The sequence below is a fragment of the Pseudomonas sp. FW306-02-D09B genome (assembly GCF_058782685.1).
Genome location: NZ_JBYSXY010000009.1, coordinates 1 through 230,686, shown reverse-complemented (window position 1 = coordinate 230,686; position 230,686 = coordinate 1). Strand labels below are relative to the sequence as shown.

Genomic DNA, 230,686 nt, shown 5'->3' with positions numbered 1-230,686 from the left:
ATCAACGAGCCGGCGGTGTTTCACCCAGCGGCACTACTGCCATGGTCAACCGCGACACACAGCTGGCCTTGCCTTCATCGCTGCTCAAGCGAATATCCCAGACGTGCGTGGTGCGGCCGATATGAATCGGTTTCGCCACCGCCGTCACTCGACCGCTGCGCAGACCACGCAAGTGGTTGGCGTTGATTTCCAGGCCCACGCAATAGAATTTGCTGGGGTCGATGCACAGGAAGCTGGCCATGGAACCGACGGTTTCGGCCAGTACCACCGAGGCGCCGCCATGCAGCAAACCGTAGGGCTGGTGGGTGCGATGGTCGATGACCATGCTGGCGGTCAGCGACTCGTCATCAAACGCCTCGAAGCGTATATCCAGCACTTCGCCGATGGTGTTTTTCTGAATCGAGTTCAGCTGTTCAATGTTGGGAGCGGTACGCCACAGAATCATCACTGCATCCTTCGTTGGTTTTATTTCAGGTCAATCCTGCCACAGCACCGCTTCGCTGCGCGCACTCCATTCTTCAAACCGTGCGCCATACACGGCCTCGATCACGTTGCGCTTGATCTTCAGTGTCGGCGTGAGAAAGCCGTTTTCCACCGCCCAGCTGTCCTTGACCACCACCAGTTGGCGCAGGCGTTCGTGTTTATCAAGGGCGCCATTAACCTCGTCGAGCAAGCTTTCCAGGCTCGACTGCAAGGCATTGCGCGCCACGCTGGCGGCGTCCTGCAAACCCACAGCCGAGAGCACGCACAACCCAAGTGGCGCACTCAGGCCGTCACCGACCACACACACCTGTTCGATACGTGAATGCACCGCCAGACGGTTTTCGATCGGCGCCGGTGCGACGTATTTGCCCTTGCTGGTCTTGAAGATTTCCTTGAGCCGCCCGGTCAGGCGCAAGTTGCCTTCGGCGTCTTGCTCGCCCTTGTCACCGGTGCGCAGAAAGCCGTCCTTGGTGATCGTCTCGGCGGTTTTCTGCGGCTCCTTGAAATAGCCGAGCATGGTCGCACCACTGCGCACCAGCACCTCGCCCGAATCCTCGATCCGCACCTCCACCTCCGGGCACGGCTTGCCGATCCAGCCAGGCTTGTTCTGGCCCGGCAGGCAAATATGCGAATAGCCGCAATTTTCGGTCATGCCATAGACCTCAAGCACCTCCAGCCCAAGGCGCTGGTACCAGTGCAGCAAGGCTTGCGGCACTGGCGCGGCGCCCGACAAGGCTATGCGCAAGGCATCCAGCCCCAGACCTGCAAGCACCTTGTGCCCGACCCGCTTGCCGATGATCGGCAAGCCAAGGAGAAAATCCAGGCGCTTTGCCGGAATCCTGCTGTACACGCCCATCTGGAATTTGCTCCAGATGCGCGGCACGCCGAACAGCGCCGTGGGCCGCGCACGCTGCAAATCGCTGAGAAACGTGTCGAGGCTTTCAGCAAAAAATACCGTTTGCCCGGTATAGATCGACGCCAGCTCGACAAACATCCGCTCGGCGACGTGGCACAGCGGCAGGTACGACAGCAACCGGTCCGACCCATTGAGGCCAAACAACTGCGTGCCGTGAGTCGTGGCGAAGCCCAGGTTGCCGAAGCTGTGCATCACGCCTTTGGGCAAGCCGGTAGTGCCGGAGGTGTAGATGATCGTCGCCAACTGGTCGGCGTCGGGCGTTGGGTCGTCCTGTATCGGTGAGCTGCGTTGCAGGTCGGCCCAACTGAAATCAAAGTCACCCGCGGGACACTACGGCAGGCTGATGGTCGGCAGATCAGCGCTGACGCCTCTGGACATGCCCGGCCAATCGTCCAGCTTGCCGATGAACGCCAGCGCGGCTTCGGAATGTTCGAGCACCTGGGCCACCGAGTCGGCGGTGAGGTTGGGGTACAACGGAACGGAGACATGCCCGGCCATCCAGATCGCCAGGTCGGCAACGATCCAGTGCGCACAGTTTTTCGAGATCAGTGCAATGTGGCTGCCTTGAGGCAGCTCCCGGGCGCGTAGCCAGTGAGCGGCGCACCGAGCCTGATGGCCGACGTCGGCCCAGGTCAGTGTCTCGACCTGGCCACCGCCCATCGGCTGTACCAGAAAGCGCTGGCGGGGATGGCGAGCTTCACGCTCGTAGAACACTTGCAGCGGCAAACGAAAAGCGGCGGACATGCGATGCGCTCCTTTTTGTTCGATGTGGCGGCAAGCGTAGTCCAACCAAGCAATTGCTTGGTTGGCTATTTCATACAAAAAATCAGGAGCGATTCCTTACCTGTGGGAGCGTGGCTTGCCCGCGATGCAGGCGCCGCGGTGCATCAGGTATGCCGTGTTGATGCCATCGCGGGCAAGCCACGCTCCCACAAAGCCCGGATTACGGGTTCTTGACACTATTGAGCGTCATGCCCCCGGCCAACGGCAAATCAGCTTCCAGCTCGGCGAGGCTGGCCGTGCTCATTGGCTGCGGCGCACGCAAATGGCCGTGCTGCAAGTAGCCGATCAAGCTCCCCACCAGCGGGTTATGACTGACCAGCAGGACGTTATCCTCCGTATCGAGCCGATCGACGACGGTCAACGGATTGCTGTCTGGCGCCAGCCAGGTCTCGGTGCGGATCTCCGGCTCAAAACCCAGCACCTCACGCACCAGTTGCGCAGTCTGCTGCGCCCGCATGTACGGGCTGGCGATGATCGCCTGAATCGGCTGGCCGATCAGTTGCGCGGCACTGCGCAGCACTTCTTCGCGGCCATGTGCAGTCAACTCCCGCTCAGCATCGCTACGGGCGTGAGACTCGGCTTCACCGTGGCGCAACACCCAGAGTTTCATAGCTTTGGCTCCTCATCACGGGCCGGATGCGGCGCTGGCGGGACAGCGTGCGGGGCCTCGCCTTCCGGTGCACGCGGTGTCGGCCAATCGGCGAATGGCCACGGTTTCTGGTCGCTGTGGAAACTGCCGAAGCGGCCGATCTGCGCCAGGAACTGGCTGAGGCTGTCACCGAAGTTCATGAGGCCGGCGTTCGGTGCACCGTAGATCAACCGATAGATGAGCTGCACCAGCACCACGGCGCCGAGGATCAATTGCGCAACTTGCCAGACCAGCACATACACCAGCATCCACAGCACGCGCAGCAGGATGGATTCGTACTTGGCTGCTACTTTTGGATCGTTCATGTCTCGCTCCCTGCCTCTGTAAATTGAGTACTCAGTTGAAACCGCTGGTGGAGATGAAATCGACATCGGTTTTCGGCTCGCCGCGCATCAACAGCTCAATCACCTGATTGAGCGTGCGTCCTTCAAACAGGATCGCATGCAAACCGGCGACCAACGGCATGTAAACCCCGACTTCCTGGGCCTTGGCCTTGAGCACCTTCAGCGTGTTGACGCCCTCGGCGACTTCACCAAGACTGGTCACCGCCTCTTCCAGGCTCATGCCCTGGCCAAGGGCAAAACCAACCTGATAGTTACGGCTTTTCGGTGACGAGCAGGTGACGATCAAATCGCCCACCCCGGCCAGCCCCAGGAACGTCATCGGGTTGGCCCCCTGATTCACCGCAAAGCGGGTCATTTCCGCCAATGCCCGGGTGATCAGCATGCTCTTGGTGTTTTCACCCATGCCCAACGCCACCGCCATGCCGGCGATGATCGCGTAGACGTTTTTCAGTGCCCCGCCCAGTTCCACACCATAGCGGTCGGCACTGGCGTACACGCGAAAGGTCCGACCGTGCAATGCCGCCTGAACCCGCTGGCAGAGTTCTTCGTCTTCACTGGCGACCACTGTGGCGGTCAGCGCGTGTTCGGCCACTTCACGGGCCAGGTTCGGCCCGGACAACACGCCGATGCGCGCTTGCGGAGCGATTTCCTGAAGGATTTCGCTCATCAGCTTGAAGGTGTGGGCCTCGATGCCTTTGGTCAGGCTCACCAGCAACTTGCCACTCAGACGCTCGGCATAGGGTGCGAGCACCGAACGCAGGGCGTTCGAAGGCAATGCGACGAAACACAGGTCGCACTCATTGAGGGTAGCAAGCAAGTCGGTGACCGGCTCCACCGCAGGGTGAACCTTGATGCCCTTGAGGTAGCGTGGATTCTCGCGGTTGACCCGAATGGCCTCGGCCTGTTCAGGGTCGCGCATCCACTGCCGGACCTGATGACCGTTCTCGGCCAACAAATTAGCCACGGCGGTACCAAAACTTCCGCCTCCCAGGACCGCAATCGGGCGCTGTTCAGTCATATGCAATCCGTTAATCCATACCAGTGGCGATAGCCGCATTATACGGGGCGGTCCAGCGTCGGCCAGCCCCTCTATCAATTAGCGGCACTTGTAGGAAGCAGACCTCCAAAACCTGGGAAAATGCCGGTAACGTGACTGGAAAACTCGAACAGCTCGGTTAACATGCGCGGCAATCAACTGCGATCAAGGCTGTACCGTGTCTGTTGGCCCTCCTCACCTTCGCTCCTCGCTGGTTCTGGCGCTGATGCTCAGCGACCCGTTGTTGGCCGATGACCTGTTTCTCGACAACACCGCGCTGCCCCAGGTATTGACTGCCACCCGACTCAAACAGTCGGCGGCCGCCGTGCCCGGAAGCATGACGGTAATCGACAGCGAACTGATCAAGGCCAGCGGTGCCCGCGACATCAGCGAATTGCTGCGGCTGGTGCCGGGGATGATGGTCGGTAACGTCAGCGGCAACCAGGCTGCAGTGAACTATCACGGCACCAACGCCAGCGAAGCGCGACGCATGCAAGTGTTGATCGACGGCCGTTCGGTGTACCGCGCAGGTCTGGCGACCGTGGACTGGAGTGACATTCCGGTGGCCATGGAAGACATCGAGCGCATCGAGGTGTTCCGTGGCCCGAACACCGTCAGCTATGGCGCCAACGCGCTGATGGCGGTGGTCAACATCATCACCCGCGCACCGGCCAACAGCCATGGCACGCGGCTGAAAGTCACTCGCGGTGAACGTGGGATCAACGACTGGTACGCCAGCCAGGGCACTGGCTGGGAAACCGGCGACCTGCGCTTGTCGCTGTCCGGCCAGGAAGACCATGGTTTCGACTCGAACCGCCTGGGAGCAGACTACCGCGACAGTCGCCGCTTGAACCGCGTCAACCTGGCCGTCAGCCAGACGCTCAATGAGCAGCAAAGCATCGATTGGCAACTGAATGCCAAAGACGGCACCAACCAGCGGCCTTATACCTACCGCCCGGTGTTTTCCGGGATTACCTCGGCGGGCGACAACTCTGACGTGATCGCCAAGGATTACGCCGGTTCGTTGCGCTGGAACCTGGAGCTCAACCCGGATCACAGCCTTTACGTCCAGGGTTCGGCGCAGCACTGGGATCGCCAACAGGTCTGGCGCGCCTGCGACGCCGAAGTGTCGTTCAGCCCGCAGCTCACCCAACTCTGGCAGCTCGATCCCAACTATGCCGAGCGCCTGGCGCGGCACATGGAAAGCTATACCGGCACCGGTGCACCGCACGGCACGCCGACCGAGCAGGCACTGGCCAACCAAGTGCTCGATCAATGGAAAGGTGGCGCCAACCGCACCGTCTGCGGTGACATCGACCAGAGCGCCCGCGAGTCGCGCTACGACCTGGAATTGCAGGACACCCTGAGCCTGTCCGACAGTCTGCGACTGGTCAGCGGCATGAACTATCGATACGACCGGGCCGACTCCGAAACGTACTTCAATGGCACGCTCGACGACTCTATCTGGCGGTTGTTCGGCCAACTGGAGTGGCGCGCCAGCGAGCACTGGCTGTTGCAAGGCGGTGCGATGTACGAAAAAACCGAATTGGTCGGCGACTCGCTAACCCCGCGCGTGGCAATCAATTACCTGATCAACCCGCGCCACGGCCTGCGCGCGGTGTATTCGGAGGCCATCCGCTCGCCCGACATGTTCGAGAACAACGTCAACTGGAGCTATCAGGTGACCAACCTCAGCCCCGGTGCCTACGGTCAGTCCAGTGCCCGTTACTTCGTCAAGACCCGAGGTCCCGGCAACCTCGCTCAAGAACACATGCGTTCGCGGGAACTGGGGTATAACGGCTTCTTCGCTGACCTTGGGCTGAACGTCGACGTGAAACTGTTCTACGACGAAATCACCGACATGATCAGCGAGCCGCTGCGCAACAATCAGTACATTGCCAGCAACAGCAATGCCTCGCGCTTCAGCGGCTCTGAAACCCAGCTTGACTGGCGTGTCAGCACCGCCGACCGGCTGCGCCTGACCTACGCCTATGTCGATGCCACGGCCAGTAACCCTCTGGACGAACAATTCAGCGCACGCAACAGCGGCTCCGCCGGTTGGCTACGCGATTGGGGCAATGGCTGGAACAGTGCACTGTTCTACTATGGCGACGACGCACTGAATGGCTACCGCTTCGAACGTATCGACACGCGCATCGCCAAACGTATTGCGCTGGGCAAAGCCAATCTCGAACTGGCCGGTATCCTGCAACAACGCCTCGACAGCCAGCCGACCACCTTCGTCGACAACAACTACGACTCGCGCCATGCGCTCTACTTCAGCGCCGAGTTAGAGTTCTGACATGGGCCTCAACCAGACACGTACCCGCTCCCCCCGAAGCCGCCGGCCTTGGGTTTGGGGACTGTTGCTTGTCTGCCTGGGCAGTTTGCCCGTGCGTGCTGCCGACGTGTTGCTGACCGGCGCCGAGGACAGTCCCGGCGTGCAGGCCTTTACCCGCGCCCTGGCCGAGCAGCGCCCCGAAGACACGGTGCGCTTCGCACGCCTTGCCGACCTCCCCGCGCCGTCCCGGCTACCCGACGCGACCCGACTGATCCTGCTTGACCTGCCGAGCCTCGACTGGCGCCTGCAAGACAGCGAAGGGCCGGCGACGCTGGTGCTGCGCATCAGCCGCCTGCAAGCCCATCAGCGCCTGGGTAATGCCCTGCCCCTGCACCTGAGCCTGCTATGGAGTGATCCACCGCCGGGCCGCCAACTTCAGCTGATCCAGGCTCTATTGCCGCAAGTCCGACGGGTCGGCGTGCTGTACGGGACGAACAGCGAATTCCTGCTCAAGGAACTGCACCACGCCGCGCACCGGCTGGGGCTGGAGATCGTCGCCGAACGTTGGGACAACACCAATGACAGCCGGCCTCTGCAAACCCTGTTGAAGAACAGCGACGTACTGTTGGGGCTCGACGACCCTGACCTGTACAACCCGAAAACCGCCAAGAATCTGCTGCTCAGCAGCTATGCCCGACAGCTTGCGCTGATCGGCCCCAGCGCCGGGTTCGTCAAGGCCGGCAGCCTGGCCAGCACCTACAGCGATCAGGGCGATTGGCTGGCCGTTCTGGATAACGTGCTTGACCGTCCACCGGCCAACTGGCCGCGCACCCTCTATCCGCAGCGCTTCAAGGTATTAAGTAACCCGCAAGTCGCTCGTTCCTTAGGCATAGAACAAATTGACCCCACGGCTGTTGCAACACAGTTGGCCGAAGGAGAAAACCGCCCATGAACCTGCGTCGCCATTGGGGCATCAATACCCGCACCCAGATCATCAGCCTCGGCCCGGCGCTGCTGCTGACGTTGCTGCTGATCAGCTTCTTTACCGTCGTGCGAATTCAGGATTTACGCCAGGAGCTCAATCACACCGGCCAACTGATCGCCAATCAACTGGCCCCAGCCACCGAATACGGGGTGATCTCCGGCAACAATGAGGTGCTCGAAAGCCTGATGAAAGCCTCGCTGACAACGCCGCACGTGCGTTTTCTCGAGGTGCAGGACAACGCCAACAAGGTCTTGGTGCACGTCGAGCAGCCTTCGGAAAACCGCCAACGCTCGCAACAGATCGAAGTTTTTCAAGCACCGGTGCGCTTGCAACGAATCAGGCTCAGCGACGATTTCCTGCAGGGGCCACCACCGGCAATCGGTCCTTCCGAAGACTATCTGGGGCGTGTCGTCGTCGGCATGTCCAACGATGCCTTCAGTCAGCGGCAACAGGAGATCCTGCTCAAGGCCGCGATCCTCGCACTGTTTGCCCTACTCTTTACCTTCCTGCTGGCGCGGCGCCTGGCCGCCAGCTTGTCGGAGCCCATCAGCGCCATGGGCAATGCGGTGAAAGCGATTCAGCAAGGCGACTACAAAAAGCCGCTGCCGATCGTCGACGATTCAGAACTGGGCGACCTGTCGCGCCACATCAACAACCTCGCCGATGGCCTTGAGCTCGCCAGCCGCGAGCAGCATCAGGCCATGGCGCAACTGATCCAGACCCGCGAAGAAGCGGAAAAGGCCAACAGCGCCAAGTCCGACTTCCTGGCGATGATGAGCCATGAATTGCGCACACCGATGAATGGTGTGCTGGGCATGCTGCAACTGCTCGAAACCACCCACATGACCGAGGAGCAGATCGAGTACGCCGCGCTGGCGTCGGAGTCTACCGAGCACTTGCTCAAGGTCATCAACGACATTCTCGACTTCTCGCGTATCGAACGCTCGGCCCTGGAGCTGGAGCACATCCCGTTCAACCTCGCCGAGCTGATCAACAGCTGCGCCCAGGCTTTCCAGCACAGCGCGATGCAACGCGGCCTGAGCCTGGAGCTGCAGATCCCGGACGACATGCAAGCCTTGCAGGTACAGGGCGACCCGACGCGGATCCGGCAGATCCTGGTCAACCTGATCGGCAATGCTTTGAAGTTCACCGAGAAAGGCCGGGTAACGATCGAGCCGCAGTGGCAATCGCTGGACCACGAACTGCTGTGGTTTACCTGCACCGTGCGCGATAGCGGGATTGGCATTTCGGCCGAAAGCCTGGAGTTGATGTTCAACGCCTTCCAGCAGGCTGACAGCTCGATCTCCCGACGTTACGGCGGCACCGGCCTGGGCCTGCCGATTGCGCGCACGCTGGCCGAGCGGATGGGCGGCACACTGCGTGCCCAGAGCGAGGAAGGCCGAGGCTCGGTATTCACCCTGGAAATTCCGCTGGCGCGGTCCAGGCAGACGCCACCGGCCCTGGCACCGCGCACGCCTGCCGGCAACGACCACGGCGAGGGGCGCAATGTGCTGCTGGTGGAAGACAATCCGGTGAATCGGACCGTCATCGAAGCTATGCTGCGCAGTCTGGGCTTTACTGTCAGCGTCGCCACCGATGGAGCGCAGGCGATACGCAGTGCCGAGAGCCTGATTTTCGAGGCGATTCTGATGGATTGCCGGCTACCGGTTATCGATGGTTACGAAGCCACCCGGCAGATCCGTCAACTGCCGGGCTGCACGGACCTGCCCATTATCGCCCTGACCGCCAACGCGCTGCAGGGTGACCGCGAGGCCTGCCTGTCGGCGGGGATGAACGATTATCTGGCCAAACCTTTCAAACGCGCTGATCTGCAGCAAATTCTGCAACGTTGGGTACGGTAGTAGGGAGTGATCCTCCATCTGCGACTGGCGTGAAAGGCGAAAGTGCGGCAGTCTTAGGCACCTTGACAGCTCGGAATCGGGCTTGAAAAATAATTTCAGTGCACAAGTGTACATTCATGTCCCTTGTGCTGTGACTTTCACCACAACGCAATAGTCTATGAGTAGGCTGCCGGTTCGAAGCATGAACGCTTCGAGCGGCCGGGAAGATTTGCCCCACCTGCCGCATGGGACTATTGAGGAGCTCGCATGACCAAACAAAACGCCTTTACCCGGGAAGACCTGCTGCGCTGCAGTCGCGGTGAGCTGTTCGGCCCTGGTAACGCGCAACTGCCCGCCCCGAACATGCTGATGGTGGATCGCATCACTCATATCAGCGAAGAGGGTGGCAAGTACGGCAAAGGTGAATTGGTCGCCGAGCTGGATATCACTCCAGACCTGTGGTTCTTCGCCTGCCACTTCGAAGGTGACCCGGTGATGCCAGGCTGCCTGGGCCTTGATGCCATGTGGCAGCTGGTCGGTTTCTTCCTCGGCTGGCAAGGCCTGCCGGGCCGCGGCCGCGCCCTGGGTTCGGGCGAAGTGAAATTCTTTGGCCAGGTTCTGCCGACCGCTAAAAAAGTCACTTACAACATTCAGATCAAACGCGTCCTGAAGGGCAAGCTGAACCTGGCCATCGCCGATGGTTCGGTCAGCGTCGACGGCCGCGAGATCTACACCGCCGAAGGCCTTCGGGTCGGCGTATTCACATCCACTGACAACTTCTAAGGGTTATCCGCATGCGCCGCGTCGTTATCACTGGTCTGGGCATCGTTTCGTGCCTGGGCAATGACAAAGAGACCGTCTCCGCTAACCTGCGTGCAAGCCGCCCTGGCATCCGGTTCAACCCGGAATATGCCGAAATGGGTCTGCGTAGCCAGGTTTCCGGCTCCATTGACCTGCCACTCGAAGAGTTGATCGATCGCAAGATCTATCGCTTCGTCGGCCACGCGGCGGCTTACGCCTACCTGGCCATGAAAGACGCCATTGCTGACTCCGGCCTGACCGAAGAGCAGGTTTCCAACCCGCGCACCGGCCTGATCGCCGGTTCCGGTGGCGCATCGACCCTGAACCAGATGGAAGCGCTGGATATCCTGCGCGAAAAAGGCGTCAAGCGCGTCGGCCCATACCGCGTAACGCGGACCATGAGCAGCACGGTTTCCGCTTGCCTGGCCACTCCATTCAAGATCAAGGGCCTGAACTACTCCATCGCTTCTGCCTGCGCCACCAGTGCTCACTGCATCGGCAACGCCATGGAGCAGATCCAGATGGGCAAGCAGGACGTCGTGTTCGCCGGCGGCGGTGAAGAAGAGCATTGGAGCCAATCGTTCCTGTTCGACGCCATGGGCGCACTGTCCAGCCAGTACAACGAGACACCGGAAAAAGCTTCCCGTGCCTACGACGCCAAGCGTGACGGTTTTGTCATCGCCGGCGGTGGCGGCATGGTCGTGGTCGAAGAGCTGGAACACGCTCTGGCCCGCGGCGCGAAGATCTACGCGGAAATCGTCGGCTACGGCGCGACTTCCGACGGCTACGACATGGTCGCTCCAAGCGGCGAAGGCGCCATCCGCTGCATGCAGATGGCCATGTCCACCGTCGACACGCCGATCGACTACCTGAACACCCACGGCACTTCGACTCCGGTCGGCGACGTCGCGGAAATGAAAGGCGTGCGTGAAGTCTTCGGCGACAAGGCTCCTGCCATCAGCTCCACCAAGAGCCTGTCGGGTCACTCCCTGGGCGCCGCCGGCGTTCACGAAGCGATCTACTGCATGCTGATGATGGAAGGCAACTTCATGGCAGGTTCTGCCAACATCGAAGAACTGGACCCGGAAGTGGCTGACATGCCAATCCTGACCAAGACTCGCGAAGACGCCACCATCAACACCGTGATGAGCAACAGCTTCGGCTTCGGCGGCACCAACGCCACTCTGGTCCTGAAGCGCTGGCAGGGCAAGTAACGCCCCGCTGCTTCGCTGCACATGAAAACGCCCCGACTGGTTCGGGGCGTTTTTTATTGGGCGTTTACAAATGTTGACCAGGTCGACTTCATCGCGGGCAAGCCTTGCTCCTACGGTTCGTGTGATCTGTAGGAGCGGGGGGGGCGCCCAGCCCTTGCCCGCGATTGCGCCGCCATGATTTCAGCCTGAGTGGAACACCTGAATCGCCAGATGCTCTATAACTGCAAGGTCTTTTCCTGACGCACACTCTTTCTTACTGCCCATGAGGTTTGTCATGACCATTACCGTCAATACCGAATCCAGCGAAGGTTTTCGTCACAGCATCCAGATCGACGACCATCAACTCTTCGCCGATGTGCCCAAAGCCTCCGGCGGCGAAGGTTCCGCGCCAGAGCCCCACGATTACTTCGACGCAGCGCTGGGCGCCTGCAAGGCCCTGACCCTCAAGCTCTACGCACAGAAGAAGGAAATCCCGCTGACCGGCGTCACGGTCGAGGTCAAGCGCGACAACAGCCAGGAGCAGAAAGGCAAATACGCCCTGCATGTCAAACTGACCCTCAAAGGCGTACTCACCGACGCCCAGCGTGAAGAGTTGCATCGTGTGGCCGACCGCTGCCCGGTGCACAAGCTGATGACCACCAGCGAAGTGACCATCGAGACTCACCTGTCTGAAGGCGCCTTCAGCCAATAGCGGCAAACACAGGCTGTGCGGGTTATGCTCAGCGGCATCACTCGTACAGCCTGGAATGCACCATGAACAGCCCGCTCGTGATCCGCCCACGCACCGAAGATGTCGAAGGCCAACCGATCCTGCGCCCGCTGCCGTCGGCCCAATGCCGCAGCGTCGGGCCTTTCGTGTTTTTCGATCACATGCTTGAAACCCGCTACCCGGCCGGCAAGGGCATGAACATCCGCCAGCATCCGCACATCGGCCTGTCCACCCTCACCTACCTGTTCGAAGGCGAACTCCAGCACAAGGACAGCCTGGGCTCTGACCAGATCGTGAAACCGGGCGACGTCAGCTGGATGACCGCAGGCAGTGCGATTGCTCACGTCGAGCGCACTCCAAAAGCCCTGTGGGATACCGATTTCAAGATGCACGGCCTGCAAATCTGGCTGGCCTCCCCCAAAGCGCACGAACAAGGTCTCGGCCATTACAGCCATCACCCGGCCGCCAGCCTGCCGGTCAGCGATAACCTCGGAGTGAAGATCAGGATGATTGCCGGCAAAGGCTTTTGCCTGGAGTCACCGGTGCCGGTGCTTTCCCCTACGCTGTACGCAGAGCTTGAGCTGAAAACGGCGACGACCTTGCTGATCCCCACCGAGCATGAAGAACGTGCGCTGTACGTGCTGGACGGTGAGGCCCAGCTCAATGGCGAGCCGATTGAACCGCACTCGCTGGTGGTGCTGCCTGCCGGGGAAGAAATGGACCTGTTCGCCGAAAGCGATTGCCACGTCATGCTGTTTGGCGGTGCCCCCATGGACGGGCCGCGCCGGATCAACTGGAACTTCGTCGCCAGCGATCCCGCGGTGATCGATGAGGCCCGCCGACGCTGGGCGGCCGGTGATTGGCCAACCGTACCGGGCGAGAGCGAGCGGATTGAACTGCCCTGAGATCTTCGGCGCCAGTTACACCGCTTTCGCGAGCAAGTCGAAGAGGCCCTCCCAGGCACCGAAACAACCAGTGCCCGAAACACAGCGTTAGCCGTTGAACACTTCATCCAGCAAGTTATGCATCGACACAAAGGCCCGCTTGGCGGTCTTGGCGTCGTACATCATCGTGCCCGGCACATTGGCGTGCGGATCGGTAAAGGAATGCACCGCGCCGCCGTAGCTGAGCAATTGCCAATCCACGCCTGCAGCATTCATTTCAGCTTCGAAGGCCGGCAGTTGCTCTTTCGCCACCAATGGATCGGATGCACCGTGCAACACCAGCACCGAGCCCTTGATGTTTTTCGCATCGGCAGGGTTCGGCGTATCCAGCGTACCGTGGAACGACACGGCAGCCTTGAGCGGCGCGCCGGTACGCGCCAGCTCCAGCGCACAGCAACCGCCGAAGCAGAAACCGAATGTCGCCAGTTTCGAGCTGTCGACCGCCGCTTCACCCTGGCTCTGCAAGGCAGCAAATGCCGCCTGCATGCGCTTGCGCAACAACGCACGATCATTCTTCAGCGGCATCATCGCCGCGCCCGCCTCGTCGCCATTCTGCGGGCGAATCGACTGCCCATACAGGTCAGCAATCAACACTACATAACCTTTGGCTGCGACCTCCTGGGCAATCTTCTCGGCCCCGGCGCTGACACCCATCCAGTTCGGCGCCATCAGCAAGCCCGGACGTGGGCCCGTGTGGCCGGCGTCGAACGCCAGACGACCTTCGTAAGACTGCCCCTCAATCTGATAGACCACGGAACGCACAGTAACTTGGCTCATGACTCACTCCCGTAAAGAAACGCCAGAATGAAAAAACCCGCCGAAGCGGGTTTTTCTACAACTCAGTTAAACCGACAGTTCAACCAGCAGCTTGTTCAGACGGCGCACATAAGCGGCCGGGTCTTTCAAGCTGTCGCCGGCAGCCAGGGCTGCCTGATCGAAGAGGATGTGCGACAGGTCGCCAAAACGCTCTTCGCTCTGCTCACCGTCGAGTTTTTCGATCAGCGGGTGAGCCGGGTTGAATTCGAAGATCGGCTTGGAATCCGGAACCTTCTGACCGCTGGCTTCGAGGATCTGACGCATTTGCAGGCCAAGGTCCTGCTCACCGATCGCCAGAATCGCCGGAGAATCGGTCAGACGGTGGGAAACCCGCACTTCGCTGACGGTTTCACCCAGCGCAGTCTTGATCCGCTCAACCAGGCCTTCCTTGCTCTTGGCGACTTCTTCTGCGGCTTTCTTGTCCTCTGCCGAGTCCAGGTTGCCCAGGTCCAGGTCACCGCGCGCCACGTCGACAAAGCTCTTGCCGTCGAAATCGCTGAGGTAGCTCATCAGCCACTCGTCGATACGGTCGGTCAGCAGCAGCACTTCGATGCCTTTCTTGCGGAAGACTTCCAGGTGCGGGCTGTTCTTGACCTGCGCATAAGTTTCACCGGTCAGGTAGTAGATCTTGTCCTGACCTTCCTTGGCACGAGCCAGATATTCGGTCAGCGAGACTACTTGCTCGCCCTCTTCACCCTGGGTGGAGGCGAAGCGCAGCAGGCCAGCGATTTTCTCTTTGTTGGCGAAATCTTCAGCCGGGCCTTCTTTCATGACCTGACCGAAGTTTTTCCAGAAGCCCTTGTATTGCTCAGGCTCGTTCTTCGCCAGTTTTTCCAGCATGTCCAGAACGCGCTTGGTCAGCGCCGACTTCATCGAATCGATGATCGGGTCTTTCTGCAGAATTTCACGCGAGACGTTCAGCGACAGGTCGTTAGAGTCGACCACGCCTTTGATGAAACGCAGGTACAGCGGCAGGAACGACTCAGCCTGGTCCATGACGAACACGCGCTGCACGTACAGCTTCAGGCCGCGTGGTGCTTCACGCTGATACAGGTCGAACGGAGCACGGGCCGGCACGTAAAGCAGCGAGTTGTACTCCAGCTTGCCTTCGACCTTGTTGTGGCTCCAGCTCAGCGGGTTCTCGAAATCGTGAGCGATGTGCTTGTAGAACTCCTGGTATTCCTCGTCTTTGACTTCGGTACGCGGACGGGTCCAAAGAGCACTGGCGCGGTTGACGGTTTCCCATTCAACGGCTGGTTTCTCTTCGCCTTCGGCGGCTGCCACTTCTTTCGGCAGCTCGATCGGCAAAGCGATGTGATCGGAGTACTTCTTGATGATGTTGCGCAGACGCCAGCCATCGGCGAACTCGTCTTCAGCGGACTTCAGATGCAGGACGATGCGAGTACCACGGTCTTCCTTGTCGATGGTGGCGACGTCGAATTCGCCTTCACCCTTGGACGACCAGTGCACGCCTTCGCTGGCAGCGAGACCGGCACGGCGGCTGTATACGTCAACTTTATCGGCAACAATGAATGCCGAGTAGAAACCCACGCCGAACTGGCCGATCAGGTGCGAGTCTTTCTTCTGATCGCCGGACAGGTGTTTCATGAAATCGGCAGTGCCGGATTTGGCGATGGTACCCAGGTGGGTCACGACATCGTCACGGCTCATGCCGATACCGTTGTCTTCGAGGGTGACAGTTTTCGCGTCCTTGTCGAAGCTCACGCGGATTTTCAGTTCGGCGCCACCTTCCAGCCACTCAGGCTTGGACAGGGCTTCGAAACGTAATTTGTCGACAGCGTCGGAGGCGTTGGAGATCAGTTCGCGAAGGAAAATTTCCTTGTTGGAATACAGCGAATGGATCATCAGGTGCAGCAGTTGCTTCACCTCGGTCTGGAAGCCCAGGGTTTCCTTTTGAGTTTCCACGCTCATGGTCATCAAACTCCGATTGGATGGCAGTGGCCGTACCCTGAAGGGGTGACGGCGGGATGTCATCAGAGTTGGGGGCTATGCCGAGGATTTCAAGGGCTTGGCGTTTCTTCAATCTTGAAATGCGCACGCGCCGTGGCAATCGGCTCGGTTTGAGTGCTCTGCCACGCGGTTATCGCAACGTTGGCGACCCGCCGCCCCTGACGGCACACCTGGCATTTGGCGTAGGTGTCACGAAACTGCCCGGCACGCAGATAATCGAGGGAGAAGTCGATGATCTTCGGCACACCGGGGGAACCGGTGAAGATCAGCAAATGCAGGGCCGCCGCCAGCTCCATGAACCCGGCAATCACCCCACCATGAATTGCTGGCAGCAAAGGGTTACCAATATTGTCCTTGTTCGCCGGCAAACGAAAAAGCAGCTCGTCACCCAATCGCGAGCACTCGACGCCGATCAGCTTGGCGTAGGGAATCATCTGCAGCAGCGAGGCGTAATCGCCACGCTCGTGGGCCTGCTGCAATTGTTCTTTGAAGTTATCAGTCATTTCGTCCCCCCACTGATGACGCCACCAAAACCTTTGGTGCCTTTGACACCTTTGCCCATGCGCATGAAGGTCCCGACCACGTGGGCGATCGGCTTTTGCGGATCATCCTGGTAAGCAAACCCGCGCGTGAAGATCACGTCAGTCGTCACCCGGTAGCACTGGGCAAAACCATGCACCTCTTTATGCGGCTCGGCCGGATGCATGTAGTCGATACGCAGATCCAGGGTCGGGCAAACCTCGAACTCCGGTAAAACACAAAGCGTTGCCATGCCGCACGCGGTATCCATCAGCGAGGTAATGGCACCGCCATGAATCACCCCGGTTTGCGGATTACCGACGATCTGCGGGCTGTACGGCAACGTAATCGTCAGCCCGTCATTACTTGCGCTGTGCACACGCAACCCGAGCACCTGACAATGCCTCAGCGCCGATAAAAACCGCGTCGCTCGCTCGAAAACGGGGTTGTCGATCATTCGATAAAGGCTCTTTTTAGTGGTGTTGCATAGCAGCATAGGGACTAAGAAAAAGTTCCCCCAAGATAAATCTTATATATCTGTAGGAAACATGGAACTTAACCCACGGTGGTGCGTTCGAAAGGGCAAGTAGATATTTTCCACCAGGAGAAACACCCCATGCGTAAGACTTTAGCTATTGCCTTGATGTTGACCGCTTCCCTCGGCATCGCTGCCTGCGGTAAAAAACCCGAGGACAAAGCTCAAGAAGCCACCCAAAAAATTGAACAAGCCCAGCAAAAAATTGGTGAAGCTCAGGATAAAGTGAACGACGCAGCGAAAGAAGCCGCTGATGCTGCCAAAGCTCAGGTAGATTCGAGCAAGACAGCTGCTGAACAAGCCGCACCTAAAACCAACTAATCGGTTTTAGAGCAGCAAAAATAAAGCCCGCCAAGTGCGGGCTTTATTGTGTTCGCCGCTAAAGCGTTAGAGCAACACCGTGCGAAAAGTCGGACTAACCATCAGCAGCAACGAACAGACAAAGCCGACAAACCACACCAGACTTCGTTGCCAGGCCAGGTCTGCCCAGTAGCACAACAAGTAGATGACCCGGGCAATCACAAAGATGATTGCCAACCCGTCAATCAGCCACCCCGCCGTTTGCGTGGTGCGCGCCATCAACACCCCGACCGCAAACAACAGGAAGGCCTCGAAACTGTTCTGATGCGCGGCCAGTGCGCGAGCGCCGAAGCCTGTGAGCTGTACTTGTTGCGCGCGCGGCAGGTGATTGTTGTAACCCCCCTGCTCTTTCATGGCCTTGGCCACCGGTATGCGGGCGATGAAAATCAGCAAGGCACTGATAAACACGCACCAGAACGGGATACTCATCAGGCTACCTCTTTGATCGCCTCAGGCAATGGCGCCTCTGTAGGGGTATAGACCATTACGTCGAGCACGTCGGAATGAAACTCCCGGCGATACAACACCAGCACCACGCCCGCGCTCATCAACATGAACAGCCACGGGCTGACGAACCAGGCGAGCATGGTCATGCCGAAGTAATAGGAACGCAGACCGAAGTTGAACTGGTTGGCCGCCATCGAGATCACCCGCGCGGCGCGCGAAGCGAAGGCCTTGCGTTCCTGCTCGGAAACGTGGCGCTCACCGATCATCGGCGCCGAGCCAATCAGGATCGCCGCGAAGTTGTATTGGCGCATGCACCAACTGAAGGTGAAGAAGGCGTAGACGAACACCAGCGCCAGGCACAGCAGCTTGATCTCCGACATGCCCTGGGAAGCCTGTTGAACCATCGGAATGTCCGCCAGTAACGACAGCGCCCGCTCGGAAGAGCCCAGCACCGTGAGAATACCGGCGAGGATGATCAAGGTGCTCGAGGCGAAGAACGAGGCGTTACGCTCCAGATTACCCACCACACTGGCGTCAGCGATGCGGTTGTCACGCAGCAGCATGCGGCGCATCCAGTCTTCGCGGTAAAGGTGCAGCACACTGGCCAGGCACGCGGTATCGCGGCCCTTCCAGATAGCGTAACGGGTGTAACCGCCCCAGCAGATGACAAACCAGAGCGCGGCAAGAATGTGGATCAGATTGGTGTGGATGAACGACATGCGTATCCCTGTGGTGTAAGTATGGACGACCGGAACCTGTGGGAGCGGGCTTGCTCGCGAAAGCGGACTTTCAGTCAACATCACTATTGAATGTTATGCCCCCTTCGCGAGCAAGCCCGCTCCCACATTTGATCTCCGTATGGCATTAATATCAGCCAATAAAAATGCCCCGTATCGATTGATACGGGGCATTTCTGTTGTTGCTCAAGGCCCGCTTGTGACGGGCCTTGAAGCGTTAAGCCAAAGCTTCGCTGCGCTTGCCCAGCAAACGGTCGCAGGCAAATGCAACCACCAGGGTAAAGACGCATGGCACCAGCCACGCCAGACCTTGTTCGGCCAGCGGCAAGTGTGCCAATTGAGTCGGCATCCAGTCCGCCAGACCAGCGCCCTTGAGCGCGTCGATCATGCCGAACAGGAACGACACCAGCATCACCGGGCCAACGATGCGACCTTGCTCCAGCCAGAAGTCCTTGCAGAAGCTCAGCGCCACCAAGACGATGCAAGGCGGGTAAATCGCGGTCAGTACCGGGATCGAGAACGCGATCAGCTTGGTCAGGCCCAGGTTGGACACCAGCAGCGAGAACGCTGCCAGGATGATCACCAGTGTCTTGTAGGACAGTGGCAACACACGACTGAAGTATTCGGCGCAAGCACAGGTCAGGCCGACTGCCGTCACCAGGCAGGCCAGGGAGATCAGCACTGCGAGGAAACCGCTGCCGAGGGATCCAAAGGTGTGTTGCACATAAGCGTGCAATACGGCTGCGCCGTTGGTAGCGCCGACGGCCACTTCATGGCTGCCCGAACCCAGGCGGAACAGACTCACGTACACCAGCGCCAGACCGACACCGGCAATCAACCCGGCGATGATCGCGTAACGCGTGATCAGGGCTGGAGACTCGACGCCGCGAGAACGAATGGCGTTGACGATCACGATGCCGAACACCAGTGCGCCGAGGGTATCCATGGTCAGGTAACCATTGATGAAACCCTGGGAGAACGGTGCCGCAACGTACTCAGGTGTGGCGGTGCCGATGTCACCCGCCGGCAAGGCGAATGCGGCGATGCCGAGCACGGCCAGTGCGATGATCTTCAGTGGCGCGAGGAAACGGCCAACGGTGTCCAGCAGACGACCCGGGTACAGCGAGATGAAGAACACCAACAGGAAGTAAACCGAGCTGTAGAGCAGCAGCGACAGCGGGCTTTCGCCGGTCAGCGGCGCCAGGCCCACTTCGAATGATACGGTCGCGGTCCGCGGGGTGGCGAACAGCGGGCCCACCGCGAGGTAGCACGCGGCGGCCAGCACACCACCGGCGATTTTGCCGATCGGGCTGCTCAAAGAGTCCATGGCACCACCGACCTTGGCCAGCGCGACAACGGTGATCACCGGCAGACCGACGGCGGTGATCAGAAAGCCCAGCGCCGCCATCCAGACATTAGGCCCGGACTGCAAACCGACGATAGGCGGGAAGATGATGTTGCCAGCCCCGACGAACAGGGCAAACGTCATGAAGCCGAGTGCCAGGATGTCCTGGCCTTTCAACACTTTCATTAAGGAAATACCACACTACTGAATCGGAATTTAGAGAGGGATTTCCCTTATGGGTGAGGGAAATGCTGTCGGTCCGTATAGGACTGACCCGTTTAGCGCGCAGCGTCCTTGTGGGCAGCAAACGCAAAATGGCGGCTAGCGTAACTAATTTGTCTGACAAACGCACTATTACAGGGCGAACTATCCGATACGCGACATACTCATGTCGTGTTTTTGCATCTAAATCTCCGTTTGCCGTCAGGACGCCATCGCGGGCAAGCCTTGCTCCTACAGATTTGGAGTTGGACGCAATATCTACGGACAACATGAATATGTAGGAGCAAGGCTTGCCCGCGATGAGGGCCTGTCTGGCAACACATACCCCCGGAAACGACAAAGGCCACCCGAAGGTGGCCTTTGTTTGGTGGAGCGTCAGCTAAGCGCGAGGCTTACTTGACAGCCCAGCCAGTCAGCTCGGCCAGGGCCTTGCCGATGTCTGCCAGCGAACGCACGGTTTTAACGCCTGCGTCTTGCAGAGCAGCGAATTTCTCGTCTGCAGTGCCTTTGCCGCCAGAGATGATTGCGCCAGCATGGCCCATGCGCTTGCCCGCAGGAGCAGTCACACCAGCGATGTAGGAAACAACCGGCTTGGTCACGTGTGCCTTGATGTAGGCAGCCGCTTCTTCTTCAGCCGAACCGCCGATCTCACCGATCATCACGATCGCTTCGGTCTTCGGGTCTTCCTGGAACAGCTTCAGGATGTCGATGAAGTTCGAACCCGGGATCGGGTCACCGCCGATGCCGACGCAAGTCGACTGACCGAAACCGGCGTCAGTAGTCTGCTTCACAGCTTCGTAGGTCAGGGTGCCGGAACGCGAAACGATACCGACCTTGCCTGGCAAGTGAATGTGACCTGGCATGATGCCGATCTTGCATTCGCCTGGAGTGATCACGCCTGGGCAGTTAGGGCCGATCAGGATCACGCCCAGCTCGTCGCACTTGACCTTGGCATCCAGCATGTCCAGGGTAGGAATGCCTTCAGTGATGCAAACGATCAGCTTGATGCCGCCGAATGCTGCTTCCAGGATCGAGTCCTTGCAGAAAGGAGCTGGAACGTAGATCACGCTGGCGGTGGCGCCAGTGGCTGCTACAGCGTCTTTCACAGTGTTGAACACTGGCAGACCCAGGTGCTCGGTGCCGCCTTTGCCTGGAGTTACGCCACCAACCATCTTGGTGCCGTATTCGATGGCTTGCTGGGTGTGGAAACTACCTTGCGAACCGGTAATACCCTGGCAGATAACTTTGGTGTCTTTATTGATCAGGACGCTCATTATTTGCCCTCCGCAGCTTTAACGACTTGTTGAGCAGCGTCGGTCAGGCTGGTAGCAGCGATGATGTTCAAACCGCTTTCTGCCAGTACTTTAGCGCCCAGCTCAGCGTTGTTGCCTTCAAGGCGAACAACAACCGGGATTTTCACGCCGACTTCTTTCACAGCGCCGATGATGCCTTCGGCAATCATGTCGCAGCGAACGATGCCGCCGAAGATGTTGACCAATACTGCAGCGACGTTAGTGTCGGACAGGATGATCTTGAACGCTTCGGTAACGCGTTCTTTGGTAGCACCGCCGCCCACGTCGAGGAAGTTGGCTGGTTTGCCGCCATGCAGGTTGACGATGTCCATGGTACCCATGGCCAGGCCAGCACCGTTGACCATGCAACCGATGTTGCCTTCCAGGGCTACGTAGTTCAGTTCGAACTTGGCAGCGTGCGCTTCGCGCGGATCGTCTTGCGACGGATCGTGGAAAGTCTTCAGCTTAGGCTGACGGTACATGGCGTTGGCGTCGATGTTGATCTTCGCGTCCAGGCAGTGCAGATCGCCGTCAGCCTTGATCACCAGCGGGTTCACTTCCAGCAGAGCCAGGTCGTGATCCTTGAACAGCTTGGCCAGACCTACGAAGATCTTGGCGAACTGAGCAACTTGCTTGCCTTCCAGACCCAGCTGGAATGCCAGCTCGCGACCCTGGAATGGCTGAGCGCCAACCAGTGGATCGATAGTGGCCTTGAGGATTTTCTCAGGGGTGTCGTGAGCGATTTTCTCGATGTCCACGCCACCTTCGGTGGAAGCCATGAACACGATGCGACGGCTCGAACGGTCAACGACAGCGCCCAGGTACAGCTCTTTAGCGATATCAGTGCACGATTCAACCAGGATCTTGGTGACTGGCTGACCATTGGCATCAGTCTGGTAAGTCACCAGACGCTTGCCCAACCACTGTTGAGCGAATGCTTTAGCGTCTTCTTTGCTGCGAACCAGCTTGACGCCGCCCGCTTTACCGCGACCACCGGCGTGAACCTGGGCTTTGACAACCCACTCGCTGCCGCCGATTTTGTCGCAAGCTTCTGCTGCTGCTTCCGGGGTGTCTACCGCGTAACCGGTCGATACTGGCAGGCCGTACTCAGCGAACAGCTGCTTACCCTGATACTCGTGAAGATTCATGCTTATTACCGTCTTCGTTAGGTACTGCGCATTCGGTGCTGCACTCATTCAAGTGCCGCACCACCTGTGACTGCTGCTTGCGTAGCCTTTCCGGATACCCGGTACAGCTACGCAAGGCTGCGTCCAGCGGATATTCCGCGGTGAGTCTTGCAGGCAAGGCTCACGACGGGCCATTCCGCCGTGGTTTCTTATTGTCTTAACGCTTCTTGCGGTTGGCGATGTGGATGGCGCCGCCATTCACTGCCAGAGCTGCTTCGTGCAAGGCTTCGGACAGGGTCGGATGGGAGAAAACCATCATGCCCAGGTCTTCGGCGCTAGTGCCGAATTCCATGCCGATTGCACCCTGCTGTACCAGTTCTGCTGCGCTCGGGCCAATCACGTGGACGCCCAATACGCGGTCAGTTTTGGCATCGGCGATAACTTTGACGAAACCACCGGTATCGTTGGCTGCCATGGCACGGCCAGAGGCTGCAAACGGGAAAGTGCCGACGTTAACTTCAACGCCTTCAGCTTTCAAGGCCTGCTCGGTTTTACCGACCCATGCAATTTCCGGGTGAGTATAAATAACCGAAGGGATCAGGTCATAGTTCATCTGGGCTTTGTGGCCCTTGATGCGCTCGACAACCATGATGCCCTCTTCCGAGGCCTTGTGTGCCAGCATCATGCCGCGAACCACGTCACCAATGGCGTAAACGCCCGGTACGGTGGTGGCGCAGTGATCGTCAACGTGCACGAAACCGCGCTCGTCGAGGGTCACGCCGCAATCGGCGGACAGCAGATCAGTGGTCACTGGACGGCGACCAACGGCTACGATCAGCTTGTCGAAAGTGATGTTCTGTTCGCCGTTGGCATCGGTGTAGTTCACAACGACTTCGTTGCCGTTCACTTTGGAACCGGTAACGCGAGCACCCAACTTGATGTCCAGACCCTGTTTGGTCAGGGTTTTCAGCGCTTCCTTGGAAACAGCAGCGTCAGCCGCCATCAGGAAGGTGTCCAGCGCTTCAAGAACGGTAACTTCTGCGCCCAGACGGGACCAGACCGAACCCAACTCCAGACCAATCACGCCAGCGCCGATTACGCCCAGACGCTTAGGTACGGACTGGAATTCCAGAGCGCCGGTCGAATCAACGATCACGTTCTGGTCAACCGGAGCCGGTGGAATGTCGATCGGACGCGAACCTGGAGCCAGGATCACGTTCTCGGCTTCGATGATTTCGACGCTGCCGTCAGGCTTGGTCAGTTCGACTTTCTTGCCGGCCAGCAGTTTGCCGTGGCCTTGCAGGGAGGTCACGCCATTGGCTTTGAACAGGGTGGCAACGCCAGAGGTCAGGCCTTTGACGATGTTGGCCTTGCGGCCGACCATTGCTGGCACGTCCATGGTCACGCCAGCGTGGTTGATGCCGTGGATCGCGAAGCCGTCTTGAGCTTCGTGAAACTTCCAGGAGCTGTCCAGCAGCGCCTTGGACGGAATGCAGCCGACGTTCAGGCAAGTACCGCCGAGGGCCAGTTTGCCCTCTTTGTCGGTGTATTTCTCGATGCAGGCAGTCGAAAGGCCAAGTTGCGCCGCTTTAATGGCAGCTACGTAGCCGCCAGGGCCCGCACCAATCACTACCACGTCGAATTTCTGAGTCATGTGTCATTCCTTCTCGAATCAAACCGGACGATCCCGTTCAGGGGACCGTCGTGGGACGAAGCTGGTCATTACAGATGGGCCGCTCATCGCTGAGCGGCCCGTGCAACGAAATCAGATATCCAGCAGCAGACGAGCCGGGTCTTCCAGCAGGTTCTTGATGGTAACCAGGAAGGTCACAGCTTCTTTGCCGTCGATCAAACGGTGATCGTAGGACAGAGCCAGGTACATCATCGGACGAATAACAACCTGACCGTTGATCGCCATCGGACGCTGCAGAATGTTGTGCATGCCCAGGATAGCCGCTTGTGGCGGGTTGACGATCGGGGTCGACATCATCGAGCCGAATGTACCACCGTTGGTGATGGTGAACGTGCCACCAGTCATTTCGTCGATGGTCAGCTTGCCGTCGCGAGCCTTCTTGCCGAAGTTGGCAATGCCGCCTTCGATTTCAGCCAGGCTCATCAGTTCGGCGTTACGCAGAACCGGCACCACCAGGCCACGGTCGCTGGACACGGCAACGCCGACGTCAGCATAGCCGTGGTACACGATGTCGCCACCGTCGATGGAAGCGTTGACAGCCGGGAAGCGTTTCAGCGCCTCGGTAGCCGCTTTCACGAAGAACGACATGAAGCCCAGGCGCACGCCATTGTGGGACTTCTCGAACAGGTCCTTGTACTTCGAACGCAGGGCCATGACTTCAGTCATGTCGACTTCGTTGAAAGTCGTCAGCATCGCCATGTTCGACTGGGCTTCAACCAGGCGCTTGGCCACGGTTGCACGCACGCGGGTCATCGGTACGCGCTTCTCGGTGCGGTCGCCAGCAGCGAACACAGGAGCAGCGGCAGCCGGGGCAGCGGCCTTGGCAGGTGCGGCAGCCGGAGCAGCGGCCTTGGCAGCAACGGCTGCAACCACGTCTTCCTTGGTCACACGACCGCCTTTGCCAGTACCGGCAACGGAAGCGATGTTGATGCCGTTTTCTTCAGCCAGCTTGCGAGCAGCCGGTGCAGCAACAGGATCATCTTCGCCAACAACGGACAAAGCAGCAGCCTGTGCAGGTGCAGCAGCGGCAGCCGGAGCGGCGGCAACAGCACCGCCCTCCCCGATGGAGCCCAGGACTTCGTCGGACAGAACGGTGTCGCCTTCGTTCTTGACGATAGCGCCCAGTACGCCATCAGCGGTAGCCAACACTTCCAGTACGACTTTATCGGTTTCGATGTCGACGATCAGTTCGTCGCGCTTGACCGCGTCGCCCGGTTTTTTGTGCCAGGTGGCAACGGTGCCATCGGCAACCGATTCCGGGAAAGTGGGGGCTTTGATCTCGATAGCCATTGTCTGTGGTTCCTTAAATTCGGTTTCAGGTGCGCGAAGGCGTTAAACAGTAAAGGCGTCTTGCAGCAGTTTTTCCTGCTGCTCGGCGTGCATCGATGCATAACCACATGCAGGTGCAGCAGAAGCGTCACGGCCCGCGTACTCGAGTACGAGAGACTTGTTGTGACCGCCAACGATGCGACGCATGTGATGCTGGCTGCAGTACCAGGCACCCTGGTTCATCGGCTCTTCCTGACACCAAACAACGTGTTTGAGGTTGGAATAAGGAGCCAGGACTTCAATCAAGTCGTCCTCAGGGAATGGGTACAGCTGCTCAAGACGCACGATGGCGATGTCGTCACGACCTTCGGCACGGCGTTTTTCCAGCAGGTCGTAGTAGACCTTGCCGCTACACAGCACGAGACGAGTGACCTTTTTCGGATCATGCGCATCGATTTCCGGAATAACGGTCTGGAACGAACCTTCGGCCAGATCTTCCAGGGTCGAGATGGCCAGCTTGTGACGCAACAGCGACTTCGGAGTCAGCACTACCAGTGGTTTGCGCAGAGGACGAATTACCTGGCGACGCAGCAAGTGGTAGATCTGGGCCGGCGTAGTCGGCATGCACACCTGAATGTTGTGCTCGGCGCACAGCTGCAGGTAACGCTCCAGACGAGCCGAAGAGTGCTCCGGACCCTGACCTTCATAACCGTGTGGCAGCAACATGGTCAGACCGCACAGACGGCCCCACTTGTGCTCACCGCTGGTGATGAACTGGTCGATAACCACTTGGGCACCGTTGGCGAAGTCGCCGAACTGGGCTTCCCAGATCACCAGCGCGTCAGGCGTGGTGGTGGAGTAGCCGTATTCGAACGCCAGTACGGCTTCTTCGGACAGGAACGAATCGTACAGGTCGAAACGTGGCTGGCCTTCGTACAGGTGTTGCAACGGGATATAGGTGCCCGCGTCTTTCTGGTTGTGCAATACCGCATGACGGTGCGAGAACGTACCGCGGCCGATATCCTGGCCGGTCATGCGAATCGGGTGACCTTCGAACGCCAGGGTCGCGTACGCCATGGTTTCGGCGTAACCCCAGTTGATCGGCAGGCCGCCGGCTTGCATTTTCTGACGGTCTTCGTAGATCTTCGCAACCTGGCGCTGAACCACGAAACCTTCCGGGATTTCCAGCAGCTTGGCGGACAGCTCTTGCAGGGTCTTCAGATCGAACGTGGTGTCGTGACGCGCAGTCCAGGCGTGGCCCAGGTACGGACGCCAGTCGACGAACAGCTCTTTGTTCGGCTCCTTGACCAGGCTTTTCACTACGTGCAGGCCGTTGTCCAGCGCGTTGCGGTATTCGTCGACTTTCGTCTGAACACGCGCTGCGTCAAGCACACCGCTCTGGGTCAGGCGATCGGCATACAGCTCACGCGTGGTGCGCTGCTTGGTGATCTGCTGATACATCAGAGGCTGGGTGCCGCTTGGCTCGTCCGCTTCGTTGTGACCGCGACGACGGTAGCAGACCAGGTCGATCACCACGTCACGCTTGAACTGCATGCGATAGTCGATGGCCAGCTGGGTCACGAACAATACGGCTTCCGGATCATCACCATTCACATGGAGGATCGGCGCCTGGATCATTTTCGCAACGTCGGTGGCGTACTCGGTGGAACGCGAGTCTTCCGGGTTGCTGATGGTGAAGCCAACCTGGTTGTTGATCACGATGTGAACCGTACCGCCAGTCCGGAAGCCGCGAGTCTGCGACATCTGGAAGGTTTCCATGACCACGCCTTGACCTGCGAATGCCGCGTCACCGTGGATGGAAATCGGCAGGACTTTCTCACCGGTCGGATCGTTACGACGATCCTGACGGGCACGCACCGAACCCTCGACCACTGGCGAAACGATTTCCAGGTGGGACGGGTTGAAGGCCATGGCCAGGTGGACTTCGCCGCCTGCGGTCATCACGTTGGAAGAGAAGCCCTGGTGGTATTTAACGTCACCGGAACCCAGCTCGACCTTCTTCTTGCCTTCGAACTCGTCGAACAGCTCGCGCGGGTTCTTGCCGAAGGTGTTGACCAGCACGTTCAGACGGCCACGGTGGGCCATGCCGATAACGATTTCCTTGGTGCCGTAGGAACCGGAGCGCTGGATCAGCTCGTCCAGCATCGGAATCAGGCTTTCGCCGCCTTCCAGGCCGAAACGCTTGGTGCCCGGGTATTTGGTACCCAGGTACTTTTCCAGACCTTCGCCTGCGGTGACGCGCTCGAGCAGGTGGCTCTTGATGTCGGCCGAATACACCGGACGACCACGCACGCCTTCCAGACGCTGCTGGAACCACTGGCGCTGCTCGGAATCGACGATGTGAGTAAATTCAGCGCCGATGGTGCGGCAATATGTCTGCTGCAACGCTTCGTGAATTTCGCGTAGGCTCGCTTCCTCTTTGCCGATGAACAGGTCGCCGGCACGGAAGGTCGTATCAAGATCGGCATTGGTCAAGCCGTAATGATTGATCGACAGGTCTGCAGGTGCAGGACGCTGCCACAGCCCCAGCGGGTCAAGCTGGGCTGCCTGGTGGCCACGCATACGGTAGGCCTGGATCAGTCGCAGTACTTCAACTTGCTTCTTCTCGTGCTCACTGCTCACGCTGCCGGCGGAAACCGGTTGGGCGCGGCGCTGGTTCTTTGCCAGCAGCACGAAATGATCGCGAATCGTCGAGTGCGATACATCGGTGGCAGCGTTGCCGTCAGCGGGCAACGTCTGAAATTTGGTGCGCCATTCTTCTGGCACAGCGTTAGGGTCGTGCAGGTAGAGCTCATAAAGCTCTTCCACATAGGCAGCGTTACCACCTGAAAGATAGCCGCTGTTCCACATGCGCTGCATCACGCTTTCTTGCATGCTTGGTCACCCTCGGTTAGGGGAACACCATCGGCGAAGACACCGAGCAAGCTTGCAGAAGTCCGAGTGCAGCGACCAAAACAAGCCACTTAGGATCACGCTGATAGTCCGGGTACCAGCCCGGATGCCCCTGCTTGTCTCATTTCTTCAAAATAAGAGCCGCAGCCTTGTGGGCTGCCACTCTGGTTATAGCCAAGACGCGGGTTGAAGCCCGCGCCTTAGCCTCTACGGGTACAGCAGTTCTACGGGTACAACAGCTGAATCACACGCCGCTTTGCAGCAGCATGTTACGTATGTGACCGATGGCCTTAGTCGGGTTCAGGCCTTTCGGACATACGTTGACGCAGTTCATGATCCCGCGGCAGCGGAATACGCTGAACGGGTCATCCAGCGAAGCCAGACGCTCGGAAGTCTTGGTGTCACGGCTGTCTGCCAGGAAGCGGTAGGCTTGCAGCAGAGCAGCTGGACCCAGGAACTTGTCCGGGTTCCACCAGAAGGACGGGCAAGAGGTCGAGCAGCAAGCGCACAGGATGCACTCGTACAGACCGTCGAGCTTTTCACGCTCTTCAGGAGTCTGCAGACGCTCGATGGCCGGAGCCGGCGTGTCGTTCTGCAGGAAAGGCTTAACCTTTTCGTATTGCTTGTAGAAGATGCTCATATCGACGACCAGGTCACGGATAACCGGCAAACCTGGCAGAGGACGAACGATCAACTTGTTACCTTTGACAACAGCAGACAGTGGCGTGACGCAGGCCAGACCGTTTTTGCCGTTGATGTTCATGCCGTCGGAACCGCAAACACCTTCACGGCAAGAGCGACGATAGGAGAAACCCTCGTCCTGCTCTTTGATCAGGGCCAGCACGTCCAGCACCATCAGGTCTTTACCACCGGTGTCGACCTTGAATTCCTGCATGAACGGCGCGGCGTCCTGATCAGGGTTGTAGCGATAAACACTGACTTGCAACATGGCGGCCACCCTTAATAAGTCCGAATCTTAGGTTCAAAAGTCGGAACAGTCTTCGGCGAGAAGTTCACGGCACGCTTGGTAACGCGCTTGTCACCCGGGAAGTACAGGGTGTGGCACAGCCAGTTTTCGTCGTCGCGATCTTCGTAGTCTTCACGGGCGTGAGCGCCGCGGGACTCTTTGCGGATTTCTGCTGCGATGGCAGTAGCCTCGGCCACTTCCAGCAGGTTTTGCAGCTCCAGCGCTTCGATACGAGCAGTGTTGAACGCCTGGCTCTTATCGTTGATCTTGACGTTGGCGATACGGCCACGCAGATCAGCCAGCTGAGCAATACCCTTCTGCATGTATTCGCCGGTACGGAATACACCGAAGTAGTTCTGCATGCAGCTTTGCAGCTCTTTACGCAGGGTAGCGACGTCTTCGCCTTCGGTACGCGAGTTCAGGCCATCAAGACGCGCCAGGGCTGCGTCGATGTCGGACTGGCGAGGGCGAGCGTAGTCGACGCCTTCTTTCAGGGTCTGCTCCAGGAACAGGCCGGCCGCACGGCCGAATACCACCAGGTCGAGCAGCGAGTTGCCGCCCAGACGGTTGGCACCGTGAACCGATACGCACGCCACTTCGCCTACCGCGAACAGGCCAGGAATGATCTGGTCCTTGCCGTCGGCGTCCTGAGTGATTGCCTGGCCATGAATGTTGGTGGCAACGCCGCCCATCATATAGTGGCAGGTTGGAACAACCGGGATCGGCGCTACGGCTGGATCGACGTGAGCGAAGGTCTTGGACAGTTCCATGATGCCTGGCAGACGGCTGTGCAGAACTTCTTCACCGAGGTGATCGAGTTTCAGCATCACGTGGTCGCCATCCGGGCCGCAACCGTTGCCGGCGATGATTTCTTTAACCATCGAGCGAGCAACCACGTCACGACCAGCGAGGTCTTTGGCGTTCGGAGCATAACGCTCCATGAAACGCTCGCCGTGCTTGTTGATCAGGTAACCGCCTTCACCGCGGCAACCTTCGGTAACCAGTACACCGGCGCCGGCGATGCCGGTCGGGTGGAACTGCCACATTTCGATGTCTTGTACCGGCACGCCAGCACGCAGAGCCATGCCGACGCCGTCACCGGTGTTGATCAGGGCGTTGGTGGTGGACGAGTAGATACGACCTGCACCGCCAGTCGCCAGAACGGTGGCGTTAGCGCGGACGTAGGAGGTTTCGCCGGTTTCGATGCAGATGACGATCATGCCGACAAAGGCACCGTCTTCGTTCTTCACCAGGTCGACGCCGTAGTATTCGTTGAGGAATACGGTGCCGGCCTTCAGGTTGGCCTGGTACAGGGTGTGCAGCAGAGCGTGACCGGTACGGTCGGCAGCAGCGCAGGTACGGGCAGCCTGGCCACCTTTACCGAAGTCTTTCGACTGACCGCCGAACGGACGCTGATAGATGCGACCCTGCTCGGTACGGGAGAACGGCAAGCCCATGTGCTCGAGCTCGAAGACCGCTTCCGGGCCTACGGAACACATGTATTCGATAGCGTCCTGGTCACCGATGTAGTCGGAACCCTTGACGGTATCGTACATGTGCCAGCGCCAGTCATCGTTTGGATCAGCGGACGCGATGGCGCAGGTGATGCCACCCTGGGCGGATACAGTGTGCGAACGAGTCGGGAAAACCTTGGTGACTACGGCAGTCTTGTGACCACCTTGTGCCAGCTGCAGCGCAGCGCGCATGCCGGCACCGCCGCCGCCAATGATGATGGCGTCGAACGAAAGCGTATTTACTGAGTTAGACATGAATCAGATACCCCAGAGAATCTGCACACCCCAGACGAAGTAAGCGAACATCGCAACGCCGCATACTGCCTGGAAAAGGAAACGTACTGCAGTCGCGGACTTGCCCAGCGCCATTGGCGTCAGGTAGTCGGTCGCGATGGTCCACATGCCGACCCAGGCGTGAGCGCCAAGGGCAACCAGGGCCAACAGACTGAAGATGCGCATCCAGTTGTTTGCGAACAGCAAGTGCCATTGGGCGTAGCCAAGGCCAGGGTGCGCAACAAGGTATCCGATCAGGAAAATGAAATAAGCCGCGAGAACGACCGCAGACACACGCTGTGCCATCCAGTCATAGAGGCCCGAACGCGATAGGTTCGTAACGCTGGTTACCATATCCAAACTCCCGCCAGAACGATCAACACCACGGAAATGGCGATGATAATTTTCGAGCCCAGTTTGCCGCCTTCCAGCGTCTCACCGATGCCCATGTCCATGATCAGATGGCGTACACCGGCCACCATGTGATACAGCAAGGCGGACAGCAGGCCCCATGCTACGAACTTGGCCAGCGGACTGGTCAAGCATGCCTTCACCTCGGCAAAACCTTCCTCGGAACCCAGGGATTTGCTCAATGCATACAGCATGATGCCAAGGCCCAGGAAGAGGATGATGCCGGAAACACGGTGAAGAAACGACGTAACGCCGGTGATGGGGAGTTTGATGGTCCTTAGGTCTAGGTTTACAGGTCGTTGGCTTTTCACGGCTTTTTTTTCACACTGAAGAGCCCCTAACAATCAGGGCAAAGTTGTTGGGGAGTGCACTGGTCAGGTAACCACCACCCAGGGATGCGACCCCCAATAAAGCAGGCCCAAAAGCCCCTGGCGGTCGGTGGCCGAGTATAGACAGTTAGGCTACTAATGACAACGCGTTCACCTTCCCCTAATAGCTCATTGCGCAAGCGGGATAAAAGGCGTAAACGGCAGGTAATTTCGAGGAAAAAGTCCGGTTAAAGCCTTCTGGAGCAAGACTTTAGGCAAATTGACATTCGAATTTATCTCACTATAGTGGTGCGGGCCCTGCGTGGGGGGTCTGTCTGATGATTTCAAGCATAAATAGGAGGCCACATGGCTGACAAAAAAGCGCAGTTGATCATCGAGGGCGCAGCCCCCGTCGAGCTGCCCATTTTAACCGGCACCGTTGGTCCCGATGTAATCGACGTTCGGGGCCTGACGGCCACGGGCCGTTTCACTTTTGACCCGGGTTTCATGTCGACCGCCTCTTGCGAGTCGAAGATTACCTATATCGACGGCGACAACGGCATTTTGTTGCACCGCGGCTACCCGATCGAGCAACTCGCCGAGAAGTCGGACTATCTGGAAACCTGCTACCTGCTGCTCAACGGCGAATTGCCGACTGCAGAACAGAAGGCCCAGTTCGTCAGCACCGTCAAGAACCACACCATGGTTCATGAGCAACTGAAGACCTTCTTCAACGGCTTCCGTCGCGACGCCCACCCGATGGCCGTCATGTGCGGTGTAGTCGGCGCCCTTTCGGCGTTCTACCACGACTCCCTGGACATCAATAACCCGCAGCATCGCGAAATCTCCGCGATCCGCCTGGTTGCCAAGATGCCAACCCTGGCAGCGATGGTTTACAAGTACTCCATGGGTCAACCCATGATGTACCCGCGCAACGACCTGTCGTATGCGGAAAACTTCCTGCACATGATGTTCAACACCCCGTGCGAGATCAAACCGATCAGCCCGGTACTCGCCAAGGCCATGGACCGGATCTTCATCCTCCACGCCGACCACGAGCAGAACGCATCGACCTCCACCGTACGCCTGGCCGGCTCGTCGGGTGCCAACCCGTTCGCCTGTATCGCTGCCGGTATCGCTGCACTCTGGGGCCCGGCTCACGGCGGCGCCAACGAAGCCGTGCTGACCATGCTCGACGAAATTGGCGATGTCTCGAACATCGACAAGTTCATCGCCAAGGCCAAGGACAAGAACGATCCGTTCAAACTGATGGGCTTCGGTCACCGGGTTTACAAAAACCGCGACCCACGCGCTACCGTCATGAAAAAGACCTGCGACGAAGTGCTCAAGGAACTGGGTATCCAGAACGATCCGCAACTCGAACTGGCCATGCGCCTGGAAGAGATCGCCCTGACCGACCCGTACTTCATCGAACGCTCGCTGTACCCGAACGTCGACTTCTACTCGGGGATCATCCTCAAGGCGATCGGCATTCCAACCAGCATGTTCACCGTGATCTTCGCCCTGGCGCGGACCGTTGGCTGGATCTCCCACTGGAAAGAAATGCTCTCCAGCCCGTACAAGATTGGCCGCCCGCGCCAGCTGTACACCGGCTACGAGTCGCGTGACATCACCCGGCTTGAAGACCGCAAGTAAGACCTGTCTTGCGATAACGTCTTAGCTGCACCGAAAACGGCCTCTGCCTCTGATACAAGAGCAGAGGCCGTTTTTGTTTGTGCCCTCATCTTCCCCTGATTATTACAGCGACCGGTCTACCGCTTTCGCGAGCAAGCCCGCTCCCACATTAGATCTCCTGCGTATGCAAACCCTGAAAATGTTCGAGATCAAGTGTGGGAGCGGGCTTGCTCGCGAAGGCATTTGGCCGGACAGCGCAATTTCTCCACCCAAACAAAAATGCCCCGATCTCTCGACCGGGGCATTTCTGTTTAACGCTGCTTATATAGAGACGCTTATACAACCCTGTACGTTAGTGCGACACCGCCCCGCTCGCCCCCAATCCGGTCTGCGAACGGACGAATTGCGGGAAGAACAGCGCCCGCTCATTGTCAGCCGCCGCGGACTTGTCGGTGATCGAGAAGAACCAGATACCGACAAAGGCAATGGCCATCGAGAACAGCGCCGGGTACTCATACGGGAAGATCGCCTTCTCGTGCCCCATGATCTGCACCCAAATGGTCGGGCCCAGCACCATCAGGCCCACCGCACTGACCAGCCCCATCCAGCCGCCGACCATCGCACCGCGCGTAGTCAGCTTCTTCCAGTACATGGAAAGCAGCAGTACCGGGAAGTTGCAGCTGGCAGCGATCGAGAATGCCAGGCCCACCATGAATGCGATGTTCTGACTTTCGAACAGGATGCCCAGAACAATCGCCAACACGCCCAAGGCGATAGTGGTGATCTTCGAAACCCGGATCTCATCCTTCTCGTTGGCCTTGCCCTTCTTGATCACACTGGCGTACAGGTCGTGAGACACCGCCGTGGCCCCGGCCAGGGTCAGTCCGGCAACCACCGCCAGAATGGTGGCGAAGGCTACTGCCGAGATGAAGCCGAGGAAGATACTGCCGCCCACCGCATTGGCCAGGTGCACCGCCGCCATGTTGTTGCCGCCCAACAGCGCGCCCGTAGCGTCCTTGAAGGCCGGATTGGTGCTGACCAGCAGGATTGCGCCGAAGCCGATGATGAACGTCAGGATGTAGAAGTAACCGATGAAGCCGGTGGCATACAGCACGCTTTTGCGCGCTTCTTTAGCGTCACTCACGGTGAAGAAGCGCATCAGGATGTGCGGCAGGCCAGCGGTACCGAACATCAATGCCAGGCCAAGGGAGAATGCCGAGATCGGGTCTTTCACCAGACCGCCCGGACTCATGATCGCTTCACCTTTAGGGTGAACCTTGATCGCCTCGGAGAACAGCGTATTGAAGTCGAAGTGAACGTGCTTCATCACCATCAGCGCCATGAACGACGCACCGGACAACAACAGCACAGCCTTGATGATCTGCACCCAAGTGGTCGCCAGCATGCCGCCGAACAACACATAGAGGCACATCAGGATCCCCACCAGAATCACCGCAACATGGTAATCCAGGCCAAACAGCAGCTGGATCAGCTTGCCGGCACCGACCATTTGCGCGATCAGGTAGAACGCCACCACCACCAGCGAACCGCAGGCGGACAAGGTGCGAATCTGGGTTTGCCCAAGGCGGTAGGACGCCACGTCGGCAAAGGTGTACTTACCCAGGTTACGCAGACGCTCGGCGATCAAAAACAGAATGATCGGCCAGCCCACCAGGAAGCCGATCGAGTAGATCAGGCCATCGTAGCCCGACGCGAACACCAGCGCGGAGATCCCCAGGAAGGACGCCGCCGACATGTAGTCACCGGCAATCGCCAGGCCGTTCTGCAAACCGGTGATCCTGCCACCCGCCGCGTAGTAGTCAGCCGCCGACTTATTTCGCTTGGAGGCCCAGTAGGTGATGCACAGCGTTGCACCAACGAACACCACGAACATCAGGATCGCCGAGACGTTGAGCGGTTGTTTATGCACTTCGCCAGTAAGCGCTTCGGCCGCCCAAACGGCCGGTGCGAAGGCTGCAATGCCTAAAGCTGCCAATAGACGCCGGATCATTGCTGAGCCTCCTTGAGAATCGCATTGTTCAGGTCGTCGAATTCGCCATTGGCGCGTCGTACGTAGATGGCCGTCAGGACGAAGGCCGACACAATCAGCCCTACACCAATCGGTATGCCCCAGGTAATCGATGACTCAGGGCTGATCTTCGCCCCCAGTAGATGCGGCCCGTAAGCAATCAGAAGAATGAATCCTGCGTACAGCCCAAGCATGATCGCCGAGAGAATCCAGGCGAACCGCTCTCGTTTGTGAACCAGCTCCTTGAAGCGCGGGCTGTTTTGAATCGAGAGGTAAATGCTGTCGTTCATTGTTTTTATCCTCGCAGCACAGATTTTAGTTGGAACGTATCCACTCTATGCGGCTGCAGAACAGGTTCCAGACGACCTTAGTATTAGAACGACATGACCATTTCGCCAATTTTCAGTCGATAAAAAGCGCCCCTCCCTAACAAAAATACAAAAGCCACCTACATCACTGTAGGAGCGCGGCTTGCCGGCGATGACGTCCTTAAGACCGCATCACGAGCAAGCTCGGCTCCTACAGTGATATCAGGTGGCCCTGGAACGTGCTGACCAGACGCGTCAGATCAAATTACTTGGTCCACTCGGCGACGCGTGCCGGGTGTTTGGTCACCCACTCCTTGGCTGCCACTTCAGGTTTGGCACCATCCTGGATCGCCAGCATGACTTCGCCGATTTCGTCTTTCGACGCCCACTGGAAGTTCTTCAGGAACTTCGCAACTTCCGGCGCTTTGGTTGCCAGTTCTTTGCTACCGATGCTGTTTACGGTTTCAGCTGCGCCATAAACGCCTTTTGGGTCTTCCAGGAAGCGCAGTTTCCACTTGGCGAACATCCAGTGCGGCACCCAACCGGTGACCGCGATGGATTCGTTTTTCTTCTCGGCACGGGTCAGCTCGGCAATCATGCCAGCACCGGAACTGGCCTTGAGGGTGTAGTTGCTCAGACCGTAGTCCTTGATCGCCTGATCGGTCTTGAGCATCACGCCTGAACCGGCGTCAATGCCGACGATACGACCTTTGAAGCTCTCGTCGGTTTTAAGATCCTCAATGGTCTTGGCCTTGACGTACTCCGGCACGATCAGACCGATTTTCGCATCCTTGAAGTTCGGGCCGTAATCGACGACCTGATCCTTGTTCTTCGCCCAATATTCGCCATGGGTCACTGGCAGCCAGGCCGACAGCATTGCATCGAGTTTACCGGTGGCTACACCCTGCCACATGATCCCGGTGGCCACGGCTTGCAGTTTCACGTCGTAGCCGAGCTTTTGCTTGATCACTTCTGCAGCCACGTTGGTGGTGGCGACGCTGTCCGACCAGCCATCGACATAACCGATCGTCACTGCCTTGCTTTCGGCGCTGGCCACAGTAGAACTGATCGCCAGCACCAAAGCCGCACCTGCGCCCAAGAGTAGTCGCATCTTCATCGTTACTTCCCCGAAAGTGCTGCGCCCGACGGATGCCGAGCAGCGTCAATGTATTGTTATGGTGCCCAGCGCCCCCATCACGCCTCACCGCAAACCCGTTCGAACATCAGCGGAGTACTGACGAGTCGATAATCAACCTCGCGCCTGCGGCGACCTGCTCTGCCTGCGACCTCAAGGCATCGAGAAACGACATCAGAACGCCAGTAATCGCGCCCTGCAAAAATGCCCCTGCGAATCCCGCCTGAACTTTGCATGTCAAAACCATGCAGGTCACCAAGCACGGGACAAATGCAGGTAAGATGCGCGGCTTTGTTCCCAGACGGCCTGACCATGCCCGCCACCTCGCGCTTCCCCTTCTTCGCTTATCTATTTGCCTGCCTGCTTGGCCTGTTTGCCCTTGGTGGTTACTGGTACGGGCTCGGTCAACCGGTGCTGCTGCCGGACGTGGCCAGCGCCACGCACAAATTGCAGTGCGCCTCGTACACACCGTTCGACAAGGACCAATCGCCATTCGATCAGCCGTTCAAACTGCGCCCTGAACGCATGGACGCCGACCTCGCGTTGCTGGCAACCCGCTTCGAGTGCATTCGCACCTATTCGATGACCGGTCTCGAAGCGCTGCCAGACCTGGCGCGCAAGCATGGCCTGAAGCTGATGATCGGCGCCTGGGTCAACAGCAACCCGGTGGACACTGCCAAGGAAGTCGAACTGCTGATCGCCGAGGCCAACGCCAACCCGGACGTGGTCAGCTCAGTGATCGTAGGCAACGAAACCCTGCTGCGCAAGGAAGTCACCGGCGCGCAATTGGCCAAGCTGATCAACCACGTCAAGAGCCACGTCAAACAGCCAGTGACCTACGCCGACGTCTGGGAGTTCTGGCTCAAGCATCCTGAAGTCGCCCCGGCGGTGGACTTCCTGACCATCCATTTGCTGCCGTACTGGGAAGATGATCCGTCCAACATCGACGCCGCCCTGCAGCACGTTGCCGAGGTTCGGCAGATCTTCGGCAGCCGCTTCGCGCCCAAGGACGTGCTGATTGGCGAAACCGGCTGGCCGAGTGAAGGTCGTCAACGGGAAACCGCCGTACCGAGCCGCGTCAATGAAGCCAAGTTCATTCGTGGTTTTGTGGCGATGGCCGAGCAGCAAGGCTGGCACTACAACCTTATCGAAGCCTTTGACCAGCCATGGAAACGCGCCAGTGAAGGAGCGGTCGGCGGTTACTGGGGGCTGTTCGACGCAAACCGCCAGGACAAGGGCGTACTGGCCGGCCCCGTCACCAACCTGCCGTTCTGGCCGCAATGGCTGGCAGTCGGCGGCCTGATCTTCCTCGGTACGCTGATGCTTGGCGGCCGCGTACGCAGTACTCGTGCAGCGTTGGTGTTGCCACTGCTCGGTGCGGTCGCTGCATGCTCCATTGGCACCTGGGGTGAGCTGGCTCGCGCTACCAGCCGCTTTGCCGATGAGTGGATCTGGGCTGCGTTGCTGACCGGCCTGAACTTTTTGGTGCTGGCCCATGCGACGTTGTTCCTCAGCGCCAGAACCGGTTGGCGTGAACGCGCCTTCAATGCACTGGAACGTCGCGCTGGCTGGCTGCTCGCTGCCGCCGGATTCGCTGGTGCGGTGATGATGCTGGGGCTGGTGTTCGAACCGCGCTATCGCAGCTTCCCGAGCGCCGCCCTGCTACTGCCAGCGCTGGTCTATCTGATTCGCCCGGTCGGCGCACCGCGCCGGGAAATTGCACTGCTGACTTTCATCATCGGCGCCAGCATCGCCCCGCAGCTGTACCGCGAAGGCCTGTTCAACCAGCAAGCCTGGGGCTGGGCGCTGGTTTGCCTGCTGATGATTGCCGCGCTGTGGCGCAGCTTGCGGGTTCGCAATACCTGATAAATCGCATTGATTATCGGCGGTCCTTTGTGGCGAGGGGGCTTGCCCCCGCTGGACTACGGAGTAGTCCCGAGTCCAGCCGGTTCACCACGAGCTTTTTACGGCTGCTTCGCAGCCGAACGGGGCGGTGCGGCGTTCCGTCAAGCTCCCTCGCCACACGCCCGCACCAACCGCAACCCTGCGATCACCACGGCAAATACCGCAATGCCGGTGTTGTACAGCGCCAATGCCGGAAATCCGAACACCAGCGCCAACACCGCCAGCCACCAGCCAGCCCGGCCCGGCACCACAAAGCCCAGCACCGCTGCCGCCAATGCAGCCCCGCCCATCACCTTGAAGTGAATCATCAAGCCGAGGGTCGAGCGCGCCTGGCATTCCCAACGGCTCGCCTCATCAACGCAGAGACCCACCCACAGGGCATCCTCCATCAGGACATAACGCAGGCCATAACTGGCGGCCAGCCACAGCGGCAAGGCGATAAGCAAAATAATGACGGGCAGACGGCGAGACATGAAGCACTCCGATAAACGAAAACGGCGCCCAGCTTAATCGCCCGCCAGCCGTAAGCAAGCGAGACCCGTAGAAATCTGTTCAGACAATCGCTGCAAAGTGTATCGTTCAGCCGCTATTGATCCGAATTCAGCCTCTTTGGTGCCGCCGCATGGCACTTTGGCGCAACACCGGTGGTCATAGCCTGCGAACATCATCAGGTACCTTCCTCTAAGGGAATTAGTCATGCTCCGTTCCTTGCGCTTTGCTGCCTTGATAAGCGGCGTTATTTTGAGTGCGTCCGCACTGGCGGCAGACATCGACGCCGTCAGTTATGGCTACCCCTTGACCAACCCGTTCGAGGCGACCATTGCCACGACCCCGCCGGAGTTGCGTCCCGAGTTGCCGTCCGATGACGCGATCCATCAATCCGACTACACCCTGAAGCTGCGCCCGGAACGCGAGTTCGACCTGCCGGACAATTTCTGGCCAGTGAAAAAGCTCACCTATCGCATGGCCACACAGGATCACGCCGCACCGCTGATTTTCCTGATTGCCGGCACCGGCGCGCGCTTTGACAGCAGCATTAACGAATACCTGAAAAAGCTCTACTACAAGGCCGGTTATCACGTCGTGCAACTGTCCTCACCGACCAGTTTCGACTTCATGAGCGCCGCTTCCCGATTTGCCACCCCGGGCGTGTCCAAGGAAGACGCCGAGGACATGTACCGCGTGATGCAAGCGGTGCGTGCACAAAACCCGAAGCTGCCGATCACCGACTACTACCTCACCGGCTACAGCCTGGGTGGACTGGATGCGGCGTTTGTCAGCAAGCTGGATGAAACCCGACGCAGCTTCAACTTCAAGAAAGTCTTGCTGCTCAATCCTCCAGTCAACCTCTACACCTCTGTCACCAACCTCGACAAGCTTGTGCAAACCGAGGTCAAGGGCATCAACAACAGCACCACGTTCTATGAACTGATGCTCAACAAGCTGACGCGCTACTTCCAGCAAAAAGGCTACATCGACCTCAACGACGCGCTGGTCTACGACTTCCAGCAATCGAAACAACACCTGAGCAACGAACAGATGGCCATGCTGATCGGCACCTCGTTCCGTTTTTCGGCCGCCGACATCACCTTCACCTCGGACCTGATCAACCGACGCGGCCTGATCACCCCGCCCAAGTTTCCGATCACCGAAGGCACCAGCCTCACGCCATTCCTCAAGCGTGCACTGCAATGTGATTTCAACTGCTACCTCACCGAGCAGGTGATCCCGATGTGGCGCGCCCGGACCGACGGCGGCAGCATCTTGCAGTTGATTGACCAGGTCAGCCTCTACGCACTCAAGGACTACCTGCACGACAGCCCGAAAATTGCCGTGATGCACAATGCCGACGATGTAATCCTCGGCCCGGGCGACCTCGGTTTCTTGCGTAAAACCTTCGGCGATCGCCTGACGGTTTACCCTCACGGCGGCCATTGCGGCAACCTCAACTACCGCGTCAACGCCGACGCCATGCTGGAGTTCTTCCGTGGCTAAACACCTCCTTCTGCTAGCTGCACTGCTTGGCGCAGTCGGCTATGCCCATGCCGACAACAGCAAGGCCAACTCCACGACTGTGGTTGATCAGGACGGCTTCACCGAGCCGATGACCAAACTCAAGTTCAACCCGGGACTGGACCAGCGTGAGTTCGAACGCTCGACCCTGAATGCGCTGAGTGTCTATGACCCGCTGGAGTCGTGGAACCGTCGGGTCTACCACTTCAACTACCGCTTCGACCAATGGGTGTTTCTGCCGGTGGTCGACGGTTATCGCTACGTCACCCCAAGCTTCCTGCGCACTGGCGTCAGCAACTTTTTCAACAACCTGGGTGACGTACCCAATCTGGTGAACAGCCTGCTGCAGTTCAAGGGCCAGCGCTCACTGGACATCACCGGGCGATTGCTGCTCAACACGACCCTCGGCATCGGCGGCCTGTGGGACCCGGCCACTGCCATGGGCCTGCCGCGCCAGGTCGAAGACTTCGGCCAGACGCTGGGCTTCTACGGGGTTCCGGGCGGCGCTTACTTCGTACTGCCAATCCTCGGCCCCTCGAACCTGCGCGATACCGCAGGCCTTGCGGTCGACTATACGGCGGAGTCGGCCATCAACTACCTGAACGTCTCGAAAGTCAGCGCAAACCACCCGGAAATCTGGGTCCTGCGCAGCATCGACAAGCGCTATCAGACCAACTTCCGCTACGGCCAGCTGAACTCGCCGTTCGAGTACGAGAAAGTGCGTTACGTGTACACCGAAGCACGCAAGTTGCAGATCGCCGAATAAGGCATTCAGCGGATAACAAAAAAGGCCATTCGATATGAATCGAATGGCCTTTTTCATGCACTCCACAAGTCGAATGTGGGAGCGGGCTTGCTCGCGAAGAGGCCTTAACATTCAGCATCTACGTTGACTATTGCACCGCCTTCGCGAGCAAGCCCACACATTGGATATTTTTTGCCTTTGGATAGTGTCCTGGCTTCAGCCTTTGACTGCTTTCCAGATTTTGCTGACGACCATCACACCCGCCAACACCACCGCCCCTGCGACAATCCCTGCCGCCGCATTGAGCAAGCCCGGCACGATCCACGACAAGCCGCCGACGCTCTGACTCACGCCTTCGATCCAGTGATGCACCACCGGCACGCCATGGGTCAGGATCCCGCCGCCGACCAAAAACATCGCCGCGGTGCCGATCACCGAGAGGCTTTTCATCATGTACGGCGCGGCGCGCAGGATCGCGCCACCGATGCTTTTGGCCATTTGCCCAGGCTTGCGGGTCAGCCACAGGCCAAGGTCGTCGAGCTTGACGATACCCGCCACCAGGCCATAGACGCCGATGGTCATGACAATAGCGATGCCTGAAACCACAATCACTTGCTGCATCAGCGTTGCACCGGCGACGGTGCCCAGGGTGATGGCGATGATTTCAGCCGAAAGGATAAAGTCGGTGCGCACCGCACCTTTGATCTTGTCCTGCTCGTATGCCACCAGATCTGTCGCCGGATCAGCCACGGCTTCAACCAACTGCGCATGTTCCGCCTGATCTTCAGCCTTGCTGTGCAAAAACGAGTGGGCAAGCTTTTCGAAGCCTTCGAAACACAAGTACGCCCCACCGACCATCAACAAGGGTGTGACCAGCCAAGGAACGAATGCACTGATGGCCAACGCCGACGGCACCAGGATCAGCTTGTTGCGAAACGAGCCTTTGGCCACGGCCCAGACCACCGGAATTTCCCGCTCGGCGCGTACACCTGATACCTGCTGGGCGTTGAGCGCCAAGTCGTCGCCGAGCACGCCGGCGGTTTTCTTCGCGGCCATCTTGGTCATCAGCGCAACGTCGTCGAGTACGGCGGCGATATCGTCGATCAACACCAGCAAACTGCTTCCTGCCATGGGTCAGGCTTCCTTGGTATATAAATGTTGCGCAGCATAGCGTGCCGCGGTGCCCAAGTGCATTCTTGAGCGCCGCGCGAGGCCGGTGCTACCATGCGCAACCGCCAGTATCGGCAAGGAATCACCTGGTTTATGAGCACTATCCGCGAGCGCAATAAAGAACTGATCCTGCGTGCCGCCAGTGAAGAGTTTGCCGACAAAGGCTTCGCTGCGACCAAAACCAGTGACATCGCGGCCAAGGCGGGGTTACCCAAGCCCAACGTCTATTACTACTTCAAATCCAAGGAAAACCTCTACCGCGAGGTCCTGGAAAGCATCATCGAGCCGATTCTCCAGGCCTCGACGCCGTTCAACGCGGATGGCGTGCCGAGCGAAGTGCTCAGCGGCTACATTCGCTCGAAGATTCGCATCTCCCGCGACCTGCCGTTCGCATCCAAGGTGTTTGCCAGCGAGATAATGCACGGTGCGCCGCACCTGAGCGCCGACCTGGTCGAACAGCTCAACGCCCAGGCCAAGCACAACATCGACTGCATCCAGACCTGGATCGATCGCGGCCAGATCGCCCCGATCGAGCCCAACCACCTGATGTTCAGCATCTGGGCCGCGACCCAGACTTACGCCGACTTCGACTGGCAGATCTCCGCCGTCACCGGCAAGGCCAAACTGGATGAAAGCGACTACGAAGCTGCGGCGCAAACCATCATTCGGTTGGTGCTCAAGGGCTGCGAGCCGGACAGGTAGACCGAGTCGCCCTCATTCGCGAGCAAGCCCGCTCCCACACTTGATTTATGGTGTTCACACATCTTGTGTCCACTGAAGATCCAATGTGGGAGCGGGCTTGCTCGCGAATGGGGCAACTCGGTTTCAGATCAAATCCATATCGCATCCCACAATGGATAATCGCCCAGCCGCTTGACCAGTCCCGCCCGCAATGGGTTGGCAACAACATACCGAGCGACTTTCACCAGGCTTTCCTCATGCCGCAGCGCGTGATCATGAAAACTCTGCTGCCAAAGACTGCCCGATCTTCCAGTCGCTGAATTGATTGATCGGGTACTCAAGGATTTCGTCCGGCACATCAATTGCCCCAGCGATCCTCGGTGCAATTGAATCAACCAGTGAAAGTGATCAGGCATGACTACCCAAGCCAAGGAGTCGGCAATACCTTGTTCCTGTGCTTGCTTGAACTGGTGTACAACTATCCTGCCCAAGGCATAGTCCCTGAAAACAGGCTCACGGTTAAATGTATTTGCTGTCAGCAGATAGATCCGGTTTTGCTCTGCATAGCGGCCAATGCGCAGGCGATGTGAGGCAGATCGTTCCGGCATTCCCTTGCCCCCTTTCATGATCAAGTGATGAAGAAGGCTAGACCTGTGATTGCTTGAGGGTTGGGGCAGACTTTTAGCTGGATGTGTCTGAAAGATTGCTTTCACGAGCAAGCCCGCACACTTGATCTCGATTGTTCACAGAATTTGTGTACGCAGAAAAACCAATGTGGGAGTGGGCTTGCTCGCGAAGGCGATGGTTCATGCGCTGAAGATCAAGCCGTCACCCCCGCATCCGCCCGCAACCCCTGTTCCTCGATGGCGTTGATCGCGCATTGCTCGTCGATGTCCGAGGTGTCGCCGCTGATGCCGATGGCCCCCAGCACAACCCCGTCCTGATCACGAATCAGCACCCCGCCCGGCGCGGGTACCACGCTGCCCTGCCCCAGGCTGTTCAACGCGGCGATAAACGCCGGGCGCTGTTGCGCGTCCAGTGCCAATAGCCGCGAGCCCTTACCCAGCGCGATCGCGCCCCAGGCTTTGCCGATGGCGATCTGTGGACGAAGCAGGCTCGCGCCGTCTTCGCGTTGCAGGCTCAACAAATGCCCGCCCGCATCGAGTACTGCAATGGTCAGCGGTGCCGCGGCGATCTTGCGCCCCGCAACGATAGCCCGATTGGTCAGGCTGACTGCGACTTTCAAGGTTAAAGCGCTCATGGGTGCCGTCCTTATCTTGTTATGGGAAAGCCTTTGGGGTTCTTTTGCTCCGAAGCCCGATGCAACAAATAGAACACAATGAATTATTTTTTTGTATACAATAATTCTCGAAATACGGCTCATGCGACGAAACGCCACAGTGTTTATGGCCCTCCGACGAATGAAACAGCCGCTTGAGAAAATGGATTGACCTGCGCCGTCCGCCGTGAATACACTCTGCGCAAAGCCACTTGTATACAATTACAAAACGTAAAGAGGCACAAAACCATGAGCAAAATGAGAGCAATCGAAGCCGCCGTTCTGGTGATGCGCCGTGAAGGGGTTGATACCGCTTTTGGCATTCCGGGCGCTGCAATCAACCCGCTGTACTCCGCCCTGCAAAAGGTCGGCGGCATCGATCACGTCCTCGCTCGCCACGTTGAAGGCGCCTCGCACATGGCCGAGGGTTACACCCGCACCAAGGCTGGCAACATCGGCGTGTGCATCGGCACCTCCGGCCCTGCCGGTACCGACATGGTCACCGGGCTTTACAGCGCCTCGGCCGACTCGATCCCGATTCTTTGCATCACCGGGCAAGCACCCCGTGCCCGTATGCACAAGGAAGACTTCCAGGCCGTCGATATCACCAGCATCGTCAAGCCGGTGACCAAATGGGCGACCACCGTTCTGGAGCCGGGCCAGGTGCCTTACGCGTTCCAGAAAGCCTTCTATGAAATGCGCTCCGGCCGTCCTGGCCCGGTACTGATCGACCTGCCGTTCGACGTGCAGATGGCCGAAATCGAATTCGACATCGACGCCTACGAACCACTGCCATTGGCCAAGCCCGCGGCAACCCGCAAGCAAGTCGAGAAAGCCCTGGCCATGCTCGATCAGGCTGAACGTCCATTGCTGGTAGCCGGCGGCGGCATCATCAACGCCGATGCCAGCGACCTGTTGGTGGAATTCGCCGAGCTGACCGGTATTCCGGTGATCCCGACCCTGATGGGTTGGGGCACGATCCCGGACGATCACCCGCTGATGGTCGGTATGGTTGGCCTGCAGACTTCGCACCGTTACGGCAACGCGACGATGCTCAAGTCCGACGTGGTGCTGGGCGTGGGTAACCGTTGGGCCAACCGTCATACCGGTTCGGTCGAGGTGTACACCGAAGGCCGCAAATTCATTCACGTCGACATCGAGCCGACCCAGATCGGCCGCGTATTCACCCCGGACCAGGGCATCGTTTCCGACGCCGGCCTGGCGCTGAAAATGTTCATCGAAGTCGCCCGCGAGTGGAAAGCCGCCGGCAAACTGAAGGATCGCAGCGCCTGGTTGCAAGACTGCCAGCAGCGCAAGGCCAGCCTGCACCGCAAGACTCACTTCGACAACGTGCCGGTCAAACCGCAGCGCGTGTACGAAGAGATGAACCAGGTATTCGGCAAAGACACCTGCTACGTCAGCACCATCGGTCTGTCGCAGATTGCCGGCGCGCAGTTCCTGCACGTCTACAAACCGCGTCACTGGATCAACTGCGGTCAGGCCGGCCCTCTGGGCTGGACCATTCCGGCAGCACTGGGCGTGGTCAAGGCTGATCCGAGCCGTAAGGTCGTGGCACTCTCGGGCGACTACGACTTCCAGTTCATGATCGAAGAACTGGCGGTGGGCGCGCAGTTCAAACTGCCGTACATCCACGTCGTGGTGAACAACTCGTACCTGGGCCTGATCCGTCAGGCGCAGCGCGGTTTCGACATGGATTACTGCGTGCAGCTGTCCTTCGACAACCTCAACGCACCGGAGCTCAACGGTTACGGGGTGGACCACGTAGCGGTTGCCGAAGGTTTGGGTTGCAAGGCGTTGCGCGTGTTCGAGCCGGCGGGCATCGCCCCTGCCCTGCGCAAGGCCGAGGAGCTGATCGAGGAGTTCAAGGTTCCGGTGATCGTCGAGATCATCCTGGAGCGCGTGACCAACATTTCCATGGGCACCGAGATCAACGCCGTCAACGAATTCGAGGACCTGGCGCTGGTCGGCACCGACGCACCGACGGCGATTTCGTTGCTGGATTAAGAATGACTTGTCACCTGTAGCAGCTGCCGAGGCACGAGGCTGCGTTGGGCTGCGAAGCGGCCCCCGACGGCGGTCCTGCGGACACGCAACGCAGCCTCGTGCCTCGGCAGCTGCTACAGGCACATATTTTTTACAGGAGACCACCATGCCGCGTTTCGCAGCCAACCTGTCCATGCTGTTTACCGAGCAGGATTTTCTTGCCCGCTTCGAAGCGGCCGCCAAAGCCGGCTTCAGCGGTGTCGAATACCTGTTCCCGTACGATTTCAGCTCCGCCGACATCAAGGCTCAACTGGATGCCAACGGTCTGACCCAAGTGCTGTTCAACCTGCCGGCCGGTGACTGGGCCAAGGGTGAGCGCGGGATCGCCTGCCATCCGGATCGCGTGGAAGAGTTCCGCGCCGGCGTCGATCTGGCGATCGCTTATGCACAGGTTCTGGGCAACACCCAAGTCAACTGCCTGGCCGGTATCCGCCCACAAGGTGTCGACGATGCCACCGTGGAAAAGACCTTTGTCGCCAACCTCAAATATGCCGCCGACAAGCTGCAAGCGGTGGGCATCAAACTGGTGATGGAAGCGATCAATACCCGCGACATCCCGGGCTTCTACCTGAACAACACCGCCCAGGCGCTGTCGATTCGCGAACAAGTGGGCAGCGCCAACCTGTTCCTGCAATACGACATCTACCACATGCAAATCATGGAGGGCGACCTGGCCCGCACCATGGCGACGCACCTGGAAGAGATCAACCACATTCAACTGGCCGACAATCCGGGCCGCAACGAGCCGGGCACCGGTGAAATCAACTACCGCTTCCTGTTCGAACACCTGGACCGCATCGGCTACCAGGGCTGGATCGGCTGTGAATACAAGCCGCTGACCACCACTGAAGCGGGTCTTGGCTGGTTGAAAACCCATAACGCAATCTGACGCAGACCCTGTGGGAGCGGGCTTGCTCGCGAAGAGGCCATAACATTCAGCATCTATGTTGGCCGATACACCGCCTTCGCGAGCAAGCCCGCTCCCACCAAAAACCGTCCCCAATTTGCTTGAAGCAGCAATAAAAACAAGAGGATTTTCTCATGGCTAAAATCGGATTTATCGGCACCGGCATCATGGGCCACCCAATGGCGTTGAACCTGCAGAAAGCCGGTCACAGCCTGTTCCTGTCGGCGCACCACGACGCTGCTCCGGCTGACCTGGTTGCCGCTGGCGCGGTCGCCCTGGCGAGCCCGAAAGAAGTCGCTCAGGAAGCCGAATTCATCATCATCATGGTGCCGGATACCCCACAGGTCGATGATGTGCTGTTCCGTGCCGATGGCGTCGCCGCCGGTGTCGGCAAAGGCAAAGTGGTCATCGACATGAGCTCGATCTCGCCGACCGCGACCAAAGCCTTCGCGGCGAAGATCAACGAGAAAGGCGCGCAATACCTCGACGCTCCGGTGTCCGGTGGTGAAGTCGGCGCCAAAGCCGCGACCCTGAGCATCATGGTCGGTGGCGACAGCGATGCTTTCGAGCGCGCGCTGCCGCTGTTCCAGAGCATGGGCAAGAACATCACCCTGGTCGGCGGCAATGGCGACGGTCAAACCGCCAAAGTGGCGAACCAGATCATCGTGGCGCTGAACATCCAGGCCGTGGCCGAAGCCTTGCTGTTCGCCTCGAAGAACGGTGCGGATCCTGCCAAGGTCCGTGAAGCGCTGATGGGTGGTTTCGCCTCCTCGAAGATTCTTGAAGTACACGGCGAGCGCATGATCAAAGGCACCTTCGATCCAGGCTTCCGCATCAGCCTGCATCAGAAGGACCTCAACCTGGCGCTGGCCGGTGCTCGCGAATTGGGCATCAACCTGCCCAACACCGCAGGCACCCAGCAAGTGTTCAGCACCTGCGCGGCCCTCGGTGGTAGCAACTGGGACCACTCGGCGCTGATCAAAGGTCTGGAACACATGGCGAACTTCTCGATTCGCGATAAGTAAGCCCTGCTACAGAGGGTCAGCCTGGCCCTCTGTAGGAGCAAGGCTTGCCCGCGATCGAATCGCCTCGGTGCAGCTGAAACACCGTGGTGTCTGGATCGCGGGCAAGCCTTGCTCCTACAGGGGCTATGCAAGTCTCGATATCCCCCAATAACAAGAATTCCGGGAGCCCGCCATGTCGGTCGATCCGCAACAATTCCTGCGCGAGCTGTTTGCCACAGCCATCGACGCGGCCCATCCGCAGCAGGTCCTCGAAGCCCATCTACCGAAAGATCGCAGCGGTCGGGTGATCGTCATTGGTGCCGGCAAAGCCGCCGCGGCCATGGCCCAAGTGGTCGAGCGCTGCTGGCAGGGCGAAGTGTCTGGCCTGGTGGTCACCCGCTACGGTCACGGCGCCCCTTGCGAAAAAATCGAAGTGGTCGAAGCCGCCCACCCGGTGCCTGATGCGGCCGGTCTGGCGGTGGCCAAACGGGTGCTGGAACTGGTCAGCAACCTGAGCGAAGACGACCGGGTGATCTTCCTGCTCTCGGGCGGTGGTTCGGCCCTGCTCGCCCTGCCCGCAGCCGGCATCACTCTGGCCGACAAACAGGCGATCAACAAAGCCCTGCTCAAATCCGGCGCAACTATCGGCGAGATGAACTGCGTGCGCAAACACCTCTCGGCGATCAAGGGCGGCCGCCTCGGTAAAGCCTGCTGGCCAGCGACGGTTTATACCTACGCGATTTCCGATGTCCCGGGCGACCTCGCCACGGTGATTGCATCCGGCCCGACCGTCGCCGATCCGAGTACCTCGGCTGAAGCCCTGGCGATCCTCAAGCGCTACGCTATCGAGGTTCCGGCGTCGGTACGCAGCTGGTTGCAAAGCCCCGAATCGGAGACGGTAAAACCTGGCGACCCGAGCCTGGCTCGCAGCCATTTCCAGTTGATCGCCCGACCGCAGCAATCCCTGGAAGCGGCAGCGGTGAAAGCCCGCCAGGCCGGTTTCAGCCCGTTGATCCTCGGCGATCTGGAAGGCGAATCCCGCGAAGTGGCGAAAGTCCATGCCGGGATTGCGCGCCAGGTGGTGCTACACGGCCAGCCGTTGGCGGCGCCCTGCGTGATTCTCTCCGGTGGCGAAACCACCGTCACCGTGCGCGGCAATGGCCGTGGCGGACGCAACGCCGAGTTCCTGCTGAGCCTGACCGACAGCCTCAAAGGTCTGCCCGGCGTCTACGCGCTGGCCGGTGATACCGATGGCATCGACGGCTCCGAAGACAACGCCGGCGCAATCATGACCCCGGACAGCTACGCCCGCGCCACGGCTCTCGGTCTGAGCGCCAGCGACGAGTTGGACAACAACAATGGCTATGGCTATTTCGCTGCGCTCGACGGGCTGATCGTCACCGAGCCGACGCGTACCAACGTCAACGACTTCCGCGCCATCCTGATCCTTGAGAGCCCTGAACATGACGCCTGATAAAAAAGTCAAAATCCTCGCCACCCTTGGCCCGGCCACTGACGGGATCGATGACATCCGCGAGCTGGTGCAAGCCGGGGTGAATATCTTTCGCCTGAACTTCAGCCACGGCGATCACGCTGACCACGCCCAGCGCTACCAGTGGATCCGCGAAGTCGAGCGCCAACTCAATTACCCGCTGGGCATTCTGATGGACCTGCAAGGCCCAAAGCTGCGGGTCGGCCAATTTGCCGAGGGCAAGGTGCAACTGGTACGTGGTCAGGCCCTGCGCCTGGACCTCGATGCCACGCCGGGTGACGAGCGGCGGGTCAATCTGCCGCACCCGGAAATCATCGCCGCGCTGGAACCCGGCATGGACCTGTTGCTGGACGACGGCAAACTGCGTTTGCGGGTGGTGACCAAGTACGCCGATGCCATCGACACCACGGTGCTCAATGGCGGCGAGCTGTCGGACCGCAAAGGCGTCAACGTGCCGCAAGCGGTACTCGACCTCAGCCCGCTGACGGCCAAGGATCGTCGCGACCTGAGTTTCGGTCTGGAATTAGGTGTCGATTGGGTCGCGCTGTCATTTGTGCAGCGTCCTGAAGACATTCGTGAGGCACGCGCACTGATCGGCAACAAAGCCTTTTTGATGGCGAAAATCGAAAAACCGTCGGCCGTTGAACAACTGCGCGAAATCGCCGAACTGAGCGACGCGATCATGGTTGCTCGTGGTGACCTCGGCGTTGAAGTACCGGCCGAGAGCGTGCCGCAGATCCAGAAAGACATCATCAGCACCTGCCGCCAGCTCGGCAAACCGGTGGTGGTGGCGACCCAGATGCTCGAGTCCATGCGTTTCTCCCCAGCGCCGACACGGGCCGAGGTAACCGACGTCGCCAACGCCGTGGCCGAAGGGGCTGACGCGGTGATGCTCTCGGCGGAAACCGCTTCTGGCGATTACCCGCTCGAAGCGGTGCAGATGATGAGCAAGATCATCCGTCAGGTCGAAAGCGGTCCGGATTACCAGGCGCAACTGGATGTCAGCCGGCCAAAAGCCGAAGCCACGACTTCGGACGCCATCAGCTGTGCGATCCGCCGGATCAGCAACATTCTTCCAGTAGCGGTGCTGGTGAACTACAGCGAGTCCGGCAGTTCGAGCTTGCGTGCGGCGCGGGAGCGGCCAGCAGTGCCGATCCTTAACCTGACGCCAAACCTGCAAACCGCGCGGCGCTTGAGCGTGGCGTGGGGCGTGCACTCGGTGGTCAACGATCGATTGCGGCAAGTCGACGAGGTGTGCTCCACCGCACTGGAAATCGCCCAGGCGCAAGGCATGGCCAAGCGTGGTGATACGTTGTTGATCACTGCGGGCGTGCCTTTCGGTCAGCCGGGATCCACTAACTCGTTGCGCATAGAGACATTGATTTAGCGAACTGCCCTTGTGGCGAGGGGCTTGCCCCCGTTCGGCTGCGCAGCAGTCGTAAGTCCGGTAAGCCGGTTTCGACTGACAAAACATGTAATCAGATTGTGGCCGCTTCGCAGCCCAACGGGGGCAAGCCCCCTCGCCACAGGGTTTTGTGCAAGTCCCTGGTATTTATCAGCATGCCCTCACACCACTTCAACACCCACTGCCCCGACTGGGCCACTGCCCTGCTCAACGGTTTCAGTCAGATTTTCCTCCAGCGTCATCCGCTGTGCGGCCTGCTGTGCCTGTTGGCCATCCTGTTTAGCGCTCCGACGTTACTCGGCGGCGCCCTGTTGGGTGGCGTGGCCGGCTTGCTCACTGCGCAACGTCGCGGCTACGCCAAGGCTGATCGCCAAGCCGGACTCTTCAGCTACAACGGCGTCTTACTCGGCCTCTTGCTCAGCCTGCAGTTCAGCTGGTCGGCCATGCTGCCACCACTGATCCTCGCCAGCGGTGGACTGAGTGCGATCGTCACCCAGCAATGGCTCAAGCGCACTCGCGACCAGCATTTCCTGCCCGCCTACACCGCACCGTTCGTGGGGTTGGGCTGGATACTGCTGAGCGTTGCCGCCCCGGCCCATTCGGCACCTGCGCCACTGCCGGAACTCGACGCCCTTAGCCTGCTCGGCGCCGAGTTCAAAGGCCTGGGCCAAGTCATCTTCCTCGACCATCCTTTGGCAGGCGTGCTGATCGTCGTCGGGCTGCTGCTTGCCAACCGCCGCGCCGCGCTCTGGGCACTGCTGGGTTCCGCCGCGGGTCTGCTCTGCGCCGTGTGGCTGAACCAAACGCCTGACGCATTGCTCGGCCTTTATGGCTACAACCCGGCGCTGGCCGCCCTTGCCCTCAGTCAACAATCCCGCCAACCCTGGCTGCCGCTGCTGGGTATTGCACTGGCGATCCTCCTCACACCGGCGTTTGCTGCCGTGGGGTTGGCGACATTGACCGCGCCGTTCATTCTCGCCTGCTGGTTGCTGCGCTCGGGTATTCGCCTGCTGCGCCAAGCGACCCCAGACAGTGCGCCTTGCCAAACCTCGGAGAATCAACCTAGGCTGCGCTGATTTATGGCCAAGGCGATTTGAATGGACAGCAACGACTCGTGGCGTAAGCGCCTGTACGTGATGATTTTCCATACCGACACGGTGGCCGGGCGGCGCTTCGATAAAACGCTGCTGCTGATCATCCTTGCCAGCCTGGTGGTGGTGATCCTCGACAGCATCGATGACGTTCACCAGAACTTCGCCAACACCCTGGCGTACATCGAGTGGGGCTTTACCCTGATCTTCCTGGTCGAGTACATGTTGCGCTTGTACTGCTCGCCCAGGCCGCTGCGTTACGCCTTCAGTTTTTACGGGCTGGTGGATTTGCTGGCGATTGTTCCCGGCATCCTTGCGCTGTATTACAGCGACGCGCAGTACCTGCTGATTATCCGGATCATCCGTATGCTGCGGATCTTTCGCGTGCTCAAACTGCTCCCCTACCTGAAGCAGGCCCATTACCTGCTCGACGCCCTGCGTGGCAGCAAACAGAAAATCATCGTATTCCTGCTCAGCGTCTGCACACTGGTAACGGTGTTCGGCACGCTGATGTATGTGGTCGAAGGCCCGGAGCATGGCTTTACCAGCATTCCCAAAGGGATCTATTGGGCGATCGTCACCCTGACCACCGTCGGCTACGGCGACATCGTGCCCAAGACCGCTTTGGGGCAGGTCATCTCAGCGATGGTGATGGTCACCGGTTACTCGATCATCGCCGTCCCCACCGGGATTTTTACCGCCGAACTGGCCAACGCCATGCGCGGCGAACAGCTGCAACATGACTGCCCGGTGTGCCGCAAAAACCAGCATGAGCACAGCGCGGCATTTTGCTCACGCTGCGGTAATGCACTGTTCAAGAAAATAGAATAAGCAAAGTACTTTTTAATCTTTAAAGGGATATGTAGCCCCGGCTATAGTCGACGGCAAATTGCCTTCATCTCGAACAAAAGGAATGTGCAGTGAAAAAGATCTTTGGCGCCTCACTTCTGGCCGCTGGCCTGGCCCTCGCGAGCGTGGCCCAGGCCGCACCGACCCTGCTCAACGTGTCCTATGACGTGATGCGCGATTTCTACAAGGACTACAACACCGCCTTCCAGAAACACTGGCAAGCCGAGCACAACGAAAACATCACCCTGCAGATGTCCTTCGGCGGCTCCAGCAAACAGGCCCGATCAGTGATCGATGGCCTGCCGGCCGACGTTATCACCATGAACATGGCCACCGACATCAACGCGTTGGTCGACAACGGCAAACTGGTCCCGGACAACTGGGTAACTCGCCTGCCGGACCACAGCGCGCCGTTCACTTCCGCCACCGTGTTTATCGTGCGCAAGGGCAACCCGAAAGCCCTGAAAGACTGGCCGGACCTGCTCAAGGATGGCGTGCAAGTGATCGTGCCCAACCCGAAAACCTCGGGCAATGGCCGCTATACCTATTTGTCGGCGTGGGGCTACGTGCTGAAAAACGGCGGCGACGAGAACAAGGCCAAGGCCTTCGTCGGTAAGCTGTTCAAACAAGCCCCGGTACTCGACACCGGTGGCCGCGCAGCCACCACCACCTTCATGACCAATCAGATCGGCGACGTACTGGTGACCTTCGAGAACGAAGCGGAAATGATCGCCCGCGAGTTCGGTCGCGACCAGTTCGAAGTCATCTACCCAAGCGTCTCCGCCGAGGCCGAGCCGCCAGTCAGTGTGGTCGACAAAGTCGTCGACAAGAAAGGCACCCGCGCCGCCGCCGAGGAATACCTGAAGTACCTGTGGTCCCCGGAAGGCCAGGAAATCGCCGCCGCCAACTACCTGCGTCCGCGTGACCCGGCCGTTTTGGCCAAGCACACCGACCGTTTCCCGAAAGTCGACTTCCTGTCGGTGGAGAAAACCTTCGGTGACTGGCGCACCGTGCAGAAAACCCACTTCAACGATGGTGGGGTTTTCGACCAGATTTACAGCGGGCAATAAGCGCTGGATCAGCAATGAAAAAGGCGACCTCAGTAGTCGCCTTTTTCATACCCGCCGGTAACTCACATCGGCGGCGCCACACCATCCTTACCAACCGAAATCGATTGCGCCGTCAGGGTTCCATCTGCGCTTTGGGTAGCGAACAACACGACCTTGACCCCGACTTTGAGCAGGCTGCGGTCAGCCGGGGTCAGGTTGACGATCGGCACGTCTTCCGGCACCAGGATGGTCTGCTGGCCACCCTTGTAATTGACGGTCAGGATTCGGCCATTGTTGACCACCAGATCGCCGACGATGCCATTGGTCATGCTGCTGCCCTTAACCAGATCGAACGGACGGTGGCCGTCGCCGGTGCCGGCCATTTCAGGTGGGAACACATGCACCTCCAGCGCCTTGAGCGTGCCATCGTCTTGCGGTATTGCCGCTGAGCCAATGTAGCTGCCGGGCTTGATGTCTTCGATGTTGGCCGGGGTTACAGCGCGAACCTGGGTGTCCTTGGTCAACTGGATGATCGCGTTCTCGCCCGTGTTGGCATGCACCTTCAAGACCTCTTCGGACACCCCGGTGACTTCACCACGCACGCCGATGCGCATACCCGGTGCCTCCTCAGCCATAGCAGCAGTGGCGATCAGCACGCTGCCCAGGGAAATCAGACCAATGTTGCGTATCAGGCTACCAAACATCGTTTTCATGGGACCGGTTTCCACTGATGAGACGTTGAAAATGACTGATACCAAAGGGCTTAACCGCCCACACAAATCATAGGCGTTGCGGTGCAAGATGAAAGTTTTGCACCGCAACGTCCCCTTGACCGTCTCGCAACGCTCTCTAACAGCCACTGCAAGACGCAATTAGGCGCACCAACGAAAAAGGCCGGTCAATGACCGGCCTCTGGCGCTAGCGCTACGAATCAGTTCACCTCAAGCTTGTCGCGATTCTTGTCCAGAATCGCCTTGCCGATGCCCTTGACCTCCAACAACTCATCCACCGATGCAAACGGTCCATTACTCTCACGATATGCAACAATCGCCTTGGCCTTGGCCTCACCTACTCCAGCGAGTTCCCGCTGCAGTGTCGTTGCATCCGCCGTATTGAGATCGACTTTTGCAGCCTCCCCGGACGGTGCGACCTGTACGGTCAATGGCGCGGTTACAGCCTCCGTGTTTGTCGCTGGCGCAGCGATAGCGGCAATAGAGGCGCTGGTCAGCAGGGCAAAAACCAGAGAGTAGAAATAGCCTGTACGCATAAGTGACGCTCCATGACATCGATAGGAAAGAAGCAGCTTTTCCGAAGCTGCCTCCCAAACCTAGGTCATGCTGTGAGTCTGTCAAAAATGTATCAGTTACAGGGTGTGTAACAATCAGGGTTCGAGACGGCGTTGCTGGTAGATCCAGTCGACGATTTCACCATCGGGGGTGTAACCACTGACGGTTTCGCGTAACAACTGACGAACCCGTGAGTAGTCATCCCGCTCGACAGCGCCGAGCAGCTCGGTCAGCCGCGCCTTGAGCACGTCCCAAGGCAGATGGTCTTCATTGGCACTCATGATCATTGGGTGCTGAGTCGCTGCGACGTTATCGCCGATCAGTAACTCTTCATAGAGCTTTTCACCCGGGCGCAAACCGGTGAACTCAATGGCAATGTCACCTTGCAGGTTCTTCTCCGAGCGAATGCTCAAACCAGACAGATGGATCATCTTTTCAGCCAGCTCGACAATCTTCACCGGCTCACCCATGTCCAGCACAAACACATCGCCGCCCTGCCCCATGGAACCGGCCTGGATCACCAGTTGCGCCGCCTCGGGAATGGTCATGAAGTAGCGCGTGATCTTCGGGTGAGTCACCGTCAACGGTCCACCCGACTTGATCTGACTATGGAACAACGGGATCACCGAACCGGAAGAGCCCAGCACATTACCAAAGCGCACCATCGTGAACCGGGTCTTGTTGACACGCGATACATTGGCCTTGTCGCCCAGCAATACCGGCGCAATCTCACGACTAAGCGCCTGCAGTGTCATTTCGGCCAAGCGCTTGGTGCTACCCATCACATTGGTCGGACGCACGGCTTTGTCGGTGGAGATCAGCACAAAGTTGGCGACACCTGATTGCAAAGCGGCTTGTGCGGTATTGAGCGTACCCATCACATTGTTCAACACGCCTTCGGCGATATTGTGCTCAACCATCGGCACATGCTTATAGGCCGCTGCGTGGTAAACCGTTTCCACTTTCCAGGTTTTCATCACGTCCAGAAGCTTTTCCTGATGCCGGACAGAACCGAGAATAGGCAGCAGGCGAACAGACAGGGATTCACGACTGGCTCGTTTCTCCAACTCGGAAAGAATGCTGTAAAGATTGAACTCGCTGTGTTCAAACAGGATTAGCGTCGTAGGACCAAGAGAAAAAATCTGCCGGCAAAGCTCCGCACCGATAGAGCCGCCCGCACCGGTCACCATGACCGTTTTGCGCTTGATACAACGCTCCAGCAAATCAGGCTGAGCCGGTACCGAGTCACGCCCCAGCAAGTCGGCAATGTCGACCTCCTGGATGTCCTCGACCTTCACCCGCCCACTGGCCAGGTCAGTGAAATTCGGAACGCTACGAATGTGAAGCGGAAAGCCTTCCAGGAGATTCAGAATCTCCCTACGTCGTGCTCGCGTGGATGATGGCAGCGCCAGAAGAATTTCCTGCGCGCCGGTGACATCGATCATCTGCTGAATATGCTTGGGCTTGTAGACCTGCAGGCCTGAAATAGAGCGATCCGCGATACTCGCGTCGTCATCGATGAAGGCCACAGGACGCATTACCCGCCCCATGCGAAGCGCCGCGACGAGCTGGTTGCCAGCGACACCCGCGCCGTAGATGGCGACCTTGGTCAAACCATCGTCGCGATTGGTGAACGGCACGTGCTGAGCGGCGGTAAACCAGTCACCCATGAAGTATTGACGCATGCACAGGCGTAAGCCGCCGATGATGACCAGGCTGAGCCACCAGTAGTTGAAGATGATGGAGCGCGGAACCACGACCTGGTGATTGCTGTACCAATAGACAATGACAGCCAGAATCAGCGATGACAGGCTGACGGCCTTGACGATGGCGACGAGGGCATCGTTGCCAAAATAGCGCATGACGGCACGGTACATGCCGAAGCGGATGAACAGAGGGATGGCGACGACAGGAGCACAAGCGAATAGCCAGAAGTGGACTTTGAAAGGGTTGTACATATCGTCGATGCCCAGACGCACGATAAAAGCCAGCCACAGTGCAGCCCAGACCAGCACGACGTCTGTCGCGACCTGTATCAACCTTTTCCGTCGGCGGGGTAGCCCTACCAGATACGCTCTGACTTTATCCATATACCCTTCAAACACCTCACCCCCCCTTAAAACAGCCCTATAACGATGGTGAACCTCAAAAACGCCGCACAGTCACTTTAGACCTAAATGACAGAGTAATTGTCGCTTAGTTCTTCACCGCCGGGCCTTCCAGATCTCCGGCGCGAAATTTTACTGCCAGAGCGAGCAAGGGTGAGTAAGCCAGAATCACGCCCAAGACGCCGTTTAGACCATAGCGCGTCACACACACGGCAATGGGCAACAGCCAGAATAGATTGATCAGGCCCACAGCAAGGGTGACGGGCAGATGCCTGCCAAAATGACGCGAGGCAAACTGATACGCATGGCTACGATGAGCTTCATAGACCTTATCCCCCCTGAGCAATCTACGAAACAGCGTGAACGTCGCGTCGACGATAAATACCCCAAGCAAAATCAGCCACGCCCAAAGCATCGATGAATTATTCGACGCCGCCTGGAGAGAAAGCCCGCCCAGTACGATGCCGAGAAACCCGCTACCGGCATCGCCCATGAAAATCCTCGCGGGCGGGAAATTCCAGTAAAGAAAGCCAGCGACCGCAACGGCCAGCAGTAATGGAGCCCAAATCAAACTCTCAAGTCCTGCCATCCAGTAGAGAAGACAGGCGCCGAGGCAAACACAGATCGCCTCAAGGCTGGCGATACCATCGATACCATCCATGAAGTTGTAGAGATTAAGCAGCCATACCAGATAAAACAGTGCCAGCACATGCCCCAGCCATCCCAGGTTGAGCGAGACACCGCCCAACTCGATGGAGGGCAACCCGCCAAGCCAGAACAGCAACCACGCCGACGCTCCAAAGTGGCCGAGCAAACGCCAGCGGGCTGCAATATGCCCGTGGTCATCCATGAAACCAATAATCGCAATCACAGCTCCAGCACCGGCGATCGCCAGGAAAACCGACGAAGAAATGATCCCGGCAAAAAACAAAAGCCCCAGCGCCAACAGAAACCCCAAAACAATCGCCACGCCACCACCCCGAGGCGTGGGAACCGAATGAGAACTTCGGGCATTGGGAATGTCCATCAGGCTTCGGGACAACGCATACTTGCGCAATACCGCTGTCAGTAAAAAAGAGACGCCGGCAATGACCGGAATGAACCACCCATAACTCATGATCTTCGAGTATCCAGAAAATGTTGCGCCGTCAGACGCAAGGCATTATCAAGGCTGACTGGAGGAGTCCAACCCAGTAGTTGTTGATTCTTGCTGATATCAACCTGCAAGGACCCGAAAAGACGTTGAGACAGGGCTTTTCGGCCCAGTAACGTTGCTGCACCACTCATAAGCCAGACAGGTATCGGCAACAATCTGGCTGGTTTACCCAAAGCACCCGCCAACTTGCGCAATAACTGCGTTGTCGATACATCCTCACCATCACTGGCTAGAAATACCTGATTGGCAGCTGCCGGGTGCTCGGAACAGGTCACGATAAGGTCCACCAGATTGTCTATAGCGACAAGACTGCGTCGATTGCGCACAGCGCCAAAAGGCAACGGGACACCGTGATAGAGCCAACGCATCATGCTGAGAAAGTTGGCCTTTACCCCGGGACCATAGACCAGCACAGGGCGGATGATAACTATCTCCATACCCGTCGTTGAAGCAAGCAAACGCAAACCCTGCTCCGCTTCCAGCTTGGAAATACCATAAGGATCAACGGGAGCAGGCACATCGTCGGCGTTACATACCGTGTTTGGTTCCGTTCCCTCTCCGTTGACCTTGATCGAGCTGATGAAGATGAATCGCCTGACCCCGGCAGCGGCGGCCTGACGAGCAAGATTCAACGTAGCGTCAACATTGACTTCACGAAATGCCGCCAGCGGGTCAGCCGTCGTGTCATTCATGACGTGAACACGCGCAGCGCAATGAACAACGATATCGGCACCTTTAATGACGTCCTGCCAATCGTTGTCCGCATTAAGACTATCAAATACAACCGGGCGAACACTGGGAGGGAAAGTCGTTCCTGCATCCCTGACCGGTGCGATAACAGAATACTCAGGTATCCGTATCAATCGGTTGATTAACGCGCGACCCAAAAAACCACTTCCACCGGTAATCAGGAATGTTTCAGATCTCATGGGTGACCCTTGGGATTACGTGAAGAAATCAAAACCGCCAGACTTCAACTTCCCGATTACCCGATGCCGCCTTGCAGTAACGAGCTATAAATATCAGCGTAGGATTGAGCCATCGAGTCAGCGGAGAACACCTTTTCGAAACGTTGCGCAGCGGCCTGCCCCATCGAAGCGGCAAGCGCGGGTTGAGTCCAGAGCGTGTTCATTGCTTGCGCCAGGGCAACAGAGTCGCGTGGTGGAACCACCAGCCCTGTTTCTCCTGCAATGTTGATGTAGGTAGTGCCAGAGCCTATCTCGCACGAAATCATCGGCTTGCCGTACATCGCACCTTCAAGTAACGAGATTCCAAACGACTCGGACCTCAAGTGTGAAGGAAAAACGAATGCATAGCACAACGTCAGCAGCGCGGCTTTGTCCTCGTCAGGCAAACCACCCAGAAAATGTACATTCCCCAGCCCCAATTCAAGCGCCTGCGTTTTGAGTTCCGCCTCAAGGTGCCCTCCTCCCATGATCACTACTGGCAGTTGAGTCGCTTTGGCAGCCTCAAGCAGATAGTCCAACCCTTTGTAATAACGCAGCGCGCCAACGAACAGAAAAAACCGTCCCCCAAATCGCTCGCGCCAATACGCCAACTTTTCAGCTGAGGGTTGTGGATAAGTTTCGCGATCCAGACCATAAGGAACAACGCGCACTTTATCTTTGAAGCGCGTCAGCACCGGGCTGCTTTCAGCGTAGTTGGGTGATGAGGCGACAATGCAGTCAACGCTGGACAGAAAGCGGTTCATCAAGGGTTGATAAAGCTTGAGCAAGGTCTTTTGCTTGACGATATCCGAGTGGTAGCTGACGACCGTCGGCTTGCGAATACGCGTGGCGAAGTGCACCAGGTCCATGTAAGGCCAAGGGAAGTGGTAATGAACAATGTCCGCCCCTCGGGCAAGCTCGGCAAAATCCTTGAATGCCGACAACGAGAACCCCGTGGACGCCAGATGCAGATCAAGCCTGGATCGATGGGCGACATGATGACCCACTGCTTCATTCCGAGCGGCGCCACGATCACTGAGATACAAGACCTCGGATTCAAATCCGTGCCTGATTCCGCCCTCGGCAATCTGAAAAATAACCTGCTCTATCCCGCCCATCGTCTCTGGATAGTACGTTTTGAAAAAGTGCAGGACCTTGATCATCTTCCTTTGACCACTTGGTGATAAACCTGAAGTGTTTCCAGCGCACAGCGCTCCCAGGAAAAAGCCGCGGCATGTTGCATGCCTTGCTCAATAGCACTGGAACGCCATACCTCGTCCACCAGACCTTTATGGATGAGTCCGGTCAACGTATCGACATCCATCGCTTCACACATCAGTGCAGCATCGCCTGCCACTTCCGGCAGCGATGAACTGTTGGAACAGACAACCGGCACTCCTGAACTCATCGCTTCCAGAACCGGTAAGCCAAACCCCTCATACAACGAAGGAAAGGTAAACAAGCGTGCCCCCGCAAACAACAAGGGCAAGTCTTCACTTGGCACAAATCCCAGATAAAAAGCCCAGCCCTCGCGCCTGGCACTCTCGAGGCGCTGGTGAATACGCTCGTTTCGCCAGCCGTGATACCCGGTCAGAACCAGCGGCCAGCGTTTACGCAAGTCCATAGGCAGCCGCGAGTAGGCATCGAGCAATGTCTCGATATTTTTACGCGGCTCGATCGTGCCGACAAACAGGCTATACCCGCCCGGCTCCAGGCCATGCCGCGATAAGGTACTTCTCAGAACATCAGCACTACGAGGATGAAACTCGGCCGAACTGGCCAGCGGCACGGTGTGGATCCGCTCAATGGGCCAGGAGAAGTACTCAGCCAACTCTCGCCGAGTGTACTCAGAGTCTGTGATCAGTGCGTCAGCCCTGAGCAATGTGGTCTTGAGCTCTTTTTGCAAATAGCGCACGAGTTGCGGCGCATGGCAATGAGACCAGGTAAAGGGCGAGAGATCATGAAATGTCGCAACACTGCGCCCGGCGAAAGGCGGCAGGTAGTAATTGGGACTGTGGTAAAGAAAGTCCCCATGATCTTTTAGCGCACGCTTCCTGAGTAACGGCATGAGAAGCCGATACGCCTCAACCGCCAGGAAGTTTTTCTGCACCGCGCGCTTCAACCCATAGCCATTGCCCGACTCGTCAGCCGCAGTCGGCAGAGCAGGCAAAAAGCGCCGACCCGCAAAAAACTGCAGGTCGGTAATATCAGGATTCTGCTGCAGTCGCAGCGCCAATTCATAGGTGTAGCGACCGATACCGGTCAGCGGAAAGCGGACCGGTTCAACAGAAAGAATTAACTTCATTTATTCGGCCGTCAGCATCCAGCTCAGAGTTTCACCCAGAGCAGGTGTCTGCCAGCCCGGAACCAACGCCCGTAGACGAGAATTGTCCCCGCACAACGTCTTCACTTCATTGGCACGCACAAATGCCGGATTCACTTCGACTTGAACCTCATGACCGGTCAATGTCTGACACAGGTCAATGACCTCTCGAAGCGAATGGGTAGTCCCTGAGCTGACATTGATCGTCTGCCCCAGAGGTTTTGCTTCGATGAGACCACGATACGCCTTGACCAACGCACGGACATCACTGAAATCGCGCCATACGTCCAGGTTGCCCAACTCGATCTTTTCAGCCTTGCGACGAAAATGAGAGACGATTTTAGGCAACAGGAAGTTATCGGCCTGACCAACACCCGTGTAGTTGAAGGGGCGAGTGATCACAATCGGCAGACGCTCATGCCAGAGGTTGACCATGTACTCCATGGCCAACTTGCTAACAGCATAATCATTGGCCGGTGCAGGCATCGTAGACTCGGACAACAAACCTCCCGAGGCGTTGCCATAGACATTCGCACTGCTGGCGATAAGCACGCAATCCAGTGGCTTGCCACTGGATTCGATAGCTTCAAGCAGATGACGCGTTCCAATCAGATTGACTTGATAGAACGCGTCAGCCGCACCGTGCCCTACAAAGGCCAAGGCTGCGAGATGCACAACAACATCGGGCTGAATCTTTGCCAGCAACGCACGCAGACCCGGGCCATCGGCCAGATCTACCTGGTGATAATTGAAATCATCAGAAGGCTGACTGCCCAATCCGACAACCTCATAGCCATGAGCCTGCAGCTCGGCCGCCATATAGCGGCCAGTGAAGCCATGAATCCCCGTAATCAGCGCGCGTTTACCAGCAGTGGTCATCAGAAAGAAAATCCTTGCTTATTACGACGCAGATCCGCTTCGACCATCATACGGCACAGCTCTTCCAAAGAGGTCTTCGGTTCCCAGCCCAGTACTTCCTTGGCCTTGGCCGGGTTGCCGATCAGCAGCTCAACCTCGGTAGGACGATAGAATTTCGGGTTAATGGTGACCAACACTTTACCGGTCGCAGCATCAGTGCCTTGCTCAGCCTCAGCAACACCGGCCCAGGAAATAGTGATACCCGCAGCCTTGAACGCCATCGTAACGAAGTCACGAACGGTTTCGGTGCGGTTGGTGGCCAATACGAACGTATCCGGCTCGTCGGCTTGCAGCATGCGCCACATACCTTCCACGTATTCCTTGGCAAAGCCCCAATCGCGCTTGGCGTCGAGGTTGCCCAACTCCATTTTGTCCAGCAGACCCAGTTTGATCTTGGCAACGGAGTCGGTAATTTTACGAGTGACGAACTCACGGCCACGCAGAGGGGACTCGTGGTTGAACAAGATACCGCTGGTCGCAAAAATGCCGTACGACTCACGGTAGTTGATAGTCATCCAGTGGGCGTAAAGCTTGGCTACGCCGTACGGGCTGCGCGGGTAGAAAGGTGTACTTTCAACCTGCGGAATGGCCTGCACCTGACCGAACATCTCGGAAGTCGACGCCTGATAAAAACGAACCTTTGGATTGACGATGCGAATCGCCTCAAGCAGGTTTACCGCGCCGAGGCCGGTGATCTCTGCTGTAGTGATCGGCTGCTCGAACGAAACACCCACGAAGCTCTGCGCTGCGAGGTTGTAGACCTCGGTGGCTTCGGTGGTTTGCAACAGACGGATACTGGCCGAGAGGTCAGTCAGATCGTATTCGACCAAATGCAGATTAGGGTTGGACTGGATCCCCAGCTCTTCGATACGCCAGAAATTGACAGAACTGGTACGACGGTAGGTGCCGTAAACGGTGTACCCCTTCTCCAGCAACAGTTCCGCCAGGTAGGCGCCGTCTTGACCAGTGATGCCAGTAACGATTGCTTTCATGCGAATCCTCTGAACTCCGTTCTTATGCCTCAGCGGGCACGACGAGTGAATTTAACATTTCGGCTCAGCTTAAAGTAAAACAAGGCGGAGCGGACTGGACCCGAATCATACAGAAACACACGACCTTAGACGATAGGTGAACCATGGAGGTCGCCCCAAAAACGCGCCCCATATCAGGTCGTACCGTATGCGATCCATGCCCCCTCCTTCCAAGAGTGAAGTTTATGTTTACCGTGGCATTCCCGGAGTGTAGTTCCACAACAGCAGAGCCTCGAAGCCCTCTGCTGTCGAGGCTTGCGGCAACCGCTACAGTGCGTGGCGCAGCCACGCATAGGACTCTTGGCCGTTGACTTTGGCTGTCTCGACCAGACTGTAAAGTTGAGCGCTGACCGTCGCGCCTTTGGGCGTGTCGCCGAGTCGAGTCAGCCGAAGGGTGCTTCCCCCCCAACTGCTCACAGAGCCGTACGTGACAGCTTCCCGTCATACGGCACCCGGGTACACATTCGATGCGCGTAGTAAATACCAATGCGCGAACAACTCCGCCCCCCCCAAGTCATCCGCCATGGAACGATGGATACGCCAGTATTTGATCGTCTTTACTATCCTGCGCATGGCCTTCATCGACGCTCCCGACATGCACTTGTGAAAGAGTTCACCCTTGGCGCTTCCAAGGGTTCGCACCTTGAAGTCATATCAGAGAAAGGTGAAGCTCGCCGCGACATTGTGCCGCTCGAATATGTCGATGCAGACAATCTTCGACTTTTCTTCGTTGATGGTCAGGCCCACTTCACTCATCCGTTACGTCAGGCTCTCCCTGATTCGAACAGCCTCGTTCATCCTTGTGCAACGGATAACAACATCGTCCGCATACCGTTCAAACGGTACGCCGCGATGCGCCCTGCCCATCCAGTAAACAGGTGTCATCTGCACTTCTCGGGGCCCGGCTATACAAGTCCGTTTTGACACCAGCTAAGATTTCGGCGCTTCATCAGTCAGTTCACTTACGCTCAACTACCTGAGCCATACGTGGCAGTGTTTTCTCTGCCTTTTCCCGAATACATGCTCACAGCTTCGGGTCGCTTGATCAGTACGCCTGCACACCCTGACCGGAGGGCCGCCCTCCATCCACTTTGGAGCACGAATTATCATGCCGCCGCTCTCATCTCGTCGTCATGATGCCTCCTTCGTGACACACAGCCAGTTTTTTGCGCCCGATGACAAACGACTTTATCGCTCATTCGGCCGCCTTATTGTCGATCGCCAGACTCTACATAGCGCTCCAGCTGGCTCCGGTTGTTCGCCAGATATGTAGCGCCTTACCCAGAGCACTTTGCGCTGTGATCTTCAGCTGAGTTTTATCCAGCCAGCTGTTCAGCTGAGTGAGGATCGGCAAGCTCTTTTCCTGACGACCAGCGAAGCGCTGCTCATCACTGGCGTCCTTGAGCTCACGCTCAATGCCGTACAGTTTCTCCCCCTAATCGCGCCGTTTCAGGACGATTAGTCCGCATTACAACGGATACGCTGGACGACCACTGTCGCCCTTCGGATGATGCGGCTCGATCAAGGTAATCAAGCCCTTCCACGGCACGATCTGATCAGAGTTTCCGTAGCGAGGCAAAAAAGACGACGCCGTCATGGCTTCAGACTAAGATGCCATCTTTTTGCTATTGGTCGCGCGGTTGACGCACTGCCAGCGCACAACTTTAACGTCAACACAATATGTAAACGAGTATTTTGTGCAGATAATCATTCCAATGTCAGGTTTCGGCGAGCGCTTTCGCCGGGCGGGCTACACAGTGCCCAAGCCCCTTATTCAAATAGACGGCAAGCCAATCATTGGGCATGTCATTGACATGTTTCCCGGTGAAACGGATTTTATTTTCATTTGCAATCAGGACCACCTGGACAACCCTGATTACCGCATGGCCTCCCTCCTGCGACATTACTGCCCTACCGGTCAGATTATTGGCATTCCGGCTCATAAGCTCGGGCCAATCCATGCCGTACGTCAGGTAGAGCACCTGATAAAACCCGACAGCCCGGTGCTCGTTAACTACTGCGATTTTACCTGCTACTGGGATTGGCAGCATTTCAAGCAATTCGTAAAGGCTACGGCATGTGTTGGGGCAATCCCTGCCTATAAGGGCTTTCACCCGCACACCCTCGGCAGCACCAACTACGCCTACATCCGCGAAACGCAGGGTTGGGTGCAAGACATTCAAGAAAAGCAACCCTACACCTCCAATCGCATGGAAGAGTTCGCGTCCAGCGGGACTTACTATTTCGACTCGGGCAAGACCATGAGCGAAGCGTTCCGCAACACTATGGACCAGCAACTCAACGTCGGCGGCGAGTACTACGTCAGCCTGGCTTACAAGCCTCTGCTGGCGGAAAAACAACCCGTCGCGGTTTACCCCCTCCAGCACTTCATGCAATGGGGTACACCGGACGATGTCCGGGAATACAACGGCTGGTCGGCAGCGTTCGAAACGATGAACCGCCAACCGAAACGTTCGCAGTCTTCCCCGACAGGCGCTCTTGTGATCCCGATGGCGGGAATGGGGCAGCGATTTGCAAACGAGGGTTATGCACTGACCAAACCGCTGATCCCGGTGTCAGGCAAACCCATGGTCACCCAGGCCACTGAGGACCTGCCCAAAGCAGAGCACCATGCCTTCGTTCTTCGCCAGGACATGCCCGGTTACGCCGAGATAGCCAAAGAACTCAAGCATGTATTCCCCAGCACCGTGATTGAAACAATCCCGCAAGTAACAGAAGGCCAAGCCTGCACAGCGCTGCTTGGGTTGGAGGCTCTGGAACGTGCTGTCTCGGATGTTCAAGGCCCGATCACCTTTGGCGCCTGCGACAACGGCGCCCTTTATGATGAGCAGGCATTTCAGACCCTGATCGACAATCCGGATGTAGATGTCATTGTGTGGGGCGTGAGGGGGCATGCAAATGCCGTCCGTCATCCGCAAATGTTTGGCTGGATTGATTCCGAGAACGGTCGGATTCGTCAAATCTCCGTGAAGACACCACTGCAATCCCCGGCGACAGATCCGATCGTCCTGGGAACCTTTACATTCCGACGCGCGGAAGACTTCCGCCAAGTGGTTTCGCGACTGGTTCAGCGTGATGGCCGTATCAATGGCGAGTTCTACATTGACTCGACAATTAATGATGCCATCGAATCGGGCCTGCGCTGCGAACTGTTCGAAGTCGACAGCTTCCTGTCATGGGGCACCCCGAACGACCTGCGCACGTTCGAATACTGGCAGTCGTGTTTCCACAAGTGGGCAGGTCACCCTTATCGACTGCAGAACGATGGTCGGATCCCGTGCGACGCTGTTGCCGAGCTTGAGTCTCGCTTTCAAGCAACGGTGCCCGCATTACCAGGCACTGCAGCATGATTAAGCGTGAGCTTGCAGCCTTTCTGGTCGTAGGTTCGCTGACTGTCCTGATCGATTGCCTGACCTATCGCGGCCTGGTCTGGACTGGGTGGATGAGTGTCGACCAGGCCAAAGCGGTCGGCTTTCTGACCGGCACCCTGTTTGCTTACTTTGCCAACAAGGTGTGGACTTTCGGCCACCAGGAGCACGCACCTGGCAGCGTATGGCGCTTCGTCCTGTTGTATGCAATCACGTTGGGCGCCAACGTTCTGGTCAACGCCGGATGCTTGGCGTTGCTCAGCACAATATCCATTGCAGTCCCGGTTGCATTTTTGATTGCCACGGGTGTATCGGCCGCTCTCAACTTCCTTGGAATGAAGTTGTTCGTGTTCAAGACCAGCAATCTTACGGAGAAGTCATGAAGTTTTCGCTCATCATCCCCTGCTACAACGAGTCGGCCAATTTACCGCTGCTGCTGGAACGCTGCAAAGGCCTGGTCGAACAACCTGGCGTAGAGGTGATTCTGGTCGACAATGGCTCCACCGACGACAGCCCGCAGGTTCTGGAGCACCTGTTGCCGGCCTACCCCGGATGCAGAAGCGTTCGAGTCGACGTCAATCAAGGTTATGGTTTCGGCATTCTTTCGGGTCTGCGTGCAGCCAAGGGCGAGATTCTCGGCTGGACCCATGCAGACCTGCAAACCGACCCAATGGACGCCTTGCGTGGCCTGGCGTTCTTTGACCAGCACGGGCCAGACATTTTCGTAAAAGGACATCGCTTCGGCCGACCATTGGCAGATGTCGTGTTCACCTTCGGCATGAGCGTTTTCGAAACGGTTCTGCTCGGCAAACCGATGTGGGATATAAATGCGCAGCCCACCATGTTCTCCAGGATTTTTTTTGAGCGCTGGCAGGCTGCACCATCGGATTTTGCACTTGATCTGTATGCGTACTACCAAGCCCACATTCAGGGTCTGAAAGTTTATCGATTTGCTGTGCGTTTTGGTGAGCGCGCCCATGGCGTTTCGCATTGGAACGTGAACTGGGCCGCGAAACGAAAGTTCATCCGCAGAACTGTCGATTTCAGTTTGCAACTTAAGAAGAGTCTAAGGATATGAAGCTCATCTCGCATCGGCGCAACACCCGCCAGGAACTCAATGCTACAGAAGGGAAATATGGCGTTGAAGTCGATATCCGCAGCTACGGTAACGACCTGATCATTCACCACGACCCCTGCGTACCAGGTGAATCGTTTGATGAGTGGATTGCCGACTATCGGCACGGCACACTGATTTTGAACGTCAAGGAAGAAGGCCTGGAAGCACGCTTGATCGCGCTGATGAAAGAGAAAGGAATCGAAGATTACTTCTTCCTCGATCAATCTTTTCCATTCCTGATCAAATGGTCCAAAGCTGGCGAACGCCGTTGCGCCGTCCGTGTGTCCGAGTTCGAATCGATCGAAACAGCACTGACGCTGACAGGCAAGGTTGACTGGGTGTGGGTCGACTGCTTCACCCAATTCCCACTCAGCCATGACGACGCCAAGCGACTGCATAATGCTGGGTTCAAACTGTGCCTGGTTTCCCCGGAACTCCAGGGCCGTAACGCCGAAACCGAGATTCCAAAGCTGGCGAAACTATTGGCCGACCGGAATATTGTTGCCGAGGCGGTTTGCACCAAACGACCGGACCTCTGGGAAACGTTGGCTGCGGACGCATGAATATCAAAACTCTCTGCCACCCGACCTTTCTGATCGGGTTCGCGCTTCGCCTTGTACTTGTTCTATGGACAACCCCCACACCAGTCACCGAATGGTACCTGCCATTCCTGGACACCAGCACCAGTACGCTGACATTGAACCCGTGGGGGACGTGGCTGGATCAAGGTGGCGCAATTACCGCGTTCCCCTATGGCTATGTCATGTGGGTGGCTTTCCTGCCAGCGATATTGCTGTGTAAAGCGCTCTCGCTCCCCCTGATACTCGGCTATGGCCTGACACTCATAGGCGCAGACTTCCTGCTCTTGGCAGTGCTCAGAAAAATAGTGCCCAACCGCGATCGATTGCTCATTGCGGTGTATTGGCTGTCGCCTATCGTAATCGTCGGCAGTTACGCACTCGGCTTCAATGACCTGATACCGGTGCTTCTGCTTGCCGGGTCGCTTTATTTCCTCAAGCGTGCGCGGTTGATCCTGACGGGCCTGGTGTTTGTGACCGCGATCTCAGCCAAGCTGAGCATGGTGCTGGCACTCCCCTTCTTCCTGATCTACCTGCAACACAACCGCCCTTTGCGTCAGCATCTGCCACGCCTGTTGATCGGTCTGGGCGTAGGCGCCGTCGTGACAGTTCTGCCATTTCTGTTGTCCAGCGCAGGCGTCAGCATGCTCTTCAACAACCCGGAAATAGGCAAAGTCTACAAGCTGGCATTCAGCATCGGTGATACCACCCTGTATGTGGTGCCCCTCGCCTACCTGCTGATGCTCTATGCGGCCTGGCGAATCAAACGTCCGAACTTCGAGCTCTTTCACTCCATGCTCGGCATGGTATTCCTGCTCGTTGTCCTGATGACGCCGGCGTCCCCGGGATGGTTTATCTGGGCCATTCCATCCCTCGTAGCCTATCAGGCAGCCAGCAACCGGGTTGCGGTCGCTATCACCGGGATCTTTTCGCTGCTCTATGTGGTAAGCGCTCTGCTGGTTACCCCGGACACCAAACTGATCATCGAGCAGGCATCATGGCTGCCGCAAGCGGCCGGCCAATGGTTGTTCGGCGACAAGCTGTCGTCGTTGGTCCACACAGCCATGGTCGCGACAGGTGTAATCCTGGCCATTCGAATTTGGCGAGAGTCCGTCAGCCGCAACGATTACTTCCGTCTCAGCCGCAAGCCATTCGTCATTGGCGTGGCCGGCGACTCTGGCGCGGGTAAGGATACCTATTCGGATGCGATAAAGGGGATGTTTGGTGGCCACTCGGTCACAACCCTTTCCGGTGATGACTACCACTTGTGGGACCGTCAGAAGCCGATGTGGCAGGTCATGACTCACTTGAACCCCATGGCCAACGACCTCGAAGGCTTCGCCAACGACCTGGTGGCATTAACCGATTCGAAGAATATCCATTCGCGGCATTACGATCATCAAACCGGTCGCATGAGCCGCCCCTTCATGATCAAGAGTAATGACTTCGTCATTGCCAGCGGCCTGCACGCGCTCTATATGCCGATTCTTCGCGAGTGCTACAACCTGAGTGTTTACCTCGACATCGACGAAAGCCTGAGGCGCCACTTCAAGATTCAGCGCGACGTACATCAGCGCGGGCACACCGAAGAGAAGGTTCTGGCCTCCTTCGAACGTAGAGAACCGGACTCGGCACGCTTTATTCGTCCACAAGCGGCTTTTGCAGACTTGGTGCTGTCCTTACAGCCCATTCATCCGCGCATTCTGGAAGGTGCTGGCAAAGACCACCTTCTGAACTTCAAGATCGTGGCGCGCTCGCGCAACGGCCTGAACGAACTGTCGCTCACCCGAGTACTGGTCGGTGTTTGCGGTCTGCATGTCGACATGTCAACACGTAACGACGCGAATGAAGTCGAGCTGACCATAGAGGGCGAAACGTCAGCTCAGGACATCGAAATGGCAGCGCGGATGATCTGCCCACGCATCTTCGAATTCCTCGACCTCAGGCCAGAATGGCATAACGGCGTCATGGGATTAATGCAACTGATTACCCTATCCCATATCAACCAAGCACTGACAAAACGGTTCATATAGTGAAGATTTTTGCACCAGAGCGATTCAATCGCCTCCCCGACGCCATACTGTTCGACACCGATAATACGTTGTACCCCTACGACCCGGCACATGCAGCCGCGCAGCAAGCCGTTAGGGATAAAGTAGTCAATACCTTTTCCATCAACCCGGATGTGTTTGACGCCGCCTTCAAAGAAGCGCGTCAGCAGGTAAAGACCCGACTGAAACATACAGCGTCGTCCCATAGCCGTCTCCTGTACCTTCAGCGCATGCTCGAGATCATGGGCCTGGGTTCTCAGGTGCTACTGGCCCTGGATTTCGAACAGACCTACTGGCGCACCTTCCTCAGTAATGCAGTTCTGTTCGATGAAGTAAAAGACCTCTTGGACGACCTGAGACTGCTAGGCATTCCTACTGCCATAGTTACCGACCTGACAGCGCAGATCCAATTTCGCAAGGTGGTTTACTTCGGCCTTGATCATTACTTCGACTACATCGTGACCAGCGAAGAGGCCGGCTTCGACAAGCCCCACGCGGCCCCCTTCGAAATCGCCTTGGAAAAAATGCGCCCTAAAGGCGATTGCATCTGGATGATCGGAGACAATCCAATCAATGACATCCGTGGTGGGCGCGAACAGATAAATGCGGTGACTTTGCAAAAAATCCATAGCGGCACACCGCTGGGCATGGACGAAAACGCTCCAGACGCTGCGTTTACAGAGTTCCGCGAGTTGCGCCACCTGATTTCCAGACTTGGAGAGAAAAATGAGCTTGCATGAATCAGTTCGCCAGTTCTGCTCTGAAATCGGTAAAGACCCGCTGCTCGTTCAAGGAGCTGGTGGGAATGTATCCTGGAAAGAGAACGATGTTCTCTGGATCAAGGCATCGGGAACCTGGCTGGCTGATGCAGGTGACAAAGATATCTTTGTACCCGTAAAACTCGACCACCTGACCAAGGCACTAGAGAGCTGCGACTATGGTGTTGTACCACAAACGTTCGAGAGCGCTCCACTGAAGCCCTCGATCGAGACGCTGCTGCATGCCTTGATGCCTCATCGCATCGTGGTCCACGTGCACGCAATCGAAGTACTCGCGCACCTGGTTCGCAAAGACTTCGAGCTCATCAACTACCCTACTCTGGACAAGGCACTCAACGCACGTACCGTTAAATACTGCAAGCCGGGAGCCGAACTCGCAGAAGCGGTTGCGAACCAACTGGATGGCACCTCGAATACGCGTGTAGTCTTTCTGAAGAACCATGGCGTCATTATTGGGGGTGATAGCATTGATGAGATCAGTGAAACCCTTGAATACCTGACTCGTTTTTTTGCAACGCCTGCGGTATCAGCCCAAGTCACCACGCCTGATTTGTCGCTGCGTCTAGCCGATGGTGTTGAGTTCAAACCCATTGGCGTGACCAAACTCCACGAAGTTGCAGTCACGTCATCACTGGTAGACCGCTTGCATGACAACTGGGCGCTTTATCCCGATCACATTGTTTTCCTTGGCCCACATCCAAGGCTGTTCGGATCGCTCGAAGAAGCGAAGTCCTCTCTAGAAATGGAATCAGAGTTGCCGGACGTAATTTTTGTCCATGGCGTGGGGACCTTTGCCAGAGAAACCATGAACAAGGCAAAAATAGCGCAGTTGATTTGCTATTACGATGTCATGACAAAGTTGAACGACGGCGCACCGCTGTCGACATTGACCGATGCACAAATATGCGAGTTGGTTGACTGGGACGCTGAACAGTACAGAAGAGGTGTAAATGACACAAAGTAAGCGTCTGACAGACCAACGGTATCTGTCTATCATAGCCTGCGTGCTACTAACAGCCATGGTGAGCATCTACACCATGGCGACCTACATGAATGGTCCCCTTAACGGTAACTTCGATCACTACTTGATGCAGGCTAACCGCTTTGGTGTGCCTGAAACCATCAAAGAGCACGGTGTTACGCCTCTTTATCTGGACGAAAGTACCCCAGGGTGGGACGGCCAGTTCTATTATTACATCGCCAACGACCTGTTCGCGCAAAAAGATACCACGAGCCACATTGATGCCGATGCCTACCGCTATCAGCGCGTGGGTGTCCCCATACTGTCGAAACTGTTCTCGTTAATGCTGTTCCAGGACTGGGTGAGCCCCTTCATCTTCTATCTGACTCACTTTTTGCTGATACTACTCGGTACCGCCGTGGCGGCTCGCTTTTTCATCAAGGAAGGCGTACCTGCTTACTGGATCCTACCTTGGTCGGTGGGTATGGGGACTCAGATCACGCTGCTGAACGGACTCCCGGATGGCGCCGCTGATGCGCTTCTAATGATTGCCATGATCTCAGCCTATCAAAACAAATACAAAGTCTATGCAGTCGCCATTACGTTTGCATGCCTATCCAGAGAAGCCTATGTGGCTTTCCCTGCGATCTTTTTCGGAGCGCAGGTTCTAGAACGTTGGATCAAGAAAAGGTCTATCAAGCCCTATGCTGACTTTTTTTTCCTGATCTACCCCATCATCATCTTCATTGCTTGGCAGCTCTTCATCAGGCTGCGCTTTACAATGACACCAACTGAACAAATTGCCTCCGTCCTTGGGCTGCCACTAAAAAGCCTTTTTGCTCATATGATTCCTGGGCTGCAAGGGCATTACCCAAATACTCCAGCTGGGTGGAATTCCTACTTGGCTGGCGTAGGTCTCGCTTTGTTTACGTTGCTATTAGTTTGGACGCTGATCGTCATCATTAAAACACGCCCTTTGACCTCCATGCTTGAAGGCAATATCGCCCGAAACACTGCAGCTGGATTTACACTTACCCTATGCCTGCTATATTTCTGCTTTGGTGACACTGTGATTTGGCATTTCACAGGGTATATGAAAGCCGGCGGGCTACTCTTGTTCTGCATTCCCTTCATCGCAGCGGTTACCAAACAGCCCATTCACAAGGCTGCCTTTGCATTCGCGATGGTCATCACCGTATTTTTCTGCTGGCAAGGGTGGCATGCGAGGATTGATCAACCGCCTATCAAGTATGGGGTTGATACCCAGTGCAAACATCTCAAAATTGATATCAGCGGGACCTGCCTTGAGAAGTTCGTATGGCAAGGGGATGAACTGCCAGGATTGGTAGGTACGACACAAGAGGGAAAACGTATAACCGAGCAAGGCAAAACGGCCTCAGGCTTCAGCTCATACGGCCCCTACATCGAACTACCCAAAGGGAAATATCGAGTCGAGCTATCGATTTCTGGAGAAGGGACTGATCTCGGCTATATGGACATCGTGGGCGCTTCCCCAAGCAATGCCACCACCACACTAGCCAAGAAATCGTTACCCTCAGGCAAGGACGTTAAGATAGAGACCCTCCTCGACATACCGGACAGCTTCATCAAGAATCTCGAGGTTCGCACTTGGTATCAATCGGGTAACCTTACAATCCAGTCCTTGACGATTGAAAGACTACCCAACTAGTAAATAGGTTTTTGTCGCTTAAGCAACGGACGTTTATTAGCAAACCTATTTCAAAATGGCGCAAAGCGAGGAGTGACTACCAACCGGTAGTCACTCCTCGCCACCGGTTTAAATTCCCCGCAATAAAATCTTTTTAACCTCGATGTCAAGCCCCCATTCCAACCCGATAACCGATGATTACGCTGGTTATAACACCTTGGGCGCGCAATCTGGTGTTGAACGTTTAGGCTGTTGGGCAGATGCGCGACGCAAGTTTTTCGTATGCGATCCATAAATCCCACCTACCGGATGGCCGTGATATGAAGTCAGGTATCCGACTCGGATACATGCTTCACTTGGGTTCCTACCCCAAACAACCGGTCGGCTATCTGCCGAACTCGCTCCAACCCTTCAGCCGTCAACCAAATCGATTTGTTCTTGTTCACCGGATTACTGATGAGACCATGTTCATGCAATCGGTTCATGGTCTCGAAGTCGAACCCTTTCCAAGCATTGCCGTTATCAAAACTGAAGGTTGCCAACAGGGCAAGCACGGCTTCTTCAATCAGTTTATCGTCGTATTCCATGATCGTTGCTCCGATCGTATTCTTTAAGCTCACCGTAAACCCCACCAGCCATCAAGATGGATAGCGCGTTTAACTACGCGAGACCGGCGAGCAGTTCCAGGGCAGTAAAGCTTCGTAATCCTCAACCGAAGAAGCCGTCGGCAGACGCTCAAGTGCGTGGCGCAGCCACGCATAGGGCTCTTGGCCGTTGGCTTTAGCCGTCTCGACCAAGCTATAAAGTTGAGCGCTGGCCGTCGCACCTTTGGGGGTGTCGCTAAACAGCCAATTCTTTCTTCCGATCACAAAGGGCCTGATGGCTCGTTCGGCAGCGTTGTTATCGATCGGCAAGTAACCTTCCTCTACGTACCGTTCAAGTTTGTTCCAGTTGCTCGCCAGGTAGTTGATGGCTTTGCCCAGGGCGTTCTGAGCGGTGACCTGCGGTTGGGTCTTTTCCATCCAGCTTTTCAACTGAGTCAGCACCGGCAGGCTGTGCGCGTGCGACCGGTTTTACGCTCGCCGTCATTGCCGGCCTTTAGGTCGCGCTCGATGCCATAAAGCTTATTGATCAGGTTCAGCGCGATGTCCGCACGACCCGTCTTGCCTTTGGGCTGCACTTTTTGCGCTTCGACGAATTTGCGCAGTGCATGTGCCCAGCAGCCTAAACGCTCCACTCCGTCCTGCGCGCCCACCGCGTTGTAACCGGCGTAATCATCGGTCATCACGTGGCCGCTATAGCCATCAAGCAGGCGCGTCGGCACCTCCTGAGCCCGGCTGGTGGAGTAGTCGAAAAGGATCACTGGTTTGTCGGGTGGGCCGCCGGTTTGCACCACATCCAGGACTGGCTGCTGGGGCTCCCGATTCTGCTCTTTCAACACCTGCCCGCGGGTTTCATCGCAGTGGATGACGCGGCTTTCCAATAACTGGTCGCGCATTAAGTTCAGCAGTGGTTGCAAGTGTTCGCCGCACTGGATAACCCCGCGGGCCAAGGTCTGGCGCGGGATATCGATGCCATGGCGGCCCAGCACTTTTTCAAAACGGTGAAGCGGTAAACCGTCCACGTATTTGGTGGTCAGCAGCATCGCCAGCACGCTTGGGCTGGCCATACTTTTTTCAATCAGCGGAGCGGGCTTGTCCGCAGTGACCGGAGCCGTTTCACAGGCACGGCAACCGTAGACCTTACGGACGTGTTTGATCACGCGGATTTGCATCGGCACGATTTCAAGCTGCTCGCTGACCTCCTCGCCGATGGCGTGTTTGCGGCAGCCGCAGGCACAGGTCAGTTCATGTTCGGGCAGTTCGTGGATGATTTCGATGCGGGGGAGATCGGCCGGCAGCGGTTTGCGTTTGCCACGCTGCTGGGGCGGCGCAACAGCCTCTTCTTCTGCGGCTTCATCAATGGGCTCGACGACGCTTTCCACCTCATTGAACAGGGCCAACTGCGGCGTTGCCAGATCAGCCGTTTGCTCGGACTTGCGTCCGAACAGGCGCTGACGCAACAGCGCATTTTCTTCTTCGAGGAAACCGACTCTGGACTGCATCTTCGCAAGCATCTGTTTGAGCAATTCAGGATCATCGGGGGAGGTTTTCGGGCATGGAAATCATGCCCTGGATTATACCGAATCAGGCCACGTATCGAGGCGTCAAAACCTGATGAAGGCGGTTGCGCCAGAGATCAAAACCATCAAGTAGCCAGTTCAGCTCCTGGACGGTCAGGATGATTGCTCCATCGCTGGCATCGGGCGATGTTTTAAATCGTTCAGATTCGAGGCGCTTGAGCCAAAGACAGAAGCCGTTGCGTTCCCAATACAAAATCTTCACGCGGTTGCGTGGCTTATTGAGGAACACGAAAAGCACAGGGTCGAATACCGCGACTTTGATATCCAGTTCGACCAGCGCGGCCAGACCATCAATGGATTTTCGAAAGTCCACGGGTTTGGGGTAGAGATAGACTTTTTCGACTTTAGCATCGGGTCGCATCATGGCGGGCTGGCTCCTGAGGGAATCGGGAGCACAGCATCCGGGATCAGCTAAGCGCTTTGAATGTGGGGGTTCATGGAGCGCTTACGTCTATCGGTCCACCAGCTGGAGTATTACCGCATCGCTACGCTGGCTGAAAACCTGTATAGCAAGGTAGGCACGCCCTTGGGTTCTGCGTATCCGCGAGCAAACCACCCCCGTCAATACGCGGGGGCAAATGCCCAGATCTTCATGACCATATAGTTCAGTACCGGCACCACCAGGATCACCATGATCAAGCCAACACCGTAATGCCACCCCAGGTATTCAACTACCGAGGTGATCAATAACGTAAGGGCCAAGGACACCAGGGAAACCAGCAGGAAACGCCAGTAGCCCAAGAAGCTCACGGGAGTCTTGAACGTGAACCGGCTGTTGAGCGAGTAAGACATCAGGTTGGCAAACACAAACGCCACGCCGTTTGCCACAAAGGCAGGAGGTGCCAAGGCCTCCATCAGCGCAATGACGATACCGGCATGCACCGCCGTATTCGCCACGCCAACCAGGCCGAAGCATATGAACTCATGGTATTTCGCGGGAATGATCATGTTGACTACTTGATCACGTCACGGACGATATACACCGGCCGCTTCTTAGATTCAGCAAAGATCCTTCCTACGTATTCACCCAGCACGCCGATCCCGATCAGTTGCACACCGCAGGCGAACAGCACGGTGATCATGATCGAGGCGTAGCCGGGAGTGTCTACGCCAAAGAACAGGGTCTTGATCAACAGATAGGTGGCGTAGACGAACGACAGCGTAGATATCGCACCGCCGAGGTAGGTCCACACTCTAAGAGGTGCAGAGCTGAAACTGGTGATGCCTTCGAGCGCGAAGTTCCACAGTTTCCAAGTATTGAAGCTAGTAGTGCCATGTTCACGGGGCGCTACTTTATACTCCACCGTGGTGGTGCGGAAACCCACCCAAGCAAACAGTCCCTTCATGAAACGGCGGGTCTCCGGCAAGGTTTTCAGTGCTTCGACTACCTTGCGATCCATCAGGCGAAAATCGCCGACGTCAGCAGGGATATCGATATCTGAAATACGGTTATGCAGCTTGTAGAAGTAGTTGGCAGTCAGTTTTTGAATAGGGCGGTCTGTTTCACGATCAACTCGCTTGGCCAGCACCACCTCAGCGCCCTCTTCCCATTTTTTAATGAGCTCAATTACCATTTCGGGTGGATGCTGAAGATCGGAGTCAATTGGAATCACCGCATCGCCAGTTGCGAAATCCAGCCCCGCAGAAATGGCCGCTTCCTTACCGAAGTTGCGCGACAGGTCGACAATCGTCAAGTAATCATTATCTACCTTGGCCTTGACCAGCTCCACGTAGGTCTGATCACGGCTGCCGTCGTTAATGGCGATGACTTCAAGGTCGTATCGGTCGGCCAGGGGCACGAACACTTCATTGATTCTATTGAAGAACGCCTGTACGCCCTTTTCTTCGTTATAGAAAGGGGACACAAGGGAAATCTTACGCTTTATTAAGAGGGTCATTGAGCTTCACGCCCCGATTGGTTGATACGGCAGATATGAGCAAAGTCGACGTCTTTACATGTAGGCTGTTGATCAGCCGGAAACAGGGCTTTCACCTGATCCACTTGCGGAAGATCGCCCTTCACAAACACATATAAGGAATGGTCCAGCACCGATGCAGCGATTTCAGCCTTGGTGCTCTCGGTGCTACAGTTGGAGTTCGCGCGCGCCACATAGCCGGTGTTGATCTTGAGGTTGTGCACAGCGGCATAGCGCATGGTGGGCATTAAGGTATTAAGAATCAGGTCAGAACGTCCGCAGCGGAATTTCGGATAGAAATACAAATACTGAATGTCGCTGGTAGCTTGCTGATCCCATGCAGACTGCGTCAATACTGCAGCAGCGGGACGCTTGGCGGTGTCGAGAAGTCGATGGCGCAGGTTCGACAGGTCAGACACTTGCAACAGCACCAGTACAACCATGCACCCTACAAACACTACTGTGCTGAGTTTCTTGTACAGGGTCGTGATGGCAAAGATGATGACGCAATATCCGACAGGCCAGAAGAAGCGGCCGGAAGCACGGAACTGCGAAGTGATTCGGTCCATGAATGACGGATAGTTGATGGAAACTATTTGGTGGACACCGTAATAAACGATGTTAGACAACGCATAGGCCGTAAACAGTAACATCAACGCGGTCAGTGCCCCATGCTTTGAAAAACTGCCCACTGCGGCCTTTCGGCTCAGTACAAGACTCAATGCAAACGCTAGGAGTACGCCAAGGCCCAGGTAGTTGAAGCCCTCATACTGGCCCGGCATTTCCGGATCAGGAAATATCAGGTAGTTACCGCCATGAAAAGGAGATAGCAGGTTCATCGAGTACGTGCCGAACCCCGTCTCTGCCGCGACTGTTACTTGCTCCATCGGGAATATGGTCAGGAATAAACTCGCGCCGATTATCAGGAACGGTATAAGCGCCCGCCCTAGTTCGGCTGGCTGAAACTTTGCACGGTCGTACAGGCAGCTGACCATATAAACGGCACTTGCCATTACACATAAGTAGATATTGATGTAAAACGCAGCCACCAGCAGCAGTGACCAGGCCCAACGCTGCGGCTCACTGGTTCTTCTGCACCGGATGTACAGTGCCAGGGAGCACAATATTATCCAATGCGACATCAGCGAGATATGGCCTAACCGCGTAGTGAGCGCTGGAAACGTTAACAAGCACACGATCAGCGCCAGCAAGGCGAGCCATGACTTTATCTGCAGTTCCCGGAGTATCCACCAGCCGCATACAGCTTGGCCGACAAATGCCAGGGCTACCCAGACTCCGAAGGGGTTGAATGGGGCAAAACTGGACGGTACAAAGAGCTTGAGCAACAGCGCGTACACGGGTATCGCATCGACAAACGTTGCCCGAGTGCCTTGGGGATAATTGATACTATCGAAGGCCAGCAGGGGGTAGTTGAACGGCGCGCTGAAAAACGCATTGAAACCAGCAAAGTATTGAGTGACGTCATCAACTTCAGTCAACCAATAAGAAGATGTACCTGCGACGAACCCGGCGGGAAAATATCGCCAGACAAATAGCAATCCAATCGCCAAAGCCACTGCAAAGCCGGCCCTCCCCGTTGAGTCAAGCTTGAAACCCATAATTAAAACACCCTGAAATTTATACTAGGTAATGGCTGGCGCGTTAGAACGCGCATTTATCGATCTCGCCAATGAGCTGCTGTGCACTGCCTTTCCAAGTAAGCCAAGGCATACCCCCGGACTGCGGATGCTGCTTGTACTCATATAGCTTCAGCCATTCGGTCAGGCTCTCAGCAATGTCCTGTGCAGTGGTGCCGTTGAAGTACCAGGCGAACTCGCCCGCTACTTCACGGAATACGGGCAGGTCCCTCGCGATAATCGGCAGCTTGTACTGTGCAGCCTCGATCAACGGTAGGCCGAAGCCCTCACCATATGAGGCAGCTATCAGGCAGTCGCAGTGGTTATAGAGATACTCCAGGTATTCATCGCTTGCCCCTTCGAGCCAGAGCAGCCGTTTCCCCAGTTCTGGATGACTTGCAAGCCTGGCTGCAAGCTCATCCACCAGCCAGCCGTGCTTGCCTACGATGATCAGGTTTGCCTGAACGCCAGCTGCCCAAAGTAGCTCGAAGGCATCAAGGGTCTGCGCGTGCCCTTTGCGGGGTTCCAATGTGCCGACCATCAGAAAATTTGGGAACGCCTCCAGCGACTCGATCCGCAGCGCCGGATTTTCCGGAAAACCAGTGGATGGCATTGACTGATCAATATCGGCGCCCAGGTGAAACGCCCCGATACAGAATGGGCGCTTGCGTGGTGGCACATTTTTGTCCAACCACTCACGTAGCTCGTCAGCAACTGCATGGGAGATACACATCGCGCCGTCATACTGGGCTACAGCATGAATCCATTTCACGTAGTGCGCTTGCAGGCTTTCAACAAAACAATGTGGCAGTTGCAGGATCAGGAGATCGTAGACCACGAAGAAAATGCTGACCCCGTGGGAGCGCATTGTATCAAGGTAGGTTTGCTTGTGTGGCAGCACGTCCATAAGCAAATCCAGACACAAGTAAACGTCCCCTGCGCGGTAGCTGATGGCCTCGTCCTGGTCCGCTTCGCTAGCGTCCTTACCCCGGAACATTGTGGTGAAGTGCGTCGCATAGCGGTAAAAGGGCTCACCCACTTTGGTGTACACCGGCTTGATTTCATAGCCTTCGGGCGGATGGTTCAACCATTCCGCTAAAATACTACGCACTACCCGCTGAATTCCACTCTTGCCGTCGTGCTTGCACAACTCTGAGATGTCGACGAACAGGGTCGGCTTGCCGGCCGGGCCTTGCAGCGAATAGTCGATAGCCTTTGCCAGCCGCTGGATGTCCACAGCGCCTGTGTGCAGGTGTCCGGTGCCAGCCAATGCGTTGATCAACGTTTGTGTACCGTCTCCTGATGACTGAGGGGTGTCCGTGCGCTTCGCTGGTCGCTCGAATTTGGCCAAGGCTTGCTCGAACGCCGCCACAGCGTCCTTGCCGGTACGGTCCCAAGAGAACTGTTTTGCACGCTGCAGGCCATGTGTTGCCAGTGCAAGGCGGAAATTATCGTCCGTCAGTGCCTGACGAAGTTTTCCGGAAATCGCGTGGATATCAAATGGGTCGAAGGTCGCGTCTTCCCAGCCGATCACCTCGAGCACGCTGGACCTATTGGCGCCAATCACCGGTACCCCGCACTTCATAGCCTCGAGCGGTGGCAGGCCAAAACCTTCATGCCATGACGGGAACACATACACCTGACACGAATTGTACAGAGCGACCAGCTCCGAGTCGGTTATGTACCCGGTAAACACTAGGTCGGTCCGGCTCAGGCCCTGGGCCAGCGCAAGTTCCTGGTAGTTGTTGACGTGGTACTCAGACATGTTACCGGCGAACACCAACTGAATATCGTCCAGCTCCGCCTTGATAACGGCGAAGGCCTTGATCAGTTGCGGCAGGTTCTTGCGGTCATCAGCGCCGCCGGAATACAGCACGAACTTTTCGCGCAAGCCGAATTTTTTATCGAGTGTGTGACGTTCATCCAGGCTCAGTGTAACCGGCCGGAAGATATCGTCCGCAGCGGTGGAGACGTTGACTACGCTCTCGCTGTCCAGCGGCAGTAACGAAAGCGCTTCTTCTCGGGCGAAATCGGAAATGGAGAGCAGCAAGCCATAGTTCGTAAAGGCGTCGACTTTTTCCAGATAATGCTTTTTATAGCCGGGGTTGCTGTCCAGATACTGCTTCGGGCTGACCAGAGGGATCAGGTCATAGAGTGTGGCGCTGACCAGTGCGTGAGTGTCCAGCAGTGGACTGCCGATGACCGCATCGTCCATGTAGCCTTCCACCGCGCTGGTGACATGCACAACGTCAGGTTTCAGGTCGTCAATACAAGCTTGTCGAATCCATTGCGCCATTTCTTTTCTGGCACTGTTGCCTGGGCTGCAGTCACACACCGGCCCTTGGGCGTACCACACGCGAATGTGGCTCTGCGGCAGTAGCCCCATGAAAGCGGTGCGGATGCTGTCAATGCTTTCGCTGAGCATGCCATTAAGCACCAGGTACACTTCATTTTCGCCACGATTACGCACAATGCCTTGGGCCAGGGACAAGCTGTAGCGGCCAATACCACGGAATCGGCTTTCAGTCTGTGCACCCTGCATGTCAATTACGATACGCATTATTTCTGCCCCTTCGTCATGGCTTCCCTGAGCGCACTCTCGATAGTGCGGCCCCGCAGGGTCAGTGGTGCGTGATCAATCACGCCGTGCTGAGGGTCACTGGCAGTCGCAGCCGTATCAGGGTTAAGAGTGCTCTGATGCAGACTACGCAGCTTGGCCAGCAGCCATGGGCAGCGGTTCAAGATTGCCATGAACGGGTGCTGGATCAGAGGCCTGCGAGCCAGCCAGAGCCGTGTATGCAGAATTCCACGGCGCAACACCTGGCTCAGAGGTGATCTGGTGGAACGAAACCGCCAGTAGATGGCGCGGATGATGAGGCGAAGTGGCGCGGTGATGCGCCACGATGTGCTGCTGCGCATTGCTTCCAGTTGCTGCTCGTACGCAGTGGCGCGCAGATACCAGTTGTGTGCATTGCCAAGCGATATATTGAGCTCGGCCTGCAATACATCCATTCTGTTGTTGTAGCGCTGCATAACCAGTAGTTGTTCGGCTTGCAGACTCTGAATGCCGCCCAATGCTTTTAGGTAATCCGCACGGCCTTTCGCCATTTCATCCTCTATATCTGAAAGTCGGCTTTCCAAAGCACGGTCGTAGCGAACGGCCAACTGATCAAGCGACACACCATAGGCTGCGTCAAATACAGGATCGAACTTGGCGAGCAGCTCGGGCGGAGCTTGCTTTTGAGCCACGACGGAATAGTCAGGGCTGGTACCTGACAACACTTCCCACAAACCAATCTTGCTGCTTTCGTCCCGTAGCGCAGGTACTTCCTGAAGACGCACGATCTTGAATTTGGCAAAGCCGCTGTATTCGGTCAGAAACGACAGCAGCAGGTTCGGCAACGGGCGCTGGTGGGACGGGTCCAAGTAAAAACTGTTAGTACCAACCACGACGCTTTCGGCGTTGGGGGTTTCAAGGATCAACAACCCGGCAGGACGCAGCACCCTCAGTGCTTCAGCGACAAGCTGTTGCAGGACCGGAAATGGAACATGCTCAGCGATATGGAAGCCGGTTACGGCTACAAGACTGTTATCCGGCAGTTTCTGCAAGGCGCTGAGCGCGTCATCCTTGTGTGCTGGCAGTTCCAGCATGCGACACGCTTCAAGCATGCCGTCGTCGAGATCCACCCCTGAAGGCGTATAACCTTCGCGGCCAAGCAGCTCAAGCAACTCGCCTCGTCCACACCCCAAGTCTAGCGTGGGGTAATCCTGATATAGCTCTTTCAATGGCGCAAGAAATGGTAAATACACTTCAAGCCGTTGGGTGATCAGTTCCCTGGAGCCGCGATACCGGTCTTCGAAAGCTCTGTAAAAACCACCATCCATCAGTTGCACTCCACGGTCGGAGGTATCCAGGCGAGACCGACAAACTCGCTTTGAGAAGTATTGACTACGTTGAACACCAGAGTTAAATCCACCCATTCATAATTATGGGATAAATGACTGTCCATTGCATGTAGTGCGACGGCCACGGAATACGATCCCACCCCCAGATTCGCAGCAAAGCTGAATGAATAATTCAATACCTGACCCGTTTCCAGGCCATCAGTTTTGCAGCCCAAGTGATGCGTATTGGTGCCAAACACTGGCTGCCCCAGTCTGTCCTTGATCAAATAACCAACGACCAACTCTGGAATGGCGCTATTAACCTTCGTACTGATGCGCAAGGAGACGTTTTCCCCGACCGATACATACTCAATCGGGTCGCCGGCAGCATTATGCAAAGTAACGGACTCGATACTCGCCTCACCGCTACCAGATCGGGTCTGGATGGAGCCGTCCTGCAGCTCGCGGACTTGTACCGTTGCGTTCTCTTTTTCGGCAATCAAGGCATTGTAGAAGTCCATGACTTCTTCAGGTTTTCCGTCCTTTATGACTGTGCCTTTTTCCAGCAGGATTGCACGATTGCACAGCGCTTGGATCGCGCCACGGTCATGGGAGACGATCAGCAGTGTCGTGCCTTGCTGCTGGAACTCACGAATACGGTCGAAGCTTTTGTGCTGAAAGTAGCTGTCACCCACTGAGAGCGCTTCGTCCACGATGAGAATCTCAGGACGAATTGCCGTGGCCACGGCGAAGGCCACACGCATTTGCATACCACTGGAGTAAGTACGCACAGGCTCGTCGAAATACTCACCAATTTCAGCAAAAGCCTCAATATCATCGATGACTTCACTGATCTTTTCAGCGCTGAAACCCATCAAGCCGGCGGCGTGGAAGACGTTCTGGCGCCCCGTCAAATCCGGAGTAAAACCCATGCCCAACTCAAGAATGGCAGCGATTCGGCCATTAACCTGAACACTCCCTTCCGTGGGCTGAAGGGTCCCGCTGATCATTTTCAGCAGCGTGGATTTTCCAGCACCGTTCTGGCCGACAATCCCGATGGCTTCACCTGGATTTATAGAGAAACTGATGTGTTTGAGTACCCAGTGCTCTTCGCTAGGCTTGGTTGGCAGGCCGAACCAACGACCGATGCGCTGGAATTCAGAGGCATAGACGCGGTAAGTCTTGCCCAGGTTATTTGCAATCAGCAGGCTCATAGCACGTCCACCATTTCCGGCGCCGCGCGGCGGAACATAAACAAGCCCAGCAGCAACAAGCCCAGGGCAATAACCGTAGTCACGGCAATTTGTTGGATATCTGGAGATTTGGCATATACCAGAATGTCATGGTAGGCAGCGACGATCGGGTACATGGGGTTCATGTCCATGTAGCTTCTGAATTGCTCGGGAATGATATTGGCGGGGTACACCACGGGGGTAAACCAGAACCAGACTTGCAACAGGATTGGCACAACCTGGCCAATATCCCGAATAAAGACGTTGAGGACGCCGAGAATCAAGCCTATGCCGACAGCCAGAGCGGTGACGGCAACCGTCAAAGGAATGAGCCATAGCATCTGCAAATGCGGCCATTGACCCAGCAACGCAAAGACCACTAAAAGCGCGACAAACAGCAACACATAATTGAGCAGGCACGATCCCACGACAATCACCGGCAAGGTGATACGCGGAAAGCGCATTTTCTTCATGAGGTTGCCTTGGTCGATGAATAAGGTCAAGCAGCGCCCGATGATCTCCGAAAATAGGCTCCATGCCAGCATGCCCGCCATCAAGTAGAGGGCGTACGCGTACTTGTTGTCGATCCCAGGCAGCTTTGCTGCCAGCACGTTGGAGAGCACCAGAGCATAAATGGCGACTTGGGCCAGAGGATTGATGATCATCCACAGACCGCCTAAACGGCTACGAGCAAAACGGGCAGAAAATTCATTATGGATAGATGAAAAAACGAATCCCCGGTAATCCCAAAGGCTTTTGAACAGCTCCAACATTCCTGACTCCTGGTAAAAGTGAAGCCAATTTGACTCACTCTTGGCAATTCTGAATCGTGCGATTAACAGCTAAGTCTCAAGGTCTTCGGCAAACGATACGGTTGCGCCCCGGTGACGAGAATCCAGACCAAACCCTCGGTGAATTTCTTTGAGGTGCACTATATAGATTCCGCTAAGGCTGGCGGACATTTCACCAGAGATAGAAGTCTTTTTCAGAGCTTCCATCGCTCCACATCCCCTCATCATACTGAGCGTACTTATCCCCGGATCAAACCGGCAATTTCCGACACATAGCGCACAACAAGTTCTTCATCCCCACGACTCTCCACATTCAACCGTAGCAATGGCTCCGTATTGGATCCTCGCAGGCTGAAGCGCCAATCGCCAAACTCAAGGCTGATCCCGTCTGTTTCATCGATAAGCGGTTTTCTTGGCAGAAAGTGTTCGAGCACCTTTTTTAAGGTCTCATTCACATCCATCACACGATAGTTAATCTCCCCACTACAAGGAAACGCTTCGATTCGCTTCGCGACTAGCTGCGCAAGCGTTTCTCCCGTTTCGGAAATCAACGCCGCCACCAACAACCACGGAATCATCCCACTATCACAGTATGCAAAATCACGAAAATAGTGGTGAGCACTCATCTCCCCGCCATACACCGCATCTTCCTCGCGCATACGTTCTTTGATGAACGCGTGCCCAGTCTTGCTCTGAACGGCGATACCGCCCGCCTGCTCGACCTGCTCAATGGTGTTCCAGGTCAACCGTGGGTCGTGGATGATCTTGCTGCCGGGGTGTTGCTTGAGCAGCATCTCGGCCAGCAGGCCGACAAGGTAATAGCCTTCGATGAACCGACCGTCGGCATCGAAGAAGAAGCAGCGATCGAAGTCACCATCCCAAGCCAGGCCCATGTCGCACTGGTTGGCCAGCAGTGCCTGACGGGTCAGTTCGCGGTTCTCGGGTAGTAGTGGGTTGGGTACGCCGTTCGGGAAGTTGCCGTCGGGCTCTTCATTGATGAACACCCACTGCAGCGGCAACCGAGCAGCCAGCGCTCGCAGCACGGGGCCGGCAGCACCATTGCCTGGATCTGCGAGGATCTTGAGGGGCTTCAATGCGCTGACGTTGACGTAGCTGAGCAGATGTTCAATGTAGAGGGTCTTGTCCAGCTCGAAGCGCACTTCACCCTGCGTGGTCGCCAATGCCCCCAAGTCACCACGCTCGACCCGATCGCGGATCGCATTCAGGCCAGTATCGCCACTGATAGGACGCGACTCGGACTTCACCAGTTTCATCCCGTTGTAACCCTTGGGATTGTGACTGGCGGTGATCATCACTCCGCCGTCAGCTTTGAACGCACTAGTGGCGAAGTAGACTTCTTCGGTGCCGCACAAGCCGATGTCAATGACATTGGCGCCCGCCTCACACACCCCCCGCGTCATGGCCTCTGCCAGCATTGGGCTTTCGAGTCGCATATCCCGCCCCAGCACAATGCTTTTGCCCTGTAACTCGGCAACCATGGCGCGGCCTATTCGGTAGGCGACGTCTTCATTGAGATCAGACGGCACCTGGCCACGAATGTCATAAGCTTTGAAACACTGGGTCTTGATAGGGGTATGCATGCCGCTCTCTTGCTGAGGTATCTGAAGGCGAGGCAGGTATAGCTGCTTTGTACGCTCGCCAAAAATGGAAACGTTTCAGGTCCGATTAAACGCAAATAAGCCTGATCGGATGAAATTCACCGATCAGGCTTATGACTGCCTGCCAAACGCTATTACTTATCAACGCGGCCGTAATTATCCTCGAAGCGGACGATGTCGTCCTCGCCGAGATAGTCTCCACTCTGCACTTCAATCAGAACCAGGTCGATCACGCCCGGGTTCCTCAAACGATGCTGATGGCCCGCACGAATAAACGTGGACTCGTTAGTGTTCAACATCAGCTCCTGCTGATCATTAACCACTATCGCCATCCCACTGACGACGATCCAGTGCTCACTTCTGTGGTGGTGCATCTGCAGGGACAGAGAAGCCTTTGGCTTCACCACGATACGCTTGATCTTGAAGCGCTCGCCGTTCTCCAGCGTCGTGTAAGTACCCCACGGGCGATGCACCGTCCGGTGAAGCAAATGTACCGTATGGCTATTGGCCTTGAGCTGGCCAACAATATGTTTCACATCTTGCGCATGGTCTTTATGCGCGATCATCACAGCATCTGGCGTGTCGATTACCAGCAGATCTTCGACGCCAACCAGCGCAGTGAGTCGACCTTCACTGTTTACATAGTTGTTGCGGGAACCATGAGATAACACTTCACCTTCGAAACGGTTGCCGTCAGCATCGGGCGCTGTCAGCTCAGCAACAGCATTCCACGAGCCGATATCACTCCAGCCGATATCACAGGGAATGGTCGCAACCTTGGCAGAACGCTCCATCAACGCATAATCGATGGAGATATCCGGCACCTCCGCAAATGACTCGGCATCGAGGGCCAGGCAACGGTACTTGTCAGACGAAGTAACGCGAGACTGCTCAATGGTCCTGACAACCGCTTCGACTACGTCTGGAGCATGCTCACGCAGTTCTTCGAGGACGGTGCCGACCCGGAAGCAGAACATTCCGGAGTTCCAGTAGTAGTTGCCGGCACTTATGTAGCCTTGAGCGGTTTCAAGGTCAGGCTTCTCGACGAAACGCGCAACTTTCAAGCCGCCGTTCAGCGGAGCATTCTTTTGTGCCTCGATGTAGCCAAAACCGGTTTCGGGGTAGGTCGGCTGGATGCCAAAAGTGACCAGCCAGCCTTCGGCGGCTAACGCAACGGCATTTGCTACTGCAGCGGCAAAGGCCTTTTCATCCTTGATCAGATGGTCAGCAGCCAGCACCAGCATATGGACGTCGGGGCCATGGGTGGCCTCCAACTGCAGCGCAGCCGCCGCAACAGCCGCAGCCGTATTACGCCCGAAAGGCTCAAGAATGAAACCTTGGGAGTGCTTGGCAGTATTGACAGCGCCGTACTCGTCTTCAGTCTTGAACAAAAGCTCACGATTAGTCACCGTAAGCACTTCTACAACACCCTCCAGTTGCGAAGCTCGCAGGAAGGTTTTCTGGATTAGATTCTGGCCACCTGGCAAATCCATGAACGGCTTGGGGTGGGCCTCTCGAGACACAGGCCACAACCGGCTACCCACACCACCAGACAAAATTACGGGAATCAGTTCCATACTCAACGTCCTTAATCCTCACTCTCTGAAAGGTTAACTACAGAAAACGGAGCTCGTTTATATTCTGGTCGCCTTGCACCTCTTTCAGATGCAAAGTCGAGGGGTTGAATTCTTGCGAAACCATCAAGCAGTTCGCTTGTGCTACGGCCGTTCCGCCGTTAATGGCCATTACATTTGACCCGAGCTGTAGAGGCCCGCTCGGCCAGAAATGCATACCCACCCATTCTACAGCTAACACCATTTTTTACGAACAACTCACAACCCCGAATCTGAAACTCGATCAAAGGCCAATCGGAGACCTGGTCTGGCGCCGGCTAACCCGTCCCAAACCTAACGATAAGGCCCGAAACCACAGATTTTTTAGCGAGTGAATCACCTTCGAACACTGCACTCACCAAAGCCCGGCCCTGCACTCCACGGAGCTATCGAATCGACCTCAAAATGCTGGCGGAACGGAACACGCCAAATCCGAGAAGCCGGTGTAAAACCTCGATCAATCAGCTCATGCGTCCAGCAGCTTTGGCAAATACTGAGCATAAACGACGCTTTTCAGTCGCTCAGCCTGAACATCGAGCTGAACCAGTGTGATCCGACCAAATTATAAGCAATCCCGTCCAGCCAAGCGATCTTCGGCCCCTGGAACTGCTCAACGGTATGGATCCTTATCGATTGGATTCACGGCGACCACGGTCAATGCCTCACCGCACCTACGCGCAAAGTCGACAACATGACAATCATAGCCGCACCCGAAGATTTCACCATCCACGACCAAGTGATAATCACCGCCAAAACCCGGATGTTCGACGCCCAAAAACCGCCGTCATTATGATGTCGATCATGAGAGCAACGCCAGTTACGCCTACCAATCTGATCAGCAATTACACGCAAAGTTTCCTGATCTTTGCCCAGGCGCAGCATCGTCTTGGCGAAATTATTACCGCGAGCCTCACAGATCCAACCCGTACGAAAAATCAGGTATTTGCAGCCGGAACGGGTTTCGCCTGAATCCATCAAGCCAGATGTTTACGCCTCGCTTTGCCGACGCGCCCGACAAGCCACCCAAGACAAGGGCCAAGCAACATTCCGAGCAGCAGTGCAATGACCGTGACTACCGAGACCGGCAACTGTGGACCTGCCCACCCCAGGAACAACAATGAGACTGACTGCTGATTCTCCAGCACGAATGCCAATACTGCCAAAACCAGCAACAACACAAAGACTCCGAGGAGTACGCGTTTGAGATTACGCATGAATCGCTCTCTGAATGACGACTGTCAAAGCCCCTCCTCCTCATCCTCATTCACCCGATCCCGGAGCTCTTTACCCGGTTTGAAATGAGGAACGAATTTACCGTCGAGGCTGACGGATTGGCCGGTCTTTGGGTTACGGCCGACGCGCGGTGCACGATAGTGTAAAGAGAAGCTGCCAAAGCCACGGATTTCGATTCGATCACCGGTAGCCAGGCACTGGGACATTTGCTCAAGCATGGTCTTGATGGCCAGCTCCACATCCTTGGATGAGAGTAGCCCTTGATGGGTGACAATTCGTTCGATCAACTCCGACTTCGTCATATTTTTCCCTTCTTTTTCAAGCAGCTAGATCAGCGCTTCAAAGGTTTTAGCATGCTCGAAGGATTTTGAACAGCCTATATATTGACTTATCTGCATTCCCTGACAGACACCGCAAAGCTCGCTTCTCGGAGACCGACACCCCCTCCCTTCCACCACAGAGGCAAACCGAACCGTCACCTGCAAACCACCAACATGACGCGAGTGAGGTATCCGGCCGGGTTCCACCCGAATAGATAATCCTCTTCCTCCTCCTTAGCATCACTGGACCTGCCAATGACCTTGTACCCCTCCACCCCACACTCTCTTGCAGCACGCTTGTAACACTTATCCCAACCTGATCCGAGCCCCGAACAATCGATCTCGATACCACTCACGCCGCGCACTACGTGAGTCTTGGCACTAGTCGTACACCCCACCAAGACCAAGACTGCCAATGCAACAATGAGCTTGTTCATTCCCTTCCTTAATGCCAGGAGTCACACCCGACGAATGCTCGGTTCAAGCTAAAGCCTAGCTCCAGATAGGCAATTGATACACCCAAACAACAGACCACCTTATTCCCGCATTGTTTCCCCAGCACCCCGACAACCTCAAATTTCAGACACAAAAAAGGGCGACCGAAGTCGCCCTTTTTCTATGGTCTGACAGAACTCAGTTCTGTTTTTCCATCTGTGCACGCAGCAGAGCACCAAGAGTGGTGTCAACTGGAGCATCCGAAGCAGCTGGCTTGTCGCGCAGGCTCTGGATTGCTTCCTTCTCGTCTTCAACGTCTTTCGACTTGATCGAGAGCTGGATTACACGGCTCTTGCGGTCAACGCTGATGATCTTGGCTTCAACTTCTTCGCCTTCTTTCAGAACGTTGCGCGCATCTTCGATGCGGTCACGGCTGATTTCGGAGGCTTTCAGAGTAGCTTCGATATCGGTAGCCAAAGTGATGATGGCGCCTTTAGCGTCAACTTCTTTCACGATGCCTTTAACGATTGCGCCTTTGTCGTTCTCTTGAACGTACTCGGAGAACGGATCGCTTTCCAGTTGCTTGATACCCAGGGAGATACGCTCGCGCTCTGGGTCAACCGACAGGATAACGGTGTCCAGCTCGTCGCCCTTCTTGAAGCGACGTACGGCTTCTTCGCCCACTTCGTTCCAGGAGATGTCGGACAGGTGAACCAGGCCGTCGATGCCGCCGTCCAGACCAATGAAGATACCGAAATCGGTGATCGACTTGATGGTGCCGGAGATTTTATCGCCCTTGTTGAACTGGCCAGAGAAATCTTCCCATGGGTTAGATTTACACTGTTTGATGCCCAGGGAGATACGACGACGCTCTTCGTCGATGTCCAGAACCATAACTTCCACTTCGTCGCCGACTTGTACGACTTTCGAAGGGTGGATGTTCTTGTTGGTCCAGTCCATTTCGGAAACGTGTACCAGACCTTCAACGCCTTCTTCCAGCTCAGCGAAGCAGCCGTAGTCGGTCAGGTTGGTTACACGCGCGGTAACGCGAGTGCTTTCTGGGTAACGGGCTTTGATAGCAACCCATGGATCTTCGCCCAGTTGCTTCAGGCCCAGGGAAACACGATTGCGCTCGCGATCGTACTTCAGAACCTTGACATCGATCTCGTCGCCAACGTTGACGATTTCGGAAGGATGCTTGATACGCTTCCAAGCCATGTCGGTAATGTGCAGCAGGCCATCGACGCCACCCAGATCGACGAATGCGCCGTAATCGGTGAGGTTTTTGACGATACCTTTGACTTGTTGACCTTCCTGCAGGGATTCCAGCAGAGCTTCACGCTCAGCGGAGTTCTCGGCTTCGAGGACGCTACGACGGGAAACGACAACGTTGTTGCGTTTCTGGTCGAGTTTGATGACCTTGAATTCCAGCTCTTTGCCTTCCAGGTGCGTGGTGTCGCGCACTGGACGGACGTCAACCAGAGAACCAGGCAGGAACGCACGGATGCCGTTAACGTCGACAGTGAAGCCGCCTTTAACCTTACCGTTGATAACGCCCTTGACCACTTCTTCGGCTGCGAAGGCTGCTTCCAGAACGATCCAGCATTCAGCGCGCTTGGCTTTTTCACGGGACAGCTTGGTTTCACCAAAGCCGTCTTCAACCGAATCCAGCGCAACGTGAACTTCGTCACCGACGTTGATATTCAGTTCGCCAGCGTCGTTGTAGAACTGCTCAAGCGGGATGAGTGCTTCAGACTTCAGGCCAGCGTGAACGGTTACCCAGCGAGCTTGGTAATCGATATCAACGATAACACCGGTGATGATGGAGCCTGCCTGAAGGTTCAGGGTTTTTAGGCTTTCTTCAAAGAGTTCCGCAAAGCTTTCGCTCATTTTAATTCCTGTTGATAAGGGCGAAGAATACGCCCATCTGCCACATCCCAGACAATGTGGGTTACGTTTATATAAAAGAAACGCCGCAAGACTATGACTGGTCCCCTGCGGTGCTTCTTGGTCACCCGGCGATATCGCGAATGGCGATCTCGCTCATGATGCGTTCCAGCACCTGCTCGATGGACAACTCCGTGGAATCCAGCTGTATGGCGTCGACCGCCGGCTTGAGCGGGGCTACCGCTCGCTGGGTGTCGCGCTCATCGCGCACACGGATCTCATCTAGCAGACTCGACAGACTAACACCCTCGACTTTGCCCTTCAACTGCAAATAACGTCGGCGCGCCCGTTCCTCGGCGCTGGCGGTCAGAAAAATCTTCAGCGGCGCGTCAGGAAATACAACGGTGCCCATGTCGCGGCCATCAGCCACCAACCCCGGCGCCTCCTGAAATGCCCGCTGGCGCTGCAGCAAGGCGTCACGCACGGCAGGCAGTGCCGCCACTTGCGAGGCCCATGCACCAACCTGCTCGTTGCGCAAATCGTCAGTGACATCATCACCTTCAAGGATGATGCGCTGCGGATGACCTTCGGTCGCCCCGATGAACTGCACATCGAGATGAGCGGCCAACAGCTTCAGCGACTCTTCGTTGGTCAGGTCGACACCATGATTGCGCGCAGCGAATGCCAGCAAACGGTACAACGCACCGGAATCCAGCAAGCACCAACCCAGGCGCTTGGCGAGAATCCCGGCGATGGTGCCCTTGCCCGAGCCGCTCGGTCCGTCGATGGTGATTACCGGAGCGTGGCTGGTCACGACTGAGCCTCTTGAGCAACACGAATACCGACTTGCGCGCACAACGCGAGGAAGTTCGGGAAGGAGGTCGCAACGTTGGCGCAATCATGGATACGGATCGGTGCATTGGCACGCAACGATGCAACGCTGAACGCCATGGCAATCCGGTGATCGCCGTGACCATGCACCTCGCCGCCGCCAATCTGGCTGCCGTCGATGATGATGCCGTCCGGCGTTGGCTCGCACTTGACGCCCAGCGCCAGCAAACCATCCGCCATCACCTGGATACGATCCGATTCCTTGACCCGCAACTCTTCCGCGCCGCGCAAGATAGTCCGACCTTCTGCACAGGCCGCCGCCACGAACAGCACCGGGAATTCGTCGATGGCCAGCGGAACCAGCGCTTCAGGAATTTCGATACCCTTAAGCTTAGCTGCCCGCACGCGCAAATCAGCCACTGGCTCACCACCGACTTCACGCTGGTTTTCCAGAGTGATATCGGCGCCCATCAGGCGCAGGATGTCGATCACGCCGGTACGGGTCGGGTTGATCCCCACGTGCTCGAGCACCAACTCCGAACCTTCGGCAATCGACGCCGCGACCAGGAAGAATGCCGACGAAGAGATATCGCCCGGCACTTCAATGTGCGTCGCGCTCAGCTTGTGGCCGGATTCGACCGACGCCGTGGCGCCGCTGACGGTAACCGGGTAGCCGAAGCCACGCAGCATACGCTCGGTATGGTCACGGGTTGGAGCAGGTTCGGTGACGGTGGTCTTGCCCTCGGCGTACAGACCCGCCAACAGCAGGCAGGATTTAACCTGGGCGCTGGCCATCGGCATGGTGTAGGTCAGGCCCTTGAGCTTGTTGCCGCCACGAATGGTCATCGGCGGACGACCTTCTGCCGCCGTCTCGATCACCGCACCCATTTCGCGCAGCGGGTTGGCCACACGATTCATCGGACGCTTGGACAGCGACGCATCGCCCGTCAAGGTGCTGTCGAAGTCCTGCGCAGCCAGCAAGCCGGACAACAGACGCATCGACGTACCCGAGTTGCCCAGATAGATCGGGCCGGGAGCCGGCTTCAAGCCATGCAGGCCGACACCGTGGATGGTCACGCGACCATGGTGCGGACCTTCGATCACGACACCCATGTCACGGAAGGCCTGCAAGGTCGCCAGGGCATCTTCACCCTCGAGGAAACCTTCGACTTCGGTAACGCCTTCAGCGAGGGAGCCGAGCATGATCGAACGGTGGGAAATTGATTTGTCGCCCGGTACACGAATCCGCCCACTCAGGCGGCCACCAGGATTTGCCAGGAAAATCAGATCGTTGGAGTTCATAGCGTCCACATAGGCCCGGCGGGCCAGGATTTTACTGAAATGCTCGCGGGCAACCCGGGCGCGCGTAAAGACGCCCAACAGTTGGTGCCCGTCCCCTGCATCGACCGCGTCGCGCAAGGCGTCGAGATCGCTGCGAAATGTATCGAGTGTGCGCAGGACAGCTTCGCGATTGGCGAGGAAGATGTCGTGCCACATGACCGGGTCACTGCCGGCGATTCTCGTGAAATCGCGGAAACCGCCCGCAGCGTAACGGAAGATTTCCAGATTTTCACTGCGTTTAGCCAACGAATCGACCAAACCGAATGCCAGCAGGTGCGGCAAATGACTGGTCGCCGCCAACACTTCGTCGTGACGCTCGACCTGCATGTGCTCGACATCGGCACCCAATTCACGCCAGAGCCGGTCGACAACTGCCAGCGCAGCCGGATCGGTTTGTTCAAGCGGTGTCAGAATCACTTTGTGTCGACGGAACAGCTGAGCATTGGAAGCCTCGACTCCGCTCTGCTCGGAACCGGCGATCGGATGCCCTGGAACGAAGCGTGCAGGCATGCCACCGAAGGCCTCGGTCGCTGCGCGCACCACATTGCCTTTGGCACTGCCGACATCGGTCAGAATCGCCGCCCCCAGGTCCATGCCAGCCAACAGCACCAGCAGTTTCTCCATCGCCAGGATCGGCACCGCCAGCTGAATCACATCGGCACCGCAGCACGCGCTAGCGAGGTCGTCTTCACAACGGTCCACCACGCCCAGCTCAACCGCCAGTTTTCGCGATTGCGGATCGAGGTCAACACCCACCACTTCGCGGCACAACCCGCTTTCACGCAGGCCCTTGGCGAACGAACCACCGATCAGCCCGAGACCGATCACCACCAGGCGACCGATCATAGGCACAGCAGGTTGCACGGCGATGACATCAACCACGGGCCAGAACCTTGGCCAGCGCCTCAAGGAAGCGACTGTTTTCAGCCGGCAGACCGATGGTGATGCGCAAGTGATTCGGCATGCCGTAATTGGCCACCGGACGCACGATCACACCTTCATGCAGCAAACCCTGGAAAACCGGCGCCGCAACGCGCCCCAGATCGACACAGATGAAGTTGCCCTTGGAAGGAATCCAGCTCAGCCCCAACTCACGAAAACCTGCTTCGAGCTGCTGCATGCCGGACTCGTTCAGACGACGGCTTTCAGCCAGGTATTCATCATCCTGCAACGCTGCGCAGGCTGCTGCCAGGGCCAGGCTGTTGACGTTGAATGGCTGACGCACACGATTCAACACATCGGCGACCACTGCGGTCGACAAGCCATAACCCACACGCAGCGCAGCCAGACCGTAGGCCTTGGAGAAGGTCCGGGAAACCAGCAGGTTCGGGTACGCCGCGAGGAAATCCAGACCATCCGGCAGGTCGCTGCCTTCGGCGTACTCGATGTACGCCTCATCCAGCACCACCAGCACGCGCTCAGGCACGTCCTGCAGAAACTCGTCCAGCGCCTCGGCGTCAAACCAGGTTCCGGTCGGGTTGTTCGGGTTGGCGATGAACACCACGCGGGTGTTGCTGTCGATGGCTTCGAGCATCGCCGACAGGTCATGACCCCAGTCCTTGGCTGGAATCACTCGCGCCTCGGCACCCACCGCCTGAGTGACGATCGGGTAGACGGCAAACGCGTGCTCACTGAAGACCGCATTCAGACCTGGCGCCAGATAGGCACGCGCGACCAGCTCGAGAATGTCGTTGGAGCCGTTGCCCAACGTCACTTGATTGAGCTCGACCCGGCACTGCTCAGCCAGCAGGGTTTTCAGCGCAAACCCGTTGCCGTCTGGATAGCGAGTCAGCTCAGCCAGTTCTTCGCGAATCGCCGCCAGTGCCTTGGGACTGGCACCCAGCGGGTTTTCGTTGCTCGCCAGCTTGACGATTTTTGCCGGATCGATGTCCAGCTCGCGGGCCAGTTCGTCCACGGGTTTGCCCGGAACGTAAGGCGAAAGTTGTTGCACGCCCGGCTGTGCCAGAGCGAGGAAGTCGCCACTCATTATCAACGCCTTTAGAGAACTGCTTTCGGGTAGGAACCCAACACTTTAAGTGCTACCGCTTCCTGACTGATTTTCTCCAGCACCGCTTTTATCAGCGGGTCGCGGTGGTGGCCGACGAAATCGATGAAGAACACGTAGGTCCACTTGCCGCTGCGCGATGGACGGGTTTCGATCCGAGTCAGGTCGATACCATTGTCATGGAACGGCACCAGCAACTCGTGAAGCGCGCCAGGTTTGTTGCTCATCGAGACGATGATCGACGTTTTGTCGTCGCCGGTCGGTGGCACTTCCTGGCTGCCGATCATCAGGAATCGCGTGGAGTTGTCCGGGCGATCCTCGATTTTTTCGGCCAGACGGGTCAAACCGTACAAGCCTGCCGCCATGTCGCCGGCGATCGCCGCCGAGTTCCACTCACCCTTGACCCGCTTGGCCGCTTCGGCATTGCTCGATACCGCCACGCGTTCAACGTTCGGGTAATGAGCGTCCAGCCACTTGCGGCACTGCGCCAGGGACTGGGCATGGGAATAAATGCGGCTGATGCTGTCGGTCTTGGTGTTTTCACCCACCAGCAAGTGGTGGTGAATGCGCAGCTCGACTTCGCCACAGATAACCATGTCGTGTTCGAGGAAGCTGTCGAGAGTGTGGTTGACCGCACCCTCGGTGGAGTTTTCCACAGGCACCACGCCAAAGTTCACCGCACCGGCAGCCACTTCACGGAACACTTCATCGATCGCCGCCATTGGCTTGCTGATCACCGCATGGCCAAAGTGCTTCATGGCCGCCGCTTGAGTGAAGGTTCCTTCAGGCCCGAGGTAGGCCACTTTCAGCGGCTGTTCGAGCGCCAGGCACGAGGACATGATTTCACGGAACAACCGCGCCATCTCTTCGTTGCCCAGCGGTCCCTGATTGCGCTCCATTACGCGCTTGAGCACCTGAGCCTCACGCTCAGGACGATAGAACACCGGCACTTCGCCTTCGGCCAGCGTAGCCATCTTTACTCGCGCGACTTCCTGGGCGCAGCGTGCACGCTCACTGATCAGCTCGAGGATTTTTTCGTCCAGAGCATCAATGCGCAGGCGCAGTGCCTTGAGTTCTTGCTCAGACATTAGCCGTGTTCCTTCTCGAACTCTGCCATGTACGCCACCAGCGCGTTGACTGCGTTGATGTCGACGGCGTTGTAGATAGAGGCACGCATGCCGCCTACCGAACGGTGACCCTTGAGGTTCAGCAGTCCGCGCGCTTCAGCACCGACCAGGAACGGCTTGTCGAGGCGATCGTCAGCCAGACGGAACGGCACGTTCATCCACGAGCGGTCAGTCTTGTTGATCGGGTTGCTGTACAAGCCGCTGGCATCAATGAAGTTGTACAGCGTGCGCTGCTTGACTTCATTGAGCTTGCCAATGGCCTCAACACCACCCTGCTCTTTCAGCCATTCGAACACAAGACCGGACAAGTACCAGGCCAGTGTTGGCGGGGTGTTGTACATCGAGCCGTTGTCGGCCGCGACCTTGTAGTCAAGCATGGTCGGGCAGAACGAACGGGCACGACCCAACAGGTCTTCACGCACGATGTTGACGACGATGCCGCTCGGGCCGATGTTTTTCTGGGCACCGGCGTAGATCATGCCGAAACGCGAGATATCCACAGGGCGCGAGAGAATGTCCGAAGACATGTCTGCAACCAGCGGAACATCACCGGTTTCCGGGATCCACTGGAATTCCAGACCACCGATGGTTTCGTTCGGCGCGTAGTGCACGTAGGCCGCGTCTTGCGACAGCTTCCATTCGTTCTGGCCGGGAATTGCGAAATAGTCGTAAGGCTTGGCGGTCGCGGCGACGTTGACGTGGCCGTAGCGCTGCGCTTCTTCAATGGCTTTCTGCGACCAGATACCGGTATCGATATAGTCGGCCTTGCCGTTTTCCGGCAACAGGTTCAGAGGAATCTGAGCAAATTGCTGGCTGGCGCCACCTTGCAGAAACAGCACTTTATAGTTCGAGGGGATATTCAGCAGATCACGCAGATCCTGCTCGGCCTTGGTCGCAATGGACACGAACTCATCGCTGCGATGGCTCATTTCCATGACCGAGAGACCCTTGCCATGCCAGTCGAGCAATTCCGACTGGGCACGCAACAGGACAGCTTCAGGCAGCGCAGCAGGACCTGCGCAGAAGTTATAGGCTCGTTTGCTCACATCCACTCTCGCTATGCATTCACGGTAGCGGACAGAGCAAACACTCTGCCCTGCTACGATTTGGTTAGTCTTGCGACTCTTCTTCGTCAGCTGCTTCAGCCTGCTGGCTTTCGACAGTATCGTCCGGCTCGGTGCCGGCATCGAGCACCACACCTTCGAGCTCGGCACCCTCTTCGCCTTCCAGCTCTTCGCCTTCGACTTCCGATGGTTCCTGAACCCGCTCCAGACCGACCAGTGTTTCATCGCTGGCCAGTTTGATCAGGGTCACGCCCTGAGTGTTACGACCCAGACTGGATACTTCGTCAACACGAGTGCGCACCAGGGTGCCCTGGTCGGAAATCAGCATGATTTCCTCGCCGTCGAGCACCTGGACCGCACCGACCAGACGGCCGTTACGCTCGTTGCTGACCATGGCGATAACGCCCTGACCCCCACGCTTGTACTCAGGGAATTCGGTGATGGCGGTACGCTTGCCGAAACCACGCGCCGAAGCGGTGAGGATCTGGCTGCCTTCTTCCGGGATCAGCATGGAAATCAGCTTCTGACCTTCCGGCAGACGCATGCCGCGGACACCGCGAGCGGTACGGCCCATGGCGCGAACGTCGGACTCTTTGAAGCGGGTAACCTTGCCGCCGTCGGAGAACAGCATGACTTCACGCTCGCCATCGGTGATGGCAGCACTGATCAACACGTCGCCTTCGTCCAGCTCCAGCGCGATCAAGCCAACGCTGCGCTGACGGCTGAAGGATTCCAGCGGGGTCTTCTTCACGGTGCCGTTGGCGGTAGCCATGAAGATGTAGTGACCTTCGGTGTATTCCTCGACCGGCAGCATGGTGGTGATGTACTCACCGTCGTCCAGCGGCAGCAGGTTGACCAGCGGACGACCGCGGGCAGCGCGGGACGCCTCAGGAATTTCGTAGGTTTTCAGCCAGTAAACCTTGCCCTTGCTGGAGAACAGCAGCAGCGTGGTGTGGCTGTTGGCGACCAGCAGGTGAGCGATGTAGTCCTCATCCTTGACGCCGGTAGCCGATTTGCCTTTACCGCCACGACGCTGGGCCTGGTACGCAGCCAAAGGCTGGGTCTTGGCGTAGCCACCGTGGGAAATGGTCACGACGCGCTCTTCTTCCGGGATCATGTCACCCAGGGTCAGGTCCAGGCGCGCATCGAGAATTTCGGTGCGACGCACATCGCCGTACTCGGCACGAATCACTTCCAGCTCTTCGCGGATCACTTCCATCAGGCGCGTGGCGCTGTTGAGGATGCGGATCAGCTCGCCGATCTGGTTGAGAATCTCTTGATACTCGGCCAGCAGTTTTTCGTGCTCCAGGCCGGTCAGACGGTGCAGACGCAGCTCCAGAATGGCTTGCGCCTGTTCCGGCGACAGGAAGTACTTGCCTTCGCGCAGACCGTATTGCGGGTCCAGGGTCTCTGGACGGCAAGAGTCAGCACCGGCACGCTCAACCATCGCAACCACCGCGGAGGACTCCCACGGCGTGCTGATCAGTGCTTCCTTGGCTTCCGACGGCGTTGGCGAAGCCTTGATCAGGGCGATGACCGGGTCGATGTTCGACAGCGCAACTGCCTGACCTTCGAGGATGTGACCACGCTCACGGGCCTTACGCAGTTCGAACACGGTACGGCGGGTCACCACTTCGCGGCGGTGACGGACGAAGGCTTCCAGCAGGTCCTTGAGGTTCAGGATCCGCGGACGGCCGTCGATCAGCGCAACGATGTTGATACCGAACACCGCTTGCAGCTGGGTCTGGGCGTAGAGGTTGTTGAGGATAACCTCAGGCACTTCGCCACGACGCAGCTCGATCACCACGCGCATACCGTCTTTATCGGACTCGTCGCGCAGTTCGGTGATGCCTTCCAGCTTCTTCTCTTTGACCAGCTCGGCGATCTTCTCGATCAGACGTGCCTTGTTCAACTGGTAAGGCAGTTCGGTGATGACGATCTGCTGACGACCACCAACCTTGTCGATGTCTTCGATGATCGAACGGGCACGCATGTAAATGCGCCCGCGACCGGTGCGGTAGGCTTCGATGATACCGGCGCGACCATTGATGATCGCGGCGGTCGGGAAGTCCGGACCTGGGATGTATTGCATCAGCTCATCGATGGTCAACTCGGGGTTGTCGATGAGTGCCAGGCAACCGTCGATGACTTCACCGAGGTTGTGCGGCGGAATGTTGGTCGCCATGCCCACGGCGATACCGCTGGAACCGTTGACCAGCAGGTTGGGAATGCGGGTCGGCATGACCGCCGGGATCATTTCGGTGCCGTCGTAGTTCGGCACCCAGTCCACGGTTTCTTTATGCAGGTCAGCCAGCAGCTCGTGCGCCAGCTTGGTCATGCGCACTTCGGTGTATCGCATCGCAGCGGCGTTGTCGCCGTCGACCGAACCGAAGTTGCCTTGACCGTCTACCAGCAGGTAACGCAGCGAGAATGGCTGCGCCATACGAACGATGGTGTCGTACACCGCGGTATCACCGTGCGGGTGATACTTACCGATCACGTCACCGACAACACGGGCAGATTTCTTGTACGGCTTGTTGAAGTCGTTACCCAGCTCGCTCATCGCGAACAGCACACGCCGATGCACGGGCTTCAAGCCATCGCGCGCATCAGGCAGTGCCCGACCGACAATTACGCTCATCGCGTAGTCGAGGTAGGACTGTTTCAGCTCGTCTTCGATATTGACCGGGAGGATTTCTTTGGCCAGTTCGCCCATGAGAAGCCTGATTCCTTTTTCTGGTGAAACTTCGTCACATCCATATGGGACGAACGAAGCTCGCCGCTGCAGGCTGAGTGCCAGCACCGACTTACGACAAATCAACGAGTTATGCCATGGATCTGCGCAGTAAAGGCAGCCACATCGGACTACCTTGGAAACCGCCGGATGTTATCACAAGAGCCGCCACGCACCTATCCCCCAGATGCGCATGGAGCATAGTTAGTTGACCGGTGACAGGCTTAAAGGCGACGAGAGAGGCTTAGAGCCAGATTTCAGGTATGACTCTGGCTGATTTGTTGACCTTGAGGGCCCCTTCGCGAGCAAGCCCGCTCCCACATTGGATCGATGTCGTTCGCAAAATCTGTGACCGACTCGGTCAAATGTGGGAGCGGGCTTGCTCGCGAAGCGATTTATCAGACGCCCGAGATCGTCAATGCAAGCGCTTACGGCACATCAGTTGCGCCATCTTCGCGGTATCCGGGCGCTCGACGATGCCTTTTTCGGTAACGATGACGTCGATCAGGTCAGCCGGCGTGACATCGAACACCGGATTGAATGCATCGACATCAGCCCCCACCCGCTTGCCACCGATGTCCAGCAACTCGCTGCCATCACGCTCTTCGATCGGGATGTCGTCGCCACTGGCCAGGTTCATGTCGATGGTCGAACTCGGCGCCACCACCATGAAACGCACGCCGTGGTGCATGGCATTGACCGCCAACTGGTAAGTGCCGATCTTGTTCGCCACGTCACCGTTGGCGGTAATTCGGTCAGCGCCGACGATCACCCAGGTCACGCCCTTGGTTTTCATGATGTGCGCAGCGGCCGAGTCGGCGTTCAGGGTGACCGGAATGCCTTCGTTGGCCAGTTCCCAGGCGGTCAAGCGCGAGCCTTGCAGCCAAGGCCGGGTTTCGTCGGCATAAACCCGCTCGATCATGCCCTCCAGGAACGCGCCACGAATCACCCCGAGCGCAGTACCGAAACCGCCAGTCGCCAACGCCCCCGTATTACAGTGGGTCAAGACAGCCTGGGCATTGCCCTGATGCTTGCGGATCAGGTCGACACCCAATTGCGCCATGGTCAGGTTGGCTTCGCGATCACTTTCATGGATTGCCAAAGCCTCTGCCTCAAGCACTTCCAATGGATTGGGGTGATCCTTGAGCCGCTCCAGGCGTTCGCGCATGCGACCCAGCGCCCAGAACAGGTTGACGGCGGTCGGCCGTGAATCCGCGAGCAGGGCAAAGTCTTCTTCCAGCGCCACCTGCCAGTCGCCACCCGCAGCAAACCGCGCGCGCGCCGCCAGCACCACGCCGTAGGCTGCGCTGATGCCGATTGCCGGAGCACCACGCACCACCATCGAGCGAATAGCCTCAGCCACACCCGCTGCGCTGGTATAGGCAATCCAGGTTTCCTCGAATGGCAGAATGCGCTGATCCAGCAGGTACAGGGCGCCGTCCCGCCAATCGATGGCCTTCACCTTCTCCGCAGCCAACAGTCGATCGCGCATCCCTCACCCCGCACTCATGAACAAAAGCCGCCGATTATAGCGATCCCCCCGCGAAGACGCTCGGGTATACTTCGCCATCCTACATAAAAGCACTGGACCGAACCCTCGATGCCGAATCCTGCCGCTGCGCTCGACTTACTCTTGCTGCCAACCTGGTTAGTACCTGTCGAACCTGCTGGCGTAGTCCTCAAGGAGCACGGCCTGGGCATCCGCGACGGGCGTATTGCCTTCATCGGCCCGCGCAGCGAAGCCTTGAAGCTCAAGGCCAGCGAGGTCCGTGAACTGCCGGGCATGCTGCTCAGCCCGGGCCTGATCAACGCCCACGGACATGCGGCGATGACATTGTTCCGTGGCCTGGCCGATGATTTGCCGCTGATGACCTGGCTTGAGCAGCACATCTGGCCAGCCGAGACCAAATGGGTCGATGAGGCCTTCGTCCGCGACGGCACCGACCTGGCCATTGCCGAGCAGATCAAGGGTGGCATCACCTGCTTCTCGGACATGTATTTTTTCCCGAAAGTTGCCAGCGAACGCGTGCACAACAGCGGCATTCGCGCACAAATTGCCATCCCGATCCTCGATTTCCCGATCCCTGGCGCCTGCGATGCGGATGAGGCTATCCGTCAGGGCGTCGAGCTATTCGGCGATCTCAAGCATCACCCGCGCATCAAAATCACCTTCGGCCCTCATGCACCCTACACCGTCGGTGACGAAAACCTCGAAAAAATCCGGGTAATCGCCGAGGAGCTGGACGCAGCGATTCACATGCACGTCCACGAAACAGCCTTCGAAGTCCAGCAATCGGTCGAACAGCGCGGCGAGCGGCCATTGGCCCGCCTCGGTCGCCTGGGACTGCTCGGACCGCGCTTCCAGGCCGTTCACATGACGCAAATCAGCGAAGAAGACCTGACGTTACTGGTAGAAAGTAACACCAGTGTGATTCATTGCCCGGAATCGAACCTGAAACTGGCCAGCGGCTTTTGCCCAGTGGAGCGCTTGTGGCAGGCTGGAGTCAATGTGGCGGTCGGCACCGATGGCGCGGCCAGCAACAATGACCTCGACCTGCTGGGCGAAACCCGCACCGCCGCCCTGCTGGCTAAAGCCGTTGCCGGCTCGGCCTCCGCCCTGGACGCTCATCGCGCCTTGCGCATGGCGACCCTCAACGGGGCCCGTGCGCTGGGGCTGGAAGCTGAAGTGGGCTCGCTGGAAGTCGGCAAGGCCGCGGACATGGTGGCCTTCGACCTGTCTGGCCTGGCCCAGCAACCGGTTTATGAGCCGGTGTCGCAGCTTATCTACGCCACCGGCCGGGACTGTGTGAAACACCTTTGGGTCGCCGGCAAGCAATTGCTCGACGACCGGCGCCTGACGCGCCTCGATGAACAACAGCTATGCGCCACGGCCACCGCCTGGGGCCGGCGCATCAGCGGACACGCCGAATAGAACGACCCCTTGAATCGAACTTCAAGGCTGACAGCAGAATTTTTTAGATTTAGAGGATTACCCATGAGCAACGTCGACCACGCTGAAATCGCCAAATTCGAAGCCCTGGCTCATCGCTGGTGGGACCGCGAAAGCGAGTTCAAGCCGCTGCACGACATCAACCCGCTGCGGGTCAACTGGATTGACGAGCGCGTCAAACTGGCCGGCAAGAAGGTCCTGGACGTCGGTTGCGGCGGCGGCATCCTCAGCGAATCCATGGCACAACGCGGCGCTACCGTGATGGGCATCGACATGGGCGAAGCGCCGTTGGCGGTCGCGCAATTGCATCAACTGGAATCAGGCGTCAGCGTCGAGTACCGGCAGATCACCGCTGAAGCCCTGGCGGAAGAAATGCCCGAGCAATTCGATGTCGTCACCTGCCTGGAAATGCTCGAGCACGTGCCCGATCCATCGTCGGTCATTCGTGCCTGCTTCCGCATGGTAAAACCGGGTGGCCAGGTGTTCTTCTCGACCATCAACCGTAATCCGAAGGCTTACCTGTTCGCTATAGTCGGCGCCGAATACATCATGAAACTGCTGCCGCGCGGCACGCATGATTTCAAGAAATTCATCCGCCCTTCCGAACTCGGTTCCTGGAGCCGCCAGGCCGGCCTGAGCGTCAAGGATATCATTGGCCTGACGTACAACCCGCTGACCAAGCACTACAAGCTGGCCGCCGACGTTGACGTCAACTATATGATCCAGACGCTGCGCGAGGAGTAAGCCGATGGCAATCAGAGCAGTTCTTTTTGACATGGACGGCACCCTGCTCGACACCGCGCCGGACTTCATTGCCATCTGCCAAAGCATGCTGGCAGACCGCGGGTTGGCACCGATCCCGGACAAACACATCCGCGACGAGATCTCTGGCGGGGCCAAAGCCATGGTGGCGGTAACCTTCTCGATGGACCCGGAATCACCGGGTTTCGAGGCATTGCGACTGGAGTTCCTGGAGCGTTATCTCAAGGGTTGCGCGGTTCACAGCAAACTCTTCGATGGCATGGCTGAACTGTTGGCCGACATCGAGAAATCCAATCTGATCTGGGGCGTAGTGACTAACAAACCGCTGCGCTTCGCTGAGCTGATCATGCAACAACTGGGACTGGCCGAACGCTCGGCGCTGCTGATTTGCCCAGACCACGTGACCAACAGCAAGCCGCACCCGGAGCCGTTGATCCTCGCCTGCAAAATGCTCGACCTGGACCCGGCCAGCGTGCTGTTCGTGGGTGATGACCTGCGCGATATCGAGTCGGGCCGCGATGCCGGCACCCGGACCGCCGCGGTGACCTTTGGCTACATTCACCCTGATGACAATCCACGAAACTGGGGCGCGGATGTGGTGGTGGACCACCCTTCGGAGTTGCGCAAGGTGCTCGATAGCGCGCTGTGTAGCTGCTGATCTAACTGGCTGCCGAAGGCATTTGTGGCGAGGGGGCTTGCCCCCGTTCGGCTGCGAAGCAGTCGTAAATCAGCCAGTTCGGTGAAGCTGACAAACCGAGCTTGGGGTCGCTTCGCAACCCAGCGGGGGCAAGACCCCTCGCCACAGTCTGTTTTCTGCTTTGTAGAGGTTTTTTATGTTTGATTATTCCGCCCGCCCTGAACTGCTCAAAGATCGGGTCATCCTGGTCACCGGCGCCGGTCGTGGCATCGGCGCTGCTGCGGCAAAAACCTATGCCGCTCACGGCGCTACCGTACTGCTGCTGGGCAAGACCGAGGCCAATCTGACCCAGGTTTACGACGAAATCGAAGCGGCCGGTTATCCACAGCCTGCAGTGATTCCGTTCAACCTGGAAACCGCCCTGCCGCATCAATACGACGAACTGGCGGCCATGATCGAAACCGAGTTCGGTCACCTTGATGGCTTGTTGCACAACGCCTCGATCATTGGCCCGCGCACGCCACTGGAGCAACTCTCCGGCGAAAACTTCATGCGCGTGATGCACGTCAACGTCAACGCCATGTTCATGCTGACCAGCACCCTGCTGCCACTGCTCAAGCTGTCTCAGGACGCCTCGGTAATCTTCACCTCCAGCAGCGTCGGCCGCAAAGGTCGTGCGTACTGGGGCGCTTATGGCGTGTCGAAGTTCGCCACCGAAGGCCTGATGCAAACCCTGGCCGACGAAGTCGACAGCGTCGCGCCGGTTCGCTCCAACAGCATCAACCCAGGCGCAACCCGCACCAGCATGCGCGCTCAAGCGTACCCGGGCGAAAACCCGGCCATCAACCCGACGCCTGAAGAGATCATGCCGGTTTACCTGTACCTGATGGGGCCGGACAGCACTGGCATCAACGGTCAGGCGTTCAACGCTCAGTAAGCCCCTCGCCGCACCCCGCTGCCGCGACGGCATACTGTCGCGGCACGTGCCTCCCCTCCTTCAAGCGTCTGTTTGAAGTCAATCAAATGCCGCCGAATCAGCCACCAGTCACCGACACACAAGCCAACAAGCTGATTTAAAACGAATTTTATTCGTCTGAACCGAATGGCATGACTTTCGCTCTAATCCTGTTGAAACACGCAGCGTGTTAGCGATCGGGCAGCGCCATGTCGAGCTTACGTTTGCTCGACAAAGCAGACTAAAATCTAGCCACATGTCCTACGGGACTGATGGACCAGTATGACGCGCAGCCCAAAGCCGCTCTCACCCAGCCTGTAAGACAGCATTCCTGCTTAGGGGCTCACGCCATATGAAATCTCCAACCCAGACCAACGCAATTGACTTTGATAGCGCCAAAATGCAGCGGCTGGGCTTTGGCCAGTTGCCAGCCCTTTTGGAGCGTCCTGCCAGCCTCGGTCAATTGCGCCAGCAGCTGGGCCTGCAACTGCAAACCAGCCTTGAGCCGCAGCGCATTCTGGGACTGTTTTTCCGCGAAATTCAGCGCCTTGTGCCACTGGACGCCTTGAACTATCAACACAAAACCAGCGACCTGCGCCTGGAGTTCGGTCAGCGCGGACATCACTCGGTGAGCTATAGCCTGAGCCACGAAGGCACACACCTGGGCGATCTGGTGTTCCGTCGCAATCAGCGCTTCAGCGAAAAGGATCAGGGTAACCTCGAATCCCTGCTATCAAGCTTGCTCTTCCCGATGCGCAATGCCCTGCTCTATCGAGCGGCCACTCAAAGTGCACTGCGCGACCCACTGACCGGCACCGGCAATCGCATTGCCATGGATCAGACCCTGCAACGGGAGATCGACATGGCCCGGCGACACTTGCAGCCGCTGTCGTTGTTGATGCTCGATATCGATCACTTCAAACAGATCAATGACAACTACGGTCACAGCGCCGGCGATGACGTGTTGAAGGCTGTCGCAACCTTGATCAAAGACCAGTTGCGCAACGTAGACATGGTCTTTCGCTTCGGCGGAGAAGAGTTTCTGATTCTGCTGTCCAACACCAGCCGCGATGCCGCTGCAATGATAGGCGAACGCCTGCGCTATGCCGCACAAGCCGGGGAGTATTCGGCGGATGGGACGCTGATCGGCTTAACGGTCAGCCTCGGATGCTCGACGCTGCTGCCGGGTGAGTCCGCAGACAGCTTGTTGCGACGCGCCGACAGTGCGCTGTATGTGGCCAAGCGCGAGGGGCGTAACCGGTTGGCGATGGCGGGTTGAGTCGCCAGCAAAACCACATAAGCAAATGTGGGAGCGGGCTTGCTCGCGAAGGCAGTTTTACAGTCAGCATCTCTGTTGAATGTTAAGCCGCTTTCGCGAGCAAGCCCGCTCCCACCTTTGGTTTTGTGTTGCCTTCGGATCAGCTTTCGGCCAGCGCCATCCGCTCCCGGGCTACAGGAACCCTTTCGGAGTGCTCCAGTTGCATGCAACGTTCCAGGAACAGGTACATGTAGTCGTAGCTCTTGCAGATCGCCTGACGCAGTTCAGCTTGCAGGGATCTGGTGGGGTTCAGGCCCGCCAGCGTGCAGATGATTTCCAGGGCTTCCCATGGATGGGCATCATCGTATTGAGCGTGCATTTTCAGCCACTTCATCGCGCGCTTGCGGTCGTCCTCAGGGAACGCTGCCGCATAGACCCCGCTGGAACACACCAGCGCCGACCACTCCCCGGTCGCCCCCTCAATGGCATAGTTGGTTGCCGCAATGGCAACAATCAGCGAATCCGCCGAGCTGGTATGCCAGCACCAATGACTCAACGCATGAAGCTCAGGTGCAACCTGCTGCGCCTGCAAATCATCGAGGCTGACGCCATGCGCGCGACTCCAGTGCACCCAATAGTCGGCATGATTGAGCTCAACCCGAATGTTGCGCATCAGCCAGCGACGCGCCATGTCCTCGCCGGGATGGCGGGCAAAGCGGGTCTTCGTCAGGTTTTGCGCCATGTACAACGCGAACTGTTCAACGACCGGCCAGCCACCAATCAGGTACTGACGCATGGTCCTTGCACTGAGTTTGTTGTCACGCATCCGCTGATACAGTTCATGTTCGACAACCCGACGCTTGCTCTCGCTGCAATCCCGGATCAGTTGCTGAGCCCAGGCGGGGTAACTTGCGGCTTCCATAAGCGGGCCGGACCTGTTGAATGTATCGATCACTGTCGCACTCCTTTTGATTGTGATGGTACGGATCAGCAAGAGATTTCAACGGAACGTGCCAGGCGCCCTGAATAACAGAGGCTGCGGTCTGGCGGGCCGACATTGCAGGCTGTCACAGGTAAACAATTGCGGGCGTTCAATGATGTACCCTTGAGCATAATCCACCCCGATCTCCAGCAATGCCTGCTCGATCTGGGGTGTTTCAACAAACTCGGCAATGGTGCGCTTACCCATGACATGGCCGATGTGATTGATCACTTCGACCATTGCACGGTTAATCGGGTCGTCCAGCATATCCTTTACGAAACTCCCGTCGATCTTCAAGAAGTCTACAGGTAAATGTTTTAGATAGGCGAATGAGGACATACCGGCACAAAAGTCATCCAGCGAAAAATGACATCCCAACCCTTTGAGCTCATTGATAAATCTGATTGCGCTGCCCAAATTGGAAATCGCGCTGGTTTCAGTGATTTCAAAACAAATCATTTCAGGCGGGATGGCATAGGCAGTGAATTTTTCACGCAGAAAGTGCAGAAAAGCCTCATCACCGATGGTAGTGCCTGACAGATTGATCGCACACATGGCCAACGGCCCTTTGCGCTCTTGGGCGATGCCCTGCGCAATGATCCTGAAAACATTCTCGACCACCCAACGATCCAGGGACGTCATCAGTCCATAACGCTCGGCGGCAGGAATGAAGCTGTCCGGCAGAATCATCCGCCCGGCTTCGTCGTGCAGACGCAGCAGGATTTCGATATGCCCGCCGCCCCGTTCGATATGCCCCAGCGCAGCGATTTCCTGTGAATACAGACAGAAGCGGTTCTCTTCCAACGCCATGTGCAGGCGTTGCACCCAGGCCATCTCGCCAAAACGCAGGGACAACTCGGAGTCGTCGGCATGATAGACCTGCACCCGATTGCGGCCCTTCTCCTTCGCCATGTAGCAGGCCATGTCTGCAGCACGCAATGAAGCCTCAAGGGTGGCCGGAGCTTGAATGATGTGCACCAGACCGATGCTGACGGTGGTCACGAATGGCCGGCCTTTCCAGACAAAGTGCAGGTTTTGTACCGTCTGGCGCAGGCCCTCGGCGATTTTTTCCGAGGCTTGCGGCGAGCAGTTTTCCAGCAGAATGCCGAACTCGTCACCGCCCAATCGGGCCAAGGTGTCACCTTCGCGCAAACCCGATTGCAACAGTGCGCAGATATGCCGCAGCAGCTCATCACCCGCAGCATGCCCGCAAGTATCGTTGACCAGTTTGAATTGATCCAAATCGAGGAACATCAAGGCATGTCGGGCTGGCTGGCGCGTCAGGCTGTGCAACGCCTGCTCTAGGCGATACTCGAATTCGCGGCGGTTGGCCAACCCGGTCAGCGCGTCGTGGGTGGCCTGCCAGGAAAGATTGGCGATGTACTGCCGCTCCTGGGTCATGTCATGCAGCACCAGTACCGTGCCACTGACTTTACCGGCATTGCGAATCGGCGAACCTACCAGCGTGACTGAAACCGTGCTGCCATCCAGCCTCTGGATCAATTTGGAGTGTTCACTGCCGCCGCTGAGCTGACCACTGAGAATATGCTCGATCAGCGTGAAGCCATCCGCCTGGGCATTGTCATCCAGCAGATTGAACAAGGCTGCCAGCGGTAGCCCGATTGCCTGCTCAGCCTTCCAGTGGGTCAACTCCTCGGCTGCCGGGTTCATGTAAGCAATGGCACCTTCAACGTCGGTGGTGATCACGCCATCGCCAATGGACTGCAAGGTGATTTGCGCGCGTTCCTTTTCCAGCTGCAAGGCATTGGCAAACGCGTGGCGCTGAGCCAGTAGCTTATGGGTGCGCAAGAGTGCCAGGGCAATCAACCCCAACGCCGTGGCCAGGTTAGTGAACAGCAACAACCGCAGAATCAGTCGCGAGCCCTCGCCCAATGCATCGCTGAATGCTTTGGCGGCGGGGGTCACCGCTTCGTTGATGGCAAATATCCGGGCTTTCCAGCGCTGAATGTCGGCGTCGCTCGCCTGGTTGCCGACAATGCGCTGATGCATTTCAAGGGCGACGTTATCGAGCTGCATCAGGTAGGCATCGCCCACGGTCCAGCGATCGATAGCGGTTTCCAGGTAACTGAAATGCCGGAAGTTCAGGTACAGCCAAATCAGGCTTGAAACGTCATCGGGATGGTTACCGCCGTTGAGGATACCCCGCCTCGCGGCCTCAAGATCAGGCGGTTGATGATCCAGCGCGACCCGCAGTTCATGCCCGCCCTGGGGGACTGAAATAGCCTTCTGATACTTGAGGAAAATCGACTCGTCGCGACTGTCAGCGTAGAGATTGAGGTAATAGATAGCGTCTTTCTGACCCTTGGACCACAGGCTTTCTCCGGCAACATAGCCGCGAACCGCTGACAAAACGTACAGGCTGACGCCGCCCAACAGGGCCTGAAACAATACGACGGCGATAAATGGCCAGACGATGCCCAACAACCGTGGCGTTCCGAGAGTCCGCTTTTGCTTCATGAGGTCCCTTGCATAAGCGCTGCCTGATGAACACCCGAGAGAATTCCGCTCCTAGCAGCACAGACTAGGCTAATTTTCGATTTTTCGAAGACGTCAGGCTTCGATCAAGCTCGATTTAGGGACAATGTAACAATCAAAGGGTCCACAAGACCGATTCCCAAAAAGGATGGCTGATCAATAAGTACAGAAATCCGGGCAAAACTCAAGATTGCTAATGCTGCTGCAAATGCCCATACAACTTGGCATACAGGCCACCTTCAGCAATCAGTTGCTGATGGTCGCCGTCTTCGGCAATCTGCCCGCCATCGAACACCAGCACACGATCCGCCTGTTTCACCGCCGACAACCGGTGAGCAATGATCAGTGTCGTGCGACCGCTGAGAAACCGCGCGAGCGCCTGATGGAGGTTGTATTCGGTGGCGGCGTCCAGCGCCGAAGTCGCCTCATCGAGGACCACGACCTTGGGTTCGGCCAGCACCATGCGCGCAATCGCCAGGCGCTGACGCTGCCCGCCGGACAAGCGCACACCGGAACGGCCAACGACGCTATCCAGACCTTGCGGCAGCGCCTTGACCGTTGCCTCGAGCTGGGCGATTTCCAGTGCCTGCCAACAGGCTTCGTCACTGCGTTCGCGGCCCATGGCGAGGTTAGCCCGTATGGTGTCGTTGAACAGTGCCGGATGCTGCAACACCACGGCGACATTCTCGCGCACGGTTTCCAGGCCGATGTCCTGTTGAGTGACGCCACCAAAACGGATGCTGCCCGACTGTGGCGTATAGAGCCCCAGCAGCAACTGCACCAGCGTGCTTTTACCGCCACCACTGGCGCCCACGATGGCGACTTTTTCGCCGGGTGCGATGGACAGGTTCATCTGATCCAGCACCAGCTCACCGCCATAGCCGAAACTCAAGCCTTGCACCTCGATGCCCACCGTCTCGCGCCCTTTGAACGGGTCGACGCCACCTGGGTATTGCGGCTCGTCGGCACGCGATAACAGCTCGTTGATTCGCGTCAGTGCACCGCCGGCCGCGTAATAGGCGTATTGCAAATTCAGCAACTGCTCGACCGGCCCGATCATGAACCAGAGGTAGCTGAACACCGCCAGCATCTGGCCGATGGACAGGTCGGAGAACAGCACCGTGAGCATCGCGGCGGCGCGGAAGATATCGATACCGAACTGGAACAGCAAACCGCTGGCACGGCTCGATGCGTCGCTTTTCCACTGTGAGTTGACGGCGTAGTTGCGCACTTCCTGCGCCCGCAAGCCGAGCCGTCCCAGGAAAAACCCCTGGCGATTGCCAGCGCGGATTTCCTGTATCGCATCCAGGGTCTCGGTCAGCGCCTGGGTGAACCTTGAGGTACTGTCGTTCTCAAGTTTCTTCAGGTGTTTGACCCGCTTACCCAACTGCACGGTGGCGTAGATCACCAGCGGGTTGAACAACAGGATCAGCAGCGCCAGCTTCCAGTGCATCCACACCAGAATCCCCGCCGTGCCGACCAGTGTGAGCATCGCCACCAGAAAGCGGCTGAGGGTTTCGCCGACGAATTTGTCGACCGTGTCCAGGTCCGTGACCAGATGCGTGGTCACCGTGCCGCTGCCCAGGCTTTCGTATTCGCCAAGGGAAATACGCTTGAGTCGCTCGATCAGCCGTACGCGGATACGGTAAACGATGTCCTTGGCCAGACTTGCAAACAGACGCGCCTGCAAGACGTTGAACATCAATGCGCCGCAACGCAGGGTCAAGGTCACCAGCAACATCAAACCGATGTAACCGGCAGCACGTTGCCAGCCGGCGGGCAGCGCGTGGTTCATGACTTTCAGTGCGGCGTCGCCATGCCCCAGCAGCACTTCGTCCACCAGCAATGGCAACAGTAAAGGGATTGGCACACTGCACAGGGTTGCCAATACGGCGACGCCGTTGGCGATCCACAAGGACTTTTTATGCTGAAGTGCCAGTCGACGGATTTCCGCCCAACTCAGCCGATCGACCCGCTTGGGTTGCGGTGCATCATCGGGTTGCTCATACACAGGCTGCGCGCTCCAGCCAACGGCCGAGCAACGGGGCCAGTTCGCTGAGCGGTTGATAACCATTGGTCAACAGCGCCAATTGACCGTTGCGCTCGGCGAGCAAGGTCGGGAAGCCGGCGATGCCCAGATCCTGAACCCAGGTGAAGTCTGCCGCCGTCGCCGCGTGCTGATCGGCACGGTCGAACGCTGCCGCGAACTCGATACGCGGCAAGCCGGCTTGTTCGGCCAACTCCACCAACACGCTGGCGCGGGTGACGTCACGACCCTCGGTATAAAAAGCCTGCTGGATGAGTTTGAGCAGTTTCCAGGCGCAATCCGGTGCCAGGCTGCGCGCCGTCACCAGCGCACGGCAGGCAGGTTCGGTGTCGTAGACAAAACCGTCGGGCAGCGCGCCTTCGAACTTGAACGGCTGGCCGGTGGCTTCGGCGACCGCCTGCCAGTGTTCGAGAATGTAGCGCCGCGTGGTGGGCTCCAGTGCCGCACCACTGCCGGTACGCAAACCGCCAACCACCAGATGCACATCAACGCCCGCAGCCTGCGCCTGCTTGACCAGGGCCTCGGCCACCGGAGCGAAGCCCCAGCACCAGGAGCACATCGGATCCATTACATAGAGCAGGCGCGCAGACATGGTTCAGGCCTCAGTGTTGGATTGCTTGTAGTTGTAACCGATCGGGTGCGGCTGATTACGGGCCTTGGCCAGTTCGATCTGTTTCTGCCGGTCGATCGCACTGCGACGGGTCTTCTCACTCAGCTTATCCCAGCAATGCGGGCAGCTGATGCCGGCGACATAGTGCTCGGATGCGCGGTCTTCCACACTCACTGGCGTACGACAGGCATGACATTGATCGTAGTCGCCTTCGCTCAGGTCGTGGCGAACGGTGACGCGGTTATCGAACACAAAGCAGTCGCCCTGCCATTTGGTTTCTTCCTGCGGCACCTCTTCGAGGTACTTGAGGATTCCGCCCTTGAGGTGGAAGACTTCATCGAAGCCCTGGCTGAGCATGTAGCTCGAAGCCTTTTCACAGCGAATGCCGCCGGTGCAGAACATCGCGACTTTCTTGTGCTTGGCCGGATCGAAGTTGGCTTTGATGTAGTCGGGAAATTCGCGAAAACTGGTGGTCTTCGGATCGATCGCGCCTTCGAAGGTGCCGATCGACACTTCGTAGTCGTTGCGGGTATCGATCAGCAGCACTTCAGGGTCGCTGATCAACGCGTTCCAGTTCTGCGGATCAACGTAGGTGCCGACCTTCTTGTTCGGGTCAACGCCTTCAACACCCAGGGTGACGATCTCTTTCTTGAGTTTGACCTTGGTGCGGTAGAACGGCTGCTCGTCGCAGTACGACTCTTTGTGATCGATGTCGTCCATGCGCGGATCGTTCTTGAGCCAGGCCATCAGCCCGTCGATGCCTTCGCGGCTACCGGAAACCGTGCCGTTGATGCCTTCTTCGGCAATCAGCAAGGTGCCTTTGATGCCGTTGTCGACCATTGCCTGCAACAGTGGCTCGCGCAAGGCGACGTAATCTTCAAGGGTGACGAACTTATACAGTGCCGCCACGACAATCTGTTGTGTCATGGGTGATTCTCCAGGTGGCTACCCGCGCAAGGGGTGAACCGGATGCGAAAAAAAACGCGCCGGCTAAGCGGCGCGTTGCGGATTCTAACAAAAACACTGTGGTTTTAGGACTGTGGTGTTTCACCTGTGGCGAGGGAGCTTGCTCCCGCTGGACCGCGAAGCGGTCGTAATCCGGCAATCGCGTTCCATCTGAATACTCGCGGCGGCTGATATTAGGGTCGCTTCGCAACCCAGCGGGAGCAAGCTCCCTCGCCACAACAGCCATCAGAATCAGTGCTTGCTGCCGCCAGCACAGGTCGGCGAGGCAGGTGCCGCGCCGGTCTTTGCCCATTCCTCAGGCGTATAGGTATGCAGCGCCAACGCATGGAATTCGCCCATCAGGTCACCCAACGTGGCGTAGACCTTCTGGTGACGCTTGACGCTGTTGAGCCCGGCAAATTGCTCGCTGACCACCACGGCCTTGAAGTGGGTTTGCAGCCCGCGGCTGTGCATATGACTTTCGTCCAGCACCTCCAGATGTGCAGGTTGCAACGCGTTCAGTGCCGATTCAATACGTTGTTGCATGGTCATTGCGGGGCTCCGCTCAAGGCTTTTTCTTGGCGGGAGCAGCGGCGTCTTTCGGCGTCAGCTCGGCAGTCATGTCAGCCAGCAGCTTGTTGACCACAGGCACCGCGCTTTCCAGTTTGGCTTGAGTCATCTGGGCCGATTGCTGAGTCAGCTGAGGCATTTTTTCCAGGACTTTCTTGCCCAGTGGCGACTGGTAGAACGCAACCAGGTCCTTGAGCTCGGATTCGCTGAAGTTGGTGGTGTAGAGCTTGACCATGTCCGGCTTCAGTTTGTTCCAGCCAATGGCTTGGTCCAGAGCGGCGTTGGCCTTGGCCTGGTAGGTTTCCAGCAAGGCTTTTTTCGATTCCGGCGCTTTGGTTTGTTCAAAGCGCTGGGCGAACATTTGCTGCACTTGCATGTACACCGGTGTGCCCAGTTTGTCAGCATGCGCCAGGGTCAGGAAAGCTTCGGCACTGGCGTTGTGGCTGGCGGTATCGGCGAAAACCTGGCCGCTGGCACAGACCAGAGCAACCGCGGTACAGATGGCACGAAGACGAGTCATCGAGTTTCCTTTTCTAGCAGGCGAGGTAAAACCCCAAGGGGGGCCATTCTGCGCCTAAAAAACTCATGCGCTCAACCCCTCCCCCTTGCCAGGCCTGATTTTCAGGACCGAACGGTTAAAAAAACGACTGATGGAACCCCAAGCGTCATTCACGACCTAAACTTCGCTATCAGACCTACAGGAATGTAACCGATGAGCCGTATCGAAACCGACAGCCTTGGCCCAGTGGAAGTCCCGGATGAAGCCTACTGGGGCGCTCAGACGCAGCGCTCGCTGATTAACTTTGCCATTGGCAATGAACGCATGCCGCTGGCCGTACTGCACGCCTTGGCCCTGATCAAGAAAGCCGCGGCACGGGTCAATAGTCGCAATGGCGATCTGCCGGCCGACATCGCCCGGCTGATCGAGCAGGCCGCCGACGAAGTGCTCGACGGCCAGCATGACGACCAGTTTCCGCTGGTGGTCTGGCAGACCGGCAGTGGCACCCAAAGCAATATGAACGTCAACGAAGTGATCGCCGGTCGCGCCAACGAACTGGCCGGCAACCCCCGCGGCGGCAAGGTTCCAGTGCACCCCAACGACCACGTCAATCGCTCGCAAAGCTCCAACGACAGCTTCCCCACCGCCATGCATATCGCCACGGTGCAAGCCGTGCAACAGCAGCTGTTGCCGGCCATCGCTGAACTCTCCGCCGGTCTGGCCGAGCAGGCCGCACGGCACATGAAACTGGTGAAGACCGGTCGCACGCACATGATGGATGCCACGCCGATCACCTTCGGCCAGGAGCTTTCGGCGTTCATCGCCCAGCTCGATTACGCCGAACGTGCGATCCGCAGCGCCTTGCCGGCCGTCTGCGAGCTGGCTCAGGGCGGTACTGCGGTCGGGACCGGCCTCAACTCGCCGCATGGTTTTGGCGAGGCAATTGCGTCTGAACTGGCCGCGCTCTCCGGCCTGCCGTTTATCACCGCGCCGAACAAGTTTGCCGCACTGGCCGGGCACGAACCGTTGACCACCTTGTCCGGCGCGCTGAAAACCCTCGCCGTGACCCTGATGAAAATCGCCAACGACTTGCGCTTGCTGGGCTCCGGACCACGGGCGGGTTTCGCCGAGGTCAAGCTGCCCGCCAACGAGCCCGGCAGTTCGATCATGCCCGGCAAGGTCAACCCGACTCAGTGCGAAGCATTGTCGATGCTCGCCTGCCAGGTACTGGGCAACGACGTGGCGATTGGCTTCGCCGCCAGCCAGGGTCACCTGCAATTGAACGTGTTCAAGCCGGTGATCATTCACAACCTGCTGCAATCGATCCGCTTGCTCGGTGATGGCTGCAGTAACTTCCAGCAGCATTGCATTGCAGGCCTTGAGCCGGATGCCGAGCAGATGGCCGCTCACCTGGAACGCGGTTTAATGCTGGTGACGGCGCTGAACCCGCACATCGGCTACGACAAATCCGCCGAGATTGCCAAGAAAGCCTATGCCGAAGGGCTGACCCTGCGCGAGGCGGCGTTGCAGCTCGGTTATCTGACGGATGAGCAGTTTGATGCCTGGGTGCGGCCGGAGAACATGCTGGAGGCCGGCAGTAAGGGCTGATTTTTGCAGTGACTGGCAGTCAGCCTTCGCGAGCAAGCCCGCTCCCACATTTGACCGAGTATCCTCAAGGGAATGCGGTCAAATGTGGGAGCGGGCTTGCTCGCGAAGAACGATAACGCGGTTACCGGCTGACCGCGGCCCGCATCCGCCGGGCTTTGAGCCCGGCGATCAGCGATGGCCCCAACGCGACCAGTGCCGACCCCAGCACCACCAGCACCGCACCGCCATAGGCCAGACTGTTGATCTGTTCGGCCTGTACATAATCGGGCCATAACCAGGCGGCCAGCGCCACGGCCGCGAAGGTCACCAACGGTGTGATGGCGAGCGTCGCACTGACCCTCGACGCCTCCCAATGGGCCAGCGCTTCGGCAAAAGCGCCGTAAGCGATCAGCGTGTTCAGGCAGCACCCAAGCAGCAACCAGCCTTGCAGCGGGCTCAGTTGCAAAGCTTCCAATGGATGCACCCACGGCGTCAGCAACAAGGCGCAAAACAGGTAGATCACCATCATCACCTGCAACGAATTCCACGCCGTCAGCAATTGTTTCTGGCCCAGCGCATAGAAGGTCCAGACGGTTGACGCCGCCAGTACCAGCAACACGCCTGCGGTGTAATCACTCAACGATGTCAGCAACTCGCTGAGCCGCTGATTGAAAAACAACCCGAACCCCAACAACAGCACCAGCAGGCCAATCCCCTGCCCCACGCTGAAACGCTCCTTGAACACAAACAGGCTGGCGATCAGCAACAGGATCGGCCCCATCTGCACGACCAGTTGCGCAGTACCCGGGCTCAACAGGTTCAGGCCCATCAGGTACAACACGTAATTGCCCACCAGCCCGAGTACCGCCATCAGCACCAGCCAGCCACCTTTAGGCCCGAGCGCCCGTCGGCTCGGCAGACGCTTGGTCGCCGCCAGATAAAGGAACAGCAAGCTGCCGGATACAATCAGCCGAAACCAGGTCACCGTGACCGGGTCCATCACCAGCAACACCTGCTTGAGTTTGATCGGCAGGATTCCCCACAAAAACGCGGTCAGCAAGGCGAGGAACAGACCATAAACCCAGCGACCGGACGAAATGTGCATGGAAACCCCAAAAGGCTGACGGCGAGAAAAGCCATTCTAGGCTGCCGGCGAGGCATCACACACGGACAGTTGGCGACAAGCCGTAAATGAGACTGTATCGGTCGTACCGAGAAGTTGACGTTTACCGTTGATCAGTTAACCACGCGTGCCCACGACATCGCCCCTGCCAGCTCCCGGCCGACTGCGAAAATCATTCACCCCGCGCATGCAAACCCATCGGGCTACTTCTTGTCCTTCTTCAGCTTCTTCTGGTCCTTGTCGGACTTCTCGAAGGCCTCTTCCAGCGCGCGATTGAGGGTGCGCAGTACTTTGACCCGGGCCCAGCGCTTGTCGTTGGCTTCCACCAGCGTCCAGGGCGAAACCTCGGTGCTGGTGCGGTCGACCATATCGCCGACAGCCGTCCGGTAGTCATCCCACTTCTCGCGGTTACGCCAGTCGTCTTCAGTGATCTTGAAGCGTTTGAAGGGAATGGCTTCGCGCTCCTGAAAACGCTCCAGCTGGGTTTGTTTGTCGATGGCCAGCCAGAACTTCACGACGATCACCCCGGAGGCGCTGATCTGCTCTTCGAAGTCGTTGATTTCGCCATAGGCGCGCAGCCAGTCGGCCTGGCTGCAAAAGCCCTCGACGCGCTCCACCAGCACCCGGCCATACCAGGAACGGTCGAAGACAGTGAACTTTCCCCGCGCCGGGATCTGGCGCCAGAAACGCCACAAATACGGCTGGGCGCGCTCGTCCTCGGTCGGCGCGGCAATCGGCACGATGCTGTACTGGCGCGGGTCGAGTGCGGCGGCCACACGACGAATCGCCCCGCCCTTGCCCGCGGCGTCATTACCCTCGAATACCGCGATCAGTGCGTGTCGGCGCATGCGTTTGTCACGCATCAGGCCGGATAACCGTGCCTGTTCGGTAATCAGTTGCTCCTCGTAATCGTCCTTTTCCAGCCGCTGGCTCATGTCCAGACTACCGAGCAAACTCAAGTGATCGACACTGGCCGACAGCGGCGCAGCGCTGACTTTGTCCGGGTTGATCCTGGGGCGCTTGAGGGCATTTTGCAGACCGTCGAGCAGGATCTTGCCCACGGTCAGACTGCGGTAATGGGCATCCACACCTTCGATCACATGCCAGGGTGCGTAGTCGCGGCTGGTGCGGCGAATCACCCGCTCACCATACTGCACGAACTTGTCGTAGGTTTTCGATTGCTGCCAGTCCAGCGGGCTGATGCGCCAGCTGTGCAGCGGGTCGTCCTGCAAGGACTTGAGACGCGCTTTCATTTGTTGCTTGGACAGGTGAAACCAGAATTTGAAGATCACCGTGCCTTCATCGCAGAGCATTTTCTCCAGGCGCTCGGTCTGGTTGATCGCCTGGTCCAGCACCGCATCCTTGAACAAACCATGGACCCGCCCTTGCAGCATCTGGCTGTACCAGTTGCCGAAAAACACCCCCATTCGCCCCTTGGCCGGGAGCATTCGCCAATAGCGCCAGGCCGGTGGTCGCGCCAGCTCTTCATCGGTTTGCTGATCGAAGGTGCGGACCTCAATCAGTCGCGGGTCCATCCACTCATTGAGCAACTTGACCGTCTCGCCCTTGCCTGCACCTTCAATCCCGTTGATCAGCACGATCACCGGAAATCGCGCCTGCTGCTGGAGGTCGAACTGGGCTTCAAGCAAAGCCTCACGCAACGCCGGCACTTCAGCATCGTAGGTTTCTTTATCAATCACATGACCGATTTCAGCAGATTCGAACATGAGCGACTCCCTTCCAAGATTGTCCAAGACTAGCGGATTGAGCAGGTGCTTAGCAGAGAAATTCCCTGTGGCGAGGGCGCTTGCTCCCGCCGGCCGGTCCGCGCTCGGGCGAAGCAGTCGCGAATCAGGATGACGCGTTCTGTCCGATAAACCGCGCGCGCCGGTTTTGGGTCGGCTTCGCCGTCCAGCGGGAGCAAGCTCCCTCGCCACAAAAAACGAACCCGACCGGGACTTTCGCTGAGCCAGCATCCCCGAACGTTGCCATGGATCAATCGCTTGTGTCGCGATCGGCTAGAATGGCCACCTAGCCTCGCTTGAGCCGACCATGACCCCTGAAACACTGCCGAACCCTGTACCGCATGCCCAGCTCGACTGGGACGACCAAGGTCGCCCGCGCTCGCGGGTGTTTGACGACGTGTATTTCTCCGACCAGTCGGGCCTTGATGAAACCCGTTACGTGTTCATCGAGCAAAACCGCCTGAGCGAACGTTTTGCCGAACTGCCGGCCGGAGAAAGGTTGGTGATTGGCGAGACCGGTTTCGGTACCGGGCTGAATTTTCTCTGCGCCTGGCAGTTGTTCGAGCAACAGGCTGTGGCTGGCGCACGGCTGCATTTCATCAGCGTCGAGAAATACCCGCTGAGCCCGGCAGATATGCAACGGGCCCTGACACTCTGGCCCGACCTCAAACCGTTTGCCGATCAGTTGTTGGCGCAGTACGTCGCCATCCACCAGGGCTTTCAGCGACTGGTGCTGGACAATGGCCGCGTAACCCTGACGCTGTTGATCGGTGACGTGCTGGAACAACTGCCACAGCTGGACGCGCAGATTGACGCGTGGTTTCTCGACGGTTTCGCTCCTGCGAAAAACCCCGACATGTGGACCGCCGAACTGTTTGCCGAATTGGCGCGTCTGTCGGCACCCGGTTCGACCATCAGCACCTTCACCAGCACCGGCTGGGTGCGCCGTCTACTGAATGCGGCGGGTTTCAAAATGCGCCGCACACCGGGCATCGGCCACAAATGGGAAATCCTGCGGGGTGAGTTCGTCGGCTGGCCGCAGGAAACACCGGCCCCGGCAACCGCCAAACCCTGGTTTGCTCGCCCGAATCAGATGAGCGGCGAACGTCGTGCGCTGGTGATCGGCGCCGGTCTGGCCGGTTGCGCCAGCGCCGCGAGCCTCGCCGCACGCGGTTGGCAGGTCAGCCTGCTGGAACGGCATGCCGACCTGGCCCAAGAAGCCTCCGGCAACCCGCAGGGCGTGCTGTACCTGAAACTCTCGGCCCACGGCACCGCACTTTCGCAATTGATCGTCAGCGGTTTCGGGCACACCCGGCGCCTGCTTGAACACTTGCAACGTGGCGTCGATTGGGACGATTGCGGCGTGCTGCAACTGGCATTCAATGCCAAGGAAGCCGAGCGTCAGGCGCAACTGGCGGCGGCCTTCCCCGCCGATCTGTTGCACCTGCTGGACCAGCCGCACGCGCAAGCCCAGGCCGGAATCGAACTGGCCCATGGCGGGCTGTTCTATCCAGAGGGGGGTTGGGTTCATCCGCCGGCCCTGTGCCAATGGCAAGCATCGTTCCCCAATGTCCAACTGCTGACGCACCGCGATGTACTGGAACTGCGCAAGGTCGATGATCAGTGGCAAGCCTGGGACGGCGAGACCCTGCTCGCCAGCGCGCCCGTGGTGGTACTGGCCGGCGCGGCGGAAATCAAACGCTTCGCACACAGTGCCGAGCTGCCGCTCAAACGCATTCGCGGGCAAATCACCCGCTTGGCGCAAACCGCTGAGAGCCGGTGTCTGGCGACGGTGGTCTGCGCTGAAGGTTACGTCGCACCCGCACGCTTGGGTGAACACACTCTGGGTGCCAGCTTCGATTTCAAGAGCGACGACCTGACTCCGACGACTGCCGAACACCTTGGCAACCTGGAGCTGCTCGAGGAAATATCCAGCGACCTGGTCACTCGTCTGCACGCCAGACAGCTGGACCCGGAACAGCTACAAGGTCGCGCCGCGTTCCGCTGCACCAGCCCTGACTACCTGCCGATCGTCGGCCCATTGGCTGACAGCCAGGCGTTCGCCCAGGCCTACGCCGCACTGAGCAAAGACGCTCGACAGGTGCCAGACATCGCGTGTCCATGGCTCGACGGGTTGTACATCAACAGCGGGCACGGTTCACGCGGATTGATCACCGCACCGCTGTCCGGCGAATTGCTGGCGGCGTGGCTGGACAACGAACCGTTGCCCCTGCCGCGAAGCGTCGCCGAGGCCTGTCATCCGAATCGGTTTGCCTTGCGCAAGCTGATTCGCGGTTCGTGACGACGGCATCAAGGCGGACAGGCTGGTCCTGCGGCGTGAAGCGCCGTAGGATCGCTGGATTGATGATCCGAGGTGCCTATGCTGATTCCCCACGACCAACTTGAAGTCGACACCCTGACCCGCCTGATCGAAGACTTCGTCACCCGTGACGGTACCGACAATGGCGACGAAACCCCGCTGGAAACCCGCGTGTTGCGGGTGCGCCATGCGTTGAGCAAAGGTCAGGCGCTGATTGTGTTCGATCCTGAAAGCCAGCAATGCCAACTGATGCTCAAGCACGATGTGCCCAAGCACCTGTTTGATTGAGCACCCGTTTGGCCGGGCAGCTATTTGTTCGAGTACTTCAGCCGCGTTTGCCGTGTACCTGCTTGGCCTGAATGCGCTCGTAGACTTCGGCACGATGCACATTGATGTTTTGCGGGGCTTCGATACCGAACCGGACATTGCCTCCGTTCACGGCGAGGATACGCACAGAGATGTTGTCGCCAATGGAGATCATTTCGCCCACAACGCGGCTGAGTACGAGCATGGCTCTAGTCCTTGAGGTTACCGGGCCTTGAAGATGACCGGCTGAGGCCGGGTCTACAATGCAACGACGGCAAAACAGTCCCCCCCTACGCGGCAAAGCGACTCCTCTTACAGACTTCCCTTTCACGGCAACATCAATGACTCAAGGTGTCGTGAAGCGTGGGCCAAACAGAATGATGCTCGCGCCTAGTACGCACAGTGCAACGCCCAGCCAGTCCGAGCCCAACGGTCGAATCCGCTCGACCACGCCGAGCCAGCCGATGGACGCAATAATGTAAATGCCGCCGTAGGCTGCATAAGCACGGCCCGCGTAGGTCGATTCGACTTTGGTCAGCACAATGGCGAACAGCGTCAGGCTGAGCAGCGCCGGAACGACCCACCAGACGCTTTTGCCCTGCCGCAACCACATCCAGAAAGCGAAACAGCCGGCGATTTCGAACAGCGCCGCAAGGAAAAACCACAGGTAATTGAGCATGCACACATCTCGTCAGGGCGGCCAGAAGCGGCAACCCTAACGACGCAGCCCGATACTCGCAAGCTCAGCTGGCGCTTTGCCTGGCCTTGGCGCGCATCTTGTCGGCCATCACGGTCATCTCGTTGTAGAGCAACTGCGGATTCTTCTGTTTGAGTGCCCAGGCTATACGGCCCTGCTCATGGGGCAGGATCATGAACTCGCCTGCGGCAACATGCTGGTAGATGTAGTCAGCGATATCGCTGGCGGTAATCGGCGAGCTTTCCAGCAACTTGCCGACCTGGGCTTTCATGGCCGGGGTCGGACCACGGAAGGAGTCCAGCAGGTTGGTCTGGAAAAACGACGGGCAGACCACATGCACGGTGATTTCCTGCTGCGCCAGTTCAATCAGCAGGCTCTCGGACAGCGCCACGACACCGGCCTTGGCCACGTTGTAGTTGCTCATAGCAGGCCCCTGCATCAACGCAGCCATCGAGGCGATGTTGATGATCTTGCCTTTACTCTTTTCCAGCAGCGGCAGGAACGCCTTGCAGCCTTTGACCACGCCCATCAGGTTAATCGCAATCTGCCAATCCCAGTCTTCCAGCGACAGCTCACTGAAGAAACCGCCCGAGGCCACGCCAGCGTTGTTGACGATCACATCGATGCCGCCCAGCTTCTCTTCACAGGCTTGGGCGAAAGCGGTCAACTGGCTGTAGTCGCGCACATCGCAACGCTGAATGAAACCGTCACCACCCGCCTCGCGGACCTGTTTCAGGGTTTCTTTCAAGCCTGACTCGCTGACATCGGACAAGGCCAACTGCCAGCCTTCTCGAGCCCAGCGCAGAGCGATTTCGCGACCCAGGCCGGACCCGGCACCAGTGATCATCATGCGATTTTGCATAGGGAGTTGCCTTGATGTTCCGGGGGAAGATGCTCGCAGTGTAGCGAAGGATTTTCCTACACCCATGACCATCAGATTGCTGAATACCCCAGGCAAACCGTAGCGGTTGCATGGCACAGAAACGCGCCGAGCCGACCGGGTTGTCGGCAAGGTTCAACCGCCCGCCGACAGATTCGTCAGACGAAAAAAAAGGCCCTCGCGGGCCTCTTTTTTATTGACGTTTTACTTGGTCTGCATGCTTTCGGTCACACCCGCGGTGTTATCCAGCAAGCTCTTGGTCGCGGTTTGCAGGAACGCTTCCAGCTTGAGCTTCAGCTCAGCGGTACGCGGTGCATTCGGGATGATTTCGGCATGCGGGTTGGCACCCAGCTGGTACTGGTACATCTTCGGATCCATTTCCTTTTCCTTGGGCAGAATCAGGATCTGGTCAGCCGTGACGATGGCCGTGGTCTGTTCAGTACCCGATGGCTTGATCACGCCGAAACCGGTGTCGCCTTGCGGCAGGTTGAGCAGGTCTCGTCCCCAGCACTGTTGACGCACTTCGCCACCGAGGCGGCCCATGATGGTCGGCACGATGTCGATCTGAGTGCCCACTGTGTGGTCACGCTGACCGAATTTTTCCTGGATGCCCGGTGCAATCATCAGCATCGGCACGTTGAAGCGGCCCAGGTCCATTTCGGTGATTTGACGCTCGTTGCCGAAACCATGGTCGCCCACGATGACAAACAGGGTTTCCTTGAAGTACGGCTCTTTACGGGCCTTTTCAAAGAACTGCCCCAACGCCCAGTCGGCGTAACGCATGGCCGTCAAATGCTCGTTCAGGCTGCCACGATCAGTGACTTTTTCGACCGGCAATGGCGTCGGCAAGGCATAAGGGGTGTGGTTGGACAGGGTTTGCAGCAGCGCGTAGAACGGCTTGCCTTCGCGCGCCTTGAGTTCCTGCAGGCCACGGTCGAACATGTCCTGGTCGGACACGCCCCACGTCGGGTCGGAGAACACCGGGTTGACGTAGTCGTTACGCCCGATGAAGTTGGTCATGCCCTGGTTGCTGAAGAAGCCCGACTGGTTGTCCCAGGCAAAATCACCGTTATATACGTACACATCATCGTAGTTACGGGCGCTGAGCAACTGTGGCAGGCCGGACAGCATGTGGCTGCCTTCCGGAGTCTGCATCAGGTATTCGAAACCTGGCAGGTTCGGGAAGCAGGCCATGGTGGCGAACATACCCTGGTGGGTATGAGTGCCGTTGGAGAAGAAGCGGTCGAACAACAGGCCTTCTTTCGACAATTTATCGAGGTTGGGCGTAATGTTGCCCGGCGCGCCCAGGGCACCGACCGAGTGACCGGCCATGCTTTCCATCAGGATCACAACGACGTTCTTGATCGGCAGCGTCTTGTCGGCCGGTGGCGTGTAATCGCGGCGTACCGCAGCGATATCGGCGTCAACCAGCTTGTCGTCCGGCATCACCAGCATATCGCGGACAATTTTCTGGGCTGCAGACTGCTCCATCGTCGGCTTCCAGATGTTGTCGCGCTCTTCGGACATGCGGCTCTTTGCAGCAGCAACCAATTGCAACGTGCCGTTCAGGCCCAGCTGGTTGGCGAAGTTCGAGTCGGTGGTGTAAACGTCACCCCAACGCAGCGGTGGCCCCTGACGCAGCGTGCCACGGGCAGCCACGACACAGATCAGCAGGCAAACCACGAACACCGCGATGCGCGCGTACCACGGGGCTACCTGACGGGTGCTGATGGCGCCACCGCTGAACGGGCCGCGTGGGCGGGTTGCACGGTCGGCGCCCTTGAACGCCAGGCTCAGCAACCAGGTGCCAACGGCCCAGGCCAACAGATAACGGACGACCGGGAAGCCATACCAGAGCATGCTCATGACGGTTTTCGGGTCTTCCTTCACATACTGGAAGACCAGGCCGTTGAGGCGCTGGTGGAACTCACGGTAGAAGTCCATTTCCATCAGGCCGAGGAACAGCGCGATGCTCGAGGCGATGGTCAGCCAGAACCGGAACAGACCGCGGGCTGCCATCGCCCGGACACTGAACAGGGACAGCAATAGTGGAATGCTGAGGTAGACCACCAGACGCAGGTCGAAACGCAAGCCGTTGGCGAACGCTTCAAGGAAGGTCGAGGCGGGTGTGTCGAGGATCATCTCCCGGTTGTACACCAGCAGCGCAACGCGCAGCAGGGAGAGCATTGCCATCATGACCACGGCACAGAGCAGTGTGTACGCCAGATGCGATTTGACGGTCGGTTGCAGCAAGCGATTCGAAGCTCGCTGCTGACTCAGGGCGTCCGGGTTAGCCATGTCGTTTATAGGACTCATTGGAAGTTGAAATTTCAAAGATGTTGCGGCGCCCTGCCCTCTCCTTGCGATTACTTGCAGGAAGTGACCGGGAGCGTGCGCGATGCGCAAATGTTGCACGATCACTCACGGCATTACCATTCATTACTGGCAAACACTCCCCCAAATCCTGGCTTCCAGGGCTCTGGAACAAGAGTCACAGGGGATTGAGCGTTAAATCGGCGTGGGTGAATTGTCTTGGAGTGTTTGTGAAAATTTCGTGCAACGTATATCTGGAAACACAAAAAGGGCCTCTCGGCCCTTTTCGGTCAGCCCGGCTTAATCATTACTCGGCTTGTTCACCGCTTGCAGCACGTACTGCGGAAGAGCGAATGCGCCAATATGGATTTCCGGATTGTAGTAGCGGGTGATGATGCCGCTGCCGGCAAAACGCTGACTCAGGGTTTCGCGCGACAGCTTGCGGTACGCCGTGTTGGTCGCGCCCCAGGCAAACGTCATGGCACCGCCGATATAGGTCGGCACCGCAGCCTGATAGAAGTGCCAGTCCGGGAACAGACTGCGCAAGCGCCCGGCGGTGGTTTTCACTTCTTCGATCTGCATGAACGGCGTGCCGTTCTGGGTCACCAGAATACCGCCTTCGTTCAGGCAACGGCGACAGGCCTGATAGAAGTTCTCCGAGAACAGCACTTCACCCGGACCGATCGGATCGGTGGAGTCAGAGATGATCACGTCGAATTTTTCCTGGGTGGTGGCGACGAAACGCATGCCATCGTCGATCACCAGGTTCAGGCGTGGATCATCGAACGCACCTTTGGAGTGATTCGGCAGGAATTCCTTGCACATGTCGACCACGGTGCCGTCGATTTCGACCATGGTGATGTGTTCGACACTGCGGTGCTTGGCCACTTCACGCAGCATGCCGCCGTCGCCACCGCCGATGATCAATACGCGCTTGGCGGAGCCGTGAGCCAGGATCGGCACGTGAGTGAGCATCTCGTGGTAGATGAACTCGTCGGCTTCGGTGGTCTGGATCACACCGTCGAGCGCCATGACCCGGCCCATGCGCGGGTTCTCGAAAATCACCAGGTGCTGGTGCTCGGTGCGCACTTCGTGCAGCAGTTTTTCCATGCGAAAACGCTGGCCGTAGCCTTCGTAGAGGGTTTCCAGGTACTCGCAGGTGTTGGTGGTGCTCATGGGAAGTCCCCCGGTGAATGCTGGTGGCAACGGACGGTCACCCGCCCATGATGGACAATCGCAGGCGCCGGGCAGGCGATTGACCAAGGAAAGGCGCGCATTCTACGTCGCCGAACATGACAGGTCGAACCTTCGTCGAACAGAAAACATTCTGAAAGCTCAGGAGACCGAATGTGGGAGCGGGCTTGCTCGCGAAGAACGATAACGCGGTCTAACTGGCCGACCGCGGCGCCTGCTTCGCGAGCAAGCCCGCTCCCACAGGTTCGGCGTTCCCACAAAGAAATGACGCTCACCTGTCAGAACCGCACGTTGCCCCGGGGGCCCGCAATGGCCCAAATGATCAGACCCTGCACCGGGAGCAGGAGAATCAGCAGCACCCAGATGACTTTCATCCCGGTTTCTGCGCTGCTTTTAAGCACGTTGATAATCGCCCAGATTTCCAGCGCGAGGATGATCAGGCCAACCAGGCTATTAAATGTGGAAACCATAGTGTCGCTCCAGGGAGAAAGACTTCCCCTTAGAATTGCCTGGCCTGAAAAAGGCTCGGCTTTTATTGCGTTTTACCCGGCATTGGTTTTAAACGTGGATCGCCACTTTCAGCGCTTCCAGCGACGGCGCCGCGGCAATCCCGATGTGCGCACACAACTCCAGCACCCGTGGGACATCGTTGCCATAGACCAGCACGACCTGAATCTCGTCATCGAGCAGTTGGCTGAAGTTCATCAGCGTGTAGCCGCCGTTTTCCGGGTTCATGCTGCCCATCTGGATCTGGATGCGGTTGAGTGCAGTCAACGCGTCGGTCTTGGCCAGTTGCTTGGGCTTGATGTTGAACGCCACGCCCGGGCCGAAAGACGCAACGATCTGCTCAAACAGGTCCATGTAGGTGTCGGCCTGGAACAGCACGGTTTCCGGCAGGCTGCCGACTACCACCCATTCACCCAGCGGGATCGGGAAAGTGTCGTCGTAGTTGATGTCCGGGTTGGCCGCCAGAAACGCCTCGGGATCGGCATAGGCCTGGGCGGCTTCATCGGCGATCTGCACAATTTCCGCCTCGCTCATGCAGCCCGAGCTGATTTTGCTGATGAGTTCGATGAGTGCGGCTTTCATGGGCAGATCCTGTAGCGAGGGAGTTTTGAGGGCGCGAAGGATAGCGCATTCGCGAATGGATACCGAGCCCGAGGTCAAGCGCGAACCTGTGGCGAGGGAGCTTGCTCCCGCCGGCCGGTCCGCGCTCGGGCGAAGCAGTCGTAATCAGAAACACTCGGAGTATCAGATACAACCGGGGTTCAGGATTCAGGGCCGCTTCGCGCCCCAGCGGGAGCAAGCTCCCTCGCCACAGGGTTCGGGATCAGCCAAGCAGCGTCTGCAACTGCGCCGTGGTATCTGCCGCGCCCATGGTCCTGGCCGCGTCCAGGGCGTTGATGCCGTTGGCGTCCTTGGCCTTGGGATCAGCACCTTTGCTGATCAGGTAGTCGACGATTGCGCTGCGATTGAACATCGCGGCCATCATCAACGCGGTGCGGCCGTCAAAGGACGAACCTTCAACCTCGGCGCCACCCTCAACCAGGGCGGTCACCACTGCCAGATCGCCTTTGAACGCCGCGCCGGCAATCGGGCTTTGGCCATTTTCGTTGCGAATCTCTGGATCGGCCTTGTGCTCAAGCAGCACTTTCACTGCATCGACGTGGCCGTGATAGGCGGCCAACATCAGCAAGGTGTCGCCCTTGTGGTTACGCAGGTTCGGCGGCAGGCCTTTGCTCAGCAGTGCGGCGAGCATCGCCGCGTCACCATCACGTGCCTTATTGAACACCTGCTCGGCAAACTCCGCGGCTTCTTCCGGGGTCATCTGGCGGGATTTGTCTGTCATTGGGGACTCCACATTCGGTCAATCGCAAAGCCGCTAGTTTCCTTAAGCGGCCTGACACCTGTCACTCCTTTTTTCTCTCGTCCGGCCATAGCCAGAATCAATAACGGAACTTGCCAGCGTGGATATCCGCCAGTACCTGTTCGGTGACCTGCACATAAGTGTCCGAGCCCGGCAGCCAGGCGTAGATTGGATCTTCGCCGGTTTTGCGCGGATCGAAGGCTTCATCCTTGAGGCGGGTCTTCTGGTACTTGAAGGTCCCGGTGGTCTCCATTTTCACTTTCACCCGCAAAAACAACGGCACCGCATAGGCCGGCAGGTGTTGGCGGGCGAAGCTCAGCAACTCGCTGAAGTCCAGGGTCGCCAGGGACTCAGCCGGGGTAATCGCAGCCATGCCGGCGCGGCCGTTGGTGTTGTTGATCTCGACGCCATAGGCCACCGCCTCGGCGATGTGGGAGTGTTTCAAGAGGATGTTCTCGACCTCGGTGGTCGACACGTTCTCGCCCTTCCAGCGGTAGGTATCGCCGAGGCGGTCGACAAACTGTGCATGACCAAAACCGATGCTGCGCAGCAAGTCACCCGTATTGAAGTAGCGATCGCCCTTCTCGAAGACATCGTGGAGCACAACTTTTTCGGTCTTCTGCGGGTCGGTGTAGCCGTCCAACGGCGCCTTGTCATCAATCTTTGCCAGCAACAGGCCTTGCCGTCCTTTACCGACTTTCTGCATGAAACCCTTGCTGTTGCGGATTGGCGTGCAGCTGTCGTGGGTGTACTCGACCAACGCCCAGGACATCAGTGAGAAGCCGATGGTGTTGTCGAAGTTGAGGATGTTGCTGAAACCGATATTGCCGTCGCTGGCGGCGTACAACTCGCAAATGTGATTGACCCCGAAGCGCCGCTTGAACTCGCTCCAGACACCGGGGCGCAGCCCGTTGCCGATCATCTTCAGCACCGCGTTATCACGGTCGGCGGCGCTCGGCGGCTGATCGATCAGGTAACGGCACAACTCGCCGACGTAGCCGATGGTGGTCGCCTGGTATTTGCGCGCGTCGTTCCAGAACTGGCTGGCGCTGAACTTGCGCCGAATGGCAAAGCCCGACGCCCCGCAAATCGCCGAGCCCCAGCACACGCACAACCCCGTGGCGTGGTACAGCGGCAAGGTGCAATAGATCACATCGTCGGGGGTCATATCCAACGCGATCAACCCGAAACTGGCGGAGGTCTTCATCCAGCGGCCATGCTTGAACACTCCGGCCTTGGGCAACCCGGTCGTGCCGGAGGTGTAGATATAGAAGCAAGGGTCGTTGAGGTATACCTGCTGACTGCTGAGCGGGTTGTCGCTTGGGCAATCTGTACTGACAAGCATCAGGTTGATGAAGCCTGCGGGCACCGAGCCGGGATCACGGGAGGTGTCCTGATCGGCCACCCACCAGGTTCTCGCGGTATCGATTGCAACCTGCTCGCGGATCGCCGAATAAACCCCGACCAACTCCTCGCCCACCACGATTGCCGCCGGAGCCACCAGATTCACGCTGTGCACCAGCGCCTGTCGGGTTTGCGAGGTATTGAGCATCGCGCTGATCGCGCCAACCTTGGCCACCGCCAACACGGTGACCAGCAGTTCCGGACGGTTTTCGATGAAGATTGCGACCACATCACCTTTGCCAATGCCCTGGGCTATCAGATAGTGAGCAATGCGGTTGGCCCACTGATTGACCTGTGCATAACTCAGTCTGACCTCACCTTGCAGCAGCGCCGGGCCATTGGGATTACGCTGCGTCGCTTGCTCGAAGCTCCAACCGAGGCCGCAGGGTTGATCCGGCTGTTTGACATTGGCGACTTTGAGCCCCTTGACCACCCGTGGCAAGGCCTTGGCAATGGACGGCAACTTACGGAGCATCATGCCCCAGGTGATCATGTCGTTTGACGCGAGACTCATGGTTGCTCCCGTTCGGCCCTTGATGTCAGGCCTGTTTTGTTATTGTCGGGTGAACATTTGGTCGCAGGTGTTCAGGCAACTTCATCCTTGTAATGAGAGACAGCAGAAAACCTATCGTTAGAGATAAAAAAAAGCGTGGACGCGTTGATTCAAGCCAAAAAGTACGCCCGCACTTGTGTCGCTGTACACGCGGTTTTTGAAATGTTTTGTATCCGGGTCGCTACTGCGGCAAGCACGCAAAATGCAGGATGCACGATGGCCATTCATGCAGAATGCACGATGTCGAAAAACACACGCTTTTCCATGCCATTGATTTATAAAGACTTTTATAAACACTCATACTGGCACAATCAGTGCACCTATCACTCCATGCTTGCCATTCAAGTGCAAACGGAGCTGATCGACATGAGCCTGATCCAGGAAAAATTTTCGTCCCTGTTCTCCAACTTCGACGTCACCACGCAAGCACGCCCAGACGGCGGTATTCTGCTGACGCTCAATAGCAGCGATGGCCGAGTGTTCAAACGCTCGATTTCCTACGCTCAATTGCACGCCGGCGATCAACTGTCCTGGGTAATCAGTGCCATTCGCCGTGACTTGGCCGAACAGGCCAGCGAACTGCCGCAGATTTCGATGCTGCAAAGCCAGCAGCGTTTCGCCTTGCCGACCTATCACTCGAGATAAGCACCAACCATTCACACCTTTCAGGTCGTGCAAGCCTTGCGCTGCGCGGCCTGAGTGCGTTTTTAGCTCAGCTCAACAAGCCACGATTAACCGCCTCGCCGACTGCTTGAGCACGGTTGGTGACTTCGAGCTTGGAGTAGATGTTGCTCAGGTGAAACTTCACCGTCGCCTCGGAAATGTCCCGAATCACGCTGATTTCCCACACCGTTTTGCCGGCCTTGGCCCAATACAGAATCTCCAGTTCCTTTTCGCTCAGCGGTTTGCCTGCCGGATCCGGACGCTGTCGCTTTGGTGTTTTCATCCTTAGCCCTCTCACCAGGAGTCCGCACCATTGCCAAGCGCGAAAAGTGCCTGGGTAAGCGAACAAACTTAAGGGCCGCAGAGTTACACAGGGACAAGATTAAACAAGTAAGGAAAACCACAAACAGGCATGGCCGACTTATCAACAGGCAACTTCCTACACGTCCTACAGACGTGCGTTGACCATGATGTTAGTCCGTGATGGAAAGTCGGCTGACCGCGTGGGCCGCAGTCAACCGTAGCCACTCAGAACGTGGCGGGATCGATCTGTGAAAAGCTGCTGACGTTCAGATGCCCGGCGAGCTCACCGCCTTCGCGTACCAGTCCGCAGGTGGCCATGCCGGCTTCACGGGCGGCATCCAGTTCTTGAACGATGTCGGAGAGAAACAGGATCTGCGCAGACTCGCAGCCAATGGCTTGAGTAATGCGCTGATAGGACTGCGCCTCACGCTTGGGTCCCGAAGTGGTGTCGAAGTAGCCACTGAACAGCGGCGTCAAATCACCGGCCTCGGAGCAACCGAAGATCAGCTTCTGGGCCTGGATCGAACCGGACGAGTAAACAAACAATTGATAACCGGCCTGATGCCAGCGTTTCAACGCATCGACCGCGTCCGGATAAACATGCCCCTTCAACTGTCCGGCCTGATATCCCTGCTCCCAGACCATCCCTTGCAAGGCCTTGAGTGGCGTGGCCTTGCGGTCTTCGGCAATCCAGCCCAGCAGGATTTCAATCACCCGTTCAACGTCAGCGCCAGGCTCGGCGCTGTCCTGGCGAACGGCGTCGATCTGCCGGGCTACGTCGGCCCGTTGCGCCTGTTGCCGGACAAAATCCGGCAAATGTTTGGCGGCGTAGGGAAACAGCACGTCGAACACAAAACTCACCGCGCTGGTGGTGCCTTCGATGTCGGTGAGAATGGCTTTGATCGTCATGCCATCAGTCCTCGAGACGCGGGAAGCGGCTGGCGATGTCATCGCCGGTGAAGTTGGCCACCCAGCCTTCGGGGTTGTTGAACAGCCGAATCGCCACGAAGTGCGGGTGCTCGCCCATGTCGAACCAGTGTGCAGTACCGGCGGGCACCGAAATCAGGTCGTTTTTCTCGCAGAGCACGGCGTACACATAGTCGTCGATGTGCAAAGTAAACAGGCCACGGCCCGCGACGAAAAATCGTACTTCGTCTTCGCCATGGCGATGCTCTTCCAGAAACTTGGCGCGCAATTCGGCTTTTTGCGGGTGATCGCTGTTGAGGCTGACCACATCGACGGTGATGTAACCGCGCTCGGTCATCAATTGATCGATCTGCACCTGATAAGCGGCAATCACTTCTTCCTGGCTGGCGCCCGGCTGGATCTTCGCCGCGGCTTGCCAACGGTCGAAGCGCACGCCTTTTTCGGCCAGGGTCGAGGCGATATCGTCGAAGTGGGTCAGGACCTTGTTCGGCAGGTCCGGGCTTGAAACGTGGTAAACGGACAGGCTGCTCATGCTGGCAATTCCTCGTTAGCGGCGCTGCCGTCCGGCTTTTACCGGCCGGTCAGGCAACGCGTTTCATCAGGCGGTTGGCGACTTCAGGTGAAGTAGGCCTTAACGGTTAATCAACGCGCGCATTTTCAGCTCGCATTCAAACAGGAACTCAAACGCTTCGATCTGCCGCAACGCATCGCTCATCTTCGGGCCCCAGGTGTAGAGGCCATGACCGCGAATCAGGTAACCGACACAGTCGGGATGGTCGTCGAGCCATGGCTGGACTTTGGACGCCAGGCGCTCGATGTCCTGATCGTTGTCGAAGATCGGCACCCGCACCCTGGACTCATGAGTCGAGATCCCGCTGAAGGCTTTTTGCAGTTCGTAGTCTTCAAACGTAATGACCGGCCCCTGCAGCAGCCGCGACAACACCGTGGCATTGACCGAATGGGTGTGCAGCACCGCACCGATGTCGGCACGCCAATTATATAACTGGGTGTGCAGCAGGGTTTCGGCAGACGGCTTTTTGCCCGGTTCCAGGCTGCTGCCCGACATATCCGTGGCCAGCACGTCATCCATCCCCAACTGCCCTTTGTGTTTACCGGAAACGGTCAACAGGGCTTCAGTGGCCGACAGTCGCGTCGAATAGTTGCTGCTGGTGGCGGGCGACCAGCCTCGGCCATACAAAAAACGCCCGGCGTCGATGATTTGCTGGGCGAGCTGTTCACGGGTAAGGCTCATGGCCTGTCCTCTTGCATACGTGTGGCAATGATAACGGCTGCAGCGAACGCTGCGAGGCTGGCAATACTAAAGGTCAATGTAGCGCCCAGGGCATTCCAGCTGTAACCGGAATACAACGCGCCCAACGCTCCGCCGGTGCCGGCCAGTGCCGCGTACAACGCCTGGCCCTGCCCTTGCTGGCGTGCACCGAAGCTACGTTGCACGAAATGGATGGCCGCAGCGTGAAAACTGCCGAAGGTCGCCGCGTGCAGAATCTGCGCAAACAGCAGCACCCACAGGAATTCGGCGAACGAGCCGAGCAGCAGCCAGCGTAACGCCGCCAGCAGGAAACTCGCCATCAACACCCGGCGTACCGAGAAGCGCCCAAGGATCTTGCTCATGAACAAAAACATCAGGACTTCGGCGACCACTCCCAACGCCCAGAGCATACCGATCACGCCGCGGCTGTAACCGAGGTGTTCAAGGTGCAGGGTCAGAAAAGTGTAATACGGCCCATGGCTCATCTGCATCAGTGCCACGCAGCCATAAAATGCCAACACGCCGGGGCTGCGCAGTTGCTTGAGAAAGCCCTCGCCCGCCAGCCGATTGCCTTGCGCCGGCTGGGCGTTCGGCACCCAGAGGCTGCTGATGATTATCCCGCCCATGATCACCACCAGCGTCACCGGGTAGATGTCCAGGCTCAACCATTCAAACAGCCGCCCCAACGCAACCACGGTGATGATGAAACCGATCGATCCCCACAAGCGGATCTGGCTGTAGCGCGAAGTCTGGCCCTGCAAATGCGCGAGGGTGATGACCTCGAACTGCGGCAATACCGCGTGCCAGAAGAACGCATGCAACGCCATGACCATCGCCAGCCAGGCGTAGCTTTTGCTGACGAAGATCAGCGAAAAGGTCAGCAGCGTACAGATCGCGCCGAAGCGCACGATGGCCAGGCGCCGGCCGGTGTAGTCACCGAGCCAGCCCCAGATATTCGGAGCGACGCAGCGCATCAGCATCGGAATCGCCACCAGTTCGCCAATGCGCGCACTGGAAAACCCCAGGTGATCGAAGTACAGCGCCAGGAACGGCGCGGTCGAACCGAGCAAGGCGAAATAGAACAGATAGAAGCTGGACAACCGCCAGTATGGAAGCGCCGCCACGGCCGTCAGACCGCGGCGACGTCAGGGCATGGCTTCACAGCTGGCCCAGCACCGGAGTGCTGACGCGCACATCGGCGTTTTGCCCGCGATTGCGCAGCAGGTGGTCCATCAACACGATGGCCATCATCGCTTCGGCAATCGGCGTAGCGCGGATGCCGACGCACGGGTCATGACGGCCCTTGGTAACGACGTCCACCGGGTTGCCGTGGATATCGATCGAACGGCCCGGCGTGGTGATGCTCGACGTTGGCTTGAGTGCCAGGTGCGCAACGATCGGTTGCCCCGAAGAGATGCCGCCCAGAATCCCACCCGCGTTGTTGCTGAGGAAACCTTCGGGGGTCATTTCGTCACGGTGCTCGGTGCCACGCTGGGCGACACTGGCGAAACCGGCACCGATTTCCACGCCTTTCACCGCGTTGATGCTCATCAGCGCATGGGCCAGTTCGGCGTCGAGACGGTCGAAGATCGGTTCGCCGAGCCCAGGCTTCACGCCTTCGGCGACTACGGTGATCTTCGCGCCGACCGAATCCTGGTCGCGGCGCAATTGATCCATGTAGGCCTCAAGCTCTGGCACTTTGTCCGGGTCGGGGCTGAAGAAGGCGTTTTGCTCGACCGAGTCCCAGGTCTTGAACGGGATTTCGATAGGCCCGAGCTGGCTCATGTAGCCGCGAATGACGATGCCCTGGGTCGCCAGGTATTTTTTCGCAATCGCCCCCGCAGCCACACGCATGGCGGTTTCCCGCGCCGAGCTGCGACCACCGCCACGGTAATCGCGCTCGCCATATTTGTGGTGATAGGTGTAGTCAGCGTGGGCCGGGCGGAACAGGTCCTTGATCGCCGAGTAGTCCTTGGATTTCTGGTCGGTATTGCGGATCAGCAGGCCAATCGCGCAACCGGTGGTGCGGCCCTCGAACACGCCAGAGAGGATTTCGACTTCGTCGGCTTCCTGACGCTGGGTGGTGTGGCGGCTGGTGCCGGGCTTGCGGCGATCCAGATCACGCTGCAAGTCTTCCAGAGACAGCTCAAGGCCCGGCGGGCAGCCGTCGACAATGGCGACCAACGCCGGACCATGGCTTTCGCCCGCGGTGGTGACAGTGAACAGCTTGCCGTAGGTATTGCCGGACATGCAGGGCGCTCCGTGAATTCGCTGAGTGACTCAACCTGAAAATGTAATGTCGGCGAGTATACGCAGGCTATCCAACTAGTTCATCCTCGAACCTTATCGGTGCCTGCAAGTCCAACCGACACCTTCTGAATGATGGCGTGATGATGCTGCGAGTTATTGCCTTGAGCCTTACCCTGTTTACTGGCCTGCTTTCCAATGCAGCCCAGGCCTCTGTTGTACTGCAACGGCCAATCAGTCTGGATACCGGCAGCGGTGAGCTTTTCGGCTCGATGTTGCTGCCAAAGTCCGACAGCCCGGTGCCGGTTGTGCTGATCATTTCCGGCTCGGGCCCGACTGATCGTAACGGCAATAACCCGGAAGGCGGCAACAACGACAGCCTCAAGCGCCTGGCCTGGGTATTGGCCAAACACAACATCGCCAGCGTGCGTTACGACAAGCGCGGCGTGGCGGCCAGCCTCGCGGCAACCCCGGATGAACGCAATCTGACCCTTGAGGCCTACGTTGCCGATGCCGTGGCCTGGGGCCAGAAACTCAAGTCCGACCCGCGTATGGGGCCATTGATTCTGCTCGGGCACAGTGAAGGTGCTCTGGTGGCCACACTCGCCGCTCCGCAAGTCGATGCCGCCGCAGTGATCTCCGTGTCCGGTAGCGCCCGTCCGGTAGATCAGGTCTTGCGTCAACAATTGAGCAATCGAATGCCTCCCGATCTGCTGCTGCGCAGCAATGAGCTGCTGGACAGCCTCAAGGCCGGACATGTCGATGAACATGTTCCGACGCCGTTGCAGGTGATCTTCCGTCCCAGCGTGCAACCGTACTTGATCAGCCTGTTTCGCCAAGACCCGGCAGCGGCTTTCGCCAAGTTGAAAATGCCGGCACTGATCATCCAGGGCAGCAACGACATGCAGGTCGGTGTCGGTGACGCACAGATGCTCAAAGCAGCGAAACCGGATGCCCAACTGGCGCTGATCGAAGGCATGAACCACGTGATGCGTATCGTGCCCAACGACATCAAGCGTCAATTGGCCTCCTACAAAGACCCGCAACTGCCCCTCGCTGTCGAACTCGGCTCGAGCATCCTGAGCTTTATTGACGGACTTCGCGCCAGTTAAGCCGGTATTACCCTCCAGTCCTGGAAAAAACGGCCGATAAGCCTGTGTGTCGGCAGCCCATTGGCTGCCGCCAAGCAGGGCTTGGACAGGATCTCGCCGTTATGACTGATACCCAGAATTCACCCGACACTGCGCCGCAAACCACCGCCACTGAAGTGGTCGACCTGCCGTGGTCGGACGTCCAGGCCGAGCACCACAAGATGCTTCGCCTGGCGCCGCTGAAAACCGATCGAGCGACCGGTGGGCGGCCATTGCGCTTTGTCGAGTTCGGTTATGCCGAGCGCAACAGCAAAGAACGCAGCCTGCTGCGCATGAGCATTTCACTGCCCGGTCAACGGGTGCGCAAAGAACAGAACCACCTGGACGTCTGGGTCGATCATGAGAACCGTCGCGTGCACTTCGGTCCCGACAGCGGTCTGCAGATTGAACCGCTGAACCGTGGCATTGGCCGTTTTCTGGCCGCTCAAGGCATTACGTGGGCGAAGAAAAAGTGGTCGAGCTACACCGTCGACGGTGCTGACCTGAACAACAAGGACGCCCTCAACGAAGACACCCGCCTGCGCCGCGACCACTTCCTGCGAGTGCATGGCTTTGACGTGGTCTACGCCGACGCCCAGCATTTGAAGGGCAGCGTCAAAGAGGTAAAGGTCGGCGATCTGCTCGGCGACTGGAACTCCGAAAAACTGCAATTCGTGGAAATCCTCGAAGCCGCGCAGATGCTGCAGCAAGCCGAGCAGAATCTGGCGGAGCAGGAAGTCAAACTGCAAAAGCAGGAAGAGAAAGTCAGCAAATACAAACGCGAGGACACCGGGCTACGTTTCACCATCACCTGTCTGGTGGCGTTTTCGGTGTTCCAGGCGGGACTGCTGATCTGGATTGCTACGCACCGCTAAAAACCTGCGGCCGATGAGATTCTTGTGGCGAGGGGGCTTGCCCCCGTTCGGCTGCGAAGCAGTCGTGAAACGATTCAACCAAATCTTGACTGACAAACTGCAGTTGCCAATGTTAGGGCCGCTACGCGACCCAACGGGGGCAAGCCCCCTCGCCACATTGACCGCGTTTAGACGCGTGAAGCGAACAACGCCTGATGCTGACGGCATTGCTCGGCGCTGAGCATGAACACACCGTGACCGCCGCGCTCGAACTCCAGCCAGGCGAAATCGACTTCCGGGTACAACGCCTCGACGTGCACCTGGCTGTTGCCGACTTCAACGATCAGCAAGCCCTTCTCGGTCAGGTGATCCGCCGCTTCGGCGAGCATGCGCCGCACCAGGTTCAAACCATCGTCGCCACAGGCCAGACCCAGTTCGGGTTCGTGCTGGTATTCATCCGGCATGTCGGCAAAATCTTCGGCGTCAACGTAAGGCGGGTTGGACACGATCAAGTCGAAACGCTGCCCTGGCAAACCGTCGAAGCCATCGCCCTGAACGGTGTACACGCGCTCATCGACGCCATGGCGCTCAATGTTCTGATTGGCCACTTCCAGCGCTTCGAAGGACAGGTCCGCCAACACCACTTCAGCGTTCGGGAACTCGTAGGCGCAGGCAATGCCGATGCAACCGGAACCGGTGCACAGGTCAAGAATCCGTGCAGGCTCGCTGCCCAGCCACGGCGCAAACCGTTTTTCGATCAGTTCGCCAATCGGTGAGCGCGGAATCAATACACGCTCGTCAACGATGAACGACATCCCGCAGAACCAGGCTTCGCCCAACAGGTAAGCCGTCGGGATGCGCTCCTCGATTCGACGCTTGAGCAAGCGCTGCAGGTTGACCAGTTCGTCGTCTTCAAGACGGCAGTCCAGGTAGCTATCGGCGATTTCCCACGGCAGGTGCAACGCCCCCAACACCAGTTGACGGGCTTCGTCCCAGGCGTTGTCGGTCCCATGGCCGAAAAACAGATCCTCCCCATGAAAACGGCTGACAGCCCAACGAATGTGGTCGCGCAAGGTGCGCAGGCGGGAAGTGATCACGGGGGCAAACTCCTGAAAAAACGACTGGCGATTCTAACAGCCTAAACCCGCCCCGACGACGCAAGAAAATCACCGGACGGATGTAGGATTGATCCTGATTTTCAGCTTTTGATTGAACATCTGCTCAGCTCTTGACAGGCTGCAGGCCAGCAACGACGGTGCCTACGATGGTAGCGATTCACAGAAGCGCTCAGCCAGAGGACAATGTCGCAAAAGCCCCACTCGAAGGAGCCCCAGAATGTCCGTTCCAAAAACGATGTTTCAACTCAGCGGTCGTGGTTACGCGCCGGCCAATCTGGCCCATGCGACGCTGGTGATCATCGATGCCCAGAAAGAATACTTGAGCGGCCCCCTGGCCCTTTCCGGCATGGACGCCGCCGTCGACAATATCAAGCAATTGCTCGCGGCTGCCCGCAAGGCGGGTCGGCCGATCGTCCATGTACGCCACCTCGGCACCGTCGGTGGCCTGTTCGACCCACAAGGCGAACGCGGTGAATTCATCCCGGGCCTTGAGCCACTGGCTGACGAAACTGTCATCGGTAAATTGCTGCCCAGCGCGTTCCACGGCACCCCGTTGGAAAAACGCCTGCAAGACCTCGGCTCGCTGGACCTGATCGTCTGCGGTTTCATGAGTCACTCCAGCGTCAGCACCACCGTGCGCGCCGCCAAGAACCTGGGCTTTCGCTGCACCCTGGTCGAAGACGCCTGTGCCACCCGGGACCTGCCTTTCAAAGGTGGCGTCCTCAGCGCCGAACATGTCCAGCAGACTGAAATGGCGATCATGGCCGACAACTTCGCGACCCTCGCCCAGACTCAGGAACTGATCTGATCAAGCGCTTGATGAGCGGCCAACGCAGCCGCTCATCCGCAAAAACCGCTCATTCCCCGCAATTGCCTTAGCCTCAGGAACCACCCGGTCAACTCCCGGTCGAAGGGCCGATACCCATTGAGGAAGGTCGGAATGAAGAAATCCGATGGTTTTGACGCTCGCCGCTTGCGGCCCAAAGGCCCACGCAACTGGCGTTATCGTTTTGGTGCGGCATTTTCCGCGCTGCTGGCAACCCTCGGCGTGTTGCTGGCGCTGGCCGGTGCCGCCAGCCTGTTGGGCCACCCGCCGGCTCTTGGCGAGTTGAACACCAGCCCGGCCGGCGCCGCAGTGGTCCTGGCGATTGGCTTGTTGCTGCTGTATGTCGGTGTCGCATTGTGGCGTCGCTGCCGCCGCCGGATGCGCCAACCGCGTGAGCTGAACCTGGCTCCGCATTTGATGAAAAAACATGACTGAGTGGCGCGCGTTGCGTTTTGACGCGCCCGATTCACCTCGACTTGGGTAAACTGGCCGCCCTTCGCGGAGGCTGACATGCAAGACGACGATTTTTCCCTGTTCAAAAGCGCGATCCAAGGCGTCAAGCCGATCAAGCACGATCGCGCCGAAACCGGCAAACCCAAGGCTGACCGCGCGCACATCGCCAAGCTGCGTCAAGCCGCCACCGTGCGCACCGATGCCACCACCGTTGACGGTCTGTCCGATCAGTTCGTGATCGATGTCGGTCCGGAAGACGAGTTGATGTGGGCACGTGACGGCGTGCAGGAAAGCCAGATGCGCAAGCTGAAGGTCGGGCAGATCCCGTTCGAAGGCAGCCTCGACCTGCACGGCATGACCGTCGAAAAAGCCCGCGAGACGCTGTGGGCTTTTCTCGCCGAAGCAACAAAATTCGAAATCCGCTGCGTGCGCGTGACTCATGGCAAGGCTGTACGCCTGGACGGCAAGCGGCCGATGATCAAAAGTCACGTCAACACGTGGCTGCGTCAGCATCCACAGGTGCTCGGCTTCACCTCGTGCCAGCCAAAACATGGCGGCGCCGGAGCGGTTTACGTGATGCTCAAACGGACCATGATGGAAGGTCGTGACGAGTAAAGCTGATGCGCTACGCTTGCAGCGCCGTGTCCGCCACCGTACCCTTGTCCTTTGCGTAAAATCCCACAGGTAGTTTCATGTCCCTGGAACAGAATTACACGGCGATCCTCGGCCAGCTTGGCGAAGACGCCACCCGCGAAGGTCTGCTCGACACGCCGAAGCGTGCCGCCAAAGCCATGCAGTACCTTTGCCGCGGTTATGAGCAGACGCTCGAAGAAGTCACCAACGGTGCCTTGTTCAGCTCCGACAACAGCGAAATGGTGCTGGTCAAGAACATCGAGCTCTACTCGTTGTGCGAACACCACTTGCTGCCATTCATCGGCAAGGCCCACGTGGCCTATATCCCGAGTGGCAAGGTGCTGGGCCTGTCGAAAGTCGCGCGGATCGTCGATATGTACGCCCGCCGCCTGCAGATCCAGGAAAACCTCAGCCGGCAGATCGCCGAGGCTGTCCAGCAAGTGACTGGCGCCCTGGGCGTGGCGGTGGTGATCGAAGCCCAGCACATGTGCATGATGATGCGCGGTGTAGAGAAACAGAACTCGTCGATGATCACCTCGGTGATGCTTGGTGAGTTCCGCGAAAACGCGGCGACCCGCAGCGAGTTTCTCAGCCTGATCAAGTAATCGCTGTACGAAGAAAACCGGCATTCATCGCCGGTTTTTTTTCGCCTGTGAAAAATCAGGTAAGCTGCGCGCCTTTCTTCATTCGCCCGAGAGGCTTATACCGTGTTAGTGAAAGCGCTTCGTGTCGGCCTCGGCCAGCTGATCATCTTCATCGACTTCCTCACCCGCCCGGGCAAAAAGAAGCGCCCCGCCGCTGCTCAGGCCCAGGTCGAAAACGCAGCGAAGGGCCTGACGCTGTATCAGTTCCACGCCTGCCCGTTCTGCGTGAAAACCCGCCGCACCCTGCGCCGCCTGAATGTGCCGGTGGCTTTGCGTGATGCGAAGAACAACGAACAGGATCGCCAAACCCTGCTTGAGCAAGGCGGCAAGATCAAGGTGCCGTGCCTGCGTATCGAAGAGAATGGCCAGACTACCTGGATGTATGAATCCAAGGTGATCATTGATTATCTGGACAAGCGCTTCGCGGCAGCCTGATGGGTTTGTGGTGTTGTCGCTGACGCCTTCGCGAGCAAGCCCGCTCCCACAGTGACCGCGTTTCCCTGTGGGAGCGGACTTGCTCGCGAAAAGGCCAGTACAGACAACATAAATCCTGGACAAAAATAAACCGACCCATTCGCCGGTTTATTTGTTTTTGGCTTTCCCTTACGCCGCCTGAGCAGCCTGTGCCTGACGCACCACCCCAGCCAATCGTTTAAGCCCTTCGTCCAGCCGCGCCGGATCGATGTGGCTGAAGTTCAGCCGCAGATGCCCCGGATTGCTGTCCGGTTCAGAGAAGAACGGCTCCCCCGGCATAAAGGCCACGTCCTGCGCCAACGCCTCGTTCAGCAAGGTCCGGGTGTCCAATCGCTGCTTCAGGGTCAACCAGAAAAACAGCCCGCCTTGCGGTACATTCCACTCGGCCAGATCGCAGAAATGGGTTTCCAGTGCCAACTGGAAGGCGTCACGCCGAACCCGGTAGAAGTCCCGCAGTTCACTCAGGTGATCGCGAAACTTCTCGGTGCCAATCCATTGCAACGCCTGCCATTGGCCAACACGATTGGTGTGCAGGTCTGCCGACTGCTTGAGTCGCAGCAGGTGCGGGAACAGGTCCGGGCTGGCGATCAAATAGCCGACGCGCAAGCCAGGCAGCAAGGTCTTGGACACGGTGCCGGTGTAGATCCAGCTGGCCTTCTTCAAGCGACTGACGATGGGCGTCGCGCTGCCGCCATCAAAGGTCAGTTCACGGTAGGGTTCGTCTTCGATCAGGGTCACGCCGAATTCATCGAGCAACGCTGCCACTGCATCGCGCTTGGCTTCGCTGTAGCGCACTGCCGAGGGGTTCTGGAACGTCGGGATCAGGTAGATGAACGCCGGGTGATGTTTTTCCAGGCGCGCGCGCAACTCATTCAGGTTCGGGCCGTCAGCCTCCAGCGGCACGGTCAGACAGTCAGCGCCGAACAGCTGGAAGATTTGCAGCGCCGCCAGATAGGTCGGCGCTTCGAGCATGATCTCGGTGCCTTTGTCGATGTACAGCTTGGCCGCCAGATCCAGGGTTTGCTGGGAGCCGCTGACCACCAACACCTGACTCGCCTCACACGGTACGCCCAAGGCCCGGGCCTCAGCCGCCAGCGCTTCGCGTAATGCCGGTTCGCCTTCGCTCATGCCGTATTGGCCCATCGCCAATGGCATGTCAGCCCACTCGACCTTCGGCAGCATGGCTTCGGCAGGCAGGCCACCGGCAAACGACATCACTTCCGGGCGCTGAGCCGCGGCAAGGATTTCACGAATCAAAGAACTTTTAAGGCGCGAGACACGTTCGGAAAAAGCCATGGGGGTCACCGGTAGCGAAGGCCAAGGAAATTAAGTCAAACTACTTGACCGAAATTACGACAGCACGAGCAGATACGTCAATATGCTTGACCTTAAAAACCAAAGCACCCAGCAAGCCGCCATGGAAGCGTTCTTCTTCGGCTACCAGGCCTTCACCGCCAAAGCCGACGAAATGCTTGAGCGGCGCGGTTTGAGCCGCGTGCATCAGCGCATCGTGTTTTTCATCGCCCGCTACCCGGCCCTGAGCGTCAAGGAATTGCTCGCGCTACTCGGTGTGAGCAAGCAGGCGCTGAACATTCCGCTGCGTCAGTTGGTGGAAATGCACCTGGTGGACAGCGTGGCGTCAGCGACCGACAAGCGTAAACGCCTGCTGGAACTGACCGTCGACGGCGCGCGGTTCGAGGAGTCGCTGCGGCGTGAGCAAGTGAAATTGCTTGAGCGAGTGTTTGCCGAGGCTGGCGAGGCGGCGGTAGATGGCTGGTTGGCGGTGAACAAAGCGCTGGGCGAAAACCAGCAGAAAATCTAGCGCGGCTACGCTTCGGAATTTGAGTTGCGGACACGTCAGTCATCGCGGGCAAGCCTTGCTCCTACGGATCTTGAGTCGTGTTCGATATTTTCAAACGACATCGATCCGTAGGAGCAAGGCTTGCCCGCGATGGCGTCCTTCCTGGCGATATATCCCTATTGCCAATCTTTTCGTCTACAAAATCAAAAACATTATTTGCTTTATTTGTATACAAAAGCATAATCCGTTTCGTGCGAGTTCCTGACCAGTCGGTCAACAAATTCGCAAGTACCTCAAAGAGCCGCTGCCCACCTCATGTGTCCGGCTCTGGAAATAACAATAAAACTCTTGAGGAGTACTCGCTGTGGAAAGCCGCAAATCCGAAGCCTCGACGCTGGAACTCTCGCCGCCGTTACGCACTGGCTGGCTGGAGCGCATTTTTAAACTCAGCTTGCATGGCACCACGGTGAAGACCGAGTTGATCGCAGGTATTACCACCTTCATCACCATGGCCTACATCATCTTCGTCAACCCCAACATCATGGCGGACGCCGGGATCGACCACGGCGCGGCCTTCGTCGCAACCTGCATCGCGGCTGCCCTCGGTTGCCTGTTGATGGGTCTGTACGCCAACTGGCCCGTCGGCCTCGCGCCAGGCATGGGCCTGAACGCCTTCTTTACCTACACCGTGGTCGGCACCATGGGCTACCACTGGGAAGCTGCGCTGGGCGCGGTGTTCATTTCCGGTGTGTTGTTCATGTTCCTGACGCTGTCGCGCGTACGGGAATGGCTGCTCAACAGCATTCCAGTGAGCTTGCGTCACGCCATGGGTGCAGGTGTTGGTTTATTCCTGGGGATCATCGGTCTGAAAACAGCTGGAATCATTGTCGCCAGCCCGGCCACCCTGATCAAACTGGGCAATCTGCGTGATCCTGCTCCTCTGCTGGCAGCCGTTTGTTTCCTGATGATTGCGGTACTGAGTTACCACCGCGTGTTCGGCGCGATCCTGATCAGCATCATCACCGTGACCCTGGCAGGCTGGGGTTTGGGCCTGGTGCACTACGGCGGCATTCTGTCGACGCCGCCAAGCCTGGCACCGACCTGGATGGCCATGGACATCGCCGGCGTGTTCAACGTCAGCATGATCAGCGTGGTGCTGGCGTTCCTCTTCGTACACATGTTCGATACCGCCGGGACCCTGATGGGCGTGGCGCAACGGGCAGGTTTGGTCGGCAAGGACGGGAAGATCGAAAACCTCTCCCGAGCATTGAAAGCAGACAGTGCGTCGAGCGTGTTCGGGGCGATGGTCGGTGTGCCGCCAGTGACCAGTTACGTGGAAAGTGCCGCGGGTGTGGCCGCCGGTGGTCGTACCGGTCTTACCGCAGTGACCGTAGGTGTGCTATTTATTGCTGCGATGTTCTTCGCGCCGCTGGCTGGCATGATCCCCGCTTACGCCACCGCCGGTGCGCTGATCTACGTGGCCATGCTGATGATGAGCGGCCTGGAGCACATCAAATGGAGTGAAGCCACCGACAGCATTCCGGCGATCGTCACGGCCATCATGATGCCGCTGACCTTCTCGGTTGCCGACGGTATCGCGCTGGGCTTTATCACCTACGTGGTGCTCAAGGCCGGTACGGGTAAACACAAGGAAATTTCCATCAGTCTTTGGGTGCTGTGCGCGATCTTTATCGCCAAGTTCATTTTCTTGTAAGCGGTACGCGTTTCAAACCAGCCTCACCCCGTCGGGTGGGGCTTTTGCACATAGGGAGGAAAGTGATGAGTCTGGAAACCTGGCTGCTGTTCAGCGGCGCTGCACTGGTGGTGATCCTGATCCCGGGGCCACTGTCGTTGCTGATGATCAGCAACAGTCTGAATTATGGTCTGCGGCGTTCTTACCCGGCGTTTCTCGGCGGCGTATTTGCCTCGATCTGCCTGCTGAGCGCATCGGCATTGGGTCTGGGCGCCCTGCTGCTGGCTTCGGAGCAACTCTTCAGTGCGCTGAAGATTGTCGGCGCGCTGTACCTGTTCTACCTCGCCTGGCAAAGCTGGCAGCAATCGCGCCAGCCATCGGTCGGCGCCGAAGTGCCCCAGACCGCACCGACACCGCGCTTTCGTGCACTGTTCGGGCGCGCGTTCGTGCTGGGTGCCAGCAACCCGAAAGACATTCTGTTCTTCGCCGCCTTCCTGCCACAGTTCTTGAGCGCACAGCAGCCCTTTCTGCCGCAGTTGCTGATCATGATCGCCACCTGGACCGTGCTGGATCTGTGCTGCAAGGTGGCCTACGGCCTCGGTGCGCATGGTGCGGCGCGGTATCTGCGCAGCGGCAAGGGCCAGAGCTGGTTCAACCGGATCAGTGCCGGGCTGTTCAGTGGCGCGGGTGCTGCCTCGCTGTTGAGCCGCTAAAAGCATCGCGGGCAAGCCTTGCCCCTACAGGTCCTGAGTCGCTCTCAATGCATGCGAACGACATAAATCCGTAGGAGCGGGGGGACGCCTAGTTCTTGCCCGCGATGGCGTCATCAAACACACCACATTTCTCAAGACGAAAAAAAGCCCGCAGTGTGAGCGGGCGAAAGACCAAAGAAGCTATATGCGCAGTCGCTTCTGAGAAAGATAGCTGGGGGAAAGTCCTAGCTTCCTCTGTAGGTCGAATAGCTGTAGGGCGAAATCAACAATGGCACATGGTAGTGATCCTGCTCTGCCGAGATGCCGAAACGCAGCACCACCACATCCAGAAAGGCCGGCTCCGGCAGCTGTACACCGCGCGCGCGGTAGTAATCGCCGGCATGAAACTGCAGCTGATAAACCCCGGAACGGTAGTCATCGCCTTGCAACAAGGGCGCGTCGCAACGGCCGTCGCTGTTGGTCAGTGCACTGGCGACCAATTCCAGCTGCGAACCTTCAACGCGGTACAACTCGACCTTGATCGAGCTGCCCGGGCAACCGTGTGCTGCGTCCAAAACGTGTGTAGTCAAACGTCCCATTGATTCTGCGCGCCCGCCTGCGTTTGCAGCAGTCAGGCCTCGCGCCTCCCGGAGTCAGTTAAAAAGGAGACCGCACCTTTTCGGAGCACGAAAAGCGGCGGCAAGCGACTGATTAAGACACTTTTTAAAAAAATTGTACACAATAAAAACGACATTTTTACCACTGCACTCGCCGTCCATGGTTTCTCGGCGAATCTGACGCTGAACCATAAGATCAGAGGACCTTCCATCCATTAGCTGACCACTCAGGCAGGTTTCTTGCACCCCCCTGAAAAGATGACAGTTGATGAAAAATGCAAAAAATCAGGCTTACAAAGTGAATATAAAGTTGTATACAATCAGTCCATCGCTGTGACGCCAGCCTGTCACCTCACCTTCAGGCCGCCACACACCCCTTATCGCGAATAAGTAACCCCGAATAAGAAGGAAGACTGCAGTGAGCGCTGACTACCCACGCGACCTGATCGGTTACGGCAGTAACCCTCCCCACCCACACTGGCCGGGCAATGCCCGCATTGCCTTGTCCTTCGTGCTCAATTACGAGGAAGGCGGCGAGCGCAACATCCTGCACGGCGATAAAGAGTCGGAAGCCTTCCTCTCGGAAATGGTCTCGGCGCAGCCGCTGCAAGGCGAGCGCAACATGAGCATGGAGTCGCTGTATGAGTATGGCAGCCGTGCCGGCGTCTGGCGGATCCTCAAGCTGTTCAAGGAAGTCGACATTCCGCTGACCATCTTCGCCGTGGCCATGGCCGCCCAGCGCCACCCGGACGTGATCCGCGCCATGGTTCAAGCCGGCCATGAGATTTGCAGCCATGGCTATCGCTGGATCGACTACCAGTACATGGACGAAGCGCAAGAACGCGAGCACATGCTCGAAGCGATCCGCATCCTCACCGAAATCAGCGGCGAGCGCCCGCTGGGCTGGTACACCGGCCGTACCGGGCCGAACACCCGCCGGCTGGTGATGGAAGAAGGCGGCTTCCTGTACGACTGCGATACCTACGACGACGACCTGCCGTACTGGGAACCGAACAACCCGACCGGCAAGCCGCACCTGGTGATCCCGTACACCCTGGACACCAATGACATGCGCTTCACCCAGGTTCAGGGTTTCAACAAGGGCGACGATTTCTACCAGTACCTCAAGGACGCGTTCGACGTGCTTTACGCCGAAGGTGCCGAATCGCCAAAAATGCTCTCCATCGGTTTGCACTGCCGCCTGATCGGTCGCCCTGCCCGCCTGGCCGCACTCAAGCGGTTTATCGAATACGCAAAAAGCCATGAGCAGGTCTGGTTCAGCCGCCGGGTCGATATTGCCCGCCACTGGCACGCAACCCATCCGTACCCAGGGGCTTCGAAATGACTGCCTTCCAGACCTTGAAGCCATCGACCTTGAGCCGCGACGCCTTCGTCAACGCCTTCGCCAACATCTACGAACATTCGCCATGGGTCGCCGAAAAAGCCTTCGACCTGGGCCAGGACGCGGCAATCGACGAGATTGAAACCCTGCACCAGCGCATGAGCGATATCCTGCTCTGTGCCGATCACGCCAGCCAGCTGGCCTTGATCAACGCTCACCCGGACCTGGCCGGTAAAGCCGCCGTCCAGGGCCAGCTTACCGCAGCCAGCACTGAAGAACAGTCTGGCGCGGGTATTCACCAATGCACGGCCGAAGAGTTTTCTCGCTTCACCGAGTTGAACGACGCCTACAAAGCCAAGTTCAAGTTTCCCTTCATCATGGCGGTAAAAGGCAGCAACCGGCATCAGATCCTCGCGGCGTTCGAAACGCGCATTCACAACTCGGCAGACACCGAATTCAAATGCGCGCTGGCGGAGATCAACAAGATTGCGCTGTTCCGATTACTGACTCTTTAGCGAACATGACCCGAGCGTGAATGAACGTGAAAAACGCCCAGGGCCCTGCAAGCATCCCAAGCCACTTTAATTAAAGGCAGACAAGAAGAATGAAAGCTTACGCCGTACCTTTCGAGAAGTTCGTCAACCTGGCCGACGCCCGCCTGGGCACCAAAATCATCTCGGTCACCGATGACTGGTTCGCTGATGCCAACCGCCTGTTCCAGCCGACCCCGGCCGTATGGAAAGAAGGCGTGTTCGATGACAACGGCAAGTGGATGGATGGCTGGGAATCGCGCCGCAAGCGCTTCGAAGGCTACGACAGCGCAGTGATCCGTCTCGGCGTGCCGGGCTCGATCAAGGGCGTGGACATCGACACTTCATTCTTCACCGGCAACTACCCGCCATCTGCCTCCCTGGAAGCCTGCTTCGTGGCCTCCGGCGAGCCGACTGAAACCACTCAGTGGGTTGAAGTGCTGTCGGCCGTCGAGCTGCAAGGCAACAGCCACCACTACCACGAAATCAACAACGACCAGGCCTTCAGCCACCTGCGCTTCAACATCTACCCGGACGGCGGTGTCGCCCGCCTGCGCGTGTACGGCATTCCGTACCGCGACTGGTCGGCGGTTGGCGACAACGAACAAATTGACCTGGCCGCAGCCCTGAACGGCGGTCGCGCCCTGGCTTGCTCCGACGAACACTTCGGTCGCATGAGCAACATCCTCAACCCGGGTCGCGGCATCAATATGGGCGATGGCTGGGAAACCGCACGTCGTCGCACTCCGGGCAATGACTGGGTCATCGTCGCGCTGGGCCACCCGGGCGAGATCGAAAAAATCATCGTCGACACCCTGCACTTCAAGGGCAACTACCCGGACACCTGCTCGATCCAGGGCGCGTTCGTCAAGGGCGGCACCGACAGCCAGATCGAAACCCAGTCGCTGTTCTGGCGCGAATTGCTGCCAGCGCAGAAACTGGAAATGCACGCCGAACACACCTTCGCCGAGCAGATCAAGGCCCTGGGCCCGATCACCCACATCCGCCTGAACGTGTTCCCGGACGGTGGCGTGAGCCGCTTGCGTGTATTGGGCAAGGTCGCGAAGTAATGCTGAGACTGTAGGAGCACAGCTTGCTGGCGATGGCGTCAGTAAGGGCGCCATCGCCGGCAAGCCGTGCTCCTACAAAAGCAAAGCAACAAACATCATGAACACATAGAAGAAGACCAGCATGCGCACATTGACGATTGAACCGCTGACCAAAGAAGCCTTCGCCCCTTTCGGTGACGTGATCGAAACCGATGGCAGCGATCACTTCATGATCAACAACGGTTCGACCATGCGCTTTCACAAACTGGCAACGGTGGAAACCGCCACGCCAGAAGACAAGGCGATCATCAGCATCTTCCGCGCCGACGCGCAGGACATGCCGCTGACCGTCTGCATGCTGGAGCGCCATCCGCTGGGCAGCCAGGCTTTCATTCCGCTGCTCGGCAACCCCTTTCTGATCGTGGTCGCGCCACTTGGCGATGAACCTGTATCAGGCTTGGTCCGCGCCTTCGTCACCAACGGCAGGCAGGGCATTAATTACCATCGCGGCGTTTGGCACCACCCGGTGCTGACGATCGAAAAGCGGGATGACTTCCTGGTGGTTGATCGCAGTGGCACAGGCAATAACTGCGATGAGCATTTTTTCAAAGAGGATGAGCGTTTGATCCTCGCCCCCCACCAATAAGAGAAGGTCTGATCACTCGACAACAAGAGTGACAGGCGAGAGGTAAAGACTGTGGAAGCACATCTGTTGGAATGGCTGAACCTGAGCGTGCGCTGGGTTCACATGATCACTGGCGTGGCCTGGATCGGCGCGTCGTTCTACTTTGTCTGGCTGGAAAACAACCTCAATCGGGTCAACCCGAAAAACGGCCTGGCGGGCGATCTCTGGGCAATTCACGGTGGCGGGATCTACCACCTGGAGAAATACAAACTGGCCCCACCGACCATGCCGGACAACCTGCACTGGTTCAAATGGGAAGCCTACTTCACCTGGATGTCGGGGATCGCGCTGCTGTGCGTGGTGTTCTACTCCAACCCGATGCTGTACCTGCTGGCACCGGGCAGCAGCCTGAGCGGACCGGAAGGCGTGGCCATCGGTCTTGGCTCGTTGTTCATCGGCTGGTTCATCTACTCCTTCCTGTGCGACTCGGCTCTGGGCAAACGCCCTGCCCTGCTAGGTGGAATTCTGTTCGTGCTGATCATTGGCGCCGCTTACGGCTTCAGCAAAGTGTTCAGCGGTCGCGGTGCGTATCTGCACGTTGGCGCCATCATCGGCACCATCATGGTCGGTAACGTGTTCCGCATCATCATGCCAGCCCAACGGGCACTGGTGGCGGCCATCGCCGAGAACCGCACGCCGGATCCGGCACTGCCAGCCAAGGGTTTGCTGCGTTCACGTCACAACAACTACTTCACCTTGCCGGTGCTGTTCATCATGATCAGCAACCACTTCCCGAGCACTTACGGCAGCCAGTACAACTGGTTGATCCTGGCCGGGATCGCGGTACTCGCGGTGTTGGTGCGCCACTATTTCAACACCCGCCACGAAAGCCACAAGTTCGCCTGGACCCTGCCTGTCGCGGCAGTAGGCATGATCTGCCTGGCCTACGTCACCGGCCCAGCGCCGATGAACACCCCGGAAGTGGCCAAGGCACCGGCGAAGATCGAGTACCAACCGCTGCCCGAAACCGCCCTCGGCGGTGGTGCCAAACCCGCTGAAGCAGCGCCTGCCGCTCCGGCCGCCGCTGCTGCACCGGCGCAAGCTTCGACGGCAAGCGGTCCGGACTTCAGCAAGGTACACAGCGTGATTCAGGAACGTTGTGCGGTCTGCCATTCGGCCAAACCGACCAGCCCGCTGTTCAGCGCGGCACCGGCTGGCGTGATGTTCGATACCCCGCAACAGATCCAGCAATTGGCCCCGCGGATCCAGGCCCAGGCTGTCGCCAGCCAGATCATGCCGCTGGGCAACATCACGCAGATGACCCAGCAGGAACGCGACCTGATCGGCGCCTGGATCAATCAGGGAGCCCGGACCAATTAAGCAATACAAAAGCCTGTGACAAGCGGGCTTTTGTGGCGAGGGAGCTTGCTCCCGCTGGACTGCGCAGCAGTCCCCTTTCTTCCTGGAGAAAAGCGGGGCCGCTTCGCGACCCAGCGGGAGCAAGCTCCCTCGCCACAGGTCCACCTGATGCACAAAATCACAAGAATAAAAAGATCCGAGGTGTTGCATGTCCGTGTCATCCGAAGCACGCATCCCCGACGCACCCGCGATTCAACGACTGCCGCTGTTGCAACTGATTCTGGTCGGACTGCAACACGTTCTGCTGATGTACGGCGGCGCCATCGCGGTGCCGCTGATCATCGGACAGGCCGCTGGTCTGAGTCGTGAAGAAATCGCCTTCCTGATCAACGCCGACCTGCTGGTCGCCGGCATCGCAACCGTCGTGCAATCACTGGGTATCGGTCCCATGGGCATTCGCATGCCGGTGATGATGGGCGCCAGTTTCGCGGCGGTCGGCAGCATGGTGGCGATGGCTGGCATGCCTGGCATCGGCCTGCAAGGGATCTTCGGCGCGACCATCGCCGCCGGGTTCTTCGGCATGCTCATCGCGCCGTTCATGTCCAAGGTGGTGCGGTTCTTCCCGCCGCTGGTGACCGGCACGGTCATCACCTCGATCGGTTTGTCGCTGTTCCCCGTGGCCGTGAACTGGGCGGGTGGCGGCAACGCTGCCGCGCAATTCGGCTCCCCCGTCTACCTGACCATCGCCGCGCTGGTGCTGGGCACCATCTTGCTGATCCACCGCTTCATGCGCGGTTTCTGGGTGAACATTTCGGTACTGATCGGCATGGGCCTGGGTTACATCCTCTGCGGCCTGATCGGCATGGTCGACCTCAGCGGCATGGCGCAGGCGCCGTGGGTGCAAATCGTCACCCCGCTGCATTTCGGCATGCCGCAATTCCATCTCGCGCCGATCCTTTCAATGTGCCTGGTGGTGGTGATCATCTTCGTCGAGTCCACCGGAATGTTTCTCGCCCTGGGCAAGATCACCGGCCAGGAAGTCTGCCCACGGATGCTCCGCCGCGGTTTGCTGTGTGATGCCGGCGCATCGTTCTTCGCCGGGTTCTTCAACACGTTCACCCATTCCTCGTTTGCCCAGAATATCGGCCTGGTGCAAATGACCGGCGTGCGCTGCCGTTCGGTGACCATCGTTGCCGGTGGTCTGCTGGTGGTGCTGAGCCTGCTGCCCAAAGCGGCCTTTCTGGTGGCATCGATTCCACCGGCGGTACTTGGCGGCGCGGCGATTGCCATGTTCGGCATGGTCGCGGCTACCGGGATCAAGATTCTCCAGGAAGCCGACATCGCCGACCGTCGCAACCAACTGTTGGTGGCGGTGAGTATCGGCATGGGCCTGATCCCGGTGGTTCGACCGGAATTCTTCGCCCACTTGCCGTTGTGGATGAGCCCGATCACCCACAGCGGCATTGCCATGGCGACCCTCAGCGCCCTCTCGTTGAACCTGCTGTTCAACATCCTCGGCGGCGCAGAACGAGCCACCAACAACGAGTGCCACGCTCATCAGCACTGACGGATAAGCGGATGGTCCGCCCGTCCTTCCATCGTTATCCGGTTTCACCCGTGACACGAAATACCCGCATGACAGACCGGCCGGCGATACGTCCGGTCGCCGTCAGCGGCTGTCTGCGCCTTAACAATAAAAACATTCGAGGAGCAACACAGTGACAAACTTGATAGCGGCGCTCCGTTGCGGGGCGCTTGAGCCATGGTGCGCGAGTCAGTATTCTCCGAGGCCGCCTGAATCGGCTCTAAAAAAAAGCCCGGGATTAATTCCTGACCAGGTAGCCAGCTTATCCCGGCTCTTGACGGTCACGCTGCACACTCCAATAAAAACCGAACGGACGCTTGATCGACTGTTTCCGAACAGCCGAGCAGGCATTCTTTCGCGTTCTAAAAGCCTTGACTCAGCGCTTGCCGGAGCGCTGAAACCGACCGACCGGATGATCGTTTACAGCAACGAAAAACAGGCGCCACAACAGAGCGCCGACTTAAAAAAAAACGTGGAACTACTTACTTTGGGAGCAACCGAATGAACCGTACGTGCACTAGCCTGATGCTCGCTGGATCCTTGCTGGCTGGGGGGCAGGCAATGGCCGGCGACCTGCTGCAGTGGCAGAACAACAGCCTGACCTATCTCTATGGCAAAGACTTCAAAGTCAACCCGAGCATCCAGCAAACCGTGACCTTCGAGCACGCCGATGCCTGGAAATACGGGGACAACTTCCTGTTCATCGACAAGATTTTCTACAACGGTAAACCTGACGCTTACCTCGGTAATAACACGTACTACGGTGAGTTCAGCCCGCGTCTGTCGTTCGGCAAGATCTTCGACCAGAAACTCGAGTTCGGCCCGATCAAGGACGTCCTGCTGGCCATGACCTACGAGACCGGTGAAGGCGACGTCAACTCTTACCTGATCGGTCCGGGTTTCGACCTGGCCATTCCCGGTTTCGATTACTTCCAGCTGAACTTCTACAATCGCCACACCGACGATAAACGCCCGGGTAACAACATCTGGCAGATCACTCCGGTGTGGTCCTACACCATCCCGGTGGGCAGCTCCAGCGTGCTGATCGACGGTTACATGGACTGGGTGGTCGATAACGACAAGAACAGCCAAGGCACCTACCACGCCAACCTGCACTTCAACCCGCAGATCAAATACGACCTGGGCAAAGCCTTGCATTGGGGCGAGAAGCAGCTGTACGTCGGTGTCGAGTACGATTACTGGAAAAACAAATACGCCATCGAAGACACGAAGGACTTCACCACCAATCAGAGCGCCACGAGCCTGCTGGTGAAGTACCACTTCTGATCCAGGGTTGAAAGATCGCAGCCTTCGCCAGCTCCTACATAAGCGCATCGAGTGTAGGGGCCGGCGCCGGCTGCGGTCTTTTGCTTTGCCGCCAACACATCGAACAACCCGATTAAACCTCCGCAAAATTCGCAACCATTGATCAGTCCGTCTGGCATAGCATGGCGCCATTCCACTCTGATCGAGGAGTTGCACCGATGACTCAATTTCGCAAAGTACTTAGCCTGCATACTGGTCAACCTGCGTCCGATGGCGCCGGGGTCAAGCTGACCCGGGTATTTGGGGGGGCTGGTGTCGAACGCTTCGACCCGTTCCTGATGCTCGACGAATTCGGCTCGGAAAATCCCGACGACTACATTGCCGGCTTCCCACCTCACCCGCACCGCGGCTTCGAAACCGTGACCTACATGCTCGAAGGGCGTATGCGTCATGAGGACCATCTGGGTAACGTCGGTTTGCTGGAAGGCGGTGGCGTGCAATGGATGACCGCCGCCAAGGGCATCATCCACAGCGAGATGCCGGAGCAGGAAGAAGGCGTGATGCGCGGCTTCCAGCTGTGGCTGAACCTGCCAGGCAAGCACAAGCTCGATCCGGCCAGCTATCGGGACATTCAGCCGGCAGACATTCCACGGCTGAAAACCGCGCAAGGCGTCGAGGTGGTAGTGATCGCCGGTCTATTCGACGACGGCACAGTCAAGCAAACCGGTGCGGTACAACGGCCAGATACCGAGCCGTATTACTTTGACTTCCATCTACCGGCCGGCAGCCGCATCACACCGAAACTGCCGGATGGGCATCGGGCACTGCTTTACGTGTATGACGGTAGCGTGGAGTTGCCGGGACAAACCCAGAGTATCGGCGTCAGCAAACTGGTCCGTTTGTCGGATGAAGGTGAGCTGCAACTGAGCAGCGAGTCCGGAGCCCGAGTGCTGTTGATTGCCGGTAAACCACTGGGCGAGCCGATCGTGCAGTACGGGCCGTTCGTGATGAATACCCGGGAAGAGATCGAACAGGCGTTGCGTGATTTTCGCGATGATCGATTGACTGCCTGAGTTTTGCATCTGCAAGGACGCCATCGCGAGCAAGCTTTGCTCCTACGGATCAGGGGTTTGACATAGATTTTTAGGAGCAAGGCTTGCCCGCGATAGCCGCGCCGCCAATCTCAAGCCGGGATTGCGGGCTCTTCCAACCCCAGGAATCGGCACAACTCTTCGCGCTTGGCCAAGGCATCGCGGCGGCCAAGCTCGATCAACTCGCTGCAATACCCCGCCTCGAACAGCAGATAACTCAACACCCCGGCACCGCTGGTCCTGGTCGCACCCGGCCCGCGCAAGAACAGTCGCAACGCGGCTGGCAGCTCTTGTCGATGCCGTGCGGCGATTTCATCGATCGGCTGACTCGGAGCAATCACCAACACGTCCACCGGTGCCACGCCGAGGCTGCGGGCCGCGGTACTTGCCGGTAACAAGTGACTGAACTCGTTCAAGCGTTGCAACAGCTCGATGTCGCTCTCCAGGCTATCAATGAACGTACTGTTGAGCAGGTGCCCACCGATCTGCGCCAACGAGGGTTGCTGACCGGTGTAGGTGCGCTGCAACGGATTATCGGGATCAACGCCGCGCGGGTTGCCACTGACGCCCACCACCAGCACCCTGCTCGCCCCCAGGTGCAGGGCCGGGCTGATCGGCGCCGACTGACGCACCGCACCATCGCCGAAGTACTCGTTGCCGATCTTCACGGGTGCAAACAACAACGGGATCGCCGAACTGGCAAGCAAATGGTCGACCGTCAATTGAGTCGGTACGCCGATACGCCGATGGCGAAGCCAGGCATCGATGCTCCGGCCCCCCTGATAGAAGGTCACGGCTTGCCCGGACTCATAACCGAATGCGGTTACGGCGACTGCGTGCAATTGTTTTTGTGCAATGGCTTCACTGATACCGGACAGCTGCAGCTTGTCGTTCAACAAATTGCGCAGCGGTGAGCTGTTGACCAGCGCTACCGGCACTTTTGCGCCAATCCCCAACAGGCTGTGACTGACAAACCGAGTCGCCTGGCTGATGACTCCTGGCCAATCGCTACGTAACACCAGGTCACTGCGAAAGCCCTGCCAGAACGCGGTCAACCGCTGGATGGCCGCGGTAAAGTCCGTCGCCCCGCTGGCCAGGCTGACCGCATTGATCGCCCCGGCCGAAGTGCCGACGATCACCGGGAACGGATTGGCGGAACCTGCCGGCAGCAGCTCGGCTATCGCTGCCAGCACCCCGACCTGATACGCCGCCCGAGCCCCACCGCCGGAAAGAATCAAACCTGTAACCGGCTCACCTGAACTCATCGCAACACTCCATGGTGCCTGGGGCTTTCAATCTAGTCTGACGAAATGGATTCAACCGCGCTTGGCATACAATTTCGGCTCGCCGGGCGGACGGCTCTTGAAGCGTCGATGGGTCCAGAGGTATTGCTCAGGACAATTGCGCACGCAACCTTCGACCCACTGGTTGATCCGGATGCAATCGACCTCGTCGCTTTCACCTGGAAAGTCGTTCAGCGGCGCATGGATCACCAGGCGGTAGCCACTGCCGTCGGCCAGGCGTTCCTGGGTGAACGGCACCACCAGCGCCTTGCCCAGCTTGGCAAACTTGCTGGTGGCGGGAACGGTTGCCGCCATGATGCCGAACAACGGCACGAAGATACTTTGCTTGGCGCCGTAGTCCTGATCCGGTGCGTACCAGATGGCCCGGCCAGCGCGCAGCAACTTGAGCATGCCGCGTACGTCATCGCGCTCGACCGCCAGTGAGTCGAGGTTATGCCGCTCGCGTCCGCGCCGCTGAATGAAATCGAACAGCGGGTTTTTATGTTCGCGGTACATGCCGTCGATGGTGTGCTGCTGGCCGAGCAACGCCGCACCGATTTCCAGCGTGGTGAAGTGCAACGCCATCAGGATCACACCCTTGCCGTCGCGTTGAGCCTGTTTGAGGTGCTCCAGCCCTTCGACATGGGCCAGGCGTGCCAGGCGCGCGCGGGACCACCACCAGCTCATGGCCATCTCGAAGAAGGCAATGCCGGTCGAGGCGAAGTTTTCCTTGAGCAGACGCTTGCGCTCGGCAGGTGTTTTTTCCGGGAAACACAGTTCAAGGTTACGTTTGGCGATGCGCCGACGATCGGTGGCAACCCGATACATCCCGCTACCCAGCAGGCGACCAATACGCAGCAGCAGCGGATACGGCAGCTGTACGATCAGCCACAACAGCCCTAGACCGCACCATAGCAGCCAAAAACGCGGATGAAAAAATGCAGCTCGAAATTGCGGGCGATCCATTAACGATTCCGGACAGACAACAAGGCCGCGCATTCTACATCGGTTCGACCCGGCTTGCGGCTTACGGGCGTTCTCGTTATAAGTCTCGGCACTTTTAGTGACAAGCCGTTTTATGCCGACCATGAGCCAAACCGAACCGCTAGACCAAGATCCCGTGTTCCAGTTGAAGGGCAGCATGCTCGCCATTACGGTGCTGGAACTGGCCCGCAATGACCTCGAAAGCCTCGACCGACAACTGGCTGCGAAGGTCGCCCTGGCGCCTAATTTTTTCAGCAATGCGCCGCTGGTGCTGGCCCTGGACAAACTCCCGGCCACTGAAGGCGCGGTCGACCTGCCTGCGCTGATGCGTGTTTGCCGACACCATGGCTTGCGCACGCTGGCCATCCGCGCCAGTCGCATCGAAGACATCGCCGCCGCCATTGCCGTCGACCTGCCGGTGCTGCCGCCGTCTGGCGCGCGCGAACGAGCACTTGACCCGCACGAAGGCGAAGTCAGGAAAAAACCGGAAAAACCGCCGGAGCCGACCATCAAACCGACCCGAATAATCACTTCGCCAGTACGCGGCGGCCAGCAGATTTATGCTCAAGGTGGCGATTTGGTAGTGGTTTCCTCGGTCAGCCCGGGGGCGGAACTTCTCGCCGATGGCAACATCCATGTATACGGACCGATGCGCGGTCGTGCGCTGGCCGGTGTGAAGGGTGACTCCAAGGCACGGATTTTCTGTCAGCAATTGAGCGCTGAACTACTCTCTATCGCCGGTCATTACAAGGTTTCCGAAGATCTGCGCCGCGATCCGCTGTGGGGGGCCGGTGTACAAGTCAGCCTGTCGGGTGACGTGTTGAACATCATTCGGCTTTAACGGATACTGCCGCATTTTCCAAGCATCTCTAAAACGTAGCGAAAACGGCTCAAACGAAGTAGGAAAAAGGCACAAGGCAGCGTTTACCCGAGGTAAACCCCGCCCAACACCGGATTCCAGCCAAGGCTGTCCGACTGCAGTAGTTTTCAGGAGATGTTTTTCAGGGGCTAAAAGTCCTTTTTCCTTAGGGGTGAAACACCTTGGCCAAGATTCTCGTGGTTACATCCGGCAAGGGTGGTGTGGGTAAGACCACCACCAGCGCCGCTATCGGTACCGGCCTCGCTCTGCGCGGTCACAAAACAGTTATCGTCGACTTCGACGTCGGCCTGCGTAACCTCGACCTGATCATGGGTTGCGAGCGTCGCGTGGTGTACGACTTCGTCAACGTGGTCAACGGCGAAGCCAACCTGCAGCAAGCCCTGATCAAAGACAAGCGCCTGGAAAACCTCTACGTGCTGGCCGCCAGTCAGACCCGCGACAAAGACGCGCTGACCGTAGAAGGCGTGGAAAAAGTGCTCATGGCACTTAAAGAAGACTTCGAATTCGTGGTCTGCGATTCTCCGGCGGGTATCGAGAAAGGCGCCCACCTGGCCATGTATTTCGCTGACGAAGCGATTGTCGTGACCAACCCGGAAGTCTCCTCGGTTCGTGACTCGGACCGCATGCTTGGCCTGCTGGCCAGCAAGTCGCGTCGCGCCGAGAACGGCGAAGACCCGATCAAGGAACACCTGTTGCTGACCCGCTACAACCCAGAGCGCGTAAGCAACGGCGAAATGCTCGGCGTCGAAGACGTCAAAGAGATTCTGGCGGTCACCCTGCTGGGTGTGATTCCGGAATCGCAAGCCGTACTCAAGGCTTCCAACCAAGGCGTGCCAGTGATTCTCGACGACCAAAGCGACGCCGGTCAGGCGTACAGCGATGCCGTCGATCGTCTGCTGGGCAAAACCGTGCAACACCGGTTCCTTGACGTTGAGAAGAAGGGATTCTTCGAGCGCCTGTTTGGAGGTAGATAATGAATCTTTTTGACTTCTTTCGTGCCAACAAAAAAGTAAGCACCGCGTCGGTAGCGAAAGAGCGTCTACAGATCATCGTGGCGCATGAACGCGGCCAACGCAGTACCCCAGATTACCTGCCGGCCTTGCAGAAGGAACTGGTCGAGGTGATCCGCAAGTACGTCAATATCGGGTCCGATGACGTGCACGTCGCACTGGAAAACCAGGGCAGCTGCTCGATTCTGGAACTCAATATCACCCTGCCTGATCGCTGAGTCGATCCGGCTGGAGCCACGGCGGCTCAGGTCCTTTCCAGCAACGGAGAGGACCTGAGCCGCCGTTGGCGTTTGTTACGAGGCTGTTTTAATGCCGCTGTCGAATATCCGCATCATCCATCAGGACGCCGCCGTACTGGTGGTGGACAAGCCTACCCTGCTGCTCTCCGTGCCCGGTCGCGCCGATGACAACAAGGACTGCCTGATCACCCGCCTGCAAGAAAACGGCTACCCGGAAGCGCGCATCGTCCATCGACTGGACTGGGAAACCTCCGGGATCATCCTGCTGGCCCGCGACCCCGATACCCATCGCGAACTGTCTCGACAGTTTCACGACCGCGAAACCGAAAAAGCCTACACCGCACTGTGCTGGGGCCAACCGGAACTGGACAGCGGCAGCATTGATTTGCCGTTGCGCTACGACCCGCCGACCAAACCCCGCCACGTGGTGGACCATGAATTCGGCAAACATGCGCTGACCTTCTGGCGCGTGCTGGAACGTTGCGGCGACTGGTGCCGGGTGGAACTGACGCCGATTACCGGCCGCTCGCATCAGTTGCGCGTGCACATGCTCTCCATCGGTCATCCGTTGTTGGGTGACGGGCTTTACGCTCACCCGCAAGCCCTGGCTGCCTGGCCGCGCCTGTGCCTGCACGCCAGCATGCTCAGCTTCACCCACCCGCAAAGTGGCGAACGCTTGCGCTTCGAGTGCCCGGCACCGTTTTGAACACTAGTGAGCAGCCCGTCGCAGCAGCCATCGACAATCGTAAGGACATGGAACCCGGTGACGCATAAAGCCCCCGACTCAACCGCTCTGGCAAAAGCGCCGCAACAGTTGCTGTACCTGGTGTATGGCGACCAGGACGTTTACCGCAGAGAAGCCAAATTCAGTATTCTGACCGCTTTGTCGCAGCTCAGGAAAGGCGAGCCCCTGTGCATCAGGATCTTTACCGACAGACCTGAAGACTATGCCGGCTGGCCTGTTGAAACCCTGGCCCTGGATCAGCAGACCTTGACCTCATGGCAAGGCGAGAACGGTTACCACCATCGCCGCAAGGCCTGTGCCATTGCTGCCGGATTGAAGCTGGCGGAAAAAACCCTGTTTGTTGATACCGACACGCTGTTCCTCGAAGACCCCAACCTGATCCTCAAACGAATTCAGCCTCAGCAGTATCTGATGGATTGTTTCGAGTACGACTGGAGCTACGTCTGCAAACGTCCGGACTACGTGAAGCTCGGCACGTGCCTGCAAGCCCATGGCATCAGCTCCGACAACAGTTTCAAGCTTTACAACAGTGGTCTGTGCGGCGTCACGGACAGCGATACGCCGTTACTGGAAGAGACGATCAAGCTGATCGACGAATGGACTCAAGGCTCGTTCGATATCCATACAATCGAACAAATTGCCCTGTCATTCGCCATGCGTGACAAACCCGTGCAGGAAGCGAAGAAGTTCATCTACCACTACTTTGCCGAAAAAAGATTCTTTCATGCCATGCAAAAGCACTTCTTTGCCTTGCATGGTGAACAGTTTCGCCCGCAGTTGCTCGAGCTTTGCCTTGAGGTCCCTCGCAGCAAACCGTTCCCTTCAGCCTGGCGGCGCCTGAAAATCAAATGGAAACTGCGCAATAAGCGTGGAAGCTTGAGAAAAGTCGGTCGCGATCTTCTGTATGGAAGTGCCGCGCCAGATCACCCGTATTACGCGGTCTGTCGACATGAGTGGTGGGAAAGCGCGTCTCGGGAAATTCTGCGTTGGGACGAGAACCAAAAGAAAAAGCTCTTGCCACTGGGCCAGGGGCACTGGCCAAAACTATTACCCAAGCCGACAAAGCCAGGCGACAAGCAGGCAATCATTGCTTATCTGAAAAAGCGATTATCCGAAACGAGCTAGCGGGCCTGCCTCGTGACAGTGTTATCAAAGCACTTGCCCAATGCCCCGAGCCAATACGTTAAACTCGCGGCACTGCTGTCTGGAGCTACTTATGCGCGAAGAGTTGAACCAAGGCCTGATCGACTTCCTCAAGGCCTCCCCTACCCCATTCCATGCCACCGCCAGCCTTGTTCAGCGCCTGGAAGCGGCGGGTTATCAGCGCCTTGACGAGCGCGAGCCCTGGACCACCGAAGCCAATGGTCGCTACTACGTCACGCGCAACGACTCCTCGATCGTTGCCATCAAGATGGGCCGCAATTCCCCTCTGTACGATGGCATCCGCCTGGTTGGCGCTCACACCGATAGCCCATGCCTGCGGGTCAAGCCACAACCTGAACTGCAGCGTCAGGGTTTCTGGCAGTTGGGCGTCGAAGTCTATGGCGGCGCATTGCTCGCCCCCTGGTTTGACCGTGACCTGTCGCTGGCCGGTCGCGTGACCTTTCGCCGCGACGGCAAGGTCGAAAGCCAACTGATCGACTTCAAGGCACCGATCGCCACCATTCCCAACCTGGCCATTCACCTCAACCGTGAAGCCAACATGGGCTGGGCGATCAACGCACAGACCGAACTGCCGCCGATCCTCGCGCAATTTGCCGGTGACGAGCGTGTGGACTTCCGCGCTGTACTCACCGATCAATTGGCCCGGGAACACGGTCTGAACGCCGACGTGGTGCTCGATTACGAGCTGAGCTTTTACGACACCCAAAGTGCTGCCGTCATCGGCCTGCATGGCGACTTCATTGCCGGTGCGCGCCTGGACAACCTGCTGTCGTGCTACGCCGGCCTGCAAGCCTTGCTGACAGCTGAAACCGATGAAACCTGCGTGCTGGTGTGCAACGACCACGAAGAAGTCGGCTCCTGCTCGGCCTGCGGTGCCGACGGCCCGATGCTCGAACAAACCCTGCGTCGTCTGCTGCCTGAGGGTGACGAGTTCGTCCGCACCATTCAGAAATCGCTGCTGGTCTCGGCCGACAACGCCCACGGCGTGCACCCCAACTACGCCGACAAACACGACGCCAATCACGGCCCGAAACTCAACGCCGGCCCGGTGATCAAGGTCAACAGCAACCAGCGCTACGCCACCAATAGCGAAACCGCAGGGTTCTTCCGTCATCTGTGCATGGCCGAAGAAGTTCCGGTGCAAAGCTTCGTGGTGCGCAGCGACATGGGCTGTGGTTCGACCATCGGCCCGATCACCGCCAGCCATTTGGGCGTACGCACCGTGGACATCGGCCTGCCGACGTTTGCCATGCACTCGATCCGCGAGCTGTGCGGCAGCCATGACCTGGCGCACCTGGTCAAAGTGCTGAGCGCTTTCTACGCCAGTCGCGAGTTGCCGTAACGCAATCCCTGTGGCGAGGGAGCTTGCTCCCCCGCCACTGTCATTACGCGATGCTGCTGAACCATTTCTGACACGCATCAACCCACGTCGCACAAAAGCCACCTAGACTTACATCACCTTCCCCGACAAGGCTGTCGTCATGATCTCGATGTCTGTGTTCAACTCCATGCTCATTCCGATTCTCTCGGGAATGATCCTGCTGGCCATTGGCTTCAACTTTCGTGACAAGAACGCCGGGGTGCTCTCGATGTGGATCGGCATGCTGCTGATCCTCGCCACCGTGATTTACAAAATCCTCGCCAAGCTGAACGAATAAAAGCACTGACTGCGCTCGCATTGGTTTTGCCCCGCTCGTACACTCGGTCGACCTGTACCCGTTGAGGTTGACCGCCTAGTGTTCGCTCGTCTTTTTGCCCTGCCGTCTACGTTGTTCATCTGCCTGTTGATGCTGCTTCCCGTGGCGCCTGCTCAGGCCGTCGGCCTGCCGAGCCTGCTCAACGGTTCACCAAAAGCCCAACCCGAAGCAACCGCACCGCTGGGGCAATCGCTGGACGAAGTGATCAAATCACTGGAAAACGATCAGCAACGAGCCAGGTTGCTGGCCGACCTGAAGAAACTGCGCGACGTCAGCAAAAAAGCCCAGACACCGACCGAAGATGGCGTACTCGGTTTGATCGGCGGCACCCTGGCCAACCTCGAAAAACAGTTTTCCGGCGCCGACAGCCCGCTCACTCGCTGGTCCGATGAGTTCGAACTGGCCAAGGACGAACTGAGCGCACTGATGCTGCCAGCCAGTGAATGGCTGCCGATGCTCTTTGCCTTCGCCCTGATCCTGATGCTCTGGAGCCTGCTCGCCGCTGCGCTGATCTGGCTCGGTCATCGCGTTCGAACGCGCTTCGGCCTGACCGAAGAACTGCCGCAACACCCCAAGACCTGGGACATGCTGCGCTTTGCCCTGCGTAAACTCGGCCCCTGGCTGATCGCGCTGCTGATTACTGTCTACATGAGCTACGCCTTGCCATCATCGCTGGGTAAATACCTGGCCATGGTGCTGGCCTATGCCCTGGTGGTCGGCACCTGCTTCTCGGCGATCTGCGTGATCGCGTTCTCCGTGCTCGACGGCCCGCACCGCCATCGCGCCCTGTACATCCTGCGGCACCAGGCCTTTCGACCCCTGTGGCTGATTGGCAGTTTTGCAGCCTTCGGCGAAGCCTTGAACGACCCACGACTGGTCACCAGCCTCGGCATTCACCTGGCGCACATCACCGCGACCATCGCCAATGTACTGGCAGCGATATTCACCGGCCTGTTCATCCTGCGTTTCCGTCGGCCTATTGCCCACCTGATCCGCAACCAGCCGCTGTCGCGGCGACTGACCCGTCGTGCGCTGAGCGACACGATCGAGATTCTTGGGACCTTCTGGTTCTTGCCTGCACTGGTGCTGGTGGGAATCTCGCTGTTCGCCACCTTCGTCTCCGCCGGCGACACCAGCACCGCGCTGCGCCAATCACTGATCTGCACCGTGCTGCTGGTGTTGTGCATGGTCATCAACGGCCTGGTCCGCCGCCACGCGCTCAAGCCACAACGCGGGGCAAAGCGTCACGCGCTGTATTCGGAGCGCCTGAAGAACTTCTTCTATACCCTCGCGCATCTGGCGGTGTGGCTGGTGTTCATCGAACTGGGCTTGCGGGTCTGGGGCATGTCGCTGATCCGCTTCACCGAAGGTGAAGGCCATGAAGTCAGCGTCAAACTGTTCAGCCTGGGCGGTACGCTGATTTTCGCGTGGCTGATCTGGATCCTCAGCGACACCGCCGTGCACCACGCCCTCACCCGCTCACGCAAAGGCCAGGCCAATGCGCGGGCGCAAACGATGATGCCGCTGATTCGCAACGTGCTGTTCGTGGCGATCTTCATCATCGGGCTGATCGTCGCCCTGGCCAACATGGGCATGAACGTCACACCGCTGCTGGCAGGTGCCGGCGTGATCGGCCTGGCCATCGGTTTTGGCGCGCAGTCGCTGGTTGCCGACCTGATCACCGGGCTGTTCATCATCATCGAAGACTCGCTGGCCATCGACGACTACGTGGACGTCGGCGGCCACCTGGGCACCGTCGAAGGCCTGACCATCCGCACCGTGCGCCTGCGCGACATCGACGGCATCGTGCACACCATCCCGTTCAGTGAAATCAAAAGCATCAAGAACTACTCACGGGAATTCGGCTACGCGATCTTCCGCGTAGCAGTGCCGTACAACATGGAAATCGATGACGCGATCAAACTGATGCGCGATGTCGGCCAGAAAATGCGCACCGACCCGATACAACGCCGCAACATCTGGTCGCCGCTGGAAATCCAGGGCGTCGAGAGTTTCGAGTCCGGCAGCGCAATTCTGCGCGCACGGTTCAAGACCGCACCGATCAAACAGTGGGAAGTCTCAAGAGCGTTCAACCTGTCGCTCAAACGCCATCTGGATGAAGCCGGGCTGGATTTGGCGACACCGCGCATGAGCATTCAAGTAGTGACGGCGGCCGGCGGGCTGGAGAAGGAATAACGAGAAAAAAGCAGACGCAGAGCGTGGCAACGATCTAAAGCCGTTCGCGCTCTTACCACTCAGGCCGGCCGGCAGGCCGCCGTGCTTTGCTTTTGATCTTGATCCACCCGCCCCTATCGGAAGGCCGAGCGCAGGTGTTCATCAGGGGGTGGGCGCGCAGCGCCGTACGGCGCAGCCGGACACATCGAGAGGAGGTCGTCGCGCAGCAGACCGTAGGCGATGCCCCCTGATGGACACCGGAGTGAGGGAACGCCGAGCCTAGGCGAGGTGCCGTACGCTTGGGGCGAAGACCTTTGCTTCCTTTGGGGCGTCTGCCAAAGGGAGTCGCCGTCAGGGCGAAACCCTAAGTGGCCGTTACCGCAGGAATGGATATGTACACCTGCAAGAGGTTGGTCGGCTGTCAGGCCGCCATCGCGAGCAAGCCCAGCTCCCACAGTAGATCTATGTACATCTGCAAGAGATCGGTCGGCTGTCAGGCCGCCATCGCGGGCAAGCCCAGCTCCCACAGTAGATCTATGTACACCTGCAAGAGGTTGGTCGGCTGTCAGGCCGCCATCGCGAGCAAGCTCGGCTCCTACAAGAGCAGGAGCAAGAGCAGGAGCAGTTTCAGACCACATCCACCCCGACATGAATCGCATCATGCCGCCAAAACTCCAGATCACAATCGATCAACCGCCCATGCTGATCATAATTGACCCGCGCAATCCGCAACCCCGGACTGCCCACGGACACCCGAAGTGCAGCCGCCGCATCCACCGACAACGCCGTCGGCACAATCTCGAAGCGCACCCGCCCATAGTGCAAATCATAATGCCGCGCATACAACTCGGTAATCGACTGATTGAGATCAAACGCCAGAATCCCCGGAAAAAACTGCGGATTCAGATAGTGCTCGACATACAAAACCAACCGCCCATCGATACGCCGCGAACGGCAGATCTGAATCACACTCGACAACGCCGGCAGCTGCAACCAGGCACACACCGCCGCTGACGCCGGCTGCAACCGCGCCGAAATCACCTCGGTCGACGGCACCCGCCCCTGCGCACTGACCATCGCGTGAAAGTGGCTTCGTTGCATCAGGTTGTACGCCAGACGCGGTGGCGAAACGAACCAGCCGCGCCGCTCCTCGCGATAAATCTGCCCCTGCGCCTCCAACTGCAACAACGCCTCACGCACAGTGATCCGCGTGGTCCCGAACAACTCACTGAGCTTGCGCTCGGCCGGCAGCTTGCTCGCGGGCGCCAGCAGACCGTGGTCGATCTGCTCCTGGAGCACCTGACCGATGGCTGTCACCGCTTTCGTTGCCTCTTCACGCATCAACGTTACCTATCTGGACTAGACCAGCACTGTTTCAGAGCAGGACTGCGCCAAAAAGCGCGTCCTGAAACGTATTGCAAGCCTAGGCAATACATATGACTGATCGATGACAAAGCCGCCGAACGGCTGATCCAGACCTCTGCAAATAAGCGGCCAAGTCCTTGCAAACCGGCCTTCCGGCCATGGTCTACGCTTACTTCGCAGCCCTCACTACCGAGCGAAAAGAATGCGAGCGCGCCTGATACCGACATCAAAGTGTCATCCAGCTCACCTAAATTGGCTCAGGTATTGCTGACCTAGACCAACAAATCGCAAAACGCAGCGTTGAATACGCCCAAAGGAGCTTCGGATGAAACAGCTTTTCCTGGCATCACTGTTAGGCTCGACCATTGCCATGTGCACCGCAGCCATGGCGGCTGATACCGATTTAAAAGCCTTGGAAGCCGCTGCGAAAGCGGAAGGCGCCGTCAACAGCGTCGGCATGCCCGATGACTGGGCCAACTGGAAAGGTACCTGGGAAGACCTGGCCAAGAACTACGGCCTCAAGCACATCGACACCGACATGAGCTCGGCCCAGGAAGTCGCCAAGTTCGCCGCCGAAAAAGACAACGCCAGTGCTGACATCGGCGACGTCGGTGCCGCCTTCGGCCCGATCGCAGTCAAGCAAGGCGTGGTTCAACCGTACAAGCCAAGCACCTGGGCGCAAGTTCCGGACTGGGCCAAGGACAAGGACGGTAACTGGGCACTGGCCTACACCGGCACCATCGCGTTTATCGTCAACAAGAAGTTGCTCCACGGCTCCGAAGCCCCAACAAAGTGGGCTGACCTGAAGACCGGTAAATACAAGGTCTCCATCGGTGACGTGAGCACCGCTGCACAAGCCGCCAACGGTGTATTGGCCGCCGCCATCGCCAACGGTGGTGATGAGAAGAATATTCAGCCAGCACTGCTGATGTTCGCCGAGATCGCCAAGCAAGGTCGCCTGTCGCTGGCCAACCCGACCATTTCCACCATGGAAAAGGGTGAAGTCGAAGTCGGTGTGGTCTGGGACTTCAATGGCCTGAGCTATAAAGCCAAGATGGTCAACCCGGATGACTACGTCGTGCTGATCCCGTCCGATGGTTCGGTGAAGTCCGGTTACACCACCATCATCAACAAATACGCCAAGCACCCGAACGCCGCAAAACTGGCCCGCGAGTACATTTTCAGCGATGCCGGCCAAATCAATCTGGCGCGCGGTAACGCCCGTCCGATTCGTGCTGAAACGGGCCTGAAACTGCCTGCTGATGTCGCGAAAAACCTGATCCCGGCCGCGCAGTACGAAGCCGCCAAGCCCAAGCCGATCACCGACGCCGATGCCTGGGAAAAAACCTCCAAGGCCCTGCCGCAGAAGTGGCAGGAAGAAGTCATCATCAATATGCAGTAATGCTGCATCCGTAGGAGCAAAGCTTGCTCGCGATGCAGGCACCGCGATCTGTCTAACGAGCGCGGCGATACCATCGCGGGCAAGCCTTGCTCCTACAGGTTTTGACGCTACCACCTGATTTTGGAGTTTCCTCCCCCATGAAGCACAACGTCATCCTTGTCGTGCTCGACGGCCTCAATTACGAGGTTGCCCGCCACGCCATGGGACATCTTCAGGCTTATGTCGGCGCAGGACGCGCAGCCCTCTACAAACTCGAATGCGAACTGCCGTCCCTGTCGCGCCCGCTCTATGAATGCATTCTGACCGGCGTCACACCGATCGACAGCGGTATCGTCCACAACAACGTGTCACGCCTGTCCAACCAGCGCAGCGTGTTCCACTACGCCACCGCCGCCGGGCTCAGCACCGCCGCTGCGGCCTACCACTGGGTCAGCGAACTGTATAACCATTCGCCATTCGTGGCGGCCCGCGACCGCCACACCGACAACATTGAACTGCCAATCCAGCATGCGCATTTCTACTGGTCCGATCACTACCCCGATTCGCACCTGTTCGCCGACGCCGAGAACCTGCGTCTGCGTCATGCGCCGAACTTTCTGCTGGTTCACCCCATGAACATCGACGACGCCGGACACAAGCACGGCCTCGACACTGCGCAATACCGCAACAGTGCCCGCTCGGCCGACATCATTCTCGCCGACTACCTGCAAGGCTGGCTCGACGCTGGCTATCAGGTGCTGGTGACCGCCGACCACGGCATGAACAACGACCGCTCCCACAACGGCCTGCTGGCCGAAGAACGTGAAGTACCGCTGTTCGTCATCGGCGATGCCTTCAGCTTCACTCCTCATGCAGCCCCGAAACAAACCGAACTGTGTGGCACTGTCTGCGAGTTGCTGGGTGTTGCCCACGACAAGCCTGTGTGCCGGGAGCTGCTCAAGTGAATTCAATCACCCGTGGCAAATGGCTGGCGGCGTTGTGCCTGGTGCCCTTCGCCATTTTCTTTATCGTGTTCCAGATCGCCCCGCTGTGCTGGGTGCTGATCAACAGTGTGCAATCGGAAGAGTTCGGTTGGGGCCTGGCCAACTTCAACAAGATCTTCAGCTCGAAGTTCTACATGCAGGCGATCCAGTACAGCCTCGAGATCAGCTTCTGGTCCAGCGTGTTCGGCATCGTCATCGCAATCCTCGGCAGTTACTCGCTGCGCCGGGTCGATTCGAAGCTGCGCAACTTCGTCAACGCCTTCGCCAACATGACCAGTAACTTCGCCGGTGTCCCGCTGGCCTTTGCGTTCATCATCCTGCTGGGTTTCAACGGCAGTTTCACCATCATGCTCAAACAGGCCGGGATTATTCAGGACTTCAACCTGTACTCGAAAACCGGGTTGATCATCCTCTACACCTACTTCCAGATTCCCCTCGGCGTGTTGCTGCTGTACCCGGCATTCGACGCCCTGCGTGAAGACTGGCGCGAATCGGCATCCCTGCTCGGCGCCAGCGGCTGGCAGTTCTGGCGGCACATCGGCTTGCCAGTACTGACCCCGGCCTTGCTCGGCACCTTCGTGATCCTGCTGGCCAACGCCCTCGGCGCCTATGCCACGGTCTACGCGCTGACCACCGGTAATTTCAACGTGCTGCCGATCCGCATCGCAGCGATGGTCTCGGGCGACATATCCCTGGACCCGAACATGGCCAGTGCCCTGGCCGTTGTGCTGGTGACGTTGATGACCCTGGTGACCGTGGTCCATCAGTTGCTGTTGAAGAGGAGCTACCATGTCTCGCGCTGAACTGGGCCCCGTCGGTGTCTATCACCGAGTCGTGGTTTATCTGCTGTTCGCCATTCTGTTGCTGCCGCTGGCCGGGACCCTGATCTACTCGATCGCCAGCAGTTGGTCGGCCACCGTTCTGCCCAGCGGCTTTACCTTCAAATGGTATATCCAGCTGTGGAGCGACCCGCGTTTTCTCAACGCCTTTGGCCAGTCACTGCTGGTCTGCGTGGGTGCGCTGATTCTGTCAGTGGTGCTGATCCTGCCGCTGCTGTTCGTGGTGCATTACCACTTCCCGAAGCTCGACGCGCTGATGAACATCCTGATCCTGCTGCCGTTCGCGGTGCCGCCCGTGGTGTCTTCGGTGGGGCTGTTGCAGCTCTACGGTTCGGGCCCGTTCGCGATGGTCGGCACACCGTGGATTCTGGTCGGTTGCTACTTCACCGTGGCGCTGCCGTTCATGTACCGGGCGATTACCAACAACCTGCAGGCGATCAACCTGCGCGACCTGATGGACTCCGCCCAGCTGCTCGGTGCCAGCACCTGGCAAGCAGCGTTCCTGGTGGTGCTGCCGAACCTGCGCAAAGGCTTGATGGTTGCGTTGCTGCTGTCGTTCTCGTTCCTTTTCGGTGAGTTCGTGTTCGCCAACATCCTCGTCGGCACGCGCTACGAAACCCTGCAGGTCTACCTCAACAACATGCGTAACAGCAGCGGTCACTTCACCAGCGCGCTGGTGATTTCCTACTTTTTCTTTGTGCTGGTTCTGACCTGGGCTGCCAATATCTTGAACAAGGACAAAAGCCAATGAGCTATGTCAGCGTCCAACACCTGCAAAAAAGCTACTCGCAAACGGGCTCCGCCGGCACTCCGGTGTTCAGCGACATCAACTGCGAAATCCAGAAAGGCGAGTTCGTCACCTTGCTCGGCCCGTCCGGTTGCGGCAAGTCGACCCTGCTGCGCTGCATCGCCGGACTGACCGCGGTGGATGGCGGCAAGATCCTGCTCGACGGCCATGACCTGGTGCCGCTGAGCCCGCAGAAACGCGGAATCGGCATGGTGTTCCAGAGCTACGCACTGTTCCCCAACATGACCGTGGAGCAGAACGTCGCCTTCGGTTTGCGCATGCAGAAGGTCAACGCCGACGACAGCCGCAAGCGGGTGCTCGAAGTGCTGCAATTGGTGGAACTGACCGATTTTGCCAGCCGCTATCCGCATCAACTGTCGGGCGGCCAATGCCAGCGCGTGGCCCTCGCCCGCTCGCTGGTCACCCGACCACGCCTGCTGCTGCTCGATGAGCCGCTGTCGGCACTCGATGCACGAATCCGCAAGCACCTGCGTGAGCAGATCCGGCAGATCCAGCGCGAGCTGGGGTTGACCACGATATTCGTGACGCACGATCAGGAAGAAGCCCTGACCATGTCCGACCGGATCTTCCTGATGAACCAGGGCAAGATCGTCCAGAGCGGCGATGCTGAAACGCTCTACACCGCACCGGTCGATGTGTTTGCCGCTGGCTTCATCGGCAACTACAACCTGCTCGATGCCGCCAGCGCCAGCAAGCTGCTGCAACGTCCGATCAATGGCCGCATCGCGATTCGCCCGGAAGCCATCGAACTGAGCCGTAATGGCGAGCCGGATGCGCTTATCCGCAGCCACAGCCTGCTGGGCAACGTGATCCGCTATCGGGTCGAGGCTCGCGGCGTTGAACTGGTGGTGGACGTGCTGAACCGTTCGGCGGCTGACCTGCATGCCGATGGTCAACGGCTGGCACTTTCCATCGATCCGACAGCCCTGTGTGAGGTAGCCTGATGTTTTCGCTGTGCACACTGTTAAAGAGAGAGCAGCACTGATGGCTTTGGCAATTTTTGATCTGGACGAAACCCTGATCCACGGCGACTGCGCCTCGCTGTGGAGCGAGCAGATGGCCCGCCTCGGCTGGGTCGACGGCGAATCCTTCCTGCGGCGCGACAAGGAATTGATGGACGCCTATGGCAGGGGCCACCTGGCCATGGAGGATTACATGACCTTCAGCCTGGAGCCGATGGCCGGACGCACCCCGGAAGAAATTGAGCACCTTGTGGCCCCATGGGTCGAAGATTTCATCGAACCGATCATTTTCAGCGACGCCTGCAAAGCCATCGCCGAACACCGCAAGGCCGGCGACCGGATTCTGGTGATCTCCGCCTCTGGCACGCACCTGGTCAAACCCATCGCTGAACGCCTGGGCATCGACGAGATCCTCGGTATAGACCTGGAAGTGACTCACGGGGTCTACAGCGGCAAAACGGTCGGCACCCTGACCTATCGCGAAGGCAAGATCACTCGCTTGCTGGAGTGGCTGGACGCCGAAGAGGAGAACCTTGAAGGCGCAAGTTTCTATTCCGACTCACGCAACGATCTGCCGTTGCTGATCAAAGTCGACCATCCGCATGTGGTCAACCCGGATCCGGTGCTGCTCGAACACGCCGAAAAGGCCGGCTGGCCGATCCACATCTGGAAGTAACCCTGATCGTTCCCACTGCGTGGGAACGATCTCTCAGTAGTCAAATCAGGCTTTCGTCGATCACCAGCACCAACTTGCCCGACACCCGATTGGTCGCAAGCTCGGCGAACGCCGCTTCAGCGTCCTTGATCGGGAAGGTCCTGGCCAATTGCGGGCTCAGGCGCCCTTCGGCGAACAGCGGCCAGACATGCTGGCTCAGGTCACTCAACAGATCGGCCTTGAACTGCTCGTCACGGCTACGCAAGGTCGAACCCAGCAGCTGAATCCGTTTGGCCAGCACCTGCGCCAGATCCAGCGGCGCTTCACGGCCGCCCATCAAGCCGATCAACAGCCAACGACCGTCGAGCGCCAGTAACTTCAGGTTCAGCGCGGCATAGTTGGCACCGACCGGGTCGAGGATCACATCGAACGGCCCCAAGTCACGCAAACCATCCAGCCCATCAGTGCGCACCACCCCGCCTTGCGCACCCAGCGCCTCGCAGTAGGCCAGCCGGTCCGCCGAACCGACGCTGACCCAGCACGGGTTGCCGAACGCCTTGCATAGCTGAATGGCAGCTGAACCAACCCCACTTGCCCCGGCGTGCAGGAGAACTTTCTCACCAGGCTTGAGCGCAGCCAATTGGAACAAATTCAGCCAGGCGGTGCTGTAGACCTCGGGCAACGCTGCTGCTTCGACCAGCGACAAGCCTTCGGGCGCGGGTAATACGTGACGGCCATCGACCACCACTTCTTCGGCCATCCCACCGCCCGCCAGCAGTGCGCAGACACGGTCTCCGACCTGCCAGGACGACCCTGCGCCGACCTCGCTGATCACACCTGAACACTCGAGGCCCAGCACCTGACTGGCGCCCGGTGGTGGCGGATAGAGCCCTGCCTTCTGTAACAAATCGGCTCGATTGAGGCCCGCTGCCGCCACTCGAATGCGAACTTGTCCTACGTCACACGTCGGACTGGGCGCTTCAACCCACTCCACTCGACCTTCAACGCCTTGCAATGCTTTCACAGTGCCTCCATAGTGAGTCTGGACTGAGCCCGATGCTGTAGCGCCGGGTTTTTTGCATTATGCGACCGGCCCAGGGTCGTACGAAAATTCGCCGAGTGGCGATCAGGCAGTTTTAATCCAGCCTGATCGATACGCGAGCAGTTTGCGTAGAGCCTTGTGGAACCGGCGACTTTAAAGACGGCCTAATATGCGTTATCAATTGCCCCCGCGTCGAATCAGCATGAAGCATTTGTTCCCCAGCACCGCACTTGCGCTTTTCATTGGCCTGGGCAGCTTGTCGCTGTCGCCTACTACGTTCGCAGCCAATAGCTGGGACAACCTTCAGCCCGATCGTGACGAGGTGATTGCCAGCCTTAACGTCGTCGAGTTGCTCAAGCGCCACCATTACAGCAAGCCGCCGCTCGATAACGCACGTTCCGCGATCATCTACGACAGCTACCTGAAGCTGCTCGATCCGTCGCGCAGTTATTTCATGGCCAGCGACATCGCCGAATTCGACAAATGGAAAAACCAGTTTGACGAGTTCCTCAAAAGCGGTGACCTGAACGCCGGGTTCACGATTTACAAGCGCTATCTGGACCGCGTCAAGGCGCGTCTGGACTTTGCCTTGGTCGAGCTGAACAAAGGCGTCGACAAGATGGACTTCACCACCAGGGAAACCTTGCTGGTCGATCGCAAGGACGCCCCGTGGCTCAAGACCACTGCCGAGCTCGACGACCTGTGGCGCAAACGCGTCAAGGACGAAGTGCTGCGAATGAAGATCGCCGGCAAAGACCCCAAGCAGATTCAGGAAACCCTGACCAAGCGTTACAAGAATCAGCTGTCGCGTCTGGACCAGACCCGTCCGGAAGACATCTTCCAGGCGTACATCAACAACTTCGCCATGTCCTACGATCCGCACACCAACTATCTGTCACCGGATAACGCGGAGAACTTCGACATCAACATGAGCCTGTCGCTGGAAGGCATCGGCGCCGTGTTGCAGAGCGATAACGACCAGGTGAAAGTCGTGCGCCTGGTACCGGCAGGCCCGGCGGACAAGACCAAACAGGTTGCACCGGCCGACAAGATCATCGGCGTTGCCCAAGGCAGCAAAGAAATGGTCGACGTCGTCGGTTGGCGCCTGGACGAAGTGGTCAAGCTGATCCGTGGACCGAAAGGCACTGTGGTGCGCCTGGAAGTGATCCCGGCCAGCAATGCGCCAAACGACCAGACCACCAAGATCGTCTCGATCACCCGCGAAGCGGTAAAGCTTGAAGATCAGGCGGTGAAGAAGTCGGTCCTCAACCTCAAGCAGGACGGCAAGGACTACAAGCTCGGCGTCATCGAGATCCCGGCCTTCTACCTGGACTTCAAGGCGTTCCGTGCCGGTGATCCGGACTACAAGAGCACCACCCGCGACGTCAAGAAGCTGCTGACCGAACTGCAAAAAGACAAGGTCGACGGTGTAGTCATCGACTTGCGCAACAACGGCGGCGGTTCCTTGCAGGAAGCCACCGAGCTGACCAGTCTGTTCATCGACAAAGGTCCGACCGTGCTGGTACGTAACGCCGACGGCCGGGTCGATGTACTGGAAGACGAAAACCCGGGCGCCTTCTACAAAGGCCCGATGGCGTTGTTGGTCAACCGTCTGTCTGCTTCGGCTTCGGAGATTTTTGCCGGCGCCATGCAGGACTACCACCGTGCGCTGATCATCGGAGGCCAGACCTTCGGCAAAGGCACCGTGCAAACCATCCAGCCGCTGAACCATGGCGAGCTGAAACTGACACTGGCCAAGTTCTACCGGGTTTCCGGACAGAGCACCCAGCATCAGGGCGTGCTGCCGGATGTCGACTTCCCGTCGATCATCGACACCAAGGAAATCGGCGAGAGCGCCCTGCCGGAATCCATGCCGTGGGACACCATTCGCCCGGCCATCAAGCCGGCAGTCGACCCGTTCAAACCGTACCTGGCACAGCTCAAGTCCGAGCATGATGCCCGTTCGGCCAAGGACGCGGAGTTTGTGTTCATTCGCGACAAACTGGCACTGGCCCAGAAGCTGATGGCGGAAAAAACCGTCAGCCTCAATGAAGCCGAACGTCGCGCGCAACACGCCGATATCGAAGCCAAGCAGCTGGTGATGGAAAACATCCGCCGCAAGGCCAAGGGCGAAGATCCGCTCAAGGAACTGAAGAAAGAAGACGAAGACGCCATCGCGGCCGAACCAGATAAGACCAAACCGGAAGACGATGCCTACCTGAGCGAAACCGGGCGGATCCTGCTGGATTACTTGAAGCTGAACACCGCGGTCGCCAGCAACAAAAAGTGATGGCAATTTAATGCTGACGATCCCCGGATCGTCATCAAACAGTCATCATTCTGTCGTGAAATAAAGGACTGGGCCCGCTCTTTGAAAAAGAGCGGGCCCGGTCCTTTTTTTATCGCCAGAGATCGCCATGACCACGACCGAACAGCTGAGTGCCTTGAGTTCAATACTGGCTCAAAGTGGGTTGCACAGTCTGTTCCAGCCGATCGTTTCACTGTCCGAACGACGCATCCTCGGCTATGAAGCCCTCAGTCGCGGGCCCTCCAACAGCCCTCTGCATTCGCCCATCGCGTTATTCGCCGTGGCCCGCCAGGCTGGTCGTCTCAGCGAACTGGAAATGGCCTGCCGACACAGCGCCTGCCGCCGCTTCAATGAACAGCAGTTACCGGGCAAGCTCTTTCTTAACGTCTCTCCCGAATCGTTGCTCGAAGCCGGCCATCAACCGGGTAGAACCTTGCAAATGCTCCAGGACTTCGGCATTCCGCCAAGTCAGGTGGTGATCGAGCTGACCGAGCAAACCCCGACCGACGACTTTCAGTTGCTGCAAAATGCATTGCATCACTACCGTGCCATGGGTTTTTCGATTGCACTGGATGACCTGGGCGCCGGGTATTCGAGCCTGCGGCTCTGGTCGGAACTGCGTCCGGACTATGTGAAGATTGACCGGCATTTTATCGATGGCATTCATCAGGACGCGCTCAAGCGCGAATTCGTCGGCTCGATCCTGCAGATCGCCAAAGCTTCGCGGGCACAAGTCATTGCCGAAGGTATCGAACTGCCGGAAGAACTCGCGGTGTTGACCGAGATGGGGGTCGACCTGGTGCAGGGCTATCTGTTGTGCCGTCCGCAGGAGCACCCGCCACGGGACGCCCGGACGATGATGCCCAAGCACGACAGCAGCGCCGTGGCGCTCAACGATGAAGGCAGCGACCTCAGCGCCCTGCTCAACGAACATCCGGCTGTACACCGCGATACCCCTACCGCTGACGTGCTGGAAGCCTTCCGTCGTCAGGCCAACCTGAACTCGCTGGCAGTGCTCGACGAACTCGGTCAGCCCTGTGGCATCGTCCACCGTCATTCGCTGTCCGATGCGCTGCTCAAGCCGTTTGCCACCGATCTGTTCGCGCGTAAGCCGATCAGCCGGCTAATGAGCGATGACTTCCTCGCCGTTGAGCTCAGCCAGTCGCTGCAACAGGTCAGCCGGCTGATCACCAGCCGCGCCCGGCAGCGCATCGAAGAGGACTTCATCATCACCCTCAACGGCGGCTATCTCGGCCTGGGTCGGGTGATCGACGTGCTCAAACTGATTACCGAACTGAAAATCCAGCAGGCCCGCTACGCCAACCCGCTGACCCTGTTGCCGGGCAACGTGCCGATCCAGCAGTGCCTGAGCCGGCTGCTACAACAGAGCCGCGAGTCGGTGATCTGCTATGTCGACATCGACAGTTTCAAGCCTTTCAACGATATCTACGGCTACGGCCGCGGCGACGAAGTCCTGCTGTGCCTGGCGCAATGCCTGAACGACCGCGTCGACCCCAGCCGCGATTTCGTCGGCCATATCGGCGGCGATGATTTCCTGCTGGTCCTCGGCCCGGAAGACTGGCGCAAGCGCCTGAACCAGCTGCTCGAGGACTTCCACAGCCAATGCCGACGCTTCTACCGCAGCGAACACCTGGAGGCCGGCTGCTTCATCGCGCCTAATCGTCAGGGCGTCCGCCAGGAATTTGCGCTGCTGTCGCTGTCGATTGGCGTGGTGCATCTACACCCAGAGGCCTGTGGACAACTCGACGCCAGCCAACTCGCGGAAATGGCCTCACAGGCCAAGCATCATGCGAAGAATGTTCAGGGGGGGAGTATTTATGTGATTGATAGTTTGGGGGTGTTGTAAAAAAATCTGTCCCGTTTACACGCTCCGTTCTTTGTTTGTCACTTAATACGACTAGCAATATACCTCAACCATAACTCACCTGACTCCCACGCATTCCAGTAGCAGTAGTAACAGCTCAGTTCTTTCAATAAGTACTCCCTTAATTCCAATTCATCCTTCTTCTGGTTAAGCAGCGCATTGAGCTCTTGCCGCACCAGCATTAGATCCTCGGGGTCAGAATCGGCTAAAAAAGCATCAATCACTTGCTCAGGAGCCTCATATTCAAGCGTCCAATCTTGATGAAAGTACGCTCCAAAAAAATCGTGCAGCTGGGAAAGTTTACGTTCACACCCATTATTCAAGACAAGTGATAGATCTACATATCAAATATCGCTCACTCGCCAAGAATACTAACAACATGATTCAACCACACTTCCCCCGATTCCCATTCATGCCAGTAGCAGTAGCAGCAGCTCATATTTTTCAGCAGAAACTCTCTTAACTCAAGCTCACACTTATGCATCTCTAGCAGAGTAGAAATTTCATTTTTCACTCCTGAAATGGCCTCCACGGTAGAGTCGGATAGAAAAGACCTTACAACATCATCAGCCGCCTCATACTCACACATCCAATCCTCATTAAAATAGGCTCCCAAGAACTGATAAAGCTGTGAAAAAGAATCATCGATCACTTGCATACCCCGTTAATATATTGTACCCAGTCGGCGAATTTGGCGCTCTCTGAAGTATCAATTTGACGATAGATAAAGGCTCGAGTTTTCCACTATGACGAACGACTCCAACGCCTATTGGTACTGGCATTTGCTGCGCAATAACAAGTTTGCGCGCTCTACCGCTCAGAAAATCATCAATTATCTCCTCATTTTTAGCTATAACACTTAAAACTGTTGACTCAGCAGCAGCCCTATTTGGAAACGTCGATGCTATTGGTATATGTGGCTCGGCATTGAGCCTGTCTCGCAACTGCACCTCTGTCCGACCGACATGCTTCGCAATAAGATGCCCTCCTTGAGCCTCATGTGCCGCTAAACCTCCACCCGGAACAATCTCGCTAAATGGTCCATCCGCCTCTATCTCTCCAGGGCATCGGCATGACAACCCCAACGGATCAACCCACCCCGTCGGATTCGGGGTGTACTGATACCCGTTTAACCCACCCGCCAGCTTGCTCGGATCCGGCGTCAGGTAGCGGCCAATGTCCGGATTGTAGTAGCGATGCCGGTTGTAGTGCAGGCCTGATTCAGCATCGAAATACTGCCCCTGAAAGCGCAACGGTTGCTCAAGCTGTTCTTCGCCAAAGTGCTTCAGGCTGGCGAGTTTTCCGTAGGCCTTGTAGGTCGCCGACCAGACGATCTCGCCGCTGTAATCCGTCAGTTCCTGCGGGGTGCCGAGGTGATCGAGCTGGTAGTAGAACGGACAGGCCTTGCGCGGACCGAAGCCGTCGAGCATGGCCAGGGGGCGGAAGCTGCCGGGTTCGTAGAGGTAGCTGCGGTAGTGTTCTTTGCCGCGTTCGGCGACGAGGTTGTCGCCTTGCCAGAAGAACTCGGTGGTGTGGCCATCGACGGTTTTGGCGATGCGCCGACCGAAGGCGTCATAGCGGTAGCTGGCAGTTTTGCCATCCGGCAGCGTGATGCCGATCAACCGGTGCTGGCAGTCGTAGCGGTATTCGGTGACGAGTTTCTGCCCGGTGCCTCGGCGTTCGCGGATCAGGTTGCCGAAGGCGTCGTAGTCGTAATGGCGGTCGCCTTGCAGCAGCAGGCGGTTGCCTTTGATCGTCGCCAGGCCCGGGCGATCGTGCATCTGCAGGTTGCCGGCAGGGTCATGGGCAAAGCTTTCCTGCTGTGGATCGCGAGAGTGGCGGACGCGAACCAGGCGGTTCAGCGGATCGTAGTGATAGTTGCGCTGGCCGTGACGACTGTCGGCAATGAAGTCGAGGTTGCCGTTGGCGCTGTAGGCGTAATCGCGACGATGGCGTGGCTGCTCAGCATGAGAAACCGCGTGGGCGCGCAATCGACCCTGTTCATCGTAGAGATACCGACTGAGCAGTTGACCCTGCTGGCGTTGCTGTTCGCGTCCCGCGTCAAAGACGTGCGTGGTCAGCCGCGTGCCGTTGAGGTCGATAGCGCTGAGCGCGCCGCCCTTGGCATGGTGGTAGTCGAGGGTGCTGTTGTCCGGCAGGCGCAGGTGATCGAGTTGACCGCAAGCGTTGTAGCGATAACGCAAGGTGCCCCAACCCTGATGCTCAGTGATCAGTCGGTCTTGCTGGTCGTACTCGAACTCCAACGGGTGGTCGCGACCGTCATCGATGCTGACCAGACGACCAAGGCTGTCGTAGCGATAGTCGACCTTCTGGCCATCGGGCAAGGTCTTGACCAGCAAGCGCCCCGCCGCATCGCGCTGGTAAGCGGTGATCAGCGTTGAGCCGTCATCGCCGAACTCGGTTTTCTCCAGCAGATGGCCGTTGAGGTCATAGCGGTACGCGGTGCGCCGACCATCAAAACCGGTTTCTTGCTCGATCAGTCCGTTGGCGCCGTACGCCAACTGATACTTTTCGCCTACCTCGTTTTCGATTTCGCTGAGCAACAACCGCGCGTTGTCGTAGCGATAGTGCAACTGGCTGCCGTCGGCATTGATGCGACGGCTGACCAGATGCAGGTCATCAGCGTATTCGTAGCGCGTGACCTGGCCCGACTCATCGCGTTCGGCGATGAGTTTTCCGTAGGCGTTGTAGCTGAAGGCGCGGGTGACACCTCCAGGCAAAGTGGTCTGGATCAGCCGGCCGAGAACGTCCCATTGATACTGGGTGACCGCACCCTGTGCATCCTGACGACGGCTTTGCCGGCCCAATGCGTCGTAAGCGAAATACCGCCGGCCACCGTCCGGCAATTGCTCTTCGGTCAGTTGCCCCAAGCCGTTCCAGACGAACACATGCCGACTGGTGTCCGGATAGCGGATCGACAGCAGTCGCCCTCGATCATCGTACTGGTAATGGGTGACATGCCCATCAGGGTCGATTTGCTCAGCGATATCACCCTGGATGTTTCGCTGGTACTTCCAACGCGCCTTGCCCCGACGCATCACCCGAACGAAACCGTTGTGATACTCGTAGTAAGTCGGTTCGTCTTCTGGCGGAATGACCGCCAGCAACCGCCCGGCGTCGTCATAGGTGTATTGGGTGACACCGCCGAGAGGATCTTTCTCGGCCACCAACTGACCGTTATCGTCGTAAGCCTTGAGGTGTTCGGCCCCGCCCGCCTCGACCTTGCGCACCAGCCGCGCCTGCTGGTCGTGGACGTAAACCTCTTGGCTGCCATCGGCGTTGTGCAGCGTGACGCTGCCGTTATCGTCCCAGGCATAACGGGCGTCCATCTGCGCAAAACTCGCCCAGTGCCGCACGCATCGGGCGGCTTTGCCTTCGCGCTCCCATTCCCAGAAAAAACTCGCGCCGCCAGCCAGTTGCCGCTGGAGAATCACCGCCTGATTGTCGTAGTCGTAACGCTCGCTTTCGCCTGCGGCGTTGATGGCTTCGATCAGCCGATGGCAGTCGTCATAGCGATAGGCGACCAGCGTTAGCTCGGTCTGCCAGGCTTCATCGGCACTCGCAGCCGCACGATAGACTTGATAGTCGACGGCGATCAGATGTCGCCGGTCGTAACACAACAGCAAGGCGCGACCGGCGCCGTTGTCCAGACGTTTGATCCGCGCCTGGCGATCGCGGGTGATACGCAGGCGGTTGTTGTAAGGGTCGCTGATGGCCGTGAGGTTACCGTCACGAAAATGGTAGAACCGTGTCGCCTCACCGGCCTGAGCGAGGATCAGTTCATCGACGTCGTCACCCAGATAAATCGCTGCACGGGACAAACTGTTGTGGATCGCCGGACGCTCGACGCTCGGTCTCGGAAATCGTGTGCGGCGGTTTTCGTGGTCGATCCAGATGACGTTGTCACCGTCGATTTCCAGGCGATGCGCCAACGAGTGGCTCCAGCCAAAGCCCAATCCGCTATCGATTTCGACTGCGCTGGTGCGGTACAACCGGGTGAAGGCGAACGGCAGCACACCATCGAGCTCGCCATCGGTGAGGGTCAGCAGTTCTTCGCCAGTGACCATCGACACCGGGCAGCCGTTGGTGCAAGTCAGTGCAACGCAGTCGGCACTGTCGCCCTTGGGGTTTTTCGCCTGATCCGGGGCGTTGTCGTGATGCTCCTGCTTGCTCAGGCTGGTCTTGGGTCCAGACTTGTTGCGGGCGATGGCCGCAGGGTTTTTCACGTAAAGGATCGGCGCTTCGCCAGGGGTAATCTTCAGTGGCCCCCGGGGTGTTGGCGCCAGCGACGCATTTCGGGCACTCACCATCAGCGGCTTGAGCGCATCGGCATGACTGCTGAAACGCTGATTGCTCGACACTTGCGCCAGTCGGATGCTCAAGGCTGCCAACCACTGTCGAGCACGCGGCGACTTGATCTTCCCCAGCACTTTGGCGCCCACACCGGCCCCAACGCCCATCGGTCCGGTCACGCAAGCCAGGAGCAATCCAACCAACACACCTGTACGTATTTCGGCCATTACTTCGGCTTCGTACTGCGGCGGTAGCATCCGCAACCAGCTGGTGACGGCCGTCAGATAGATGAACAGCAACGGTTCATCGCTGAGCACCAGCAACCCATTGGCAATCGCTTCTGTGGAAGCGTTGAGCAGGGTTTCGAGCTCGGCCTGGGTCAGGTACTCAAGGAGCTTTTCACTGTTAGCTTGCAGGTCGGCCAGCAAGTGATAGAACTGCTGAACATCGTCCCAGAGGTCGAGCAAGGCGCTTTCAACACCCCGTTGATCAGCCTGCTGCAAGGCGTTGTAGCGCTCGATAAAACCGCTTTGCGAAAAGCTCACCCACAACGGTTGAAACTCGTTCATCCACTCGCTTTGCAGCCAGTCCTCAAGCTCGGCAATGGTGGTTTGATAAGAGGCGTAGAGCGCCTTGACGTGGTCTTGAGAGACGTTGGGGTAAAAGGTGATTCGGTGCCGCTGGCCGCGCCAGCATTCGGGGACTTCGAGGATGCCGCCAGGACCGATAACTGCGTGGACCGGCTCGCCGACCACCTCATCCCCTCCCGGCCCATCGATCAATGCTTCAAGCATCACCGGGGTATTGCCGATCGGCACAAAACGCGCCGCCTCGAACATGTGCACCAGGGTCAACGATCCGCCGGCCGGACAGGACGCAACGGTGGCGCTGATCGGAGTGGTCGAATTTTTCGGTGCACTGAGCCTGACGTCGTTGCCAACCTTGAACACCTGCTCGACATCCAGCGCTGCGCCCGTCCAGAAACTATCGGCCCAGGAATCGTAGTCACTGAGGCAGTGCCGAAAGTCGTTGAAGACGGCTTGAATGTCCGGGCTTTTCGGGTTCAGCGCAGCAATGACCAGATGGCCAATGGCAGTGTTCAAGGCCTGCAGGTTTTTTGGATCGAGCATTCTCAATCTTCGCGCGGTCACTGTGGGACGCGAGACTGTGCGGGGATTGCGCGGGGAATGAAGTCAGGACAAACGGAGGATGATGTAGGGTATTTCGTTAAAGCGAAGGGGATGGCTCAATCAAGCAGAACGGGCACTGCTTGATCGGCGAATACTTTACAAACACCTGTAGGAAAGTGGCTCACCCGCGATCGCAGGCTAACCGGATCAGCCGGTGCGAGAGTGGCCGTCAAGCATCACGTGACGCCAGTTCCTTGAGCTTGATCTCGGCCAGCGGATGTCCGGCTTTGGCCGCCATCTTCCACCAACGCGCCGCCTCGGCAGCGTCAGGGGCCTTGCTCGGTGTTCCGGCAAGGCTGATCACCCCGACCTGATAGGCTGCTTTACCGTCCCCCGCCAATGCGGCAAGGCGCAACAAACGTACGCCTTCTTCACGGGCACCGAGCCCTTGGCCACGGAACGTCAGGATGTGGCCATAGAAGCTTTGCGCACCGACATCACCAAGGTTCGCCATGCGCGCGAACTGGCCTTCAAGCCAGCTCCAGCCGCGTGGCTGGCGGACAAACCATGACCAATGAAACAGCCTGCGTGCCAGCCAGTAACTGGCACGGGCCTTGAGTCGCCAGAGCATTCAGGCCTCCGCAGATTCAGGGTATTCGTACTCAAACACCCGCACTACTTCCGACGCATGCCAGGACGCGGCAGCCACGCCATCGGAAGGCCCGGAGAAACGCCCCAGGCGCTCGACGCACTCGAAAAACCCGGTGCGCGGCAGACGGCTCGCGCCCTGGCTGATCACCAGCGAGCTGCGCAACGGCTGCTCGGCCCGTGCATCCAGAGCCGCCAGGTGCTCAAGCGCGGCAGTCAGGGTTTGCATGGCTGGGCTCGGTAACTGCAGACGCTCAAGCAAAGCGCGATACGTCAAAAGATGACGCTGGCGACGGGCCTGATCCAGCTCGCCGATTAAACCGTCCCAATGCTGACGACTGATGCGTACGCTCACGATTCATCCCTCCATCCCGGCACCGTCAATTCCCAGGCCAGGCTGCGGCGAATCGCTGCGTCAGGTTGACGCTCGCCACTTTCGATCAAGGCCAGGTAAGACGGGCTGATGCCTACCGTGCGGGCCAGCGCCTCAATGGCGATGCCCTTCCCTTCGCGCAAACTGCGTAGTTGATCCAGACCTGGAAGAACCTGGTCTGCTGTGGCCGCGTGACGGACTGTCGCTTCACGCGGTGGTTGTTCAGTGACGCCTGCTGCTTTCAATAACGCTTGATACTGAGCCCACGGCAGAACCGCATATTCGGGTTCGCCATCACGTGCAATTATCTGAATATCCATGACTACCCCGTAGGACAACAACACTTAGCGAGTCAGCACTTTTCCTTAGAAGTGTAATCCTAACAGCCGATAAGGTCGCGAGGGGCGATCAATCTGTGGATGAACCTGATTCAACTCAGGTTTTTTTCGGGCCTTGCAGTTGTAATTGCTCCGGCGTATCAGGCAAGCGCTCCACGACCGCAAGCTTTTCTGGACTCTGACGGTCGCGCCAGGTACGGAAAGCGCTCAGTTCGTCATCGAGGGTTTTCATCACCCAGGCCAGCACGGCGATGTCATCGAGCATGCCAAATACCGGGATGAAATCCGGGATCGCGTCGAGCGGGCTGAGGAAGTACATCAGCCCCGCCACCACTACCAGCATCGATTTGCGACTGATGTCCCGATACTCGCCGCGCCAGTACGCCAGGCACAATGCCTGCAGCAATCGCAGGTCATCTTTAAGCTTGCCCAAACGGTTACCCTGGCTCGCGCCTTTTCTGGCTACGGCAAACAACAGGGCCGGTAATCGCCCACGACTGAGCAACCTTCCCGCCAAGGGTAAAAATCGAGCGAAGTTCCAAGGTGCTTTCATCATCTCTCCCGCTGAAATGTTATCCACACAAATTGTGGATAACCTTGTGAACAGAGCCGCTTTTCACGCCTGAAGGCCACGTCCTACAAGGGCTAAGCTCAGATCGGGCGTTTTTTACTCACATAAAAAAACCCAATATTTCATTGACTTGGCAACCTACAGCGTTTAGCTGCGGCACCCTCAATGCTGTGACTCCACTCCACCGCGTCCGTTCGCTTGAATTGTCGACCACCGAACGCCAGATGCAACAACGCCCCGCATGAACGGGGCGTTGTTTTTATAGCAGGCGCTGATTACTTGGCAGCGTCTTGTTTTGCCGGATCTTTGATCGCCAGCAGTTCCAGGTCGAATACCAGCACCGAGTTGGCCGGGATTGCCGGGCTAGGGCTTTGTGCGCCGTAGGCCAGATCGCTAGGGATGTACAGTTTGTACTTCTCACCGACGTGCATCAGTTGCAGACCTTCAACCCAACCCGGGATCACGCCGCTAACCGGCAGATCAATCGGGCTGCCGCGCTCGACGGAGCTGTCGAATACGGTGCCGTTGGTCAGCTTGCCAGTGTAGTGGACAGTCACCACGTCAGTCGGCTTAGGCTGTGGGCCATCGGCTTTCTTGACCACTTCGTACTGCAGACCCGAAGCAGTGGTAACGACACCGGGCTTCTTCGCGTTGTCTTCGAGGAATTTCTTGCCGGCAGCTGCCGACTCTTCGCTCATCTTGGCCAGACGCTCTTCAGCGCGCTTTTGCAGCGCACCGAAAGCTTCGACCAGTTCGTCATCCTTCAGTTTCTGTTCTTTCTTGCCAACGGCATCTTCGATGCCTTGGGCTACCGCTTTGGAGTCCAGGTCATCCATGCCTTCCTGAGCCAGGCTCTTGCCCATGTTCAGGCCAATACCGTAGGAAGCTTTTTGCGCCGGGGTTTTCAGCTCGACGCTGGTCTGCGAGTCACAACCCGCAAGTACCAGGCTAACCAGGGCCACCGCCGCCGCCAACCGATGCTGTTTCATGCTATTTCCTTGTTCATGCGCCTAAAGGGCAATCGAATAAAGCCGCGAGCTTATCAGGCCGCCACGACCAATGGCTACCGGCATGAGAGCAGGAAAGCTCCGATAAGTTCAGGTCTTTTAACGCATTTTGCGAGCGCTGGTCATGAAGCTTCTGTCAGCTTCTTCTCAGCGCAATAAACGCCGGTTCCTACAGCGTCCGGCGTAATGGCCACTTGCCTCGCACCTGGAGCTAAGGCATAACAAGGCTATAAATCAACAAGGATGTTTAACGTGCGCCTCTTGATCCGTGTGCTGTTGCTGATAATCACCCTGCTGGCAGTCGCTCTGGCGGTGGTCCTGTATTACGTCGCCAACCCGAAGCTACCGGCCTATACGCCAGTCGAGCAGGTGAACTACCTCGAGCAATGGGACGCCGCCGACCGCCAGACCTACTACTTCACACCACAGGGCACACAGGTCAAAGGCCTGCGCTACAACTGGTTCACAGCACTTGAACTGCCATTCTCGGAGCAACGCTTTGCCACGCCCGAATACCTGGCGCGTTTTGGTTTTTTGGTAGATCCGGCCCAAAAATCCACACCCAACAACCCCGGCAACCTGCCCGTCGGTTTCGCCCGCCATCAGAATTCAGACAGTAAAGAAGAGTTTCTGGATGTTACCTGCGCTGCCTGCCACACCGGCGAGCTGCGCTTTAAAGGCCAGGCGGTACGCATCGACGGCGGCTCGGCACAGCACGTATTGCCTTCCAGTGTCCCCACTCTGCGCGGCGGCAGTTTCGGTCAGGCATTGGTCGCAAGCCTCGCCTCGACCTACTACAACCCCTGGAAATTCGAACGCTTTGCACGCAACGTGCTGGGTCAGGACTATGACGCCCAACACTCACAACTGCGCCAGGACTTCAAAACGTCGCTGGATACCTTCTTGCACGCTGCCTGGAATGACACCCACCGCGGCCTTTATCCCACCGAAGAAGGCCCCGGCCGTACCGACGCTTTCGGACGTATTGCCAACGCCAGTTTCGGCGACGCTATTTCGCCGAATAACTACAGAGTGGCCAATGCCCCGGTGGACTATCCGCAGTTGTGGGATATCTGGAGCTTCGACTGGGTGCAATGGAACGGCTCAGCCCAGCAACCCATGGCGCGCAACATCGGCGAAGCCCTGGGCGTCGGCGCGACGCTGAACTTCTTCGATGCCGCCGGCCAGCCGCTCAAGGGCGATGATCGCTACCCTTCCAGCGTGCGAGTACGCGACCTGCAACTGATCGAAGAAACCCTGAAGCGACTCAAACCTCCGGCCTGGCCCGAAGCATTGCTCGGTAGCATCGACAAACCACTGGCCGCCAAGGGCCGCACGCTGTTCGCCGAAAACTGCGCCGGTTGCCATGTACCGAACGTGACAGTGACCAATGGTCGGCCTGAGCAGAAATTGAAAATGTTGCCGGTGGACGTCATTGGTACCGACCCGGGGGCCGCCAACAACATCGCCGACCACCGTTTTGACCTGAGCCCGCTCAAATGGGACGTGGCCGAACTGGCGAAACTGGACGTCAAACTGCACCCGACACCTACCGGGCCACTGGACCTGAGCAAACTCTCGGTTGCCAAAGGTCTGGCCTACGTGACTGCCTTCGTCGAGAACCGCGCTTACCGTGACGCCAACGTCACACCTCAAGAGCGCCCCGACATGGATGGATACGGCCTGCCGATTGGCGTTCGTGAACTACGTGCCTACAAGGCACGACCGCTGGCGGGCGTCTGGGCGACGCCACCGTTCCTGCATAACGGTTCAGTACCGAACATCTACCAACTGCTCTCGCCGCAGGATGAGCGTGCAGCCACCTTCTATAGAGGCACGTTCGAATACGACCCACAGCACCTGGGTTATCGCACTGAAGCCTTCAGCAACGGTTTTGAGTTCGACACGCGAATCACCGGCAACCACAACAGCGGTCACGAATTTCGTCCAGGCGAACGAGGCAACGGGGTCATCGGCCGACTGCTGCAACCCCAAGAGCGCTGGGCGCTGGTGGAATACCTGAAGGTGCTCGGCGGGCCTTTGGAGTCGCAACTACCATGACCATCACCGCAGCAAAAAGGATTCATGCATGTTGATCACACTTTGGCTGCGCATCGGCGTATTGCTCGGCAAGACCCTGCTGCTCCTGTTGGGGCTCGGTTTGCTGGGCTGGGCGGTGGCGACAGCCTGGTTCGCCTGGCATCACAGCGGTCCGGTCTCTGCCAAAGAACAGATTCCGGCGGGTGAAGCGGCAATGACGCGGGACATCATCCAGACTGCCGTGCGCATCGTCGACCAGCACCGCGAAAACACTCGTTTCCTGCGCGATGCCCACGCCAAGGCGCATGGCTGCGTAAAGGCCGAGGTTCAAGTGCTGGCCGACCTCACGCCTGAACTGCGTCAAGGTGTCTTTAGCGAGGCCGGCAAGACCTGGCAAGCCATCTTGCGACTGTCCAACGGTAACGCCTATCCGCAATTCGATAGCGTTCGCGATGCCCGCGGCATGGCGATCAAATTGCTTGATGTACCTGGAACACAGCTACTCAAGGATCAGCAGAACCGTAGTGAGCAGGACTTCGTGATGTTCAACCATCCGAACTTCTTCGTCAGCAATGTCGCCGAGTACCGTCAAAACGTCGCAGCCCAAGCTGATGGCAAGCAAGTCATGGCGTTCTTTCCGAGTTGGGATCCGCGCAGCTGGCAGGTTCGTCACCTGTTCATTGCCTTGGCGACCCTGGCGCCAGCCCCGGCCAGTCCGACCCAGAGCACTTATTTTTCCGTCTCGCCGTATAAATTCGGTACGGCCAATGCCAAGTTCCGCGTTGCACCAGACCCCGACAGCTGCCCCGACTACACCCTGCCTGCGCAGAATCAAGCGCTGCCAAACTTTTTGCGCAGTGCACTGAATCAACAGTTATCGACGGATCGGGTGCCCGCGTGTTTTGTCTTGCAGATCCAGCGCCAGGACCCGACCAGGTACATGCCGATCGAGGACACCAGCATCGAATGGCGTGAAAGCGATGCGCCGTTCGAAACCGTGGCGCGGATCCGGATCCCCGCCCAGGACTTCGACACGCCAGCGCTGAACCTGCAATGCGATAACCAGTCCTTCAACCCCTGGTTTGGCCTGGAAGCTCATCGCCCCATCGGCGGTATCAATCGGCTACGCAAAGCGGTGTACGAAGCGGTCAGTGATTACCGGCACGCGCGCAATGCTGAACAGTAAGCCGAAAACGAAAAAAGCGACCCGAAGGTCGCTTTTCTATTAGAGGTAATGACTTAACAAAACCCCAGACAGCAAAAAGCCCGCATTAAGCGGGCTTTCTGTGGTGACCTGGCGTTCAGCGTTCCAGGTTACCAAATATGGCGCAGCGGACGGGACTCGAACCCGCGACCCCCGGCGTGACAGGCCGGTATTCTAACCGACTGAACTACCGCTGCGCGTAGCGTTGAAAGTAAGTGGTGGGTGATGACGGGATCGAACCGCCGACATTCTGCTTGTAAGGCAGACGCTCTCCCAGCTGAGCTAATCACCCTTTACCTTCGTTGCGGGGCGCATTGTGCCACAAAAATTCATAACGTGCTGATTTAATTAAGAAAAATATTAAAAAAGCTGAATTTCAATGAAACAGTACACATCGCATGGAACTCTTACAGCAAAAAGCCCGCGTTAGCGGGCTTTCCGTGGTGACCTGGCGTTCAGCGTTCCAGATTACCGAATATGGCGCAGCGGACGGGACTCGAACCCGCGACCCCCGGCGTGACAGGCCGGTATTCTAACCGACTGAACTACCGCTGCGCGTAACACTGAATGCGAATGGTGGGTGATGACGGGATCGAACCGCCGACATTCTGCTTGTAAGGCAGACGCTCTCCCAGCTGAGCTAATCACCCTTCACGTTCGGTGTGGCGCGCATTCTACGGAGCAGCCCAACCTCTGGCAAGCACTTTTTAAAATAATTTTTTCAGGCCTTCCAAAGGCTTAGCTGAGGGTTGGCCTATGACGCTGCGCGGAGAATAATGCCCCCCTTTGTATAAAGGAGAGACTCACCCCATGTGGTTCAAAAACCTGCTTATCTATCGCCTGACCCAAGATCTGCCTTTTGATGCTGAGGCGTTGGAAACTGCACTGGCCACCAAACTGGCGCGTCCATGTGCAAGCCAGGAGTTGACCACCTACGGTTTCGTCGCGCCGTTTGGCAAAGGCGAAGATGCACCCCTGGTACATGTCAGCGGAGACTTCCTGCTGATCGCCGCACGCAAGGAAGAACGCATTCTGCCAGGCAGCGTCGTGCGCGACGCGGTCAAGGAAAAGGTCGAAGAGATCGAAGCCGAGCAAATGCGCAAGGTCTATAAGAAGGAGCGTGATCAGATCAAGGATGAAATCATCCAGGCGTTCCTGCCGCGCGCCTTTATCCGTCGCTCGTCGACCTTTGCTGCCATTGCACCGAAACAGGGGCTGATCCTGGTCAACTCCGCCAGCCCGAAACGCGCCGAAGACCTGCTTTCCACGCTGCGCGAAGTGATCGGCACGCTGCCGGTACGTCCGCTGACTGTAAAAATGTCCCCGACCGCGACCATGACTGAGTGGGTCACCACCCAGAAAGCCGCTGACGACTTCTTCGTACTGGATGAGTGCGAACTGCGCGATACCCACGAAGACGGCGGCATCGTCCGTTGCAAGCGTCAGGACCTGACCAGCGAAGAAATCCAGTTGCACCTGAGCACCGGTAAAGTGGTCACTCAGCTGTCCCTGGCCTGGCAAGACAAACTGTCGTTCGTCCTCGACGACAAGATGGTGGTCAAGCGCCTGAAGTTTGAAGATCTGCTGCAGGATCAGGCAGAACAGGACGGTGGTGATGAAGCCCTCGGCCAACTCGACGCCAGCTTCATGCTGATGATGATGACTTTCGGCGAATTCCTCCCGGCGCTGGTTGAGGCGTTGGGCGGCGAAGAGACTCCGCAAGGGATCTAAGGCGTCGCTGATTCTCAATGTGGGAGCGGGCTTGCTCGCGAAGAGGGACTGACATTCAACGATGATGTTGACTGACACTCCGCTTTCGCGAGCAAGCCCGCTTGTTTTATGGTGTTACTTAATAACAAGGAACAGGTCATGCGTGCACTGGCAGCACTGAGCCGCTTTGTCGGCAACACTTTCGCTTACTGGGTCTTGATCTTCGCCGTAGTGGCCTTCCTGCAACCGGCGTGGTTCATCGGCTTGAAAGGTTCGATCGTGCCGTTGCTGGGGCTGGTGATGTTCGGCATGGGCCTGACCCTCAAACTTGAAGATTTCGCTGAAGTGGCCCGTCATCCGTGGCGCGTGGCACTGGGCGTGGTCGCACATTTCGTGATCATGCCCGGCGTGGCATGGTTGCTCTGCCAGGCGTTTCACCTGCCACCGGAAATCGCCGTCGGGGTGATTCTGGTCGGTTGCTGCCCAAGCGGCACCTCGTCGAACGTGATGACCTGGCTGGCCCGCGGTGACCTGGCGCTGTCGGTAGCGATTGCCGCCGTCACCACCCTGCTCGCTCCGGTGCTGACGCCTGCCCTGATCTGGTTACTGGCCTCGGCCTGGTTGCCGGTATCGTTCATGGAACTGTTCTGGTCGATCCTGCAAGTGGTGTTGCTGCCGATCGTGCTCGGCGTGGTCGCCCAGCGCCTGCTGGGAGATCGGGTGCGCCACGCGGTAGAGGTGCTGCCGCTGGTTTCAGTGGTGAGCATCGTGATCATCGTCGCCGCCGTTGTCGCAGCGAGTCAGGCAAAGATTGCCGAATCAGGCCTGCTGATCATGGCCGTGGTGATGCTGCATAACAGCTTTGGCTTCCTGCTGGGCTACTTCACCGGACGCGTGTTCAAACTGCCGCTGGCGCAACGCAAATCCCTGGCCCTGGAAGTCGGCATGCAGAACTCCGGTCTGGGCGCGGCGCTGGCCAGTGCCCACTTCTCGCCACTGGCGGCGGTACCGAGCGCGCTGTTCAGCGTTTGGCACAACATTTCCGGGGCGTTGCTCTCGACGTATTTCCGTCGGATGAGCGAGAAACAGGACCGCGAACTGGCCGCCCGACAAGCAACCGAGTGACCCGGTAACTTGATCCCCGGATTATTAGTGGGCACTATAGTGCGCATCGCGAGGACGACCTCGCGGCTCGACCGAGTTACTAATCTGGGGACGACCCCGTCAATCGATGGAGGTCTGCATGCCTTGGATCATTCTGTTTTTCGCAGGTTTGTTTGAAGTCGGCTGGGCCGTTGGCCTGAAATACACCGACGGCTTCAGCCGCCCTCTTCCCACCGTCCTGACCGTCGGCGCCATGGTAATCAGCCTGGGTCTGCTGGGCCTGGCCATGAAGGATCTGCCGTTGGGCACGGCCTACGCCATCTGGACTGGCGTCGGCGCCGTGGGCACGGTTATCGCCGGGATCATCCTGTTTGGTGAATCCATGGCGCTGTTCCGCCTGGCCAGCGTCGCGCTGATCATCGCCGGGTTGGTCGGGCTCAAAGTCAGCGCCCAAGCCTAAATTGCCATCGCGGGCAAGCCTTGCTCCTACAGATATCTCGTACCTCTGTAGGAGCAAGGCTTGCCCGCAATGAGGCCAGCCAAAACACCCACTATCTAACGGTGCCACGCAATTCGCCGACCAGCGCTTGCAACTGCGCTGGCTGCGCGACTTCAACCGCCACCGCCGGCCCGGCCACCAGGGTCACCCGTGACCAGAGACGGTGGAACAAACCCTTGTTCGGATCGCGGCTGAAAAAGCTGCCCCACAACCCTTGCAAGGCCAAAGGAATCACTGGCACCGGTGTCTCTTCCAGTATCCGCGTCAGCCCGCCCTTGAACTCATTGATCTCACCATCGACGGTCAGCTTGCCTTCCGGGAAGATGCACACCAGCTCACCATCCTTCAGGTACTGGGCGATTCGCTTGAAGGCCTTTTCGTAAATCTGACTGTCCTCCTGGCGCCCGGCAATCGGAATGGTCCCCGCCGTACGGAAGATAAAGTTCAGCACCGGCAAGTTATAGATCTTGTAATACATCACAAAGCGAATCGGCCGACGCACTGCGCCACCAATCAGCAAAGCATCGACGAACGACACGTGGTTGCAGACCAGCAACGCCGCGCCCTCATCGGGAATCAGCTCAAGGTTGCGATGCTGCACGCGGTACATGGAATGGCTGAGCAGCCAGATCATGAAGCGCATGCTGAATTCGGGAACGATGCTGAAGATGTAGACGTTTACACCGATGTTCAGCAGCGACACCACCAGGAACAGCTGGGGAATCGACAACTTGACGATGCTCAGCAGCACAATCGAGACAATCGCCGAAACCACCATGAACAGTGCATTGAGGATGTTGTTGGCCGCGATCACCCGCGCCCGCTCGTTTTCGGCAGTGCGCGACTGAATCAACGCGTACAGCGGCACGATGTAGAAACCGCCGAAAATCCCCAGCCCGAGAATATCGAACAGCACCCACCACGTCTGACCGAAGCCAAGCACTTCGATCCAGCCATGACCTTGAAGGCTTTGCGGGATGCCCCCGGAGCTCCACCACAGCAGCAAGCCAAACACTGTCAGCCCAAAGGAGCCAAACGGCACCAGACCGATCTCGACTTTGCGTCCGGAGAGTTTCTCGCAGAGCATCGAACCCAGCGCGATACCGACCGAGAACACCGTCAGAATCAGCGTCACCACCGTCTCGTCACCGTGCATCCACTCTTTGGCGTAGGCCGGGATTTGCGTCAGGTAAATCGCCCCGACAAACCAGAACCACGAGTTGCCGACAATCGAGCGCGACACCGCAGGCGTTTGCCCCAGCCCCAGACGCAGAGTCGCCCAGGACTGGCTGAAGATGTTCCAGTTCAGCCGTAGCTCAGGGGTCGACGCTGCAGCGCGCGGAATGCCGCGACTGGCCAGATAGCCCAGCACCGCGACACCGATGATCGCCGTGGAGACGATCGGTGCGTAATGACTGGACGACATCATGATCCCGGCGCCGATGGTCCCGGCCAGAATCGCCAGGAAAGTGCCCATTTCCACCAGACCGTTACCGCCCACCAGCTCTTCTTCATGCAGGGCCTGTGGCAGGATCGAGTACTTCACCGGACCGAACAGCGCCGAGTGGGTGCCCATGGCGAACAGCGCCACCAGCATCAGCGACAGGTGATCGAACAGGAACCCGACTGCGCCGACCGCCATGATCGCTATTTCACCGAGCTTGATCAGACGAATCAGCGCGTCCTTGGCGAACTTTTCCCCGAACTGCCCGGCCAGCGCCGAGAACAGAAAGAACGGCAGGATGAACAGCAGCGCACACAGGTTGACCCAGATCGAACGGTCACCCTCGATGGTCAGCTTGTACAAAATGGCAAGGATCAACGACTGCTTGAAGATGTTGTCGTTGAACGCCCCGAGGGACTGTGTAACAAAAAACGGCAGAAACCGCCGCTTGCGAAGCAAGGTGAACTGCGAAGGGTGGCTCATCTTCCATGTCCCTGTGTGGCTTGGATGCTCTTATTGGAATGTCGTACCGCGATCCAGGCCACAACCTTACCTAAACTTTGCGAATTATTTCGCTAATCCGGCAATGCACGGCGAAACAAACAACTCACCGCGCCAGGCGCCTTGAACAGTGCGCTTGGAAACGATCAGCCACATGATCGCCAACGCGACCACCAAGACACTGCCAAAGAAGCTGAAAAAAGTCAGGTTCAAGGTGCTTGCCAGCTTCAGCGTGGCCAGCGAGTAAACGCCCAGCGGGAAGGTAAACCCCCACCAGCCGAGGTTGAAGGGAATCCCGCCACGCAGGTAACGCAAGGTGATCAGCACCGCCATCAACATCCACCACAAGCCGAAGCCCCACAGCGTGATGCCTGCGACCAGGCCCAGCCCGGTGGCAATTTCACCGATACCCGGCAAACCGTTGGCGGCGAAAATCGCCGGTGCGTCGCTACCCAACAACAACATGCCCAGCGCCCCGGTGCCGATCGGCCCCAGCGCCAGCCAGCTCGACGCGGCCATGTTTTCGTGCGGCAGTTTGTGCAGGGCCATACGCAGCAGCAGGATGGTCAGGATGCTGAACGCCACCGGCAGCGAGAACGCCCACAGCACGTAGCTGGTCACCAGTACCACCAGTTGCGAGTGAGCGTCTGCGAGGTGCGGTGCAAGCAAACCACCGCTGGCCGCCGCGACTTCCGCGGCCACCACCGGCAGCAGCCAGACAGCGGTCATCTGGTCGATGCTGTGTTCCTGGCGGGTGAACATCATGTACGGGATCAAGACACCACAAGCCAGCGACATGGCGACATCCAGCCACCACAACACCTCGGCCAGGTGCACAACGCCCTCCCCCCAGCGCGGCAGACCGAACAGCAGGAAGCCATTGATGATGGTCGCCAGGCCCATGGGAATGGTGCCGAAAAACATCGAAACCGTGGAGTGGCCGAAAATCCGTCGCGCTTCATCGAAGAAAAACGCCCAGCGCGCGGCATACAACCCACTGAACAGCAGGAACAGGAAAATATTGAACATCCACAGGCCTTCGGCGAAGGCATGCAGGCCAGGGAAAGACACCGGCAATTGGGCGAGCGCCAGGGCCAGGACCCCGGTGCCCATAGTCGCGGCGAACCAGTTCGGGGTGAACTGCCGAATCGCTTCGCGAGGGTGCTGCAAATGGCTCAAAGGCCGGTTAGCGGTTTTGTTGCTGTTGGGGCATTGCATCGTGAACTCCTGTCCTCGGGTGAGGTAGAGCTCATGGTAGAACCGAATCGAATATCTATATAACGGGTAATTTCTCTAACTGTTATCTGTTTTACAGATATAGATATTAAACACTGCTGCTCGTATCACTCCGTCTGGGAACACCTCTGTCGCGTTAAGGATTATCCGCTACCCCACAGAGCTTGGCCGGCCGCTGACGCATCAACCCCAGCAACGCCCCCAACGACAGCACGATCAATACCGCGCCATAGCCATCGGTGGTGGCGACCAGGCCGAAGGTCCGGGTCAGGTTGCCTGCCAACAGCGACGGCAGGCAGAACGCCAGGTAACTCAGCACGTAGAACGCCGACATCAACCCCGCGCGCTCATGGGGCAAGGCCAGCGGTACCACGCTGCGCAAGGCACCGAGAAAACCGGCACCAAAACCACTGCCAGCCACCAGAGTGGCGAAGAAAAACAGCGGCAGACTGGCGCTGTGTACGGCGGTCAGAATCAGCGCGATGCCGATCGCCAACAAGCTCGCGCCCAAGCGCAGGACTTTGTCTGCCGGGCGATTGCGCAACGAGAAGATCATCAACGCGCCACTGACCGTCAACACAGCTACCAGGCCGCCGCCGATCAGGTTCGAAGTCGAGCCGGTCGCCGTACGAACCAGCGATGGCGCCAGTGACAGGAAGAAGCCGCCCACCGCCCAAACTGCCACATTCACCGGCAGCGCCAGCCACAGCGCCCGTCGTGCCTGTGGCGGCACATGCAAGGTCGGGCGCAGCGACGCCCAGGCGCCGGGTAGTCGACTGACACTTTCTGGCAGACGCCAGACGTACAGGGCTTGCAGCAGGAACAGTCCGAACAGAATCCAGTAGGCCAATTGCAATGGTTGCGGCGCGTACTCCGCCAGCAATCCACTGCCCAATGCGCCAAACGCCATGCCCAGAAGCGGCGCAACGCTATTCACCAGCGGACCTTGCTGCCGGTCAGTATCGAGCAACGCCGCACCGAGTACGCTGGTGGCCATGCCGGTGGCAAACCCCTGAAGCACCCGCGCAGCGATCAGCCAGGCCACACTGTCGGCATTGATAAACAGCAACATCGCCAGCATATCCAGCAGCAGCGCAGCGAAAATTACCGGCTTGCGTCCCAGATGATCCGACAACGAGCCGACCGTCAGCAGCGCCGCCAGCAAGCTCAAGGCATACACCCCGAAAATCAGCGTCAGGGTCGCCGGAGAGAACTGCAGCACCTCCTGGTACAGGTGATAAAGCGGCGTTGGTGCACTGGAAGCGGCGAGAAAACTCAGTAAGGTGATCGCCAGGAACACCAGACTGGAACGGCTTGAGACTGAACTGGACATGAGCACACTCCGCAAAAGCTAATTTTTTGCTTTTGCGGAGTGTGCTACCGACTTCGGCTTAAAGCAAATTCTTTGTGTTAAGGTTCGACGCATGGCTATTAAAGAAGGTTTACGCCCGGGCGGTCGCAGTGCTCGGGTGCAGGAGTCGATTCATTCGGCAGTCCGCGAACTCCTCCAAGAGCAGGAGCGTTCAAGCGTGACCGTGCCGCAAATCGCTGCCCGTGCAGGCGTTACGCCGTCGACGATCTACCGACGTTGGGGCGACTTGTCGGCACTCTTGGCCGACGTCGCGCTGGTACGCATGCGTCCTGACAGTGAACCGGCCAACACCGGCAGCCTGCGTAGCGACCTGCGCGCCTGGGCCGAGCAGTATCTGGACGAAATGAGTTCGGAGCCCGGCCGCAACATGATGCGCGACGTGCAATCGAGCGCCACGCCGGGGTATTGCGTGAGCATTCTCAGTAGCCAGTTGCAGACGATACTGGACCGCTATCCGAATGAGCCGAAGCCCGGTGTCGACCGACTGATCAACATAGTGGTGGCACCGACAGTGTTCCGCATCCTGTTTGCGTCAGCGGCGCTTGAGGTTGAAGAGTTGCATCGGTTGATCGATATCGCGCTGAGCCAGTAAGGACGCCTTCGCGAGCAAGCCCGCTCCCACAAGGGTTCAGAGTTGAACCACCATTTGGTGAACAACATCAATCCTGTGGGAGCGGCGGTGCGACGATTCGACTTGCTCGCGAAGAGGCCCGCAAATGCACTAAAGATCCAACCGGCCTCCACCCTGCGACACCCCGCCGCGCCACGACCTTGGTCGACACTGACGAACCGAAGTGGTCGTGCGAAACTGTCAGACCGGGTTTGCGTCCCGGGTGTCTTTATACCTGGAGTTACCATGTCGCTGTCCAGCGGGCTGATTGCCGCCGTCGCCCTGGCCTATATGGCCGTCATGTTCGCCATCGCCTTTTACGGTGACCGGCGCAGCACACCGCTGCCGCCGCGTATGCGTGCCTGGGTGTACAGCCTGTCGCTGGCGGTCTACTGCACCAGCTGGACGTTCTTTGGTGCCGTCGGTCAGGCCGCCGAACAACTCTGGTCGTTTTTGCCGATTTATCTGGGGCCGATCCTGCTGCTGGTGTTCGCGCCGTGGGTCCTGCAAAAAATGGTGATGATCAGCAAACAGGAAAACATCACCTCGATTGCCGACTTCATCGCCGCCCGCTATGGCAAGTCGCAATCGCTGGCGGTGGTGGTGGCGCTGATCTGTCTGGTGGGCGTATTGCCCTACATCGCCTTGCAGCTCAAAGGCATCGTCCTGGGGGTCAACCTGTTGATCGGTGCAGGCCCGGATGCCATGGGCACCCGAGCCCTGGACACAGCGCTGATTGTGTCGCTGGTTCTGGCGCTGTTCACCATCGTCTTCGGCACCCGCAACCTCGATGCCACGGAGCACCACCGTGGCATGGTGCTGGCGATTGCCTTCGAAGCACTGGTCAAGCTGCTCGCCTTCCTCGCCGTCGGCGCCTTCGTCACATATGGTTTGTACGATGGCTTCAACGACCTGTTCGATCAGGCCATGCTCGCACCACGCCTGGAGGAATACTGGAAAGAAACCGTCAATTGGCCATCGATGGTGGTGCAGACCGGCGTGGCGATGATGGCGATCATCTGCCTGCCTCGACAGTTCCATGTGACCGTGGTGGAGAACATCGAACCGCAGGATTTGCGCCTGGCGAAATGGGTATTCCCGGCTTATCTGGGATTGGCCGCACTGTTCGTGGTACCGATCGCGCTGGCCGGGCAAATGATGCTGCCAAGCTCGGTACTGCCCGACTCCTTCGTGATCAGCCTGCCACTGGCCCAGGCCCATCCGGCACTGGCGCTGCTGGCGTTTATCGGAGGTGCATCGGCCGCCACCGGCATGGTAATCGTTGCCAGCGTGGCGCTGTCGACCATGGTCTCCAACGACATGTTGCTGCCATGGCTGCTGCGCCGGAAAAATGCCGAACGGCCGTTCGAGGTGTTCCGCTACTGGATGCTCTCGGTACGTCGGGTGAGCATCGTGGCGATTCTGCTGCTGGCCTATGTTTCCTATCGCCTGCTCGGTTCGACCGCCAGCCTGGCCACCATCGGGCAGATCGCATTTGCCGCCGTGACCCAACTAGCGCCAGCGATGCTCGGCGCGCTGTACTGGAAACAGGCCAACCGCCGCGGGGTATTCGCCGGTCTCGCCGCCGGGACTTTCCTCTGGTTCTACACGTTGATTCTGCCGATCGCCGCCAACAGCCTGGGCTGGTCGCTGCACAGTTTCCCAGGGCTGGGCTGGTTGCACGGCAATCCGCTGAACCTGCCAATTTCCCCACTGACTCAAGGCGTGGTGTTGTCGCTGGCCGGTAACTTCACCTTATTCGCCTGGGTGTCGGTGTTGTCGCGCACACGGGTCTCGGAACACTGGCAGGCCGGGCGCTTCATTGGCCAGGAGATCAGCACACGGCCGAGCGCGCGCTCGATGCTGGCGGTGCAAATCGACGATCTGCTGCAACTCGCGGCACGTTTTGTCGGCGAAGAACGGGCACGCCAGAGCTTCATCCGCTTCGCCTACCGCCAAGGCAAAGGTTTCAACCCGAATCAGAATGCCGACGGTGAATGGATTGCCCACACCGAACGCTTGCTCGCCGGTGTACTCGGGGCTTCATCGACCCGCGCCGTCGTAAAAGCTGCTATTGAAGGTCGGGAAATGCAGCTCGAGGACGTGGTACGAATCGCCGACGAAGCCTCGGAAGTGCTGCAATTCAACCGCGCCTTGCTGCAAGGCGCGATCGAGAACATTACCCAAGGCATCAGCGTGGTCGACCAGTCGCTGAAGCTGGTGGCCTGGAATCGTCGATACCTTGAACTGTTCAACTACCCGGATGGCCTGATCAGCGTCGGCCGACCGATTGCCGACATCATTCGCTATAACGCCGAACGCGGCCTGTGCGGCCCCGGCGAGGCGGAAGTCCACGTTGCCCGGCGCCTGCACTGGATGCGCCAGGGGCGCGCCCATACCTCGGAGCGCTTGTTCCCCAACGGTCGGGTGATCGAACTGATCGGCAATCCAATGCCGGGCGGCGGGTTTGTCATGAGTTTCACCGACATCACCGCGTTTCGCGAAGCCGAGCAAGCGCTGACCGAGGCCAACGAGGGACTGGAGCGACGCGTCGCCGAGCGCACCCATGAACTGTCGCAGTTGAACATCGCGCTGACCGAAGCCAAAGGTACCGCCGAGTCGGCCAACCAGTCGAAAACCCGTTTCCTTGCAGCCGTCAGCCACGACCTGATGCAGCCATTGAACGCCGCACGGCTGTTCTCGGCCGCCCTCTCCCACCAGAACGACGATCTCTCCTGCGAGACCCGGCAACTGGTGCAGCATCTGGACAGTTCGCTACGCTCGGCCGAGGACTTGATCAGTGACCTGCTCGACATCTCGCGCCTGGAAAACGGCAAGATCAACCCGGATCGCAAGCCATTTGCGCTGAATGATTTGTTCGACACCCTCGGCGCCGAATTCAAGGCGCTGGCGCAGGAGCAAGGGCTGAAATTTCGCCTGCGCGGCAGTCGCCTACGGGTCGACAGCGATATCAAATTGCTGCGGAGGATTCTGCAAAACTTCCTGACCAACGCCTTCCGCTACGCCAAAGGCCCCGTGCTGCTGGGCGTACGACACAAGGGCGATCAGCTGTGCCTGGAGGTCTGGGACCGTGGCCCGGGGATTCCCGAAGACAAACGCCAAGTGATCTTCGAGGAGTTCAAGCGCCTCGACAGCCACCAGACCCGCGCCGAAAAAGGTCTGGGCCTGGGTCTGGCGATTGCCGACGGCTTGTGCCGGGTGCTGGGTCATCAACTGCAAGTCCGCTCCTGGCCAGGCAAAGGCAGTGTGTTCAGCGTCAGCGTGCCTCTGGCCCATGCTCAAACCAGTGCGCCCGGTACACCTGCCAAACTCAATGGCCGGCTGCCAACAGGCGCGCAGGTGCTGTGTATCGATAACGAAGACAGCATTCTGATCGGCATGAACAGCCTGCTCTCGCGCTGGGGTTGCCAGGTGTATACCGCGCGCAATCGCGATGAGTGCGTCGCCCTGCTCAGCGATGGCATGCGCCCGCAACTGGCGTTGGTGGATTACCACCTCGACCATGGCGAAACCGGTACCGAACTCATGGCCTGGCTACGCTCCCAACTCGGCGAGCCGGTACCTGGCGTGGTGATCAGCGCTGACGGGCGACCGGAGATGGTCGCCCAAGTGCATGCAGCAGGCCTGGAATACCTGCCGAAACCGGTGAAGCCGGCGGCGTTGCGGGCGTTGTTGAGTCGGCATTTGCCGTTGTGATGAAGACAGTCTTTTAATTTATTCCGGCAACTCGGCCAACCCATCGACATCGGTCATCGCCCGCTCCAGCAGATCGGCCGGCAAGCTCTTGCTGGCCCGTGCGCCGAGCAATTTGAGCTGCTCGCTGCGACTGACCAGATTGCCACGGCCTTCCGTCAGCTTGTTGCGTGCGGCGCTGTAGGCTTTATCCAGTTGCTGCAAGCGATTGCCGACCTCGTCCAGATCCTGAATAAACAGCACGAACTTGTCGTACAGCCAGCCCGCGCGCTCGGCGATTTCCCGGGCGTTCTGGCTCTGGCGCTCCTGCTTCCACAGGCTGTCGATGACCCGCAACGTCGCCAGCAAGGTGGTCGGGCTGACGATAACGATATGGCGATCGAACGCTTCCTGAAACAGATTTGGTTCAGCCTGCAATGCCGCGGAAAAAGCCGCCTCGATGGGCACGAAAAGTAATACGAAATCCAGGCTGTGCAGACCGTCCAGGCGCTTATAGTCCTTATCGGACAAGCCCTTGACGTGATTACGCAACGACAGCACATGCTGCTTCAGCGCCGCTTGGCCAATCGCGTCGTCGTCAGCCGCCACGTATTGCTGATAGGCCGTCAGGCTGACCTTGGAGTCGACCACCACCTGCTTGTCGCCCGGCAGATAAATAAGCACGTCGGGCTGGAAGCGCTCGCCATCCGGCCCCTTTAGGCTGACTTGAGTCTGGTACTCGCGGCCCTTCTCCAGGCCCGCGTGTTCCAGCACTCGCTCGAGAATCAACTCGCCCCAGTTGCCTTGGGTTTTCTGCCCCTTGAGTGCTCGCGTGAGGTTGGTCGCCTCGTCGCTCAAGCGCAGGTTCAGTTGTTGCAGGCGCTCCAGTTCCTTGGCCAGCGAGAAGCGCTCGCGAGCTTCAGCCTGATAACTTTCCTCGACGCGTTTTTCGAAGGATTGAATGCGCTCTTTCAGTGGGTCGAGCAATTGGCCCAAACGCTGCTGGCTGGTTTCGGCAAAGCGCTGCTCACGCTCATCGAAGATTTTCCCGGCGAGCTCGGCGAACTGCGCCCGCAGCTCATCCCGCGAGCCTTGCAGGTCGCTCAGGCGTTGTTGATGGCTTTCCTGCTGCTCACGCAACTCGGCATTTAACGAGGCGGCCTGCGCGTCCAGCCGCCGCAACTCGGCCTCTTTACTGCTGCGCTCGAGGTTCCAGGCATGGGCCGCGTCACGGGCGTTGTCACGCTCGATCTGTAATAGCTCAACTTCACGGCGCACGGCAGCCAGATCGGCTTGCTTGGCCGCATTGGCCTGACTCAGGTCGCTGATTTCATCACGGCAGGCATCGAGTTGCGCATTAAGCCCGTCCTGCGCCAGTTGTGCAGTACCCAAGCGCTCTTCAAGCAGCGACAGCTCGGACTGCGCGGTGCTCAGGCGCCGCTGTAGCTGCCACGCCAGCATCAATAACGGTAGCGCAGCACCCGCCAGACCGAGCAACACACTGGTCACGTCCATAGCCATGACGACTCCTGCCGATGAATTAAAGCGCGAAGGTTAACCAAGCCGTCGGGGCTTGGACAGCTCAGTCTTCGATCTGACCGAGTTCCTGCCGGGCACGCCGGTCGCCGGCACGCGCGGCCTGACGCAGCAGGTCCTGGCCAATGCGCCGATCCCGGGCATTGCCGCATTCGCGGCACATCAATTGCCCCAGACGACTTTGCGCAGCCACCACCCCTTCACGGGCTGGAGCCTTGAGCAAACGCCCGGCGAAATGTTTGATGTTGGGGTTATCGCCCAAGCGTGGGCTGTCGAGCAACCATTCGGCGACTCGAATCGAAAAGCGCTTGGGTGGGGTGACACCTGAGGTGATGGAGGTAACGGAGGTTGGTACTAAGCGAAACTTCATAAAGCACTGCGGGACAAATCGGAAGGCGCGCCACTCTACTCTTTTTTTCGTACGGGTAAAGTCGAAAAAAGCCTGCACGCCCGTCCTAGAGCAAGCGCTTGGGACAATCCACAGAAGCTGTGGATAACTCAGTGGACAACCCACCCTGAACTCGCCAGAAGCCCTGTGGAATGGGGCTCGCAGTCAAACTGACGATTTTTTCACCAGTAAAAAAAAGCGATGTTTTTCATTGACTTAAATTTCCATTACAGGCACCCACTGCGCTTGAAGGTGAAATGACAACCGGGTGACAGCCCACGCAACTAATGTGCACAAGTCCCTTCGAGGTGGTTATATCACCGCCCTTTTTTCGTGCGTTTTGCAGTCAATCAGTCACAACGAGCCTCACTGTACCTGCGTTTCAAACGAGGTGATGGCTCATGCCACTGGACGCCCGGTGACCCAATTGTGTGCTTTACTGTTGCCGCGACGTTTTACCCCCGACGGCAGATGCTCCAGGCACGGCAATTCCCCGCCAGCGAGCAGAGCGATTCAAGCATCAGTAAAAGTTTTTTGCCTAACACACTTTCTTTCTCGAATTCAATCCGTTACTATCCGCGGCGTTAGTACCAAGCTGAAAGTCAATTCTGGTCGAACAACTCCTGCGGTATACCTTCCCTAAAGAGAAGCCTCTACCGACATCACGGGACCGACCACCTCGATGGTTTCCAGGTAATGCTTGCGACAACACTGCCTTTGAATTGAAAGCAAAGGGTGTTGCGAAGCTCACTTACTCTGACCGAACCAACCTGCAAATTGATCAGGATCTTCACCCCGGGCCCAGAACCTTTGCCCTTGATGTGTTGCCTGCCCTCCTAAGTACCTACCTGCCGGCCCAAGCGCGCAAAAATCATAGCGCTTCAACTGGCTGCTTTGTTCCAGTCGGGTTCTTCGTTCGATCAATGGTGATCGTCGTTACTGGAACGTTTTAACGTTGCACGGTTCTTATCCGTGTCATTTGTAGGAACACCCAATAACCATGTCTACTCAAATCCACACTCAGGATGCCATCCGCACCCTAACCAACGCTTTTGCTCCAATGAACTGCCTGATCATGGCTGCTCGCAAAGGCTGCTTCAGCTTCACCCTGGTCAATGAACACGGCATCGCTCGTCACAGCGAACGCCTGTACCCCGATCAATACTCCAGCGCCGAGCCGCTGCAGGCCGTGATCGAGCGTACCCGTCAGGCACTGGTTGCCTGAAACACCAGAAAAGCTGAAAACCTCAAAAGCCCTGCTTAAAAAGCAGGGCTTTTTATTGCCTGATATTTCTCCACACGCCGTATCGGCTTAAGTACCAAGCGATATAACGGTTATAACTCGGTGCCGGAAATATTTTAAAAACAGGCCTTTACGGCACGAATATGACACTACACTTCAACTCAAGCGGCTTGATCCGCTTCCGGCGATCCTGAGTCGATCCACCGCTGCCAAGCCCCACCCGTCAGGAATCGCCGCCCACTTCACGTTTCGAGGGCTTTATGGGTATCGCCGCCAGCGAACTGTGCCGTTATGTGATCCGTCCGACGCTGATTTACCTCGGACGCCACAGCACGATTGCCGAATCCCTGCTACTGGGTGTTGCAGCCAGTCAGTCCGCTCTTGGTTCCGCCCTGCATGACCGCCGCGGGCATGGCCTGTACCGGATTGCCGAACCTCGTCACCAGGCGCTTTGGGATCACTATCTGGCGCTGGACCCGGAACGCGCCAGCCTGGTTCGCGGCCTCGCCAGCCAACATGCATTTCTCAGCGGTCCGCACCTTGAACTGACCGTCAACCTGCGTTACGCCACCGCCATCGCCTGGCTATTAATAGAAGAACAGAATACCCCGCTCCCCGAAGCCGATGATCTGCTGGGCATGGCCCGAATCTGGCGCCAGACCTTCCAGCCGCAAGGTCGTCTGCGTGACTTCACCTGCGCCTGGCAAACCTGTGTATCACCGCTGAATCAGATCGCCTGTTAACCGGGCAATTTGCAAGATCGCGCATATAGACGCGAATTTGGTCTGATTGTCCTACAAAAGCGCTCTATCTCAAGCCATACAGCCTATAGCGCTGAAACGAAAATGTTGGTAATTTTCGCTCCGGTGATCACCAGGAGTTCTAATAATGAAAAAAGTAATGCTCAAAACCACCCTTAGCCTTGCCGTTACCTTGGCATCCACCCAGATCTTCGCAAGTGGCTTTGCCCTCAACGAACAGAGCATCAGTGGGATGGGGACTGGTTTTGCGGGACGCTCTTCATCTGCCGATGATGCAAGTACTGTATTTGGCAACCCTGCCGGCATGTCGCGAATCAAGCGCCAGGAAGTTACTGGCGGACTGGCAGCTATCGATGCCTCGAGCGATATCAAAGACGCCCATGGCGCCCATCCGGGTACCAACAAGGGCGACATGGTGCCATTCACAGCCGTTCCGATGGGCTATTACGTCAAGCCGATCGATGATCACTGGGCATTCGGCCTCGGTGTCTATGCACCTTTTGGTCTGATTACCAACTACGAAAGTGGCTTCCAGGGTGGCGGTTTCGGCAGCAAGAGTGAAGTCAAGGTTGTGACCTTCCAACCTACCGTCAGCTATGCCTTTAACGACAGAGTATCGATCGGCTTCGGCCCGACCATTAACCGTATTGGCGGCACTCTCGAGTCGGACGTACCTCTTTTCGGTGATACCCACGTCAAGATCAAAGGCGACGATACCGCTCTGGGCTACAACTTCGGTGTTCTGGTACAAGCCACCGACACGACTCGCGTCGGCCTGACCTATCACTCGAAAGTGAAATACAAGCTCGAAGGCCATACCGATATCACTGCAGGCGACAATGCGCCTTCCGCCTTCCTGAAAAGCAATCGATACGACGCTTCGCTGAACATCGAAACGCCTGAATCGGTCGACTTCTCCGTGACGCAACAGTTGACGGATGCGTGGACCGTCTATGCAGGTTCCACCTGGACCCGCTGGAGCCGCCTGAAAGACATCACCGTCAATAACGAAGGCGTCACTGCGGCACAGGGCGGTGTATTGTCCCCAGCCCTGTTCGGCACCATCAAGGAAGAGCAGAACTGGCACAATACCTGGGCCTACGCCATCGGTACTTCCTACCAGTTGAACAAGCAGTGGGTATTGCGCACCGGCCTGACCTTTGACCAGTCGCCTACCAACAATACTGACCGTTCGCCACGCATTCCTACCGGTGACCGCACAATCTTCAGCCTTGGTGCTGGCTACAACGTCACCGATGATCTGACCATCGACGTCGCCTATTCCTACCTCAAGGAAGAAGCTGTCACGGTGAATCACTCCAACGCAGTAGACAGCTACAGCGCCAAGTACGAAAACAGCGCCAACGGTTTTGGTGTCGGCGCGACCTACCGCTTCTGATTCACGGCGAGCCTGAACAGCCCACCGACTGAATTGAAAAAGCCCCGCTCTCTTGCACAGAGGCGGGGCTTTTTAGTGGGCGCCGACTCAGCAAGCACCCATACCGAGTTGCATCAGTGCCAACCCTCCCTGATGCCAGCCCCACCAGGCCAGCGCCAACAACAGCGCGCCAGCACCGACAGCGGCGAACCAGGCGGCGATCCTGCTCATGCGGCACTCACCTGAGCTTGCAAGCGTGCCACGGGACGCTCGCGTACAGGCCAGTTCAAGACTGCCGCCAACAGACTGAGGAGAATCGCCACCTGCCAGATCAAGTCATAGTTGCCTGTTCGGTCATAAACCACCCCACCCAGCCAGCCGCCAAGGAACGAGCCCAACTGGTGAAAGAGGAAAACGATACCACCGAGCATAGAGAGGTTTCGTACACCAAACAGCGTCGCTACCGTGCCGTTGGTCAAAGGCACTGTCGACAACCAGAGAAACCCCATGGCCATACCGAACAGATAAGCACTGGTCTGCGTCACGGGAGCCCAGATGAACAAACTGATCACCACCGCACGCAGCAGGTAGAGCCCCGTCAATAGGCGCGGTTTGGACATGCGCCCGCCGAGCCAGCCGGCGGTGTAAGTACCGAAGATATTGAACAGGCCAATCAACGCCAGCACCGTGGTACCGACGCTGGCAGGCAGATGCTGGTCGACCAGATAGGCCGGCAAATGCACGCCGATAAACACCACCTGGAAACCACAGACAAAAAAGCCGAACGCCAACAGCCAGAAGCCCGAGTGCGAACACGCCTCGCGCAGGGCCTCGGACAGGGTTTGCTCATGACCGAGCACAGGCAGCGGTTTGTCCTTGAGCATGCTGACTAGTGGCACAATCAGTGCCACCAGCATTCCCAGCACCAGCAGCGCGGTTGACCAACCGAGCCAGCCGATCAACCCCAGCGTGCCCGGTAACATGGCGAACTGGCCGAAGGAACCGGCAGCACTGGCGATCCCCATGCCCATGCTGCGTTTCTCCGGCGGCAAGGCACGCCCCACCACGCCAAGAATCACCGAGAACGAGGTGCCGGACAGACCAAGACCGATCAACAAGCCAGCGCTCAACGACAGCGACAAGGCCGAATCGGACAAGCCCATGAACACCAAACCCACCGCGTACAGAACACCACCGACCAGCACCACTTTCGCCGCGCCGAAACGGTCCGCCAAGGCCCCGGTGAATGGCTGCGCCAGCCCCCAGATCAGGTTCTGCAGGGCGATGGCAAAGGCGAACACTTCCCGCCCCCAGCCGAACTGCGCGCTCATCGGCGGCAAAAACAGCCCGAAGCCATGCCTCACGCCAAGCGACAGCGCAAGAATCAGTGCGCTTCCAAGTAGAACCCAACCGCTGGCACGCCACATCGATGTCATTCTTATTCTCCGGTAGCGGGTATATACCCGCTTAAGTTCGCTCAAATTCGGGTTTACGCTTGGAAAGGCCCGTTGCCTCAGGCGAGTTCATCCAGCAAGGCCAGCAGGGTTGCGCGTTTCTCTGCGCCCAGGCGATCAATCAGTCGCTGCTGCGCCGCTTCCCAGGCCGGCAAGGCCGCCGCCAGGCGTTCACGCCCGGTTTCGGTCAGTTGCACGATGCGATTGCGCTGATCTTCACCCTCGACCAGCCTCACCAGCCCCTCCCCTTCGAGCACCCGCAGATTACGCCCCAGCGTACTGCGATCCAGGCCCATGGCTTCCGCCAGGGTGGAAATGCTCGGTTGATCGAGGCGCTGCAAATTGCACAACAAGGAATACTGCGCAACGTTGATCCCGAAGCCGTCGAGGGCGCCGTCGTAATGCCTGCTGACGCCACGAGCGGCGCGACGCAGGTTGGTGCATAAACATTGAGAGGCTAGCATGGTGCGTGTATATACCCGCGATAAAGTTAAAGCAAGTTTGATTATCAAACAGCCGTAAGGCCGCGCACGTTGAAGGTGACTCTCAGAGCAGCGCCAAACCCACCAGCACCGCCGTTTCCAGCAACTCCAGCAACGCCCCTGCCGTATCGCCGGTGGTCCCGCCCAGACGCCGCAACATCACCTGGCGCAACCAGAAGAACATCAGGGCAGTCAGCACCAGCGCAACAACACCGCTCCAGCCGCCAATCAGCACGCATGCCAGCGCGCTGAGCAACAGCACCTGCTGACCGGTCTTGCGCGGCAGATGATCGGCCAGCGCCTGCCCCAGGCCGCCAGCACGCACGTAAGGTGTATTCAGAAACAGCCCCAGCAAGGCACTGCGACCGATCACCGGTGCAAGGATCAAACCGGCCACGGAGTGCTGTTCAATCAACGCCAGTAACGCCGCGAATTTGAGCAACAGCACCAACACCAGTGTCACCACCGCGATCGGCCCACTGCGCGGGTCCTTCATGATGCTCAAGGTGCGCTCGCGATCGCCAAAACCACCGAGCCAGGCGTCAGCGCTGTCAGCCAGACCGTCGAGGTGCAAACCACCGCTGAGCATCACCCATACACTCAACAGCAACGCCGCATGCAACAACGCCGGCGTACCTTGCAACAACCCATTCAGCGCCCACAACAGCCCGCCAAACAGCAGCCCCACCAATGGATAAAACAGCAGCGAGCGCCCAAGCTCCTGAGGCGCCGGCATGCCTGGCAGACGAATCGGCAAGCTGCTGAGAAACTGCAAGGCGATCCAGAACGGCAACATGTTCAACCCTCTTCCCTGAGCACCGCATCAGCCTCGACGCGCAACGAAAACAGCGCACCATGACCGACTTCAACGTTGAGTAATTGCTCGCGCGGCAATCCGCGTGCGCGGGCCAGCAACAGACGCATGACCCCACCGTGACTGATCAACAACACCCGCTCGCCGGCATAGACCTGATGCAAGCGCTCGACGGCCGCCAGCACCCGCGCGGAAAACGCAGTCACCGGCTCACCTTCCGGCGGCGTGAACCCGTAGGGATCGGCCCAAAACCTGCCTAACGCTTCGGCGTCGGTTTCCATCAACGCTGCCGCGCTCTGCCCTTCCCAGGCGCCGAAGTGCAGCTCTTGCAGATCCTTGTCCAGCACCACCGGCAAGTTCAACCGCTCAGCCAGTTCCTCGGCAAAACGTGCGCAACGTTGCAGCGGCGAACTGACCAGGCGATCCCATGGGCCTTGATCAATCACCGCCGCGCGCATCTGCTCCCAGCCTTTGGCGGTCAGCGCGTCATCCAGGCTACCGCGCAAACCGCCACCGAGTTCGGTTTCACCATGGCGCAGCAGATCCAGACTCAACGTCATGCCGGGCGATCGGCCACAGCCGCTTCAGCGAAGGTCGCCATCTGCCCGTGCAGGTCGCAGGCCAGACGCAGCAACGGCACTGCCAGCGCGGCACCGCTGCCCTCACCCAGTCGCAAGCCGAGATCCAGCAAAGGTTCAGCGTTCAGCGTTTCCAATACATGCCGATGGCCCGGTTCAGCCCCGCGATGACCAAACAGCAACCACTCGCGGCATGCCGGATTCAGGCGCACTGCGACCAATGCTGCCACGCTGCAAATAAAGCCGTCGACCAGCACCGCCAACCCTTCTTGAGCGCAGGCCAGATAGGCGCCGACCAGCGCGGCGATTTCAAAACCACCGAGGTTGAACAACGTCTGCAACACGTCGCCACGCTGAGCTGCATGCAATGCCAGCGCGCGTTCAATCACCTGGGCTTTATGGCTGACACCCGCCGCGCTCAAACCGGTGCCTGGCCCAGTCAGATGCGCCACCGGGCAATCGAGCAATGCACAGGCCAACGCGCTGGCAGCGGTGGTATTGCCGATGCCCATCTCGCCACCGATAAACAGCTCGGAGCCTTCAGCAATCGCCCGCAGCACGCTGTCACGGCCGGCCTGCAAGGCTTGCGCGCCCTGGATTTGCGTCATCGCCGGACCGTGAACGAAGTTTGCAGTGCCTGGACCGATGTGCAGATGACGCACGCCCAGCAAACTCAACGAAGGCGTGACAGTGCCGAGGTCGACCACTTCCAGCCGCGCCTCAAGCTGCCGCGCCAATACGCTGATCGCCGCGCCACCGCTGACGAAGTTGTGCAGCATCTGCCCGGTGACTTCCTGCGGGAACGCCGAAACACCTTCGGCTACCACGCCGTGATCACCGGCAAAAATCGCGATCCACAGCTGATTCAGGCTTGGCTTGACCCGGCCCTGCAACCCGGCCAGTTGCACCGCCACTGACTCCAGTTGCCCGAGGGAGCCCGCCGGTTTGGTCAGTTGCTGCTGTCGGGCCGCCGCTTGCTCATGCGTTTGCGCATTGATCGGCTTGCACGGGTTCAACCACCAGGAATGAGTCATAACGCAGTACCTTTCAAAGTCAGGGGCAGGCCGGCGACGGTCAACACGACACGCTGACAGCGCTCAGCCAGGGCTTGATGCAACCAACCGGCTTCATCGACATAGCGGCGAGTCAATTCGCCCAGCGGCACGACACCCAGACCGGTCTCGTTGCTGACAAAAACAATTTCTCCCGGCAGTGATGCCAGACACTCCAGCAGGGCTTCACGCTCATGCGCCAAACGCTCGGGATCTTCCAGCATCAGCAGATTGGTCAGCCACAAGGTCAGGCAATCCACCAGTAAACAACGCTCGGCACTGGCGTTTTCGCGTAGCACCCGGGCCAGTTCCAGCGGCTCTTCGATCAATGCCCATTCAGGCGGCCGGCGCTCGCGGTGATGCGCGACCCGGGCACTCATTTCGCCGTCCAGCGGCTGGCTGGTGGCGATGTATGTCACTGCCAGGCCGCTTTCGCTGGCGAGCTTTTCAGCCAGACGGCTTTTACCGGAGCGGGCGCCGCCGAGGATCAGTTGCAACATGATTGAAATCCCTTAGAGCCCACAAAGTTCGCGTAAATAGCCCGTATCAAGATGCTTTTCCACCAAATCCGCCAACCGCTCGATATCGCGCTCGCGCAAGGCGTGGTAATCGACTTCCTGTACGTCCTGCAAACCGGCCCAGCGCAACAGCGCGCTGCATGCCGCCGGGGACTCGAACAGGCCGTGCAAATACGTGCCGAGCACCTGTCCGTCAGCACTTCGGGCTCCATCGTTGCGACCGTCATCCAGCAACACCGCCGCCTGCTCCAAAGCAACACCGGTGGTAACCCCGGCGTGAATTTCATAACCGCTGACTTCAGCGTTTTCCAACGTCAGATGTCCGCGCACATTGCGCAGCTGTTTCTCTTCTTCGAGCACGGTTTCGAACGCCAGCAAGCCGAGACCGGCACTGGAGCCCGCCGCGCCTTCCAGCCCCAGCGGGTCGTGCACGTGCTCGCCGAGCATTTGCAGGCCGCCGCAAATGCCGAGCAGCTTGCCGCCGTAACGCAAATGGCGGGCAATGGCCGCGTCCCAGCCGTTGGCGCGCAAGTAGTGCAGGTCGCTGCGCACGCTCTTCGAGCCCGGCAAGATGATCAGGTCGGCAGGCGGAATCGGCTGACCCGGCCCGATGAATTGCAGATCGACCTGAGGATGCAGACGCAGCGGATCGAAGTCGGTGTGGTTGCTGATACGCGGTAACACCGGCACCACCACGTTGAGCACCTGATCGGCTTTATCGGCCTGGCGCTGATCGATGCCGTCTTCGGCTTCCAGATGCAAATCCATGACATACGGCAGCACGCCGATCACCGGTTTGCCGGTGCGCTCTTCCAGCCAGTCGAGGCCCGGCTGCAGCAAGGCGATATCGCCGCGAAAACGGTTGATGATGAAGCCTTTGACCCGCGCCTGCTCAGTGGCTGACAGCAACTCCAGCGTGCCCACCAAGTGCGCGAATACCCCGCCGCGATTGATGTCGGCGATTAGCACCACCGGACAATCCACCGCCTCGGCGAACCCCATGTTGGCGATGTCGCCAGCGCGCAAATTGATTTCGGCCGGGGAACCCGCGCCTTCGACCATCACTACCGGATAGGCTGCACTCAAGCGTTCGTGAGAGGCGAGTACCGCTTGCATGGCGATGGCTTTGTAGTCGTGATAGGCGACTGCGTTCATGCTGGTCACGGCACGTCCGTGAATGATCACTTGCGCGCCGGTATCGCTATTGGGCTTGAGCAGCACCGGGTTCATGTCGGTGTGTGGCTCAAGGTTGGCCGCCTGGGCCTGCACAGCTTGAGCGCGGCCGATTTCGCCGCCGTCGGCGGTTACCGCACTGTTGAGTGCCATGTTCTGCGGCTTGAACGGCACCACGCGAACACCCTGGCGCGTCAGCCAGCGGCACAGCGCGGTTACCAGGGTGCTTTTGCCGGCATCGGAGGTGGTGCCTTGCACCATCAGCGTGGTCATGGGGTTTCCTTGGCGTAGGCTTCGAAAGCGAGTTCAAGGCGCAGCCAATCGGCTTCATCGGCCGGCAAGCCGAACCGCAGGCTGCTGTTGTGGGTGAACAGGCGCAGCAAGATGCCGCGCCGGGCCATGAATTCGTGCAAGTGCTCTGCGCGTTCGGTGATCAACCATTGAAACAACGCGCATCCACCGTGCGGCTTGAAGCCATGACGCTCAAGAACCTCTGCCAGACGCTGACTCGCTTCTTCACTGCGCAGACGCTGGCGAGCATGACCTTGGGTGTCACGCAAACAGACCTGACCCAATACCCGGGTCGGCCCGCTGACCGCCCAAGGACCGACCTGCTCGGCGAGCAGTTTGAGCAACTTGCGCTCAGCCAGCACAAAACCCAATCGCACCCCGGCCAGGCCGAAAAACTTGCCGAACGAACGCAGGACGATCAAGCCGACCTGATCGGTATAAGACGACAGGCTCAGCCGCGGGGTGTTGTCCATGAACGCTTCGTCAACCACCAGCCAGCCACCGCGCTGCGCCAGCCGTGCATGCCAGTCGAGCAGACGTTCCGGGGTCAGACTCAGGCCGGTGGGATTGTTCGGGTTAACCACTACCAGCACGTCGAGGCTATCGAGGAAAAAGTCGACTTCCTGCTCCAGCACTTCACGCACGACGTAGCCGTTGCGACGCCAGGCTTCGGCATGCTCGGCATAACAGGGCGAGAGCACGCCGACTTTGCCGGCGCGACGCAGGCGTGGCAGCAACTGGATAGCCGCCTGGGAGCCCGCGACCGGCAGCACCTGCGAGGCGCCATAGTATTCGCGTGCAGCCTGCTCCAGGCCGTCATCGGTTTCCGGCAAGCGTGCCCAGGCCCGTAACGGGATGTCCGGGATTGCCCACGGCCAAGGTGCCAGACCGCTGGACAAGTCGAGCCAATCGGCTTCGGCGATGCCGTACCGCAACGCCGCCTTGCGCAAGCGGCCACCGTGCTCAAGCATAAAACTCGGCTCCCACACAGAGGATCAGCAACCAAAGCCATACCCCACGCTGAACCAGCTGCCAGCCGCGATCGATGGAGTTGGCGTCTGCCGGCACACCTTCGCCCAGCTGTGGACGCTGATGCAGTTCACCGTGATAGATCGCCGCCCCGCCCAACTCGACGCCCAGAGCGCCCGCGCCAGCGGCCATCACCGGTCCGGCGTTCGGGCTGTCCCAGGTTGGCCCCTGCGTGCGCCAGCATTTGAGTGCCAAACGGGTTTTGCCCAGCAGCGCATAGGTCAACGCCACCAGACGCGCCGGAATATAGTTGAGCACATCGTCGATTTTCGCCGCCGCCCAGCCGAAGCGTTCAAAGCGCTCGTTGCGATAACCCCACATGGCGTCCAGGGTATTGCTCAGTCGATAGAGCACCACGCCCGGCGCACCCGCGACGGCAAACCAGAACAGCGCGGCGAATACCGCGTCGCTGCCATTTTCCAGAACCGATTCGGTGGCGGCACGGGCCACTTCGGTCGAGTCCAGCTCACTGGTCTGACGGCTGACCAGATAGCCGACACGCTTGCGTGCTTCATCCAGGTCGTCGCTGCGCAGGGCCTGAGCCACCGGCTCGACATGCTCACCGAGGCTGCGCAGACCGAGGGCGCAATACAACGCGAGAATCTCGACGATCCAGCCTAAATAAGGCAGCCAGGACAATGCCGTGATCAACAGGGTCAGCGGCAGCACCGCCATCACCCAGGCTGTGACGCCATGACTGCGCCAGCCACGGCCAGCAGAGTTGAAACGCTGCTCGATACGATCGGCAAAACGGCCGAACGCCACCAGCGGATGCCAGCGCTTGGGTTCGCCCAGCAGCGCATCCAGCGCTACGCCGGCGACACTCAGCAACGCCACACTCATTGACTCACTCCCCAAAAATTCTCGTACAACAGTTCACTTAGCGGACGCGCCTGCGCCCAGCCTTCAAGGACCAACATCGGCGCCGGGTAAAATTCCTTGACCGGTCCCAGGCACAACACCGCCAGCGGCTTGGCCCCCGGCGGCAGTCCGAGCAGATCCGCCAAGGCTTGCGGTTCGAACAACGAGACCCAGCCCATGCCCAGACCTTCGGCACGGGACGCCAGCCAAAGATTCTGGATCGCGCAGGACAACGACGCCATGTCCATTTCCGGTAAAGTCCGACGGCCAAAGATATGCCGCTCGCGATCATCCATCAGCGCGGCAACCAGCACTTCGGCGCAGTCGTTGATGCCTTCGACTTTCAGCTTCATGAAGTCGTCGGAGCGTTCGCCCAGCGCCTCGGCGGTGCGTACCCGCTCCTCTTCCACCAGTTGCTGGATCCTGCCGCGTAACGCTCGGTCGCTGATGCGGATGAACCGCCAGGGCTGCATCAAACCGACACTTGGCGCCCGATGCGCCGCTTCGAGCAACCGCCGAAGCAGTTCGGGCTCGACGCTGCCACCACTGAAGTGACGCATGTCGCGACGCTCGGCAATCGCGCGATACACCGCTTCGCGCTCGGCCTCGGAAAATGCGTTGTCGGTCATGGCCGCTTCGCGGGCGAGCCCGCCCCTACAAGATTCAGGTCTGGCGCAAACAGCGCGGCGATCGCAGATGGATTGGACGGGAAATAAAAATGCACATAAGACGCCGTCATCCGCCCGTCACGGTAAACCGCCTCGGCACCGCGCCCGCCGTTAGGGCTCAGGCCGCGAGCGATCGGCTCAAGCTCGGTGCTAGTCAATGAATGATGGTAGGTGTGGCCACGCAACGCGCCTTCAGGTAACTCGACCGCTTGCAGGGCCAACGCAGCCAGACGCTTTTGCATCACCGCATCACCGGCCAGCAGTCCCAGCAACTCAGCGCGCGTGCCATCGACATCAGTCAGTGAGTCGAGCAGATACAACATGCCGCCGCATTCGGCCAGCAACGGCCTGCCAGCGGCGTGGTGTGCGCGAATGGCATCGAGCATTGTGCGGTTTTCAGCCAACGCCACGTGGTGCAATTCCGGATAACCACCGGGCAGATACAGGCTGTCAGCTTCCGGCAGTTCGCGGTCATGGATCGGCGAGAAGAATTGCAACTCGGCGCCCATCGCCCGCAACAAGTCGAGGCTCGCGCCATACGTGAAGGCAAACGCTTCATCACGAGCCACCGCGATTCGCACACCGGCCAACAGTGGCTCGGCGGCAATCACATCAGGCGCAGCGAACTCGACGGCAGGCGGCAATGCCACTTCGCAGCTGCTGGCCAACGCCTCGGCCGCAGCGTCGAGGCGCAGATCGAGGTCATTCAATTCACTGGCCTGGACCAGCCCCAAGTGACGGCTAGGCAATTCGATTCCGGTTTCCCGGGACAAGGCGCCGTACCAGCGCAAGCCTTCAGTGAGGCTGCCTTCGAGCAATTGCGCGTGACGCAAGGTGCCGACGCGGTTGGCCAAGACACCAGCAAACGGCAAGTCCGGCTGATAACGTGCGAGCCCCAACGCCAGCGCGCCGAAGGTTTGAGCCATGGCAGTGCCATCGATCACACCCAGTACGGGTACGCCGAAGTGCCGCGCCAGATCGGCGCTGGACGGCGTGCCATCGAACAGGCCCATGACGCCTTCGATCAAAATCAGATCAGCCTCAGCGGCGGCTTCCCACAACAGCCGGCGACTTTCCTGCTCGCCGACCATCCACATGTCCAATTGATAGACGGGCGCACCACTGGCGCGCTCGAGAATCATCGGATCGAGAAAGTCCGGACCGCATTTGAACACCCGGACCTTGCGCCCCTGATTGCGATGCAAACGGGCGAGCGCGGCGGTGACGGTGGTCTTGCCCTGACCGGAAGCCGGCGCAGCAATCAATACCGCCGGGCAAAAACGCGGCTCACTCACAGCTCAACGCCTTTCTGCGCTTTGATCCCGGCCTGGAAAGCATGCTTGATCATGCCCATTTCGGTGACGGTGTCGGCCAGTTCGATCATTTCCGGCTTGGCACCACGACCGGTGACTACCACGTGTTGCATCGGCGGACGCGCCTGCAAGTCGCTGAGCACCTGGTCAAGGTCCAGATAACCGTGCTTGAGGGCGATATTCAGTTCATCGAGCACCACCAGACCAATGCTCGGGTCACGCAGCAATTCGCGGGAAACCTCCCATGCGGCCTCGGCGGCGGCGATATCGCGCTGGCGATCCTGGGTTTCCCAGGTGAAACCTTCGCCCATCACGTGGAAGCGCACTTGTTCCGGGAAGCGCCGGAAGAACAGCTCCTCGCCGGTACTGCTGCGCCCCTTGATGAACTGCACCACGCCGCACTGCATGCCGTGGCCCATCGCCCGGGCGAGCATGCCGAACGCAGAACTGCTTTTGCCCTTGCCGTTGCCGGACAGGACCAGCAGCAAGCCGCATTCATTCGGCGAGTTGGCAATGCGCTCATCGATCACGGCTTTCTTGCGCAGCATGCGTGCCAGATGGCGTTCGTCACGATCGGGGGAATCAGTCATGGGGGAGCTCTCCGTTGAGGCTGGATAACGGCGGGCAGGCATAGAAATAGACGGCAAGAAGCCTGGCATCGCCCACCGTGATGCCGCTGGATGGATCAGGCCGGTCTCCGGGCTCATGAGCGGCTGACGCCTGACTGCGCGCCTTCCCATATCGACCTTCGACACAGTGGCTCAAAGCGCAGCTTTTACTCATTTACCGTTGCGGGGGCAGCGCCGGGATCGTCGCCCGCTCTGTCAAAGAACGCGCCCTCACCGGCTTCCCTGTTTCACTCGGTCGACCACTGGGTCACAGAGCACCTGAAACAAGTCGCGAAGGTTAGAGGGTTGGGGGTGGAGCGTCAATTAAAGCCGGGGGCTCATCGATGGATTGAAACCGACCCTGATCAATAAACTGGCGCCAATCTTGTGCCACACTGAAAGCAGTGATATCAAAGAGCCACAACCTTACATTACAAGAACAAAGAGGGGGCAACATGCAAGGCATGATCATCAGTAACCCGAAGCTGGAATTCCTGCGCCCGGTACTGGAACGCTGGTTCGAGTGCATCGACCGTTACAACGCGGCACGCGGCGATAACGAAAGCCCTTACTGGTTTGACGAACGCGCCAACCTGAGCCTGCTTTCAGCTGCAGCATGGATGGCAGAAATGGTCACCCTTGAACAGACTCCGACAAAAAAGCAGATCGAAGAAGGCGAACGAAATGGCCGCGCCGATCTGTTTATCGCCAGCAAAGAAGAACGCGCCTACCTTCAAGCCACGCAACGCTGGCCGCGAGTCAACAACCTGAATCTGACCCAGGCCTTGCTCGATGTCGCGAGCGATGCGAAAAAAATCAGCTATGCCAGTGACCTGAAACTTGGCTGCCTGTTCGTTGCCCCGCAAAAGACCCAGCACAGCCCTACGCCGGAAGAACTCCAGGACATGGTCGACGACCTGCAAAAGGAACACACATGCGCCGTGGCCTGGTACTTCCCCTACGCCTACCGCAAATTGCACAACGAAGCCGGCAACTACCATCCGGGCATCGCACTGCTGCTCAAAGAGGCTCGCGGCTGACAGGTTGAACCTTAGGCCAATCAGGGTCTAGCGCTTGCGGCACAGCGTCAAACCATCGCCCAGCGGCAACAATGACAGATCGACACGCGAGTCATCCTTCAAGGCACGATTGAGTGCCTGGATGGCTCGGGTGTCTTCGCTCGCAGGATTGTCTTCCAGTACTCGCCCACTCCACAGCGTGTTGTCGAATACCGCCAACCCACCGCTTCGCAGCAGCCGCAAAGCGCTTTCCAGATACGCCGGATAGTTGGCCTTGTCGGCATCGATGAAGATCAGATCGAAACAACCGCCCTGCCCTTGCTGCTCAAGTTGAGCCAGGGTTTGCAACGCGGGGGCCAAACGCAAATCGATGCGCCCGGCGAGACCAGCCTCCCGCCAGTAGCGGCGCGCCGTGGCGTTGTAGTCTCCGGGAATGTCACAGCAGATCAACGAACCGTCATCCGGCAAGGCGGCCGCCATGCACAAGGCGCTGTAGCCGGTGAAGGTGCCGACTTCAAGCAAGCGCCTGGCGCCCGTCAGCTTGACCAGCAAGGCGAGGAACTGACCTTGCTCGGGCGCCACCTGCCAGCGCGCCATGGGCAGTGCCTGGGTTTCGTCACGCAAGCGGCGTTGCAGCGGCGTTTCGCGCAGGGAAACGTCGAGCAGGTAGTTATAAAGGGAATCGTCGAGATTGAGTGTGCGAGCGGTCATGACAACCCCTGCGAACTAGAAATTGTGCGCCAGATGCTCAGGCTCGATAACACGCTTGGCGCTCAGGTAGGCTCTCTGCCAATAGGCCTTGGACAAACTGTCGAGCTTCACCGTACCACCCGTGGCGGGTGCATGCACGAAGCGACCTTCGCCGACATAGATTCCGGCGTGGCTGACTTGCGAGCCGCCATTGGTGGCGAAGAAGATCAGGTCACCGGTTTGCAGAGCCTCTTGGCCAATGTTCGGCGCTTGCATGCCGATCATCTCGCGAGTTGAACGCGGCAGGGAAATGCCCGCTGCATCGCGGTAGACGTAGCCGATCAGGCCGCTGCAATCGAAACCTGAATCCGGCGTGTTGCCACCCCAACGATAAGGCGTGCCGACCAGACCCAGCGCGCGAATCAGCACGTCTTCAGCGGCAGGCGAGAACGATTGGGCGGGAGCGAAAACCGGGGCGCGAACGACTTTGACAGGCGGCGGAGTGCGGCTGGCGCAGGCGCTGAGCAGCGCTGCGAAGAAGATGAGTACAAGGCGGGCCGACATCGTCATATACAGAACATCCTGATCTGGCTGCGGCTTTCTCTGCCGAGAGGCTGAAAACAAAACCGCGTAAGCAGGGCTTACGCGGTTAGTTAGTCAACAATAGATCAGGATTCTAGCGGCTACGCGCCAAACTTCAAGTAAGACTTTAAGTTAGCCTTACAAAAAGTCCGTTTACTTGCGTGCCGTGACTGTCGTTGGTGCCATGGCGAGTGCTCGCTTGGCCTCAATGAAGGTCTTGCTCCAGTAGCTGTCGCCCAGATTATCGACCCGGACACCACCGCTGCGGCGGCTGCTGGAATGGATGAACTGGTCATCACCCAGGTAGATCCCGGCGTGACTGACGCGACCGCGACGACCATTGGTGGCGAAGAACAGCAAGTCGCCAGGCTTCAGGTTGTTGCGCGAAACCAATGGCGCATTCACGTTGATCATTTCGCGAGTGGAGCGCGGCAGGTTCATGCCAGCCTCTTCACGAAACAGATAACCGATGAAACCGCTGCAATCGAAACCGGCTTCAGAGGTGCCGCCCATGCGGTAACGGGTACCGACCAGGGACAGGCCACGCTCAAGGATGCTGTCGGCCAGAACCGGAAGCTGGTAAGGCTTGCTGCTGGCAAAGTCGGCCAGTTCTTTTTCGGTAGCCAGCTCTTCCTGATAAATAACGGAAGACTGGGCAGTCGCTGAATTTTTAATCTGCTGATCGTTTTGTTGTTGCGAGACCGGGGAATGAACCGCGCAACCAAAAAGCAGGGTGACAAGTGCGAGAGGCACGAGGGGTGCGAAGCGATTTAGCATGGGCACGACCGTGGCTGAAGTTTTAAAGATGGCGAGACTATGCCTTCTATCGTCCTCATTTGCAAATTCAATCGATCCAAATGTGACTTATCGGTTTCTCGTTAACATCTAAGCGCTTAAGCCCATTTTAAATCTGCACGCGCCGCGAATACCCTTCCGGAAGCGGGTTTCCTGACGCCTGAAAGATGCCGAAACGCGCTACAGGCCGCGGTTTTACCAGCCCAGGGTTTCTTTGAGGAAGGGGATCGTCAGCTTGCGCTGAGCCTGCAAGGAGGCCTGATCGAGGCGCTCAAGGAGCTCGAACAACGCGCTCATGCTGCGTGTACCGCGCGTCAAAATAAAATGCCCGACTTCGTCGGTCAGGTGCAGGCCGCGACGTGACGCGCGCAATTGCAGCGCACGCAACTTGTCTTCATCGGACAGCGGCCGCATCTGAAAAATCAGTGCCAGGGTCAAGCGGGACTTGAGGTCAGCCAGTTTTACCGGCAATTCGCGCGGTGAGGTTGACGCAGCGATCAGCAGGCGCCGACCACTGTCTCGCAGGCGATTGAACAGATGGAACAACGCCTCTTCCCAGTCAGCCCGCCCTGCGACTGCCTGCAAGTCATCCAGGCAGACCAGTTCGTACTGTTCAAGGTTGTCGAGGATTTCGATACCGCGATCCAGCAACTCGGCCAACGGCAGGTACACCGCCGGCTCCCCCAACTGTTCGAAGCGCAAGCACGCGGCTTGCAGCAAGTGCGTACGCCCTACGCCGTCCTTGCCCCAGAGATAGATCAGGCTTTCGGTCCAGCCGGCGTCGGCTTCGCACAGCCGCTCGACATAGCCGAGTGCAGCGGCATTGGCGCCAGGGTAGTAGTTGATAAAGGTAGCGTCATCACGCAGACGCACACCTAGGGGCAGCTGAATCGGTTTCATGCTGACTGAACAGTTCAAACGAACCGTTAGTGGCCTCTGTGTAAAGTTTGCAAAGTTTATACCCGTGACGCCAGCCGCACAATGCAGCAGACCATAAGCAAAATCAAAGGTTTGCGTTAACTTGCGGGGATCGCCGGGGTTTGTTTGACGGCGTATGTGACAGCCGGGAGAGTTTTACAGGCTCGCCCGGCAATGCACCGGGCGTCCTTGAGCACTTGATCGACAGGGCTGATCAATCCGAATCGTCCACACCGCTATACATGCCAGAATCTTTATATAAATCATGTAGATGGCGAACAAGCACCATGATCACCGCCGCCACTGGCAACGCCAGCAGGATCCCGGTGAAACCAAACAGCTCTCCACCCGCCAAAATCGCAAAGATCACCGCCACCGGGTGCAGGCCAATCCGGTCCCCCACCAACAACGGCGTCAGCACCATGCCTTCCAGCGCCTGACCGACCATGAACACCGCGACAATCCCGATCATCGGATACAGATCGCCACCAAACTGAAACAACCCGGCGATCAACGCAGCGCCGATCCCGATCACAAAGCCCATGTACGGCACGATTGCTGCCAGACCGGCAATCAGACCGATCAACAGCCCCAACTCCAGTCCGACCAGCATCAGGCCCGCCGCGTAGATCACACCCAACGCCAGCATCACCAGCAACTGCCCACGAACAAATGCGCCGAGCACCTCGTGACACTCACCCGCCAGCGAGACTACACGCTCTTCACGATCACGCGGCAACAGGCTGCGGATCTTCGCCATCATCAGGTCCCAGTCGCGCAACAGGTAAAAACTCACCACCGGGATCAACACCAGATTGGCCAGCCAACCGATCAATGCCAAACCCGATGCGGTGGCCTGGCTCAGCACGATCCCGACGATGTCAGTGGCCTGCCCCATGTGCTCGGTGATCGCGGCCTTGACCTTGTCGAACTTCCAGAACCCATTCGCCAACCCGAATTTCGACTGCGCCCAGGGCATCGCCGTGTGCTGCAACCAATCAAGCATTTGTGGCGCCAGTTCATACAAGCGGAACAGCTGTTTGGCCAGCATCGGCACCAACACCAGCAGCAACGTCATGACGACCAGGGTGAACAGCGCGAATACCGCAACCACACCCCAGGTTCGCGACAGGCCAAATGTCTCCAGTCGATCCACCAGCGGGTCGAACAGATAGGCCAGTAACAGCGCCACCAGGAACGGTGTAAGGATCGGATGCAACAGGTACACAAATGCGCACAGCAGGGCTATCCCACCAAGCCACACCCAACGCCGTGTATCGGCCATGAATCACTCCAGCTTCTATATAAGGAAAGAAAAATCTACCAACGGAAACTCAACTGCGCTTTGGGCGCGGGTGCCGGGGCGACCGCGGGTGCCACACCGATGACCGCAGGCTGAACCGGTGCAGCCGCAACGCCCGCCGGCACTTCTTGCAACTTCGCCAGACTCAATTGCGCTCGCAACTGATCGGCACTGCCGTTGACGCGATACACGATCCGGTCGCCATCGACACTTTGCAGGTGCGCACCAAACGGTTCCAGCAAGCGCCCCAACACCGCGTAACGCTCCAGGTTCATGCCTTGCACCTCAAGCACCTGCTCGGTGGACGCTCCCGGCCTGGCAACGAAACGCGGCGCCAGGCGCTGACTCACCGCCAGCAGAACCGCATCGGCCACGGCCGCACTGTCGCCCCCTTGCACGCTGCCTTGCTCGCGTTGGTCACCCAGCCATAAATGCCACTTGGCCTGCCACTGACCACCCTCTTCCCGCGCATGCACCGCCAACAGAGCGTCCGCGCCGTAACGTTCAGAGATGCCATGCAGCGGCGCCGGATCATTGCCTTCCAGATGCGGCGCGGTGGCGACGATCTGCTCGTTCAAGTCTCCCAGCGGCAGGCGCAACGGCAGCCCCCGATGCTGTGCAGCACGCCGCAGCGGCGCGGCACTGGCCTGACCGTCGCCCACCAGGCTTGAGCCTTCGGTCGAATCGTTCAGCCACCAGCCGAGAATCGACGGCCGATTGGCACCCCACAAGGCCAAGCCTGCCTGACGCAGTGCCCGATCGGTGCTGACCGGATCGAAATCGACTTGCAGGCTTTCCGGCGGTCCGGCGTCGTAGCCATATCGGCTGATGATCTGCTGCGGGTCCTTGCGAATCGCCGCCAGCCCGGGGCTCTGTGTTGCCTTGGCATCACCGGTCAGACGCAGCACCAGGGTATCCAGCGCACGCTGGGTGGCCTGATCGCGCTCCTCCGGGGCCTGACTGCTGACCGGCTCGCGCACTTGATAGAGACCGTTAACGGTTTGGGCATGACTCGCCAGGCTGACCAACGACAAACAGCCCACAAACAGTAATTTACACAAACGCATGGAGGATTCCCGACGACAAAAAGCGGCTGGAACAGACCGCATGAACAGACTTGAGCAAGGCTGTGACCGCCGGCCTGCGCAAAACATTCACGCAATCGATGGAAGTTTTCACTCTGTCATAACGATAGCCGGTTAACGGCTATACCTTATACAGCCACGAGCGAGGTCACCAGCACGGGCATTTTCGGTTTTTTTAACACGATATGCCTCTGCCCGTCGGCCCGAGGATGGCCGCTGCCCCTCAAGCCTGATAAAATCGCGCGCCTTCGTAGACCGGCAACGGCTGGGTACTCTGAAATACTTGCGCGGCAATCGTGCCAGACGTATTTCAGCGCACTCGCCGAACTCGGTCGTTACCCCTGAATCCCCCCTAAAGGCCTGGATCATGAGCAAGCAACCCTCCCTGAGCTACAAGGACGCCGGTGTAGACATCGACGCCGGTGAAGCATTGGTCGAACGCATCAAGAGCGTCGCCAAGCGCACTGCGCGCCCGGAAGTCATGGGCGGCCTGGGCGGTTTCGGCGCCCTCTGCGAAATCCCGGCTGGCTACAAGCAGCCCGTGCTGGTATCCGGCACCGACGGCGTCGGCACCAAGCTGCGCCTGGCTCTGAACCTGAACAAGCATGACAGCATCGGCATCGACCTGGTTGCCATGTGCGTCAACGACCTGGTGGTCTGCGGTGCCGAACCGCTGTTCTTCCTCGACTACTACGCCACCGGCAAACTGAACGTCGACACCGCCGCTCAAGTCGTCACCGGCATCGGTGCTGGCTGCGAACTGTCCGGCTGCTCGCTGGTAGGCGGTGAAACCGCTGAAATGCCTGGCATGTATGAAGGCGAAGACTACGACCTGGCCGGCTTCTGCGTGGGCGTGGTCGAGAAGTCGGAAATCATCGACGGTTCGAAAGTCGCTGCTGGCGATGCCCTGCTCGCCCTGCCGTCTTCCGGTCCGCACTCCAACGGCTACTCGCTGATCCGCAAGATCATCGAAGTGTCCGGTGCAGACATCGAAAACATCCAGCTCGACGGCAAGCCGCTGACCGACCTGCTGATGGCGCCAACCCGTATCTACGTGAAGCCGCTGCTCAAGCTGATCAAAGACACCGGCGCAGTCAAGGCCATGGCCCACATCACTGGCGGCGGCCTGCTCGACAACATCCCGCGCGTTCTGCCAAAAGGCGCGCAAGCTGTGGTTGACGTAGCGAGCTGGACCCGTCCGGCCGTATTCGACTGGCTGCAAGAGAAAGGCAACGTCGACGAAACCGAAATGCACCGCGTGCTGAACTGCGGCGTCGGCATGGTGATCTGCGTTGCCCAAGAGCACGTTGAAACCGCGCTGAACGTATTGCGTGAAGCCGGCGAGCAACCTTGGGTCATCGGTCAGATCGGCACCGCTGCCGAAGGCGCGGCGCAGGTCGAGCTGAAGAACCTCAAGGCGCACTGATGTCTGCCACCTGTGATGTCGTGGTGCTGTTGTCCGGCACCGGCAGTAACTTGCAGGCCTTGATCGACGACGCGCAGAACGCGGACAACCCTGTGCGCATTCGCGCGGTGATCTCGAACCGCGCTGATGCCTACGGCCTTCAGCGTGCCAGGGACGCGGGTATCGACACCCGCACCCTGGATCACAAGGCTTTCGAAGGTCGCGAGGCCTTCGATGCCGCCTTGATCGAATTGATCGACGCCTTCCAACCCAAGCTTGTGGTACTGGCCGGATTCATGCGTATTCTCAGCGCTGATTTCGTCCGTCACTATCAGGGTCGCCTGCTCAATATCCATCCTTCGCTGCTACCCAAATACAAAGGGTTACACACTCATCAGCGAGCGCTGGAAGCCGGCGACACCGAACATGGCTGCAGCGTGCACTTCGTCACCGAGGAACTCGATGGCGGACCACTGGTCGTACAGGCAGTAATACCGGTAGAGTTGCACGATTCGCCGCAAAGTCTGGCGCAACGGGTTCACGCCCGCGAACACCAGATTTACCCGATGGCCGTACGCTGGTTTGCCGAGGGCCGACTGAGCCTTGGCGAACAGGGTGCTTTACTGGATGGTCAGTTACTCGCGGCCAGCGGTCACTTGATTCGAAACTAGGAGATTTTATGCGTCGCGCCCTGCTCTTCGCTTGTGCTCTGCTCGCCCTGCCCCTTGCGCAGGCGGCAGACCTTCAACCGTTCTCCGCCAGCTACACCGCCGACTGGAAGCAGCTCCCGATGAGCGGCTCGGCCGAACGCAGCCTGTCGAAAAATGACAACGGCTCCTGGACCTTGAATTTCAAGGCCTCCATGCTGGTCGCCAGCCTGACCGAAGAAAGCACCCTGAAGCTGGACAAGGACGCCTTGCTGCCCCAGTCATATCGCTTCGAACGCGGCGGCCTGGGCAAAGCCAAGAAGGTCAATCTGGACTTCGACTGGACCACCAAGATGGTCACCGGCACTGATCGCGGCGATCCGGTCAAGGTACCGCTCAACACCGGCATGCTGGACAAGTCCACCTACCAACTGGCCCTGCAGCGCGATGTAGCCGCCGGCAAAAAAAGCATGAGCTACCAGGTGGTCGAAGGTGAAGACACCGACACCTACGACTTCCGCGTGATTGGCCAGGAGAAAGTCCAGACCAAAGCCGGTTCGGTCGATGCGATCAAGGTTGAACGTGTTCGCGACCCGACACAGAACAAGCGCATCACCGAAATGTGGTTCGCCAAGGACTGGGGCTACATCCTCGTAGCCTTGCGCCAGGTCGAGACCGACGGCAAGGAGTACAACATCATGCTCCTCGACGGTACGGTCGACGGCAAGGCTGTCAAAGGCAGCTAAGCAAGTAGATTGAAATGAAGAAGCCTCGCGATTGCGAGGCTTTTTTTCGCCTGTCGTTTTGTGTCCAAGCCGTTGGAAACATGAAACTTCTGTCATGAAACCCAACGCCCTGCGACCGAATGTCACGGCCTGCAAGGGCTGCGGGATTTTTTCAATTTCTGCAAAAGATCGTTACCGACCGCAGGCATTTACTTAGCAAGCTAACAAAACATATAACAAAGGCCTGCACACGCCTTGCTGCAGAACAATCGAGATTGGAGCCAGCAGATGACTGTAAAAGTAACTGAACGCGACGATTCACATAAATCCCACGAAGGCGTAGCCGCCGGCATCCGGATCTGGGACGTCTATCAACAAGACATGCTGGTGGGGATGTTCCACTCCGAGAGCGATGCCCACAGCTACAAGGCCGAACTGGAAAATCTGGAACAGCAACGAGACGCCCGTTCCGTGTAATGACCGCATTGAAAACGACAAACCCCGCCAATGAGCGCAATGCTGTTCACTTAAGCCGATGTTTCAGGCACAACCGCAGTTGTGGCGAGGGAGCTTGCTCCCGCTGGGGCGCGAAGCGGCCCTGAATTGGGCCTGCTACGCAGTCCAGCG

212 protein-coding genes, 4 tRNA genes, 5 pseudogenes and 1 riboswitch are annotated in these 230,686 nt (G+C 58.3%); of the genes and pseudogenes, 90 read left to right on the top strand and 131 right to left on the bottom strand.

Features of this window, described 5'->3' with window-relative positions; all coding sequences use genetic code 11:
• Position 1 precedes the first annotated feature (1 nt).
• The 5 genes and pseudogenes from AC3WK5_RS17255 to AC3WK5_RS17235 all read right to left on the bottom strand — a co-directional run bounded on the left by AC3WK5_RS17255 (position 2) and on the right by AC3WK5_RS17235 (position 4,193).
• On the bottom strand, positions 2-445 hold the full coding sequence (locus AC3WK5_RS17255) for a hotdog fold thioesterase (protein ID WP_103319068.1): 444 nt from the start codon (positions 443-445) through the stop codon (positions 2-4).
• 30 nt (positions 446-475) lie between these two features.
• Positions 476-2,143 (bottom strand): annotated as a pseudogene (locus tag AC3WK5_RS17250) (AMP-binding protein).
• A 199-nt stretch (positions 2,144-2,342) separates the two neighbouring features.
• On the bottom strand, positions 2,343-2,792 hold the full coding sequence (gene sixA / locus AC3WK5_RS17245) for a phosphohistidine phosphatase SixA (RefSeq protein WP_054593406.1): 450 nt from the start codon (positions 2,790-2,792) through the stop codon (positions 2,343-2,345).
• A complete protein-coding gene (locus AC3WK5_RS17240) occupies positions 2,789-3,136 on the bottom strand; it encodes a DUF4389 domain-containing protein (RefSeq protein ID WP_054593407.1) in 348 nt (115 codons plus the stop codon). Before AC3WK5_RS17240 ends, sixA begins: the two co-directional genes overlap by 4 nt.
• 31 nt (positions 3,137-3,167) lie before the next feature.
• On the bottom strand, positions 3,168-4,193 hold the full coding sequence (locus AC3WK5_RS17235) for an NAD(P)H-dependent glycerol-3-phosphate dehydrogenase (RefSeq protein ID WP_054593408.1): 1,026 nt from the start codon (positions 4,191-4,193) through the stop codon (positions 3,168-3,170).
• Positions 4,194-4,389: 196 nt separating this feature from the next.
• Here AC3WK5_RS17235 and AC3WK5_RS17230 point away from each other — a divergent pair, with 196 nt between their 5' ends.
• From AC3WK5_RS17230 to AC3WK5_RS17200, 7 genes are all read left to right on the top strand, one after another.
• Positions 4,390-6,513 (top strand): TonB-dependent receptor plug domain-containing protein, encoded by a 2,124-nt coding sequence (locus AC3WK5_RS17230; protein WP_103319066.1) that lies wholly within the window; start codon positions 4,390-4,392, stop codon positions 6,511-6,513.
• Between the two features lies 1 nt (position 6,514).
• Positions 6,515-7,444 (top strand): ABC transporter substrate-binding protein, encoded by a 930-nt coding sequence (locus tag AC3WK5_RS17225; protein ID WP_103319064.1) that lies wholly within the window; start codon positions 6,515-6,517, stop codon positions 7,442-7,444.
• Complete coding sequence (locus AC3WK5_RS17220) at positions 7,441-9,339, top strand: ATP-binding protein (RefSeq protein WP_103319061.1); 1,899 nt, start codon at positions 7,441-7,443, stop codon at positions 9,337-9,339. The genes AC3WK5_RS17225 and AC3WK5_RS17220 overlap by 4 nt, the downstream gene beginning before the upstream one ends.
• Before the next feature lie 246 nt (positions 9,340-9,585).
• Positions 9,586-10,101 carry a 3-hydroxyacyl-[acyl-carrier-protein] dehydratase FabA gene (gene fabA / locus AC3WK5_RS17215; RefSeq protein ID WP_010211704.1) on the top strand — a complete coding sequence of 172 codons (516 nt, stop codon included), beginning with the start codon at positions 9,586-9,588 and terminating at the stop codon, positions 10,099-10,101.
• A gap of 11 nt (positions 10,102-10,112) precedes the next feature.
• Complete coding sequence (gene fabB, locus AC3WK5_RS17210) at positions 10,113-11,333, top strand: beta-ketoacyl-ACP synthase I (RefSeq protein ID WP_019692305.1); 1,221 nt, start codon at positions 10,113-10,115, stop codon at positions 11,331-11,333.
• 274 nt (positions 11,334-11,607) lie between these two features.
• Positions 11,608-12,024 carry an OsmC family protein gene (locus AC3WK5_RS17205; RefSeq protein ID WP_054593412.1) on the top strand — a complete coding sequence of 139 codons (417 nt, stop codon included), beginning with the start codon at positions 11,608-11,610 and terminating at the stop codon, positions 12,022-12,024.
• A gap of 62 nt (positions 12,025-12,086) precedes the next feature.
• Entirely contained in the window at positions 12,087-12,947 is an 861-nt protein-coding gene (locus AC3WK5_RS17200; protein WP_103319059.1) for a pirin family protein, read from the top strand.
• Between the two features lie 87 nt (positions 12,948-13,034).
• Here AC3WK5_RS17200 and AC3WK5_RS17195 read toward each other — a convergent pair whose 3' ends face one another.
• From AC3WK5_RS17195 to AC3WK5_RS17180, 4 genes are all read right to left on the bottom strand, one after another.
• Positions 13,035-13,763: a dienelactone hydrolase family protein gene (locus AC3WK5_RS17195; protein WP_103319057.1), complete on the bottom strand. Its 729-nt coding sequence runs from the start codon at positions 13,761-13,763 to the stop codon at positions 13,035-13,037.
• Positions 13,764-13,829: 66 nt separating this feature from the next.
• Positions 13,830-15,734 carry a molecular chaperone HtpG gene (gene htpG, locus AC3WK5_RS17190; RefSeq protein ID WP_054598153.1) on the bottom strand — a complete coding sequence of 635 codons (1,905 nt, stop codon included), beginning with the start codon at positions 15,732-15,734 and terminating at the stop codon, positions 13,830-13,832.
• A gap of 89 nt (positions 15,735-15,823) precedes the next feature.
• Positions 15,824-16,276 carry a PaaI family thioesterase gene (locus AC3WK5_RS17185; RefSeq protein ID WP_054593415.1) on the bottom strand — a complete coding sequence of 151 codons (453 nt, stop codon included), beginning with the start codon at positions 16,274-16,276 and terminating at the stop codon, positions 15,824-15,826.
• Positions 16,273-16,749 carry a PaaI family thioesterase gene (locus AC3WK5_RS17180; RefSeq protein ID WP_103319054.1) on the bottom strand — a complete coding sequence of 159 codons (477 nt, stop codon included), beginning with the start codon at positions 16,747-16,749 and terminating at the stop codon, positions 16,273-16,275. Before AC3WK5_RS17180 ends, AC3WK5_RS17185 begins: the two co-directional genes overlap by 4 nt.
• 159 nt (positions 16,750-16,908) lie before the next feature.
• On the opposite strand from AC3WK5_RS17180, the gene AC3WK5_RS17175 reads away from it, so the two are divergent.
• Positions 16,909-17,148 (top strand): hypothetical protein, encoded by a 240-nt coding sequence (locus AC3WK5_RS17175; RefSeq protein WP_103319052.1) that lies wholly within the window; start codon positions 16,909-16,911, stop codon positions 17,146-17,148.
• Between the two features lie 66 nt (positions 17,149-17,214).
• On the opposite strand, the gene AC3WK5_RS17170 is transcribed toward AC3WK5_RS17175, so the two are convergent.
• The 12 genes from AC3WK5_RS17170 to sdhC form a co-directional block, all read right to left on the bottom strand.
• A complete protein-coding gene (locus AC3WK5_RS17170; RefSeq protein WP_103319050.1) occupies positions 17,215-17,616 on the bottom strand; it encodes an MAPEG family protein in 402 nt (133 codons plus the stop codon).
• Positions 17,616-18,353, bottom strand: a complete 738-nt coding sequence (locus AC3WK5_RS17165) for a DUF599 domain-containing protein (protein WP_103319047.1) — start codon at positions 18,351-18,353, stop codon at positions 17,616-17,618. The genes AC3WK5_RS17170 and AC3WK5_RS17165 overlap by 1 nt, the downstream gene beginning before the upstream one ends.
• A 235-nt stretch (positions 18,354-18,588) precedes the next feature.
• The gene (gene brnQ, locus AC3WK5_RS17160) at positions 18,589-19,902 is read right to left on the bottom strand and encodes a branched-chain amino acid transport system II carrier protein (RefSeq protein ID WP_103319044.1); all 1,314 of its coding nucleotides are present in this window, start codon (positions 19,900-19,902) and stop codon (positions 18,589-18,591) included.
• Between the two features lie 428 nt (positions 19,903-20,330).
• Positions 20,331-21,212: a succinate--CoA ligase subunit alpha gene (gene sucD, locus AC3WK5_RS17155; protein ID WP_019692317.1), complete on the bottom strand. Its 882-nt coding sequence runs from the start codon at positions 21,210-21,212 to the stop codon at positions 20,331-20,333.
• Complete coding sequence (gene sucC, locus AC3WK5_RS17150; protein WP_007919879.1) at positions 21,212-22,378, bottom strand: ADP-forming succinate--CoA ligase subunit beta; 1,167 nt, start codon at positions 22,376-22,378, stop codon at positions 21,212-21,214. Before sucC ends, sucD begins: the two co-directional genes overlap by 1 nt.
• Positions 22,379-22,574: 196 nt before the next feature.
• Positions 22,575-24,011: a dihydrolipoyl dehydrogenase gene (gene lpdA, locus AC3WK5_RS17145; RefSeq protein WP_054593421.1), complete on the bottom strand. Its 1,437-nt coding sequence runs from the start codon at positions 24,009-24,011 to the stop codon at positions 22,575-22,577.
• A 111-nt stretch (positions 24,012-24,122) separates the two neighbouring features.
• A complete protein-coding gene (gene odhB / locus AC3WK5_RS17140) occupies positions 24,123-25,340 on the bottom strand; it encodes a 2-oxoglutarate dehydrogenase complex dihydrolipoyllysine-residue succinyltransferase (RefSeq protein ID WP_054593422.1) in 1,218 nt (405 codons plus the stop codon).
• A gap of 42 nt (positions 25,341-25,382) precedes the next feature.
• Complete coding sequence (locus AC3WK5_RS17135; RefSeq protein WP_054593423.1) at positions 25,383-28,214, bottom strand: 2-oxoglutarate dehydrogenase E1 component; 2,832 nt, start codon at positions 28,212-28,214, stop codon at positions 25,383-25,385.
• Between the two features lie 262 nt (positions 28,215-28,476).
• Complete coding sequence (locus AC3WK5_RS17130) at positions 28,477-29,181, bottom strand: succinate dehydrogenase iron-sulfur subunit (RefSeq protein WP_054593424.1); 705 nt, start codon at positions 29,179-29,181, stop codon at positions 28,477-28,479.
• Between the two features lie 11 nt (positions 29,182-29,192).
• A complete protein-coding gene (gene sdhA, locus AC3WK5_RS17125) occupies positions 29,193-30,968 on the bottom strand; it encodes a succinate dehydrogenase flavoprotein subunit (protein ID WP_054593425.1) in 1,776 nt (591 codons plus the stop codon).
• A gap of 3 nt (positions 30,969-30,971) precedes the next feature.
• Positions 30,972-31,340, bottom strand: coding sequence for a succinate dehydrogenase, hydrophobic membrane anchor protein (gene sdhD, locus AC3WK5_RS17120; protein ID WP_019692323.1), 369 nt, complete (start codon positions 31,338-31,340; stop codon positions 30,972-30,974).
• On the bottom strand, positions 31,334-31,708 hold the full coding sequence (gene sdhC, locus AC3WK5_RS17115) for a succinate dehydrogenase, cytochrome b556 subunit (protein WP_081013689.1): 375 nt from the start codon (positions 31,706-31,708) through the stop codon (positions 31,334-31,336). The genes sdhD and sdhC overlap by 7 nt, the downstream gene beginning before the upstream one ends.
• Before the next feature lie 363 nt (positions 31,709-32,071).
• Between sdhC and gltA the strand changes: the two genes are divergently transcribed.
• On the top strand, positions 32,072-33,361 hold the full coding sequence (gene gltA, locus AC3WK5_RS17110) for a citrate synthase (RefSeq protein ID WP_019692325.1): 1,290 nt from the start codon (positions 32,072-32,074) through the stop codon (positions 33,359-33,361).
• A gap of 331 nt (positions 33,362-33,692) precedes the next feature.
• On the opposite strand, the gene AC3WK5_RS17105 is transcribed toward gltA, so the two are convergent.
• From AC3WK5_RS17105 to AC3WK5_RS17095, 3 genes are all read right to left on the bottom strand, one after another.
• Positions 33,693-35,351 carry a cation acetate symporter gene (locus AC3WK5_RS17105; RefSeq protein WP_054593427.1) on the bottom strand — a complete coding sequence of 553 codons (1,659 nt, stop codon included), beginning with the start codon at positions 35,349-35,351 and terminating at the stop codon, positions 33,693-33,695.
• A complete protein-coding gene (locus AC3WK5_RS17100) occupies positions 35,348-35,659 on the bottom strand; it encodes a DUF485 domain-containing protein (protein ID WP_103319042.1) in 312 nt (103 codons plus the stop codon). The genes AC3WK5_RS17105 and AC3WK5_RS17100 overlap by 4 nt, the downstream gene beginning before the upstream one ends.
• Before the next feature lie 283 nt (positions 35,660-35,942).
• Positions 35,943-36,794, bottom strand: coding sequence for a glycine betaine ABC transporter substrate-binding protein (locus AC3WK5_RS17095; RefSeq protein ID WP_054593429.1), 852 nt, complete (start codon positions 36,792-36,794; stop codon positions 35,943-35,945).
• Positions 36,795-37,082: 288 nt separating this feature from the next.
• On the opposite strand from AC3WK5_RS17095, the gene AC3WK5_RS17090 reads away from it, so the two are divergent.
• The gene (locus AC3WK5_RS17090; RefSeq protein WP_103319040.1) at positions 37,083-38,678 is read left to right on the top strand and encodes a glycoside hydrolase family 17 protein; all 1,596 of its coding nucleotides are present in this window, start codon (positions 37,083-37,085) and stop codon (positions 38,676-38,678) included.
• 140 nt (positions 38,679-38,818) lie between these two features.
• On the opposite strand, the gene AC3WK5_RS17085 is transcribed toward AC3WK5_RS17090, so the two are convergent.
• Entirely contained in the window at positions 38,819-39,190 is a 372-nt protein-coding gene (locus AC3WK5_RS17085; RefSeq protein ID WP_103319037.1) for a hypothetical protein, read from the bottom strand.
• Positions 39,191-39,413: 223 nt separating this feature from the next.
• Between AC3WK5_RS17085 and AC3WK5_RS17080 the strand changes: the two genes are divergently transcribed.
• Both AC3WK5_RS17080 and AC3WK5_RS17075 read left to right on the top strand, forming a co-directional pair.
• Entirely contained in the window at positions 39,414-40,712 is a 1,299-nt protein-coding gene (locus AC3WK5_RS17080; RefSeq protein ID WP_054593432.1) for an alpha/beta fold hydrolase family protein, read from the top strand.
• Complete coding sequence (locus AC3WK5_RS17075; protein ID WP_054593433.1) at positions 40,705-41,496, top strand: MlaA family lipoprotein; 792 nt, start codon at positions 40,705-40,707, stop codon at positions 41,494-41,496. The genes AC3WK5_RS17080 and AC3WK5_RS17075 overlap by 8 nt, the downstream gene beginning before the upstream one ends.
• A 195-nt stretch (positions 41,497-41,691) precedes the next feature.
• Here AC3WK5_RS17075 and AC3WK5_RS17070 read toward each other — a convergent pair whose 3' ends face one another.
• Positions 41,692-42,606: a DUF808 domain-containing protein gene (locus AC3WK5_RS17070; protein WP_103319034.1), complete on the bottom strand. Its 915-nt coding sequence runs from the start codon at positions 42,604-42,606 to the stop codon at positions 41,692-41,694.
• A 132-nt stretch (positions 42,607-42,738) separates the two neighbouring features.
• Between AC3WK5_RS17070 and AC3WK5_RS17065 the strand changes: the two genes are divergently transcribed.
• Positions 42,739-43,347 carry a TetR/AcrR family transcriptional regulator gene (locus tag AC3WK5_RS17065; RefSeq protein ID WP_103319032.1) on the top strand — a complete coding sequence of 203 codons (609 nt, stop codon included), beginning with the start codon at positions 42,739-42,741 and terminating at the stop codon, positions 43,345-43,347.
• 128 nt (positions 43,348-43,475) lie between these two features.
• On the opposite strand, the gene AC3WK5_RS17060 is transcribed toward AC3WK5_RS17065, so the two are convergent.
• Together AC3WK5_RS17060 and AC3WK5_RS17055 are read right to left on the bottom strand one after the other, a co-directional pair.
• Positions 43,476-43,934 (bottom strand): REP-associated tyrosine transposase, encoded by a 459-nt coding sequence (locus AC3WK5_RS17060; RefSeq protein WP_103319030.1) that lies wholly within the window; start codon positions 43,932-43,934, stop codon positions 43,476-43,478.
• A gap of 212 nt (positions 43,935-44,146) precedes the next feature.
• Positions 44,147-44,587 carry a GlcG/HbpS family heme-binding protein gene (locus AC3WK5_RS17055; protein WP_103319027.1) on the bottom strand — a complete coding sequence of 147 codons (441 nt, stop codon included), beginning with the start codon at positions 44,585-44,587 and terminating at the stop codon, positions 44,147-44,149.
• Between the two features lie 267 nt (positions 44,588-44,854).
• Here AC3WK5_RS17055 and gcl point away from each other — a divergent pair, with 267 nt between their 5' ends.
• The 8 genes from gcl to AC3WK5_RS17015 all read left to right on the top strand — a co-directional run bounded on the left by gcl (position 44,855) and on the right by AC3WK5_RS17015 (position 54,487).
• A complete protein-coding gene (gene gcl, locus AC3WK5_RS17050) occupies positions 44,855-46,630 on the top strand; it encodes a glyoxylate carboligase (protein ID WP_103319025.1) in 1,776 nt (591 codons plus the stop codon).
• 145 nt (positions 46,631-46,775) lie between these two features.
• A complete protein-coding gene (gene hyi / locus AC3WK5_RS17045) occupies positions 46,776-47,558 on the top strand; it encodes a hydroxypyruvate isomerase (RefSeq protein ID WP_054593439.1) in 783 nt (260 codons plus the stop codon).
• Between the two features lie 152 nt (positions 47,559-47,710).
• The gene (locus AC3WK5_RS17040; RefSeq protein WP_103315860.1) at positions 47,711-48,601 is read left to right on the top strand and encodes a 2-hydroxy-3-oxopropionate reductase; all 891 of its coding nucleotides are present in this window, start codon (positions 47,711-47,713) and stop codon (positions 48,599-48,601) included.
• A 172-nt stretch (positions 48,602-48,773) separates the two neighbouring features.
• Positions 48,774-50,054, top strand: a complete 1,281-nt coding sequence (locus AC3WK5_RS17035) for a glycerate kinase type-2 family protein (RefSeq protein ID WP_103315859.1) — start codon at positions 48,774-48,776, stop codon at positions 50,052-50,054.
• Positions 50,044-51,459 (top strand): pyruvate kinase, encoded by a 1,416-nt coding sequence (gene pyk / locus AC3WK5_RS17030; RefSeq protein ID WP_103315858.1) that lies wholly within the window; start codon positions 50,044-50,046, stop codon positions 51,457-51,459. The genes AC3WK5_RS17035 and pyk overlap by 11 nt, the downstream gene beginning before the upstream one ends.
• Before the next feature lie 173 nt (positions 51,460-51,632).
• Positions 51,633-52,553 (top strand): urea transporter, encoded by a 921-nt coding sequence (locus AC3WK5_RS17025; RefSeq protein ID WP_103315857.1) that lies wholly within the window; start codon positions 51,633-51,635, stop codon positions 52,551-52,553.
• A gap of 21 nt (positions 52,554-52,574) precedes the next feature.
• Positions 52,575-53,399: an ion transporter gene (locus tag AC3WK5_RS17020; protein ID WP_103315856.1), complete on the top strand. Its 825-nt coding sequence runs from the start codon at positions 52,575-52,577 to the stop codon at positions 53,397-53,399.
• An 89-nt stretch (positions 53,400-53,488) separates the two neighbouring features.
• Entirely contained in the window at positions 53,489-54,487 is a 999-nt protein-coding gene (locus AC3WK5_RS17015; protein ID WP_103315855.1) for a sulfate ABC transporter substrate-binding protein, read from the top strand.
• Between the two features lie 62 nt (positions 54,488-54,549).
• On the opposite strand, the gene AC3WK5_RS17010 is transcribed toward AC3WK5_RS17015, so the two are convergent.
• The 10 genes and pseudogenes from AC3WK5_RS17010 to AC3WK5_RS16965 all read right to left on the bottom strand — a co-directional run.
• A complete protein-coding gene (locus AC3WK5_RS17010) occupies positions 54,550-55,179 on the bottom strand; it encodes a DUF5666 domain-containing protein (RefSeq protein ID WP_177474828.1) in 630 nt (209 codons plus the stop codon).
• 218 nt (positions 55,180-55,397) lie between these two features.
• Positions 55,398-55,733, bottom strand: coding sequence for a ComEA family DNA-binding protein (locus AC3WK5_RS17005; RefSeq protein ID WP_054593446.1), 336 nt, complete (start codon positions 55,731-55,733; stop codon positions 55,398-55,400).
• Between the two features lie 114 nt (positions 55,734-55,847).
• Entirely contained in the window at positions 55,848-57,842 is a 1,995-nt protein-coding gene (locus AC3WK5_RS17000) for a polysaccharide biosynthesis protein (protein WP_103315854.1), read from the bottom strand.
• A 106-nt stretch (positions 57,843-57,948) separates the two neighbouring features.
• On the bottom strand, positions 57,949-58,977 hold the full coding sequence (locus AC3WK5_RS16995; protein WP_103315853.1) for an MraY family glycosyltransferase: 1,029 nt from the start codon (positions 58,975-58,977) through the stop codon (positions 57,949-57,951).
• On the bottom strand, positions 58,974-59,945 hold the full coding sequence (locus tag AC3WK5_RS16990; protein WP_103315852.1) for a UDP-glucose 4-epimerase family protein: 972 nt from the start codon (positions 59,943-59,945) through the stop codon (positions 58,974-58,976). The genes AC3WK5_RS16995 and AC3WK5_RS16990 overlap by 4 nt, the downstream gene beginning before the upstream one ends.
• 56 nt (positions 59,946-60,001) lie before the next feature.
• Positions 60,002-61,126, bottom strand: a complete 1,125-nt coding sequence (locus AC3WK5_RS16985; protein WP_103315851.1) for a glycosyltransferase family 4 protein — start codon at positions 61,124-61,126, stop codon at positions 60,002-60,004.
• Positions 61,123-62,268 carry a glycosyltransferase family 4 protein gene (locus AC3WK5_RS16980; protein ID WP_103315850.1) on the bottom strand — a complete coding sequence of 382 codons (1,146 nt, stop codon included), beginning with the start codon at positions 62,266-62,268 and terminating at the stop codon, positions 61,123-61,125. Before AC3WK5_RS16980 ends, AC3WK5_RS16985 begins: the two co-directional genes overlap by 4 nt.
• On the bottom strand, positions 62,269-63,165 hold the full coding sequence (locus tag AC3WK5_RS16975; protein ID WP_103315849.1) for a GDP-mannose 4,6-dehydratase: 897 nt from the start codon (positions 63,163-63,165) through the stop codon (positions 62,269-62,271). It lies immediately after the preceding gene.
• Positions 63,165-64,196 (bottom strand): GDP-mannose 4,6-dehydratase, encoded by a 1,032-nt coding sequence (gmd, locus tag AC3WK5_RS16970; RefSeq protein WP_103315848.1) that lies wholly within the window; start codon positions 64,194-64,196, stop codon positions 63,165-63,167. Before gmd ends, AC3WK5_RS16975 begins: the two co-directional genes overlap by 1 nt.
• Positions 64,197-64,424: 228 nt before the next feature.
• Positions 64,425-64,607 (bottom strand): annotated as a pseudogene (locus AC3WK5_RS16965) (transposase domain-containing protein); the annotation flags it as partial.
• Positions 64,608-64,721: 114 nt separating this feature from the next.
• Between AC3WK5_RS16965 and AC3WK5_RS16960 the strand changes: the two are divergent.
• Entirely contained in the window at positions 64,722-65,159 is a 438-nt protein-coding gene (locus AC3WK5_RS16960) for a hypothetical protein (RefSeq protein ID WP_158248913.1), read from the top strand.
• A 274-nt stretch (positions 65,160-65,433) separates the two neighbouring features.
• Here the strand turns inward: AC3WK5_RS16960 and AC3WK5_RS16955 are convergent.
• A pseudogene (locus AC3WK5_RS16955) lies at positions 65,434-65,664 on the bottom strand (IS66 family transposase); the annotation flags it as partial.
• A 268-nt stretch (positions 65,665-65,932) separates the two neighbouring features.
• Between AC3WK5_RS16955 and AC3WK5_RS16950 the strand changes: the two are divergent.
• From AC3WK5_RS16950 to AC3WK5_RS16910, 9 genes and pseudogenes are all read left to right on the top strand, one after another.
• Positions 65,933-67,606, top strand: a complete 1,674-nt coding sequence (locus AC3WK5_RS16950; protein ID WP_103315847.1) for a sugar phosphate nucleotidyltransferase — start codon at positions 65,933-65,935, stop codon at positions 67,604-67,606.
• Entirely contained in the window at positions 67,603-68,007 is a 405-nt protein-coding gene (locus tag AC3WK5_RS16945; protein WP_103315846.1) for a GtrA family protein, read from the top strand. The genes AC3WK5_RS16950 and AC3WK5_RS16945 overlap by 4 nt, the downstream gene beginning before the upstream one ends.
• The gene (locus AC3WK5_RS16940) at positions 68,004-68,702 is read left to right on the top strand and encodes a glycosyltransferase family 2 protein (protein WP_103315845.1); all 699 of its coding nucleotides are present in this window, start codon (positions 68,004-68,006) and stop codon (positions 68,700-68,702) included. The genes AC3WK5_RS16945 and AC3WK5_RS16940 overlap by 4 nt, the downstream gene beginning before the upstream one ends.
• Complete coding sequence (locus AC3WK5_RS16935; RefSeq protein WP_103315844.1) at positions 68,699-69,304, top strand: phosphatidylinositol-specific phospholipase C/glycerophosphodiester phosphodiesterase family protein; 606 nt, start codon at positions 68,699-68,701, stop codon at positions 69,302-69,304. The genes AC3WK5_RS16940 and AC3WK5_RS16935 overlap by 4 nt, the downstream gene beginning before the upstream one ends.
• Positions 69,256-71,352 carry a hypothetical protein gene (locus AC3WK5_RS16930; protein WP_218275916.1) on the top strand — a complete coding sequence of 699 codons (2,097 nt, stop codon included), beginning with the start codon at positions 69,256-69,258 and terminating at the stop codon, positions 71,350-71,352. The genes AC3WK5_RS16935 and AC3WK5_RS16930 overlap by 49 nt, the downstream gene beginning before the upstream one ends.
• Positions 71,352-72,110, top strand: a complete 759-nt coding sequence (locus AC3WK5_RS16925; RefSeq protein ID WP_103315842.1) for an HAD family hydrolase — start codon at positions 71,352-71,354, stop codon at positions 72,108-72,110. Before AC3WK5_RS16930 ends, AC3WK5_RS16925 begins: the two co-directional genes overlap by 1 nt.
• Positions 72,097-73,113, top strand: coding sequence for a class II aldolase/adducin family protein (locus AC3WK5_RS16920; RefSeq protein WP_103315841.1), 1,017 nt, complete (start codon positions 72,097-72,099; stop codon positions 73,111-73,113). Before AC3WK5_RS16925 ends, AC3WK5_RS16920 begins: the two co-directional genes overlap by 14 nt.
• Complete coding sequence (locus AC3WK5_RS16915) at positions 73,100-74,800, top strand: hypothetical protein (protein ID WP_103315840.1); 1,701 nt, start codon at positions 73,100-73,102, stop codon at positions 74,798-74,800. Before AC3WK5_RS16920 ends, AC3WK5_RS16915 begins: the two co-directional genes overlap by 14 nt.
• A 166-nt stretch (positions 74,801-74,966) precedes the next feature.
• Positions 74,967-75,056, top strand: a pseudogene (locus tag AC3WK5_RS16910) (IS66 family transposase); the annotation flags it as partial.
• Between the two features lie 49 nt (positions 75,057-75,105).
• Here the strand turns inward: AC3WK5_RS16910 and AC3WK5_RS16905 are convergent.
• The 25 genes and pseudogenes from AC3WK5_RS16905 to mtnA all read right to left on the bottom strand — a co-directional run bounded on the left by AC3WK5_RS16905 (position 75,106) and on the right by mtnA (position 104,123).
• The gene (locus AC3WK5_RS16905; protein WP_103315839.1) at positions 75,106-75,366 is read right to left on the bottom strand and encodes a DUF6429 family protein; all 261 of its coding nucleotides are present in this window, start codon (positions 75,364-75,366) and stop codon (positions 75,106-75,108) included.
• A 69-nt stretch (positions 75,367-75,435) separates the two neighbouring features.
• Positions 75,436-75,648, bottom strand: a complete 213-nt coding sequence (locus AC3WK5_RS16900) for a transposase domain-containing protein (protein WP_371919131.1) — start codon at positions 75,646-75,648, stop codon at positions 75,436-75,438.
• Between the two features lie 9 nt (positions 75,649-75,657).
• Positions 75,658-76,883, bottom strand: a pseudogene (gene tnpC / locus AC3WK5_RS16895) (IS66 family transposase); the annotation flags it as partial.
• A gap of 82 nt (positions 76,884-76,965) precedes the next feature.
• Complete coding sequence (gene tnpB / locus AC3WK5_RS16890; protein WP_256585157.1) at positions 76,966-77,325, bottom strand: IS66 family insertion sequence element accessory protein TnpB; 360 nt, start codon at positions 77,323-77,325, stop codon at positions 76,966-76,968.
• Between the two features lie 197 nt (positions 77,326-77,522).
• Entirely contained in the window at positions 77,523-77,909 is a 387-nt protein-coding gene (locus tag AC3WK5_RS16885; RefSeq protein WP_103315838.1) for a GtrA family protein, read from the bottom strand.
• A gap of 5 nt (positions 77,910-77,914) precedes the next feature.
• A complete protein-coding gene (locus tag AC3WK5_RS16880; RefSeq protein WP_103315837.1) occupies positions 77,915-78,859 on the bottom strand; it encodes a glycosyltransferase family 2 protein in 945 nt (314 codons plus the stop codon).
• Positions 78,856-80,496, bottom strand: a complete 1,641-nt coding sequence (locus tag AC3WK5_RS16875) for a DUF6311 domain-containing protein (RefSeq protein WP_103315836.1) — start codon at positions 80,494-80,496, stop codon at positions 78,856-78,858. Before AC3WK5_RS16875 ends, AC3WK5_RS16880 begins: the two co-directional genes overlap by 4 nt.
• Positions 80,497-80,539: 43 nt before the next feature.
• On the bottom strand, positions 80,540-83,074 hold the full coding sequence (locus tag AC3WK5_RS16870) for a glycosyltransferase family 4 protein (protein ID WP_103315835.1): 2,535 nt from the start codon (positions 83,072-83,074) through the stop codon (positions 80,540-80,542).
• The gene (locus AC3WK5_RS16865) at positions 83,074-84,399 is read right to left on the bottom strand and encodes a class I SAM-dependent methyltransferase (RefSeq protein ID WP_177474830.1); all 1,326 of its coding nucleotides are present in this window, start codon (positions 84,397-84,399) and stop codon (positions 83,074-83,076) included. The genes AC3WK5_RS16870 and AC3WK5_RS16865 overlap by 1 nt, the downstream gene beginning before the upstream one ends.
• The gene (locus AC3WK5_RS16860) at positions 84,399-85,613 is read right to left on the bottom strand and encodes an ABC transporter ATP-binding protein (RefSeq protein ID WP_103315834.1); all 1,215 of its coding nucleotides are present in this window, start codon (positions 85,611-85,613) and stop codon (positions 84,399-84,401) included. Before AC3WK5_RS16860 ends, AC3WK5_RS16865 begins: the two co-directional genes overlap by 1 nt.
• Entirely contained in the window at positions 85,610-86,404 is a 795-nt protein-coding gene (locus AC3WK5_RS16855) for an ABC transporter permease (RefSeq protein ID WP_103315833.1), read from the bottom strand. The genes AC3WK5_RS16860 and AC3WK5_RS16855 overlap by 4 nt, the downstream gene beginning before the upstream one ends.
• A 257-nt stretch (positions 86,405-86,661) precedes the next feature.
• The gene (locus AC3WK5_RS16850) at positions 86,662-88,023 is read right to left on the bottom strand and encodes a phosphohexomutase domain-containing protein (protein ID WP_103315832.1); all 1,362 of its coding nucleotides are present in this window, start codon (positions 88,021-88,023) and stop codon (positions 86,662-86,664) included.
• A gap of 152 nt (positions 88,024-88,175) precedes the next feature.
• Complete coding sequence (locus AC3WK5_RS16845; protein ID WP_103315831.1) at positions 88,176-89,618, bottom strand: mannose-1-phosphate guanylyltransferase/mannose-6-phosphate isomerase; 1,443 nt, start codon at positions 89,616-89,618, stop codon at positions 88,176-88,178.
• A 690-nt stretch (positions 89,619-90,308) separates the two neighbouring features.
• The gene (locus tag AC3WK5_RS16840; protein WP_103315829.1) at positions 90,309-90,629 is read right to left on the bottom strand and encodes a sugar nucleotide-binding protein; all 321 of its coding nucleotides are present in this window, start codon (positions 90,627-90,629) and stop codon (positions 90,309-90,311) included.
• Positions 90,629-90,868 (bottom strand): LapA family protein, encoded by a 240-nt coding sequence (locus tag AC3WK5_RS16835; protein WP_103315828.1) that lies wholly within the window; start codon positions 90,866-90,868, stop codon positions 90,629-90,631. The genes AC3WK5_RS16840 and AC3WK5_RS16835 overlap by 1 nt, the downstream gene beginning before the upstream one ends.
• 24 nt (positions 90,869-90,892) lie before the next feature.
• Positions 90,893-91,189, bottom strand: coding sequence for an integration host factor subunit beta (gene ihfB, locus AC3WK5_RS16830; protein WP_003369729.1), 297 nt, complete (start codon positions 91,187-91,189; stop codon positions 90,893-90,895).
• Between the two features lie 173 nt (positions 91,190-91,362).
• Positions 91,363-91,644, bottom strand: a complete 282-nt coding sequence (locus tag AC3WK5_RS16825) for a hypothetical protein (protein ID WP_054593461.1) — start codon at positions 91,642-91,644, stop codon at positions 91,363-91,365.
• 196 nt (positions 91,645-91,840) lie between these two features.
• Positions 91,841-93,532 carry a 30S ribosomal protein S1 gene (gene rpsA, locus AC3WK5_RS16820; RefSeq protein WP_019692981.1) on the bottom strand — a complete coding sequence of 564 codons (1,692 nt, stop codon included), beginning with the start codon at positions 93,530-93,532 and terminating at the stop codon, positions 91,841-91,843.
• Positions 93,533-93,653: 121 nt separating this feature from the next.
• Entirely contained in the window at positions 93,654-94,343 is a 690-nt protein-coding gene (gene cmk / locus AC3WK5_RS16815; protein ID WP_054593462.1) for a (d)CMP kinase, read from the bottom strand.
• Positions 94,340-96,547 carry a bifunctional prephenate dehydrogenase/3-phosphoshikimate 1-carboxyvinyltransferase gene (locus AC3WK5_RS16810; RefSeq protein ID WP_103315909.1) on the bottom strand — a complete coding sequence of 736 codons (2,208 nt, stop codon included), beginning with the start codon at positions 96,545-96,547 and terminating at the stop codon, positions 94,340-94,342. Before AC3WK5_RS16810 ends, cmk begins: the two co-directional genes overlap by 4 nt.
• 28 nt (positions 96,548-96,575) lie before the next feature.
• A complete protein-coding gene (gene hisC / locus AC3WK5_RS16805) occupies positions 96,576-97,688 on the bottom strand; it encodes a histidinol-phosphate transaminase (RefSeq protein WP_054593463.1) in 1,113 nt (370 codons plus the stop codon).
• 11 nt (positions 97,689-97,699) lie between these two features.
• Positions 97,700-98,794 carry a prephenate dehydratase gene (gene pheA / locus AC3WK5_RS16800; RefSeq protein WP_019692985.1) on the bottom strand — a complete coding sequence of 365 codons (1,095 nt, stop codon included), beginning with the start codon at positions 98,792-98,794 and terminating at the stop codon, positions 97,700-97,702.
• A complete protein-coding gene (gene serC, locus AC3WK5_RS16795; RefSeq protein ID WP_103315827.1) occupies positions 98,794-99,879 on the bottom strand; it encodes a 3-phosphoserine/phosphohydroxythreonine transaminase in 1,086 nt (361 codons plus the stop codon). The genes pheA and serC overlap by 1 nt, the downstream gene beginning before the upstream one ends.
• A gap of 64 nt (positions 99,880-99,943) precedes the next feature.
• A complete protein-coding gene (gene gyrA, locus AC3WK5_RS16790) occupies positions 99,944-102,613 on the bottom strand; it encodes a DNA gyrase subunit A (protein ID WP_103315826.1) in 2,670 nt (889 codons plus the stop codon).
• A 433-nt stretch (positions 102,614-103,046) separates the two neighbouring features.
• Entirely contained in the window at positions 103,047-104,123 is a 1,077-nt protein-coding gene (mtnA, locus tag AC3WK5_RS16785; protein WP_054593465.1) for an S-methyl-5-thioribose-1-phosphate isomerase, read from the bottom strand.
• Between the two features lie 108 nt (positions 104,124-104,231).
• Here mtnA and AC3WK5_RS16780 point away from each other — a divergent pair, with 108 nt between their 5' ends.
• From AC3WK5_RS16780 to AC3WK5_RS16760, 5 genes are all read left to right on the top strand, one after another.
• The gene (locus AC3WK5_RS16780; RefSeq protein ID WP_103315825.1) at positions 104,232-105,563 is read left to right on the top strand and encodes a TRZ/ATZ family hydrolase; all 1,332 of its coding nucleotides are present in this window, start codon (positions 104,232-104,234) and stop codon (positions 105,561-105,563) included.
• 63 nt (positions 105,564-105,626) lie between these two features.
• Positions 105,627-106,325, top strand: coding sequence for a bifunctional 2-polyprenyl-6-hydroxyphenol methylase/3-demethylubiquinol 3-O-methyltransferase UbiG (ubiG, locus tag AC3WK5_RS16775; protein WP_054593467.1), 699 nt, complete (start codon positions 105,627-105,629; stop codon positions 106,323-106,325).
• Positions 106,326-106,329: 4 nt separating this feature from the next.
• Positions 106,330-107,001: an N-acetylmuramic acid 6-phosphate phosphatase MupP gene (mupP, locus tag AC3WK5_RS16770; RefSeq protein ID WP_054593468.1), complete on the top strand. Its 672-nt coding sequence runs from the start codon at positions 106,330-106,332 to the stop codon at positions 106,999-107,001.
• A gap of 175 nt (positions 107,002-107,176) precedes the next feature.
• Positions 107,177-107,917 (top strand): YciK family oxidoreductase, encoded by a 741-nt coding sequence (locus AC3WK5_RS16765; RefSeq protein WP_103315824.1) that lies wholly within the window; start codon positions 107,177-107,179, stop codon positions 107,915-107,917.
• Between the two features lie 370 nt (positions 107,918-108,287).
• Positions 108,288-109,214 carry a GGDEF domain-containing protein gene (locus AC3WK5_RS16760; RefSeq protein ID WP_054593470.1) on the top strand — a complete coding sequence of 309 codons (927 nt, stop codon included), beginning with the start codon at positions 108,288-108,290 and terminating at the stop codon, positions 109,212-109,214.
• Between the two features lie 139 nt (positions 109,215-109,353).
• On the opposite strand, the gene AC3WK5_RS16755 is transcribed toward AC3WK5_RS16760, so the two are convergent.
• The 7 genes from AC3WK5_RS16755 to AC3WK5_RS16725 form a co-directional block, all read right to left on the bottom strand.
• A complete protein-coding gene (locus AC3WK5_RS16755; RefSeq protein ID WP_219731512.1) occupies positions 109,354-110,115 on the bottom strand; it encodes an iron-containing redox enzyme family protein in 762 nt (253 codons plus the stop codon).
• 78 nt (positions 110,116-110,193) lie between these two features.
• Complete coding sequence (locus AC3WK5_RS16750) at positions 110,194-112,653, bottom strand: EAL domain-containing protein (RefSeq protein ID WP_054593472.1); 2,460 nt, start codon at positions 112,651-112,653, stop codon at positions 110,194-110,196.
• A 211-nt stretch (positions 112,654-112,864) separates the two neighbouring features.
• Positions 112,865-114,682 (bottom strand): ABC transporter ATP-binding protein, encoded by a 1,818-nt coding sequence (locus AC3WK5_RS16745; RefSeq protein ID WP_103315823.1) that lies wholly within the window; start codon positions 114,680-114,682, stop codon positions 112,865-112,867.
• Positions 114,675-115,277, bottom strand: a complete 603-nt coding sequence (locus AC3WK5_RS16740; protein ID WP_177474832.1) for a DsbA family protein — start codon at positions 115,275-115,277, stop codon at positions 114,675-114,677. Before AC3WK5_RS16740 ends, AC3WK5_RS16745 begins: the two co-directional genes overlap by 8 nt.
• 36 nt (positions 115,278-115,313) lie before the next feature.
• Positions 115,314-116,255: an oxygen-dependent tRNA uridine(34) hydroxylase TrhO gene (trhO, locus tag AC3WK5_RS16735; protein ID WP_054593475.1), complete on the bottom strand. Its 942-nt coding sequence runs from the start codon at positions 116,253-116,255 to the stop codon at positions 115,314-115,316.
• A 270-nt stretch (positions 116,256-116,525) separates the two neighbouring features.
• Positions 116,526-116,825 (bottom strand): BolA family protein, encoded by a 300-nt coding sequence (locus AC3WK5_RS16730; RefSeq protein ID WP_103315821.1) that lies wholly within the window; start codon positions 116,823-116,825, stop codon positions 116,526-116,528.
• Positions 116,826-116,838: 13 nt separating this feature from the next.
• Positions 116,839-117,363: a DUF2059 domain-containing protein gene (locus AC3WK5_RS16725; RefSeq protein WP_054593477.1), complete on the bottom strand. Its 525-nt coding sequence runs from the start codon at positions 117,361-117,363 to the stop codon at positions 116,839-116,841.
• Positions 117,364-117,555: 192 nt separating this feature from the next.
• On the opposite strand from AC3WK5_RS16725, the gene AC3WK5_RS16720 reads away from it, so the two are divergent.
• The gene (locus AC3WK5_RS16720) at positions 117,556-118,950 is read left to right on the top strand and encodes a class II fumarate hydratase (protein WP_103315820.1); all 1,395 of its coding nucleotides are present in this window, start codon (positions 117,556-117,558) and stop codon (positions 118,948-118,950) included.
• A 121-nt stretch (positions 118,951-119,071) separates the two neighbouring features.
• Here the strand turns inward: AC3WK5_RS16720 and AC3WK5_RS16715 are convergent, their stop codons facing one another.
• Positions 119,072-120,034 (bottom strand): DMT family transporter, encoded by a 963-nt coding sequence (locus tag AC3WK5_RS16715; RefSeq protein ID WP_103315819.1) that lies wholly within the window; start codon positions 120,032-120,034, stop codon positions 119,072-119,074.
• Positions 120,035-120,255: 221 nt separating this feature from the next.
• Positions 120,256-121,779, bottom strand: a complete 1,524-nt coding sequence (pap, locus tag AC3WK5_RS16710) for a polyphosphate:AMP phosphotransferase (protein ID WP_103315818.1) — start codon at positions 121,777-121,779, stop codon at positions 120,256-120,258.
• A gap of 325 nt (positions 121,780-122,104) precedes the next feature.
• On the opposite strand from pap, the gene mnmC reads away from it, so the two are divergent.
• A complete protein-coding gene (mnmC, locus tag AC3WK5_RS16705; RefSeq protein WP_371919130.1) occupies positions 122,105-124,099 on the top strand; it encodes a bifunctional tRNA (5-methylaminomethyl-2-thiouridine)(34)-methyltransferase MnmC2/FAD-dependent 5-carboxymethylaminomethyl-2-thiouridine(34) oxidoreductase MnmC1 in 1,995 nt (664 codons plus the stop codon).
• A gap of 78 nt (positions 124,100-124,177) precedes the next feature.
• On the top strand, positions 124,178-124,405 hold the full coding sequence (locus tag AC3WK5_RS16700) for a YheU family protein (RefSeq protein WP_019693006.1): 228 nt from the start codon (positions 124,178-124,180) through the stop codon (positions 124,403-124,405).
• A gap of 37 nt (positions 124,406-124,442) precedes the next feature.
• Here AC3WK5_RS16700 and csrA read toward each other — a convergent pair whose 3' ends face one another.
• The 9 genes from csrA to AC3WK5_RS16655 form a co-directional block, all read right to left on the bottom strand.
• Positions 124,443-124,628, bottom strand: coding sequence for a carbon storage regulator CsrA (gene csrA / locus AC3WK5_RS16695; RefSeq protein WP_054593482.1), 186 nt, complete (start codon positions 124,626-124,628; stop codon positions 124,443-124,445).
• A gap of 141 nt (positions 124,629-124,769) precedes the next feature.
• Entirely contained in the window at positions 124,770-125,102 is a 333-nt protein-coding gene (locus tag AC3WK5_RS16690) for a YnfA family protein (protein WP_103315817.1), read from the bottom strand.
• Between the two features lie 64 nt (positions 125,103-125,166).
• Positions 125,167-125,982, bottom strand: coding sequence for an SDR family oxidoreductase (locus AC3WK5_RS16685; RefSeq protein ID WP_103315816.1), 816 nt, complete (start codon positions 125,980-125,982; stop codon positions 125,167-125,169).
• 222 nt (positions 125,983-126,204) lie between these two features.
• Positions 126,205-128,298, bottom strand: a complete 2,094-nt coding sequence (locus tag AC3WK5_RS16680) for an LTA synthase family protein (protein WP_103315815.1) — start codon at positions 128,296-128,298, stop codon at positions 126,205-126,207.
• Between the two features lie 315 nt (positions 128,299-128,613).
• Positions 128,614-129,489 (bottom strand): polyamine aminopropyltransferase, encoded by an 876-nt coding sequence (gene speE / locus AC3WK5_RS16675; RefSeq protein ID WP_054593486.1) that lies wholly within the window; start codon positions 129,487-129,489, stop codon positions 128,614-128,616.
• A gap of 296 nt (positions 129,490-129,785) precedes the next feature.
• Complete coding sequence (locus AC3WK5_RS16670) at positions 129,786-129,977, bottom strand: PLDc N-terminal domain-containing protein (RefSeq protein WP_103315814.1); 192 nt, start codon at positions 129,975-129,977, stop codon at positions 129,786-129,788.
• 88 nt (positions 129,978-130,065) lie between these two features.
• Entirely contained in the window at positions 130,066-130,596 is a 531-nt protein-coding gene (locus AC3WK5_RS16665) for a hypothetical protein (RefSeq protein WP_103315813.1), read from the bottom strand.
• 241 nt (positions 130,597-130,837) lie between these two features.
• A complete protein-coding gene (locus AC3WK5_RS16660) occupies positions 130,838-131,356 on the bottom strand; it encodes an ankyrin repeat domain-containing protein (RefSeq protein ID WP_103315812.1) in 519 nt (172 codons plus the stop codon).
• A 97-nt stretch (positions 131,357-131,453) separates the two neighbouring features.
• Positions 131,454-133,292, bottom strand: a complete 1,839-nt coding sequence (locus AC3WK5_RS16655) for a long-chain-acyl-CoA synthetase (RefSeq protein WP_103315811.1) — start codon at positions 133,290-133,292, stop codon at positions 131,454-131,456.
• 405 nt (positions 133,293-133,697) lie between these two features.
• On the opposite strand from AC3WK5_RS16655, the gene AC3WK5_RS16650 reads away from it, so the two are divergent.
• Positions 133,698-133,976 carry a DUF3509 domain-containing protein gene (locus AC3WK5_RS16650; protein ID WP_024264778.1) on the top strand — a complete coding sequence of 93 codons (279 nt, stop codon included), beginning with the start codon at positions 133,698-133,700 and terminating at the stop codon, positions 133,974-133,976.
• 67 nt (positions 133,977-134,043) lie between these two features.
• Here AC3WK5_RS16650 and AC3WK5_RS16645 read toward each other — a convergent pair whose 3' ends face one another.
• From AC3WK5_RS16645 to aroC, 6 genes are all read right to left on the bottom strand, one after another.
• Positions 134,044-134,277, bottom strand: a complete 234-nt coding sequence (locus AC3WK5_RS16645) for a response regulator transcription factor (RefSeq protein ID WP_054593490.1) — start codon at positions 134,275-134,277, stop codon at positions 134,044-134,046.
• A 245-nt stretch (positions 134,278-134,522) separates the two neighbouring features.
• The gene (gene mtnC, locus AC3WK5_RS16640; protein ID WP_103315810.1) at positions 134,523-135,206 is read right to left on the bottom strand and encodes an acireductone synthase; all 684 of its coding nucleotides are present in this window, start codon (positions 135,204-135,206) and stop codon (positions 134,523-134,525) included.
• Positions 135,207-135,210: 4 nt separating this feature from the next.
• Entirely contained in the window at positions 135,211-135,756 is a 546-nt protein-coding gene (locus AC3WK5_RS16635) for a 1,2-dihydroxy-3-keto-5-methylthiopentene dioxygenase (protein ID WP_054593491.1), read from the bottom strand.
• Between the two features lie 99 nt (positions 135,757-135,855).
• Positions 135,856-136,476 (bottom strand): methylthioribulose 1-phosphate dehydratase, encoded by a 621-nt coding sequence (locus AC3WK5_RS16630; protein WP_103315809.1) that lies wholly within the window; start codon positions 136,474-136,476, stop codon positions 135,856-135,858.
• Positions 136,473-137,618 (bottom strand): MFS transporter, encoded by a 1,146-nt coding sequence (locus AC3WK5_RS16625; RefSeq protein ID WP_054593493.1) that lies wholly within the window; start codon positions 137,616-137,618, stop codon positions 136,473-136,475. Before AC3WK5_RS16625 ends, AC3WK5_RS16630 begins: the two co-directional genes overlap by 4 nt.
• Positions 137,619-137,652: 34 nt before the next feature.
• Entirely contained in the window at positions 137,653-138,744 is a 1,092-nt protein-coding gene (aroC, locus tag AC3WK5_RS16620; protein WP_019693022.1) for a chorismate synthase, read from the bottom strand.
• Between the two features lie 95 nt (positions 138,745-138,839).
• Here aroC and AC3WK5_RS16615 point away from each other — a divergent pair, with 95 nt between their 5' ends.
• Together AC3WK5_RS16615 and AC3WK5_RS16610 are read left to right on the top strand one after the other, a co-directional pair.
• Complete coding sequence (locus AC3WK5_RS16615) at positions 138,840-139,853, top strand: alpha/beta hydrolase (protein WP_081013690.1); 1,014 nt, start codon at positions 138,840-138,842, stop codon at positions 139,851-139,853.
• Between the two features lie 101 nt (positions 139,854-139,954).
• Positions 139,955-140,746, top strand: a complete 792-nt coding sequence (locus AC3WK5_RS16610) for a hypothetical protein (RefSeq protein ID WP_103315808.1) — start codon at positions 139,955-139,957, stop codon at positions 140,744-140,746.
• A gap of 167 nt (positions 140,747-140,913) precedes the next feature.
• Here the strand turns inward: AC3WK5_RS16610 and prmB are convergent, their stop codons facing one another.
• Entirely contained in the window at positions 140,914-141,822 is a 909-nt protein-coding gene (prmB, locus tag AC3WK5_RS16605; RefSeq protein ID WP_103315807.1) for a 50S ribosomal protein L3 N(5)-glutamine methyltransferase, read from the bottom strand.
• A 238-nt stretch (positions 141,823-142,060) separates the two neighbouring features.
• On the opposite strand from prmB, the gene AC3WK5_RS16600 reads away from it, so the two are divergent.
• The 5 genes from AC3WK5_RS16600 (at position 142,061) to AC3WK5_RS16580 (ending at position 144,834) form a co-directional block, all read left to right on the top strand.
• Positions 142,061-142,651 carry a cysteine hydrolase family protein gene (locus AC3WK5_RS16600; RefSeq protein WP_103315806.1) on the top strand — a complete coding sequence of 197 codons (591 nt, stop codon included), beginning with the start codon at positions 142,061-142,063 and terminating at the stop codon, positions 142,649-142,651.
• 132 nt (positions 142,652-142,783) lie between these two features.
• On the top strand, positions 142,784-143,104 hold the full coding sequence (locus tag AC3WK5_RS16595; RefSeq protein WP_103315805.1) for a hypothetical protein: 321 nt from the start codon (positions 142,784-142,786) through the stop codon (positions 143,102-143,104).
• 75 nt (positions 143,105-143,179) lie between these two features.
• A complete protein-coding gene (locus tag AC3WK5_RS16590; protein WP_054593499.1) occupies positions 143,180-143,737 on the top strand; it encodes a Smr/MutS family protein in 558 nt (185 codons plus the stop codon).
• Positions 143,738-143,814: 77 nt separating this feature from the next.
• The gene (gene folE, locus AC3WK5_RS16585; RefSeq protein ID WP_019693029.1) at positions 143,815-144,360 is read left to right on the top strand and encodes a GTP cyclohydrolase I FolE; all 546 of its coding nucleotides are present in this window, start codon (positions 143,815-143,817) and stop codon (positions 144,358-144,360) included.
• A 102-nt stretch (positions 144,361-144,462) separates the two neighbouring features.
• A complete protein-coding gene (locus AC3WK5_RS16580; RefSeq protein ID WP_103315804.1) occupies positions 144,463-144,834 on the top strand; it encodes a glutathione S-transferase N-terminal domain-containing protein in 372 nt (123 codons plus the stop codon).
• A 168-nt stretch (positions 144,835-145,002) separates the two neighbouring features.
• Here the strand turns inward: AC3WK5_RS16580 and AC3WK5_RS16575 are convergent, their stop codons facing one another.
• A complete protein-coding gene (locus AC3WK5_RS16575) occupies positions 145,003-146,169 on the bottom strand; it encodes an aminotransferase-like domain-containing protein (RefSeq protein ID WP_103315803.1) in 1,167 nt (388 codons plus the stop codon).
• An 82-nt stretch (positions 146,170-146,251) separates the two neighbouring features.
• Here AC3WK5_RS16575 and AC3WK5_RS16570 point away from each other — a divergent pair, with 82 nt between their 5' ends.
• From AC3WK5_RS16570 to AC3WK5_RS16560, 3 genes are all read left to right on the top strand, one after another.
• Positions 146,252-146,695 (top strand): MarR family winged helix-turn-helix transcriptional regulator, encoded by a 444-nt coding sequence (locus tag AC3WK5_RS16570; protein ID WP_054593502.1) that lies wholly within the window; start codon positions 146,252-146,254, stop codon positions 146,693-146,695.
• Positions 146,696-147,038: 343 nt separating this feature from the next.
• The gene (locus AC3WK5_RS16565) at positions 147,039-148,388 is read left to right on the top strand and encodes an NCS2 family permease (RefSeq protein ID WP_103319934.1); all 1,350 of its coding nucleotides are present in this window, start codon (positions 147,039-147,041) and stop codon (positions 148,386-148,388) included.
• A 65-nt stretch (positions 148,389-148,453) separates the two neighbouring features.
• Positions 148,454-149,080, top strand: a complete 627-nt coding sequence (locus AC3WK5_RS16560; protein ID WP_054593504.1) for a LysE family translocator — start codon at positions 148,454-148,456, stop codon at positions 149,078-149,080.
• A 224-nt stretch (positions 149,081-149,304) separates the two neighbouring features.
• Here AC3WK5_RS16560 and uraH read toward each other — a convergent pair whose 3' ends face one another.
• Positions 149,305-149,658, bottom strand: a complete 354-nt coding sequence (uraH, locus tag AC3WK5_RS16555) for a hydroxyisourate hydrolase (RefSeq protein ID WP_095078352.1) — start codon at positions 149,656-149,658, stop codon at positions 149,305-149,307.
• Positions 149,659-150,094: 436 nt separating this feature from the next.
• Between uraH and puuE the strand changes: the two genes are divergently transcribed.
• The 9 genes from puuE (at position 150,095) to AC3WK5_RS16510 (ending at position 158,505) form a co-directional block, all read left to right on the top strand.
• A complete protein-coding gene (gene puuE / locus AC3WK5_RS16550) occupies positions 150,095-151,021 on the top strand; it encodes an allantoinase PuuE (RefSeq protein ID WP_103319931.1) in 927 nt (308 codons plus the stop codon).
• Entirely contained in the window at positions 151,018-151,533 is a 516-nt protein-coding gene (uraD, locus tag AC3WK5_RS16545; protein ID WP_103319928.1) for a 2-oxo-4-hydroxy-4-carboxy-5-ureidoimidazoline decarboxylase, read from the top strand. The genes puuE and uraD overlap by 4 nt, the downstream gene beginning before the upstream one ends.
• An 89-nt stretch (positions 151,534-151,622) precedes the next feature.
• Positions 151,623-152,618 (top strand): allantoicase, encoded by a 996-nt coding sequence (gene alc, locus AC3WK5_RS16540; protein ID WP_103319926.1) that lies wholly within the window; start codon positions 151,623-151,625, stop codon positions 152,616-152,618.
• 121 nt (positions 152,619-152,739) lie between these two features.
• Positions 152,740-153,243, top strand: coding sequence for an ureidoglycolate lyase (locus AC3WK5_RS16535; RefSeq protein ID WP_007898831.1), 504 nt, complete (start codon positions 152,740-152,742; stop codon positions 153,241-153,243).
• 51 nt (positions 153,244-153,294) lie between these two features.
• On the top strand, positions 153,295-154,602 hold the full coding sequence (locus AC3WK5_RS16530) for a urate hydroxylase PuuD (RefSeq protein ID WP_103319923.1): 1,308 nt from the start codon (positions 153,295-153,297) through the stop codon (positions 154,600-154,602).
• A gap of 187 nt (positions 154,603-154,789) precedes the next feature.
• Positions 154,790-156,148 carry a nucleobase:cation symporter-2 family protein gene (locus tag AC3WK5_RS16525; RefSeq protein ID WP_103319921.1) on the top strand — a complete coding sequence of 453 codons (1,359 nt, stop codon included), beginning with the start codon at positions 154,790-154,792 and terminating at the stop codon, positions 156,146-156,148.
• Positions 156,149-156,299: 151 nt separating this feature from the next.
• The gene (locus AC3WK5_RS16520) at positions 156,300-156,671 is read left to right on the top strand and encodes a hypothetical protein (protein WP_146039841.1); all 372 of its coding nucleotides are present in this window, start codon (positions 156,300-156,302) and stop codon (positions 156,669-156,671) included.
• Positions 156,668-157,453 carry an outer membrane protein OmpK gene (locus tag AC3WK5_RS16515; RefSeq protein WP_103319919.1) on the top strand — a complete coding sequence of 262 codons (786 nt, stop codon included), beginning with the start codon at positions 156,668-156,670 and terminating at the stop codon, positions 157,451-157,453. Before AC3WK5_RS16520 ends, AC3WK5_RS16515 begins: the two co-directional genes overlap by 4 nt.
• Positions 157,454-157,650: 197 nt before the next feature.
• Positions 157,651-158,505: a pirin family protein gene (locus AC3WK5_RS16510; RefSeq protein ID WP_103319917.1), complete on the top strand. Its 855-nt coding sequence runs from the start codon at positions 157,651-157,653 to the stop codon at positions 158,503-158,505.
• A 110-nt stretch (positions 158,506-158,615) separates the two neighbouring features.
• Here AC3WK5_RS16510 and AC3WK5_RS16505 read toward each other — a convergent pair whose 3' ends face one another.
• Positions 158,616-159,788 carry a patatin-like phospholipase family protein gene (locus AC3WK5_RS16505; RefSeq protein ID WP_103319914.1) on the bottom strand — a complete coding sequence of 391 codons (1,173 nt, stop codon included), beginning with the start codon at positions 159,786-159,788 and terminating at the stop codon, positions 158,616-158,618.
• Positions 159,789-159,839: 51 nt separating this feature from the next.
• A complete protein-coding gene (locus AC3WK5_RS16500) occupies positions 159,840-160,772 on the bottom strand; it encodes a lipid A biosynthesis lauroyl acyltransferase (protein ID WP_103319912.1) in 933 nt (310 codons plus the stop codon).
• A 121-nt stretch (positions 160,773-160,893) separates the two neighbouring features.
• On the opposite strand from AC3WK5_RS16500, the gene minC reads away from it, so the two are divergent.
• The 8 genes from minC (at position 160,894) to AC3WK5_RS16460 (ending at position 168,721) form a co-directional block, all read left to right on the top strand.
• The gene (gene minC, locus AC3WK5_RS16495) at positions 160,894-161,631 is read left to right on the top strand and encodes a septum site-determining protein MinC (protein ID WP_054598158.1); all 738 of its coding nucleotides are present in this window, start codon (positions 160,894-160,896) and stop codon (positions 161,629-161,631) included.
• 200 nt (positions 161,632-161,831) lie between these two features.
• Entirely contained in the window at positions 161,832-162,644 is an 813-nt protein-coding gene (gene minD / locus AC3WK5_RS16490; RefSeq protein ID WP_054593514.1) for a septum site-determining protein MinD, read from the top strand.
• Positions 162,644-162,898: a cell division topological specificity factor MinE gene (gene minE, locus AC3WK5_RS16485; RefSeq protein WP_019693048.1), complete on the top strand. Its 255-nt coding sequence runs from the start codon at positions 162,644-162,646 to the stop codon at positions 162,896-162,898. Before minD ends, minE begins: the two co-directional genes overlap by 1 nt.
• Positions 162,899-162,989: 91 nt before the next feature.
• A complete protein-coding gene (locus AC3WK5_RS16480; protein WP_007940846.1) occupies positions 162,990-163,625 on the top strand; it encodes an RluA family pseudouridine synthase in 636 nt (211 codons plus the stop codon).
• A gap of 57 nt (positions 163,626-163,682) precedes the next feature.
• The gene (locus AC3WK5_RS16475) at positions 163,683-164,789 is read left to right on the top strand and encodes a hypothetical protein (protein ID WP_103319909.1); all 1,107 of its coding nucleotides are present in this window, start codon (positions 163,683-163,685) and stop codon (positions 164,787-164,789) included.
• 91 nt (positions 164,790-164,880) lie between these two features.
• Positions 164,881-166,170, top strand: coding sequence for a M18 family aminopeptidase (locus AC3WK5_RS16470; protein WP_103319906.1), 1,290 nt, complete (start codon positions 164,881-164,883; stop codon positions 166,168-166,170).
• A gap of 139 nt (positions 166,171-166,309) precedes the next feature.
• Positions 166,310-166,486 (top strand): hypothetical protein, encoded by a 177-nt coding sequence (locus AC3WK5_RS16465; RefSeq protein WP_173860023.1) that lies wholly within the window; start codon positions 166,310-166,312, stop codon positions 166,484-166,486.
• A 78-nt stretch (positions 166,487-166,564) separates the two neighbouring features.
• Positions 166,565-168,721, top strand: coding sequence for a mechanosensitive ion channel family protein (locus tag AC3WK5_RS16460; protein WP_103319904.1), 2,157 nt, complete (start codon positions 166,565-166,567; stop codon positions 168,719-168,721).
• A gap of 606 nt (positions 168,722-169,327) precedes the next feature.
• Here AC3WK5_RS16460 and phnR read toward each other — a convergent pair.
• A complete protein-coding gene (gene phnR, locus AC3WK5_RS16455) occupies positions 169,328-170,041 on the bottom strand; it encodes a phosphonate utilization transcriptional regulator PhnR (protein WP_054593517.1) in 714 nt (237 codons plus the stop codon).
• A gap of 349 nt (positions 170,042-170,390) precedes the next feature.
• On the opposite strand from phnR, the gene AC3WK5_RS16450 reads away from it, so the two are divergent.
• The 6 genes from AC3WK5_RS16450 (at position 170,391) to AC3WK5_RS16425 (ending at position 175,735) form a co-directional block, all read left to right on the top strand.
• Positions 170,391-171,467, top strand: a complete 1,077-nt coding sequence (locus AC3WK5_RS16450) for an ABC transporter substrate-binding protein (protein WP_054593518.1) — start codon at positions 170,391-170,393, stop codon at positions 171,465-171,467.
• A 137-nt stretch (positions 171,468-171,604) separates the two neighbouring features.
• The gene (locus tag AC3WK5_RS16445) at positions 171,605-172,411 is read left to right on the top strand and encodes an alkaline phosphatase family protein (protein WP_103319901.1); all 807 of its coding nucleotides are present in this window, start codon (positions 171,605-171,607) and stop codon (positions 172,409-172,411) included.
• A complete protein-coding gene (locus tag AC3WK5_RS16440; RefSeq protein WP_054593520.1) occupies positions 172,408-173,253 on the top strand; it encodes an ABC transporter permease in 846 nt (281 codons plus the stop codon). The genes AC3WK5_RS16445 and AC3WK5_RS16440 overlap by 4 nt, the downstream gene beginning before the upstream one ends.
• Positions 173,240-174,040: an ABC transporter permease gene (locus AC3WK5_RS16435; protein ID WP_054593521.1), complete on the top strand. Its 801-nt coding sequence runs from the start codon at positions 173,240-173,242 to the stop codon at positions 174,038-174,040. The genes AC3WK5_RS16440 and AC3WK5_RS16435 overlap by 14 nt, the downstream gene beginning before the upstream one ends.
• Positions 174,037-175,041, top strand: coding sequence for an ABC transporter ATP-binding protein (locus AC3WK5_RS16430; RefSeq protein WP_103319899.1), 1,005 nt, complete (start codon positions 174,037-174,039; stop codon positions 175,039-175,041). The genes AC3WK5_RS16435 and AC3WK5_RS16430 overlap by 4 nt, the downstream gene beginning before the upstream one ends.
• 40 nt (positions 175,042-175,081) lie before the next feature.
• Positions 175,082-175,735, top strand: a complete 654-nt coding sequence (locus AC3WK5_RS16425) for an HAD family hydrolase (protein ID WP_103319897.1) — start codon at positions 175,082-175,084, stop codon at positions 175,733-175,735.
• A 40-nt stretch (positions 175,736-175,775) separates the two neighbouring features.
• On the opposite strand, the gene AC3WK5_RS16420 is transcribed toward AC3WK5_RS16425, so the two are convergent.
• Complete coding sequence (locus AC3WK5_RS16420; RefSeq protein ID WP_054593524.1) at positions 175,776-176,738, bottom strand: zinc-binding dehydrogenase; 963 nt, start codon at positions 176,736-176,738, stop codon at positions 175,776-175,778.
• 220 nt (positions 176,739-176,958) lie between these two features.
• Between AC3WK5_RS16420 and AC3WK5_RS16415 the strand changes: the two genes are divergently transcribed.
• Positions 176,959-179,046 (top strand): carboxy terminal-processing peptidase, encoded by a 2,088-nt coding sequence (locus tag AC3WK5_RS16415; RefSeq protein ID WP_177474946.1) that lies wholly within the window; start codon positions 176,959-176,961, stop codon positions 179,044-179,046.
• 127 nt (positions 179,047-179,173) lie between these two features.
• The gene (locus AC3WK5_RS16410) at positions 179,174-180,931 is read left to right on the top strand and encodes a bifunctional diguanylate cyclase/phosphodiesterase (protein ID WP_103319893.1); all 1,758 of its coding nucleotides are present in this window, start codon (positions 179,174-179,176) and stop codon (positions 180,929-180,931) included.
• Positions 180,932-180,969: 38 nt separating this feature from the next.
• On the opposite strand, the gene AC3WK5_RS16405 is transcribed toward AC3WK5_RS16410, so the two are convergent.
• The 8 genes from AC3WK5_RS16405 to bamJ form a co-directional block, all read right to left on the bottom strand.
• Complete coding sequence (locus tag AC3WK5_RS16405) at positions 180,970-181,272, bottom strand: contact-dependent growth inhibition system immunity protein (protein ID WP_103319891.1); 303 nt, start codon at positions 181,270-181,272, stop codon at positions 180,970-180,972.
• 32 nt (positions 181,273-181,304) lie between these two features.
• Positions 181,305-181,601: a contact-dependent growth inhibition system immunity protein gene (locus AC3WK5_RS16400; protein WP_103319937.1), complete on the bottom strand. Its 297-nt coding sequence runs from the start codon at positions 181,599-181,601 to the stop codon at positions 181,305-181,307.
• Positions 181,591-186,393, bottom strand: a complete 4,803-nt coding sequence (locus tag AC3WK5_RS16395; protein ID WP_492574151.1) for an RHS repeat-associated core domain-containing protein — start codon at positions 186,391-186,393, stop codon at positions 181,591-181,593. The genes AC3WK5_RS16400 and AC3WK5_RS16395 overlap by 11 nt, the downstream gene beginning before the upstream one ends.
• 229 nt (positions 186,394-186,622) lie before the next feature.
• On the bottom strand, positions 186,623-187,024 hold the full coding sequence (locus AC3WK5_RS16390; protein ID WP_103319556.1) for an SEL1-like repeat protein: 402 nt from the start codon (positions 187,022-187,024) through the stop codon (positions 186,623-186,625).
• Entirely contained in the window at positions 187,025-187,396 is a 372-nt protein-coding gene (locus tag AC3WK5_RS16385) for a hypothetical protein (protein ID WP_019693066.1), read from the bottom strand.
• Positions 187,393-187,734: a helix-turn-helix domain-containing protein gene (locus tag AC3WK5_RS16380; RefSeq protein ID WP_071553958.1), complete on the bottom strand. Its 342-nt coding sequence runs from the start codon at positions 187,732-187,734 to the stop codon at positions 187,393-187,395. Before AC3WK5_RS16380 ends, AC3WK5_RS16385 begins: the two co-directional genes overlap by 4 nt.
• Before the next feature lie 115 nt (positions 187,735-187,849).
• The gene (locus AC3WK5_RS16375) at positions 187,850-188,305 is read right to left on the bottom strand and encodes a YkvA family protein (protein ID WP_103319553.1); all 456 of its coding nucleotides are present in this window, start codon (positions 188,303-188,305) and stop codon (positions 187,850-187,852) included.
• A 293-nt stretch (positions 188,306-188,598) separates the two neighbouring features.
• Positions 188,599-189,312 carry a BamJ family beta-barrel-assembly machinery protein gene (bamJ, locus tag AC3WK5_RS16370; RefSeq protein ID WP_103319552.1) on the bottom strand — a complete coding sequence of 238 codons (714 nt, stop codon included), beginning with the start codon at positions 189,310-189,312 and terminating at the stop codon, positions 188,599-188,601.
• A gap of 270 nt (positions 189,313-189,582) precedes the next feature.
• On the opposite strand from bamJ, the gene AC3WK5_RS16365 reads away from it, so the two are divergent.
• Positions 189,583-191,391 carry a c-type cytochrome gene (locus AC3WK5_RS16365; protein ID WP_103319560.1) on the top strand — a complete coding sequence of 603 codons (1,809 nt, stop codon included), beginning with the start codon at positions 189,583-189,585 and terminating at the stop codon, positions 191,389-191,391.
• Positions 191,392-191,419: 28 nt separating this feature from the next.
• Positions 191,420-192,556, top strand: a complete 1,137-nt coding sequence (locus tag AC3WK5_RS16360; RefSeq protein ID WP_103319549.1) for a catalase family protein — start codon at positions 191,420-191,422, stop codon at positions 192,554-192,556.
• 138 nt (positions 192,557-192,694) lie between these two features.
• On the opposite strand, the gene AC3WK5_RS16355 is transcribed toward AC3WK5_RS16360, so the two are convergent.
• The 4 genes from AC3WK5_RS16355 to AC3WK5_RS16340 all read right to left on the bottom strand — a co-directional run bounded on the left by AC3WK5_RS16355 (position 192,695) and on the right by AC3WK5_RS16340 (position 193,224).
• Positions 192,695-192,771, bottom strand: a tRNA-Asp gene (locus AC3WK5_RS16355).
• A 19-nt stretch (positions 192,772-192,790) separates the two neighbouring features.
• Positions 192,791-192,866: transfer RNA gene (locus tag AC3WK5_RS16350), tRNA-Val, on the bottom strand.
• A 186-nt stretch (positions 192,867-193,052) separates the two neighbouring features.
• Positions 193,053-193,129 (bottom strand) — tRNA-Asp (locus AC3WK5_RS16345).
• Positions 193,130-193,148: 19 nt separating this feature from the next.
• Positions 193,149-193,224 (bottom strand) — tRNA-Val (locus AC3WK5_RS16340).
• A 160-nt stretch (positions 193,225-193,384) separates the two neighbouring features.
• Here AC3WK5_RS16340 and rdgC point away from each other — a divergent pair.
• From rdgC to sugE, 3 genes are all read left to right on the top strand, one after another.
• A complete protein-coding gene (gene rdgC / locus AC3WK5_RS16335) occupies positions 193,385-194,305 on the top strand; it encodes a recombination-associated protein RdgC (protein ID WP_103319547.1) in 921 nt (306 codons plus the stop codon).
• Positions 194,306-194,443: 138 nt separating this feature from the next.
• Positions 194,444-195,409: a bile acid:sodium symporter family protein gene (locus AC3WK5_RS16330; RefSeq protein ID WP_103319545.1), complete on the top strand. Its 966-nt coding sequence runs from the start codon at positions 194,444-194,446 to the stop codon at positions 195,407-195,409.
• 118 nt (positions 195,410-195,527) lie between these two features.
• Positions 195,528-195,848, top strand: a complete 321-nt coding sequence (gene sugE, locus AC3WK5_RS16325; protein ID WP_054593535.1) for a quaternary ammonium compound efflux SMR transporter SugE — start codon at positions 195,528-195,530, stop codon at positions 195,846-195,848.
• A 91-nt stretch (positions 195,849-195,939) separates the two neighbouring features.
• Here the strand turns inward: sugE and AC3WK5_RS16320 are convergent, their stop codons facing one another.
• The 3 genes from AC3WK5_RS16320 to AC3WK5_RS16310 form a co-directional block, all read right to left on the bottom strand.
• Positions 195,940-197,814, bottom strand: a complete 1,875-nt coding sequence (locus tag AC3WK5_RS16320) for an MFS transporter (RefSeq protein ID WP_054593536.1) — start codon at positions 197,812-197,814, stop codon at positions 195,940-195,942.
• Between the two features lie 84 nt (positions 197,815-197,898).
• The gene (locus AC3WK5_RS16315; protein WP_103319543.1) at positions 197,899-199,050 is read right to left on the bottom strand and encodes a TDT family transporter; all 1,152 of its coding nucleotides are present in this window, start codon (positions 199,048-199,050) and stop codon (positions 197,899-197,901) included.
• Positions 199,051-199,204: 154 nt separating this feature from the next.
• Complete coding sequence (locus tag AC3WK5_RS16310; RefSeq protein ID WP_103319540.1) at positions 199,205-200,401, bottom strand: MFS transporter; 1,197 nt, start codon at positions 200,399-200,401, stop codon at positions 199,205-199,207.
• A gap of 91 nt (positions 200,402-200,492) precedes the next feature.
• On the opposite strand from AC3WK5_RS16310, the gene AC3WK5_RS16305 reads away from it, so the two are divergent.
• Together AC3WK5_RS16305 and AC3WK5_RS16300 are read left to right on the top strand one after the other, a co-directional pair.
• Entirely contained in the window at positions 200,493-201,032 is a 540-nt protein-coding gene (locus AC3WK5_RS16305; protein ID WP_103319538.1) for a TetR/AcrR family transcriptional regulator, read from the top strand.
• A gap of 264 nt (positions 201,033-201,296) precedes the next feature.
• Entirely contained in the window at positions 201,297-204,767 is a 3,471-nt protein-coding gene (locus AC3WK5_RS16300; RefSeq protein WP_103319536.1) for a hybrid sensor histidine kinase/response regulator, read from the top strand.
• 18 nt (positions 204,768-204,785) lie between these two features.
• Here the strand turns inward: AC3WK5_RS16300 and AC3WK5_RS16295 are convergent, their stop codons facing one another.
• Together AC3WK5_RS16295 and AC3WK5_RS16290 are read right to left on the bottom strand one after the other, a co-directional pair.
• Entirely contained in the window at positions 204,786-206,150 is a 1,365-nt protein-coding gene (locus AC3WK5_RS16295; RefSeq protein WP_162491276.1) for a DNA recombination protein RmuC, read from the bottom strand.
• 175 nt (positions 206,151-206,325) lie between these two features.
• Positions 206,326-206,649: a hypothetical protein gene (locus AC3WK5_RS16290; protein ID WP_103319534.1), complete on the bottom strand. Its 324-nt coding sequence runs from the start codon at positions 206,647-206,649 to the stop codon at positions 206,326-206,328.
• Between the two features lie 1,018 nt (positions 206,650-207,667).
• On the opposite strand from AC3WK5_RS16290, the gene AC3WK5_RS16285 reads away from it, so the two are divergent.
• From AC3WK5_RS16285 to AC3WK5_RS16275, 3 genes are all read left to right on the top strand, one after another.
• The gene (locus tag AC3WK5_RS16285) at positions 207,668-207,892 is read left to right on the top strand and encodes a hypothetical protein (protein ID WP_007898912.1); all 225 of its coding nucleotides are present in this window, start codon (positions 207,668-207,670) and stop codon (positions 207,890-207,892) included.
• A gap of 278 nt (positions 207,893-208,170) precedes the next feature.
• On the top strand, positions 208,171-208,653 hold the full coding sequence (locus tag AC3WK5_RS16280) for a hypothetical protein (RefSeq protein WP_019693082.1): 483 nt from the start codon (positions 208,171-208,173) through the stop codon (positions 208,651-208,653).
• A gap of 145 nt (positions 208,654-208,798) precedes the next feature.
• The gene (locus tag AC3WK5_RS16275) at positions 208,799-210,070 is read left to right on the top strand and encodes an OmpP1/FadL family transporter (RefSeq protein ID WP_103319532.1); all 1,272 of its coding nucleotides are present in this window, start codon (positions 208,799-208,801) and stop codon (positions 210,068-210,070) included.
• 87 nt (positions 210,071-210,157) lie between these two features.
• Here the strand turns inward: AC3WK5_RS16275 and AC3WK5_RS16270 are convergent, their stop codons facing one another.
• The 13 genes from AC3WK5_RS16270 to cobO form a co-directional block, all read right to left on the bottom strand.
• Entirely contained in the window at positions 210,158-210,280 is a 123-nt protein-coding gene (locus tag AC3WK5_RS16270) for a hypothetical protein (RefSeq protein ID WP_256585315.1), read from the bottom strand.
• Positions 210,277-211,476: an MFS transporter gene (locus tag AC3WK5_RS16265; protein ID WP_177474923.1), complete on the bottom strand. Its 1,200-nt coding sequence runs from the start codon at positions 211,474-211,476 to the stop codon at positions 210,277-210,279. Before AC3WK5_RS16265 ends, AC3WK5_RS16270 begins: the two co-directional genes overlap by 4 nt.
• Positions 211,477-211,562: 86 nt before the next feature.
• The gene (locus tag AC3WK5_RS16260; protein ID WP_019693086.1) at positions 211,563-211,967 is read right to left on the bottom strand and encodes a MarR family winged helix-turn-helix transcriptional regulator; all 405 of its coding nucleotides are present in this window, start codon (positions 211,965-211,967) and stop codon (positions 211,563-211,565) included.
• A gap of 82 nt (positions 211,968-212,049) precedes the next feature.
• A complete protein-coding gene (locus AC3WK5_RS16255) occupies positions 212,050-212,781 on the bottom strand; it encodes an adenosylcobinamide-GDP ribazoletransferase (RefSeq protein WP_103319528.1) in 732 nt (243 codons plus the stop codon).
• Between the two features lie 2 nt (positions 212,782-212,783).
• Positions 212,784-213,359: an alpha-ribazole phosphatase family protein gene (gene cobC / locus AC3WK5_RS16250; RefSeq protein WP_103319526.1), complete on the bottom strand. Its 576-nt coding sequence runs from the start codon at positions 213,357-213,359 to the stop codon at positions 212,784-212,786.
• A complete protein-coding gene (gene cobT / locus AC3WK5_RS16245) occupies positions 213,356-214,411 on the bottom strand; it encodes a nicotinate-nucleotide--dimethylbenzimidazole phosphoribosyltransferase (protein ID WP_103319524.1) in 1,056 nt (351 codons plus the stop codon). The genes cobC and cobT overlap by 4 nt, the downstream gene beginning before the upstream one ends.
• Positions 214,408-214,929 carry a bifunctional adenosylcobinamide kinase/adenosylcobinamide-phosphate guanylyltransferase gene (gene cobU / locus AC3WK5_RS16240; protein ID WP_103319521.1) on the bottom strand — a complete coding sequence of 174 codons (522 nt, stop codon included), beginning with the start codon at positions 214,927-214,929 and terminating at the stop codon, positions 214,408-214,410. The genes cobT and cobU overlap by 4 nt, the downstream gene beginning before the upstream one ends.
• Before the next feature lie 12 nt (positions 214,930-214,941).
• Positions 214,942-216,393, bottom strand: coding sequence for a cobyric acid synthase (locus tag AC3WK5_RS16235; RefSeq protein WP_103319520.1), 1,452 nt, complete (start codon positions 216,391-216,393; stop codon positions 214,942-214,944).
• A complete protein-coding gene (gene cobD / locus AC3WK5_RS16230; protein WP_103319518.1) occupies positions 216,390-217,382 on the bottom strand; it encodes a threonine-phosphate decarboxylase CobD in 993 nt (330 codons plus the stop codon). The genes AC3WK5_RS16235 and cobD overlap by 4 nt, the downstream gene beginning before the upstream one ends.
• Positions 217,375-218,283 carry an adenosylcobinamide-phosphate synthase CbiB gene (gene cbiB, locus AC3WK5_RS16225; RefSeq protein WP_103319517.1) on the bottom strand — a complete coding sequence of 303 codons (909 nt, stop codon included), beginning with the start codon at positions 218,281-218,283 and terminating at the stop codon, positions 217,375-217,377. Before cbiB ends, cobD begins: the two co-directional genes overlap by 8 nt.
• Positions 218,280-218,930, bottom strand: coding sequence for a 5,6-dimethylbenzimidazole synthase (bluB, locus tag AC3WK5_RS16220; RefSeq protein WP_054593554.1), 651 nt, complete (start codon positions 218,928-218,930; stop codon positions 218,280-218,282). Before bluB ends, cbiB begins: the two co-directional genes overlap by 4 nt.
• The gene (locus AC3WK5_RS16215) at positions 218,927-220,264 is read right to left on the bottom strand and encodes a cobyrinic acid a,c-diamide synthase CobB (RefSeq protein WP_103319514.1); all 1,338 of its coding nucleotides are present in this window, start codon (positions 220,262-220,264) and stop codon (positions 218,927-218,929) included. Before AC3WK5_RS16215 ends, bluB begins: the two co-directional genes overlap by 4 nt.
• Positions 220,261-220,872: a cob(I)yrinic acid a,c-diamide adenosyltransferase gene (gene cobO / locus AC3WK5_RS16210; protein WP_103319512.1), complete on the bottom strand. Its 612-nt coding sequence runs from the start codon at positions 220,870-220,872 to the stop codon at positions 220,261-220,263. The genes AC3WK5_RS16215 and cobO overlap by 4 nt, the downstream gene beginning before the upstream one ends.
• 81 nt (positions 220,873-220,953) lie before the next feature.
• Positions 220,954-221,188: riboswitch (cobalamin riboswitch) on the bottom strand.
• A 157-nt stretch (positions 221,189-221,345) separates the two neighbouring features.
• Here cobO and AC3WK5_RS16205 point away from each other — a divergent pair.
• Complete coding sequence (locus tag AC3WK5_RS16205) at positions 221,346-221,930, top strand: hypothetical protein (protein ID WP_103319509.1); 585 nt, start codon at positions 221,346-221,348, stop codon at positions 221,928-221,930.
• A gap of 27 nt (positions 221,931-221,957) precedes the next feature.
• Here AC3WK5_RS16205 and AC3WK5_RS16200 read toward each other — a convergent pair whose 3' ends face one another.
• From AC3WK5_RS16200 to AC3WK5_RS16175, 6 genes are all read right to left on the bottom strand, one after another.
• Complete coding sequence (locus AC3WK5_RS16200; RefSeq protein ID WP_103319507.1) at positions 221,958-222,620, bottom strand: O-methyltransferase; 663 nt, start codon at positions 222,618-222,620, stop codon at positions 221,958-221,960.
• A 15-nt stretch (positions 222,621-222,635) separates the two neighbouring features.
• Positions 222,636-223,169: a C40 family peptidase gene (locus AC3WK5_RS16195; protein WP_103319505.1), complete on the bottom strand. Its 534-nt coding sequence runs from the start codon at positions 223,167-223,169 to the stop codon at positions 222,636-222,638.
• A gap of 165 nt (positions 223,170-223,334) precedes the next feature.
• Positions 223,335-223,958: a C40 family peptidase gene (locus AC3WK5_RS16190; protein ID WP_054593560.1), complete on the bottom strand. Its 624-nt coding sequence runs from the start codon at positions 223,956-223,958 to the stop codon at positions 223,335-223,337.
• A gap of 213 nt (positions 223,959-224,171) precedes the next feature.
• Positions 224,172-224,876, bottom strand: a complete 705-nt coding sequence (gene hda / locus AC3WK5_RS16185) for a DnaA regulatory inactivator Hda (RefSeq protein WP_008033543.1) — start codon at positions 224,874-224,876, stop codon at positions 224,172-224,174.
• Positions 224,877-225,108: 232 nt separating this feature from the next.
• Positions 225,109-226,179: an AI-2E family transporter gene (locus AC3WK5_RS16180; RefSeq protein ID WP_103319503.1), complete on the bottom strand. Its 1,071-nt coding sequence runs from the start codon at positions 226,177-226,179 to the stop codon at positions 225,109-225,111.
• Between the two features lie 35 nt (positions 226,180-226,214).
• Entirely contained in the window at positions 226,215-227,264 is a 1,050-nt protein-coding gene (locus AC3WK5_RS16175) for a DUF2066 domain-containing protein (RefSeq protein WP_177474921.1), read from the bottom strand.
• A 385-nt stretch (positions 227,265-227,649) separates the two neighbouring features.
• Here AC3WK5_RS16175 and purM point away from each other — a divergent pair, with 385 nt between their 5' ends.
• From purM to AC3WK5_RS16155, 4 genes are all read left to right on the top strand, one after another.
• Complete coding sequence (purM, locus tag AC3WK5_RS16170) at positions 227,650-228,708, top strand: phosphoribosylformylglycinamidine cyclo-ligase (protein WP_103319500.1); 1,059 nt, start codon at positions 227,650-227,652, stop codon at positions 228,706-228,708.
• Complete coding sequence (purN, locus tag AC3WK5_RS16165) at positions 228,708-229,358, top strand: phosphoribosylglycinamide formyltransferase (protein WP_103319498.1); 651 nt, start codon at positions 228,708-228,710, stop codon at positions 229,356-229,358. The genes purM and purN overlap by 1 nt, the downstream gene beginning before the upstream one ends.
• 8 nt (positions 229,359-229,366) lie before the next feature.
• The gene (locus AC3WK5_RS16160) at positions 229,367-230,080 is read left to right on the top strand and encodes a DUF3108 domain-containing protein (RefSeq protein ID WP_054593564.1); all 714 of its coding nucleotides are present in this window, start codon (positions 229,367-229,369) and stop codon (positions 230,078-230,080) included.
• Positions 230,081-230,347: 267 nt separating this feature from the next.
• Entirely contained in the window at positions 230,348-230,536 is a 189-nt protein-coding gene (locus AC3WK5_RS16155; RefSeq protein WP_054593565.1) for a hypothetical protein, read from the top strand.
• Positions 230,537-230,686: the final 150 nt, after the last annotated feature.

Coding starts and splice junctions, on each gene's coding strand:
- AC3WK5_RS17255 (WP_103319068.1), bottom strand. CDS start 445: ATGATTCTGTGGCGTACCGCTCCCAACATTGAACAGCTGAACTCGATT.
- sixA (WP_054593406.1), bottom strand. CDS start 2,792: ATGAAACTCTGGGTGTTGCGCCACGGTGAAGCCGAGTCTCACGCCCGT.
- AC3WK5_RS17240 (WP_054593407.1), bottom strand. CDS start 3,136: ATGAACGATCCAAAAGTAGCAGCCAAGTACGAATCCATCCTGCTGCGC.
- AC3WK5_RS17235 (WP_054593408.1), bottom strand. CDS start 4,193: ATGACTGAACAGCGCCCGATTGCGGTCCTGGGAGGCGGAAGTTTTGGT.
- AC3WK5_RS17225 (WP_103319064.1), top strand. CDS start 6,515: ATGGGCCTCAACCAGACACGTACCCGCTCCCCCCGAAGCCGCCGGCCT.
- AC3WK5_RS17220 (WP_103319061.1), top strand. CDS start 7,441: ATGAACCTGCGTCGCCATTGGGGCATCAATACCCGCACCCAGATCATC.
- fabA (WP_010211704.1), top strand. CDS start 9,586: ATGACCAAACAAAACGCCTTTACCCGGGAAGACCTGCTGCGCTGCAGT.
- fabB (WP_019692305.1), top strand. CDS start 10,113: ATGCGCCGCGTCGTTATCACTGGTCTGGGCATCGTTTCGTGCCTGGGC.
- AC3WK5_RS17205 (WP_054593412.1), top strand. CDS start 11,608: ATGACCATTACCGTCAATACCGAATCCAGCGAAGGTTTTCGTCACAGC.
- AC3WK5_RS17200 (WP_103319059.1), top strand. CDS start 12,087: ATGAACAGCCCGCTCGTGATCCGCCCACGCACCGAAGATGTCGAAGGC.
- AC3WK5_RS17195 (WP_103319057.1), bottom strand. CDS start 13,763: ATGAGCCAAGTTACTGTGCGTTCCGTGGTCTATCAGATTGAGGGGCAG.
- htpG (WP_054598153.1), bottom strand. CDS start 15,734: ATGAGCGTGGAAACTCAAAAGGAAACCCTGGGCTTCCAGACCGAGGTG.
- AC3WK5_RS17185 (WP_054593415.1), bottom strand. CDS start 16,276: ATGACTGATAACTTCAAAGAACAATTGCAGCAGGCCCACGAGCGTGGC.
- AC3WK5_RS17180 (WP_103319054.1), bottom strand. CDS start 16,749: ATGATCGACAACCCCGTTTTCGAGCGAGCGACGCGGTTTTTATCGGCG.
- AC3WK5_RS17175 (WP_103319052.1), top strand. CDS start 16,909: ATGCGTAAGACTTTAGCTATTGCCTTGATGTTGACCGCTTCCCTCGGC.
- AC3WK5_RS17170 (WP_103319050.1), bottom strand. CDS start 17,616: ATGAGTATCCCGTTCTGGTGCGTGTTTATCAGTGCCTTGCTGATTTTC.
- AC3WK5_RS17165 (WP_103319047.1), bottom strand. CDS start 18,353: ATGTCGTTCATCCACACCAATCTGATCCACATTCTTGCCGCGCTCTGG.
- brnQ (WP_103319044.1), bottom strand. CDS start 19,902: ATGAAAGTGTTGAAAGGCCAGGACATCCTGGCACTCGGCTTCATGACG.
- sucD (WP_019692317.1), bottom strand. CDS start 21,212: ATGAGCGTCCTGATCAATAAAGACACCAAAGTTATCTGCCAGGGTATT.
- sucC (WP_007919879.1), bottom strand. CDS start 22,378: ATGAATCTTCACGAGTATCAGGGTAAGCAGCTGTTCGCTGAGTACGGC.
- lpdA (WP_054593421.1), bottom strand. CDS start 24,011: ATGACTCAGAAATTCGACGTGGTAGTGATTGGTGCGGGCCCTGGCGGC.
- odhB (WP_054593422.1), bottom strand. CDS start 25,340: ATGGCTATCGAGATCAAAGCCCCCACTTTCCCGGAATCGGTTGCCGAT.
- AC3WK5_RS17135 (WP_054593423.1), bottom strand. CDS start 28,214: ATGCAAGAAAGCGTGATGCAGCGCATGTGGAACAGCGGCTATCTTTCA.
- AC3WK5_RS17130 (WP_054593424.1), bottom strand. CDS start 29,181: ATGTTGCAAGTCAGTGTTTATCGCTACAACCCTGATCAGGACGCCGCG.
- sdhA (WP_054593425.1), bottom strand. CDS start 30,968: ATGTCTAACTCAGTAAATACGCTTTCGTTCGACGCCATCATCATTGGC.
- sdhD (WP_019692323.1), bottom strand. CDS start 31,340: ATGGTAACCAGCGTTACGAACCTATCGCGTTCGGGCCTCTATGACTGG.
- gltA (WP_019692325.1), top strand. CDS start 32,072: ATGGCTGACAAAAAAGCGCAGTTGATCATCGAGGGCGCAGCCCCCGTC.
- AC3WK5_RS17105 (WP_054593427.1), bottom strand. CDS start 35,351: ATGATCCGGCGTCTATTGGCAGCTTTAGGCATTGCAGCCTTCGCACCG.
- AC3WK5_RS17100 (WP_103319042.1), bottom strand. CDS start 35,659: ATGAACGACAGCATTTACCTCTCGATTCAAAACAGCCCGCGCTTCAAG.
- AC3WK5_RS17095 (WP_054593429.1), bottom strand. CDS start 36,794: ATGAAGATGCGACTACTCTTGGGCGCAGGTGCGGCTTTGGTGCTGGCG.
- AC3WK5_RS17090 (WP_103319040.1), top strand. CDS start 37,083: ATGCAGGTAAGATGCGCGGCTTTGTTCCCAGACGGCCTGACCATGCCC.
- AC3WK5_RS17085 (WP_103319037.1), bottom strand. CDS start 39,190: ATGTCTCGCCGTCTGCCCGTCATTATTTTGCTTATCGCCTTGCCGCTG.
- AC3WK5_RS17080 (WP_054593432.1), top strand. CDS start 39,414: ATGCTCCGTTCCTTGCGCTTTGCTGCCTTGATAAGCGGCGTTATTTTG.
- AC3WK5_RS17070 (WP_103319034.1), bottom strand. CDS start 42,606: ATGGCAGGAAGCAGTTTGCTGGTGTTGATCGACGATATCGCCGCCGTA.
- AC3WK5_RS17065 (WP_103319032.1), top strand. CDS start 42,739: ATGAGCACTATCCGCGAGCGCAATAAAGAACTGATCCTGCGTGCCGCC.
- AC3WK5_RS17060 (WP_103319030.1), bottom strand. CDS start 43,934: ATGCCGGAACGATCTGCCTCACATCGCCTGCGCATTGGCCGCTATGCA.
- AC3WK5_RS17055 (WP_103319027.1), bottom strand. CDS start 44,587: ATGAGCGCTTTAACCTTGAAAGTCGCAGTCAGCCTGACCAATCGGGCT.
- gcl (WP_103319025.1), top strand. CDS start 44,855: ATGAGCAAAATGAGAGCAATCGAAGCCGCCGTTCTGGTGATGCGCCGT.
- hyi (WP_054593439.1), top strand. CDS start 46,776: ATGCCGCGTTTCGCAGCCAACCTGTCCATGCTGTTTACCGAGCAGGAT.
- AC3WK5_RS17040 (WP_103315860.1), top strand. CDS start 47,711: ATGGCTAAAATCGGATTTATCGGCACCGGCATCATGGGCCACCCAATG.
- AC3WK5_RS17035 (WP_103315859.1), top strand. CDS start 48,774: ATGTCGGTCGATCCGCAACAATTCCTGCGCGAGCTGTTTGCCACAGCC.
- pyk (WP_103315858.1), top strand. CDS start 50,044: ATGACGCCTGATAAAAAAGTCAAAATCCTCGCCACCCTTGGCCCGGCC.
- AC3WK5_RS17025 (WP_103315857.1), top strand. CDS start 51,633: ATGCCCTCACACCACTTCAACACCCACTGCCCCGACTGGGCCACTGCC.
- AC3WK5_RS17020 (WP_103315856.1), top strand. CDS start 52,575: ATGGACAGCAACGACTCGTGGCGTAAGCGCCTGTACGTGATGATTTTC.
- AC3WK5_RS17010 (WP_177474828.1), bottom strand. CDS start 55,179: ATGAAAACGATGTTTGGTAGCCTGATACGCAACATTGGTCTGATTTCC.
- AC3WK5_RS17005 (WP_054593446.1), bottom strand. CDS start 55,733: ATGCGTACAGGCTATTTCTACTCTCTGGTTTTTGCCCTGCTGACCAGC.
- AC3WK5_RS17000 (WP_103315854.1), bottom strand. CDS start 57,842: ATGGATAAAGTCAGAGCGTATCTGGTAGGGCTACCCCGCCGACGGAAA.
- AC3WK5_RS16995 (WP_103315853.1), bottom strand. CDS start 58,977: ATGAGTTATGGGTGGTTCATTCCGGTCATTGCCGGCGTCTCTTTTTTA.
- AC3WK5_RS16990 (WP_103315852.1), bottom strand. CDS start 59,945: ATGAGATCTGAAACATTCCTGATTACCGGTGGAAGTGGTTTTTTGGGT.
- AC3WK5_RS16985 (WP_103315851.1), bottom strand. CDS start 61,126: ATGATCAAGGTCCTGCACTTTTTCAAAACGTACTATCCAGAGACGATG.
- AC3WK5_RS16980 (WP_103315850.1), bottom strand. CDS start 62,268: ATGAAGTTAATTCTTTCTGTTGAACCGGTCCGCTTTCCGCTGACCGGT.
- AC3WK5_RS16975 (WP_103315849.1), bottom strand. CDS start 63,165: ATGACCACTGCTGGTAAACGCGCGCTGATTACGGGGATTCATGGCTTC.
- gmd (WP_103315848.1), bottom strand. CDS start 64,196: ATGAAAGCAATCGTTACTGGCATCACTGGTCAAGACGGCGCCTACCTG.
- AC3WK5_RS16960 (WP_158248913.1), top strand. CDS start 64,722: ATGCGCGAACAACTCCGCCCCCCCCAAGTCATCCGCCATGGAACGATG.
- AC3WK5_RS16945 (WP_103315846.1), top strand. CDS start 67,603: ATGATTAAGCGTGAGCTTGCAGCCTTTCTGGTCGTAGGTTCGCTGACT.
- AC3WK5_RS16940 (WP_103315845.1), top strand. CDS start 68,004: ATGAAGTTTTCGCTCATCATCCCCTGCTACAACGAGTCGGCCAATTTA.
- AC3WK5_RS16935 (WP_103315844.1), top strand. CDS start 68,699: ATGAAGCTCATCTCGCATCGGCGCAACACCCGCCAGGAACTCAATGCT.
- AC3WK5_RS16920 (WP_103315841.1), top strand. CDS start 72,097: ATGAGCTTGCATGAATCAGTTCGCCAGTTCTGCTCTGAAATCGGTAAA.
- AC3WK5_RS16915 (WP_103315840.1), top strand. CDS start 73,100: ATGACACAAAGTAAGCGTCTGACAGACCAACGGTATCTGTCTATCATA.
- AC3WK5_RS16905 (WP_103315839.1), bottom strand. CDS start 75,366: ATGGAATACGACGATAAACTGATTGAAGAAGCCGTGCTTGCCCTGTTG.
- tnpB (WP_256585157.1), bottom strand. CDS start 77,325: ATGATGCGACCCGATGCTAAAGTCGAAAAAGTCTATCTCTACCCCAAA.
- AC3WK5_RS16885 (WP_103315838.1), bottom strand. CDS start 77,909: ATGATCATTCCCGCGAAATACCATGAGTTCATATGCTTCGGCCTGGTT.
- AC3WK5_RS16880 (WP_103315837.1), bottom strand. CDS start 78,859: ATGACCCTCTTAATAAAGCGTAAGATTTCCCTTGTGTCCCCTTTCTAT.
- AC3WK5_RS16875 (WP_103315836.1), bottom strand. CDS start 80,496: ATGGGTTTCAAGCTTGACTCAACGGGGAGGGCCGGCTTTGCAGTGGCT.
- AC3WK5_RS16870 (WP_103315835.1), bottom strand. CDS start 83,074: ATGCGTATCGTAATTGACATGCAGGGTGCACAGACTGAAAGCCGATTC.
- AC3WK5_RS16865 (WP_177474830.1), bottom strand. CDS start 84,399: ATGGATGGTGGTTTTTACAGAGCTTTCGAAGACCGGTATCGCGGCTCC.
- AC3WK5_RS16860 (WP_103315834.1), bottom strand. CDS start 85,613: ATGAGCCTGCTGATTGCAAATAACCTGGGCAAGACTTACCGCGTCTAT.
- AC3WK5_RS16855 (WP_103315833.1), bottom strand. CDS start 86,404: ATGTTGGAGCTGTTCAAAAGCCTTTGGGATTACCGGGGATTCGTTTTT.
- AC3WK5_RS16850 (WP_103315832.1), bottom strand. CDS start 88,023: ATGCATACCCCTATCAAGACCCAGTGTTTCAAAGCTTATGACATTCGT.
- AC3WK5_RS16845 (WP_103315831.1), bottom strand. CDS start 89,618: ATGGAACTGATTCCCGTAATTTTGTCTGGTGGTGTGGGTAGCCGGTTG.
- AC3WK5_RS16840 (WP_103315829.1), bottom strand. CDS start 90,629: ATGGATTCAGGCGAAACCCGTTCCGGCTGCAAATACCTGATTTTTCGT.
- AC3WK5_RS16835 (WP_103315828.1), bottom strand. CDS start 90,868: ATGCGTAATCTCAAACGCGTACTCCTCGGAGTCTTTGTGTTGTTGCTG.
- ihfB (WP_003369729.1), bottom strand. CDS start 91,189: ATGACGAAGTCGGAGTTGATCGAACGAATTGTCACCCATCAAGGGCTA.
- AC3WK5_RS16825 (WP_054593461.1), bottom strand. CDS start 91,644: ATGAACAAGCTCATTGTTGCATTGGCAGTCTTGGTCTTGGTGGGGTGT.
- rpsA (WP_019692981.1), bottom strand. CDS start 93,532: ATGAGCGAAAGCTTTGCGGAACTCTTTGAAGAAAGCCTAAAAACCCTG.
- AC3WK5_RS16810 (WP_103315909.1), bottom strand. CDS start 96,547: ATGATCGGTCGCCTGGTGGTGATCGGTCTCGGGCTGATCGGTGGTTCG.
- hisC (WP_054593463.1), bottom strand. CDS start 97,688: ATGAGTGGCGACTTCCTCGCTCTGGCACAGCCGGGCGTGCAACAACTT.
- pheA (WP_019692985.1), bottom strand. CDS start 98,794: ATGTCTGAGCAAGAACTCAAGGCACTGCGCCTGCGCATTGATGCTCTG.
- gyrA (WP_103315826.1), bottom strand. CDS start 102,613: ATGGGCGAACTGGCCAAAGAAATCCTCCCGGTCAATATCGAAGACGAG.
- mtnA (WP_054593465.1), bottom strand. CDS start 104,123: ATGCGCGATCGACTGTTGGCTGCGGAGAAGGTGAAGGCCATCGATTGG.
- AC3WK5_RS16780 (WP_103315825.1), top strand. CDS start 104,232: ATGCCGAATCCTGCCGCTGCGCTCGACTTACTCTTGCTGCCAACCTGG.
- ubiG (WP_054593467.1), top strand. CDS start 105,627: ATGAGCAACGTCGACCACGCTGAAATCGCCAAATTCGAAGCCCTGGCT.
- mupP (WP_054593468.1), top strand. CDS start 106,330: ATGGCAATCAGAGCAGTTCTTTTTGACATGGACGGCACCCTGCTCGAC.
- AC3WK5_RS16765 (WP_103315824.1), top strand. CDS start 107,177: ATGTTTGATTATTCCGCCCGCCCTGAACTGCTCAAAGATCGGGTCATC.
- AC3WK5_RS16760 (WP_054593470.1), top strand. CDS start 108,288: ATGAAATCTCCAACCCAGACCAACGCAATTGACTTTGATAGCGCCAAA.
- AC3WK5_RS16755 (WP_219731512.1), bottom strand. CDS start 110,115: ATGGAAGCCGCAAGTTACCCCGCCTGGGCTCAGCAACTGATCCGGGAT.
- AC3WK5_RS16750 (WP_054593472.1), bottom strand. CDS start 112,653: ATGAAGCAAAAGCGGACTCTCGGAACGCCACGGTTGTTGGGCATCGTC.
- AC3WK5_RS16740 (WP_177474832.1), bottom strand. CDS start 115,277: ATGTGCTCCTGGTGCTGGGGCTTCGCTCCGGTGGCCGAGGCCCTGGTC.
- trhO (WP_054593475.1), bottom strand. CDS start 116,255: ATGACACAACAGATTGTCGTGGCGGCACTGTATAAGTTCGTCACCCTT.
- AC3WK5_RS16730 (WP_103315821.1), bottom strand. CDS start 116,825: ATGACCATGCAACAACGTATTGAATCGGCACTGAACGCGTTGCAACCT.
- AC3WK5_RS16725 (WP_054593477.1), bottom strand. CDS start 117,363: ATGACTCGTCTTCGTGCCATCTGTACCGCGGTTGCTCTGGTCTGTGCC.
- AC3WK5_RS16720 (WP_103315820.1), top strand. CDS start 117,556: ATGAGCCGTATCGAAACCGACAGCCTTGGCCCAGTGGAAGTCCCGGAT.
- AC3WK5_RS16715 (WP_103315819.1), bottom strand. CDS start 120,034: ATGCACATTTCGTCCGGTCGCTGGGTTTATGGTCTGTTCCTCGCCTTG.
- pap (WP_103315818.1), bottom strand. CDS start 121,779: ATGTTCGAATCTGCTGAAATCGGTCATGTGATTGATAAAGAAACCTAC.
- mnmC (WP_371919130.1), top strand. CDS start 122,105: ATGACCCCTGAAACACTGCCGAACCCTGTACCGCATGCCCAGCTCGAC.
- AC3WK5_RS16700 (WP_019693006.1), top strand. CDS start 124,178: ATGCTGATTCCCCACGACCAACTTGAAGTCGACACCCTGACCCGCCTG.
- csrA (WP_054593482.1), bottom strand. CDS start 124,628: ATGCTCGTACTCAGCCGCGTTGTGGGCGAAATGATCTCCATTGGCGAC.
- AC3WK5_RS16690 (WP_103315817.1), bottom strand. CDS start 125,102: ATGCTCAATTACCTGTGGTTTTTCCTTGCGGCGCTGTTCGAAATCGCC.
- AC3WK5_RS16685 (WP_103315816.1), bottom strand. CDS start 125,982: ATGCAAAATCGCATGATGATCACTGGTGCCGGGTCCGGCCTGGGTCGC.
- AC3WK5_RS16680 (WP_103315815.1), bottom strand. CDS start 128,298: ATGGCTAACCCGGACGCCCTGAGTCAGCAGCGAGCTTCGAATCGCTTG.
- speE (WP_054593486.1), bottom strand. CDS start 129,489: ATGAGCACCACCAACACCTGCGAGTACCTGGAAACCCTCTACGAAGGC.
- AC3WK5_RS16670 (WP_103315814.1), bottom strand. CDS start 129,977: ATGGTTTCCACATTTAATAGCCTGGTTGGCCTGATCATCCTCGCGCTG.
- AC3WK5_RS16665 (WP_103315813.1), bottom strand. CDS start 130,596: ATGAAAGCCGCACTCATCGAACTCATCAGCAAAATCAGCTCGGGCTGC.
- AC3WK5_RS16660 (WP_103315812.1), bottom strand. CDS start 131,356: ATGACAGACAAATCCCGCCAGATGACCCCGGAAGAAGCCGCGGAGTTT.
- AC3WK5_RS16655 (WP_103315811.1), bottom strand. CDS start 133,292: ATGAGTCTCGCGTCAAACGACATGATCACCTGGGGCATGATGCTCCGT.
- AC3WK5_RS16650 (WP_024264778.1), top strand. CDS start 133,698: ATGAGCCTGATCCAGGAAAAATTTTCGTCCCTGTTCTCCAACTTCGAC.
- AC3WK5_RS16645 (WP_054593490.1), bottom strand. CDS start 134,277: ATGAAAACACCAAAGCGACAGCGTCCGGATCCGGCAGGCAAACCGCTG.
- mtnC (WP_103315810.1), bottom strand. CDS start 135,206: ATGACGATCAAAGCCATTCTCACCGACATCGAAGGCACCACCAGCGCG.
- AC3WK5_RS16635 (WP_054593491.1), bottom strand. CDS start 135,756: ATGAGCAGCCTGTCCGTTTACCACGTTTCAAGCCCGGACCTGCCGAAC.
- AC3WK5_RS16630 (WP_103315809.1), bottom strand. CDS start 136,476: ATGAGCCTTACCCGTGAACAGCTCGCCCAGCAAATCATCGACGCCGGG.
- aroC (WP_019693022.1), bottom strand. CDS start 138,744: ATGTCCGGCAATACCTACGGCAAGCTGTTCACTGTCACCACCGCGGGC.
- AC3WK5_RS16610 (WP_103315808.1), top strand. CDS start 139,955: ATGACTGATACCCAGAATTCACCCGACACTGCGCCGCAAACCACCGCC.
- AC3WK5_RS16600 (WP_103315806.1), top strand. CDS start 142,061: ATGTCCGTTCCAAAAACGATGTTTCAACTCAGCGGTCGTGGTTACGCG.
- AC3WK5_RS16595 (WP_103315805.1), top strand. CDS start 142,784: ATGAAGAAATCCGATGGTTTTGACGCTCGCCGCTTGCGGCCCAAAGGC.
- AC3WK5_RS16590 (WP_054593499.1), top strand. CDS start 143,180: ATGCAAGACGACGATTTTTCCCTGTTCAAAAGCGCGATCCAAGGCGTC.
- folE (WP_019693029.1), top strand. CDS start 143,815: ATGTCCCTGGAACAGAATTACACGGCGATCCTCGGCCAGCTTGGCGAA.
- AC3WK5_RS16575 (WP_103315803.1), bottom strand. CDS start 146,169: ATGGCTTTTTCCGAACGTGTCTCGCGCCTTAAAAGTTCTTTGATTCGT.
- AC3WK5_RS16570 (WP_054593502.1), top strand. CDS start 146,252: ATGCTTGACCTTAAAAACCAAAGCACCCAGCAAGCCGCCATGGAAGCG.
- AC3WK5_RS16560 (WP_054593504.1), top strand. CDS start 148,454: ATGAGTCTGGAAACCTGGCTGCTGTTCAGCGGCGCTGCACTGGTGGTG.
- uraH (WP_095078352.1), bottom strand. CDS start 149,658: ATGGGACGTTTGACTACACACGTTTTGGACGCAGCACACGGTTGCCCG.
- uraD (WP_103319928.1), top strand. CDS start 151,018: ATGACTGCCTTCCAGACCTTGAAGCCATCGACCTTGAGCCGCGACGCC.
- alc (WP_103319926.1), top strand. CDS start 151,623: ATGAAAGCTTACGCCGTACCTTTCGAGAAGTTCGTCAACCTGGCCGAC.
- AC3WK5_RS16535 (WP_007898831.1), top strand. CDS start 152,740: ATGCGCACATTGACGATTGAACCGCTGACCAAAGAAGCCTTCGCCCCT.
- AC3WK5_RS16525 (WP_103319921.1), top strand. CDS start 154,790: ATGTCCGTGTCATCCGAAGCACGCATCCCCGACGCACCCGCGATTCAA.
- AC3WK5_RS16515 (WP_103319919.1), top strand. CDS start 156,668: ATGAACCGTACGTGCACTAGCCTGATGCTCGCTGGATCCTTGCTGGCT.
- AC3WK5_RS16510 (WP_103319917.1), top strand. CDS start 157,651: ATGACTCAATTTCGCAAAGTACTTAGCCTGCATACTGGTCAACCTGCG.
- AC3WK5_RS16505 (WP_103319914.1), bottom strand. CDS start 159,788: ATGAGTTCAGGTGAGCCGGTTACAGGTTTGATTCTTTCCGGCGGTGGG.
- AC3WK5_RS16500 (WP_103319912.1), bottom strand. CDS start 160,772: ATGGATCGCCCGCAATTTCGAGCTGCATTTTTTCATCCGCGTTTTTGG.
- minC (WP_054598158.1), top strand. CDS start 160,894: ATGAGCCAAACCGAACCGCTAGACCAAGATCCCGTGTTCCAGTTGAAG.
- minE (WP_019693048.1), top strand. CDS start 162,644: ATGAATCTTTTTGACTTCTTTCGTGCCAACAAAAAAGTAAGCACCGCG.
- AC3WK5_RS16480 (WP_007940846.1), top strand. CDS start 162,990: ATGCCGCTGTCGAATATCCGCATCATCCATCAGGACGCCGCCGTACTG.
- AC3WK5_RS16470 (WP_103319906.1), top strand. CDS start 164,881: ATGCGCGAAGAGTTGAACCAAGGCCTGATCGACTTCCTCAAGGCCTCC.
- AC3WK5_RS16465 (WP_173860023.1), top strand. CDS start 166,310: ATGATCTCGATGTCTGTGTTCAACTCCATGCTCATTCCGATTCTCTCG.
- phnR (WP_054593517.1), bottom strand. CDS start 170,041: ATGCGTGAAGAGGCAACGAAAGCGGTGACAGCCATCGGTCAGGTGCTC.
- AC3WK5_RS16450 (WP_054593518.1), top strand. CDS start 170,391: ATGAAACAGCTTTTCCTGGCATCACTGTTAGGCTCGACCATTGCCATG.
- AC3WK5_RS16445 (WP_103319901.1), top strand. CDS start 171,605: ATGAAGCACAACGTCATCCTTGTCGTGCTCGACGGCCTCAATTACGAG.
- AC3WK5_RS16435 (WP_054593521.1), top strand. CDS start 173,240: ATGTCTCGCGCTGAACTGGGCCCCGTCGGTGTCTATCACCGAGTCGTG.
- AC3WK5_RS16430 (WP_103319899.1), top strand. CDS start 174,037: ATGAGCTATGTCAGCGTCCAACACCTGCAAAAAAGCTACTCGCAAACG.
- AC3WK5_RS16425 (WP_103319897.1), top strand. CDS start 175,082: ATGGCTTTGGCAATTTTTGATCTGGACGAAACCCTGATCCACGGCGAC.
- AC3WK5_RS16415 (WP_177474946.1), top strand. CDS start 176,959: ATGAAGCATTTGTTCCCCAGCACCGCACTTGCGCTTTTCATTGGCCTG.
- AC3WK5_RS16410 (WP_103319893.1), top strand. CDS start 179,174: ATGACCACGACCGAACAGCTGAGTGCCTTGAGTTCAATACTGGCTCAA.
- AC3WK5_RS16395 (WP_492574151.1), bottom strand. CDS start 186,393: ATGCTCGATCCAAAAAACCTGCAGGCCTTGAACACTGCCATTGGCCAT.
- AC3WK5_RS16390 (WP_103319556.1), bottom strand. CDS start 187,024: ATGCTCTGGCGACTCAAGGCCCGTGCCAGTTACTGGCTGGCACGCAGG.
- AC3WK5_RS16380 (WP_071553958.1), bottom strand. CDS start 187,734: ATGGATATTCAGATAATTGCACGTGATGGCGAACCCGAATATGCGGTT.
- AC3WK5_RS16375 (WP_103319553.1), bottom strand. CDS start 188,305: ATGAAAGCACCTTGGAACTTCGCTCGATTTTTACCCTTGGCGGGAAGG.
- bamJ (WP_103319552.1), bottom strand. CDS start 189,312: ATGAAACAGCATCGGTTGGCGGCGGCGGTGGCCCTGGTTAGCCTGGTA.
- AC3WK5_RS16360 (WP_103319549.1), top strand. CDS start 191,420: ATGTTGATCACACTTTGGCTGCGCATCGGCGTATTGCTCGGCAAGACC.
- rdgC (WP_103319547.1), top strand. CDS start 193,385: ATGTGGTTCAAAAACCTGCTTATCTATCGCCTGACCCAAGATCTGCCT.
- AC3WK5_RS16330 (WP_103319545.1), top strand. CDS start 194,444: ATGCGTGCACTGGCAGCACTGAGCCGCTTTGTCGGCAACACTTTCGCT.
- sugE (WP_054593535.1), top strand. CDS start 195,528: ATGCCTTGGATCATTCTGTTTTTCGCAGGTTTGTTTGAAGTCGGCTGG.
- AC3WK5_RS16320 (WP_054593536.1), bottom strand. CDS start 197,814: ATGAGCCACCCTTCGCAGTTCACCTTGCTTCGCAAGCGGCGGTTTCTG.
- AC3WK5_RS16315 (WP_103319543.1), bottom strand. CDS start 199,050: ATGCAATGCCCCAACAGCAACAAAACCGCTAACCGGCCTTTGAGCCAT.
- AC3WK5_RS16310 (WP_103319540.1), bottom strand. CDS start 200,401: ATGTCCAGTTCAGTCTCAAGCCGTTCCAGTCTGGTGTTCCTGGCGATC.
- AC3WK5_RS16305 (WP_103319538.1), top strand. CDS start 200,493: ATGGCTATTAAAGAAGGTTTACGCCCGGGCGGTCGCAGTGCTCGGGTG.
- AC3WK5_RS16300 (WP_103319536.1), top strand. CDS start 201,297: ATGTCGCTGTCCAGCGGGCTGATTGCCGCCGTCGCCCTGGCCTATATG.
- AC3WK5_RS16290 (WP_103319534.1), bottom strand. CDS start 206,649: ATGAAGTTTCGCTTAGTACCAACCTCCGTTACCTCCATCACCTCAGGT.
- AC3WK5_RS16285 (WP_007898912.1), top strand. CDS start 207,668: ATGTCTACTCAAATCCACACTCAGGATGCCATCCGCACCCTAACCAAC.
- AC3WK5_RS16280 (WP_019693082.1), top strand. CDS start 208,171: ATGGGTATCGCCGCCAGCGAACTGTGCCGTTATGTGATCCGTCCGACG.
- AC3WK5_RS16275 (WP_103319532.1), top strand. CDS start 208,799: ATGAAAAAAGTAATGCTCAAAACCACCCTTAGCCTTGCCGTTACCTTG.
- AC3WK5_RS16270 (WP_256585315.1), bottom strand. CDS start 210,280: ATGAGCAGGATCGCCGCCTGGTTCGCCGCTGTCGGTGCTGGCGCGCTG.
- AC3WK5_RS16265 (WP_177474923.1), bottom strand. CDS start 211,476: ATGTGGCGTGCCAGCGGTTGGGTTCTACTTGGAAGCGCACTGATTCTT.
- AC3WK5_RS16260 (WP_019693086.1), bottom strand. CDS start 211,967: ATGCTAGCCTCTCAATGTTTATGCACCAACCTGCGTCGCGCCGCTCGT.
- AC3WK5_RS16255 (WP_103319528.1), bottom strand. CDS start 212,781: ATGTTGCCGTTCTGGATCGCCTTGCAGTTTCTCAGCAGCTTGCCGATT.
- cobC (WP_103319526.1), bottom strand. CDS start 213,359: ATGACGTTGAGTCTGGATCTGCTGCGCCATGGTGAAACCGAACTCGGT.
- cobT (WP_103319524.1), bottom strand. CDS start 214,411: ATGACTCATTCCTGGTGGTTGAACCCGTGCAAGCCGATCAATGCGCAA.
- cobU (WP_103319521.1), bottom strand. CDS start 214,929: ATGTTGCAACTGATCCTCGGCGGCGCCCGCTCCGGTAAAAGCCGTCTG.
- AC3WK5_RS16235 (WP_103319520.1), bottom strand. CDS start 216,393: ATGACCACGCTGATGGTGCAAGGCACCACCTCCGATGCCGGCAAAAGC.
- cobD (WP_103319518.1), bottom strand. CDS start 217,382: ATGCTTGAGCACGGTGGCCGCTTGCGCAAGGCGGCGTTGCGGTACGGC.
- cbiB (WP_103319517.1), bottom strand. CDS start 218,283: ATGAGTGTGGCGTTGCTGAGTGTCGCCGGCGTAGCGCTGGATGCGCTG.
- bluB (WP_054593554.1), bottom strand. CDS start 218,930: ATGACCGACAACGCATTTTCCGAGGCCGAGCGCGAAGCGGTGTATCGC.
- cobO (WP_103319512.1), bottom strand. CDS start 220,872: ATGACTGATTCCCCCGATCGTGACGAACGCCATCTGGCACGCATGCTG.
- AC3WK5_RS16205 (WP_103319509.1), top strand. CDS start 221,346: ATGCAAGGCATGATCATCAGTAACCCGAAGCTGGAATTCCTGCGCCCG.
- AC3WK5_RS16200 (WP_103319507.1), bottom strand. CDS start 222,620: ATGACCGCTCGCACACTCAATCTCGACGATTCCCTTTATAACTACCTG.
- AC3WK5_RS16195 (WP_103319505.1), bottom strand. CDS start 223,169: ATGACGATGTCGGCCCGCCTTGTACTCATCTTCTTCGCAGCGCTGCTC.
- AC3WK5_RS16190 (WP_054593560.1), bottom strand. CDS start 223,958: ATGCTAAATCGCTTCGCACCCCTCGTGCCTCTCGCACTTGTCACCCTG.
- hda (WP_008033543.1), bottom strand. CDS start 224,876: ATGAAACCGATTCAGCTGCCCCTAGGTGTGCGTCTGCGTGATGACGCT.
- AC3WK5_RS16180 (WP_103319503.1), bottom strand. CDS start 226,179: ATGGCCGATACACGGCGTTGGGTGTGGCTTGGTGGGATAGCCCTGCTG.
- AC3WK5_RS16175 (WP_177474921.1), bottom strand. CDS start 227,264: ATGCGTTTGTGTAAATTACTGTTTGTGGGCTGTTTGTCGTTGGTCAGC.
- purM (WP_103319500.1), top strand. CDS start 227,650: ATGAGCAAGCAACCCTCCCTGAGCTACAAGGACGCCGGTGTAGACATC.
- purN (WP_103319498.1), top strand. CDS start 228,708: ATGTCTGCCACCTGTGATGTCGTGGTGCTGTTGTCCGGCACCGGCAGT.
- AC3WK5_RS16160 (WP_054593564.1), top strand. CDS start 229,367: ATGCGTCGCGCCCTGCTCTTCGCTTGTGCTCTGCTCGCCCTGCCCCTT.
- AC3WK5_RS16155 (WP_054593565.1), top strand. CDS start 230,348: ATGACTGTAAAAGTAACTGAACGCGACGATTCACATAAATCCCACGAA.